Annotated in this window: 137 protein-coding genes, 2 tRNA genes, 2 pseudogenes and 1 riboswitch (1 of these 142 only partly in view); of the genes and pseudogenes, 30 read left to right on the top strand and 111 right to left on the bottom strand. The window is 41.9% G+C overall.

What is annotated here, in order from left to right; translation table 11 throughout:
- The 7 genes from WKT08_RS06315 to WKT08_RS06350 form a co-directional block, all read right to left on the bottom strand.
- Window positions 1–216: the 5' portion of an antirestriction protein ArdA gene (locus WKT08_RS06315; RefSeq protein ID WP_000342539.1), read on the bottom strand. The gene continues 282 nt to the left of window position 1, outside the view; 216 of the gene's 498 nt are visible here — the first part of the coding sequence; the start codon lies at window positions 214–216; its stop codon lies beyond the left edge, outside the window.
- A gap of 116 nt (window positions 217–332) precedes the next feature.
- Window positions 333–554 (bottom strand): hypothetical protein, encoded by a 222-nt coding sequence (locus WKT08_RS06320; RefSeq protein ID WP_001009056.1) that lies wholly within the window; start codon window positions 552–554, stop codon window positions 333–335.
- A gap of 42 nt (window positions 555–596) precedes the next feature.
- Window positions 597–1,802, bottom strand: coding sequence for a MobT family relaxase (mobT, locus tag WKT08_RS06325; protein ID WP_000398284.1), 1,206 nt, complete (start codon window positions 1,800–1,802; stop codon window positions 597–599).
- A gap of 177 nt (window positions 1,803–1,979) precedes the next feature.
- On the bottom strand, window positions 1,980–3,365 hold the full coding sequence (locus WKT08_RS06335; protein WP_000813488.1) for an FtsK/SpoIIIE domain-containing protein: 1,386 nt from the start codon (window positions 3,363–3,365) through the stop codon (window positions 1,980–1,982).
- A gap of 28 nt (window positions 3,366–3,393) precedes the next feature.
- Window positions 3,394–3,780: a YdcP family protein gene (locus tag WKT08_RS06340; protein ID WP_000985015.1), complete on the bottom strand. Its 387-nt coding sequence runs from the start codon at window positions 3,778–3,780 to the stop codon at window positions 3,394–3,396.
- Between the two features lie 15 nt (window positions 3,781–3,795).
- A complete protein-coding gene (locus tag WKT08_RS06345; RefSeq protein WP_000420682.1) occupies window positions 3,796–4,110 on the bottom strand; it encodes a YdcP family protein in 315 nt (104 codons plus the stop codon).
- A 583-nt stretch (window positions 4,111–4,693) separates the two neighbouring features.
- The gene (locus WKT08_RS06350; RefSeq protein ID WP_003004944.1) at window positions 4,694–5,542 is read right to left on the bottom strand and encodes a mechanosensitive ion channel family protein; all 849 of its coding nucleotides are present in this window, start codon (window positions 5,540–5,542) and stop codon (window positions 4,694–4,696) included.
- Window positions 5,543–5,679: 137 nt separating this feature from the next.
- Between WKT08_RS06350 and sstT the strand changes: the two genes are divergently transcribed.
- Window positions 5,680–6,897 carry a serine/threonine transporter SstT gene (gene sstT, locus WKT08_RS06355; protein WP_340280885.1) on the top strand — a complete coding sequence of 406 codons (1,218 nt, stop codon included), beginning with the start codon at window positions 5,680–5,682 and terminating at the stop codon, window positions 6,895–6,897.
- 53 nt (window positions 6,898–6,950) lie between these two features.
- Here sstT and WKT08_RS06360 read toward each other — a convergent pair whose 3' ends face one another.
- The 5 genes from WKT08_RS06360 to WKT08_RS06380 all read right to left on the bottom strand — a co-directional run bounded on the left by WKT08_RS06360 (window position 6,951) and on the right by WKT08_RS06380 (window position 13,892).
- Window positions 6,951–8,282, bottom strand: coding sequence for an alanine/glycine:cation symporter family protein (locus WKT08_RS06360; protein WP_340280887.1), 1,332 nt, complete (start codon window positions 8,280–8,282; stop codon window positions 6,951–6,953).
- A gap of 101 nt (window positions 8,283–8,383) precedes the next feature.
- Window positions 8,384–8,478: riboswitch (glycine riboswitch) on the bottom strand.
- Window positions 8,479–8,607: 129 nt separating this feature from the next.
- The gene (locus tag WKT08_RS06365) at window positions 8,608–10,026 is read right to left on the bottom strand and encodes a C69 family dipeptidase (RefSeq protein WP_340280889.1); all 1,419 of its coding nucleotides are present in this window, start codon (window positions 10,024–10,026) and stop codon (window positions 8,608–8,610) included.
- A gap of 597 nt (window positions 10,027–10,623) precedes the next feature.
- Window positions 10,624–12,963 (bottom strand): endonuclease MutS2, encoded by a 2,340-nt coding sequence (locus WKT08_RS06370; RefSeq protein WP_340280891.1) that lies wholly within the window; start codon window positions 12,961–12,963, stop codon window positions 10,624–10,626.
- A 73-nt stretch (window positions 12,964–13,036) separates the two neighbouring features.
- Entirely contained in the window at window positions 13,037–13,591 is a 555-nt protein-coding gene (locus tag WKT08_RS06375) for a CvpA family protein (RefSeq protein WP_021153876.1), read from the bottom strand.
- A gap of 10 nt (window positions 13,592–13,601) precedes the next feature.
- A complete protein-coding gene (locus WKT08_RS06380; protein WP_003005477.1) occupies window positions 13,602–13,892 on the bottom strand; it encodes a hypothetical protein in 291 nt (96 codons plus the stop codon).
- A 136-nt stretch (window positions 13,893–14,028) separates the two neighbouring features.
- Here WKT08_RS06380 and rnhC point away from each other — a divergent pair, with 136 nt between their 5' ends.
- From rnhC to recD2, 3 genes are all read left to right on the top strand, one after another.
- Window positions 14,029–14,928 carry a ribonuclease HIII gene (gene rnhC / locus WKT08_RS06385; protein ID WP_155167295.1) on the top strand — a complete coding sequence of 300 codons (900 nt, stop codon included), beginning with the start codon at window positions 14,029–14,031 and terminating at the stop codon, window positions 14,926–14,928.
- Window positions 14,929–14,931: 3 nt separating this feature from the next.
- Window positions 14,932–15,582: a signal peptidase I gene (lepB, locus tag WKT08_RS06390; protein WP_070590042.1), complete on the top strand. Its 651-nt coding sequence runs from the start codon at window positions 14,932–14,934 to the stop codon at window positions 15,580–15,582.
- 67 nt (window positions 15,583–15,649) lie between these two features.
- Window positions 15,650–18,082, top strand: a complete 2,433-nt coding sequence (gene recD2 / locus WKT08_RS06395; protein ID WP_340281040.1) for an SF1B family DNA helicase RecD2 — start codon at window positions 15,650–15,652, stop codon at window positions 18,080–18,082.
- A gap of 8 nt (window positions 18,083–18,090) precedes the next feature.
- Here the strand turns inward: recD2 and dinB are convergent, their stop codons facing one another.
- Entirely contained in the window at window positions 18,091–19,197 is a 1,107-nt protein-coding gene (gene dinB, locus WKT08_RS06400; RefSeq protein ID WP_340280896.1) for a DNA polymerase IV, read from the bottom strand.
- A 261-nt stretch (window positions 19,198–19,458) separates the two neighbouring features.
- Between dinB and pflB the strand changes: the two genes are divergently transcribed.
- The 6 genes from pflB (at window position 19,459) to WKT08_RS06430 (ending at window position 26,661) form a co-directional block, all read left to right on the top strand.
- Window positions 19,459–21,774: a formate C-acetyltransferase gene (pflB, locus tag WKT08_RS06405; RefSeq protein ID WP_003005386.1), complete on the top strand. Its 2,316-nt coding sequence runs from the start codon at window positions 19,459–19,461 to the stop codon at window positions 21,772–21,774.
- Between the two features lie 418 nt (window positions 21,775–22,192).
- On the top strand, window positions 22,193–22,951 hold the full coding sequence (locus WKT08_RS06410) for a threonine/serine exporter family protein (RefSeq protein ID WP_340280898.1): 759 nt from the start codon (window positions 22,193–22,195) through the stop codon (window positions 22,949–22,951).
- A 4-nt stretch (window positions 22,952–22,955) separates the two neighbouring features.
- The gene (locus WKT08_RS06415; RefSeq protein WP_003008808.1) at window positions 22,956–23,423 is read left to right on the top strand and encodes a threonine/serine exporter family protein; all 468 of its coding nucleotides are present in this window, start codon (window positions 22,956–22,958) and stop codon (window positions 23,421–23,423) included.
- Window positions 23,424–23,809: 386 nt separating this feature from the next.
- Window positions 23,810–24,040, top strand: a complete 231-nt coding sequence (locus WKT08_RS06420) for a hypothetical protein (RefSeq protein WP_118227821.1) — start codon at window positions 23,810–23,812, stop codon at window positions 24,038–24,040.
- A gap of 186 nt (window positions 24,041–24,226) precedes the next feature.
- Window positions 24,227–25,399, top strand: a complete 1,173-nt coding sequence (locus WKT08_RS06425) for a hydroxymethylglutaryl-CoA synthase (RefSeq protein ID WP_340280901.1) — start codon at window positions 24,227–24,229, stop codon at window positions 25,397–25,399.
- Entirely contained in the window at window positions 25,399–26,661 is a 1,263-nt protein-coding gene (locus WKT08_RS06430) for a hydroxymethylglutaryl-CoA reductase, degradative (RefSeq protein WP_340280903.1), read from the top strand. The genes WKT08_RS06425 and WKT08_RS06430 overlap by 1 nt, the downstream gene beginning before the upstream one ends.
- Before the next feature lie 308 nt (window positions 26,662–26,969).
- Here WKT08_RS06430 and WKT08_RS06435 read toward each other — a convergent pair whose 3' ends face one another.
- The 9 genes from WKT08_RS06435 to WKT08_RS06475 all read right to left on the bottom strand — a co-directional run bounded on the left by WKT08_RS06435 (window position 26,970) and on the right by WKT08_RS06475 (window position 36,824).
- Window positions 26,970–27,797 (bottom strand): PrsW family glutamic-type intramembrane protease, encoded by an 828-nt coding sequence (locus WKT08_RS06435; protein ID WP_023919160.1) that lies wholly within the window; start codon window positions 27,795–27,797, stop codon window positions 26,970–26,972.
- Window positions 27,790–29,451: a C69 family dipeptidase gene (locus tag WKT08_RS06440; protein WP_340280906.1), complete on the bottom strand. Its 1,662-nt coding sequence runs from the start codon at window positions 29,449–29,451 to the stop codon at window positions 27,790–27,792. Before WKT08_RS06440 ends, WKT08_RS06435 begins: the two co-directional genes overlap by 8 nt.
- 312 nt (window positions 29,452–29,763) lie before the next feature.
- Entirely contained in the window at window positions 29,764–30,768 is a 1,005-nt protein-coding gene (gene fni, locus WKT08_RS06445; RefSeq protein WP_340280908.1) for a type 2 isopentenyl-diphosphate Delta-isomerase, read from the bottom strand.
- Entirely contained in the window at window positions 30,765–31,772 is a 1,008-nt protein-coding gene (locus WKT08_RS06450) for a phosphomevalonate kinase (RefSeq protein WP_340280910.1), read from the bottom strand. Before WKT08_RS06450 ends, fni begins: the two co-directional genes overlap by 4 nt.
- Entirely contained in the window at window positions 31,762–32,712 is a 951-nt protein-coding gene (mvaD, locus tag WKT08_RS06455; RefSeq protein ID WP_023919167.1) for a diphosphomevalonate decarboxylase, read from the bottom strand. The genes WKT08_RS06450 and mvaD overlap by 11 nt, the downstream gene beginning before the upstream one ends.
- On the bottom strand, window positions 32,694–33,572 hold the full coding sequence (gene mvk, locus WKT08_RS06460; protein ID WP_340280916.1) for a mevalonate kinase: 879 nt from the start codon (window positions 33,570–33,572) through the stop codon (window positions 32,694–32,696). The genes mvaD and mvk overlap by 19 nt, the downstream gene beginning before the upstream one ends.
- Before the next feature lie 148 nt (window positions 33,573–33,720).
- Window positions 33,721–34,662, bottom strand: a complete 942-nt coding sequence (locus tag WKT08_RS06465) for a serine hydrolase domain-containing protein (RefSeq protein WP_340280918.1) — start codon at window positions 34,660–34,662, stop codon at window positions 33,721–33,723.
- 10 nt (window positions 34,663–34,672) lie between these two features.
- A complete protein-coding gene (locus tag WKT08_RS06470; RefSeq protein ID WP_340280920.1) occupies window positions 34,673–35,440 on the bottom strand; it encodes a CppA N-terminal domain-containing protein in 768 nt (255 codons plus the stop codon).
- A gap of 106 nt (window positions 35,441–35,546) precedes the next feature.
- Entirely contained in the window at window positions 35,547–36,824 is a 1,278-nt protein-coding gene (locus WKT08_RS06475) for an HdeD family acid-resistance protein (RefSeq protein ID WP_023919173.1), read from the bottom strand.
- A 101-nt stretch (window positions 36,825–36,925) separates the two neighbouring features.
- On the opposite strand from WKT08_RS06475, the gene WKT08_RS06480 reads away from it, so the two are divergent.
- From WKT08_RS06480 to WKT08_RS06490, 3 genes are all read left to right on the top strand, one after another.
- The gene (locus WKT08_RS06480) at window positions 36,926–39,214 is read left to right on the top strand and encodes a Xaa-Pro dipeptidyl-peptidase (protein WP_320909715.1); all 2,289 of its coding nucleotides are present in this window, start codon (window positions 36,926–36,928) and stop codon (window positions 39,212–39,214) included.
- Between the two features lie 104 nt (window positions 39,215–39,318).
- Window positions 39,319–39,813 carry a DUF536 domain-containing protein gene (locus WKT08_RS06485; RefSeq protein ID WP_445330263.1) on the top strand — a complete coding sequence of 165 codons (495 nt, stop codon included), beginning with the start codon at window positions 39,319–39,321 and terminating at the stop codon, window positions 39,811–39,813.
- Between the two features lie 53 nt (window positions 39,814–39,866).
- Window positions 39,867–40,460 carry a 3'-5' exonuclease gene (locus WKT08_RS06490; RefSeq protein WP_023919176.1) on the top strand — a complete coding sequence of 198 codons (594 nt, stop codon included), beginning with the start codon at window positions 39,867–39,869 and terminating at the stop codon, window positions 40,458–40,460.
- A gap of 207 nt (window positions 40,461–40,667) precedes the next feature.
- Here WKT08_RS06490 and WKT08_RS06495 read toward each other — a convergent pair whose 3' ends face one another.
- The 17 genes from WKT08_RS06495 to WKT08_RS06575 all read right to left on the bottom strand — a co-directional run bounded on the left by WKT08_RS06495 (window position 40,668) and on the right by WKT08_RS06575 (window position 54,826).
- A complete protein-coding gene (locus WKT08_RS06495; RefSeq protein WP_021153902.1) occupies window positions 40,668–40,967 on the bottom strand; it encodes a YbaB/EbfC family nucleoid-associated protein in 300 nt (99 codons plus the stop codon).
- A gap of 78 nt (window positions 40,968–41,045) precedes the next feature.
- Complete coding sequence (locus WKT08_RS06500; protein ID WP_155200336.1) at window positions 41,046–42,197, bottom strand: site-specific integrase; 1,152 nt, start codon at window positions 42,195–42,197, stop codon at window positions 41,046–41,048.
- 1 nt (window position 42,198) lies between these two features.
- Window positions 42,199–42,447: a DUF3173 family protein gene (locus tag WKT08_RS06505; protein WP_003005186.1), complete on the bottom strand. Its 249-nt coding sequence runs from the start codon at window positions 42,445–42,447 to the stop codon at window positions 42,199–42,201.
- 12 nt (window positions 42,448–42,459) lie between these two features.
- Window positions 42,460–43,572: a CHAP domain-containing protein gene (locus WKT08_RS06510; RefSeq protein WP_324738276.1), complete on the bottom strand. Its 1,113-nt coding sequence runs from the start codon at window positions 43,570–43,572 to the stop codon at window positions 42,460–42,462.
- A 16-nt stretch (window positions 43,573–43,588) separates the two neighbouring features.
- Window positions 43,589–43,813 carry a hypothetical protein gene (locus tag WKT08_RS06515; protein WP_021153907.1) on the bottom strand — a complete coding sequence of 75 codons (225 nt, stop codon included), beginning with the start codon at window positions 43,811–43,813 and terminating at the stop codon, window positions 43,589–43,591.
- Between the two features lies 1 nt (window position 43,814).
- Window positions 43,815–45,698, bottom strand: coding sequence for a conjugal transfer protein (locus WKT08_RS06520; protein WP_324738275.1), 1,884 nt, complete (start codon window positions 45,696–45,698; stop codon window positions 43,815–43,817).
- Window positions 45,699–45,709: 11 nt separating this feature from the next.
- Window positions 45,710–48,214 carry an ATP-binding protein gene (locus WKT08_RS06525; RefSeq protein WP_340280933.1) on the bottom strand — a complete coding sequence of 835 codons (2,505 nt, stop codon included), beginning with the start codon at window positions 48,212–48,214 and terminating at the stop codon, window positions 45,710–45,712.
- A gap of 13 nt (window positions 48,215–48,227) precedes the next feature.
- Window positions 48,228–48,638, bottom strand: a complete 411-nt coding sequence (locus WKT08_RS06530; RefSeq protein WP_195327462.1) for a conjugal transfer protein — start codon at window positions 48,636–48,638, stop codon at window positions 48,228–48,230.
- Window positions 48,639–48,640: 2 nt separating this feature from the next.
- Complete coding sequence (locus tag WKT08_RS06535; RefSeq protein WP_003005585.1) at window positions 48,641–48,865, bottom strand: TcpD family membrane protein; 225 nt, start codon at window positions 48,863–48,865, stop codon at window positions 48,641–48,643.
- Window positions 48,866–48,874: 9 nt separating this feature from the next.
- Complete coding sequence (locus WKT08_RS06540) at window positions 48,875–49,870, bottom strand: conjugal transfer protein (protein ID WP_340280938.1); 996 nt, start codon at window positions 49,868–49,870, stop codon at window positions 48,875–48,877.
- 10 nt (window positions 49,871–49,880) lie between these two features.
- Window positions 49,881–50,438, bottom strand: coding sequence for a conjugal transfer protein (locus WKT08_RS06545; protein WP_340280940.1), 558 nt, complete (start codon window positions 50,436–50,438; stop codon window positions 49,881–49,883).
- Window position 50,439: 1 nt separating this feature from the next.
- Window positions 50,440–50,673, bottom strand: coding sequence for a hypothetical protein (locus tag WKT08_RS06550; protein WP_045759896.1), 234 nt, complete (start codon window positions 50,671–50,673; stop codon window positions 50,440–50,442).
- Window positions 50,674–50,687: 14 nt separating this feature from the next.
- Window positions 50,688–51,920, bottom strand: a complete 1,233-nt coding sequence (locus WKT08_RS06555) for a replication initiation factor domain-containing protein (protein ID WP_195327458.1) — start codon at window positions 51,918–51,920, stop codon at window positions 50,688–50,690.
- Window positions 51,921–52,127: 207 nt separating this feature from the next.
- A complete protein-coding gene (locus tag WKT08_RS06560; RefSeq protein WP_340280942.1) occupies window positions 52,128–53,816 on the bottom strand; it encodes an FtsK/SpoIIIE domain-containing protein in 1,689 nt (562 codons plus the stop codon).
- Between the two features lie 13 nt (window positions 53,817–53,829).
- A complete protein-coding gene (locus WKT08_RS06565; protein ID WP_045759899.1) occupies window positions 53,830–54,291 on the bottom strand; it encodes a hypothetical protein in 462 nt (153 codons plus the stop codon).
- Between the two features lie 21 nt (window positions 54,292–54,312).
- Window positions 54,313–54,609, bottom strand: coding sequence for a cytoplasmic protein (locus WKT08_RS06570; protein ID WP_195327452.1), 297 nt, complete (start codon window positions 54,607–54,609; stop codon window positions 54,313–54,315).
- 34 nt (window positions 54,610–54,643) lie between these two features.
- Entirely contained in the window at window positions 54,644–54,826 is a 183-nt protein-coding gene (locus tag WKT08_RS06575) for a hypothetical protein (protein WP_247913749.1), read from the bottom strand.
- Window positions 54,827–55,483: 657 nt separating this feature from the next.
- Between WKT08_RS06575 and WKT08_RS06580 the strand changes: the two genes are divergently transcribed.
- From WKT08_RS06580 to WKT08_RS06595, 4 genes are all read left to right on the top strand, one after another.
- On the top strand, window positions 55,484–55,822 hold the full coding sequence (locus tag WKT08_RS06580) for a helix-turn-helix domain-containing protein (protein ID WP_195326985.1): 339 nt from the start codon (window positions 55,484–55,486) through the stop codon (window positions 55,820–55,822).
- Between the two features lie 5 nt (window positions 55,823–55,827).
- Window positions 55,828–57,198 (top strand): MBL fold metallo-hydrolase, encoded by a 1,371-nt coding sequence (locus tag WKT08_RS06585; protein ID WP_195326986.1) that lies wholly within the window; start codon window positions 55,828–55,830, stop codon window positions 57,196–57,198.
- 99 nt (window positions 57,199–57,297) lie between these two features.
- Complete coding sequence (locus WKT08_RS06590) at window positions 57,298–58,158, top strand: ImmA/IrrE family metallo-endopeptidase (RefSeq protein WP_195326987.1); 861 nt, start codon at window positions 57,298–57,300, stop codon at window positions 58,156–58,158.
- 8 nt (window positions 58,159–58,166) lie between these two features.
- The gene (locus WKT08_RS06595; RefSeq protein WP_195326988.1) at window positions 58,167–58,847 is read left to right on the top strand and encodes an XRE family transcriptional regulator; all 681 of its coding nucleotides are present in this window, start codon (window positions 58,167–58,169) and stop codon (window positions 58,845–58,847) included.
- 60 nt (window positions 58,848–58,907) lie between these two features.
- On the opposite strand, the gene WKT08_RS06600 is transcribed toward WKT08_RS06595, so the two are convergent.
- Window positions 58,908–62,381 carry an Eco57I restriction-modification methylase domain-containing protein gene (locus WKT08_RS06600; protein ID WP_195326989.1) on the bottom strand — a complete coding sequence of 1,158 codons (3,474 nt, stop codon included), beginning with the start codon at window positions 62,379–62,381 and terminating at the stop codon, window positions 58,908–58,910.
- Complete coding sequence (locus WKT08_RS06605) at window positions 62,368–66,081, bottom strand: SNF2-related protein (RefSeq protein WP_195326990.1); 3,714 nt, start codon at window positions 66,079–66,081, stop codon at window positions 62,368–62,370. The genes WKT08_RS06600 and WKT08_RS06605 overlap by 14 nt, the downstream gene beginning before the upstream one ends.
- 736 nt (window positions 66,082–66,817) lie before the next feature.
- Between WKT08_RS06605 and WKT08_RS06610 the strand changes: the two genes are divergently transcribed.
- Together WKT08_RS06610 and WKT08_RS06615 are read left to right on the top strand one after the other, a co-directional pair.
- Window positions 66,818–67,246: a hypothetical protein gene (locus WKT08_RS06610; protein WP_195326991.1), complete on the top strand. Its 429-nt coding sequence runs from the start codon at window positions 66,818–66,820 to the stop codon at window positions 67,244–67,246.
- A 72-nt stretch (window positions 67,247–67,318) separates the two neighbouring features.
- The gene (locus WKT08_RS06615; protein WP_195326992.1) at window positions 67,319–67,618 is read left to right on the top strand and encodes a hypothetical protein; all 300 of its coding nucleotides are present in this window, start codon (window positions 67,319–67,321) and stop codon (window positions 67,616–67,618) included.
- Window positions 67,619–68,076: 458 nt separating this feature from the next.
- On the opposite strand, the gene WKT08_RS06620 is transcribed toward WKT08_RS06615, so the two are convergent.
- The 6 genes from WKT08_RS06620 to WKT08_RS06645 all read right to left on the bottom strand — a co-directional run bounded on the left by WKT08_RS06620 (window position 68,077) and on the right by WKT08_RS06645 (window position 73,651).
- Window positions 68,077–68,439, bottom strand: coding sequence for a hypothetical protein (locus tag WKT08_RS06620; protein ID WP_195326993.1), 363 nt, complete (start codon window positions 68,437–68,439; stop codon window positions 68,077–68,079).
- A gap of 398 nt (window positions 68,440–68,837) precedes the next feature.
- The gene (locus WKT08_RS06625; RefSeq protein WP_195326994.1) at window positions 68,838–69,791 is read right to left on the bottom strand and encodes an N-acetylmuramoyl-L-alanine amidase family protein; all 954 of its coding nucleotides are present in this window, start codon (window positions 69,789–69,791) and stop codon (window positions 68,838–68,840) included.
- 391 nt (window positions 69,792–70,182) lie between these two features.
- A complete protein-coding gene (locus WKT08_RS06630) occupies window positions 70,183–71,121 on the bottom strand; it encodes a cell wall-binding protein (protein WP_195326995.1) in 939 nt (312 codons plus the stop codon).
- 486 nt (window positions 71,122–71,607) lie between these two features.
- Window positions 71,608–72,132, bottom strand: coding sequence for a DUF924 family protein (locus WKT08_RS06635; RefSeq protein WP_049471959.1), 525 nt, complete (start codon window positions 72,130–72,132; stop codon window positions 71,608–71,610).
- A 3-nt stretch (window positions 72,133–72,135) separates the two neighbouring features.
- On the bottom strand, window positions 72,136–72,984 hold the full coding sequence (larE, locus tag WKT08_RS06640) for an ATP-dependent sacrificial sulfur transferase LarE (protein ID WP_070665645.1): 849 nt from the start codon (window positions 72,982–72,984) through the stop codon (window positions 72,136–72,138).
- 1 nt (window position 72,985) lies between these two features.
- Window positions 72,986–73,651 (bottom strand): Crp/Fnr family transcriptional regulator, encoded by a 666-nt coding sequence (locus WKT08_RS06645; RefSeq protein WP_070594487.1) that lies wholly within the window; start codon window positions 73,649–73,651, stop codon window positions 72,986–72,988.
- A 161-nt stretch (window positions 73,652–73,812) separates the two neighbouring features.
- Between WKT08_RS06645 and larA the strand changes: the two genes are divergently transcribed.
- The 5 genes from larA to WKT08_RS06670 all read left to right on the top strand — a co-directional run bounded on the left by larA (window position 73,813) and on the right by WKT08_RS06670 (window position 79,197).
- Entirely contained in the window at window positions 73,813–75,087 is a 1,275-nt protein-coding gene (gene larA, locus WKT08_RS06650) for a nickel-dependent lactate racemase (protein WP_049489292.1), read from the top strand.
- Window positions 75,088–75,095: 8 nt separating this feature from the next.
- Window positions 75,096–75,863: a nickel pincer cofactor biosynthesis protein LarB gene (larB, locus tag WKT08_RS06655; RefSeq protein ID WP_023919185.1), complete on the top strand. Its 768-nt coding sequence runs from the start codon at window positions 75,096–75,098 to the stop codon at window positions 75,861–75,863.
- The gene (gene larC, locus WKT08_RS06660) at window positions 75,863–77,152 is read left to right on the top strand and encodes a nickel pincer cofactor biosynthesis protein LarC (protein WP_340280952.1); all 1,290 of its coding nucleotides are present in this window, start codon (window positions 75,863–75,865) and stop codon (window positions 77,150–77,152) included. The genes larB and larC overlap by 1 nt, the downstream gene beginning before the upstream one ends.
- A gap of 20 nt (window positions 77,153–77,172) precedes the next feature.
- Window positions 77,173–77,886, top strand: a complete 714-nt coding sequence (gene larD / locus WKT08_RS06665) for a D/L-lactic acid transporter LarD (RefSeq protein ID WP_049489294.1) — start codon at window positions 77,173–77,175, stop codon at window positions 77,884–77,886.
- 138 nt (window positions 77,887–78,024) lie between these two features.
- Window positions 78,025–79,197 (top strand): BaiN/RdsA family NAD(P)/FAD-dependent oxidoreductase, encoded by a 1,173-nt coding sequence (locus WKT08_RS06670; RefSeq protein WP_340280956.1) that lies wholly within the window; start codon window positions 78,025–78,027, stop codon window positions 79,195–79,197.
- A 36-nt stretch (window positions 79,198–79,233) separates the two neighbouring features.
- Here WKT08_RS06670 and WKT08_RS06675 read toward each other — a convergent pair whose 3' ends face one another.
- From WKT08_RS06675 to tsaB, 11 genes are all read right to left on the bottom strand, one after another.
- Window positions 79,234–79,896, bottom strand: a complete 663-nt coding sequence (locus WKT08_RS06675; RefSeq protein WP_070665650.1) for a hypothetical protein — start codon at window positions 79,894–79,896, stop codon at window positions 79,234–79,236.
- Between the two features lie 101 nt (window positions 79,897–79,997).
- The gene (locus tag WKT08_RS06680; protein WP_023919193.1) at window positions 79,998–80,324 is read right to left on the bottom strand and encodes an AzlD domain-containing protein; all 327 of its coding nucleotides are present in this window, start codon (window positions 80,322–80,324) and stop codon (window positions 79,998–80,000) included.
- Window positions 80,311–81,006 (bottom strand): AzlC family ABC transporter permease, encoded by a 696-nt coding sequence (locus tag WKT08_RS06685; RefSeq protein ID WP_023919195.1) that lies wholly within the window; start codon window positions 81,004–81,006, stop codon window positions 80,311–80,313. Before WKT08_RS06685 ends, WKT08_RS06680 begins: the two co-directional genes overlap by 14 nt.
- Window positions 81,007–81,115: 109 nt before the next feature.
- Entirely contained in the window at window positions 81,116–81,703 is a 588-nt protein-coding gene (locus WKT08_RS06690) for a hypothetical protein (protein WP_340280960.1), read from the bottom strand.
- Window position 81,704: 1 nt separating this feature from the next.
- Window positions 81,705–82,373, bottom strand: coding sequence for a DUF443 domain-containing protein (locus WKT08_RS06695; protein ID WP_023919199.1), 669 nt, complete (start codon window positions 82,371–82,373; stop codon window positions 81,705–81,707).
- Window positions 82,374–82,467: 94 nt separating this feature from the next.
- Window positions 82,468–83,385: a hypothetical protein gene (locus tag WKT08_RS06700; RefSeq protein WP_225305912.1), complete on the bottom strand. Its 918-nt coding sequence runs from the start codon at window positions 83,383–83,385 to the stop codon at window positions 82,468–82,470.
- 37 nt (window positions 83,386–83,422) lie between these two features.
- Window positions 83,423–83,968: a hypothetical protein gene (locus tag WKT08_RS06705; RefSeq protein ID WP_023919203.1), complete on the bottom strand. Its 546-nt coding sequence runs from the start codon at window positions 83,966–83,968 to the stop codon at window positions 83,423–83,425.
- A 51-nt stretch (window positions 83,969–84,019) separates the two neighbouring features.
- Complete coding sequence (locus WKT08_RS06710) at window positions 84,020–85,108, bottom strand: hypothetical protein (protein ID WP_225305913.1); 1,089 nt, start codon at window positions 85,106–85,108, stop codon at window positions 84,020–84,022.
- A gap of 20 nt (window positions 85,109–85,128) precedes the next feature.
- The gene (tsaD, locus tag WKT08_RS06715) at window positions 85,129–86,139 is read right to left on the bottom strand and encodes a tRNA (adenosine(37)-N6)-threonylcarbamoyltransferase complex transferase subunit TsaD (RefSeq protein WP_023919206.1); all 1,011 of its coding nucleotides are present in this window, start codon (window positions 86,137–86,139) and stop codon (window positions 85,129–85,131) included.
- The gene (rimI, locus tag WKT08_RS06720) at window positions 86,129–86,566 is read right to left on the bottom strand and encodes a ribosomal protein S18-alanine N-acetyltransferase (protein ID WP_003008861.1); all 438 of its coding nucleotides are present in this window, start codon (window positions 86,564–86,566) and stop codon (window positions 86,129–86,131) included. The genes tsaD and rimI overlap by 11 nt, the downstream gene beginning before the upstream one ends.
- Window positions 86,563–87,246, bottom strand: coding sequence for a tRNA (adenosine(37)-N6)-threonylcarbamoyltransferase complex dimerization subunit type 1 TsaB (gene tsaB / locus WKT08_RS06725; protein ID WP_257738765.1), 684 nt, complete (start codon window positions 87,244–87,246; stop codon window positions 86,563–86,565). Before tsaB ends, rimI begins: the two co-directional genes overlap by 4 nt.
- Window positions 87,247–87,538: 292 nt before the next feature.
- On the opposite strand from tsaB, the gene WKT08_RS06730 reads away from it, so the two are divergent.
- Complete coding sequence (locus tag WKT08_RS06730; protein WP_021153967.1) at window positions 87,539–87,769, top strand: DNA-directed RNA polymerase subunit epsilon; 231 nt, start codon at window positions 87,539–87,541, stop codon at window positions 87,767–87,769.
- A 3-nt stretch (window positions 87,770–87,772) separates the two neighbouring features.
- A complete protein-coding gene (rnjA, locus tag WKT08_RS06735) occupies window positions 87,773–89,455 on the top strand; it encodes a ribonuclease J1 (RefSeq protein ID WP_003008868.1) in 1,683 nt (560 codons plus the stop codon).
- A gap of 252 nt (window positions 89,456–89,707) precedes the next feature.
- Here rnjA and glnA read toward each other — a convergent pair whose 3' ends face one another.
- The 16 genes from glnA to rsgA all read right to left on the bottom strand — a co-directional run bounded on the left by glnA (window position 89,708) and on the right by rsgA (window position 109,421).
- Window positions 89,708–91,054 carry a type I glutamate--ammonia ligase gene (gene glnA, locus WKT08_RS06740; protein ID WP_023919214.1) on the bottom strand — a complete coding sequence of 449 codons (1,347 nt, stop codon included), beginning with the start codon at window positions 91,052–91,054 and terminating at the stop codon, window positions 89,708–89,710.
- A gap of 39 nt (window positions 91,055–91,093) precedes the next feature.
- Complete coding sequence (locus WKT08_RS06745) at window positions 91,094–91,453, bottom strand: MerR family transcriptional regulator (protein ID WP_003008872.1); 360 nt, start codon at window positions 91,451–91,453, stop codon at window positions 91,094–91,096.
- 67 nt (window positions 91,454–91,520) lie between these two features.
- Window positions 91,521–92,054 (bottom strand): FUSC family protein, encoded by a 534-nt coding sequence (locus tag WKT08_RS06750; protein WP_003008874.1) that lies wholly within the window; start codon window positions 92,052–92,054, stop codon window positions 91,521–91,523.
- A 268-nt stretch (window positions 92,055–92,322) separates the two neighbouring features.
- On the bottom strand, window positions 92,323–93,522 hold the full coding sequence (locus WKT08_RS06755; protein WP_003008876.1) for a phosphoglycerate kinase: 1,200 nt from the start codon (window positions 93,520–93,522) through the stop codon (window positions 92,323–92,325).
- Window positions 93,523–93,724: 202 nt separating this feature from the next.
- Window positions 93,725–98,515 carry an endo-beta-N-acetylglucosaminidase gene (locus tag WKT08_RS06760; RefSeq protein WP_340280978.1) on the bottom strand — a complete coding sequence of 1,597 codons (4,791 nt, stop codon included), beginning with the start codon at window positions 98,513–98,515 and terminating at the stop codon, window positions 93,725–93,727.
- Between the two features lie 234 nt (window positions 98,516–98,749).
- A complete protein-coding gene (gap, locus tag WKT08_RS06765) occupies window positions 98,750–99,760 on the bottom strand; it encodes a type I glyceraldehyde-3-phosphate dehydrogenase (RefSeq protein ID WP_023919220.1) in 1,011 nt (336 codons plus the stop codon).
- Between the two features lie 279 nt (window positions 99,761–100,039).
- Window positions 100,040–102,121 carry an elongation factor G gene (gene fusA, locus WKT08_RS06770; RefSeq protein ID WP_003003071.1) on the bottom strand — a complete coding sequence of 694 codons (2,082 nt, stop codon included), beginning with the start codon at window positions 102,119–102,121 and terminating at the stop codon, window positions 100,040–100,042.
- A 319-nt stretch (window positions 102,122–102,440) separates the two neighbouring features.
- The gene (gene rpsG / locus WKT08_RS06775; protein ID WP_003003105.1) at window positions 102,441–102,911 is read right to left on the bottom strand and encodes a 30S ribosomal protein S7; all 471 of its coding nucleotides are present in this window, start codon (window positions 102,909–102,911) and stop codon (window positions 102,441–102,443) included.
- Window positions 102,912–102,930: 19 nt separating this feature from the next.
- Window positions 102,931–103,344, bottom strand: coding sequence for a 30S ribosomal protein S12 (rpsL, locus tag WKT08_RS06780; protein ID WP_003003125.1), 414 nt, complete (start codon window positions 103,342–103,344; stop codon window positions 102,931–102,933).
- Between the two features lie 205 nt (window positions 103,345–103,549).
- Complete coding sequence (locus tag WKT08_RS06785; protein WP_070665654.1) at window positions 103,550–104,086, bottom strand: hypothetical protein; 537 nt, start codon at window positions 104,084–104,086, stop codon at window positions 103,550–103,552.
- A 23-nt stretch (window positions 104,087–104,109) separates the two neighbouring features.
- The gene (gene purR / locus WKT08_RS06790) at window positions 104,110–104,925 is read right to left on the bottom strand and encodes a pur operon repressor (RefSeq protein ID WP_037599408.1); all 816 of its coding nucleotides are present in this window, start codon (window positions 104,923–104,925) and stop codon (window positions 104,110–104,112) included.
- Between the two features lie 135 nt (window positions 104,926–105,060).
- Window positions 105,061–106,005 (bottom strand): 3'-5' exoribonuclease YhaM family protein, encoded by a 945-nt coding sequence (locus tag WKT08_RS06795; RefSeq protein WP_049514801.1) that lies wholly within the window; start codon window positions 106,003–106,005, stop codon window positions 105,061–105,063.
- Window positions 105,992–107,242 carry a DNA recombination protein RmuC gene (locus tag WKT08_RS06800; protein ID WP_340280984.1) on the bottom strand — a complete coding sequence of 417 codons (1,251 nt, stop codon included), beginning with the start codon at window positions 107,240–107,242 and terminating at the stop codon, window positions 105,992–105,994. Before WKT08_RS06800 ends, WKT08_RS06795 begins: the two co-directional genes overlap by 14 nt.
- Before the next feature lies 1 nt (window position 107,243).
- Window positions 107,244–107,876, bottom strand: coding sequence for a thiamine diphosphokinase (locus tag WKT08_RS06805; RefSeq protein ID WP_340280986.1), 633 nt, complete (start codon window positions 107,874–107,876; stop codon window positions 107,244–107,246).
- Window positions 107,869–108,528, bottom strand: a complete 660-nt coding sequence (gene rpe, locus WKT08_RS06810; RefSeq protein ID WP_155170280.1) for a ribulose-phosphate 3-epimerase — start codon at window positions 108,526–108,528, stop codon at window positions 107,869–107,871. The genes WKT08_RS06805 and rpe overlap by 8 nt, the downstream gene beginning before the upstream one ends.
- Before the next feature lie 14 nt (window positions 108,529–108,542).
- Window positions 108,543–109,421: a ribosome small subunit-dependent GTPase A gene (gene rsgA, locus WKT08_RS06815; RefSeq protein ID WP_257738770.1), complete on the bottom strand. Its 879-nt coding sequence runs from the start codon at window positions 109,419–109,421 to the stop codon at window positions 108,543–108,545.
- 311 nt (window positions 109,422–109,732) lie between these two features.
- Between rsgA and WKT08_RS06820 the strand changes: the two genes are divergently transcribed.
- The 3 genes from WKT08_RS06820 to WKT08_RS06830 all read left to right on the top strand — a co-directional run bounded on the left by WKT08_RS06820 (window position 109,733) and on the right by WKT08_RS06830 (window position 110,917).
- Complete coding sequence (locus WKT08_RS06820; protein WP_257738771.1) at window positions 109,733–110,650, top strand: CPBP family intramembrane glutamic endopeptidase; 918 nt, start codon at window positions 109,733–109,735, stop codon at window positions 110,648–110,650.
- A gap of 91 nt (window positions 110,651–110,741) precedes the next feature.
- Window positions 110,742–110,824: transfer RNA gene (locus tag WKT08_RS06825), tRNA-Leu, on the top strand.
- A gap of 4 nt (window positions 110,825–110,828) precedes the next feature.
- A tRNA-Ser gene (locus tag WKT08_RS06830) sits at window positions 110,829–110,917 on the top strand.
- 43 nt (window positions 110,918–110,960) lie between these two features.
- On the opposite strand, the gene rsmA is transcribed toward WKT08_RS06830, so the two are convergent.
- The 37 genes and pseudogenes from rsmA to WKT08_RS07015 form a co-directional block, all read right to left on the bottom strand.
- A complete protein-coding gene (gene rsmA, locus WKT08_RS06835; RefSeq protein WP_340280990.1) occupies window positions 110,961–111,836 on the bottom strand; it encodes a 16S rRNA (adenine(1518)-N(6)/adenine(1519)-N(6))-dimethyltransferase RsmA in 876 nt (291 codons plus the stop codon).
- A gap of 52 nt (window positions 111,837–111,888) precedes the next feature.
- Window positions 111,889–112,473, bottom strand: coding sequence for a ribonuclease M5 (rnmV, locus tag WKT08_RS06840; protein WP_003008897.1), 585 nt, complete (start codon window positions 112,471–112,473; stop codon window positions 111,889–111,891).
- Window positions 112,445–113,215 carry a TatD family hydrolase gene (locus WKT08_RS06845; RefSeq protein ID WP_049506561.1) on the bottom strand — a complete coding sequence of 257 codons (771 nt, stop codon included), beginning with the start codon at window positions 113,213–113,215 and terminating at the stop codon, window positions 112,445–112,447. The genes rnmV and WKT08_RS06845 overlap by 29 nt, the downstream gene beginning before the upstream one ends.
- Before the next feature lie 125 nt (window positions 113,216–113,340).
- Complete coding sequence (gene rpmH / locus WKT08_RS06850; RefSeq protein ID WP_003003086.1) at window positions 113,341–113,475, bottom strand: 50S ribosomal protein L34; 135 nt, start codon at window positions 113,473–113,475, stop codon at window positions 113,341–113,343.
- 147 nt (window positions 113,476–113,622) lie between these two features.
- On the bottom strand, window positions 113,623–114,252 hold the full coding sequence (locus WKT08_RS06855) for an HI_0552 family protein (RefSeq protein ID WP_340280993.1): 630 nt from the start codon (window positions 114,250–114,252) through the stop codon (window positions 113,623–113,625).
- A gap of 75 nt (window positions 114,253–114,327) precedes the next feature.
- A complete protein-coding gene (gene jag / locus WKT08_RS06860; RefSeq protein ID WP_195189325.1) occupies window positions 114,328–115,275 on the bottom strand; it encodes an RNA-binding cell elongation regulator Jag/EloR in 948 nt (315 codons plus the stop codon).
- A gap of 15 nt (window positions 115,276–115,290) precedes the next feature.
- Window positions 115,291–116,106: a YidC/Oxa1 family membrane protein insertase gene (locus tag WKT08_RS06865; RefSeq protein WP_003015944.1), complete on the bottom strand. Its 816-nt coding sequence runs from the start codon at window positions 116,104–116,106 to the stop codon at window positions 115,291–115,293.
- 1 nt (window position 116,107) lies between these two features.
- The gene (gene rnpA, locus WKT08_RS06870) at window positions 116,108–116,449 is read right to left on the bottom strand and encodes a ribonuclease P protein component (RefSeq protein ID WP_003002960.1); all 342 of its coding nucleotides are present in this window, start codon (window positions 116,447–116,449) and stop codon (window positions 116,108–116,110) included.
- Window positions 116,450–116,527: 78 nt separating this feature from the next.
- Window positions 116,528–117,205 (bottom strand): CPBP family intramembrane glutamic endopeptidase, encoded by a 678-nt coding sequence (locus WKT08_RS06875; RefSeq protein ID WP_340281000.1) that lies wholly within the window; start codon window positions 117,203–117,205, stop codon window positions 116,528–116,530.
- 85 nt (window positions 117,206–117,290) lie between these two features.
- Window positions 117,291–118,184 carry a TDT family transporter gene (locus tag WKT08_RS06880; RefSeq protein ID WP_340281002.1) on the bottom strand — a complete coding sequence of 298 codons (894 nt, stop codon included), beginning with the start codon at window positions 118,182–118,184 and terminating at the stop codon, window positions 117,291–117,293.
- A gap of 325 nt (window positions 118,185–118,509) precedes the next feature.
- Window positions 118,510–118,734 carry an accessory Sec system protein Asp5 gene (asp5, locus tag WKT08_RS06885; RefSeq protein WP_201037229.1) on the bottom strand — a complete coding sequence of 75 codons (225 nt, stop codon included), beginning with the start codon at window positions 118,732–118,734 and terminating at the stop codon, window positions 118,510–118,512.
- 1 nt (window position 118,735) lies between these two features.
- The gene (gene asp4, locus WKT08_RS06890; RefSeq protein WP_080978547.1) at window positions 118,736–118,927 is read right to left on the bottom strand and encodes an accessory Sec system protein Asp4; all 192 of its coding nucleotides are present in this window, start codon (window positions 118,925–118,927) and stop codon (window positions 118,736–118,738) included.
- Window positions 118,920–120,275 (bottom strand): accessory Sec system glycosylation chaperone GtfB, encoded by a 1,356-nt coding sequence (gene gtfB / locus WKT08_RS06895; RefSeq protein ID WP_201037230.1) that lies wholly within the window; start codon window positions 120,273–120,275, stop codon window positions 118,920–118,922. The genes asp4 and gtfB overlap by 8 nt, the downstream gene beginning before the upstream one ends.
- On the bottom strand, window positions 120,259–121,773 hold the full coding sequence (gene gtfA, locus WKT08_RS06900; protein ID WP_340281006.1) for an accessory Sec system glycosyltransferase GtfA: 1,515 nt from the start codon (window positions 121,771–121,773) through the stop codon (window positions 120,259–120,261). Before gtfA ends, gtfB begins: the two co-directional genes overlap by 17 nt.
- Window positions 121,774–121,784: 11 nt before the next feature.
- Window positions 121,785–124,169, bottom strand: a complete 2,385-nt coding sequence (secA2, locus tag WKT08_RS06905) for an accessory Sec system translocase SecA2 (RefSeq protein WP_080934963.1) — start codon at window positions 124,167–124,169, stop codon at window positions 121,785–121,787.
- A gap of 25 nt (window positions 124,170–124,194) precedes the next feature.
- A complete protein-coding gene (gene asp3, locus WKT08_RS06910; RefSeq protein WP_045759953.1) occupies window positions 124,195–124,665 on the bottom strand; it encodes an accessory Sec system protein Asp3 in 471 nt (156 codons plus the stop codon).
- A complete protein-coding gene (gene asp2, locus WKT08_RS06915; RefSeq protein ID WP_045759954.1) occupies window positions 124,662–126,206 on the bottom strand; it encodes an accessory Sec system protein Asp2 in 1,545 nt (514 codons plus the stop codon). The genes asp3 and asp2 overlap by 4 nt, the downstream gene beginning before the upstream one ends.
- A complete protein-coding gene (gene asp1, locus WKT08_RS06920) occupies window positions 126,199–127,788 on the bottom strand; it encodes an accessory Sec system protein Asp1 (protein ID WP_045759955.1) in 1,590 nt (529 codons plus the stop codon). The genes asp2 and asp1 overlap by 8 nt, the downstream gene beginning before the upstream one ends.
- Before the next feature lie 8 nt (window positions 127,789–127,796).
- Window positions 127,797–129,014 (bottom strand): accessory Sec system protein translocase subunit SecY2, encoded by a 1,218-nt coding sequence (gene secY2, locus WKT08_RS06925; protein ID WP_045759956.1) that lies wholly within the window; start codon window positions 129,012–129,014, stop codon window positions 127,797–127,799.
- Window positions 129,015–129,238: 224 nt separating this feature from the next.
- Window positions 129,239–130,243, bottom strand: a complete 1,005-nt coding sequence (locus WKT08_RS06930) for a sugar transferase (RefSeq protein ID WP_070466673.1) — start codon at window positions 130,241–130,243, stop codon at window positions 129,239–129,241.
- 187 nt (window positions 130,244–130,430) lie between these two features.
- Window positions 130,431–135,299: an accessory Sec-dependent serine-rich glycoprotein adhesin gene (locus WKT08_RS06935; RefSeq protein WP_340281012.1), complete on the bottom strand. Its 4,869-nt coding sequence runs from the start codon at window positions 135,297–135,299 to the stop codon at window positions 130,431–130,433.
- A 197-nt stretch (window positions 135,300–135,496) separates the two neighbouring features.
- Window positions 135,497–141,724: an accessory Sec-dependent serine-rich glycoprotein adhesin gene (locus tag WKT08_RS06940; protein ID WP_340281014.1), complete on the bottom strand. Its 6,228-nt coding sequence runs from the start codon at window positions 141,722–141,724 to the stop codon at window positions 135,497–135,499.
- A gap of 181 nt (window positions 141,725–141,905) precedes the next feature.
- On the bottom strand, window positions 141,906–148,568 hold the full coding sequence (locus tag WKT08_RS06945; RefSeq protein WP_340281016.1) for an accessory Sec-dependent serine-rich glycoprotein adhesin: 6,663 nt from the start codon (window positions 148,566–148,568) through the stop codon (window positions 141,906–141,908).
- Window positions 148,569–148,803: 235 nt separating this feature from the next.
- Window positions 148,804–150,261, bottom strand: coding sequence for a glutamate--tRNA ligase (gltX, locus tag WKT08_RS06950; RefSeq protein ID WP_340281018.1), 1,458 nt, complete (start codon window positions 150,259–150,261; stop codon window positions 148,804–148,806).
- Window positions 150,262–150,587: 326 nt separating this feature from the next.
- Window positions 150,588–151,370, bottom strand: a complete 783-nt coding sequence (locus tag WKT08_RS06955; RefSeq protein WP_340281020.1) for an alpha/beta hydrolase — start codon at window positions 151,368–151,370, stop codon at window positions 150,588–150,590.
- A 70-nt stretch (window positions 151,371–151,440) separates the two neighbouring features.
- Entirely contained in the window at window positions 151,441–153,102 is a 1,662-nt protein-coding gene (locus tag WKT08_RS06960; RefSeq protein ID WP_003008950.1) for a ribonuclease J, read from the bottom strand.
- Between the two features lie 203 nt (window positions 153,103–153,305).
- The gene (locus tag WKT08_RS06965) at window positions 153,306–153,848 is read right to left on the bottom strand and encodes a hypothetical protein (RefSeq protein WP_129824652.1); all 543 of its coding nucleotides are present in this window, start codon (window positions 153,846–153,848) and stop codon (window positions 153,306–153,308) included.
- A 750-nt stretch (window positions 153,849–154,598) separates the two neighbouring features.
- Window positions 154,599–155,363, bottom strand: coding sequence for an ABC transporter ATP-binding protein (locus WKT08_RS06970; RefSeq protein ID WP_070586758.1), 765 nt, complete (start codon window positions 155,361–155,363; stop codon window positions 154,599–154,601).
- Complete coding sequence (locus tag WKT08_RS06975; protein ID WP_031575696.1) at window positions 155,360–156,226, bottom strand: ABC transporter permease; 867 nt, start codon at window positions 156,224–156,226, stop codon at window positions 155,360–155,362. Before WKT08_RS06975 ends, WKT08_RS06970 begins: the two co-directional genes overlap by 4 nt.
- Before the next feature lie 544 nt (window positions 156,227–156,770).
- Window positions 156,771–169,295 carry an SspB-related isopeptide-forming adhesin gene (locus tag WKT08_RS06980; RefSeq protein ID WP_340281026.1) on the bottom strand — a complete coding sequence of 4,175 codons (12,525 nt, stop codon included), beginning with the start codon at window positions 169,293–169,295 and terminating at the stop codon, window positions 156,771–156,773.
- A 250-nt stretch (window positions 169,296–169,545) separates the two neighbouring features.
- Window positions 169,546–170,040 (bottom strand): beta-class carbonic anhydrase, encoded by a 495-nt coding sequence (locus WKT08_RS06985; RefSeq protein ID WP_031575690.1) that lies wholly within the window; start codon window positions 170,038–170,040, stop codon window positions 169,546–169,548.
- Between the two features lie 289 nt (window positions 170,041–170,329).
- Window positions 170,330–171,691 (bottom strand): DNA repair protein RadA, encoded by a 1,362-nt coding sequence (gene radA / locus WKT08_RS06990; RefSeq protein ID WP_195423586.1) that lies wholly within the window; start codon window positions 171,689–171,691, stop codon window positions 170,330–170,332.
- A gap of 10 nt (window positions 171,692–171,701) precedes the next feature.
- A complete protein-coding gene (locus tag WKT08_RS06995; RefSeq protein ID WP_340281029.1) occupies window positions 171,702–172,217 on the bottom strand; it encodes a histidine phosphatase family protein in 516 nt (171 codons plus the stop codon).
- A gap of 24 nt (window positions 172,218–172,241) precedes the next feature.
- A pseudogene (locus WKT08_RS07000) lies at window positions 172,242–172,442 on the bottom strand (isochorismatase family protein); the annotation flags it as partial.
- A pseudogene (locus tag WKT08_RS07005) lies at window positions 172,420–172,571 on the bottom strand (hypothetical protein); the annotation flags it as partial. The pseudogenes WKT08_RS07000 and WKT08_RS07005, both read right to left, overlap by 23 nt.
- A 37-nt stretch (window positions 172,572–172,608) precedes the next feature.
- Window positions 172,609–173,148 carry a histidine phosphatase family protein gene (locus WKT08_RS07010; protein ID WP_223325842.1) on the bottom strand — a complete coding sequence of 180 codons (540 nt, stop codon included), beginning with the start codon at window positions 173,146–173,148 and terminating at the stop codon, window positions 172,609–172,611.
- Between the two features lies 1 nt (window position 173,149).
- Complete coding sequence (locus WKT08_RS07015; RefSeq protein WP_223325841.1) at window positions 173,150–173,596, bottom strand: dUTP diphosphatase; 447 nt, start codon at window positions 173,594–173,596, stop codon at window positions 173,150–173,152.
- A gap of 447 nt (window positions 173,597–174,043) precedes the next feature.
- Between WKT08_RS07015 and WKT08_RS07020 the strand changes: the two genes are divergently transcribed.
- Window positions 174,044–175,699, top strand: a 1,656-nt coding sequence (locus WKT08_RS07020; protein ID WP_340281031.1) for an Ig-like domain-containing protein, incomplete at its 3' end; no start/stop codon positions are given.

Below are 175,699 nucleotides of genomic sequence, written 5' to 3' on the forward strand. Positions count from 1 at the left end.
CATTTCCCATAGTCGATTGAGTTCGCCAATGGAAGTGTATTCGTCAACCGTAAAGGGTAACTCGTAGTCATGAATGGCGTATTCCTCATATTCATCATTCAAGCCGATTTTCTCTTTGACTTCCTCAAAGTCAATGGGAAAGGTAAACCACGCACCGACCAATTCGCCCTCATTGTATTTGCCTAAATTCGCAATATAGACTTGCATATCGTCCATATATTCACGTCCTTTCTTTGTAGAGATTCAAAAATCCCTACCGCACTTCGTTTGGTGTACCATTCCTTTGCGGAACATAAGAAAACCACTTATATTCCACAAAAGAACGGTTTTATTTAAGCACCAATAATGCGATTGAATAGCTCTAGTAAAATGTCTTTTACTCCAGCAGCGTTGAAGACTAAGCCAACCGCAATAATCGCAATAATTAAAAAGCCAATCAGTTTGCTAAACTCACGCTTGAAGCCAAGATACAAGCCAATCACAACGATTGCTAAAAGCACCAGTGATTGAGCGTTTGATAGAAACCAGTTATAAAGGTTTTGTCCAAAATTCATAAAAATGTTCTCCTCTCTATATTCAATGAATTTGTATTTGAGTTATTTTTTTGTTGTTATCACGTCCTGTTCTTTTACTGACTGTTGCTTCAAAATCTGCTTGTGTCGGTCTGTCAGTTTCGCATGGTCGAGAATGTCTTTTACAACCTGCGTCTGGTTGATTTCATCAAGTTTAATCGCAACCTTTAAGGTCGGGGCAACTTGATGAGATAGCCAGTTCAGCGTCCTTTGGAAGGAGTAAGGCTCTGGTTTTGTGGTTAGTTTTAATCGTTCACGATTGTTCCCAATAAACCAAGCCCATTCTTCATTCAGTTTCCAATCAGAACGAGGTTTGGAATCGTCTTTATCTACAAAACGGATATACCGATTGATAATTTTAAAGGCGGTATGCTCTGGATTGTCATAGACGAGTAAATCACGGACTGCATAATAGGCACGCTCATTTTTCAATCGAATCTCAAAACGGTTTTTTACTTCTGCGTCTTCAATGGGAATATCATTTTTCTTGTACTGCTCGTAGTCCTTTTCATAGATACAGAAATAAACTTCACTTTGTAATGAACCGATATAGAGGGTGTTTCCCATACATTCCTTTTCCTCTTTGCGTACCAGTTCGCCACTGCGATAGCTTTTAAAACTGCGGAAGACGGAGATACATTCTTCCTGTTGGCACTTTTCAGTGAGTACAGGGATATTCAAAATCCCTGTCTTATCGTTAATGGCAAGGTCAAGGCGTTTCATCACACCGCCAGCCACCAAAACGTCCATAAAGAACTCATACCAGCTTCTTTGTTGTGCCAGAAGATAGCTTTCAAATTGTCTGCACCCACGACCTTTCAATTCCACCAGAACTCCTTTGTCCAGTTCATGGGAGCAAAGGACGAATATGTCGCCTAAAGCATAATGCTCTGAATAAGAATAGAAACCATAGTCCTCATGAAGAAAATAGGACAGTTTCAGTTGTAAGATGTTTTCGACCACCTGCTGTACGTCTGTTGTCGGAAAGCGAATCCTTACATAATCAAACAGCATTTCAAGGGGAGCGTCGGGATTGAAGCGTTCCAGAGCTTCCCAAAGGGACTGCTGTAAATCCTCTGATGGCTTGACTTTTCCTGTTTCAATATCGCTTAGATACTGCCTTGTAATACCAGTCGCAACAGCTAAACGGTTTTGAGATAGTCCATAAGCCAAGCGTTTTTCTTTTAAATGCTGTAACCAAGTTTGTTCATTCAGTAAAAATCCCTCCAATCAAAAAGGCGTATGTCAACTTTTAAAGCCCATTTGACATACGCTGAAATTTTGTAAATCCCTTGTAACCAAAGGATTTTCTAATGTTTTTTTGACTGTTTCCTGTCGATTTGTACCCCCCTGTTAGATACGGGGGGTTAAGTGCTGGCGTGGCTATTGCCACACCAGCCAGCAAGATCAGTCCACACCTGCGACTTCCGCTTCGCACGTCGCCTGCGTGGACTGTCTGCTGTTGGATAACTTTTTAATTTCCTCCAAGAAATCATATCCTTTTGGTACAAGGGGAGTATAAAACTCTGATATGACACTTGTTCCTACATCAACATAGCCACGACCTTTGATTCGCTTTAAGAAGAAATCCTTTTGTACGTCACTGCCAAACATCATGCCATAGCCCATTTCAGACATACGACCTAAAGCCACTCTGAAATTAAACTGATCACGGATTCCGTCGCCTAAATATTTTGCGTCTGGACGTTGACAAGCCAGTATTAGAAAGAAGCCAGCTTGACGACCTAACATGACAATCTGTTTCAGCTTATTCATAACTGCGGTGTTTTCTTTTGTTCCCAGCATTTCCATGAAAGCGACGTATTCATCAAAGATTAAGAAGTGTGCCGGGAGACCTAAGTAAGCATAATTTTTGCCAGTCTTATAGTTCTTCATCTGCTTCATTTCCTCACTACGTTTCATCATTTCTTCATAGAATGTTTCAATGCAAGAAAGCAAGTCTTCTTTTCTATAGTAGACATTTGCCATCACAGAACCTAAGTCCGCAAGGTCAGCATTTTTCGGGTCAAGAATATACAGTTTTGAATCTGTATGAAGCAAGGCTTCAATCAGTGTCAGTATAAAGTAAGTTTTACCGCCACCTGTACCACCAGCAATCAACATATGAGGGAGCTTATCATATTCCCACCATACGTTTTTCATTAAGCGAAGTTTACCATCTTTAGCTTCTACTTCATCAATAGAAATACGACTGGCTATGGTGTCATAGAGCAAAGTATATTCCACATAGGAATCCTTTAACTCTTTATCCGTCAGCTCACAGTACAAGCCACTCTCTAATTTCTTTTCCAAGTGTAAGAGTTGGTCTTGATATTTTCCCAGCGTGATTTCCACCCGTATCTGTATCAAGCCATTTTTAAGTCGATAATACATTTTAGGGAAGTAGGTTATCTTTTCCTTTGTACGACCAGCACTATCTTTAAAGAAACCCTCTGTTTTGACCTGTTCAGATTCATACCACTTGTTTTCAAGTATCATCTTTGCCAGTTTTTGACGGTGGTAAAGTTGTTTAACCGTATCATAGCGAACCCGTTTGAATACAAACGCTACCAGCAAGCAGATAAGAATTGCGACACTGAAACTGATAATTAAATAGGGAATGTCAATCTTATCTGCTTGTGATAGGTTAAAATCCTGCCAGTTGATCTGCTGGATTGTCTTCACATGAAACAGTCCGACAACCAGCAGGAAAACAGGCAGGAGTGACGCTATCGTAAAATGAAAGACTAAATCTTTACCAGATGGGCGAATCCTTTTACCACGCTGTTTCATGCGAAAAAGTCTCCTTTCTACCTAGCGACTATTTGTCTTGTGTCGGTTCTTTCTTTGCTTGTGGTTGAGCTTTGAATGAACTAGAATCCTTTGTCAGCACAATATCGTCTGCCTTGATATACCAGTCAACATCTGCTCCTTGATAGGTGGCAGTAGCAACGGTGTCCGCAATGGGATTGATAAGTTCCACCCGTGCGTTATAATCAAACTCTTTCAAAGGCACGCTGGCAGGAATACTTACTTGAATCATGCGTCCTTGTCCTTTGGATTTTAAGTCATAGGTACGTTCCTTGATTTCATCTGAAACCGACCCGTCTTCATTTTGGATTCTCACTTCACGACGTAGAGCAGAGAATTTCAATTCTCCAAAAGTCGTGTCTTTATCTAATACAATGCCATTTGCTAATCTCATCATTTTTCCTCTCTTTCTTTATTCTTTTATCATGTCGTCAGCATGTAAAAGGTAATTTGTAAAACCACGAGTGCCGATTTTGTAGCCCTCTGCGGTAATACGTGGATTGACTAACTTCACACGTTCCTCAAAGCCGAAATGTTTTTCGCCAGCTTCAGCAGGAAGCACCACCACAATATCATCTGCTCTTTGAACATCAGAATAGAGATTATAGCTTCTTGATAAGACAGTTAGCCGTCCGTTGATTCTTCGCTGAACGACTTTATCCTCGCCAGCAAATTCTAAATTGCCGAATGTTTTTTCCATGTTGGGAATCACAAATTTAAGTTCCATATTTTTACCTATCCTTTCTTTTTTATTGGCTGAATGAATGTTTGATGGTCTTAAAGAGTGGGGAACGACCTTTTGATTCTTGATTTTTTGTTTTCATAAGTTCACTTCCTTTCAAAATCGGGTAAAAAAATAGACACCTCATTTTTTGAAGTGTCTACCTATTAAATATTCAAATTTTATTGGAAGTATCTTTATATCTTCACTTTTCAAGGATAAATCGTCGTATCAAAGCTCATTCATAAGTAGTAAATTAGTAGTAAATTGAGTGGTTTTGACCTTGATAAAGTGTGATAAGTCCAGTTTTTATGCGGATAACTAGATTTTTATGCTATTTTTGTGTTAAAAAATATAAAAAATTGGTTCATAAATTAATTTATTCGATAGAATGATTCAATCGTCTACTTAAACTTTCCGCTGTGAGAAAAGTGCCTGAAACAATAACGTTTCAGGTACTCGGGAGTTTTGAGACCTTAGGCTCAAAACTAAGTCATGGAACTTCTTCGAAGTTCGCTGATGTCCGTTCTCACCTAAGGAAAGTTTCTAAGAGGATCTTATCTACATTCTAATTTCTGAGCTTTTCTTATTACATGATCCCGTTCTTTCCTGTCGGTAGGTTAATCCCTGCTTCCATCAAGGCATCATGGTAGAGTTTATAGTAGGTATGATAGACAGTCGTCTGGGTTCCATTTTGCGCAGTCATCGCGATGCGGAAGGAATAACGACCATTTTTTTCGATCTGTGGGCCTAAAATCGTAGGACCTGTCAACACTTCTGGGTGTTTGTCTTGTTCAGACTGATTGACCTGAGCAATCACCTGATAGATCTTGTCGAGATCGGTATTTGCATCTAGCGGAATATCGATTAGCACGCGCATATCGCCACGTGAGAGATTGCTGACGACGGTGATGTTGCGATTCGGAACAAAGTGGAGAGTACCATCAAAGTCTCGCACCTGGGTCGTCCGAATCCCGACACTGCTGACGATGCCGGCAATATTAATAGACCCATTCGTGAGACGAACATTGTCTCCCACATCCAGCTGGCGTTCTAAAAGGATAAAGAAACCATTGACCAAATCGGAAAGAAAGCCCTGGGCTCCCATCCCAATAGCCACCCCAGCAATCCCAGCACCAGCCAAGAGACTAGAGACTGGAAGGCCCAGAATCGACAAAATCCAGTAGATCAAGATGAAATACAAACAATAGTTTAAGAGACTCTCAACCAAACGGAGAATCGTATTTTTACGGGCTTCATCCTGCACCGTATACTTAAAGGATGGTGTTAATATCCGCTTAACCAGGCTATGGATGACCTTTTTCGCGATAAAAAATAAAAGAAAGACAAAAATCAGAGAGATACATTTTGATATCAGATCATCAAAAATCTTCGTCCAGTCTATTTTACTGAAATAACGTTGGAAAGCTTGACTCATTTATTCGGGCCTTTCTATCAAAGAATAGTATGATTATATCAAATATTCGGAAATAAGGCTATTTTTTGAAAATTTCATTGCTTTCCCCCCCTAACTATCGTATAATATTCCTTAATTATTTTTTAAGGAGGTCTTACATGATTCATCGATTGATTACCACTTGGAATAAAACCAACCTTATGAAAAGGATCGCAATCGGGATTGTACTTGGTGTCATCCTAGCCCTTCTCTTCCCGAAAGCAACTGGCATTGGACTCTTAGGAGAGTTCTTTGTTGGGGGGCTCCGTGCGATCGCACCTCTTTTGGTCTTTGCACTCGTCGCAAACGCCCTCTCCCAACACCAAAAAGGGACAGAGACTAATATGAAAAAAGTCATCGTCCTCTATCTCCTAGGAACCTTTGCTGCTGCCTTCGTTGCTGTTTTGGTCAATTACATCTTCCCGATCACCATTACCCTGACTGGAAAGGCCGCTGAAGGATCCTCTCCAAACGGGATTGGCGAAGTGATTAGTAACCTCTTGCTCAAGATCGTCGACAACCCGGTCAACGCCTTGCAGCAAGCCAACTACATTGGAATCCTTTCTTGGGCAACCGTCTTTGGGATTGCCATGAGAGAGGCGAGTGAACATAGTAAAGACCTCCTCCAAACTCTAGCAGACATCACTTCAAAAATTGTTGAGTGGATTATCAACCTAGCTCCATTTGGAATCTTAGGCTTGGTCTTCACGACCATCGCTGGCCAAGGACTCAGTGCCCTTAGTAACTACGGGATTCTCTTACTTGTTTTGGTTGGTACCATGGCATTTGTAGCCCTGGTCATCAATCCATTGATCGTCTTTTTCATGATCCGCAAGAATCCCTATCCCCTTGTTTTTAAATGCCTCCGTGTCAGTGGGGTAACAGCCTTCTTCACCAGAAGTTCTGCAGCCAACATCCCTGTCAACATGCGTCTCTGTGAAGAATTGGGGCTGAATCCAGATACCTATTCTGTTTCCATTCCGCTTGGTTCAACCATTAACATGGCAGGCGCAGCCGTGACGATCAATATTTTGACGCTAGCTGCTGCCAATACCTTACACATTCAGGTTGACTTTGGAACAGCGCTCATTCTGAGTGTCGTAGCGGCTATATCTGCTTGTGGAGCATCTGGAGTTGCGGGAGGATCTCTCCTTCTCATCCCTGTTGCTTGTAGCCTCTTTGGCATCACCAATGATTTGGCCATGCAAGTCGTCAGTGTCGGCTTTATCATCGGGGTCATTCAAGACTCTTGCGAAACAGCCCTCAACTCTTCGACAGATGTACTCTTCACAGCAGTTGCTGAAATGAGTAGCTGGCCAAAGGAAAAACGCTATTAAAGAATCCTATCTCAAATAGACAAGAAAACCCAGACCTTGCGATCTGGGTTTTCTTATTTCTTAAAGTAGCGTTTACTTTCTTTGATAATGACTGGGGAGAGGGCCAAGAGCGCAATCAGGTTGGGTAGAGCCATGAGTCCATTAACAATATCCGCAATCACCCAGACCAGATCCAGCTTAAGGAAGCCTCCCAGTCCAACCATAAAGACAAAGAAGGTCCGGTAGAGGTTGATATATTTGACGCCAAATAGGAATTCGAAACACCGTTCTCCATAATAAGACCATCCAAGAATGGTCGTTGTCGCAAACAGCACCAAGCACAGCGTTAAGATAATGCCTCCAACTGGGCCAAAGACACCTGTAAACGTATCCTGGGTCAAGGTACTCGTGCTGCCCTTGGCCATCCACTCCCCTGACACCAGAAGAGACAGCCCTGTCAAACTACAGATGATAATGGTATCAATAAAGGTTCCTGTCATCGAGATCAAGCCCTGCTCGACAGGCTCATTGGTCTTCGCCGCCGCTGCTGCAATGGGGGCCGATCCAAGGCCCGATTCATTGGAGAAAACCCCACGCGCCACCCCTTTTTGGATGGCCATTTTGACTGTTGCTCCTGCGAAACCTCCCATGGCTGCAGTCCCTGTGAAGGCACCTGAAAAGACCGATTTTAAGGCTGGAAGCAATTGGTCCAGATGCAAGGCAATGATCGTGACAGTCGCAACGATATAGGCAGCAGCCATAAAAGGAACCACTTTTTCAGAGACTTTCGAAATCCAGTGAATCCCACCAAAGATGATGGTCGAAACCACCAGAGCAATCACTACACTGGCTACTTCTGGAGCTGTTCCAAAACTCGCTTGGAGGGATCCCGTAATGGAATTGACCTGGGTCATGGTTCCGATCCCAAAGAGGGCCACCAGAACACCTGCAACTGCAAAGAAAATAGCTAGTGGTCGCCACTTCTCCCCCATCCCGTGAAGAATGTAGTACATCGGACCACCCGAGATATGACCATTGTCATCCTTGGTCCGATAACGAATAGCTAAGAGCCCTTCTGCATACTTGGTCGCCATTCCAAAGAAGGCCGCCATCCACATCCAAAAGAGGGCCCCTGGGCCACCTGTCTGAATCGCTGTCGCTACCCCTACGATATTGCCTGTTCCCACTGTGGCAGCTAGGGCCGTCGCAAGGGCTCCAAAGCTCGAGATATCCCCATGCCCCTCATCTTCTGTAAAGATCAAGCGAAAGGCTTTTGGAAGATAGCGTATCTGAAGCAAACCCAAGCGAAGGGTCAGGTAAATCCCTGTCCCTACCAAGAGCACCAAAAGTGGGGCGCCCCACACTAGATTATCGAGTTGCTGAAAAAATTGCAATACATGATCCATTCTTTGTCTCCTTTTTATCGACCGCTCGACAGAAAAGAGAAAAAGAAAGAGTACATGACAAACATGTACTCTGGTCCTGCTTAAAATAGGGGACTTTCCCTATTTTTCGCTCTGTCCTTTTACCTGAGAGTTTGAGTAGATGCATCCTCTACCTTGCCCCTTCGGTGCCATTTCTGGTCTCTCCAGAGTTCCGTCCATTCACAGTCACTCACGCTCCTGCAAACTTCATTCGGTCGTATGTAATTTTCTCTATTTTAATCAATTTTCAAAAGTTTGTCAATCGTTTCTGAAAATATCTTGCAAGATTTCTGCAAATGAGCGGTTTTTAATCACTTAAGGAGAAGTGATTGGTCATGAGGTTGCTAGCATCGAGCAAAATCTTGTCCAAGAGTTGATCCGTCGCTTCTTGAATCTGATCACTCATGGCTTGGTTTTCCGCCTCAAAATCGACGGTTTCACCTGCTGCAAGTGCACGATCGACTTTATTGATGCGTGCATGTCCCCAGGCCATTGTCGATTCTTGGTAATCATCTAGATCGCCAACATGGTGGGCATAGTGAGGATCTGCTAGTCCTGCAATAATCCGGTTAGCCCAGTAGAAGGAATCCGTTGTCACCTTAGCCGTCGTATTGGCAAAGTAGTCTGGCGTTGTATCCACTTGGGTAAAGAAAGGAACGGCTGTATTGTAAGGCATTGAGCCGTAAGAAATCCATTGGATGCCTGTCGTTTCTTGTGGTTTATTGGGACGCAATTGCAGAATCGCTGTCTGACTGGTCCGGTTGATCCCGATCGTACGGAAAGTTCGCTGACTCACCTGATCTCCTTCCGGTCCATAAGGATCGTAGATGGTATCTTGGTAGTGGTTGCTCAAGACATATTTCACATCCTCAATCGTCACCTTGCGATAGGGTTTTTGACACCAAGGAATCTCAAAGCTCCGTGGATCCTGCTCAATTTCAGGATTAAGGAAATGCTGGATGGCCCAGGCCCGCGGTGTATTGTAGTGACGGTCCTTGTCCTTTTGACTACCAAAGGCATAACGTGGATTAAAACCTTTACCTTCTTGATCCAGAATCAAATGGTGCTCTGTGACAAAATTTTCAAGATCTGGGTCACAAAGAAACTCGTCTAGATTTCCAAATTCAAAATAATCACTTCCCAGTTGGTTCGGGTTAGTCACATAGGCATCATCTGGTACACGGCGCGCCATCCAGTGGTGACCTCCGATGGTTTCTAACCACCAGATTTCATTCACATCTGAAATCGCAATCCCGTTAGATTCATAGGTTCCGTACTCTTCTAAAATCTTTCCGAGACGCAAAACCCCTTCGCGGGCAGTCTTGACATAAGGCAAGACCAAGGTCAGCATGTCTTCCTCACCGATGCCACTCTCTACAAGAGGATCGGCCCCTAGCACACGGCTATTAGTCGTAATGGTCTCTGTCTCACTCATGGCTACATTGTAGATATTGATCCCAGCTTCTCCCCAGATCCCGTCTTTCGGAATGGCATCTGGTACCGCCGTATAGCGAACTGGATTATCTGGTAAGTCGATTTCAAAAGATGATAAAATAGACTTGTAATGACGCGGTTGATCTTCTGGTTTGACCACGATCAATTTCTTAGGCGTAAAAACGCCATTTTGAGAATCCTCTGTTCGTGCTACAATGGTCGAACCATCATAGCTAGCATTTTTTCCGACTAGAATCGTTGTACACGAATCTGCACTTTCACGTTTACGCATTCGTATCCTCCCAAATCATTCATTGCCTCTATTATAGCACTTTTAAAAGAGAGAACCTACTGAAAATCCGATTTGAAAACGGATCGTTTTCGATATTTTTCAATCATTTTCATTTTATAAAGTTTTAAAAACCCTAGCTGTTTATCAGCTAGATTCAGATTGAAGAAAAAGTTATCTTAGAAACTTTCCTTAGGTGAGTACGGACGTCAGCGAACTTCGAAGAAGTTCCATGACTAATTATTGAGCCTAAGGTCTCAATAATTCCGAGTGAGACTGGGACAAAAGTCCTAGCCTCTTAATTGTTTTTGGATTGTCAAGCAAGACGCAGTGGTTGAGTGGGCTCTACTACGCTGATTTCATCAGCTTTTACAGCCCTACTCAACTTTGCGGAGGTGGGACGACGAAATCGAATTTTAACGAATTACCGATTTCTGTCCCACTCTCACTTTTCTCACGGCGGAAAGTTTCGGTATTTTCTTTATTCATTTTAAAAATGGGACAGATTTATATTTTATTGCAGAATTTCTTAACTTATTTTTCTTTTTAAAAATTTAGTCTACGTTCTAAACCCTAGCTAATGAAAAGCTAGGGCTTACCTTATCCTTTAAACGTGACAATGGTTGCGCCGCTTCCACCTGCATTTTGTGGGGCATATTCAAAACTCTTGACATGCTTGTTGCGGCGGAGGTATTTTGTCACCCCTTCACGGATGACCCCTGTCCCGATCCCGTGGATAATATCGACTTGGGCCATGTTGTTGAGCAGAGCCTGATCGATAAAGCCATCTAGCTCTTGCATGGCCTCTTCATAGCGTTTTCCACGGAGGTCCAGACGCACTCTTGGCCCACTCGTGTTCGAACGTTTGACGACATTCACCTGGCGTTTCTTAGGTTGAGCCGCTTCTTTTTCAGCCTTGATGAGGTTGAATCCTTTTTCTTCCAAGGTCATCTTGATCAAGCCGACTTGCGCCTCCCAGCGGCCATCTTTGAGTTGCTTGACCAGGGTTCCGCGTTGGCCATAGCTGATAACCAAGATTTCATCACCTACCTTAGGAGCACGCGCCTTTTTGGCTTTTTTCAAGACCTTGTTTTTAGAAAGGTCGACGGTCTCAGGAGCTAGTTTTTTCAACTGAGCCTTGGCTTCAATGATCTCATGTGGTTTCAACTGGGATTTGGCGTGAAGGCCTTGAAGGATACGGTCACTCTCTGAGAGGGCCATGTCCACAATTTCCTTGGCTTCTTCTCTCGCCTTATTGAGCTCTGTTTCTCTCTCTCTAGTCAGTTCGTTATAGAGTTTTCGAAGAGCGCGATTGAATTTGAGATTTTCTTGCTCGACCTCTTGAATGGTATCTAAGCGCTTGCGACTTTCTAAGGTCTGCGCCTCCAATTTTTCAATGATTTGATTGACATCATTATCCGTATTGGTCATCTTCATGGCATCCTGGATAATGGTCTCAGACAAGCCCAAACGGCGGGCGATTTCAAAGGCATTGGAGCGGCCAGGAACTCCTTGCATGAAGCGATAGGTCGGACGCAGACTCGCTGTATCAAATTCCATGCTGGCATTTTGCACTCCTGCAGTCTCAATCCCGTAGGCCTTGAGCTCTGGATAGTGGGTTGTCGCCATGGTCTTAATCCCGCGTAAGCGCAGGTCTTCTAGAATGGCAATAGCAAGGCCAGCTCCCTCTTGAGGATCGGTTCCAGCCCCCAACTCATCCAGAAGGATCAAGGAGGCGGTATCCACTTGATTCAAGATAGATACGATATTGGTCATATGACTGGAGAAGGTCGACAAGCTCTGCTCGATCGATTGTTCATCTCCAATATCTGCAAAGACCTGTGAGAAGATGCCCACACGACTACCTGGATCCGCTAGGATGGGAAGACCAGACTGGGCCATAATTTGCGCTAGTCCCAGCGTTTTTAGCATGATGGTTTTACCACCTGTATTGGGACCGGTAATCACGATTTCTGTCAAGTCCTCAGTAAAATGCAGGTCATTCGCGACGGCATTTTCAATCAAGGGATGACGTAGTTGCAAGAGCTGAATAGAGCGATTGCTGCTAACCTCTGGTACCACTGCCTTATAATCGCGCATAAACCGATACTTGGCCTTGATCAAGTCCAAGTGACCGATAATCCAAGCGTTATTTGCAATCTCTGCTGCATGAGGGCGCAGGGTGTCAGACAATTCCTCCAGAATCTGAATGATTTCATACCGTTCATCGGCTCGATGGTTGGCAATTTCTTCATTAAGATTGACGACTGCTCGAGGCTCGATATAAACGGTATTCCCGCTAGCTGAGATATCGTGGACCACCCCTGCAATCCGGTTGCGATAGGTATTTTTTACGGGTAGAACATTGCGGCCATTCCGACTAGCAATCACAGCATCCGCCAACATATCGGCCTTGCTTTTCAGCAGGTCTTGTAGAATCTCTCTGACCTGATGTTCATTTTCCTGGATTCGGCGGCGGATTTTGGCCAATTTTTCGCTAGCAAAAGACTCGACAAAGCCTCCTTCGTTGATAGCTTGAAGCCCACCTTGTAGGCGAGGAAGATCCACCAAGTTGTCAAAGAGGCGATTGAGCCTTTCCAGACGGACATTTTCCAAGTTGTCGTAGAAATCCTTGAGCTCATGTGTCACCCGAAGGACAGCTTTTAGCGCTAGTAATTCATCGATATTGAGGGATGCCTCCATCTCCAAACGCTTGGCCACTGGACGGACATCTTGAATGGTCGATACGGCAAAGCGAGGCTCTTCCAAGAGGATCTGCTCCATATCTTCTAGCTCCATAAAGGCCGTTTCGATGCTTTCTTTTTTATCAGTTGGAGTAAGGGCTGCTAGCTCCATCTCCCCTTGTTCTGTCTGTAGATAGGGTTCAAAGAGTTGCTTGACCTTGTCAAACTCCAGAATATCTAAGATTTTTTTATTCATATTTCTCCTACAAAAAAAGTGAGCGTCCTTCCTTGAATCGGACTTGTCTCACTCCTTTCTTCATTTTTGCTCCTTAAGCTCCGATAATCGCAGTCACCCACAAGTTGTGGAACAGACTGGAACTGATCGGGGTATGAAGGATGATAAAGCGGATCAATCCACTTGCATTGAGTCTATTTTGGATGGAAGCCATGGGAACCGTTGAGAGGACAGTCAAGCCCATCTGGATGACCAAGAGAGTTATCACGACGGCGATCACGCCCGCTCCAATTTGATACTTGCGATCCTCCAGTTTTTCTGGCTGAGGTACCAAGTGCATAAAGATCCCAATCACACGACCAATCAGATAGATCATCGCAAAAATCAATACATATGCTAAACCTGCATAAAAGATGTCATCTAATTGAAATAGGTAGCGGTTGGCATAAAAATAATTCACCGATTGCTGGGTGGGACTCGAAAAAGGAACCCATAGAGACAACACCTTGGCCAGTCCCTTATAGCTACCACCTGCAATCAAGAGGGCCACTAAGGTCACTAGAAAGTAATAAGACTGGAGGATAATCCCTCTTGCATAGCCAATATAAAAGCTCCATGCCAAAATCAATAAGATTAAGAAAGTTAACATGTATCTCCTCTTATTTGGATGATTTATCCTTTAAGTCGTCTAAAGCCTTGCGACGAAAATCATCTAATTCTTTTTCTTTGTCATCAAACTCAATCTCGCGATTCAGCTGCATGGACAAACTGTTTACTGCCAATAAGATCGCGATGGTTTCATCATCTGCCTCTGGCATTTGTTCCTTAATTGCTTGGTATTTTTCTTTCGCAACACGTTCGACTTCTTCCATAAACAAATTATCATGGTTGGTTGTTAAAGTGAGCGCTTTGTTTCCAAATGTAAATTTATATCTATTTAAGCTCGCCATAAAAATCACCTCACGGTATTATACCAAAAAAGGCTAGCTTTGTCAGTAGCAAAGCCCCTCTTCACAGGGATTTTCCAGTGGATTCTTTCTTTCTTTTTGCTCCCTCTCTCCCTGAATTTGTGGTACAATAGTGGTTATGGAAAGTATGACACTCACTCCAACACAGGAGCAAATCCTTGATTTTGTCCATACCTATCGCAACTCTCTCTCTCAAAGCAAGAACCCTCATATGGATTATTTCTTTCGACTAAAGGGAGCGACCGTTTCGATCTACAAGTCTGGAAAAGTCTTGCTTCAGGGCAATGACCTTACTCCTTACCTGGCCTTTTTCGGGCAAGATGCTGGGAACCCTAAAGGTTCTACCACTTCATCTGCAGGACAAGATCTAGCCATGATCGGAACCGACGAGGTCGGAAACGGCTCTTATTTTGGTGGACTCACCGTCGTTGCATCCTTTGTCACACCTGATCAGCACGACTGGCTCAAAAAGCTCGGTGTTGGGGATTCAAAAACCTTGGATGATCGAAAAATTCAGCAATTGGCTCCTCTCCTTGAGGAAAACATCCAGCACCAAGCACTCTTATTGTCTCCAAAGAAGTACAATGAAGTCATTGCTTCTGGCTACAATGCTGTTTCGGTCAAAGTGGCCCTGCACAATCAGGCCATCTATCTTCTATTAAATAAAGGAGTCCAAGCAGAGCGAATTGTGATCGATGCCTTTACGACGGCTAAAAACTACCAAAAATACGTGAAAGCTGAAAAAAATCAGGTCACCCAAGCCATTGATTTGGAAGAAAAAGCAGAAGGTAAGTATTTAGCTGTTGCGGTTAGTTCCATCATTGCCCGCAATCTCTTCCTTCAAAATCTGGAAGATCTGGGCAAGGAACTGGGCTTTAATCTCCCTAGTGGAGCAGGGGCGAAGTCAGACCAAGTCGCTGCTAAATTGCTTCAGACCTACGGGATGAAAGCTCTGGATTATTGTGCCAAACTCCATTTTAAAAACACAGAAAAAGCAAAGAAATTACTAGAAAGATAAGTTATGTCAAAAAGAAGTTCAAAACAGTCATCTAGCTCACCAGTGGTGAGATTCCTTAAAGAATGGGGCCTCTTCAGCATCATTGTTGGTCTCATCATCGCCTCTCGCATTTATCTCTGGGCTCCGGTCAAGGTGGATGGCCATTCGATGGATCCAACCCTAGCAGATAGCGAGTACCTCCTTGTGGTCAACCACCTTTCGATTGATCGTTTCGACATTGTCGTTGCCAGTGAAAAAGACGACGACGGCAAAACCAAGGACATCGTCAAGCGGGTCATCGGTCTTCCTGGAGATACCATCCAGTACGACAACGATACCCTCTACATCAATGGGAAAAAGACCAATGAGCCTTATTTGAAGGACTACATCGCTCGTTTCAAAAAAGATAAATTGCAATCGACCTACACTGGAAAAGGGTTCGAAGAAAACGGAGAACTCTTCCGCCAATTGGCCAATACAGCCCAAGCTTTTACAGTAGACAAGGATGGCAATCCTAAATTTACCTTGAAGTTGCTCGACGATGAATACCTCCTACTTGGAGATGACCGGATCGTTTCAAAAGATAGCCGTCAGGTCGGAGCTTTCAAGAAAGAACAAATCAAAGGGCAAGCCGTCTTTAGACTATGGCCGATCTACCCTTTCAAAACTTATTAGTATAGATCAACAGACTGAGGCTGAGACAAGTATGTCCCAGCCTTGCTTTATAAAAAGGAAAGAAATGATGGAATATTATTTTTCTGGTACTATTGAGCGTATTATTTTTGAAAATCCTAGCAGTTTTTTCCGAATCCTCTTGCTTGACATTAGCGATACCGATGCCGAAGACTTTGATGATTTTGAGATTATTGTGACGGGCACTATGGCAGATATCATGGAAGGCGAAGACTACACCTTCTGGGGGGAGCTGGTCCATCATCCTAAATACGGAGAGCAGCTCAAAATCAGTCGCTATGAACGTGCCAAACCTTCTAGCAAGGGCTTGGTGAAATATTTTTCTAGTGATCACTTTAAAGGAATTGGTCTCAAAACAGCCCAAAAAATCGTGGACCTCTATGGGGACGATACCATTGACAAAATTCTGGAGGCCCCTGAAAAATTAGAAGAAATCACAGGTCTCTCCAAGAAAAACCGCCTGGCTTTTGTAGAAAAACTCCGTCAGAATTACGGAACGGAGCGCATTCTCGCCCAACTAGCCAACTATGGCATTCCCAATAAATTGGCCTTTCAGATCCAAGATTTTTATAAAGAAGAAACCCTCCAGATCGTGGAGCAACAGCCCTACCGATTGGTGGAAGATATCCAAGGTATGGGCTTTAAAATCGCGGACCAACTAGCCGAAGAATTAGGCATTGCAAGTGACGCCCCTGAACGTTTCCGCGCGGGTCTGATCCACAGCCTTTTTAGCTACTCTATCGAGACTGGAAATACCTACATCGAAGCCAAGGACCTCCTGCGCTATACCATTGACCTCCTAGAATCCGCTCGTCCAGTAGAATTGGATCCTTCCACTGTCGCCCAGGAATTAGGACGCCTCATCGAGGAAGATAAGGTCCAAAACGTGGACACCAAGATCTTTGACAACAGCCTCTTCTTTGCGGAGGAAGGGATTCGTAGTCATATCGGTCGATTGTTGGAAAAAGGAAAGTCGACTTCATTTGACCCTGAGAAAATCAACCAGGCGATTGAGGAGGTTGAAAAAGATTTGGGGATTCGCTACGATGCGATTCAAAAAGAGGCGATTCACCAAGCTATCCAAAATAAGGTCTTTATCCTCACCGGGGGACCGGGGACAGGAAAGACTACCGTTATCAATGGGATGATCAGTGTCTATGCCCAACTCCACCAGCTGGATCTTCGCAAGAAACAAGACCTGCCGATCCTCTTGGCTGCCCCAACGGGACGGGCAGCTAGACGCATGAATGAGCTGACAGGACTTCCGAGCGCCACCATTCACCGCCATTTAGGGATGACAGGAGATGATGACACCAGCCACTTAGAGGACTATCTGGACGCAGACTTTATCATTGTGGACGAATTTTCCATGGTCGACACCTGGCTGGCCAATCAATTGCTCAGCAATATCGCAATGGATACCAAACTCTTGATTGTGGGGGATGCCGACCAATTACCTTCCGTCAGTCCTGGTCAGGTCTTGGCTGATCTCTTGCAGATCCCAAGCATCCCTCAGACCAAACTGGAACATATTTTCCGTCAGAGTGAGGACTCGACCATTGTCTCACTAGCAGGAGACATTCGCCAGGGCAAGCTTCCTCAAGATTTTACAGAACGAAAAGCTGACCGCTCTTATTTCGAAGCCGGAAGCGAACACATCCCTAAGATGATTGAACAAATCACTTCTGCTGCCCTTCGCAGTCAAATCCCTGCTCGAGATATCCAAGTCTTGGCCCCCATGTATAAGGGCCAGGCCGGCATTGACAATATCAATACGCTCATGCAAGACCTTCTCAATCCAGCTGTCAAAGATCAGGTCGTCTTTGACACGCCAGACTGCCAATACCGTGATGGGGATAAGGTCATCCATCTGGTCAATGATGCAGAAAGCAATGTCTTTAATGGAGATATTGGCTACATCACCGACCTTCTATCAGGAAAATATACGGAATCCAAGCAAGATGAAATGACCATCCAATTTGATGGCAATGAAATCGTCTACCCGCGCAATGAATGGTACAAGATTCGCTTAGCCTATGCGATGAGTATTCACAAATCACAAGGAAGCGAATTCCCGGTGGTAATTTTACCCATTACCAATCAAAGCCATCGGATGCTGCAGCGTAATTTGATCTATACTGCCATCACGCGCTCTAAGAGCAAACTGATCCTCTTAGGGGAATACAGCGCCTTTGATTACGCCACTAAAAATACCGGTACTGCGCGCAAGACCTACTTGGTGGAACGCTTCAAGGACCTGGACGGAGGCGAGGCAACCAAAGACTCTTCTTCATCCGTTGCCACCTCTTCTGATACAGTCGAATCTGCGCGAAGCAAGGAAGAAACTGTTGAAAGGAAGACTGAGCCTGATGAACCGACTGTCTATCGACTGACAGAAGACAATCTCCACACCATCTCTCCTATGATCGGACTGACTGAAGAAGAAATTGCAGCCTTTTTTGACATCAAAAAATACGACTAGTGTACAAACTAGTCGTTTTCTTTTTCTTCCACCAAAGGCAACTCGGTATGATCGACGAAATTGGTCATGGTGACACCCAAGAGGCGGATTCCAGTATTTGTCGATTCAATTTCTTGGAAAATGTGGCGAGCGGAACGATTGATCCGCTCAGCCTCTCGTGTTGGCTCCGTCAATGTCATTCGCTTGGTCAGGGTGGTGAAGTCTCCATAGCGCACCTTTAAGACCAAGGTCTTTCCTTGCTTGCCATGTTTTTCCAGCGATTGGGCTACCTTACTGGACAGATTGGCAATTTCTTCTAAAATATCATCTTCAGCATAGAGGAGCTTGCGGTAGGTCCGCTCTTTTCCGATCGACTTGCGGATACGATGGCTCTTGACAGGGCTATTGTGAATCCCTCGCGCCTTACGAAAGAGATCATAGCCAAAGCGCCCAAATCGATCAATCAAGGTCATCTCCGGGATAGCTAAAAGATCCGCGCCAGTATAGACACCCATCTCATGCAGGCGCTCCACTGTCTTCTTTCCTACCCCGTGAAATTTGGCAATGTCCATCTGGCTCAGGAAATCCTCGGCATCCTCCGGCAAGACCACCGTTAGGCCACGGGGTTTTTGGTAGTCACTTGCCATCTTTGCCAAAAACTTATTATAAGAGACACCTGCTGAAGCTGTGAGATGCAGCTCTTCCCAGATCGCATGCTGAATCAAGCGAGCAATCTTGACAGCTGATTTGCTCTTGATTTTATTTTCCGTCACATCTAGATAGGCTTCATCAATACTCATAGGCTCGATCAGATCTGTATAGCGCTTAAAAATCTCACGAACCTGCTCACCCACTTCTCGGTATTTTTCATAATTTCCAGAGATAAAGATCGCGTGGGGACAAAGGTCCAACGCTTCTTTAGAACTCATAGCCGAATGAATCCCATATTTCCTTGCTTCATAGTTACAGGTCGAGACCACACCTCTCCCTCCTGATTGACGAGGGTCCTGGCCAATTACGACAGGCTTCCCCTTTAAACTAGGGTTATCTCTTTCTTCGACCGCAGCAAAAAATGCATCCATATCAATATGAATAATCTTGCGACTCGTATCATTCACCAATGGAAATATCAGCATTTTTCACCCTCCTTTTTTCTATTATAAGAAGAAAATTTTAGAATTGCAAAAATCGGCCCCTCCTAAAAACATGAAAATTGATGGAAATTCGTGTTCATTTTTCAAAAATGTAGTACAGTATCGCAGAAGAGTTGAAACTGTATTATAAAAGAATCTGCTATTTTTCGCAATTTGTCTTTGTGTAACCGGTTTCTGTATGGTATACTACTATTGTAAGTGCAACAGATATAGTTGCTAGAAAGACAATAGAGGAAAATAAAAATGGTTGTTAAAACAGTCGTTGAAGCACAAGATATTTTTGACAAAGCCTGGGAAGGCTTCAAAGGTGAAGATTGGAAAGAAAAAGCAAGCGTTTCTCGCTTCGTTCAAGCTAACTACACACCTTATGATGGAGATGAAAGCTTCCTAGCTGGTCCAACTGAACGTTCTCTTCACATCAAGAAGATTGTTGAAGAAACAAAAGCTCATTACGAAGAAACTCGTTTCCCATACGATAACCGTCCAACATCTATCGCTGATATCGCAGCTGGATATATCGACAAAGAAAACGAAGTCATCTTCGGTATCCAAAATGATGAATTGTTCAAATTGAACTTCATGCCTCGTGGTGGTATCCGTATGGCGGAAACTACTTTGAAAGAAAATGGATACGAACCAGATCCTGCAGTTCATGAAATCTTCACAAAATACGTTACAACTGTAAACGACGGTATCTTCCGCGCTTACACTTCTAACATCCGTCGTGCTCGTCACGCTCACACTGTAACTGGTCTTCCAGACGCTTACTCTCGTGGACGTATCATCGGGGTTTATGCTCGTTTGGCTCTTTACGGTGCTGACTACTTGATGGCTGAAAAAGCAAACGACTGGAACTCTATTACTGAAATCGATGAAGAATCAATCCGTCTTCGTGAAGAAGTAAACCTTCAATACCAAGCACTTCAAGAAGTTGTTAAATTGGGTGACCTTTATGGTGTAGACGTACGTCGTCCTGCCTTCGATACAAAAGAAGCGATCCAATGGACAAACATCGCCTTCATGGCTGTCTGCCGTGTGATCAACGGTGCTGCTACTTCTCTTGGACGTGTGCCAATCGTTTTGGATATCTACGCTGAACGTGACTTGGCTCGTGGTACTTACACTGAATCAGAAATCCAAGAATTTGTTGATGATTTCGTTATGAAATTGCGTACTGTTAAATTTGCTCGTACAAAAGCTTACGACGAATTGTACTCAGGTGACCCAACCTTCATCACAACATCAATGGCTGGTATGGGTAACGACGGTCGTCACCGTGTTACTAAGATGGACTACCGTTTCTTGAACACTTTGGACAACATCGGTAACTCTCCAGAACCAAACTTGACAGTTCTTTGGACTGACAAATTGCCATACAACTTCCGTCGCTACTGTATGCACATGAGCCATAAACACTCTTCTATCCAATACGAAGGTGTAACAACAATGGCGAAAGACGGATACGGTGAAATGAGCTGTATCTCATGTTGTGTATCTCCACTTGACCCAGAAAACGAAGAACAACGCCACAACATCCAATACTTCGGTGCTCGTGTTAACGTTCTTAAAGCTCTTCTTACTGGTTTGAACGGTGGTTACGACGATGTTCATAAAGACTATAAAGTATTTGACATCGATCCAATCCGTGACGAAGTTCTTGAATTCGAATCTGTTAAAGCAAACTTCGAAAAATCTCTTGACTGGTTGACAGACACTTACGTAGATGCTTTGAACATCATCCACTACATGACTGATAAGTACAACTACGAAGCTGTTCAAATGGCCTTCTTGCCAACTCACCAACGCGCTAACATGGGATTCGGTATCTGTGGATTCGCTAACACTGTTGATACTTTGTCAGCAATCAAATACGCTACTGTTAAACCAATCCGTGACGAAGATGGCTACATCTACGATTACGAAACAATCGGTGAATACCCACGTTGGGGTGAAGATGACCCACGTTCTAACGAATTGGCAGAATGGTTGATCGAAGCTTACACTACTCGTCTTCGCAGCCACAAACTTTACAAGAACGCTGAAGCAACTGTTTCACTTCTTACCATCACTTCTAACGTTGCTTACTCTAAACAAACTGGTAACTCACCAGTCCATAAAGGGGTATACCTCAACGAAGATGGTTCTGTGAACTTGTCTAAATTGGAATTCTTCTCACCAGGTGCTAACCCATCTAACAAAGCTAAAGGTGGATGGTTGCAAAACTTGAACTCACTTGCTAGCCTTGACTTTGGTTACGCAGCTGATGGTATCTCACTCACTACTCAAGTATCACCACGTGCTCTTGGTAAAACTCGTGACGAACAAGTTGATAACTTGGTAACCATCCTTGATGGATACTTCGAAAACGGTGGACAACACTGTAACTTGAACGTTATGGACTTGAACGATGTTTACGAAAAGATCATGTCAGGTGAAGACGTTATCGTTCGTATCTCTGGATACTGTGTAAACACTAAATACCTCACTCCAGAACAAAAAACTGAATTGACACAACGTGTCTTCCACGAAGTTCTTTCAATGGATGATGCCTTGAACTAAGATTCAAATAGGTCTTAAAAACCAGTCGGAAACGGCTGGTTTTTTCATCCCCATCGAAAGAGTATTCTGAATTTTGAAAGAGTTTAAGAGCCTACTATATAGAGTTTGACAGCGCTTTCTCCAAGTGTTATAGTAGAGCTGTAAATAATATAGAAGGGGTGATCCTATGTTTTTAACATTTATTTTCGCTATTATTTGGCTCTTTATCCTGATTGCACTGATCTTTTTAGCAACCCTTCTCGTCCAGGACAGCACCGTGCAGCACCACCACCCGAGTTAGCGAATGATAAGCCTAAACAATAGCTATTCTAAACGAATTCAGAAAGGATAAGAAACAAACTAGAATTGTCAGATTTTAGTTCTGTCTCTCGTCCTTTTTTGCTATAATAGAAACAGATTATTTAGTAAGAAGGAAATTATGGAAGAGTCAAAACAGATCAACCAAGTGATCGACGTCCTGATGTTAGCTGGAACCCTCCTGATCGAGAGCGGTTCTGAGATTCACCGGGTCGAAGATACCATGATCCGGATCGCCCATTCACAGGGAATCGTCGATTGCAATGTTTTAGCGATGCCAGTCGCTATTTTCTTTTCAATTGAGAATGCTAATGTCACGCGCATGAAACGGATCTTGCGGACTAATTACAATATTGAAAAGGTCTGTGATGTCAATCAGATCTCTCGTCAACTTGTCTCTGGAGAGATCGATCTCGAGCAAGCCTACCAGTCCCTGAGCGAGTTAAAAAGAAAGCGTGTTCCTTATACCAATCTCCAGTTAACCATTGCAGCAACCCTTAGTGCGCCTTTCTTCTCCATCATGTTTGGTGGAAATTTCTATGATGCGATTGGAGCGGGCATTGCAACTGTCTTTGCCTTTGCTTTTTCACTTGTCGTAGAGAAATATGTTCGCATTCCTTTTGCCACTGCTTTTGCGGCAGCCTTTGTCTTTGGCTTTTTAGCCCATATTTGGACGCGCTATAGTGGTTTTCCTTCCAATACCGATCTCATTATCGCAGGCTGTGTCATGCCCTTCGTTCCTGGGATCGCTATGACCAATGCCGTCCGAGATCTGATGAATTACCACCTCAACTCTGGGATGAGCAAACTCTTTGAGACTCTCCTCATTACTCTTGCACTTGGTGCCGGTACAACCGTTGCCCTTGTCCTTATGAAATAAAATCATGAACCTAACTGAATTTTTAATCCAAGCGGTGGCCAGTTTGATTGCCATCATCACCTTTTTAATCGTCCTAAATGTGCAGCGCTCCATGCTGATTCCTGGAGGAATCTTAGGGATGGGCATTTGGCTACTTTACTACATTCTGAAAGGGCCTACCAATGTCATCGTTGCAACCTTTATCGCCGCCATTGTCGGCTCCTGTATCAGTCAGATTTTAAGTATCATTCTCAAGACGCCTGTCGTGGTCTTTATGTTGTCCATTCTCGCACCCTTGGTTCCTGGATATATTTCCTATCGGACCACTTCCTTCTTTGTCAGTGGGCAATATCGCCAAGCAGTAACCAGCGTGACCCTGGTGGTTATTCTGGCCTTGGTGATCTCCATCGGGATGGCTAGTGGCTCTGTCGTCTTGAAACTCTACCATTCCTACCAACGCCATCAAAAAAGAAAAACGACCAATGCCAACTAGCATTGGTTAAAATTTAGACAAACTATTTTTTATATCAAACAACCTAATTGATGCAAAATACTGAAAATGATATTTTTTTCAAGATTCATTCAAAGATACACTGAAACTTTTCGCCGTGAGAAATGTGCCTGAAATACAATTATTTCAGGCACTCGGGAGTTTTGAGACCTTAGGCTCAAAACTAAGTCATGGAACTTCTTCGAAGTTCGCTGACGTCCGTACTCACCTAAGAAAAGTTTCTAAGATGACTTTGCCTTCAATCTGACCAATGCCAACTAGCATTGGTTTTTTCATAACTTAGAGGTATAATCGCTTGCATTTTCCCTTAAAAGGAATACAATGATAGTGAAAAAACAAATCCTTTAAAGGATGCGAGGTGATGTATGATGCTAAACAAGTATATCAAGTATCTTCCTTGGATGATCCTAGGAGCCCTCCCCTCCTATCAATCAGCAACTATCTATGCCCGTAATTCATTTGACTTGTTCTATCTGACCTTGAACTTTCTGATTGTGTACATCGCTTTAATCGTCTTCTACGAAAATGTTCTAAGAGACAAATGCAAAGAACTCTTCATACGAATCATGAGCAATCCTAAAAAAGATAAGCAAGGATAAGAGTTGAAAAGCCATCTGAGGATGGCTTTTTCTTATAGATTCTCTATTTTTCTTTGAAACATTGCAAAATCGGTCCCGAGAATGATTTCCTTGCTGATCTAGCTTTTTCAAGGGAGTTTTACCCTTAAATATGGTAAAATAGTAACGAAATATACTAGTAGATATCAGATAAAAAAGAGGTTAAGAATGACAATTGGGATTGATAAGATTGGTTTTGCGACGAGCCCTTATGTCTTGCGTTTAGAAGATTTGGCTGCTGCTCGTAATACTGATCCCGAAAAACTGAGCAAGGGTCTTCTCTTAAAAGAACAAAGTGTTGCACCGATCACAGAAGACATCGTCACATTGGCTGCTACTGCAGCAGATGATATTTTAACAGACGAAGATAAAGAAGCAATCGACATGGTGATTCTTACGACAGAATCTGGAATTGACCAGAGTAAGGCTGCTGCTGTGTTTGTCCATGGCTTACTAGACATCCAACCTTTCGCTCGTTCTTTTGAGATGAAAGAAGCCTGCTATGCTGCAACTGCTGCCTTGGATTATGCTAAACTCCATGTTGAAAAATTCCCACAGAGTAAGGTTTTGGTCATTGCCAGTGACATTGCTAAATACGGAATTGGAACTCCTGGAGAACCAACACAGGGGGCCGGAGCGGTTGCCATGCTAATCAGCCAAAATCCTCGTATTCTATCTTTTAACGATGATAATGTTGCCCAAACACGCGATGTCATGGATTTTTGGCGTCCAAATTACGCGACAACTCCCTTCGTGAATGGAATTTATTCAACACAACAATATCTAGATTCTCTGAAAACAACCTGGGCGGAATACCAGAAACGGACTGGCCTTACCTTGACAGACTTTGCGGCCGTCTGCTTCCATTTACCTTATCCAAAATTAGCTCTCAAGGGCTTGAAAAAAATCTTGGATAAGTCAGTACCAGAAGAGAAAAAAGATCAATTACAATACAACTTTGATCAATCGATTCTATACAGCCAACGCGTGGGAAATATCTACACTGGATCTCTTTTCCTAGGCTTGCTATCACTACTGGAAAATCGTCCCCAACTCAAAGCCGGGGACCGAATCGCCCTCTTTAGCTATGGAAGTGGAGCAGTTTCTGAGATCTTTAGTGCCAATCTCGTTCCTGGTTTTGAGCAACTCCTAGATCACAAACGTATGGACAAACTAGATCAACGGACGGTTCTTAGTGTTGCTGACTACGAACGACTCTTTTATGAGGAAGTAGATCTAGACTCTAGTGGCAATCAAGTGTTTGAACCTGCTACGCTTCAAACTTATGCTTTGACAGAGATCAAGGAACACCAACGCACTTACCAGAAAGTAGAAAAATAATGGCACGATTACCAGGTTTTGCAAAACTTTCTCCCACAGAACGCATAGAGGCCTTACTGAAGGAAGGCCTCTTAACTTGGGATGAAGCACAGATCTTAAAAGAACAAAAGGGACTTCCCTTTTCTATTGCAGATCAATTGACGGAAAATGTCTTGTCGACTTTTGACTTGCCTTTTAGTCTCGCTCCTTATTTTCTGATCAATGGTCGTGACTATGTCCTTCCTATGGTCACAGAAGAGCCTTCCGTGGTTGCAGCTGCCAGCTTTGCGGCCAAGCTCATTCAACATTCAGGCGGTTTCACCACCCAGGTGTACCAACGCCAAATGATCGGTGAGATTGCTCTGACGGATGTTGAAGACATGGAAGTTGCTAGCAAGCGTATCCTAGAAGACAAGAAAACCCTTCTTCAGCTCGCTAATGAAGCCTATCCTTCTATCGTTAAGCGTGGAGGTGGAGCGAGAGATCTTTGGGTCGAAAACAAGGGGGATTTTCTTATTGTCTACTTGGCCGTCGATCCCAAAGAAGCCATGGGAGCCAATATGCTCAACACCATGCTGGAAGCTCTGACCGATCGCATCCAGGAACTCTCTGGTGGTCAGGCCTTGATGGCAATTTTATCCAACTTGGCTACTCGCTCTTTAGTGAGTGCACGGTGTGCCATCGATTTTAAAGCACTGAGTCGAAATCCTGATGAAGCCATTGAGATTGCCCACCGGATGGAGCTAGCTAGCCAACTGGCTCAAGTGGATCCTTACCGTGCGGCTACTCATAACAAGGGAATTTTTAACGGGATTGATGCCCTAGTCCTTGCGACAGGCAATGACTGGCGGGCCATCGAAGCAGGAGCCCATGCCTATGCTGCACAAAGTGGTTCTTACAAGGGTTTGAGTCACTGGACAAGTCAGCCGGAAGAGAAAAAACTCTATGGAGAGATCACCCTACCAATGCCGGTTGCGACAAAAGGAGGCTCGATTGGCCTCAACCCAACGGTTCAAGTCAGCAACCGTTTGCTAGGAGAGCCTTCTGCTATTGAATTAGCAGGTATCATTGCGTCGCTCGGTTTGGCGCAGAATTTCGCGGCCCTCAAAGCCCTAGTCACCACAGGAATTCAAGCAGGACATATGAAACTCCAAGCACGCTCCCTAGCCCTTCTAGCAGGAGCAAAGGAAGAGGAAGTTCCCCGATTGGTCAGCCAACTCCTTGAAAACAAACCCTTTAACTTAGAGAAGGCACAAACACTCTTACAAGAATTGAGAAAATAAAAGAACTAAGACAAACTAATTCTTTAGTAAATTAGGTCAAGTGATTCTGCAAAGAAATAAAAATGAGTTCTAATTTTTTAAATGAATCGAGAATATAATGAAACTTTCCGCCGTGAAAAAAGTGCTAGAAACACTTTTGTTTCTAGCACTCGGAATTATTGAGACCTTAGGCTCAATAATTAGTCATGGAACTTCTTCGAAGTTCGCTGACGTCCGTCTTCACCTAAGGAAAGTTTCTAAGATGATTTTATCTTCACTTTGAGAACTAAGACCCACGTCTTAGTTCTTTTGTGTTTGAAAAAATTTTCTTATTGTTTTAAAAATGGCAGATCGGGCTTTTTCTTGGTATAGAGCACCACTTCGATAAAGGTCCCTACTTGGACGGCAAAGAGCAGTCCGACGAGAAGATTAATCCGATGGTCTGTTTCATAAAACGGAGAGTTCCATAAGAAGTGATTGGCTACTGTCGAGAGAACACACCAGAGCCCAAAGAGTTTTTCCTTTTGCTGGGTCACTTGAGACAACAAGAGGAAGACACCAACTGATACAACAGCTGTATAGAGGGCATGTGAAGCTAATCCACCAGATATCCGGTTAATGGCCTCAGTAACCGCGGCTAATTGGCTGGTTTTGGTTTGGCGGGCAACGTACCCTAAATCCTCAATGATTTGAAAACCAAAGCCAGAGCCCAAGCCTGCAATTAGAATCGTTTTTAGATCTTTCTTGCCAACCATCAAGACAACCCAAAAGGCAACTAGAGCTTTAAAGAATTCCTCTGAAAATGGGGCCGTCAAGGCATCAGTCCACTTGTTAAAGACAGTGGCATCCTTGATCACATGGCTATTCATAATATCAATCAAGCTATTGCCTGAAAAGCTCAACCAGCCTGCTACGAAGGCACCTCCAAACATGGCAATCCATAAGACATAAGTTGGGACAGATAACTGCTTGGCCAATCGTTTTGAAAAGAGATAGAGCGGGATAATAATTGCAGCTAAGACAGACAAGTTTAAGACCAAATCTCTGCCGGCAGACTGACTAAATTCTTGTTGAGAAAGATGACCGAGTTCAAACTCCAAGCCAATTCCTGCAAACAGTAGAAAAAGATAGATAGAGGCTCTTTGAATTTTAGTCATCTTGTTTTCCTCCCTTTTGTTTCTTTGAGCGAATCAGATAGATCACAATCGCTAGAAGGGTTGCCCCGAACAAGCCTGCTGCTAGAATGTAATCATAGTCAAAATCAACGAGATCAATCTTCTCTTCATAAGCAGCATCTTCTTCGTCATCTAGATCCTGCAGGGCACTTTTCCCGTGTTCATCTGCCACCTTTTGTTCTGCTTCTTTTCTGATTTCTTGCAAGCGTTCGAAGGTCTTCTCAGCTCTTGCTAAGCTTTCCTCTGTTGCCTTCTTACTAGCTTCTTCAGGCTGAGAAGCAAGGGCAATTTGTTCCTGATCACTCAGATCTTGTTCGACCATCCACTGAGACTCCAACCGTTCCATTTCAGTACGAATCGCCCCATCTTCGAATAAATCTGGATACTTGGCCACAAGGTCATTGATTCTTGAAATGGTCCAATACCAAGAGCGATCATTGTAATGATCCCCTAATTCTTGGTAGGCTTGATAGGTGTTAAGGATATTGCCATAGTAGGGTAGGTATGGAGCATTTCGTGGACTACCCATTGACAGCCACATGGTGCCTCCACCTGCACTCGCTGGGACCTCATCTTTCAGTTGGAAAATATGGGCCTCCATGACATTTGGATTGGAAATAGGGTATTTATAAACCGCATCAAACTCCCCTTTTTTCGGAATGCCTTTTCCATCCAGCTCCATTTGATCCTGTGGTTTATATTTGGTTCCTTCCAAACGATTGCGTTGGAGATTCATAGCATCGCGGAGGGTTAATTTTCGATCGGTTGTATGAAGAAGGTCAAAGGACGCATCGTCATATTTAACAGGAGAGCTTGGGTCTAGCGATTTGATTCCCGACCAAACCCGAGAGCGATCTGCTTCTTGCAAAGGCGGATTATAGGATTGAGAAACGTGGAATTTTCCGTCCACTTCCTTATAGCTATTGGCTTCTTTGGCGACTTTTTCAAGATCTTTTGAAGCGATCGTGCGTTCGGTATCCGATTGATCGACATGCCCTAAGAAGAAGGTATTTGGAAAGACCGCAAATCGATCCTCTGGGAAGAGAATCGCTGCATATTGATGGCCAGATAGGATTTCCATATACCAGACGCCTTCTTTATCGGCAATGGTCACAATATTTCCTTCTGCAGCGCCTTTTTCTTCGACGATTTTAGCAATGAGTTCGACCCCTTCTCTTGCGGTTTTCACACTTGGGAGAACAATACTGGTCAAGCCCGATTCTGCGAGGCCATCCTTGACATAGGGATCCACTTTTTGGATCTTGTCATTTGCTGAAGCAGATACAGTGGCAGAAATGGAAACCCCATATTCGTTGAATCCTGCTTCGTCAAAAATCCCTTGTTCAGGGGTGACATCCGGGACCGCTGTATACTTATAGCTAATCTCTGGCAAAGGGTATTGAAAACCGTTGGCAGCATCTTCAAAGATGGCTCCTTTTTTATTGTAGACACGCTCTCTGACCACAAAATTTTTATTATGGTTGGGTTCTAAATCTTCGGTACGCCCTACCAAGGTCGAACCGTCGGCAGTCAGTTTCTTCCCGATGATGAACCCTGTACAAGCCTCAACAGGTTGAGCAATCAACAAAAGCGGAAGCAAGGCTGCTACAGCTGATCGAAAATAGTGCTTTTTCATCCTAAACTCCTTTTTAAAAATTTTTTCCTTATTTAGTATACTCTTTTACAAGCATATTTTGCAAGCGATTCCAGCAACCGTAAACGATTCGTAAACTATCAGAATTTTTGAGGGAAACACTTTTTCAAAAAAGAAGAGGCTGGGACAAAAGTCCTAGCCTCTCAATTATTTTTGGATTGTCGAGCAAGACGCAGTGGTTGAGTGGGCTCTACTACGCTGATTTCATCAGCTTTTACAGCCCTACTCAACTGTGCGGAGGTGGGACGACGAAATCGAATTTTAACGAATTACCGATTTCTGTCCCACTCTCTTTCATTTTCTCTGTTGATTTGCTTGCCACAATTTTCCATAGAGGAGATAGTCGACTTCACGGAGCTCTTTCAGGTTCTGACAACCGAGCGCACAAAGGAGCAATCTGAGGTCTTCTTTCCAGCCTTGGACAAGGGCGATTACTTCTTCAATACTCTTAGTCTCTACCATCTCAAGAAAAACGCGGGATAGTCCTACGCCACGCGCTCCAAGGACCAAGGCCTTAACCATATCAAGAGGATGACGGATGCCACCACTAGCAAGGACCTCAACCTGATCCATCTGATCCTGTAACTGTAAGAGACACTGCGCAGTTGACTGTCCCCAATCATCCAGATATGCGCGATTGCCACCACGACGATTCTCAATATAGGCAAAGCTAGTGCCACCACGGCCAGAAATGTCAACGGTTTTAATTCCAGCATCTAGCGCTGCCTGAACTGTTTTGGGATCCATACCAAAGCCGACTTCTTTCAGGACTACAGGTACAGGAAAGCCCTGCCCATAGCTCTTGAGATGGTCTTTCCAAGTGTGGAAAATCCGCTCCCCTTCAGGCATGAGCAACTCTTGCATCAGATTCACATGGACTTGAAGAAAGAGAGGTTGTAGCTCTTCCACTGTTCGCAAGCCCAGATCTGGCTCTTTATCGATTCCAATGTTGGTTGCTAAAAGAAGATGAGGATGGTCTTTTTGGACCGCATACGATTGATCGTTCGGATCCTTCAGCCCTGCGCTGTAAGAGCCAGTCACAAAGAGAATCCCACAGGCTTCGGCTACTGCTGCCAACTTTTGATTGATCTCTTTGGCCCGTTTACTCCCGCCTGTCATGGCATTGATATAAAAAGGGACCTCCCAATCACGCCCTGCGAAATGGGTTGTTAGATCAATCTCCGCTAGATCCACAAGAGGGAGGGATCGGTGAATCAGCTCGATCTCATCAAAGCTATTATAAGAGAAGCTTTGCTCCAAGGCATAGCGAATATGCTGGTCTTTTCGATTTTCGCTCACGAATCTCCCATCCTTTCTTGGTAAATGACTTCAATATTCTTTTCCTTCCAGCGGTCTATCAAGGTCTGAGTCTCAACTGGGTCAAAACTAAGGGCGATTCCACAGTCGCCTCCTCCGGCACCACTAGATTTGGCACAGGCAGAAAGTCCCTCTGTCGCTTCTTGCAGAACTTTTAGAGCTGGGGTATAGATCAAAGGGTTCAAAGACTTTAGATTCTTATCCGCACGTTTGATACTGGTCTCGATTTCCTTTTGGTTCCCTTCACGGAGGCCTTTTTCAAGATTCTTCACTGCAGTCTGACTCTCCTTGAGAAAGCCTTCATTGATCGCCCCCTTGACCTGGCGGATCAAATCACTTGAAATCGCTGGTTCCTTAGTCCAACCAACCAGAAAATCATAAGAGACGGCTGGCTGGATCACTCGGATCTGATAGTTCCAATCCAGGTCTAAAACTTGTGAGAGGGGCTGGGAAGTCAAGACTTCATGCAACCAAGCCCGATCAAAGGATTGGTAATAAATCAAGTCCTCGTAGGCAATACAAGCCAAATCACCCATGGAACCATTGTCCCCTCTTTGCACCAAGACCACTGCTGCTAGTCGAAAGAGCAGGTCCGGATGTAGGTCTAGTTCATACAGAGCGGCCACGGCCTTGATCACGAGCAAGACCACACTTCCGCTGGAACCAATCCCATACTTTTTCCTCTCTTCGCCCAACGTCCCTCTTAGGTGAAGATCAAACGGTTTAGGGGCTATCCCCTGATCTTTCAGCCACTTTTCCATGAGCTGAATGGTCTCTTGAATCAAGGCGTAGTCCTTATTTGGGGTCAAATCCACCTGGTAACCAAAGAGATCTGAGACTAGCTGATAGCTTCTAGATTCTTGGATAGTAGCTGACAGATAAATGGGAATAAACTGAATCACGGCTCCATAGCCAGGCGTTAGCACTGCGTATTCTCCAGCTAGATAGAGCTTGCCTCCAGTCTGTACCTGATACTTAGTCTTCATCTTGAGGGTCCTTTGTCTTAGATACGATGGTCCGATAGCGGGCATCAAATAAAGGTACCAGCTGATCCAAGTCTTCTTCTAAACAGAGAACCTTAACATTCGGCCCTGCATCCATAGTAAAGTAACAAGCATGGCCTGCAGCGCGAAGCTCACGGACAAAGTCCATAGCTTTATGGCTTTCTTCTGTCAAGTAGCTAAAAGCTGGAGTGGCTGTTCTAGTCGTCGCATGCATAGCAAGGGCATTGCGCTCTGTCAGATGACCGACCCGTTCAAAATCATTGGCAACTAGATAGCCCAGCATGTCCTTATAATCTTGTCGAGACTCTTCGATCCATTCTTTGAAATTAGTCGAAGTCTCCATGCAGCGTTTCATCCCTTCGCGGCTGGAAACAGGCTTTTGCTTGTCATTGAGGACCAGCATGATCATCGCGAGTTTTAGGTCTGTTTGGACCTTATAAATTTCTCCACTTTCTTTGTCCCAGGCTGCTAAAGGGCCAAAGAAAGACCGCGAAGAAGAGCCCGAAGCAAACTTGGCTTTTTGAGCTAATTCCTCCTGGGTCAAGCCCAAATCATAGTACCGATTACAAGCCTTGACGAGAGCAGAGAGCCCGCTCGAGCTAGAGGACAAGCCTGCGGCGGTTGGCATGTTGTTGCTGGTATCCACCCGAACAAATCCTGCTTCATCTGCTGGCTTCAAGCCATCAATCACAGCTCCAATTTTGGCTTGCTCAGCTGGATTTTGGAATTCCCCATCGATGTAAAATTCATGCGCAGTCGCATCTGCTGGCAAGGGAGAGAGACTGGTCTCTGTATACATATTCTCTAAGGTCAACGAAATCGAACTGGTCGAAGGGACCATCTGTTTGGCATCTTCTTTTCCCCAGTATTTGATAATCGCGATATTGGCATAGGACTTAGCCTTTACAGGTTTTCGATCCATGTATGGTGCGCTCCTTCTTTTTCTAATGCATGGGCAATGGTTTCTGCTTCACGAGAATCCTTGACGAGGGCAATCACACAGCCTCCAAGACCGCCCCCACTCATTTTAGCCCCTAAGGCCCCATTTTCAAGGGCAACGGCGACCAGGTGATCTGCTTCTTTACAGCTGACACCAACGGCTCTCAAGTGGTCATGACAAGCTGTAAGAGCCTGCCCAAGGCCAATGAGATCTTTTTCTTTCAGAGCCGCTTCTACCTGCTGGGTCAACTGACCAATCTCATGGAAATGGGACAAAACTTCCTGCCCTTTAGCTTCAACCTTTTGAATCGCCTCACGGGTATTGCCGTGAATCCCCGTATCCGCAATCACCAAACTCGCTTTTATACCCAGCTCCAGCGGGTAAAAGCCGACATTCCGGATGAATTTAATGGCTTGATCGCTCAGACAAGTCTTGGCATCCAGACCGCTTGGATTCATATGGGCAATGGTTTCTGCTCGATTGACCAGGATTTCTAAGGTCTCATCGTCCAGCTCCTCTTGATAATAGTCAAAAACTGCACGAATAGCTGCGATACTGACCGCCGCAGAGGACCCCATCCCCCGTTTTTCCGGTACCATAGACTGAATCCGACAGCGAATCCGGGCCTCACGAATCCCGAGGTGCTCAAGAGACGCAAAAACCGCCATGGACAATGTGTCATCTTCAAACAAAATCCATGGACTGTCTGCCGGGATGATCTGGCAGATCACTTCGATATGATGGAGTGGCAAAGCAATAGCCGGATAACCATAGACCACCGCATGCTCTCCAATTAAGATAATTTTACTATGCGCCCTTCCGACGCCTATCTCTTTGTTCATATTCATCTCGCTCTATTAAGGTCATTACTATTTTAATATAAATCAGCCAAAAAAGCGATGCTTTTGAAGGAAATCCAACCTAAGACGGAGTTGAGTTCTATCTGACAGATAGTAAAAGGCTAGGATCCATCATCCTAGCCTTCCATTTCTATTTTTCAAATTCTTGTTTGATCAAGTCCATTAAGGAGTTGCGGTCCAGGATCCATTGGGCCCGTTCGTCCTTCTCATAGGTCCGGTTGGACAAAAAGATCACAGCTTCCTGCCTCTTTCGATTGTACATGATGAAGGTTCCAGTATAGCCCGTATGATCCAACCAGTCACCCTCTAGATTCCATCCGAGAGCGCGGGTCTTGCCCTCTTCACGCGCAAAATTCTGAGACAAGTCACGCGCAAAATCATCCTTCAGATAATGCTCTAAGAAGCGCTCTAGATCAGCAACAGTTGAAAAAAGTCCTGCACTTCCCGCATGAGGGCCCAGAACTCTCGCTTTGGGATCATGAACACTTCCAGAAGCAAGGCCACGGACCGTTGGCACCGCCTTTTCGACCGGTCCAAACCGTGTCTCTGTCATCTTCCAAGGTGTAAAAATCAGCTCTTCAAATAAACGATCCAAGGACTGGTGAAACCTGTCTTCTAACCAAAAGCCCAGCAAAAGAAAATTGACGTCGGTGTAATGAAAACTCTTGTCTTCTTTTATCTGCAAATTTTCAAGGGCTGTTTTCAACTGTCTCGCATCCAATTGATCCCGGTTGGGGATAAAAGGATCGAGCCCAGAAGTATGGGTCAAGAGTTCCCGGATGGTCGTCTTCTCATGAGCAAAACGCGGGTAAAGCTCTTTAAAGGGGCGATCGAGTGGAAGCTCCCCTTTCGCATACAAAAAGGCACAGATGGTAGCGACTCCGACGACCTTACTGACACTGGCCAAATCATAGACCAGATCAGCCTCTACTGGCTCTCCTTTTTCAGGGTCCGCAAGTCCTAGATAGTGCTCACTCCACTGACCATTGCGGTAAAGCCCAAGAGAGGCACCTGGATAGATGCCTTCTTGGATTTGTTCGGTAATTTTTTCGATGATTGCGTTCACGCTCATCACTCCATTCTTATTCTTCATAAGAAATATGGACCTGATCTTGATTGGCTTCAAACCAGAGTTCGATCTGGCTTGGATCCTTGGCAATCAAGAAAGTTCCCTTACGGTGCACAAAATCGACAGCTTCTCCCAAGCGTTCTTTCAAGTCTTCCACATCAAAAGATGCCAATTCGACCTTGATCATGCTCAAATCCCAAGTCACCTTGTTCTCCACTTGGAGATCTTCTCCTTGGGCTTCCTGCAAATGGATAAAGCGGGCAAGATCTGGCAAGCGTCTGTAAAGCTCCTGAGATTGGGCAAGATCAGCCACGTTGACCTCAAGAAAGTCCACATCAAAGTTCGTCAAACCTTTGAAATCTTCGGGAGCTTCTACAAGAGGCGCTTTCTCCAAAGGTTCTAGGCTTTCAAGATTTTCTTCCGCATGCACGAAAATGGTATCTCCTTGAGGAGACACAACTTCAAAGGCGCGACCATTAGCTCCTTGGTAAAGGGCGCTTGTCTCTGGCTGGCGGGCCAACAAATAATCAATTTCTTGAGCTTGTGCCACTTTCACCACGATGCGACCCAATTTCTTTGGACCTTCGACCTTACGCGAACGCATACTCGGTGACTCTTCTAAGACGATTTTTTCTACTTTTGAGGCATCTCCTAAAGACAGGAGAGCTCCTTCTTCCACTAATACTTTCATTCCCAATGTCTCTTCATAAAAGCGTTGATTGACATTTCGGTTATTCACTTTCAAGACTGGGATCACTCTTACGATCTGATTTGCTGTCATACTTTCCTCCAAGCACTTTTTATTGTAAAAGATTTTCTGGCTTTTTACAAGAAATCTTGTGCAAAAAAGACAGATTTTTCAAAAATAAAAATCTGTCTTTCTTTTTTTAGTATACTGTTCGTGTATGGACCCGCCCGTTTGGAGCTTCAAATTCGTATTCTAAGTAATCCTGATAGGTCCCTGGTGCAATCACTCCACGCACATCTAATACAGCCGTTCCTGCCTGTCCCACAATGGAATCTGCTAACAGGCAGCAATTAGTAGACAGAACAAAGTAAGATTTAAAACGCGAAGAAGTAAATTTATATAGCTCAGCCCCTAAATCATATTTCAATTTGTAAGCGTAGGTCGGCTGACCGTCTTCCAGTAACCTCCTAGGTGGATCCCAAGGTTCTAACAACTGATCAATTTCAGCTAGACGCTTCTCTACTGCCTGATTCTCTTCTTCGGTAAGGGATAGGCTGTAGCCAAACAGCGTCTTTTGACTCTCTTTTTTACATAGTTCGATGTATGGTTCCTTATCCACTTTAAACAGTACGCCATCCCCAATCGTCCCAAATAGACGCTCTGAAAAGGGATCGTAACTTCCGTAAGAAATGACCTTCCCCTGATAACAAATATCTACATGCCCAATCGCTCCAAATAAGTTGCTGTCAGAAGTATGAACCAAAATTTCTAATTCCCTTGCCTCTTCTTCTTTTTTCACCAATCGATAAGGGCCTGTGTGTCCCGCCGAGCTCCCTTTTTGAAGAAACTGGTTAAACCGTTTTAACTCCTTAGCAGGGATAAAGGCTGCAAAGATAACCGGTAGGCTAATACGAAAGCGACGTTTTAACTCTTGGCCTTGTTGGTCTTTGTCAAATAAAATACCATCTCGAATATTAGAAATCCCCAACAAGACCAGATAAGCCCCCAAGAGGATAAATTGGAAGTGCCCATCTGAACCAGGTTCCAAGACAGTTGCTAGACCAAGCCCACCGTTTAAAAGCGCATCCCATAAATAGAGCCAGCCTCCTTTTACCCGATTGGCCTTATAAAGCCAAAATGTGATCCCATAGACAATGGCACTCCCCAACTGATATGCCCCTAAACAAATCACAACTAAGTTTACGGGCAGACTACTCAGTCGATTCAACCAGATCAACGCAAGTGAAAGAAAAATAAACCAAATAGAGTGGCTATAGGAAATAGACTTGCTACGTAACAAAAAGCGAAGAAGAAAGCTTCCTAGTCCATCAACTAAAAAGTAAATGGCTAATAGATCCAAGGAAAATTTGGTGAAACCAACGCCGTTTCGAAAAATGAGAATCCCAAAAATGACGGCAAGAACCCCAAACAATAAGGTCCGTCTTCTTGCAACTTGTTCAAAAGATATTTTTTTCAATATTCCTTCTCCTTATAGACGAAAGGTCTTTAGACAAATACTATTTTATCAAGTATAATATAAGAAGTAAAGAAAAAAGAAACTGATAAAAGGAGCAGTCTATGAAATACAATCAATATAGCTATCTATCTGTTGACCAAAAAGACATTCTTAAGGAACTAAAAGAAATTGGGTTTGACCTTCCCACCCACCTCCCAGAAAAAGAACTGTTTGAATGGTTTGTCCGCAAGGTTTACTTCACCTATAAAGATACAGATTATCCCCTCTCTAACCTAGTGGTGGATTCTAAAACAGACTTTTTAACGTATATCCAATCTGACTGCGAATGGTCTCCGAACATTTTTTACACAGTAGCCCTCCAATTACTCGGTTTCCGCTATTTTATTGATTTTGAAGATACGGATAGCTTCTTGAAAGAAGTCCAATTTCCGATTGAGTATGGAAACTTGGTAGAAAACCTCTATCACCTTCTCAATACTCGAACAGTAAAAGGAAATTTACTCATCGATCAGTTGGTCAGCGATGGCTTGATTCCTGAAGATAACCAGTATCACTATTTTAACGGCAAGAGCCTCGCAACCTTTACGAGCCATGATGCCATCCGCGAGGTCGTCTATGTGGAAAGTCGGGTCGATACCGACAAAGATGGTCTGCCAGACTTGGTCAAGGTCAGCATTATCCGTCCTCGCTATGAAGGCAAGATTCCAGCTGTTATGACCGCAAGTCCTTATCACCAAGGGACCAACGATAAGGCCAGCGACAAGGCCCTCTACAATATGAATGTCGACCTCGAGGTCAAAGAACCTCATACCATTCAAGTAGAAGTACCTCAATTAGAATTGGTGGATCCTGTCGGTTCAGCTGAGCTAGTCGATGAAGCTGAAGAAACTCTCACCCATATCAATTCCAGCTATACCCTCAACGACTACCTCCTTCCACGCGGCTACGCTAATCTCTACGTATCTGGAGTGGGGACAAAAGATTCGCAAGGCTTGATGACCAATGGAAATTACCAACAAATCGAAGCCTACAAGAACGTTATCGACTGGCTCAATGGCCGTTGCCGGGCCTTTACAGATCACACACGCAAACGCCAAGTCAAAGCTGATTGGTCTAATGGAAAGGTCGCAACCACCGGGATCTCTTACCTTGGAACCATGTCTAACGGCCTTGCGACCACAGGTGTGGACGGTCTTGAAGTCATCATTGCAGAGGCTGGGATCTCTTCTTGGTACAACTACTACCGCGAAAACGGCCTCGTGACAAGTCCTGGTGGCTATCCAGGTGAAGATTTCGATTCCCTTGCCGAATTGACCTACTCGCGCAACCTTCTAGGTGGAGACTATTTGCACCATAATGCAGCCCACCAAGCCGATCTAGACATCGTGAAAAAAGAGCTGGACCGCGCTTCTGGAGACTACAATCAATTCTGGCACGACCGCAATTATCTCTTACATGCTGATCAGGTGAAGGCTGAGGTGGTCTTCACTCATGGTTCGCAAGACTGGAACGTGAAACCTCTTCACGTCTTTAATATGTTCCAGGCTCTTCCAACAAGCATCAAGAAACACCTCTTCTATCACAATGGTGCCCATGTCTATCTCAACAACTGGCAATCCATTGACTTCCGCGAAAGCATGAACGCCCTCCTCTCTAAAAAATTGCTGGGCTACGATTCAAGCTATGAATTGCCTACTGTCATCTGGCAGGACAATACAGGAGAACAAAGTTGGACTTCCTTGGATGATTTTGGCAACCAAACAAATCAGCGGACCTTCTCCCTGGGAGACGACGAAAAAGTCATCCAAAACCGCTACGAGACAAAAGATTACGAGCGCTATGGCAAGGCTTATCCGACCTTCTTAAGCGATCTTTACCAAGACAAGGCCCAACAGGTGACAATTGATCTTCCAATCGAAGAAGACCTGCACCTCAACGGGAAAGCTCGCCTTCACCTGCGACTTCACTCCAGCACCAATAAAGGTCTTCTCTCAGCCCAACTCTTAGAGCTTGGAAGCAAGAAATACCTCCAACCCTATCCTGCAGTCTTATCGGTCCGTACGCTGGATAACGGTCGCTACCATATGCTAGACAACTTGACCGAGTTGCCATTCAAGGAAGCCGGCCAGCGAGTGATTTCGAAAGGTTATCTCAACCTCCAAAACCGGCATGACCTCTTAGAGGTTGAGGCCGTAACACCAGGCGAGTGGATGGAATTTGACTTTGATCTCCAACCAACCATCTACAAGCTCGAAAAAGGTGCAACTCTTCGCTTGGTCCTTTACACGACGGACTTTGAAATCACTGTGCGTGATCAAACCGATTACCAACTCACCATTGACTTAGCACAATCAAGCCTCCATCTTCCTGAAATGACAGAGGCCCACTAATCGTGGTATCAAGGCTTAGCCTTTCTTTGCTTCATTTGACAGCTTAGCCTACTTATGTTACTATCTAATAGAGTATTTCATAGAAAAAGATATTAGAGGAAGTTATGGCGATTGAAAAAACTGTCAGCGAAATTGCTGAAATTTTAGGAGTCAGCCGCCAGGCGGTCAATAACCGTGTCAAGGCGCTGGCTCAAGAAGATACCCAAAAAAACGAAAAAGGGGTTACCGTTGTAACCCGTAGTGGCTTGATCAAGCTCGAAGAAATCTACAAAAAAACTATTTTTGAAGATGAGCCAGTCAGCGATGATGTAAAGCAACGCGAATTGATGGAAATTTTGGTAGATGAAAAAAATGCTGAAATCGTCCGTCTCTACGAGCAACTCAAAGCCAAAGACGAGCAACTCGCTAAGAAAGATGAACAGTTGCGCGTGAAAGACGTTCAAATTGCTGAAAAAGACAAGCAATTGGACCAACAACAACAATTGACTTTACAAGCAATGAACGATCGCGATACCTTGAAACTTGAACTCGAACAAGCCAACGAAAAAGTTCAAGAGCAAGAAAGCAAAGGTTTCTGGGCACGCGTTTTCCGTCGATAATCCGGGGCTGGATCCTACCAGTCCCTTTTCTTTTCTACCACAGGAGATTTCCCATGAAAGCATTAGAAGATTATATCGCCTTCGATCTCGAATTTAACCAATACGAAGGGGCCTATCAGATTATCCAGGTGTCTGCCGTGCGTTTTACGGACGGTAAAGAAGTCGATCACTACGACTCCTACGTCTACACCGATAAGCCCCTAAAAAGCTTTATTAACGGCCTGACTGGCATTACCCAGGACAAGATCCAAAATGCCCCACAACTCGAACAGGTCCTCAGCGAATTCAAGGCCTTCGTTGGAGATCGACCCTTGATCGGATACAATGCCCTGAAGAGCGACCTTCCCATCCTGCTTGAAAATGGCTTAGATTTAGAAGACCAGTACGCCGTTGATGTCTTTGACCAAGCTTTCGAGCGTCGTCCATCTGACCTCCACGGCATTAAAAATCTCCAACTCCACACCGTTGCAGAATTTTTGGGAGTCGCAGGAAAATCACACGATAGCTTAGAGGACGCCCGCATGACAGCTCTTGTCTACGAACAATTCCTCGAATTTGATCAAGGCCGCACCCTCCTTGACGAGCAAGAGAACTTCTCCACCAACCCCTTCGGAGGCTTGGACTTATCCGGATTTTTTGATGAATAAAAAGAGAGAGTGGGACAGAAATCGGTAATTCGTTAGAATTCGATTTCGTCGTCCCACCTCCGCACAGTTGAGTAGGGCTGTAAAAGCTGAAGAAATCAGCGTAGTAGAGCCCACTCAACCACTGCGTCTTGCTCAACAATCCAAAAACAATTAAGAGGCTAGGACTTTTGTCCCAGCCTCTTTTGAGTTAATGAAAACTTCCTTTGCTTAAAATGGTAATTTCCCTGCGAAAGCACCGAGTTTTTTCTTGGTTGCAGCATCAATTTCTTCAATGGCAGCATTGATGGCTTGAACCGTCATATCAGAAAGAGTTTCTGTATCTTCAGGATCGACCACTGCAACATTGAAATCAATGGAGACGACCTTCTTATCACCTGTAAGAGTCGCGACAACCAAATCTTGAGCAGATTTTCCGACAAATTGAGTTGCAGCTAGCTCCGCTTGGCTTTGCTCCATTTGCTTTTGCAATTTTTGAGCTTGCTTCATCATATTTTGCATATTCATCATAATATTTTCTAGATTCCTTTCGTATCAAGGGTTTAGACCCTTTTTCTTAATTTTTACTGCCCACTTCTGCCCATTTTTCTAAAAATCGTCGAATGCGTTAGCGACTTCTTTTTGTTGTGATGGGAACAAATGTGAGTAGATATTTATTGTAGTATTGATAGAACTATGTCCTAGTCGTTTCATTAGAGTGAAAAAGATATAATCCTTTCCTTCTCCTCTCCTCAGTCCCTGATTTATTAAAAAGGCTACATGTGAATGCCTAAAATCATGGTTTCGAATCAATTTGAAATCTTTTGGCAATCGTTTCTTGAATGATGCTCTAAAGTTAGAGACATTCGGAGCAGTCATAGGCTCTCCTGAAAATTGGAAAATCTGCAAATCATCTGTTGAATCAGTTAGCTTAGACAGCTTCTGACTTTGAACTGATTTCCAAGTTCTCAACTCATCCACAAAAGCTTTATGGATGTAGATTTCTCTATTTGATTGAGTTGTCTTTACAGATCCAATATGTGTTTTCCCATTGCGATAATATGCTGACTTACGGATCTTAATATATCCCTCGTCAAGAAAAACATCTCTCCAAGTTAAGGCAAGTGCCTCTCCCATACGAATTCCTGTAAACATGAGTACACGATATAGAAGTTTAAAAGGATATTCACTTTCTTCGAAATAGGACTCAAACTCCTTGAATTGTTCAGGAGTATAATAAGACATTTCTTTATGCTTTTCTGGAAGTTTCCGAATAGCATTACATGGATTGTCCTGTCTAAAACCTTTTGAAATAGCGATATCAAACAATTTATGAACAAAAATCATTTGTTGGTTAATATGCGTTGCTGTAAGTGTGCCGCCTTTTACACTAGGCTGTTCGATTAACCAATCTCGATATTTTTTTACATCTTGAATGGTAACTGAAGACATATCAGCATTTTCAAAGAATCGCGATACATATTGGGTATAGTATGAGTCCTGGGTATCTACTGTACTTCTTTTATTTCCACGAAGCTCATCTTCTCCTTTTAACATTACATAAAGAGTGGAAATGGTGAGTTTTTTTGTATTCTGTATCTGATTTAACTTATGGATACGGTAATAAGCCTCATATTCCTCTGCTTCTTTTTTCGTTAAAAAATTAGATTTGCGGTGTCGTATACGTTTGCCAGTTAAGGAACTTTTACCATCACTAATATCAACTAGCCACAGTCCATCGTCCTGTTTAATTACCGCCATGCTATTTTTCTCCTTCAGTCATGACAGCGCTTTGAAGGTTCCCCTCAATTATATCATTTTTTAATTGTATTTGAAAACCAAGAATGGATTCAACTGTAATAATTGGTACTCGTCCAATACGTTTATTCTTATACCATTCAAATCCTTCTTGTACAAGCTGGCTCTTAGCCTTTCGTATTAATTTACTAGCTTGAGTTTCAGAATATCCAATCAATTCCATTAAATCATTTTTATCTACAACTTGAATCATATATATTCCTTTCTAATGTCCTATGACATAGGTAAATTGTCTTGCAGTTTCCGCATCAAATGTGCGGTAACTAATGATTCCTAATCCTTTAACATTACATTCTGAGACGAGAATTGAGCCGTCTGATTTAACTTGTTCCACAAATGAAATATGCCCGTATATCGGATCAGCACCAGCTTGTCCAGGGCTAAATGATAGTGCAGAGTGCTCAGTTGGTGTATGGGTTGTTGTGAATCCTGGCTTATTCATCCATTGACCACCATTTCCCATAAATGGATCAAAGTTGACTCCAACTTGTTTTCCACGGTTGAAGACATACCAGGTACATTGTCCCCAAGGATAGGTACTAGTGATATATCCTGTGGTATCAATAGCTGTTGTTAAACTATAGCCTACAGGTATATCATTTGAAGTGATGCCACCACCATCTCTAGTTTTTCCTGTAGTTTGTTCAGGAGCTTTTGGTGTTCCTCCATGTTCATCAATGAAGGCATCCAGTTTTTGCATGGTTTCTGCACGTCTTTTTCCTGATCCAGTGGTATCTGTGAAATAGACCCCACCATCAGTTGCTGGATTGAGTGTTCCATTCGCAAACTTTTTAGCTTTATCATCTTGTATTTTAAAGGTTTGGTTTTTATTCCCAATGATGGTTTGCTGGGTTAGGCCGACAACAGCAATCTCATCATTAAAGTTATTGGCATATTCTGGGTTGGAGTCATAGGCTCCAAAACCAAACATATTAGCTCCAGGATTGGTGGCTACTCCAGCAGTTCCAAGAGAGCTTTCATTTAGTGCGATCGCAACGATTCCACGGACATCAAGATTAGACTTAGCTTCCCATTCGAGGAGTTTCTTTCCATTAATTCGATTCTTATCATAGGAGATTCCTAACGTATCTAAAAAGCCGTCTAATTGCTCTGCTGTGATACCGAAGCGATGAACAAGTAAATTGTGAGTATAGGGATCTCCATCTGACCAGTGATCCGCATAAGTCACTCCATTTTGGGATTGTGGTGAGCCATTTGTTCCGCCACCTCCGACAGCTCCCATAAGGATAATGATAATGAGGACCGGTAGAAAGAGAGGAATGAGACCAGCTAATAGAAACCATTTTAGTTTTTTCATCGAATCTCCTTTCTAGTTAATGTCTTATATAAGCAGTGAACAAAACAGTCCCAAAACGCCATTTTGCATCTAAGACGACCGAATAGGACTTAGTTTGTAGGATGATTTGGTCTCTTTCTTGTTCTGAGACTGGAAACAAAAGAAGGAAATCGACTGAGCGTTTTCCTTCTTGGTAGGCCTGATAAAGAGTTTCTTCAAGAACTCTTGAAAAAGAAGTTCTTGAGCGTATTTTGGTATTCATATCATTCTCCTCTGAGTTGTTTTAAGCGTTCTGTTAATCGGTCTCTTCGTTCAATATTGGCTCTTAATTTATCATCTCGTGTCATAGTCTTTCTATAAGCACGAGTGAAAGCATTCGATCCTTGAGCTTTGTACATGGCTTGAGGATCTTTATATTCCTCTAATTTGCGTTCAATACTATTAATGCGGAGTTGTTTAAATGGAGAAATCCATTCTTCTTTAAGGGTTTGGAATTCCTCGCTTGAACTTGGTGTTGGCTCCACTGTGATTGGAGATTCTATTGAAGGAGTTGGTGTTTTTTCTTCAACTGGTTTAACCTTCTCAGAAATTGCCTTGGTTTTCGGAATGTTTGGTTCAGGAGTATCTAGACTTGTTGGCGTCTCAAGTGTTTCCGTTGGGAGCACTTCATCAGGTTGGTGCTCTGATTCCTTATTAGTAAAGAAAGAACCAACATTTTGGAAGTGACTCTTAGCATTCATCACCATTCCAGCTCCGAAACCAGCACCTGCTAAGGCAAAGTTCCCAAGGTGTTGAGCAGATGAAAGACTTCTCGATGGTACTTGCGAAGCCACCTCTCTGGTCTTTGTGACCCCTTTTTCAACTTTATTTCCAATGTCATTCGCAACCATTCGTGCTTTAGAGCCAAGAATGAATTGGATCAGTTCAGCTTTGTATTTCCATAGAAGGAAATATACGAGTCCTTTTGAGACAACTGAAATGAGTAGTTTAAAGACAAGGCCAAAGATAATCAAAGATGGAAGTGTTTTAAGGATGCCATCAAAACCTGTAATGACAATGTTTTCGATCATTTTTTCAATATAGAAGACTAAAAGCGTTAATAGACTTGTGATAGCTGGAAAAAGCAGTCCTCCAAACATGACTTTCAGAACTCCAAAAATCAAATCTTGCATTCTTGGTACGAAGGACATCAATAGCACAATTGGAAAGAGCAGGATCATCATCAGGACGAGTGTCTGAGCAATGACGTTTAACATCTGAATCAAGATAACGGGTATAGCTAATACAAAAGCTTCACAGATTTTGAAGATGACATAAAACATACGAGTGAAAATGAAATCAGGCATAGCTGAAACCCATCGGTTCTTTTCACCATCATCATTGGCTCCATTTCCTAGTTCATCTAGATATTTATTACGATCTTTCGATTTAACCGCTTTAAAGTTTCCATTCTTATCGCCTGTTCCTAATACCTTACTATCGTCAAAAGTTTCTTGTTTCCCATCTTGGCTATTCTTATATTTCCCGTTTTCTTGTCCTGTATTGACAAATACATAGGCTTTATAAGAGGTTTCTGCAATATAGCTATCTGCCATGGAATCGCCAATTTTAATGGATTTATTATTGCCATACTCTACCTTGATATTCGTGATATTTTTAGTGACATCTTGAGAGACATGGTTGATAGTATCAAGTAGATATAGACCACCTGATGTTCCAGCGATTGTTCCAAAGTAACCAAAGCCAAGGATGATAACTAGAAAGACGTGAAGGAGAGTTCTTGAAAAAGCTCCCTTAGAAAAGAAAAACTGAAAAAAGAGATAGAACGCTAGAATCAGAAGCAACATTGAAACGAGTGATTGTTTTGCGACTCCGCCAGAACTTGAACCAATAAATCCTTTCCAGATATTCATCGCTCCATTAAACACATAGTTCTTGTAGTTGGAGTAGAGATCAATCTTTTCAAGAATTCGAATCAGTAAAGAAAAGAAGCCCACCACTGCGTTTAGAATGAAAAAGAAGAAGTTGACGAAAAGCTCATTAATCAGAACCCAAGCCCCATTAAAGGAAGCAAACCCAGTAGGCTCCATGTAGGACTTAAGAGAAAATATATCGACTCCCCTTAGTTTGTCAAAAGCTTCTTGCATGGATTCACCTCCTAACTAGCGTATTTATTTTCAAGGCTTGATGACACTGTAGCTTTCATTGGTTTTAGAAGCATATCAATATCTTCAAAGATGTTGTGTACGGAAATCATATTGAGATTGCCATACACGTCATAGTACAGGCATTGACCAGAAATCATATTATCAATCCATTCGAGATTGCTTTCAGTGACTTCTAGATTGACATGTTTTAGGATATCTTCTCGTTCAGACTTTTCATAAAAAGCAAAGATGGTTCCGAACCCAGTTGTATCATCGTCATTTTCTGCATCATGTACAGATTGAGTAATCAGTGCCAAGGTATTATTTTTGGAGCGTCCAATCCGACGCATATTTTTGATAACGGCTTTTCCTTCTGCGGACTTCATAAGAATCCATGCTTCATCAAAGAACTCAATGGTATCTTCATTTTCATTTCGTTCTCCAAAGTGGGTACAGAAGGCACAAAGCGCAAACATGAGGGCAATAGAGTTGCGTTCATGATCTGAAATTTTTGTGGAATCGTCCTTGGGTAGTTTGAGGTTATTGACCTCTAGGATAGTTACTCGTGATTCATAGTTAAGGCCTTGAGTGGTCCCATCTGAAAAGGCTAGTTCCAAGATAGAGTTCGTCACAATTGATGTCAAATAACGACCAACTGAAGCAATTTCAGAGGAAGAAGAGTCTCTCAGCACTTTTAAGACGTGTTTAAAGCCGACTTTCTCACCAGCGACTCGTTTTTCTACAATCGCATTAATAGCTTCTGTGATAGCTGTTTTCTGATCCATTGTGACATCATCTACGGCTTGTAGCAGAAACTCAAGCATGTTTTTTGCGACCTCTACAGCTTGTTCTTTATCTAGAACGACAATAGGATCTAAGACTCCGTGGTTTGATGGTAGTGAGCTATCCAGTGTTACAAAGTTAAAGTTCTCAATCTGTTTCTTGCGTTCAGGATAGAGACGTGCAAATTCAGGTGAGTTGATCACTTCTTGGTAGTGATTTCTAAGTTCACGTTTGGGGTCAATGTAGAGGGTCTTAACATTCTGTAAAGCCACACTTAAAAAGATGATCTGAGCAAGAAAGGATTTTCCTTGACCTGTTGCCCCTGTAATAATGATGTGTGGGTTCTTAGTGATCTTCCCAGCTATATCTTCTTTATTTCCGACTGTCGCATTGTAGAGGACAATGTTCTTTGAGGAATCAATGGCTTTTGCAATATTATCCCAACGTCCTGTCCAGTTATCTACTCGGCCGATATACCAACCGATACGGTTTCCAGAAGAGGTATTGGTGAAGGGCATAAGTTCTGAAAAACCACGAGCTGTGACCATATGTGTCCAGGTGCGAGTTTTCTTTTGAAGATTTTCTCCATAGAGTAGAGCTTGAAAGAGATAAGGTCCGTCTTGAGAGGCTTCACTAATTTCAACCCCCATATCATCAAAGTAATTCAAAACTACTTGCCGTCTTTGTCGTAGTTGGTTCACACTAGAAGCAGAGACGATAAGATAGGCCCCATATTCGATGATATCTTCCTTGTTTCCGACTTTCTTCATTAAGTCCTTTAAGGAGATGGACCCCATGATGATCTCGTCTTGTTGGACAGTATCGGTATTTTCTGCCTCTTCCATGATGTTTCTATAACGTGTATTTGATCGTCCCATTCTCCCCTTGATTTTACCAGTATCAATGAATTCTGCTTTGATTCGTAGTTCAACAGGAAAGTTCAAACGTTGGATAAATTCGCCCAGATGAAAACCGTTGAATTGAACAGGAAATTTACCTACCGGAAGAATCGTCACAAAAGAAGATCCATAAGGGCTTTCTAGCTTGAGGAAACCACCTTTTAAGACTTTAATCAAGGTATCAGTGATATTGAATTGAGCACGATTGGCCAGTACCTCCTTCTTGTAGTGAGGGATATAGCGTAGGTATTGCATTCGCTGGTAATAAAAGAGTTCTTCATTGGATAAACGTTTTGCCCGAAGGACAGAGAAGGCTTGGAAAATGGTGAATTCATCACTTTTATAGTCTTCATACCAGGTGGGACTTAATTCATATTCATAGCCAAGGCCTTTTGCGATTTTTTCAGTGAACTCATTAAAGCTCTCATAGGCCAAGTCTTTGACGGTAGCTCCATGATTTTGTTTGCGTAAGGTCACGCCCACGACCCAGTCAAACTGATAAGGGATTTCCATTTCATCTGTTAGACGATCCACCGTGTAAAGAAGAAGTTCTTCTCCTAGCTCACGACTGTCATCTGCTAGAGCATCTGAGAAGTCTCGCATTTTCTCTTCTAAGAGATAATCTTTAGGGATCAGAGATATTTCAAAGAACTTGTTTTTCTGGAGCTTCTTCATCATTTGAGCAACAGTGATTTTATGTTTGCCCTTTTTTTCATCATCTGTAATGGTGATAGGAGTGTTTGGAATACGATAATAAGCAACGACTGTTTGATCTTTTTTGAGAGCTAGATTTTCATGTGTTTCCCTTATAGGATAGGTTAAAGTAATACTCATAGGTCCTCCTTTTCTATAGATTTGTTTTTTCAAAGACAATTTCTTCTACAGGCTCTATTCGATCTTCATGGTAGATAGCTTTTTTGTTTAGCTTAAAATCCCAGAAGTAAATCAGGTAATCTACAATAAAGACATGCATCTTTTTACCGTGAGGTTCGTATTCAGTATAGAACTTAGCTAATTTGTAAGGGAGATACCAATAGAGCAGCAATGAAATTGAGTGAGTGATTTTTGCGAGTGGCACAAAGATAAACCCTCCAAAGAGTAACATGGCCACAAAGACGATGATAAAGACAATGAAAAAGGACAACTGCATCGGTGTCGCAAAGTACCATAGTCGAGTGCCCTTTTTTGTCTTGATTTCTTGGATCCAATAAGGAGCATTTAAACCCTTACTGTAGTCATAAAGTCTTTCTTCATTCATACTTAAAGTCCTGATTCAATACCGAAGAGTCGCAGGAACCAGCCGACTGCTTTTAGGATATCTTGTCCTTTGGCAATTGAAACAATAACGGCATAGAAACCAACGACAGAGAAGAGTTGAAGCCAAGAACTGTTTCGCCATGCCTTGATCGCTAAGAGCACGGCAATGGCTGTCAGGATCCAAATTCCATCGCCCTGGAGGAAGGTTCGTAGATTGTCTGTATTCATAGAGTTCTCCTATTCTTTATCATTTGCATAGTTCAGTGGAATGGTGTGTTCTAGTTTTGTGACATAGTAGGTCTTTTCTTTTTCTGAGAGGGTAAAGGTGAAGTTTTCCGAGTGAGTGGTTCCTCCGACCTCAAAGGTTGCTTGGACATATGCGATGATGTTTTTTCCATCTTTTTTAAGATAGGTATAATCAATTGTTTTGAAGGTGGTATTGGCTATAATATCCACATCCTTAGCAATCAGATTGAGGTTGTCTTGGTTAGTAGTATAGTTGGTAAAGAAGACCTTGAGGAACTTTTCAACTTTCTTACGCTGACCATCTGAAAAGTGATCATTCGCGGTTAGTTGGAGCTGATCGTCTTCGCTAAAGTGTCCAGCTTGTGAGGATTCAATAGCAGAGAACCAAGGAAGACCAGAGATATAGTATTTTCCATCTTTTTCATCAAATGGAATATTGAAACCTGTCACAATTTCTTTTTCTTCCGTGTTATTATCTCGGCGGATCGTTTCCTTGTATTTGATCTTATAGGTCGCAACTTTTCCTTCTACAGTGACTAACTGAGAATAGAGAAGTTCACTAGGATTTCGAACTTGACCTTGAGCTTTCACATCAGGAATGAAGTTGTAAAAGCTATTTAGGTAATCTACTTGAGCTTGTTGTTTGTCTCCTTCTTGTGGAAGGGTGAAATAAGCGTAGACATAGTCGTTCAAGTAGTACTGGAGTTTGTAGTCGTATTTTCTACTCGACTCCATTGGTTGTGCCTTTTGTTTTTTAGTAGCCTCAACTTGAGCTTGTAGTGTACCTACCTTATTTGAGAGTGTGATAGCACGAATAGATCCCAAGAAACCAACAAAAAGGAGGAAAGAAATTCCTCCTATGACGGCGATATTCACGGTCTTTTTATTGGTGACTTTTAGCTTTGGTGGGCCTCCTTTTTTCTCTACCTTTTTGAAGTGTGAGAGATATTCTTTTGCTTGAAGCAAGTAGCGTTTAGCTTTATCCATAGATCCTCCTTTAGAGACCAGCAAGCTCAATGAGCTTTGAACCTTTTGCATAGAGGCGCTTATTGGCTTTTTCGATCTCACCATTAATGTAGTAGTAACCTCGCAACTCAGTTTGGAGTTGTTCGATCAAGTCAGGTTTTAGATCCTTGGCTTCTTCTTTTTTAAGGAGACTATTTAATTCACCAGCCTTGGTCCAAGCCTCTCTATGATCTTTCTTTTTCAGTAATTCTCCCAGTTCATTTGTGACTTGAGAGACTTTCTTTTCAAAAATAGTTTTAGTAGCCATTTCAATTTCCTTCCTAAATTTTTCTTGATTGTTTTTAATGGTCTTTTGAATATAAGTAATGAGTGAGGAGCGCATTTTTTTATTTACGCTCAACACTTGACCATCTAGCGTGAAACAGGCATGTTCATAGTCATAGAAACCTTTCGCATCTGGTGGTTTTTCGGTAGATCTTCCAGCGCATTCATAGTAGAAGTCCTTTCCTTTTCGTAAGAGAACGTACATATGCCAGAATTCTTGTTCTGGAAGAAGCAGAAAATCTGCTTGATAAATCTTCTTCAGCATCTCAAGAAGCCTCAAGCAGATCATCGTAGCCTAAAGCTTGGTAGATAAAATCTGAATCAAACCAGAGCCAGTCATTGATTTGTCCTTCTGTTGGTGTATCACCAGAGAAGATATCTTCACAAATGACGGTTAGAGTATCTACTCCACCACGTTCACGGACAGTGTTCAAGGTGGTTAGTCCCCCAGACCAGGCTTTAAAGTTGTCTAGTGAATTGATTTGAACTTTGTATTCCATATAGTTTTTCCTTTCTAGTGTTCATAGTGTTTATTGGCTTTGAGAAGTCGTAACATGGCTTTTCCTCGATCTGTGATCTCTCCGCTGTTTTGAATCATTTTCATGTATTCTGTTTGCAGGATTTTATCTGCTTCAGTGACTAGTGCAAGGGAGTTAGCAACTTGGTAGGTCAGCCAGCGAATCGTTCTCTCAATACTGTAAGGTTGAGGGTTGGTTGAGAGTTTTAAGGGTTCGACTCCTCCAAAGAGCTGTTGCCATTTCTCATCGGGTTTATAGGCTCCAAAGCGAGTGAGACCATCATAGACTTGGATTTCTTTGTTTATGATGCCTCGTGCAATTTCTCCGAGGTCTACACCGTTGATATATTCCTCCACAATACCTTGAGCCTTCTGATCTGAAAAACGCAATTCATAGCGATTCCAGATACCAAAAATCTCCAAGGATTCGTCCAAGGAGATGTTTTCCATTCGAGCTATTTCATAGCGCTTTTCATAAAAGTTGAAGTAGAGTTGACTTTGACGGCTCCCAAAATAAATGGACAAGCCGTGATTAGCTTCCATATCTTCATTATCAGTGAAAGATCCACCACCTGTGATATTCCATTTCTTGATCGTATCTAGAACAATCTCTTTGGAATAGAGTTTATCAATCAATTTAGGAATTTGAATTTGTTCGTCCTCGTGACCATAGCCTTTATAGAGTTCATCTAGAGCAATATCGAGACGCTTCACCCGAACATCTTCATAGGAATAAAGAATGTTTTGAAGAAAGATCTGCCAAGTGATTCCCTTGTCTTCTAGAAGCAATTCCAGCTCACGGCATCCTTGACCAGATAGCTGAAGACAAGTTTGGTAGTCGTTGGTCACAGACTTATCAAAGAAATCAAAAATCCAGATGTTTCCTCGTTGCCATAAGTGGGTATAATTCATGAGACGAGTTTCTTGGTCTGTAAATTCGCTTAGATGACAGTGAAGGAAGTTTTCACAGAAAGCGTCTAAATCCTTTAATCTAGGAAAGGTCAATCGTAGATAGTCGATCTGAGCTCGAAGACTGTTTTTATCGCAATCTTGATAGTAACCAAGTTTTTCTTTAAGTTCTCTAAACTTATCAATCGTCAGTCCTCTTTCGCCTGTTTCATAGGAGCGATAGGTTCTTGTAGGTAGATCAACAGCTTGTGCAAATGCTTTTTGACTAAGTCCTGTTTGTTTTCTGAAATTCTTAATATGAAAAGGACTAATTTTGTCCATTCATCGCAACACCTCTTTCTAGCAAAGTGACACACTTTTTTGACGAAAGTGACACACTTCATAAAAATTGAAAACCCAACTCCCATAAGGAATGAGGAGGGGTGGACTTGGCGTTTTTGCCAAATGTAACCCCCCTATTAGAAAACGGGGGTTGAAGTTTCATCATGGCCTAGAAACTTCGGGCTACGGTCTGCGCCTGACCTGCGGTCAGGCTTGCCCTTGCCCTTGTCCTAGCCCATGATGAACAATCGTCGCTTCAACTGCTTTTGGATAAGACCTGCGTCCTCCCTCTTCAAATTGAGCGAGGATTTCAAGAAGAAGTTTTTCTTGAAAAGGATCCACTAGAATAGCGGATACAGTCCGTTCAAAGATGATCCCTTGTTCTGTTAAGAGATAGATAATCTTGCGCAAGGTTGGCATTTTAAGATTTTGTTCGTCCGCAAATTCCTTGAGTGGTCGTTTGCTTGGTTCGTTTTCTATAGTCTTCTCTTCCTCTATAGGATCAATTGTTTCAAGCAGTGGTTTATATTCTTCAAATACTGAGAACTCTTCTCCTTCAAATTCCATAATAGGAATTTTAGAGTAGGCATCGTAGAAGGAAAATCCTTGATCAAGCGGTACATAAGGAGAGAAAAACTCACCAGCCAACTCACCGTTGTTTGCGATATAGCCCCGTCCTTTGACCTTGACTCCATTAATTTCATCCAGCTTTTTAAATTCTTTGGTCTTATTAGCATCTCCAAACATCATGTCATATCCTGTTGATTCTAAATGACCGACGGAGAGACGCTTCATAAAGTTATCCCGAAGAGCCGTTTTGATGAATTCCCCATCGGGCCGTTGCATAGCAAAGATGATAAAAACCCCAGCTTGTCGACCTTCTAAAACTAATTGGGAGAGGTATTCCATGAGTTCTGACTGTTGGCTATAGTCTCGGTCAATCTTTGCCATAAGAGCTGCCCACTCGTCTACAAGAATGAATTTTGGTTTCATGTCATAATGAGTAAAGTTCTTTCCAGCTTGGAATTTTGGCGAAGTAGACATCCGTTCATAGCGTGTTTCCATGAACTCTACATTCTCTTTAAAACAGTTAATGATATCTTCCTTACTAGTATAAACACGGCCATGAAAGACTGGAATTTTCTTTAATCCAGCAAGGTCCGAATTCTTTGGATCACAGATATCAACAAAGCCGATTTTAGATAGGGCGTAAATTATGGTCATGAGAACAACTGTTTTTCCTCCACCTGTTCCACCGCCAATTAGAAGATGAGGTTCTTCAATATAATCCCAAGATACATCTTTCATGAGCTGGAGTTTAGATCCCTTGACTTTTACTTCATCGATGGTGATTCTGCTATCAATCCGGTTAATAGCAATTTCATATTTGATAAAGCGATTATCAAAGGTTTTATTTCGAAAGTCCCCGTTAAACATGACTTCAAGCGTAGCTCCTAGATTTAAAAAGCGATCTTGAAATTTATTGCCTTCTAGAATGAAACTCACTTCAATCTTGTAGCGAGACTGTTTGACATACACTTGAGGCAAAGTGATTTTTTCAACGATCTTGTTTTCACGTTTAACCTTTTTTACGAGATAAAGGTTGTTCTCTAGTAAAAAGCGTGAAAGGATTCGAAGGCTATTGAGCTTTTGAAAGAAGAGCATCTTCCTGTAGCAAACACGGTTAATAAACCAAGCCAGGAGTAAAGAAAAGAGAAGCCCAGCTCCTAGAAAATATCCTTTAGGTAAGGGATGAACTTTTAATTCTTCTAGATGTAAGTAGCTGTAATAACTAATAGCCAACAAAAAAGGAAACCACCAGATAAACCATGTGATTCCCTTTAGTTTACGATGAAAAGCGTGAACTCTTTTCCCTCGATAGGTAAAGAGTTTCATGGTGCATCACCTCCTAGTTTTCTTTCTTATTTTCTACTGGTTTGTTTTCTTTAGTTGGTGTACCTCCAGCTTTTTTCTTGATTTTAGAAGCAAAAAGCTTATAGATGTCATTACGATTGACGTGGGTATGTGTGATAACAATATCTTCTAGTTCAACTTCTTCTCGGTATTTAATGCCCAAGTCTTCAATTTCAGACTCTGACATATCTGCGATAGTAAAAAAGAGGGTTTCGTGCTGGACAGAAGAATGAATACCTACAACAATACCACGGATCTCGCCTGTATTGACTTGAACAAATGATCCATCAGGATTACGTTGCGAGCGATCCACTTCAAAGATGATATCAGGACCTTCAATGCCTCGGAAAGTCAGTTTTCCAAGGACAGCTGGGACATCTAGTCCATCTGTAATGACACGATAAGTCTTGTCAGCAATTTGTAGTTTTTCTCCGTAGTTTAATCCAATTTTAGCCATGTGATTTTCTCCTTCTATTTCTTATTTTTTAAGTACCAATTTTTCCGCAAAGACATTGAGATAAGGTGCAACAGTATTGCCGTTTAAAGCAGTATCTGGGAAAAAGATTGGGTTAACTGTTTCTACTAGAGCATCTTCTGGGAAGACCGTTGTAGAGGCTGGTGTAATAACATGAAAGGCACCGTGCTCCGCGCTATTTAGAATGTGACGTTGGTATTTGCCTTCTTTTCCAAAAATAAATTTAGGAGCATTTCCCAAACGTTCGTAGTAAGCAGGGCCAATAAATTCTGGTTTCATTTTAAGTGTTTCTGAGATCATAAGATTTTCCTTTCTGAGTGTAAAATAAAAAGAGTTAAGCTAGTTGCTTCACTCTTGAGTAATAGTGGGTAAATAATTTGCGTTTAAACATGCGACTATAGAATTGAATATCTCCATGGGCATAGCCATTTCTACGAGCATCTTGAGCCAGATGGTCTAGATCTACTTGAGCTTGAGCATAAAGTTTAGCCTGTAGTTTATCAGATTCACTAAACATACCATAGGTAAATTCATAGTTATCATAGAGTCGTTTACATTGTAGTGCGAAAAAAGTTTGTCATATCATTCTCCTTTATTGTAATAAGTAAAAAAGCTACTAAGTGAAAAAAGGAAAGAACTTAGTAGCTTGAGAGTAGGTCTATCTAATTAGATAGACAGCAGTAAAGAAAAGTTATTTGGTTGGAAAGATCCCTCTTTCCACGGTGGCAACGTTTAGCAAGGTGCTTTGCGTGAATTACCATCGCTTTCCCAGCCAATCTCATTGGGGAGTCATTATCATACCCTTAAGATTCTCTTACGCCCTTTGGCGAAGCCAGTTCACTTTACTATTCGGAAAAGTGCGAAAGTCCGAAATGCGTGGAAGCCCACAAATACTTGTTTTATATCTTCACTTCAACCATAAAACGGACTTGACTTTTAGTATCAAAACATTTACAATAAAGGTACGAAGTTTATGTGTAGTTCTGATGATCAGTCCTCTGGTTGTCAGACGCACTTTTTATTTAATTGTCAATGATCGTGATTTAGCCTTGAAGATAAGGTTATTATTTTCAATCGCTATACAACTATCAGTTGTTGGTTATATTATACAACTGCTAGTTGTAAATGTCAACGGTTTTCTGCAAAATTTTAAAATAATTTTTTGAGGTCACATATGGAATTCGCAGAACGCTTGAAAACACTAAGGAAACAAGTAAAACTAACACAAGCTCAAATAGCTGAAAAACTAAATATCTCCCAACAGGCATATGCTTCATGGGAGCGTGGCGCCAAAAAACCAACACAAGAAAATCTCGTTAAAATTGCACAAATTCTTGATGTATCAATTGATTATCTAGTTGGAAACTCAGAAGAAAAATCAGATGAACTAGATAATATTGAATTGCTTTTCCGTATGAATTCAAAAGGTTTGACTGATGAAGAGAAAGAAGTATTTAAAAAAGAGCTTATAGCTTTTATGGAAGAACGGAAATTAAAATTTAAGAAAGGTTGAGAAGGATGACTAAAGAAATGACCACAATAATGAAGACGATGCCACTTCCAGTGGTAAAAGGACTAATGGTTGCAGAAATAAATTCATCTGATCATCCGGAATTACGTTTTAATCACAAAGAAATGACCACAATAATGAAGACGATGCCATTTCCAGTGCTAAAAGCACTATTGGTTGCAAAAATACATTCATCTGATCATCCGGAATTATGTTTTAATCACTATGAATATCTTTTTTCAAAATTCAAACTATGGCCAGTGGGACAAGGTCTATTTTATTCTGGAAATATTAAGCTAGAATGTGAATTTAACTTTGTTTATGACTGTGGGGGGAACAGCATTAATATTAATTCTGTTGTTGATGATTACATAAATCAACAGCACACTAAAGATATAATACTCGATATGTTAGTTATTTCTCATTTTGATGATGATCATGTTAATGGTATACCTAAATTATTGAAAGAAGTAAGTAAAGTCAGAAAAGTTTTTTTACCTTACAACGATGACAATAAAAATTATTTACTCTTCTTAGCTCTGGTATATGGCAATGGGATAGATATGGAGAAAAAAGTTGATGAAATTATACTTGTTAATACTAAACATATGGATAATGATGAAGAACAAACTTATGAATTTAATAATATTAAAACCTCAGAATTAGAAGATGAAGAGTTATATCTGCCTAATACAAAAACAGGTATATTAAATGGTTCAACTATCTTTGTTGAAAAAAAATGGAAGTTTAAGTTTTATAATACTTATTTGAAACAAACGGAGTCTTCAGCAAATATAAAGAAAGAAATTAATAATCTTATACATAAAGTAGGTGGAAAAAATTTAGGCGATTTGTTGTTAAAACTAGATGGGACTCTACAGTTTGAAAGTATAAAAGAATCGTTAAAAAAAATATACAATAAATATTGCTCAAGTAGTTATGGGAACTCTAAACAAAATCAATCTAGTTTGTGCCTATTTCATTCACCTGTAGAAAAATATAATGATATTTATATTATTGAGAGTAAAGATAACCCGAAAATTTTTTTTAAGCAACATTTCTCTTTCGAAAGAATAACTGGAACTTTATTGACAGGTGATATTTCTCTTAAACAACCTAAAAGATATAATGATTTTAAAAGATACTATAAAGATGAATGTGAAGATGTGCTATGTTTTTTAATTCCACACCACGGGGCCAAAAATAATTGGAATAAAAATGTATTAATAGATTTTCCATTTGCAAATATTTTTCTCAATTCATCTGGATCTTCAAATCCATATAAACACCCATCTGATAAAGTAATTACGGATTTAAATAAAATTGGTAATTCTTTGCTTCGTTGTAATGAAGGGAATTCGATAACATACTATATATAGTTTTATACGAACAGTGGACATTTGTCCACCTTTTTCACACAACAAACTCAACCAATTAGGTTTAGCTTTGTAATTTACACTTAATGGAGGTAGCATTCTTTGGATGAATTGTATACAAGAATAAGTAAGTCTACAAAACATGTGTTATATCAGTATATGAAGGATCATGACATTTCATTACTAAATTATAATTTCAATTACTTTTTTCAATATTGTATTCAAAAATATCAAATTCAAGTAATTAGTCACCACTTCTCAAATCACAAGATTGAAGGATTAACTGTTATTGATGAATTAGGTATTAGTTTTTCTTATGAAAAGGATAATCCCATTGTGAAGCAAAATTTTACTCTGTGTCATGAGCTAGGACATTTTATTCTTAAACATGAAGGCACTTATTTTGCAGAATCTATTGATAATCAGGGAAGCCTACAAGAGAAAGAAGCAAATATTTTCTCTGCTATAGTATTAATGCCTGACATTGTTTTGTTGTCAAAGATTTATTATAGTTGCGACACCTTTCAACACATTCAAAATAGCCTCGATGTCTCAAAACAGGCATTGTTCTTTCGCCTTTTAGATCTTCTTAGAGAATATTATCCTGAAAAAGAAAATACCATTAGGCAGGCTATCGATGCTTATATTGATGGACAAAATGCCACACTACTCCTTTTGTTTCACAGCATCAAAGAACATATTATAAAGGAGTTTAACAACTACCAGACTTCTCTCATCAATAAAATAGAGCTATCTGTGAGCAAAAGAGGTTTTGTAACTAGTCAAGAGTATCCAGAACTTCTAGATCAAGAGAATTGGAAAACAATAAAGACTTGCCGAAAGAATTTAAAAGTATGGCTCATTTATGATAGAGGAAAATCTATAGCTTATGTTTGGGATAAAAATAAGCTAACGGACAAAGAGGCAAAACAAAAAGCTGAATTGAAACTACTATTAATGTGAGGAAAACGATGTACCAACCAGAAAAACTAAAGGCTCGTAGAAAAGAGCTAAAAATGACTCAAAAGGATATTGCAGATCAATTAGGTATTACTTACCAAGCCTATTCTGCATGGGAGCGTGGAGTAAAACAACCATCTAGAGAAAAAGTAAAGCTTTTGGAGCAGATTCTAAAAGTACCAAAAGGTTATTTTACAGAGCTTGAAATCGTCCGAATATATAATACTTTATCAGATGAAAAGAAAAATCAAGCACTTAGCTATGTTAGAAGCTTAGCTCAAAAAGAAAAATGTAAAAATGTTGTTTCGATATCAGAAAAACTATACGAATACCATGTTTACGAAAAAATATCTGCTGGTATCGGTTCATCGATTTATAACGATCAGAATTATGATACTGTTTATTTTGATGAAGAACTAGCCCATGACTTTGCTTCATGGATATCTGGAGATTCAATGGAACCTAATTATCAAAATGGTTCTGTTGCTCTCATTCGTGAGACAGGATTTGATTACGATGGTGCAGTTTATGCTGTTGTCTGCAATAGCCAGACTTATATTAAACGAGTTTATCGTGGAGATGAGGGGTTACGCTTGGTTTCTATTAATCCAAAGTATAAGGATATTTTTATTTCTTATGATGAAAACCCTCGCATAATTGGTAAAATTGTAGGTTCTTTTACCCCATTATAAATATGGGCTAAATTATAAAAAAGAGAATGACAAAAATTATTGTCATTCTCTTTTTTCTTCCTACGTCACTCGATATATTTTACGAATAATATCTTCGATCTTATTTTCGATCAATTCTAATGCCCTAGCGTTGTCTCCTTTGGAAGTCGTTCCAGATTTTTTTATTTTAACTGCTTCTTGGAAGAGAGGAAATAATTCTTGGAGTTTTTCTGGAGAAGGTACTACTATCGGAAGTTGACGAGCATCATTTATTTGGAAAGTTTGAGTATTATTTACAAAATCATCAACGTATTGGCTCATGAATTTAGTATTAATAATACTAATAATATAATATTCTGGCACCTTTGGAGATAATCCGAATAAACTCATACTTTTTACATCATAAACGCTTTTTTGTTTCGCTCGGCATTTTAAATAAGTAGTGTTAATATCGGACCAACAAAAACCTTCTTTAAAATAGAACTGAGGATTTCTAACAACTGGCATACCCGTTCCGCTTTTTCCAGAATTTTTCCTTAAAAATTCAACATTTTCTTTTGACCAATCAATAGCAAATGGAGTCTCCAAATACCATCTGTTTCCATCCTTATCCCCTTTATCATATGGAACGTAGTGATTTTTTTCAGTGGAAATTCCATTTGTTTTCTCATCATCGGTTAACGAATCAACATCAACAAGATCTTCATCATTAATAATTCGGTAAAGGTAACCTTGGCCGAAAATGTCTCTACCATACTTTTCTTTTAATAAATCAAAGAGCTCGGCGATTTGATATTCATCCAATTCATTCAATAATTGATCTGGATTCGAAAAACCATTTAAGTCGGTAGTTGGGATATTATATTTGTTTACTGCCTCTTTTAATTTTTTAGGGCGTGTCTTCAAAATATTTTCAGCCCATTTCGTTGATTTTCTAACAGCGATATATTTACCATTATTAGCAGTGGCAAGACCTTGACCACCTTCTGTCAAACATCCTAACAATGTTATGTCTCCTGGTTTAAGATTATTCCGATACTCTTCAAGAGATGTTTTATTCTGTTCAATTTTTTTACTTGTTGAAATTTTATCCCACCACTCATTGTGAAGTTGTTGAACTATCTTAGCGTATAAGTTATGAATTTTTAGGTTCAGCTCAGTTGGTTTGAAAATAACTGTATTTTGAGTATTTATATAGCTGGATTGTTCTACTTCGAAATATTTTGGCTCCAATAGATTTGTACTACCATCTATAAATTTGATAATATTATGAGGTTCAACTTTCGTTTTTCTAATAGATGTAATTGCAGTATCAACCATTGCGGACTCAAATGGATTAGCAGTATCAAAAATGTAATTTATTGTTTGAGAAAGTAATAACTCTCTTAAGTTTTTCTTTGATTGAATTGTCCAAAAAGTTTTGGATGTAATATATGCTAGACTACCTCCTTCTTTTAGCAAATTAATTCCTTTAAAGAAGAAATGGTTATAAAGATCATCTGCGAAACCAAATTCTTCTTCGAGTGATTTTTTATCTGCAGCACTCCTTTTTTTTGTTCCAACATATGGAGGATTTCCTATGACCGCATCAAATTTATGTACCCCAAACATAAAGAAACTATCAAAAAAACTTGCTGGTTTCTTTACAATAAATGGATCAAAAGACTTCAATTGCTCAGAACGGACGGATTCCCAAAGTTCTATTTTTCCTGTTGTTAACTCGTAATATTTTCTTTGCCAATTGTCTTTAGAACTTTTTACACGTGCTTTAAAATATTTTTGACGAATATCAGAAAGTTTTACATCTAAATCTTGATCGTCAAAAAGAGTTTCATCATCTTTCGATAAAGAAATTAAACTATTTGCACAAACAAACTTAAAATCCAGGTTAGGTAAAGGCTTGATATTACTTTTATCGGGTTCGTCAATAATTACTGAAAGCCAAGCTCTTAGGCGAGAAATTTCAATTGCCATCGGTTCGATATCTACTCCAAAGATGTTGTTTTCAATAATTGAAAGTTTAAGTTCGTATGCATCATAGGATTTTAGCAATCTTTCGTATGTTCTAACAAGGAGTTGAATCATTCCCATTGGGAAAGCACCAGAACCACAAGCGGGATCTAAAACCTTATAGTTATCTAATGCCTCAAGGATAGTTTTTGTTATATTTTTACTATTAACTCCCCATAAATCAGCACCAGAAGTACTTTTTCTAGCTAAAAATTCAGCATCTGAATAGTCAATTAGTAAGTCTATTCCTTGATGGAAGGACTTGTTGCCCACCTTGTTATACAAATATTCTCTTAAAGATTCTTTACAAATAAATGCTACAATATCTCTCGGTGTGTAGAAAGCTCCACTTGATTTCCTTGCACTCTGTCCAGTATCTTCATTTTGAGTAGCCAATAGATTTTCAAATACTTGTCCTAACATTTCAGGATCGACTGCAATCACTTCAAAGTCAGCACTAGATTCATCAGTAGTAAAATTGAACTCATTAAATCTATCAAAAAGATTTTTAAAATAATCTTGAGGGAAATTGATAGTTTCGTGAATAAAATCATTTTCCTTAGGTTCGAACAGACCACCATTTAAATAAGGTGTGAGGTAATCTGAATGTATTCTATCCGAAACATCAGTATTCAAAGTATTAAAAAATAGAAGCTTTATTTTCTTATCATAGTACTCAGTAGCGGATAAACCGTCAAGATCAAAGTATCCGAATTCTTCGTGAATGATATTCATTTTTCGTAAGAACCAAATGAAAAGCATTCTCCCTAAGAGTCTAGAAGAAAATTGTTTTGCGTCTTCTGAGTTCTTTCCTTGATTTTCTATTGTTTTAACAAGGTCATCAAAGAATTTTGCAATGATTGAATAGAATTGTTTATTAACCTCTTTTAATTGCAACGCATCCCATAGTTTTTTATGAATAGTCTGTTGAGGTTCGAGACTTTGACCATCCTTAATTTCTGAATCATCATAATCTACTGCGTTAAATAGATTGTGTTCAAAAATTTGTTTTTGAGTATTACTCAAATGATCATGTAACTCCATAACACGAAGTTTTTTTCTATTTGAAAGCACAATTAGGAGAGAATTAGCATCAGATGTCAGGAAAAAGTCGATTCCAATCTTGTTGCTTGGAGTTCTTGTTAAATCAGAGTCTTCCCAGTTAGATGTGAATTCTGTTGAAGCTGAAATCTTTTGTTTAGTTGCACTTTCACTAAACCAGAATAACTTACTTTCAACTACACAGTCATCCTGTTTGAAGTGTTGAAAGGCTGAACGTGCAGAATTAGATTCTGGGTGTTCACGGAACCATGTTCTTTGTTTTTGATTATGGAAAATATCCATTGGAAGAGGAGAGGGGAGATTTCCAGTATTTTGACTATTGTGTTTCAACATACTAGTCCATCTATCTTGATTTGGAAGGATCCATCTCATGATTTCATCAGCTAAATCAATTGCTATAGCAAGGGATATCCACTCGTCCTTTTCATTCGATAATTGTTTGACTAATTTGTCTATTGTATGAATGCCATTATGATTTTGCATAGAATAATACACCTTCGACTTTCTCTAATCTTTTTTCGTCCGATTCAGCTTGTAAAAGCTTAGTTAGCAAATTCTCAAAATTCTTGATTACTCGTGGTGTTAATTTACCATTTTCTTTGTTTTGTTTATTTACTTCTCGAACAATTTGTTCAAAAGTTCGTTTATCATTTGAATAACGTATTCCTTTTTCAATAATTCCGACAAGATTGTAACTTGAATCAAAATAAGTTTTTAAAATTTCAAGAGCTTGCATCCCTTGTTGCTTTATACTATAAACTGGATTAGCTGATTCAAATTGCACACTAATTTCTGTACTGCCTTTTTTGATATATTCTGATCTATCTACTGGTATTTTATCTATCATACGTTTATTATCTTGGGGAGTCGTTTGAATTTGTTTCAAAGCATCCTTTTCTTGAATGTATTTTGCTTGAAGCGAGCTGAATGGCCCTCTTTTTTCTGAGCTTTTTTCGATGCTTACGAAACCAACATCTTTTATCATTGCCCCTGTAGCAGATGTTTTCCCCTTTGCTCTATATAATCCGATGACATTATCCGGATTGTCACCATTTTCACTTGTTTTCGGAAGGTAATTCCATTTTCCATCAGGTATACTTTGAATTCTCTTAATTTCTCCATCTTCTTTGTGAGCATCAATAAATTTCCGTAATTCAGTGGAATAATTATCAACCCAATCCAATATATCTTCAGTATTTTCAAATTGTTCCATTGCTTTTGAAGCTTTGTCGATATCATCATCAAAAATATTATCAGATTCCAATATTTCATGAAATTCTATTGGATTTTCACTTTCACCTAATATACTTTGATCGTTACCAACGGTGAAGTTGATTGTTGCAATTTTGTGTTCTAGACGTCTAATTAACTTAAGATAGAATTCTAAATCCTCATGAGGCTTCATATTTGCAATTAGTATTTTTTCATAAGTTGAACCTAAACGATTAATTCGACCATTTCTTTGAATCATTCTTACAGGATTCCAATGTAAGTCATAATTTACTAAGAAACCAGCATCTTGTAGGTTTTGACCTTCTGAAAGTACATCAGTAGCAAATAGAAAATCGAGTTCATTCTGTTTCCTAATTTTTGCTTTTTTACTAATTGGAGAAAAGCGTTTAGTAATTTCTTCAACAGAGCCACTATTACCTGAAATAAACTCTGCACGTTTCGAGAAGTTAGGAATCCTGTTTTCCAGTATTTGTGGAAGGCGTTCTTTCAGATAATCAATTGTATCAGAAAAGAAACTAAAAACTAATAGTTTTTTCCCATATTTATTTTCTTCCAATCGTTCCACTATTTTATCTGCAAATGCATTTAGTTTTCTATCATGATCTTTTTTACTTAATCTTGTTAATACAGTAGTTAAGAATTTACATATTTCTTTATCTCGTTGGAGATCTTGTTTTAATTGTGGAATATTAAATAGTTTCTCATCAGCTTCTTTTCTTTCGACACCACGTTTTTTAATATCTTGTTCGTCACCTTGAGACATAGCCTCATCTAAGTCTGACAAGTATTTATCATAATCTTCGAAAGCCTTATCAATATCTTCGCCATATTCACTATCAAGAGTTGCGGCATCAGTTAGACTAACAATATATCCCCTATCCAACCATTTTTCAAACAAAGCAATTCTATCTTGATAATTCAGCACAGATCTTAGTAGGGTGGCTGTAGATGATTCCAAACGTTTTAGCCAAGTGACATGAAGCATATTGTGAACAGCAAGTTGAGTTCTTAATTGATTAGCCTTGTTTCCTTTTAGATCCAATGCACGGATTTCATTAATTGTTTTATTGTAAATATTATGAGAATAGACATCGGGTTTGTAAGGTACAAATCCCAGGAAGTTTATCACTTTAAATAAAGTTGGGATAATATTTGAAACTTCATCTTTATTAGAAAATATAGCTTCACTATTCGAGTTCACTGATAGGTCATACTTTTCAGAAATATTAATTCCTGATTGTTGTTCTTTATGAATTCCCTTATATAAATCAAGTGGGTGAGAAGTACGTTGTGTTAATTCTCCAATTAAATTTAGATTTAGAGATACAGGAGAAAGAGTTTCGAAAGTAGTATCTTGCACTTCGTCTAAGACTTGTTGGATAAATTCGTTATCCTCATTGAGAAAAGTATAGGGGAACTGTTCAATTGTTGACGTCGGAAAAGGATTACTTCGGCCATTTGTAGAATTCATTTGTTGATTTTTGACAACACCTTGTCTTGTTGATCTAACAAGATAATGCCTTATTCCGGCGATGATAGTATTTTTATGGAAATCCCAATCAAATTCTTCTCCACGCTTTTCTGCACGAGTTGCTTCTGATTGAATTCGCTTTAATGCTTCAAAAAAGTCAATATATTCAAGAGTTTTACCTTTATTACTTTTATACGGGACATTTATAGAAACTAGATCACCTTTTGCCCCTAGTTGTATTTGATTTGCAAAATCAATCAAAGAGTTATTAATAGGTGTAGCAGTAAGTAAAAGAACTCTTGATTGAGGATTTTCTTGAAATAGTTGTAAAATCTTTTGATAGCGAGTGCTTCCTTGATTTCTCAAATTGTGAGCCTCATCAACTACGAATAAGTCAATAGTATTTCGAGAGTTTTTATGATGTTTAAAGTAATCAATTTGTTCTTGTATTTTTCCAGAATCTTGTTGAGAGATCAATCTGAAATCTTTTCCCTCACGAAGATTCCATCTTTCTCCTTCTAACTCATCAATCCATTGTTGTTTAAGTGATGCTGGAGGTATTATACAAATATTGTCGTTTCCATCCTCAATATATTGTTTAATGATAGCCGCAGCTGTTATGGTCTTTCCTAGACCTACAGAGTCTGAAAGCATTGCAACACCATAACGTGACAGTTTCCGTCTTAAATCAAGTGCATTTTGATTTTGGAATGGATGAAGAATATCCTCAATATCTTTATCAAAAGGATCCACAGGCTGTAGTTCTTCTGGGAAGACCTCCATAAGAGTTTTTATATAAACATCATAAGCACCATAGGTTTTATCTCCAACCGGACTATCCACAATGATGTTACTGAACTCCCCTGTCCAATCTTCAGCATCTTTCCATAGTTCATCAAACCATACGATATGGCCATTTTGTTGTTTCTCACTGGTCGGTTTAAATTCAACAATTTGATAGTTTTCTGTAAGAAAGTTCAGCTCTGCATTTGAAGTTAACCCTGCCTTCGTGAAATTTGAAGAGCCAATAATTCCAACAGAATCAGCGTCTCCTAGTTCTCCAAATATGTAAGCTTTTGCGTGAAGCCTAGGCTCTCGATATATTTTTACCTCAAGAGTTTTGTTATCAATCAGATTTACTAGTTTCCTTGCCGTATTCCGAAGTACTTCAATTGTTTCCTGATCATCATTTTGTTTCCCATATTCTTGTAAGTCATGTCTAATATCCGCATCTGGGAAAAGGTTTTCAGGAGAATTCATATCAATATTATACTGAGTTTGAAGCCTATGAGCGATAGGCTCTTTACCAATTAATAACTTGATTTTGGAATATTGTTCAAGATCATCAATCAATTCAATAGTACCAGCTAAATCCCAATAACCTGTTGCAATTCTAAGTATTTTATAGTTAGGTGCAATTTCATTTAGTACATCAGAAAGTCTTTTTCTTGAATTATCAATAAATTGGGGATATGCCATATCAATCTTCCTATTTCGTATTTGTTCAATAAAATTTTTTATTACCCTTATTTTAACATTTTAGATGGCGTTGTACCAAGTTTATAATAATATAAAATTTCGAAGACTAAATTATCACTGGTTGGCAAATTTTTATTTTTTCTATTAAAGGATTTAACTTTCCCGATAATAGCCTCTGTTCAAAGATTATTGACAGTATCTCTTAGATTATAAACAATATTACACCTACTGCTATTATTAAGCAATACATTGAGAACTGGACATCAAAATTTGTATAGTTCCACTACATCCATTGACCATGAAATAACTCATTTGTTGCTAATGGAACTTAGAATAAGATAGAAAATAATTCTAATCTATTAATATTTTCTTGATAGAAATATATTGCAATATGTAGTAAAAAATGATATTCTAGTAAAGGTATCAGAAGATACCTCCTATGATTTTAATTTAGAGATACTCTAAGCTTTTATAATATCTTAGTAGTTTCGAATTTGTAGTGTACCATTGGTACCTTAAGAGAGCCGTTAAGGTTCTCTTTTTTGTAACTTTAATTTTCAATTCTGCTAAAAAGTCTGAAAGGTATTAATTAGTAATTTTTTATAAAAAACTCTGAAAAAGCCTTTACTACTGCTTAATCTATGATATAATGAATCGATTATGAAAAGTTCATTTTGTAGGGAAGGCCTCTAAAATGAATACTCTAAGAAGAGTTTTGAAAGGGAGCAAACATAGTATGTATGATTTTAATAGAAAATTACTTACAGGTTGGGCTATATCTATTTTTGTAGTTGTTATAATGGTTTTCGCTATATTCGACACTGGTAGCAAGTTGACGGATAATTTAGATCGTGAGAGACAACTGGAGAAAAAACAAAATAATCCATTTGGTTATCAGGATAATGAGGTTATAGAGAAAATCATTGTCGATAAAGGGACCAACGTATATAACATCGACCAAATTTTAGAAGATAAAGATGAGATGAAAAGCTATTATATTGTTGTATGGAGAGACAATAGTGGGTTGAAAATGTATCAAAAAGTTAGCAGTACTTACTTTGAAAAAGTAAATCCAGGAGATACTTGGGATGGTAAAACAACAACATCAGAAGAGGAAAATGAAGGTGACTACAGTTCAACCCATTATGGTTATGACGAATGGTAGAATTGAGATCAAACCTTCCTAAATGATGATGTTTCTTAAGTCGATTATGAAAAAGGAGCTAGAAATTTGAATATGAGTAAAGAGAATAAATTTATTCTAATCGGACTGATCTCTACAATTTTATTAGGTATTATTCTTGTGTTTCCCTTGATAAATACGTTGAAAAAAAACGCAGCTGTCAAAGAACGGATTGAATACCTAGAAAAGAGACAAACAAAGCCTAGTTATAAGGATGGAGAAGTCATTGAAATTGCGGATTTAAATTTAGATGGTGACTATAAAGTAGTTTACTGGGATGAATTTGAAGATGCTAAAGTTTATGAATCTATATTTCAACACATGTGGCCAAAGGTTGGGGAGATTTATAAATGATCATAAACTTTAGCAACAATATTTATTTTTTGTGATTAAAATATTTTAAAATAGAAATTTTTTTTGAAAATAAATTCCTATTATTGACCAAAATTAATAAATGTTTTTAAAATACATCCTCCCTATCCAAATATAGATAGGGTTTTTTATTGTTCATCACACGTTCTAAACATTCTATGCTAGATTGAAGATGAAATGCACAATATTGTCTATCTTCGTCATTTTTAGAATTCAATAATTCGTCGAGATGTCTTTTAATATGCCAAATGGCTCTTTTAATATTTTCTTCTTTTATATTATTCATGAATCAATTATATTATAAAGTACTGTATAATTTTTTGATTTAACTATTTGGTAAGAAATATAAACTATTTGGTACAAGTTGATAAGTCCAAAATAGAGAAATCATCTATAATGCACTAAAATACACCTATTCAGTAAAATAGGTGTATACGATGTTATTTGTAACCAAATTCTTTGAGAGCTTTCTCATAGGCACTGCTCCCCTTTAAGTAGTAGTCGTGTTTCATTCCACTAATATCAACAGAAAATACCCCATCTTTAAACGAATATTCTTCTGTCCTTTTTGCAATATCTTGTCCAGTTAACTCAATGGTTTTCTTTTGTTTATCAATCTTAAAGTTATTGGCCTCTCCATGTTCAATGGAACCTTTATCACCTTTTATAGTGAATGCTAGCTCGTTTCTTTCACTTGATACCCAATAATATTCTCCATCCAAGGACTGTTGATTGCTATTAGAACATGCAATTAACATCACTGCCATTATTGAAAGTAGCAAAACACTTATAAATTTTTTCATTTCCTCCACCTCCTTTTGTAATATTATTTTACCAAAATAATATTACAAAATTATGTCATGTCTGTTATAATAGAAATTTCAAAAAATGTCTATTATAATGGCAAATATGCATTATTTGGTGATGTTAGCTTGTATATTATATAAGGTACAAGAACTCTTGCATTAAATACCCACTAAAAACTTACTAGTATTTACCAGAATAAAGAAGAAATTGAAATCCTATATTTCTTGATATAAAGCGACTCTAAAAGATTTAGTTTCACCTTAATTTGTCAGTGACCTTTAAAAGTTTTTTAATCTATATACTTACTTCCTAAAATCATAGATTATAACATTACTTTATAGTTAAAAACACCTTGAAAGTTAGAAAAAAATCTAACTTTCAAGGTGCTGATCAATTAAGGTATATTGTTAATAAGAGAACCTCCAGAATCAAATGTGTATGAAATACCGTCTATTATTAAAGTTTTATTTGATGCAAATGCACCACCATCATTTGGATCTGCATAAGATCTTAATCCGTTTAAATCAAGCCAGCCTGTTTTCAATTCGCAAGTAACTGGATCAAAATTATAAAGTTTCCCATCTATAGTATAAGTATAACCACAATATGCCCCTTCTGATGTAAGGTAATACTTCTTCCCATCTATGTCTTGCCAACCTAACAGTCGTTCTCCACTTTCTGGGTCATAATAATACCATTTTTTAACATCAGATTGTCGGGATATCCAACCTGTTTTCATATCGGCATTAACTGGATCGAAATAATATTCTTTTCCACCTATATTATTGAATCCTTTTAATGCATGATTATGAACAGAATAGTCTGCAAAGTAATACCATTTACCATCTATCTGTTGCCACCCCTTTAATGCGGCTCCACTTACTGGATCGTAATAAGACCAATCTGTACCATTAAGACCTGGTGTAGATATCCAACCTGTTTTCATATCACCATTAACAGGATCAAAATAATATTTTTTTTCATCAATAATCTGCTTACCTCTAGCTATCCAATATGAATACAAGTAATACCATTTACCATCTATCTGTTGCCACCCCTTTAATCGGGCTCCACTCACTGGATCAAAATAAGACCAGTCTTTGAATAGTCTACCATTAGGCTCCCTATACTCCTCTAAATACCAGCCGGTTATCATATAACCTCTTTCATCAAATCTATAAACATTTTTGTCAATATAAGCTAATGTATCTTTATAATAAGATCCATTATTTGTTGAATACCACCAGCCAATATTATCTTGATGCCAATCAGCCTTAACTTGAGATGATAGAGCTAAAAGCAATATTACTAATACACCACCTAACAAAAGCTTAGTTATTTTTTTCATTTTTTTCCTCCTTATATCACCAGATGTATACGCTTTCATTGTAGCATCTTTATTACTTTAAATCAAATAATGTGTGGATAGAGTGAGGTCGTAATCACCAAATAAAATATAAAGTCTGTCACTGTACGTTTTTAAATAAAATAAGAGAAAATGTCATCTGGAAGAGAACTCAAAAGCTAGTTTTAAAAATAACGTTCCCTACGTACTTAGAAATTATCAAAAGTTTAGCAACTAGTTTTATCAAAGACTAGCTATAAGTAAGGATCTAAATGAAGCTTCTTAACTACCAAATAACTCACTCTGATTGTATAATGTAATTCTTTTTCATAGTTAAAAACACCTCAAAAGTTAGAAAAAATTGACTTTTGAGGTGTTGACCAGTTAAGGCGCATTATTTGATAAGAATGCTATTGTAATCGAATGTGTATGAAATACCATCTATAACTAAAGTTTTATTTGTTGCAAGTGCCCCACCATCGTTAGGATCTGCATAATATTTGTTTCCCAACGCCTCAATCCAGCCTATCTTCAATTCATAAGTATCTGGATCAAAATAATACATTTTTCCATCTATTTTTTTATGCCGTTTCAATGCCCCATTCCAACCAAAGTAATACCTTTTCCCATCTATTTCTTGCCAACCTTCTACTTTGGCTCCACTTACAGGGTCGAAATACAACTTTTCTGTCCCATAATTGTATTGTTTAGATACCCATCCTGTTTGCATATCACAATTAATCGGGTCGAAATAATAATCTTTTCCATCTATACTCCAGAAACCAGTTACTGCATGATAATATTTAGGAAAGTAATACCATTTACCATCTATGTTTTGCCAACCTTCTACTTTGGCTCCACTTTCAGGGTCGAAATAATTCCAAATTGTATTTGAATTTTGTTGTTCGGATAGCCAACCCGTTTTCATATCACCATTAACAGGATCAAAATAATAATATTTCCCATCTATGTCTTGATTACCCATAAGTGCCCCGTCTTTAGTAAGGTAATACCACTTTCCATCTATATTTTGCCAGCCCAGTTTTTTATCACCATTTACTGGATCAAAATAAGACCAGTTTTTGATAATCCCATAATTACTATCATTACGCTCCCATATTAGCTGCCAGCCGGTCATCATATAACCTCTGTCATCAAATTTATACCACTTCTCGTTAATCTTAGCTTCCGTGTTTTTATAATAAGAACCATCATTTAGTGAATACCACCAACCAACATTATCTTGATGCCAATCAGCCTTAACTTGAGATACTGGAGTTAAAAACAATATTACTAATGCACCACCTAGCAAAAACTTAGTTGTTTTTTTCATTTTCATTTCCTCCTTACGTTTTGTATACGCTTTCATTGTAGCATGTTTATTACTCTAAATCAAATGATGTGTGAATATAAGGAGGCCTTTATCAATGTATTCAAGGGGAAACAAAAAAATTTGCACAATTTGCTTATAATAAAAGAGACGCTTAGGCCTCTACTTATTTTCTTCAAAAACACTGTCAATGTCCATTTACTGTCCAATATAGTGTAATACATCTAAAAATTGTTAATTATGTCGAAGACTAAATCCTTTAAAATCAATATTTCTATGTATAACAAGACTTAAAGAATCTTAAATTAAGTCTTGCATATTCATCATAGCAATAACATTCCTTCCAAATTGTGAAATTTACAGTTCATTATACCATTTTTTAGACGCTTGGAAAAGCCTAGGTGAGGGAACTCTGACATCATGCCTGCTGTTTCAGGCAATTTCATGAAGAGAGAAAAGAGTTTTGAAATCTGTGGGCCTCATCTTCCCTTAAAAGCCAGAATGTTCTTTCAAATACTCCTCTTCTTCCTTGGTCGAAGGCCGTCCTAAGATGGCATTCCGATGTGGATAACGCCCAAATTGTTGAAGAATGTCCATGTGCATCTTCTCATACTTCAAACGCTTTTCTAAGCCCGGTTGATCAAATAGGCGCAGAGCTTCTTCATGAATGGTTAAAGATTCCGAATGCATAAAGGGCATGTAGAAAAAGCCTCTTTGTACAACTGGTAATTCTTGAGCTTGTGTTAGGCCTTCTTGGGCCAAGACCAAGGCCAGGGAATCTGTCGCAAAAGCTTGGGCAGTCCCTCGAAAAATATTGCGAGGAATTTGGTCCAAGAGCAAAATCTCTGCTAAACGCCCTTCTGCCGTAGCCCGCCAGTGAAACAATTCCCCACGACTGGCCTTCCAATAAAGTTCCTCAAAGCGCTCCCGCATTTCTTGATCCAGTGCTTCTGATTTTTTGAACCAATCCTCTGGCTTCAACTCTTCGAACCAGAACCTTATCACTTCCTTCATTGCTTAACCTGCCATAATTTTTTCTTTTGTTTTTTCATCCAATGCATCATTCATCCGGCCGTACTTATATCCAGCCAAATCCAAGGCTACATAGGTAAATCCGATTTTTTTCATGTAGTCATTGATCTTGTCATGCAGTTGGATGGCTTTAAGCAGATGGTCTTCTTCCACTTCGATGCGCGCCAAGTCTCCATGCACACGCACACGGACTTGCTCAAAGCCAAGTCCTACAAGGAACTCTTCCCCTTCAAAAACCCGTTGTACATTTTCTGAAGTGATTTTCACTCCGTATGGGAAGCGTGAGGCAACGCTACAAGATGGCACCTTATTCCAATTGGAGACCCCTCTTTCCTTGGCCAATTGACGAATTTCTGTCTTATAGAGGCCGGCTTCTTGCAAGACACTGCGGACACCCGCTTCGTCCCGAGCCTTGATACCAGGGCGAAAATCGTCGATATCATCCATAATATTGCCGTCTACCAATTGCTTAAAGCCCAGTTCTGTAACTGAATCCTTAATAGTTTGGTACATCAATTGTTTGGTGTAATACCAAATATTGGGCGTATTGGCAGCAATCCGTGGATCACTCAATTCTCTCATTTCCAGTCCAAGCACAGGTGCTCCTAGCTGATCGGCCAAGTCGAGCGCTAGATCGAATTCTTCATTTGAAAACATCTCAGAGTTCACGACGGCCGCAATAACATTGTCAGGTCCCAAGGTATCCAAGGCCACCTTCAAGAGATAAGAGCTGTCAATCCCACCTGAATAGGTAACGGCTACTTTTCCGATTTCCCGCAAAATATCTTGTAATTTTTCTTCTTTTTCTTTTCTGATTTGTGCTTCTGTTGCCATGTTAGAATGTTTCCCTTCCAATAAATTCTTCAATTCGTTCGATGTCCAAAATAACGATCTTTTGCTGTCGAATGTCTAAAACTCCCTCCCGCTTTAATTCGTTCAGTATGCGGTTGACACTGTTTCGGGTTGAGATCCCACAAAAACCAGCAATATCTTCATTGGTAATATTAAAATCAATCAAGATACCATCGTCCTGCTCTACCCCAAACAAACTGCACAGCTTTTGTAGGTGAAAACAAACTGCGCCTTTTTTCCCATTCATCATCATGTACTGCTGGGATTCCATACTCTCAGACAGTTTATTGCGATAATAATCCCGTACGTAATCTTGCAGTTCCTTTTTCTCTTTGACAAAGGTCCAGAACTTGACCCGAGGAATCCGGTAAAAACTAGCCTCAGCTGTCTCGACGCGCACGTTAAAAGGCGAGTCCGTATAATTGGATACCTCATCCCGTAACAAGGATACAATATCGGTCGCTTTTAAATAGGAAAAGTTAAATTCTCGACCATCACGCATGATGACACTGGTCTTGACAACCCCTTCTTTTAAAATATAGATATAGTCCTCTTTAATCCCGCGATAAGAGAGGTAGCTGTGGTATTTTTTCTTGATAATGGGCGTTCGCCTCTCTTCCAAGAATTTCACTAAAAATGCTGAATCCACGCGCGTTTTTCCTCCTGTTTTGGCTCTTCATAGAAGTCACACTAATGATACACCTGTTCAAAACGAACGACGTTAACATTTGTTGACATCAATTGGTGCACACCTCTTTTTAAAAAGAATTATACTATAAGTATCAGTATTAATAAAGGAGATCGCAAATAATGGTAGAAATTAAATTACCGTACGACAAAAAATCGATTGTTGCAAAGATTCCAGATGAAAACTTTGCAGGATTGTTAGAGTCTAAGGCGGAAAACTTCCATAACCCACTGTCTGAAGAAGAAACTGTTGAACGTTCAATGGACAACCCTATCGGCAGCCCTACTTTGGAAGAACTTGCTAAAGGCAAAAAAGACATCGTGTTGATCAGTTCTGACCACACTCGTCCCGTTCCTTCTCACATCATCACTCCAATCATTTTGCGTCGTATTCGCTCAGTTAACCCTGATGCACGCGTGCGTATCTTGGTTGCTACTGGTTTCCACCGTCCTTCAACTCGTGAAGAATTGATCAATAAATACGGCCAAGAAATCGTTGACAATGAAGAAATCGTTATGCACATTTCAACAAACGACGATGACATGGTGAAAATCGGTCAACTTCCTTCAGGTGGTGATTGTATCATCAATAAGATCGCTGCTGAAGCTGACTTGTTGATAGCAGAAGGATTCATCGAATCTCACTTCTTTGCTGGTTTCTCAGGTGGACGTAAATCAGTCCTTCCAGGTATCGCATCATACAAAACTATCATGGCGAACCACTCAGGTGACTTCATCAATTCTGATAAGGCACGTACTGGTAACCTTGACCACAACCCAATCCACGAAGATATGCTTTACGCTGCTCGCACTGCAAACTTGGCCTTCATCGTCAACGTTGTATTGGACGGCGAAAAACACATCATCGGATCTTTCGCTGGGGACATGGTTGAAGCCCACAAAGTTGGTTGTGACTTCGTTGCAGACTTGGCACGTGTGTCTAAGATCGAAAGCGACATCACAATTTCAACAAACGGTGGTTTCCCACTTGACCAAAACATCTACCAAGCTGTTAAAGGGATGACTGCAGCCGAAGCTTCTAACAAAGAAGGCGGAACAATCATCATGGTAGCTGGATGTGCAGACGGTCACGGTGGAGAAGGTTTCTATCGCAACCTTGCTGACGTAGAAGATCCAAAAGAATTCTTGGAACAAGCCATCAATACACCTCGTTTAGAGACTGTCCCAGACCAATGGACTTCTCAAATCTTGGCACGTATTTTGGTACACCACCATGTTATCTTTGTATCTGACCTTGTAGATCCTGAATTGATCAAAGGTATGCATATGGAACTTGCAACTTCATTTGACGAAGCGCTTGAAAAAGCCTTTGCTCGTGAAGGAAAAGATGCTAAAGTAACTGTTATCCGCGACGGACTTTCTGTCGTTGTTGAATAGAATCAAACATGGATTTTCAACCCAATCTAGAACAAACACTCCGTTCTTTGCAAGCGGGCCATCTCTCCGTTGAGGATGCGCTGGAGCAAATCAACGGGGTTAAAGAGCTAGGGTATGCAGCAATTGATACTGACCGGCAACGTCGCAACGGCTTCCCTGAAGTCGTATACGGCGAAGGAAAGACAGTTGAGCAAATTGAAGGAATCCTGCAATTTCTTTCACAGAAAGAATTGCCGATCCTCACAACAAGAGTCTCTCTCCAAAAGGGAGAGGCTCTTTCTCAGCGCTTTCCGACTGGCCACTATTATCCGGAAGCCCGCTGCTTCGTTCTCAACTCTAAAAAGGAAGAAGCCGATCCTGAACACTACATTGCGGTCGTCACAGCAGGGACAAGTGATGTTCCTGTTGCAGAAGAAGCTGCAGTCACTGCAGAAACCTTTGGCCATTCGGTTCGCCGAATCTATGATGTGGGAGTCGCCGGCATCCATCGCCTCTTCAATCGCTTAGAAGAGATCCAAAAAGCCAGTGTGATCATCGTGATTGCCGGTATGGAAGGAGCTCTTGTTAGTGTTGTAGGAGGTCTTGTGGATGTTCCCGTTATTGCCGTTCCGACCAGCATTGGATACGGAAGCAACCTTCAAGGGCTAACAACCTTGATGAGTATGTTGACCTCTTGCGCTTCTGGCGTAACGGTCGTCAACATTGATAACGGATTTGGTGCAGCTTATTCAGCATGTATGATCAATCGACTCAACCACAATCGAAAGGAAAACTGATGACCAGTCTATTTTTAGAACCTTTTTCTGGAATAAGTGGCGATATGCTCAATGGTCTTCTTGTGGACCTTGGGGCAGATGTCGAGCTTCTTCACACAGAACTCGAGAAACTGGGAGTGGATGGTTTCCACCTCCACGTTCATCGCGTCGCAAAGAGCGCAATTTGGGGAACTGATTTTGATGTTCACCTTCACCACGGGGAGAAAGATACGGGGATTGAAGGTGATTTTGATCACGATCATGAACATCATCACGATCATGAACACCATCACGATCACGAACATCATCATCACCATTCCCACGCGGATGCTCGCAGTTATGCGGATATCCACGATCTGATTGCCGCTTCACAGTTGAGTCCTTTTGTGAAAGAAAAGAGTCTTGAAGTCTTTCTTGATATCGCAAAGGCCGAAGCAGCTGTGCATAACATGCCTGTCGAACAGATTCATTTCCATGAAATTGGTGCAATTGACTCCATCGTCGATATCGTTAGCTTTTTCATCCTAGTGGAATCGCTCGGTATCGATACAGTTTACTCTACTCCTCTCACTGAGGGAAGTGGGACTATTTCAGTTGCCCATGGAGAAATGCCTGTTCCGGTTCCCGCTGTGATGCAGTTGAGAAAAGGAACGACTATTCCGATTACTCAAGACTTCACAGTTAAAACGGAGTTGATTACTCCGACAGGGTTAGCCCTCCTTAAAGCATTGTCACCAATCTTTGAACCAATCCCCTCTCACCTTTCCATCGAAAGTGTGGGCTATGGATTTGGTAAAAGAGAGACTGGAAAATTCAATGCTTTACGCGGTTCGCTATTGAAAGAAGACACCTCTCACAGCACCACTGTTGTTCATCGCACGGAAGATCAAATTATTGAGATCACCACTACGATCGATGATCAAACACCAGAGCAACTCGGTTATATTATCCACCGTTTCCTGGACGCTGGAGCTTTAGATGTCTACTATCGTAGCGTCGTTATGAAAAAGAATCGCCCTGGCTTTGAATTGATTCTCTTGATTCAAGGAAGTCAGTTGGAAGATTTTTCAGCCCTCTTGTTCAAAGAAACCAGTACCATTGGTTTTCGATACCAACAAGTCGACCGAAAGGTCATGCAACGTCGATTTGAACAAATCGATACGGAATTTGGACCCGTTACGGTAAAAATTAACCAGTACGGATCTACCACTAAAAAAACACTTGAATACGAAGACTGTCAGCGTATTGCTACGGAGATGCAGTTGCCGATTCAAGAAGTTTATCACCAATTACAAAAATACATTTATTAATTTAGGAGACATTAATTAACATGACACATCAATTACTTGCAGAAGTTATGAGTACAGCTTTGATGATTATCTTCGGGGTTGGCGTACACTGTGACGACGTTTTGAAGAAAACAAAATATGCTGGAACTGGACACTTATTCGCGATCACTACATGGGCATTCGGTATCACTGTCTGCTTGTTCGTCTTTGGTGGCGTTTCAATGAACCCTGCTATGGCTTTGCTGAAAGTCCTTCTTGGTAAATTGACAATCGCTCAATTCTTCCCAATTGCAATCGCTGAAATGATCGGTGCCTTCCTTGGTGCAGTCATTGCTTACTTTATGTACGCAGACCACTTCAAGATTTCTGAAGGTCAAATTGATGGTGTTGCTATCCGTAACATCTTCTCAACTAACCCTAACTGCCGTAACCTTCCACGTAACTACTTCGTCGAAGCGTTCGCAACATTTATCTTCTTGACATCTATCATGGCTGCTGAACACGCCAACGAAGCAATGCTTCCATTCACTGTTGGTTTGATCGTTTGGGCTATCGGTATGGGTCTTGGTGGTACTACAGGTTTCGCGATGAACCAAGCGCGTGACCTTGGACCTCGTTTCGCTTACCAAATCTTGCCAATCAAAGATAAAGTAAACAACGACTGGCAATATGGTCTTCTTGTACCAGGTACTGCTCCATTTGTTGGTGCTGTCCTTGCCTTCTTCTTCATCCGTTACTTCCTTGGAATCATGTAATAAGTTGATCGAAGAATCATTCAAAAGCAAGCATCGAAGGGTGCTTGTTTTTTTGATTCCTTCATTTTCCGAAGCCGTCCATAAAATGATATAATGGACAAAGCAAATCATGAAAGAAACAAAAGAAGGAAGAACGACATGACTCATTTTCACACCATTGTCATCGGTGGTGGCCCAGCAGGTATGATGGCGACCATTGCCAGCGCCTCTTATGGCCAACCTACGCTACTGATCGAAAAAAATAAAAAGCTGGGTAAGAAACTTGCTGGTACCGGAGGAGGCCGCTGTAATGTCACGAACAACGGGACCTTAGACGATTTGATGGCCGGTATCCCTGGAAATGGCCGTTTCCTTTACAGTGTGTTTTCCCAATTTGATAATCATGATATCATCCAATTTTTCACCGATAATGGGGTAAAGCTAAAAGTCGAAGACCATGGTCGGGTCTTTCCTGTTAGTGATCAATCTCGCACCATTATTCAAGCTTTAGAAAATAAGATCCTTGAGCTAGGTGCTAGTATTGCCACCAACTGTGAAGTGGTCTCTGTCACCAAGCCAGAAGACGTCTTCATCATCAAATCAGCTGAAAACACTTGGACAGCCGATAAGCTGATCGTTACGACTGGAGGCAAATCCTACCCTTCTACCGGCTCTACTGGTTACGGACACGAAATCGCCCGCCACTTCAAACATAGCATTACGGATCTAGAAGCGGCAGAAAGTCCTCTTTTGACAGATTTTCCACACAAGGCCCTCCAAGGGATCTCTCTGACAGATGTGACCCTCAGCTACGGCAAACACATCATCACACACGACCTTCTCTTTACCCATTTTGGACTCTCTGGTCCTGCAGCCCTTCGGATGTCTAGCTTTGTTAAAGGTGGGGAAATCTTATCTCTGGACCTCCTTCCGACTACCTCTTCTCAAGAGTTAAAAGACTTTCTAGAAGAGCATCGAGAAAAGGCCATTAAAAATAGCCTCAAAGCCCTGCTTCCTGAACGCCTAGCTGATTTCTTGGCGCAAGGATTCCCTGAAAAAGCCAAGCAACTCACTCCTCCTCAGACAGAAGAGCTCATTCAAAAGATCAAAGAGCTGCCCATCCCCGTCACTGGGAAGATGTCACTAGCCAAGTCCTTTGTGACCAAGGGTGGTGTCAGCCTCAAAGAAATCAATCCTAAAACCCTAGAAAGCAAGCTCGTTCCTGGACTCCACTTTGCAGGAGAAGTCCTCGATATCAATGCCCATACAGGCGGTTTTAATATTACAGCCGCCCTCTGTACCGGTTGGGTAGCAGGGAGCCTTCATTATTAAAAAAAACGAACTCGATTTTCCATCGAGTTCGTCTTTTTATTGTTCTTTGGTTAATGAAAAACGGAAATCATTGTATTTGGTGTAGTCAAATTCTGTATTGACAGGCGCTGTGAAAACAATCGGGGTATAGTGTCCTTCTTCTAAGACAAAACCTGGCTCCAGTCGGAAGTTGGCTACACCTAGCCCTGTGATCCCAGGAAGCAAGGCATCAGCTCCATCCAATCCTTCTGACTCCCAATAGTAGATATTGCCTGTTGCTTTTACTGCTCTTGCTGTATAGGTAGCTGTCCGAGTTGGTTCGCTATCATTTTTGAAGCTAACCACTGTTGTCACATCTCCATTGGCATCCACTGTCATTTTAATCGCATCCGCTTGTGGGCTAGATCCTACCCAAGTTCCCACCAGTTCTGCAGGGACAGTAGCTTGCGTCGTAGTAGACGCATTGTCAGTCTTACTAGAGTCTTTTGCAGCTGTCGCGCTACTGGCTTGAGTCGAAGAGCTAGCTGTATCGTTTGCCTGAGAGGAAGATGCCGCACTCTTTTTGCTATTACTTTTGGCTTTTTTCTCTACCTTGCTGGTAGATGCTTTTTCGGATGAGGAAGCTGTTTTTTTATCCTTAGCACCACAACCACCGAGAGCTAGACCAAGTGAAGCAGCCACCAGAACAGCGGCACTCCAACGGAAGATTGATTTTTTCATACGATCACCTCTTTATCTTTCTGACTTCCATTATACTCCAATTGTTACAAAAATCAAGTTTTTTGTAACAATTGTAATTTTTTTGTAACATATTTTTCCATTTAAAACACCAATCGCAATAGGGCGATCAAGACAATTCCAAACAAAACGGTTCCCATAAGGTTTTTGTAACGAAAGGCGACAAAGAGACTGGGAATGGTCACTACTAGGTCCAACCAGTGAAACTGCGGGAGGCTTCCAATTTTTCCATCTACTAAGCTTGATAAAACCAAGGCAAAGATAATGGAAATGGGCAGGTATTTGAGAAAGCGGGTCACAGGAGCCGGCAGTCCCTTGTATTTGACTAAGAGGAAGGGCAAGATCCGAGGAATCCAGGTAACGAGGGCTGAGGCCAGAATGGCCATGAAGATATAACTATTCACGCGCATCACAGACCACCCCCACAAAACAGCCGATCAAGGTCGCAGCTAACACTGCTAGAGGTTGCGAAACAAAAAAGAGTAAGAGAAAGAAACTCACTGCTACTGCTAACAGCACCATGAGCATGGTCTTGGTCTTTTCTGTTAGTTGCATTCCTTGAAACTGGGCTGCAAAAATCCCAATAAACATAGCCACTAAGGCAAAATCAAGCCCAAAAGCCTTTGGATCAGGTAGGAGAGATCCCAGAGCTGTTCCGATAACCGTCGCACTGATCCAAGCCACATAGCCTACTAGATTGTTCCCATGCATCCAAGGAACTGTAATGGTATCCGTCTTTAACTTCTCACTCAAGTAGACCCCATAACTCTCATCGGTCAGGAGACTTCCAATCCCAATGGTATGAGCAAGGCTCGCATCCTTAAAATCCGTGGACGTATGCAGACTCATCAACATATTCCGGAGATTGATCAAACACACCGTCAAGGCCATATTCAGAATCGAAGAGTGGGCCGCAATCAGAGAGAGCATCGCAAACTGAGCTGCCCCAGCATAGACCAAGACACTCATCAAGGCCATCTCCAAAGGAGAAAGATAGGGAGACGCCACCACACCGCAAGCTAGGCCAATACTGATATAGCCCAAAGCAGTCGGTAGCGCGTCCCTCACCCCCTGCCAAAAATCTTTTTCCACTCTCTCACTCCTTTCTGAATCATTGACCTCTATTATAACACAAGAAAAAAAGTTGAAAAGGGACCAATGAGAGAGAATGGATAAGCCTCGATATATTTCTATCTCTCCCCTAATGATTCACTTTTAAATCCGACATCTCTAATGACATCTTTTCTTCTTGTGTCATGCTCTCGACAATTTGTTTTTGCTCGCTGGATATTGGCAAGATCAAAATCGTAGCAGATTGATCCGGCAATGCTCCACTGTCACTAATTTTATAGCCAATCCGTTGATGTTGATAAATGAATTGCCCATCATATTTCCAATTTAATGAAAAGTCAAAATCCTTATCAATTTGAAATCCAGCTTTGTTAATCAATAGAAAAACGGCATATTCTTGTTGATTAGATGAGAAAGTTGCTCCAGTATAGTTGATCGATAGGCTTCCTTTATTTCCAAGTTCTGGATGTTCCTTGGTTAATTTCTTCCCTAATTCAATTACATTTGATTCTTTTCCTTCATACTGTGGTCCCACCACAAACTGCAAGCCTTTTTCATTTTTAATAGTTGAAGACTCTTTTGAAATCTGCTCCGTTTTGCTCTGCGAAGAATCTTTTGATTCCTGTCGAGACTGGACGCATGCTGTTAATGATAGAAGCGCTACTAACAAAACGATCGTTTTTTCATCATTTCTACTCCTTTTTCTTGTCCATTTCATTCTAGTTACTTTTTTCGATGACTATCTCTTCTACACTATCAAACTGTAAATTCCCTGTTTTAGCTCCTAAAAGAACTGGAACTTTACCAAATTCAAAGGTCAATAGAAAAGCCGTAAGAATACCGCCTATCACCAAAAAGATCCCCTCTTGTCCATTATTGTTGAATAAATACATGGCTAAACAGGCCAGTAAGACAACATTTAATAGATGGGCATCAAAAATTTGCTTTCTTTCTGGTATCGGCTTGAAAGTCACCCTGTATCTCTTCCTCGCTGTAGGAAATAGATTCTTAACTTTTTTACGAGCCTTTGCTATAGAAAATCGAAAGAACGCAAAAGATATAAGCATGGCAACCATGAATAAGACCATCTTTAGAAAAATTTGCTGACTAATATCATACTCACTGAATAGATTTTGTAAGAGTCTATAAACCACTCCAACAAATGGCTGGACTATAATGGCTGCTGTCCCTCCTTTTATTTTATTGATGGGTGTGCCTGGAATTTCAACTTTTTTATTTACTTCCATCATCTCAACAGTGATAGCTTCCGTTGGCATCCCCCAATAATAGAGCTTAGGCTTCATGGTACTAGCATCTAACAGAAATTTTTTGCCATTGTACTCTACCAGTTGGTGACAGAAAATACTTGTTTCTTTATATTCTAACATCCTATTTACTTCCTACATGCTTTCAACATAGCGTCCTAGACGGTACTAACCTGATCAAATCCAGCTTTCTTCTCCCAACCTTCCAGATGAGGCTTTACTCAGCCAATTCACCACCTTTTCCATTGTAGTATTGTTTAAACTCATCATAAGAACGAATTTCATGTTCTTGACCATCTATTGAGTACCGAGCTTCAATTTTTACACCAGGTAAGGTGTCCTGTCCTTTAGGTGCAAACCAGTGAAGAAGAGTATCAAACCATTCCTTACTACTTAACAACTGTAATCTAGGTTCAATCCAGTACTCACCACTCAACATTTTCTCTTTGAATTCCGGATAAATTACAAATAAATTGATATCTGTATTTACATTCTTAGCCTGTTTCTGAAATTTAAATCCTGCTTGAAGGTCAAAACCGGTATTCTTATCGATTAATTCCATTAAATTTGTATAGTCTATTATTTTTTCCTTAACTGCACTGCCCTCTGGGATGGCATATTTGCTATAGTATTTCTGTTCATCCAACTTGTAATAAATATTTTTCCCATTTCCAATACTACGTTCCATTGCGCTACGAGAATCAAAATAGATTAGATCTACAACACTTACTCCACTATTAACATTTATTTGATAATCATAAATAAAGGCTTTTGGTGCTGTCTTACGAATCTCATCTAAAGCATTTACGGTTGTTTCTTTAAAATGATTGTCAATCTCGTAATATCGGAATCCGACATACTCCCATTTTATTCTGTCATCGGTTTTTACATAGTCAAAACCAACCAGATACTTCCCATCAACCAAGGTCAGATCCTTACTCAAAACAAATTGATTTTTCTCACCAAATAGCTGAACATCCTTGAGATTCCCTTCATGAATGATTTTTGTTGAGCTAGGTCTCTTTTCGATAGGTTTTTTCTTAGTCTCTGAAGGTTTAAAATAAAACACCAAACCAACTATAACACCCAATATGAAAACCAGTTTCAAACTTAAAATTTTTTTCAATACATCCACCTACTTTTCAAAATCCTCTTGACCATCAGAGATTTTCTTACTTACCATTTTCCACTTCTTGAGATATGATCTCTATCATATAAGGCCATTTGGATAATTGGTAATCAAATTTAAACATAAATATCACTAAAAAACTAATGAGCAAAAAGAGGACTGCAATGGTTTCATTGCCAATCACAAACAAAAGAATCGCGGCTACAGTTAGGAGTCTAAAAAGATTAAGGATACAGGTGAAGTACACCCTTCGTCTCTTCAAGGACCTGATCAATTTTTTTCCTTGATCCTCCTCTAACTTGGATGGCTGTAATTTCAGACTCGCATGGTAATATCGAATGATCCACGCCGCAAGAAAGTAGGAGAAGACACCTAAAATTGGAATCGTTCCAAGTCGTACCAACTGATTGTCAAATATTCCAGCCTCCGCTAATCCATCCGAAATTTTGTTGATAATAAATAATGTAATAGGGAGCAGTACATAAGACCAGTAGTTAGGAGAAGATGTCTCTTCTAGTATGACTTTTTCCTCCCAATCAAAATGGAAATTCTTGTTCTCCCATATTCCTAAATTAATCATTGTTTGCATAACAACCTCTTTTTCACTCTCCTTGTATGTTTTCTAAAAATTCTCTCAGTATCAATATGAAAAAGATTTACCGTTATAATACTTTTGAATCTCGTCGAACTGAGAGATTTTCGTATCCTTATTTTCTATACTCAGTTCTTTAGGTAGGTAAGCATGATCGTACACAGAAGAACCTAATTTAAGAAATTCTGATTCAAGATCTATCAATTCTTTTCCATTCGTAATGGCACCATTCTCAGAATTGATCACTTTATACGCAAAACCTTCTGGTTTTGAAAAGAGTTTAAATGCTGTCGGATAAGATGCTCTTAAATTGATATCCCCTTTGAAAGATTTTTCCTTCCAAAAATAATTATCAAACGGAAGAACTCCAGCAGTGTAGCCTTTACGGGTAGAAATGGAGAGATACACTCTATTTTTCTCATTAACTTCTTCTTCCGTTATTTCTTTATCGATTTTAAGGGTTTTAAGATTAAGCAAGAAATAACGTGACTGAGTTTGCTTCATAATTTTAATGATAGCGTAGTCATTCCCATTCATTTTTCGAAGAGTAGGGAAAGGACTATAGAGCTCAAAATCATCGTTTTTTACATACTCCACCATCATCTTCCAAAGATCGACTTCCTTTCGTTTCGCCTTACTCCCTGTCAAATCATAAATCTCTAAATGGGCAAATTCATCTGATTTCATTTTTTTCGATGGAATAATACCTCTTACTCTGTTCCTTTGTCTAACCAAATAATTAGAGTTCACCTCAACCCAATCTGATGAATCAGGAGACTTCAAAGATTTCTTCCGTTCTTTTTCATCAAACTTCCATTCGACCACAAGCCCATTTTTTGCATGGATAAATTGAAAGTCTTTAATATCAGATTTCGCATTATAGACCGAGAATTCGTAAGACTCTTTATCTTTGTCACTTTTTTCAATTTTCTTTTTTGATTCACATCCTGCAACCAGTAGCAAACAGACAGCAAAGACAAGAATCGTACCAATTCTATATTTATAGCTCTTCTCTTTCTTCATATCTATTCTCTTCCACCTCAGTTTCATTCCTTCTATCATACCGAATTTTCTTTCACCTCGCAAATCCGCTACTAGTTGGTGAGATTCCAGCAAAAAAGCCATTGGACCTTGCACATCCAATTGGCTCCTTTTTCTTATTCAATTCCTTCAAAGGCCAAGCTTGGTTTGGCATTGAGGTCCCAGCCTGCGAAGTTTTCTTTGTTCCATTCACTAACGCTAGCATAGGCAATCATCCCTGCATTGTCCCCGCAGAGACGCAGAGGCGGAATGATGACCTTAACATCCGTGATGTCAGAAGCCAAGCGTTCACGGAGACCTTGGTTGGCTGCGACCCCACCCGCAACGACTAGAGTCTTGACTGGATATTTCTCCAAAGCCTTCTTGGTCTTGGCCATGAGAATGTCTAAGACGGCTGCTTGGAAACTCGCTGACAGGTCCGCATTAGAGAGACTTTCCCCTTTTTGCTGGGCATTGTGGTGCAGATTGATAAAGGCCGATTTGAGCCCTGAAAAAGAAAATTCCAGATTGTCTTCTTTGATCATGGCCCGTGGAAAATCATAAATATCAGCCCCTTGGTGGGCTAGCTGATCAATCTCACGTCCTGCTGGATAGGTCAAGCCCATCACGCGCCCGACCTTGTCATAAGCCTCTCCTACAGCGTCATCACGGGTCTCTCCGACGATCTTATAATCCCCCGCTTCACTGACATAGACCAACTCGGTATGTCCTCCACTCACCAGCAAGGCTAAGAGCGGAAATTCTAAGGGCTCGACGCTTTGAGCGGCCATCAAGTGCCCCGCCATATGATTGACAGGAATCAAAGGAAGGCCGTGCACCCAGGCAAAGGCCTTAGCTGCAGCCAAGCCGACTAAAAGAGCCCCAACCAGGCCTGGGCCGTAAGTAACGGCTACAGCAGTGACCTCGTCTTCTGTGATGCCGGCTTCTTCTAGGGCTTCTTCAATACATGCCGTGATGACTTCCACATGGTGACGAGAGGCTACCTCAGGCACTACTCCACCAAAACGCTTGTGACTTTCGATTTGACTGGCAATGACATTGGATAAGAGTTGGTCGTCATTTTTCAAGACAGCCACGCTGGTCTCATCACACGATGTCTCAAAAGCCAAAATATATCTATCTTTCATTTGGGTTCCTCTTCATGATCACGGCATCCTCTATCGGATCGTGATAGTAGTTTTTCCTCCGTGCAATTTCTTCAAAATGCATTTTTTTGTATAGGCCTTGGGCCGGTTGATTGGACACACGCACTTCTAAGAAAAGCTCTTTTTGGTCCGGCAACTGCGCGAGTAACTGCTGAGCTAGGCCTTGGCCTTGAAAGGCGCGCTTGACCGCAATCTGTAAGACCTCTGCTTCATAGAGAGTCTCTTGAATGGCGACAAATCCAAGGACTTGTCCTTCATCCACAGCTAGGAAATAGAAGATCGATTCCTGCTCTAAATCAGCTTCAATCTGCTCCAACTTCCAGGGACTAGCTTCATAGACATCTTCCATCACAGCGAGAATGGCAGCTGCATCCTGGACGCTCCCTTTCCTGATTGTTCCTTTCATCATAGGCGCTTGATGTAAGAGGTCGTTGTTTCCGTGTGGTCTTTGAGCCAATTTTCCTCTGCTTCGACCCGTTTGAGATAATGAGGGACGAAATCATGGAGGCTAACAGGCGCTTGTTTGAGACCGAGACGTCCGATTTTCACTGCATCTGGCAAGGTTTCATAGTAAGTAGCCCTTGGCAGGCTAGAGGCAATCTGCTCCTTAAAGGCCGTGACTTCTCCGACAAAGGTGACCTGCTCACTTGTCGCTGCACGCTCTAGGACTTCCTCAAATGGAAAATGCCCTTCTGGTGTGACCAGCTGATCATTTTGGTAAAAACCTGCATAAACGTTGTTCCGACGGGCATCCATGACAGGAACTACCAAACCTTCTAGATCTTCCGGCACTAGGGCTAAGAGGCTCGAAACCCCGATCAATTCAATCCCTAAAGTATGAGCCAAGGTCTTTGCGGTTGCGACCGCAATGCGCAGCCCAGTGTAACTCCCAGGACCTTCTGCCACCACGATGCGGTCCAAGTCCTTGGGTGTCAAGTCGATCTGTTGCATCAAAAAATCGATGACCGGCATCAAGGTGATACTATGATTTTTTTTAATAGTTAATGTTGTTTCTGCAAGTAGAGCCTCATCTTCTAAAATCGCTACAGAAAGAGCCTTACTCGAGGTATCAAATGCTAATAATTTCATTTCCTACTCCTCTTGAACTGGATTATATTATACTACAAATTCCCTTCAAATCCCAGCGAAACTCTCCTCTAGAACGCAGGATTTTCCTATCCAAAACTGCTCAAAAGCTTCTCTATTATAGGTCTTTGCCTCTCTGACTTTTCCAGTCTATCTTTTACTTACAGGCGAATTTATGATATAATGATAATTAATTGTATCGAATCAGGTCCACTGGTTGCGAGTAGGAAACTCTAGTGATTGCACTCCTCCGTAGCTAACAAATAGACCGAAATAATGAAAGGAAAATTACTTCATGATTTACAAAGTTTTTTATCAGGAAACAAAAGAACGGAACCCTCGTCGTGAAACGACGCATGCACTTTATCTCGATATTGATGCACCGAATGAACGCGAAGGACGCATCCAAGCACGTCAATTGGTTGAAGCAAACACAGATTTCAACATTGAATTTATCACACCACTTTCTGAGCAACATCTTGCTTACGAGAAAGAGTCAGGTGCTTTTGAACTAACGGAGTACTAATCCATGGCTTATACCTTAAAACCTGAAGAAGTTGGTGTATTTGCCATTGGTGGACTTGGAGAGATCGGAAAAAATACCTACGGGATCGAATACCAAGATGAAATCATCATTGTCGATGCCGGGATCAAATTTCCAGAAGATGACCTCCTTGGGATCGACTATGTAATCCCAGATTACTCTTATATCGTTGACAATATCGATCGCGTCAAAGCGGTCCTCATTACCCACGGGCACGAAGACCACATCGGTGGGATTCCTTTCCTTTTGAAGCAAGCCAATGTCCCTATCTATGCTGGGCCTTTGGCGCTTGCCTTAATCCGTGGAAAATTAGAAGAGCATGGTCTTCTTCGTGATGCTAAACTCTACGAAATCAATCAAAACACTGAGCTTCAATTTAAAAATCTTAAAGCAACCTTCTTCCGTACGACTCACTCGATTCCAGAACCTTTAGGGATTGTGATTCACACCCCTCAAGGAAAGATTGTTTGTACCGGAGACTTCAAATTCGACTTCACACCTGTTGGTGAACCAGCTGACCTCCATCGCATGGCAGCCCTTGGAGAAGAAGGCGTTCTCTGCCTACTCTCAGACTCAACCAACGCAGAAGTCCCAACCTTTACCAACTCTGAAAAAGTGGTTGGCCAATCCATCATGAAGATCATCGAAGGCATCCACGGGCGCATCATCTTTGCTTCCTTTGCTTCGAATATCTTCCGTCTCCAACAAGCTGCCGAGGCAGCTGTCAAGACAGGTCGTAAGATCGTTGTCTTTGGACGCTCGATGGAAAAAGCCATCGTCAATGGAATCGAGCTTGGCTACATCAAGGTCCCTGCTGGAACCATTATCGAGCCAAATGAGATCAAAGACTATGCGGCCAATGAAATCCTGATCATGTGTACAGGAAGCCAAGGAGAGCCAATGGCAGCCCTCTCTCGGATTGCCAACGGAACGCACCGCCAAGTGCAACTCCAACCAGGAGATACCGTGATCTTCTCTTCTAGTCCGATTCCTGGAAATACAACCAGTGTGAATAAATTGATCAATACGATTTCTGAAGCGGGTGTCGATGTCATTCACGGGAAGATCAACAACATCCATACTTCTGGACACGGGGGGCAACAAGAACAAAAACTCATGCTCCGCTTGATCAAACCAAAATACTTCATGCCTGTCCATGGTGAATACCGGATGCAGAAGATCCACGCAGGACTTGCGCGTGATTGTGGAGTAGAAAAAGACAATATCTTCATCATGAGTAATGGTGATGTCCTCGCTCTTACAGCTAACTCTGCTCGGATCGCAGGAAGCTTCAATGCTCAAGATATCTATGTCGATGGAAACCGCATCGGGGAAATCGGGGCTGCTGTTCTTCGTGACCGGAGAGACCTTTCCGAAGACGGTGTTGTGCTTGCTGTTGCGACTGTTGACTTCAAATCGAAGATGATCCTGGCTGGACCAGACATCTTGAGCCGTGGTTTCATCTACATGCGTGAATCAGGAGATCTGATTCGTGAAAGCCAACGCATTCTCTTCAATGCTATTCGTATCGCCTTGAAGAACAAAGATGCCAATATCCAAACTGTCAATGGTGCGATTGTTAATGCCCTTCGTCCATTCTTATACGAGAGCACGGAACGTGAACCTATCATTATCCCAATGATTCTCACACCAGATGACGAAAATTAAAAAAACAACCAGTTGAGACCACTGTTTCAACTGGTTTTATGATGACTTTTTGAGGATCAAAAAGAGGCTGGGACAAAAGTCCTAGCCTCTCAATTGTTTTTGGATTGTCGAGCAAGACACAGTGGTTGAGTGGGCTCTACTACGCTGATTTCATCAGCTTTTACAGCCCTACTCAACTGTGCGGAGGTGGGACGACGAAATCGAATTCTAACGAATTACCGATTTCTGTCCCACTCTCTTTACTCTTGTTTCTTAATAAAGATCTAAATAGTTGTCTACTTCCCATTGAGATACGAAAGTCGCATAGCTTGCCCATTCGATTCGTTTGGCTTCAAGGAAGCTGGTGTAGATGTGCTCACCCAAGGCAGCTTTTACCACTTCGTCTTCTGTCAAGGCTTTCAAGGCATTGTGAAGGGTAGAAGGGAGATCTGTGATTCCAGCTGCTCTACGTTCTTCTGGTGTCATCACATAGATATTTTCTTCGATCGGAGCAGGTGCTTCGATTTTATTTTCAATACCGTGAAGGCCGACTTCAAGCAAGACTGCCAAGGCTACATAAGGATTGGCCATTGGGTCTACGGAGCGTAATTCCAAACGAGTTCCCATACCACGTGATGCTGGCACACGTACCAATGGGGAACGGTTGCGACCTGCCCAAGCGATATAAACAGGTGCTTCATATCCAGGAACCAAACGTTTATAAGAGTTGACGGTTGGGTTGGTCACCGCTGTAAAGTTATATGCATGCTTGATCAAGCCACCCAAGAAGTGATAAGCTGTTTCTGACAATTGCATGCCACGTGGATCTTCTGGATCAAAGAAAGCATTGTTGCCATCTTGGTCAAAGAGAGACATATTACAGTGCATACCTGATCCGGCAATTCCAAATTTTGGTTTGGCCATAAAGGTTGCATACAAGCCGTGTTTACGGGCGATGGTCTTCACAACGAGTTTAAAGATTTGGATCTTGTCACAAGCGCGGAGAACTTCGTCATACTTAAAGTCGATTTCATGCTGACCAACGGCTACTTCGTGGTGACTGGCTTCTACTTCAAAGCCCATCTTGGTCAAGACATTCACGATTTCACGACGAGTGTTATCCGCAAGATCTGTTGGAGCCAAGTCAAAATAGCCACCTTTGTCGTTTACTTCAAGAGTTGGATCTCCATTTTCGTCCAACTTAAAGAGGAAGAATTCTGGTTCTGGTCCAAGGTTAAAGGATTTGAAGCCAAGTTTTTCCATATGACGAAGGGCACGTTTCAAGTTGCCACGTGGGTCTCCTGCAAATGGTTCCCCTTCTGTCGTATAGACATCACAGATCAAGCCAGCTACGCTACCATTTTCATCTCCCCAAGGGAAAACTGTCCATGTATCTAAATCTGGGTAAAGATACATGTCTGACTCGTTGATACGGACAAATCCTTCGATAGAAGAACCATCAAACATGGCTTTGTTTGAAAGAACCTTGTCCAGTTGCTCATCGGTAGCTGGAATTTCGACGTTCTTCATGGTTCCCAAAATATCAGAGAACATCAAGCGAATAAAAGTAACATTTTTTTCTTTTACTTCACGGCGAATATCTGCAGCAGTAATTGACATTTTTGTCTCCTTAAAATAGATTACAAGCTTATGAAATGATCAACGAAATTGACCATATGGCGATGGGGAAGATGTGAAGCGACTTTGCTGAAGAATGTCACGATGAAGAGCCTTACGGATCTCTTCTTGACTGACAACCTTGGTTTGCTCTTGCTCTTTTTCCGCATATTTCTTCTTAATATCCGCAATATTGAAGCCATCTGAGATATAATCTTTGATCTCAAGCAGGCGGTCCATATCGTCCAACGAATACATGCGGCGATTGCCTTCTGTCCGATCAGGAGAAATCAATCCCTGATCTTCATAATAACGAATCTGGCGAGCTGTCAAGTCGGTCAGCTTCATAACACTTCCAATTGGAAAAACTGCCAGCGAGCGTCGTAATTCCTTTTCCTTCATACCATTCCTCTTTCTATTCTATTATATCGAAAAAAAAATCTATGTCAAGATTAAATGTTATATAATCTTACATAGGTTTTTTGTGTTTCTTGAGAAAATCGCGAATGCGATCCACATCCGAATTGACCAAAATCGCAACGAAAACGCCAATAAAGGTCTCAAATATTCGGGCAAAAACATACAAGAAGGTTTCTCCGTTAGGAATCGAGAGGGTAATGATCAGCATTGCCGAAACTCCTCCAATAATTCCTGCTTTGTTATTCATAGCGACATTTGTCATAATGGTTAACATGGTCGCAATGGGTACAAAAATAAGAGTCACCCAATACGCCCCATGAAAGAGCGTTTTTAAAAGGAAGAACAATACAGCATAAAAACCTCCGATACTGTTGCCCATGACACGCGAAGCCCCAAAGTGGACACTCTTATCAAAGTCTTCCCTCAAACTAAAAACAGCTGTCAACGTCCCGATCTGAAGGCCTCGCCAGCCAAATATTCCAAAAATAAGTAGTACAATAAAAACGGCAATCCCTGTTTTAAAGGTTCTCATCCCCAAACGGAATTTGGACCAATCAAATTTGTGTCGTTTAAAGTAATCCATGGTCACCTATCTTTCTATTTCTATTATTCTACCATATTTTCAGAAAGGAGAGAACAGATATAAATAGAAAGAAAAAAGAGAGCGGGACAGAAATCGGTAATTCGTTAGAATTCGATTTCGTCGTCCCACCTCCGTACAGTTGAGTAGGGCTATAAAAGCTGATGAAATCAGCCTAGTAGAGCCCACTCAACCACTGCGTCTTGCTCGACAATCCAAAAATAATTGAGAGGCTAGGACTTTTGTCCCAGCCTCTTTCATTCTATTTAGATTATTTGTCTGTAAGAGCAGCCAATCCTGGAAGTTCTTTACCTTCAAGGAGTTCCATAGAAGCACCACCACCAGTAGAGATCCATGAGAACTTGTCTGCACGGCCAAGGTTGATCGCAGCAGCAGCTGAGTCACCACCACCGATGATTGATTTAACGCCTGGTTGTTTCACGATAGCGTCCATCACACCGATTGTACCAGCTTGGAAGTCAGGGTTTTCAAATACACCCATAGGTCCGTTCCATACAACTGTTTTCGCACCAGTCAATTCTTGGTCGAATTTAGCGATTGATTTAGGACCGATATCAAGACCAAGGAATCCTGGATCTACTGCTTCACCTTCAGTGTCTTTCACTTCAGTGTAGTCAGCAAATGCGTTCGCTTCTTTTGAGTCAACTGGCAAGATCAATTTGCCGTTTGATTTTTCAAGAAGAGCTTTCGCCACATCCAATTTGTCTTCTTCTACAAGTGAGTTACCGATTTCGATACCTTGTGCTTTGTAGAATGTGTAAGTCATCCCACCACCGATAAGGACTTTATCAGCTTTTTCAAGCAAGTTTTCGATAACACCGATCTTGTCAGATACTTTAGATCCACCAAGGATAGCTACGAATGGACGTTCTGGAGCTTCAACTGCTTCTTTGATGTAAGCAATTTCGTTTTCAAGAAGGAATCCAGCAACAGCTTTATCAACGTTTGCAGAGATACCAACGTTAGATGCGTGTGCACGGTGAGCAGTACCGAAGGCATCGTTTACGAAAATACCATCTCCAAGTGATGCCCAGTATTTACCAAGTTCAGGATCGTTTTTAGATTCTTTCTTGCCATCAACATCTTCGAAACGAGTGTTTTCAACCAAGAGAACTTGTCCATCTTCAAGAGCGTTAACAGCTGCTTCCAATTCAGCACCACGTGTAACACCTGGGATAAATTTAACTTCTTGACCCAATTTAGCAGCCAAGTCAGCAGCTACAGGAGCAAGTGATTTACCTTCTTTATCTGCTTCTTCTTTTACACGTCCAAGGTGAGAGAAGAGGATTGCACGTCCACCTTGTTCAAGGATGTACTTGATAGTTGGAAGAGCTGCAGTGATACGGTTATCGTTAGTGATCACGCCATCTTTTACAGGAACGTTGAAGTCAACACGAACGAGAACTTTTTTCCCTTTCAAGTCAACGTCTTTAACAGTCAATTTTGCCATTAGATATGACTCCTTCTTTTTTTAATACATGATAATTATATCACAAAAGCTGTAAAAGAGGTAGAAAAATCCAATGCTTTTCCCCTCTAATTCACAGGATCCGAACGACACTTCTAAATACAAGATCAAACCTCTCTGGTTTTCACCAGAGAGGTTTTTTGAGAGTGACTTTTTAAGTGAACGAAAGAATCCTGTAAAAGACTTACTCTTCTTTCTTCTTACCAGCCAAGAGGAAGCTGCCTAAGGCTGCTAGGAGAACAGCTTCAGCTGCATAGGAAGCTTCTAGGCTTGCCGTATTTGGCAAGTGTTCCGATTGACTTTCTTTGCTGGCATCTTTTGTTCCTTGCTGAACTGTTGGCTGTGAGTTCGCTCCTTGGTGGGCACTTAACAACTGATGGATCTCTTGATCGACCATATCCTTGTGTTCTTCCTCCTGATGACCCGCTTGAGTAGAAGTCGTTGGGGCCAACTGATCCACTTGAGAAGACTCTGTAGGCTTCAATGGATTAGCTGGATCCGGAGTTACTGGGGCAGCTGGTTGGACTGGTTGATTTGGTTGAGCTGGTTGAACAGGCTGATCAGGTTTAGCCGGTTCCTCTGGTTGGATCGGTTGATCTGGTCCTTCCGTTTGTGCTGGTTTATAGACAATCGCATAGTGAGTAAAGTGAGGAGCTGTAAAGATGACTACATCTCCAACTCTCTCAAAGGCCAAGGATTGAGGAGCTTGACCTTCTGGGAAGAAGAGAACTTGCTCCACTTCTTTATCCTTATCCACAGGGATTTTCACAAGGGATGGATGGTGGGTATCAATATCTTGACCGCTGGCATCCACGCCTTCAATATCAAAGACGATTCCTTCTCGACCCTTCAGCTCTTCTTTTTCTGCCTGATTGGCTTCAACTTTTGCGACTTTCAGTCCTTTGACAACGGTTGGCTCTAAGTTGGAGAATTGAACTTCGACTCCAGTCGCAGGGTCTATAAAGACCGCTGGCTTATCTTCTTTCAGGAGCGCAATCAAGGTCTCTAGACCTGTCTTAGCTGTTCCAAGCGCTTCAGGAGTGAGCTCTGAAGAAGCTAGGAGTTCTTTATTTTTCTCCAGGAGTGCCTGCAAAGCGTCACCAGAAGGGTGATTTGGCTTGCTTGCTAATAGAGCGGTCGCTTCAGTTGTTAGGGCAGAAAGAGCTTCTTTTTCTTTTGTTAGATTGGCTTGACCATCCAAGGCTTTCAAGAGAGCGGTCAATTGGTTCAACTGCTCATTGACTTGATCTTGTGTGCTGGTATCATGCTCTTTCAAGACTTTTTCAGAAGCAACCATTCCAGCTAGCAAAGCTTCTTTGACTTCAGGAGTCGCAAAAGTAAAGTCTACTTTGGCTTTTGCAGCTTCAGCTTCAGCCAATTTTTGCTTAAGGTATTCATCGTTGAGAGCTGGTTTTGGATTCACGAGGACATCAAAGCTTGTGCTAGCTCCTTTGTAATGGACCGTGATGGTTTGACGACCTTCCTTAGTCGTATCAAAGCCAGTTACTTCCACACCTTCATCTGTCAAGGCATGCGTTTCGGTCGTTTCATCTTCAAAGACGACTGTAAAGCGTCCGCCTTCTTTCTCCAATGCCTCTCCGACAATATATTCCACTTTTGGTTTGTCGGTCAATTCTAGACCAGCAACTGCTTTTTCACCTGCTTCTTCTGCACTGACCACAAAAACAGTGAGGGTCTTATCCAATTTCTGACCAAGGTAAGAGACTTCTAGGTGTTGTTCTCCCAGCTTGCTACTATCAAATCCATGAATCTCTACACCTGAGTTGGTGAGGTTGACCAGCTGATCTGCTTGGCCATCTTTATAATGAACGCGGAGAGTTGCCCCTTTCAAGGAAAGGGCATCGCCTTCCCGGTAGACCTTCTTGGTCAATCCATCTTCAAATTGAAGTCCCGCAATTTCTTTATCATTCTTTGGAACTTCGATCGCCAAAACATTACTGATATCTTTACCAGGAACTTGCGCGCGATAGTAAAGAAGAGACGGGGTTGATTCAAAAGCCAATGGTTTAAAGATGAGATTTCCAGCTTGATCGGCTGTCATAGTCGCAATTGGACTAGTGGCTTCTTTATCGGCATAAAGAGTCAGAGTAGTATTAGCTGGAACATCTTTGAAACCGACTTGGACAAAATGATTACCTAAGTTTTGCGCTGCAGCATGTTTCATCGAGATGTTGACCGTTTCAGTATCCAGACTTTCATACATCTTCCAGTTGTAAATCCGGATGGCTTGCCATGGGGTGCCGTTATCTGCTGTAATGACATGGAGACGCCAGTCTTGAGCCTTGATCGGATGATCCAGTGTAATGTCAGATACATGGGCTTTATTGCCACGAACTTCCTTGGCCAATTTCCACTCACCGGCTTCGTCCTTGTAGTAAAGGTCGAAGTCACGGGTATTCATCTTGCCATCATCGACAGATTCTCCACCAGCACCAGCATGGTCCATCACCCAACGAACAATGGTTCGAGGTTGTGTCAAGCGGATATCGACGGTTCCACTCAATTGAGCAGAAGACCATTTATCTGAAAGACTGGTAATGGTCCCATTTAACATGCCTTCAATGCCTTCACTACCATCCGCATCTGGGAAGCTCGAACCGATCACTTTGGCTCCAATGACTACGTTTGGCGCTAAAGCTTTTGGTAGACTGGTATCTGACACGGTCATGCCCCAACCAAAAGCTACAGTTCCCGCATCTGAACGTTGACCATTCTTTCCAACTGCCACAACCTTGAGTTCCTGAGTGGTTCCTTCAGCACTTGCTGAACGGCTAACTTTTGGAAGATAGACGGTTGTCGCAGAAGACCCTGTTAAAAGACGCCAGTTGTCGCCATCTTTTTCATAGACTTCATAATAATCCGCATCTGCTACCCCTTTAAAATTGAGGACTGCTTCTGCTTCTTGCGCATTTTGTAGACGTTTTGCCCGAACGGATACTTCTGCTGGAGTAGCTGGTTTCTCTTGGTTGGACGTAATCGACAATTGGCCGAGATTAAATTTGTAGTCTTTAACATCCGTATTATGGTCAAAGAACATCTTCACAGCATAAATGGTCTTGCCAGCCAAACTTCCCAAATCAAAGGTTTGAGTAGACCAATCCGCACTCGGTGTCAATTCTTTCCATTCGTATTCAGAGTAGTCTTCTTTGGTGGCAACAGCTACCCAGGCAGTAGCTCCGATCCCACCTTTATGACTGACGCTCAATTTTGTCGTTTCTGTCACAGGAATCTTGGTCGAATAGAGCATGACATTTTGACTGCTATTGGCTTTTAAATCTCCTTCGAAGGCTAGAGAATTTCCTCCATTGTAGGCTTGATCAAAATCATAGTGGCCTTTCAATGGCGTACTATCTTCACTATGCTCTACCCACCAACGCCAGGTCGGAAGGTAGCCAGAAACAGAACGGTAGTTCCATTCCCCTTCTTTAGAAATCTTGCCATCGACAAACCAGTGTTTTCCGTGACCAGTATTGAAGGAAGTATTGAAATCTTCACTTGTAATAGGAGTTTTGTCCACTACTAGATTGGACATACCGTACCAAGATTGGTCTGCTGGTTTTCCTTTAGTCGGATCTCCTTGGAAACCTGTCCAGAATAGATCTTCATGGGTATGGTATCCTTCTCCAGTCTTTCCTAGACCTGTAATGGTATCTGGCGCATAAAGACCAAGAGATAGACGCAACTTGCCATGTTCATCTAAAATGGCATTCCAGTCTACATTAGTCTTATAAGAGCCTCCTTTTTGGAGCTCAAGTCCAGCTAGAACATCATAAGGATTCCGATGAATCCATTTGGCTGTACTGATGGAATAATCCACTTCTGATTTGCCCCAGTTAAAGTTAGCAAAGAAGGTATCAACTGGATTTTCCCCATTTTCTGGCTGCATGAAATTGTAGTTGTATTCTCCCAGCGCATTCTCATGGTAACGGCCATATTCATAGGTCATAGCATCATACCAGGAATACTTAATCGGATAGTTCAGACTCTTCGCATATTCCTTGGTATAAAGAAGAAAATCTCTCAATTTTGGCCCCAATGGTTCTACAAGATTTCCGGTTGTTTCTTGGTTGATAAAGTAACCATCAAAGCCATAGTACTTAGCAAGTTCAACTAATTTACGGGCGATCGGGAAAGTTTTAGAGCCTTCACTATCTTCTTTCAAGGTTTCTGCAAAATGTTCTTGATCCTTGATGCTGCTAGACCAGTTATAAAAGATTGTTCCATAAATAGGAACCCCATTTCGGTGTGCAGCATCGATCACATCTGCTGATGGAACCAGCCCTTCCCAAAAGACCATGGAATCCAAATATTGCCAGTAATCAAAAGCGTAGGCCTTAAATTCTTCCCCGCCGACAGACGCATGATCCTTGGCTTTGGAGTTCATGTTTGACAGTGCTTGGATCTTCGCTTCAGGGTTGGCTTGTTCGTTAATTTGCTTCCCTTGAAAACGACTCGCAAGTGGGACGCTTGCTCTGTTCATATCGTCATCCACTCGTTTTCCTGGTTCCCACTTCAAGAGATCGTCCCAGGTATCGAACTTAACTTCTTTGGGTCTTAATTGTTTTTCTTCATTGGTTGGTAAATCAGCCACTTTTTCTGCAGCAGCTTTCGGTTTTTCAGTCTCTGAAACTGCTGGATGATCTGTAGTTGTCGAGCTAGCTTCTGTACTTGTAGGACTAGCCTCCGGAGTGACCGCTTCTGCGGCTGGTTTTTCCGTTTCTGCAGAAGGTAAGGCCGCATCTGCAGTATAGACGCCAGCTTCTCTCACTAGATGATTGACGTCTTCGGTCGTTGCTGAAGAGCTTTCCAAGGGTTGTTCACTAGTAGAAACCGCCTCATCTGCAGAGACAGCGCCTGTTCCTAAAAATGCTAACCCAATCAATGCGGAGCAAACTCCCACACTGAATTTTCGTATACTAAATCGTTCTTTCTTTTCAAATCGATGACCTTTCATCTTGACCTCCTTGTATGGTTTTTTTCTTTTTCTTGAGCGATTTCCATTGGCTCCTTTCTCCACGACCTGTAATCGCTTTCATTTTCTTGTATTAGAAATCTCCAATCAAGAATAGGATACCCTAATCTATTTAGCACTGTCAATCTATTTTATCAATTCCTATAATATGATGAGAAAGCCCTAAAAAAAGTACAAAAAAAGAGGAGGTTTCCCTCCTCTCATCATACGCATGAATTATTTAGCAATTTTTGCGAAGTATTCAAGAGTACGAACAAGTTGTGCAGTGTAAGACATTTCGTTGTCATACCATGAAACAACTTTAACCAATTGTTTACCGTCAACGTCAATAACTTTAGTTTGAGTTGCGTCAAACAATGATCCGTAAGACATACCTACAACGTCTGAAGAAACGATTGGATCTTCAGTGTAACCGTATGATTCGTTTGAAGCTGCTTTCATAGCTGCGTTCACTTCATCAACAGTAACGTTCTTGTCAAGAACAACTACCAATTCAGTAACTGATCCAGTTGGAACAGGAACACGTTGTGCAGCTCCGTCCAATTTACCGTTCAATTCAGGGATAACCAAACCGATTGCTTTAGCAGCACCAGTTGAGTTAGGAACGATGTTAGCAGCACCAGCACGTGCACGACGAAGGTCACCTTTACGGTGTGGACCGTCAAGGATCATTTGGTCACCAGTGTAAGCGTGGATAGTAGTCATCAATCCTTCAACAACACCGAAGTTATCTTGAAGAGCTTTAGCCATTGGAGCCAAGCAGTTTGTAGTACATGAAGCACCTGAGATAACTGTTTCAGTACCATCAAGAATATCGTGGTTAGTGTTAAATACGACTGTTTTAACATCTGATCCACCAGGAGCAGTGATAACAACTTTCTTAGCACCACCAGCATGCAAGTGTTTTTCAGCAGCTGCTTTAGTAGCAAAGAAACCAGTTGCTTCAAGAACGATTTCTACACCGTCGTTAGCCCAGTCGATTTGTTCTGGATCACGTTCAGCGGAAACTTTAATGAATTTACCGTTAACTTCGAATCCACCTTCTTTAACTTCCACAGTACCGTCGAAACGACCTTGAGTTGTATCGTATTTCAACAAGTGTGCAAGCATAACTGGATCTGTAAGGTCGTTGATGCGTGTAACTTCAACACCTTCTACGTTTTGGATACGACGGAAAGCAAGACGTCCGATACGACCGAAACCGTTAATACCAACTTTAACTACCATTCGTGATTTCCTCCTTATGAAAATCAAAAAAATTTTTTGTGAAAAGAGTAACTTGACACAGCGCCAAACATCTTTTAACAGTCTCTATTATATACTTTATTGCATTAAAAAGCAACTATTTCCCCACGAAAAGCAAGATTTATCATAGATCACTGCCTCTTTTATTAAAGTTTTTCACAAAGTCTTGATCGCTAGGAAAAGCGCTTTTTTACTTGTACTCACTTTTGGAACAAAGAAAAACTCTTCCCAAAGTGGGAAGAGTTTTTTAGCTTTGGTAAATTAAGCTTCACCTTTAGCTTTTTTAATGATTTCTTCTTGTACTGATTTTGGTACATCTTCGTAGTGGTCAAATACCATCATGAAGGTACCACGTCCTTGAGTTGCAGAACGAAGGACAGTAGCGTAACCGAACATTTCAGCAAGTGGCACATAAGCACGAACGATTTGGCTTGCACCGTGTGCTTCCATACCATCTACACGTCCACGACGAGCAGTTACGTGACCCATAACATCCCCAAGGTTTTCTTCAGGAACTGTGATGGTTACAAGCATCATTGGTTCAAGGATAGCTGGTTGTGCAGTCTTAGCAGCTTCTTTAAGTGCAAGAGATGCAGCGATCTTGAAGGCAGTTTCAGATGAGTCGACATCGTGGTATGAACCATCGTAAAGCTTAGCTTTCACGTCAACCATTGGGTAACCAGCAAGAACACCGTTCGCCATAGATTCTTGAAGTCCTTTTTCTACTGCAGGGATGAATTCACGTGGAACCACACCACCGACGATCGCATTTTCGAACTCGAATCCTTTACCTTCTTCGTTTGGAGTAAATTCGATCCAAACATCACCAAACTGACCTTTACCACCAGATTGACGTTTGAAGAATCCACGTGCTTGTGTAGAAGCGCGGAATGTTTCACGGTAAGATACTTGAGGAGCACCAACGTTAGCTTCAACCTTGAATTCACGTTTCATACGGTCAACAAGGACATCCAAGTGCAACTCACCCATACCAGAGATAACTGTTTCACCAGTTTCAGGGTTTGTTTCAACGCGGAATGTTGGATCTTCTTCAGCCAATTTTTGAAGGGCGATACCCATCTTGTCTTGGTCAGCTTTAGATTTAGGCTCAACCATCAATTGGATAACTGGTTCTGGAACTTCGATTGATTCAAGGATGATTTTTGCTTTTTCATCTGTCAATGAGTCACCAGTTGTAGTATCTTTCAAACCAACGGCAGCAGCGATATCTCCAGAGTAAACTGTTTCGATTTCTTTACGAGTGTTGGCGTGCATTTGAAGGATACGTCCGATACGTTCACGTTTACCTTTAGAAGTGTTCAATACGTATGAACCTGAATTCAAGACACCTGAGTAAACACGGAAGAATGTCAAACGACCTACGAATGGGTCAGTCATGATCTTGAAAGCAAGAGCTGCAAATGGCTCTTCATCAGATGCTGGACGTTCTTCTTCTTCGTCTGTATCTGGGTTTACACCCTTGATTGCAGGGATATCAAGTGGGCTTGGAAGGTAGTCAAGGACTGCATCCAACATCAATTGAACCCCTTTGTTCTTGAAGGCAGAACCACAAAGTACTGGGTAGAATTCAACGTTGATTGTAGCTTTACGGATACCAGCTTTCAATTCTTCGTTAGTGATTTCTTCCCCTTCAAGGTATTTCATCATCAAGTCTTCATCAGTTTCAGCAACTGCTTCAACCAATTTTTCACGGTATTCTTGAGCTTGTTCAAGGTATTCAGCTGGAATATCTTCTTCAAGGATATCTGTACCAAGGTCGTTCGTATAGATTTCAGCTTTCATCTTGATCAAGTCAATGATTCCGCGGAAGTCATCTTCAGCACCGATTGGCAATTGAATTGGGTGAGCGTTTGCTTGAAGACGGTCATGAAGTGTGCTTACTGAGTAAAGGAAGTCAGCACCGATTTTATCCATCTTGTTAGCGAATACGATACGTGGAACTCCGTATTCAGTTGCTTGACGCCAAACTGTTTCAGTTTGAGGCTCAACACCTGATTGTGAGTCAAGAACGGTTACAGCACCGTCCAAAACGCGGAGTGAACGTTGAACTTCGATAGTGAAGTCCACGTGTCCTGGTGTGTCGATGATGTTTACACGAGTGTCTTTCCATTGAGCTGTTGTAGCGGCAGATGTGATGGTGATACCACGTTCTTGCTCTTGCTCCATCCAGTCCATTTGTGACGCACCTTCGTGAGTTTCACCGATTTTGTGAATCTTACCAGTGTAGTAAAGGATACGCTCAGTTGTAGTTGTTTTACCAGCATCGACGTGAGCCATGATACCGATATTACGAGTTTTTTCAAGTGAAAATTCGCGTGCCATGAGGTTTGTTTCTCCTATATTTTTTATTTCTATATTCTATTATAACATGATTTAATAAAAACGGATAGGCAGGACCTACCCGTTCTCATTGTTTTCATGCTAAGTTTTGGTTCCAACTTGTAAGAAGAGTTGAATTGAACCCGGGCTAAAGTTAGTTAGCCGATCTGAGCTCAATTGAACCTGGGCTAAAAGCTCAAGTTAACTGATTTGAACCCGAGCGAGGCCCGGTGCAAAAAAGATAAACTGCTTTGTGTTCATCGAACACTGCATCAGTTTCCTATTTTTGCCTTGGGCCTTTGCCGCTCTTAGTATCATTTTCTTACCAGCGGAAGTGTGCGAATGCACGGTTAGCTTCAGCCATACGGTGAGTATCTTCACGTTTCTTAACAGCTGCACCAGTGTTGTTCGCTGCATCCAAGATTTCTTTTGCAAGACGATCAACCATTGTGTGTTCACCACGTTGACGAGCGATGGTTACCAACCAACGAAGTCCAAGTGTTGTACGACGTTCTGGACGAACTTCAACTGGGACTTGGTAGTTAGAACCACCGACACGGCGAGCACGTACTTCAAGTACAGGCATGATGTTTTCCATAGCTGTTTCGAATACTTCAAGAGCATCGTTTCCAGTAGCTTCTTTAATTTGTTCGAAAGCTCCGTAAACGATTGAAGCAGCTGTACCACGTTTACCATCAAGCATAACGCGGTTGATAAGACGAGTAACTAATTGTGAATTGTAAAGCGGATCTGGCAATACATCGCGTTTAGGCGCACGGTTTTTACGACTCATTTTTCTTTATCCCCTTTCCTTATGCTTTTGGTTTTTTAGTACCGTATTTAGAACGGCCTTGTTTACGATCGTTTACACCTGCAGTATCAAGTGCTCCACGGACGATATGGTAACGTACCCCTGGAAGGTCTTTTACACGTCCACCACGAAGAAGAACCACGCTGTGTTCTTGCAAGTTGTGTCCGATACCTGGGATATAAGCAGTTACTTCGATCAAGTTGCTCAAACGTACACGGGCAAATTTACGAAGGGCAGAGTTAGGTTTTTTAGGTGTCATTGTTCCAACACGAGTTGCAACACCACGTTTTTGTGGTGAAGAAACGTTTGTTTGAACTTTTTTATGACTGTTGTAACCAACGTTCAAAGCTGGTGATTTAGATTTTTCTACTTTTGATTTACGCGGTTTGCGAACCAATTGGTTAATTGTAGGCATCTACATTCTCCTGTGAAATTTTTTATTTTTGGTGATGGTACACTTGGTGACAGCTACCATCTGTGTGTACTTTTGCAACATTTGTCAGCACGTCCCTGTACACTCTTGAGAGACCAAAAGTAAAAAGTACCGTCTATTATTATAACATGACGGCACTTTGATTGCAAGATGTTTTTTTATTTTTTAAAGAAGTCGAAAAAGTTCATTATTGACCAGCTTCAGCAGGTACTTCTGCCCCTGCATCTGCAGCCGGAGCATACTGTTGTTGCTGTTGTGGTTGAACTGTCGCATTGGCTCCAGCTACTCCAGCGTTGGCATTAGCGTCTGTTTGAGTCTGCTGCGTTGCCGCTGTGTCACTCTCATAGGTCAGTCCATAATAGTTAGCGATGTATTGGATACGGGCATCAAGCGATTGCTTTTGAGTCGCATCTTTGACTTTCTTCACAGCAGCTTGGGCAGCGTTCACAGAATCTTGACTTGGGGTTGTTTCCATTTGAACGACTGCTTTTTCAGCAGCTTCTGTATTTTTCTTTTCTTCCTTCTTTTCTTTTTCTTCCTTTGTTTCCTTTTTCACTGGAAGGGAACCTGTTTTTTTAGCAGGTTGAATTTCTGTCGTTACCTGGGCAGCCGTATTCTTTTTAACGGTATACAAACCAGCTACCAATATAAAGGATAGAGACAGAACTGTCACCAAGCGAATCCACAAAGGGCTATTATCAAATCGATCTAAAATTCTTTTCACTTTTTGATCCTCCTTTGCTGCTCTTAATCAAAGATATTCCCAACTTCGACACTCAATTTATTTTCTTTTACATCGATGTTGGTAACGCGCAATAAGGATTTGTGTTCAAAGAATTCACGGTCGGTTGCAGCATTATCCGCAAAGACAGCTACCCCTGCTAATTCAGAATCAAATTCAGACAAGAGGCTGACCATCCCGTTAATCGTTCCGCCACCTTTAAGGAAGTCATCGACAATCAAGACCCGGCTTCCTGCTTTTAGGCTCCGTTTTGAAAGGAACATTTTCTCAATGCGATCCCCACTTGAGCCTGAAACATAGTTGACACTAACGGTTGACCCTTCTGTGATTTTCAAATCACGACGGACAATAACAAAAGGAACATTCAAGACATTGGCTACTGCATTGGCTAGAGGAACTCCCTTGGTCGCTACGGTCATGACAGCATCAATCTTCTTATCCCGGAAAGCTTTGGCAATGATGCGGCCGATGCGATTCAAAATCTTTGGATTGCTCAACAGATCAGACAGGTAAATGTAGCCACCAGGAAGGATACGATCACTTTCAGATAGCTGCTTGCAAAGATCCTCGACGATTTCTTTGGATTCTTGATCTGAGATAGACGGTGTAAAGATAACACCTCCACCAGCTCCTGTAATGGTCTCAATATTTCCGATTTCCATCTCTTCAAACGCACGCTTAATGATCACGATATCTTCTGAGATGGAAGACTTGGCAGACTCATACTTTTCCGCAAACGTATTGAGGCTCGTCAATTCATAGGGATGGTTGATCAAGTAATTAGAAATCACGACCATCCGTTCACTTCTTCTTAATTTCATTTTCTCACCATGTAGTTTTTTCTATCATTATACCATAAGAAGCGAAAAAAACGAACATTCTGATTTACAGAAGGCCGTTTTTTCCTGATTATTTTATTTTTGGCAGAATCATTCCCGTATTTATCTCTGTTTTTACTAGTCGAGATTCGGTTTATAGAAGGAACGATTTTCCATAGCAAAGATTTTATTGGTCATTTCGCCAGGACCAATTAAGCCAAGTGCCGTTGTCATCATCATCATTTCTGCATCCAAATTATCGATCATATGAATAATCTCTGCTTCCATGATCTTTGGACGAACAGGACTACCGTATTCGAGCAAGCCATGGTGACTCAAGATCACATGGCGAAGAACGATGACATCTTCTTTTTGGTCATCAATCTTCAAGTCTTGCAAGACCTTGGTGATTTCTTCATCGATGAGTGCAATGTGGCCGATGAGGTTGCCTCGAACAGTGTATTCTGTATTTTCAGGCCCCGTCAACTCGATCACTTTGGCCAAATCGTGTAACATAATCCCTGCAAAGAGCAAGCTCTTATTCAACTGAGGATAGATATCACCGATACTATCTGCCAAGCGGACCATGGTCGCCGTATGATAAGCGAGACCTGCTTCAAAGGCATGGTGGTTGGTCTTAGCAGCTGGATAGCTATAAAACTCTTTCTCATATTTCCCATAGAGGGCCCGGACAATCCGTTGCCAGACTGGATTTTCAATTTTGAAAATCATGTTTGACAAGTATTCATGCAATTCTTTAGGATCTACTGGTGGTTTTTCCTTGAAGTCTGCTGGATTGTTGGGCTCTCCCGCTTGTGGCAAGCGCATGTTTAATTGGTTGACTTGAGGAGTATTATTGTAAACTTCTCGACGTCCAGACATATGGACCACGCGCCCAGCCATAAAACTCTCTACATTGTGAGGTTGGGCATCCCATAGTTTACCTTCGATTGTACCGGTCTCATCTTGAAAGACAAAGGCGAGGTAGTTTTTCCCGGCCCGCGTTTGACGCACTTCTGCTGACTTGATCAAATAGAATCCTTCGAACAATTCATCTTTTTTCATTTGGTTAATTTTGACCATCATCTTCTCCATCTTCTATATATACATCTAGTCCCAGCAGGTCCTCATCGCTTTCGATTTGGCGAAGCGTCCGCTCGATGGCACTGGTCCGTCTGGTTAGCAAATCATCAATATTATTGGAAGCATTCTTTAAATGGCGCTGAGTCTTGGCCAGAATCCCTCCAAACTTATGGAATTCTGATTTGACCGATCCCAACACCTTGCTAATGTCATCTGCACTCTTTTGGATGTTGAGCGTTTTAAAGCCAACAGACAAGGAGTTCAAGAGGGCTGATAAGGTACTTGGCCCAGCCACTAAAATTTGTTCGTCTCGACGCAAGCGATCGAAGAATTCTGGATTGCGAACCACTTCGGAATAGAGGCCTTCGGTTGGCAAAAAGAGAATTCCGAAATTCGTTGTCGCTGGTGGAAAGAGGTATTTTTGTTGGATATCCTTAGCAAAACGCTTGATACTAGCAAGAAGGGCCTTGCGGTAACGCTCGATCTCCTCTTTCTCTCCTAATTCATAAGCTTCTTCCAGACGATAGTAATCTTCCAGTGGGAATTTAGAGTCAATCGGCAGATAGACTGGTTCTTCTCCTTGTCCTGGAAGCTTAATGGCATACTCCACGCGCTCACTGGATTGAGGAACGGTGACAAACTCCCGCTCATACTGGGCTGGGGTCAAGATATCTTCAATGATTTGACCTAGCTGCAATTCGCCCATAATCCCACGTGTCTTGGTATTGGAGAGAACTTTATTAAGAGTTCCGACATCCCGCGCCACCGTCTGCATTTCTCCCAGCCCTTTGTTGACCGACTCCAATTGTTTTGAAACCGTCTCAAAGGAGGTCTGTAAGCGGTGCTGCAAGGTTTTCTCCAATTTTTCTTCTACCGTTTGGCGCATCTGTTCTAGCCGCACTTCATTGGACTCTTGGATCTGGCGCATGCGCTCATCTGTTTTGTCCCGATTTTTAGTAAAGTGCTCATTCATCTCAGCGCGCAGAGCCGTCGTCTGCTGGTGGATCTCCACTCGCATCTCGGTCAAGCGATCTGTCAGGGCAATCTCTAACTGCTGATTGGCAATCTGGCTTGCTTGTCTTTCTTTTTCAAAACGATAGTCCAACTGGTCTGTCAAATGATCCTCGTGGTCTTCCAGCATCTCTCGTAAAGCCGGTCTGGTGTCATCTGACCGTTGCAAGAGATAGATGAGGAGGCCCAGATTGAGCAGGCCAATCAGAAGCAGAATGATATTCATATTAACCTCTGTCTTTACTATAAACAATGACAAGATAGCCACGGTCGAGACTCACTTGAATCGGTTGATCTAAAAATTCATTGGAGCCATACATGGCCTTCAAAAAATAATTCTCCGGATGGAGCGGATACTTGGCCCCTGTGATCTCTACGCGACCTTGTCCGACAGGCATAAAACCAACATAGGGCTTAGTAGGATCTGGCTGAATCTCATGGCAGCCAACTGGTCTGTAAATCAGACGATTTTGACCATCGACTAATTGGATCTGCTCCATATAGGGAGCCAGGTCTGGATCGGTCGGCAAAAAGATATTAGACAAGAAGTGATCCAAGCGACCACCAAAGGCACCATAAACTGTGACTGCAGCATCTGGATAGTCTTTAAAGACTGCTTTCAAGGCCAATTCCAAATCCGTATCGTTCTTTTCAGGGACGGACTGAACCACTTGCTTGGCTTGGGTGCGGATCTTGCTCAAATCAGTTTCAGAAATGGAATCAAAATCCCCCACAGCCATATCTAAAGGCAGACCTTTTTCCAGCAACTTCAAACAGCCTCCGTCGACACCTACGTAAAGCTCTTGATCTTTTGGTAGTAGTGAAGAATCTCCACCTGCCAATACTCCTATATTAACCATTGATGGCATCTCGGAGCGTTTGCACACGCTCATTGACATCGCCATTAAAGACATAAGAGCCCGCTACAAAGACATTAGCCCCGGCTTCTTTTGCTTGGGAAATACTTTGGCCATCAATTCCGCCATCGACTTCGATATCAAAGTCTAAGCCTTTCTCTTCACGAAGAGCCGCTAATTCGCGCACCTTGTCCATTGTTTCTGGAAGAAAGGCTTGGCCACCGAATCCTGGATTAACGGTCATGACCAAGACTTGATCCACCAAGTTCAAGACGTGTTTGATACTGTCTACAGGAGTTCCTGGATTAATCACAACACTAGCTTTCACACCGGCTTGACGAATTTTTTGAAGAGCTCCGTGGATATGAGGAGTCGCTTCCACATGAATGCTGATGATATCCGCACCTGCACGGGCAAATTCTTCAATGTGGTGTTCGGGATTGGTCACCATCAAGTGGCAATCAAAGACCAACTTGCTATGCGGACGCATACTCTCTACGACACCAGCCCCAAAGCTGATATTTGGCACAAAATGACCATCCATGACATCGATATGAGCATAGTCAGCTCCAGCTGCTTCTAAGCGTTTCAACTCACTTTCAAAATTGGCATAATCTGCACTCAAAATTGAGGGTGCTATTTTCATTGTTTTCATTCTTCTATTGTCTCCTATTTCGGCATTTTTTTCGAAACTTTTTTATAGGTTTCGCGACGGTTTTCAATCTCACTTAGAAATTGCAAGTAATCCTCATATCGGAAAGTCGCAATTTCCTCTGTTTCAACGGCTGGTTTTACCGCACAAGCAGGCTCATGCGTGTGGGTACAGGTACGAAATTTACAAGAGTGGCTCACGTCTGCGATTTCTGGAAAGGCTTGATTTAAATCTTCACTGGTCGTCACTTCATAATCAAGGGATGAAAAACCTGGTGTATCCGCAATCTTTCCTCCATTTAAATGATAAAAGCTGACAGCTCGGGTCGTGTGTCGACCACGCCCCAGACTATCTGAAATCTCACCCGTTTCAAGCTCCAGGTCCGGAGCGATTTTATTGAGCAAGGTCGATTTTCCCACACCGGTCTGTCCCATAAAGACTGTAGTTTTATGGGTTAAAAGGGGCAAAAGTTCCTCAATCGACAAGACAAAATCATAGCCAATGGCCTGATAGATTCCTTGGTAGTAATGGATAAACTCCAGATCTTCTAGCAAGTCCAATTTGGAAATATACACAATAGGATGAATCCCCTTGTGTTCTAGAAGGACCAGAAAACGATCCAAGAGATTGGCATTAAAATCCGGCTCCTTAGCCGACATGATGACTACTGCCTGATCAATATTGACAATCGGAGGGCGCACGAGGCTATTTTTTCGAGGGGCAATACTCAAAATGTAGCCTTCCGAATTCTCTTCAGCAGAGAACTCTACCTGATCCCCCACATAAGGAGTCTGTCCTTTTTTTCTAAAATTTCCACGAGCCCGTGTCTGGTAAATATGGCCGTCTGACTCCACATAGTAGAAGCCAGCCAAGGCCTTGACGATGGTTCCTTGCAAATCGCACTCCTTTGAGATTAATACTATCTATTATACCAAAAAAAGAGAAATAAGGCTGGATTGCTTGATAAGAAAAATCTGGAACTAGTTTCAGTAAAATTTTTAGGGATAATAAAGATAGGGGTATTGTAACCGCTTTCTAATTTGGGTATAATAAATGTGAAAACATACATAAATAAGTTGTGTGTGGGGGAAGACAGAGACACGGACGCAGAAAGGAAGTGACGACAAGAAGCGCCTTGTTTCAACGACTATTTGGCTGAACAAAGAAACGTTTTTCTTGGTTCTACGTTTTTAGATGGAGGTTCTTTATGAGTCTTTCTTTTCTTTCTAAAGCGAATCCCTTGATTGCTAATATCAAAAAGGGAAAATTTCTGACACCTTGGTTTTTGGCTCCGTTTATCTTGTATTACATCACAGAGTACATGTCACCTGTTAGCACGGCATCGACCAGTTTCTTTCTCAATAAGCAACACTGGATCCCAGACTGGTGGAACATCCTTGATCTTTGGTCCTTCCTCTATACCATCATTGCCTTCTTCCTTTGGGTTCGCTTGATTGAAAAACGGCCCATTCGAACCATGGGATTTTCTAAAGGAAATGGTCTTTCTGAATTCGCCAAAGGTTGCCTTGTGGGAGGCATCATGATCACCACAGTCTTGATCGTCTTTTTAATCACAGGAGATGCCACATTCCATCGCATTCAATTTAGTATTCCATTTCTTGTCTCCTGGATTCTGGTCTTGATCGGCTATATTTTCCAAACTGCGGCAGAAGAAATTTATATCCGTGGCTGGTTGATTCCAACTATCTCCTACCATACCAATGCCCTTCTAGCTATCCTGATCTCAGCTACTATGTTCTCCTACTTCCATATGAATAATAACGGTGCTTCTTGGTTCTCTACTGTTCATCTCTTCTTCTTTGGAATCTTTACAGCAGTCTATGCCCTGAAACGCGGGAATATTTGGGGACCTTGTGGTTTCCACTTTGCCTGGAATTTCCTGATGGGAAATGTCTATGGTTTTCACGTCAGTGGCTTTGACAGCGAATCATCCTTGATGTACTTCACAACTTCAAATCACACTTTGATCACTGGTGGTGAATTTGGTCCTGAAGGGGGCATCCCGGGATTAGTGGTCTGCATCTTAGCTCTTTTATGGGCCATCTTTATCCTCAAAGATACCTCCAAGGAGCAAGAGAGCCTATATCCTGCAGCATTGAAATGATCTATGGATAAAAGGAACAGAAGCCATCAGTAGGCTCCCCTGTTCCTTTTTTTCCTTGGCATTTTTCCTAAAAAGTGTATAATAGAACTATGCGGAGGTGGTGGAACGGCAGACACGCATGCTTCAGGCGCATGTGCCCCTTCGGGCGTGAGGGTTCAAATCCCTTTCTCCGCATCTTGGAAAGGTGGCCCAGCTCGGTACGGCACCGGACTCGAAATCCGGCAAGTGGATTTTATTCACGCGCGGGTTCAAATCCCGTCCTTTCCTTACGATACAAATAAGCCATAGGTTATAACCTATGGCTTTTCTGTTATTTTATTCCTGCTTCTAGAAGGCCATCTGCTAGGCGAGCGAAGTCTTCTAAGCTAAGAGCTTCTCCTCGTACAGAAGGTTGCAGGCCTGCAGCTTGGATTCCTGCTTCCAGCTTGGTTTTGATTTCTTCGGTCTTGCCAAAGCGACTGGTCAAGTTGTTCCAAAGTGTTTTGCGGCGGTGGACAAAGCTAGCCTTGCTGACAGAGAAGAAGAAATCTTCATCCTTGACGGCTACTGCTGGTTCTTCGCGACGGACCATCTTCAAAATGGCAGAGTCGACGTTTGGTGCTGGCACAAAGACGGTGCGAGGTACAATAAAGGCTACCTTAGCAGTCATATAGTATTGGACAGCAATGGATAACGAACCATAAGCTTTGGTGTTGGGCTCAGCTGAGATGCGGTCTGCCACCTCTTTTTGCATCATGACCACAAATTCTTGGAAAGGAATCTTGGATTCGATCAAGTGCATGAGGATGGGAGTCGTAATGTAGTAAGGAAGGTTAGCCACCACCTTGATCGGAAGGTCTGGATTTTTAAACTCTGCGATGTACTGGTTGAGATCTACCTTGAGGATGTCTTGGTTAACAACCGTGACATTGTCAAACTCCCGCAAGGTATCCGCTAAGATGGGAACCAAACGGTCGTCAATTTCAAAGGCCATCACTTCTGCGGCATTTTCTGCCAAAAACTCAGTCAGAGCCCCAATTCCAGGACCGATTTCGATGACATTGACTTGCCTATCAATCTCAGCCGTATCCACAATTTTTTGAAGGATGTTGGTATCGGTCAAGAAGTTTTGACCGAAGGATTTTTTAAAGGTAAATCCGTGACGCTCCAGCACTGCCTTGGTCACGCTATAATCTGCAATTCTCATTTTTTCTCTTTTCTAATCAGTTTAGGGGTAAAGGATCCCCTCTACTTCCGTCTTAATAACTGGCCATCGCCTCTTCGACTTGGGCCAAACAAATTCCAAACAACTCCAAGCGTTTGATCAATTGCTTGCCATTGCAGTAGCCGATGCGCAAGGCTTCTCCTAAGTATTCTCGTCGTTTGCGACTATCGCTTCCCATCAAAAGACCGAGACGCATCAAGTCGGTCTTTGTGATATCAAAGAAATTTTCATCTTCGTAAGACCCGACCAGTCCAGCTAGGGCTTTTTCTAAGTCTTCAAAACTGGCATGCTCCACTCCCAAGGAACGCCCCTTAGTCTTGGATTTGGGGACTGCTTCGCCACGATTTAAAAAGGCATGCTTGGCCTGGGGCACCTCTTGCATAATGATCTTGCGAATTCGCTCGCCATTGTAGTCTGGATCCGTAAAGACAATGACCCCACGCAACTCTTGCAAGGTAGCAATTCGTTCCAAGTCATCTTGATCGATCGCAGAACCTCGCGTTTCATAGGTATCCACCTCATAAAAACGGCGGAGATTGGCTGTGTCGTCCTTGCCCTCCACGACAATCACTTCTGGTATTTTTCTTTTCTCAGTCAAGGCCAAATACCTTTCTTGCATTGTCATAGGTTGCCTGAGCCACTTCTTCTGTTGTTAAGCCACGTAGTTCTGCAATAAAATCTACCACATAACGAGTGTAGGCTGTTTTATTTTCCCGACCACGTTTGGGAACTGGTGCCAGGTAAGGAGCGTCTGTTTCAACCAAGATCTTGTCTAACGGAAGGCCAGCTGCCGCTTCTTGGACATCTGTGGCTTTCTTAAAGGTCACCACTCCGGAAAAAGAAATCATCATCCCCAGATCCATGAAGCGTTTAGCTTCTTCTAAACTTCCTGAGAAAGAATGCATGATCCCACCGCGAGGACCGACTCCTTCACTCTTGATGATGGCATAAGTATCTTCTAAAGCATCGCGTGTGTGCACCACAAAGGGGAGGTCCAAGTCTTTAGACAATTGAATCTGACGACGAAAAACCTTTTCTTGAATATCTTTTGGTGCCGTCATCCAGTGGTAATCGAGACCGATTTCTCCGAGTGCGACGACTTTGGGATGTTTTAGCTGTTCAAGTAAATAGGCCTCCACTTCAGGACTATAATCACCTGCCTCAGTGGGGTGCCAACCAAGCGTGAGATAGAGTTCTGGGTGCTGGTCTGCCAAGGCTATTCCTCGCTCAATCGTCGGTTTGTCAAAACCAACGATATTGTGGGCTACAACACCCATTTCCTTGGCCAAGTCGAGCTCTTCTTGTTCTTTTCCTGCGAATTCTTCCACATTGAGATGGGTGTGGGTATCAAAAATCTGCATGATCTTCCTTTTCTTCCGAGTTTTTCTTCTTTCTATTATAGCAGAAAGCGCCTCTAAATTCACTTTCGGACAAAACAAAAACCAGTAGTCTCGAGTTTCTACTGGTTTTTAGGTTTTTATCTGAATTAGGCAGCCAAAACTTTGCGTCCTTTACGACGACGAGCTGCCAATACGCGACGACCATTTTTAGTTGCCATACGGTGACGGAAACCATGTTTGCGCGCACGACGAAGTTTACTTGGTTGATAAGTACGTTTCACGATGAATACCTCCTCATAGATTTTGTATTCGTTTAGCCGGCTAGTTGTGATCAGTTACTAAACATACTTTACTATTCTATCTGATTCACGCCTGTTTGTCAATAGCTATGGCAAAATTGTTGCAAATACAGGTCGGAGAACACCTTTCTACACCTGACGGGTTGCCAAGTAATAGGGTTCCAGAGCCAGCAGCGCCTCTTGCAACTGATCCAAGATATTCTCTAGGGAACTCTCCTCAACTAGAGAAACATCGTATTTGACAAGGACCTTACGAACCGCCCCTTCTGCTACTGCTTGCAACAGATCATGGCGATTCTTTTCTGTTCCTTCTACCCTTTGACTCTCTCCATTTTTCTGGGCGAAATAATAAACTGGCTGAGTGATGGGAAGGGTGAGAACCATTTGTTGTTTTTGAAGGCTCTGCTCGTCTTTTTTTCGCTCGATAAAACTCACCTCTAAGGAAACTCCAAAATCAACTGCATCTCCATATAGCCTCAAGGCAAACATAGGCTCTGCCATCGTCCCTTCTCCTTTTAGATAGGCCCAAAAATGAGGCCGCAAGATCTGAGCCTGATTCATCCACTGGCTAGTCCGATCCTGCTCCAAGTAAGGGTGACGCTGCTGAAAGGCCGAGACTAAATCGGTGAATTCCTTACGAGCCGCTTGAGCTAGGGCACGATACTGCTCCATCTCTGAGGCTAGCACTCCAGCCTTTGCTGGGGCCTGGTAGTGGATTCCTTGAAGCTTTAAAAACTCTCGAATCGCTACAAATGCCATTTGCTTCCTTTCTAAACCTAAAAAAGGAGAGATCGGCTCAATCCTGTCTCTCCCTTATGGGAAATAATAGCTAGATTATCCTTCGATGTCGACAACTACATAACGGTTTGGTTCTTCCCCTTCAGAGTAGCTAGTGACTCCTTCCATCTTAGAGACGATCCGGTGAATGATTTTGCGTTCACTGTTTGACATCGGATCTGTCTGTTGGGCTTGCCCATCTTCGAGGGCACGTGTTGCCAACTTCTGAGCATAGCTTTGAAGAACTTCTGCCCGGTGTTCTACATAGTCATTAACATTAATGGTAATGTAAAAATTCTTTGAGTAGCGGTTATAGAGGTAATTTTGCGCCAAAAGTTGAAGAGCCTTCAAGACTTTTCCGTGGTAACCAATGACACGTCCTGGCTCATTGGTATCAATTTGCATATTGACCGTACGGCGGTTGTGACTGCTTGAGATGGCCGCATCCACATCCATTTCATCGACCACGGTTTGAACATAGGCTGTCACATCATCTACGACTTCTTCGATGTTGTAGTTTTCCTCTACCTCGATACCAAGGTTTGAGAAATCAGATTCGCTTGATTCTTTTGTCGCTGGTTCTTTAACTTTTTCAAGGATATGTTCATGTCCTTTTTCTTCAAGAACGGTATCTGCTTCTTTGTCATGTTTCAGGATTTCGGTCTTGATTTCTTCAGAGACAACTTCTCCTTCTTCTTCGACCTTTTTGATCGCTGCAACGACACGTCCGAGATCGACCGTTGCTTCGCTCACCGTCTTAACCGGTTCATTTTGCGCATTGATCTCATCTGGGACACCTTTGACAGCTTTTTGATTGGCTTTTACAACAGTTGTTTCTGCAATGGGCTCAATCTCTACTTGGGCTGGTTTTTTCCCAAACAAGCCAAGAAAACCTTTCTTTTCACGCGCTACAACTGTAATATGTGCCTTCATACGAGGAATATCTAAATCGTTCAGACCTTTTTGAATCGCTTCTTCAACAGTTGCTCCAGTATATAGGACCATATGTCCACCTCTTTCTTATTTTTTCTTTTTCTGTGCTTTGTTTAGGGCACGGCGTTTTTGTTTTTCCATGTCGCGCGAAGCTTGCTCTTTTGCTTCACGCTCTGCGATAATCTTGAAGGGGTTGTTCAAGAGATAGGTTTGCCCGACTTGGTAAGCATTGGAAGTCACCCAGTATAGTGCGACCCCGCTGGCTGAGAACAAGGCAAAGAAGAAGATCATCACAGGCATCACATACATCATGGTTGTCGCACTACCATTGCGCTCTGGCATGGCTTTATTGGTCAACCAACTGCTGAAAAATGTGAAGAGTGCTGCAAGAACCGGCAAGATATAAGTCGGGTCGATCGCACCAAGGTCCAACCAGAGGAAGTGACCGACTTTAAGGAATTCGACACGGCTCAGCGCTTGGAACAAGGCCATCAAGACCGGCATCTGGATCAAGAGAGGAAGGAAGGCTGAAGATGTTTTGACGCCTTTTTCCTTGTAAAGGGCCCGCATCTCTTCAGAAAGCTTGGTCCGACTATCTAGATCCTTTCCAGGATACTTGGCTTGCAATTCCTTGAGTAGGGGTTGAATTTCCTGCATCTTGCGGGTTGAATTCATTTGATATTGGAAAAGCGGCAAGAGGACCGTCCGGATCACAATGGTAAAGACGATAATCCCCACACCGATACTTCCGCCAAATGACAAGAAGCGAATGGCTTCGGCAAAGAAGTAGACGAAGCGTTCCCAACCACCTGTCGACTGAGCTGTCACTTGAGAGGTTCCACAAGCTGTCAAGACCAATAAGGCCGCTCCTAATAATCCAGTTAACTTCAGTTTCTTTTTCACATTATTCCCTTTCTTGGTAGACATGCGCTAATTTTAAGACATGTACAAGATTTTTCTCTACTTGATGAAAGTCGAGCTCCTCCACTCCTTTACGAGCAATGACAACAAAATCATCGGTCGTAAGGAAGGCTTGGTGTTTGATCAAAACATGGCGAATCAAACGTTTGATGCGATTTCTGGTCACAGCATTTCCCAGCTTCTTACTAACAGACAGGCCGACTCGAAAATGTGGTTGGTCTTTGCGCAAGCGGTAAACAACGAATTTCCGATTGGCAACATTTTGACCACTTTTAAAAATAGCATTAAAATCTTTGTCACGTTTGACGCGGTAGCTTTTTTTCAAACCTCCACTCCCTCTATTAAATTTATTCTATTATACCATATTTTCAAAAAAAACCAATCTCCCTCAGGAAATCGGTTGCTACTTGAATACAGATAAAAGCAAAGGCAAGGTGTAGTATAGATTGAGCAAGATATGGCCTAAAATCGGAGAAAGGAGCGTCTTGCTCCGATAATACAGGGTCCCAAAAATCACACTCGGTAGGAGATAGATGATACAAGCCCCTAACGAAAAGGGAGTATGGAGAAAATGCAGGCCACTGTAGATGAGGGCTGGAAGCCAAATCTCAGCATAGAGTTTCCAGCCTTTGAAGTAGGCATTCACCAAGGCTCCACGAAAGATCAGCTCTTCTGTCACTGGCCGGATGACGACCATTGCGATCACCAGTATAAGCACTCCTGTGGGGCTAATTTTCCGTGGAAAGAGACTCAAAACGGCTGCTCGTCCTTGGACAAAACCACTGATGAAGTAGTCCAACCAGTAAACCAAACAGGCTGCAAAAATGGCTTCCATCAGAGATTGAAGAGGGTTTTTCCCCAGCTTAAACTGCGCTTTTTTAGAAAAACGATAGACCAAAAATCCTGCAAAGGTTGCATAGAGCCCTTCTAGGCCAAATAAGGTCCAATAATAGCTATTTGCGCTTGCTAGACTAGTAGAGACATACTGGGCCAAGGGGCGAAACTGAGGCCGGATATAAAAATAAAACAAGAGCAGAAAGAGGGGATAAAGCAGTGAGAGCTTTCCTTTGATGAATTTCATAGAGACCTTTCTTATAGAGTATGACAAATCGTATAGTGCATCTTACCATAATCGTGACAAGGTTTCAATGAAAAAGGATGCCTTTCTACTCTTTAAGATAAGCTACATAACCTCCTAAGACAGCGACTAGAATCAAGAGACAAAGAAGAGTTTCCATCCATACAAGAACTGTCAAGAAGGGCAGTTGCAACAAGCCTTGGGCCATTTTTAAAGAGGTCGCTGTGATGACCGTTGGAAAGGTAAGAGCTGAAAAAGCGGGTTGAAAACCTTCTTTGATCATTTTTGGCAGGCGCGTCAAAACAAAGAAATAAAACCCTTGCGAGGCCATCACCATGATCAGTAAGAACCAGGTAGGAAGGCTTGCTCCACCCACACGAACCAGGGCTGCTAAAAGAAGGGAAAATGGAGCACAATAGATGCCTTCTTGCCCTAGCAGATGATTGGGTAAGGGCTGCTTTTTCCCATCAAAATAAATGACTGGGTAGAGAAGAAAGGTCAAACCAAAACCAATCACTAAAGCGAGATAAGCAATCTCTCTGATTCCTACAACAGGGTAGGTCAAGGCTGCTACTGCAATGCCCACATAGAGAACGGTCCAACTCGGAGTGGCATTGGCTCTTGGACGCACCATGACATGGGTCTTGGTAAAATAAAGAATCAAGCAAAGATCCAAGAGAAAGGCTGACCACCAAACCAACTGAGATAGACCTCCAAAGGCGGGAAAGAGGCGAAAAAGATAGGTGGATAGAATCATCCCTGCCATGGGAAAGGTCGCCATCCCAGATAACAGAGCTGGCTGTTGGAGTTCTATCTTGGTTTCTTGCCAGCGAATCGCATGATAGACTAAAAAGAAAAACCAGAAGAACAAACCTGTCAAACTAAAGGCGTGAGCAAGGAAGGGTAGCGAGTCCGCAAGAAGGTTTCCAGCGCCAACCAGTCCTAACAGACAGCCTGAAAATACTAAGGGGATCTTTTTCATCGGGAGCTCCAATCATGTTGTCGCTTTCAGTATACCATAAAAGAGAAGGAAGCAGGATAAAAAAGAGTGTGGGACAGAAATCGGTAATTCGTTAGAATTCGATTTCGTCGTCCCACCTCCGCACAGTTGAGTAGGGCTGTAAAAGCTGATGAAATCAGCGTAGTAGAGCCCACTCAACCACTGCGTCTTACTCGACAATCCAAAAATAATTGAGAGGCTAGGACTTTTGTCCCAGCCTCTTCAAATTGTAGATATCTCTTTAATTTTTTAAGTATCATTTAGGTTGCATTATGTAATAAACAGGTGGATTACATTCTATTAGACACTAGGCCTGTACGACCATCATATAAAGAAACAAGGATAAGAGAAAGACGATACTAACGGCAAGGGTTGCTAGCTTGAGCCCGCGGTGGGAGCGCCAATAACTTGGCTTCCCTAAGTTACTGGTTGCATCTGTTGAGAGCGATTGTTGTTGGCGAGGTTGCAGGGTAATGAGAACCACCAGAGCTAGAGATAAAATCGAGATGAGGATTGCAAATACCATTTCCATCTTAGGATCCTCCTAACACTCTCAAGAGGGTAAAAATAACTCCCAGCAGAATCACCAAACCAATGATCACATTAAAGGTAACATTGATCTTTTCGGAACGCGTCGTCTTTTCTTTTTCGGAAGGACGGCGTTTGAGAGACTCCATCCGTCCTTCTACTTCTTTGTAAAATAAATCTTTCTTACGATCACTCACCTTGTCCACCGATCCCTTCTTGTAAGCGAGCTGTGAAAACAGCTGGCTCGACACTACTTGATTGGGCAATTTGTTGCGCGACTGCTTCTCTGTAGCTATCTACAGATTGGTAGATTTCCTGGATACGGGCCACCATATCCGCTTCTTTTCCTTGGTCAAAGATATTGGCTTGTGCGAGGAAGTGGCGGTCATGCAGGGTATGGCTAAAGGCAAGGATGACTTGCTGGTGTTCAAAGGCCTTGCGGACAATGCCTTGCACCTCTGCATAGTGGTTGATATCCAGATAAATACTAGAGACCTTAAGCAACTCTTTGATCCGCTCTTGGCTGATATTTTGGTACAAGACCACATTTGGGTAGCGGACCATAGACAAGAGGCTCGCAGACATCTCCGTCAAAGCTGCTACACGGAAGGTCACATTTGGCAAGTTCTCTACTAGATAGGTCAAGGCTTCGATCTGATCCGAATTGGTCAAGACAAAGGCGTCTTTACGGATATCGTCTTTCACCTTGAAATCATACAGGTAGCCAAGGGGACCAAAATAGCTATGCTGGTCTTGCGAGGTCAACTGCAAAGCACGATGATAAGTCTCGTTTTGAGGAATCAAGATCTTCTTAGTCCGGATTCCTGGGCTCTTTAGAATCAACTGCATGTTGCCCGGAAGGCTGTCGTGAAGAGGCTCTTGCCACACCAAGACGTCGTGCCCTTTGATGCCTTTATTGCCCAGTTGGAGACTAATGCTAAAGGAGGTAGCCAGCGTATTGTAGACCAAACCATCTAGATCAAAACCACGATACTCTAGATAAAAGACAAAGTAATCTAAGCGATTCTTGAAAATCCGCATAGGTTGATGGTCCAAGGTCAAGATCAAATCCCCTGTTTGGTGATTCTCTGTCAAGCGCTCGATATCCCCTTCAAAATAAGTGGTCACCAAATGCTGACCTTGATCACCACAAGTCGTTACAGCTATCTTACGACCGTATTGGTCATAGTGCTCAATCATGACTACTTGCCCCTTATCATCCAGCCACTCTATGCGCTCGACGATGCGTTTATAAGAAGCAGCATGGTACACAATTCGAGCTTTTTCCTGACCATAGTAGGTCACTTTCCCCGAACTGTTATCCCCAGAAACTTCCCAGAAATCAGGCACTGGAACTTCATTAAAGTAGCGTCCCCGCTTCTCCCCTTTTGCTTGTCCTAAGAAATAGATAAAGGGAGACTCGACACCGTCTGGTAAGAAACCATTTGGCTCCAAAACAACGGTCGGGTGGTCAAAGCCAGACTCTTTCATGGAGTGGAGCAGGTCTTGGCTTTCACGAGAATAACTATCAAATACGTTCAGCATGTGTCACCTCTTCTATCAATTGTGCCCAAGCTTCTTCTACTCGGCTGGTCAAAAAGTCTTCTGCACGCGCATAAGATGCTTGACGCATGCTGGCTAGATCATCTTTTTTGTATAGCTGGATCATTTTTTCCGCAAAGGCAGCAGCGATCTGGTCAACCACTTGGTCTGCTGAAGGCGGAATGAGATAGCCATTTTTGCCTTCTGTGACAAAGGTCTGGTTGCCATAAGGAACATCAAAACCGATAATCGGAAGTCCAGAACCAATCGCCTCCATCAAGGTCAACCCAAAACCTTCACTGGTCGATGCTGACAGGTAAACCTCATAGTTCTTATAAATCTCCTCTAGATTGGCATGCCCTTTGAGGTGGATATAGTCTGCTGCTCCCAATTCATCAATCAGAGAACGCAACTTGCCTTCTTCTCCACCTTTTCCATAGATGTCAAAAGACAATTCTGGCAATTCTTTTTTGGCACGAACCACTGCTCGCACCAACCAGTCAATATGTTTTTCTGTCGCTAAACGAGAGGCGGTAATCATAGAAAATGGGGTGCGATTTTCATTTTGTGGCAAGTTTGCAAGACTCCCAACTGGAATGGTATAGATGGCTGGCTGATGGTTGGTGTATTTGGCAAACTGCTCGGCTAAGATTTCTTTTTGACGGTCGGTCGCAACAATAAAGAAGTCCACCTTGTCAGCATTGGTAAATTGGTACTCGTAGTAGTTGTTCCACAGGATATACTGATCGTCAACATTATTGGCACTGAAGTGCTCTGCATGGACGACCACACCCAGGCGGGCTTTTTGCGCTTCTTCAAAGATAGGCTGACCGATATTGGTTTCCCGATCCAAAATCACCAGATCTTGTTTGGTCAATTGAAGGGTTTGCATGAAGTAGCGGATCAATTCTTGGCGACCAACTAGATAGCGATCTGGGAAACGATAGATTTCGCGGCCATCCGCCATCTGCATGCTGTAGGCAACCGTCCCGTCTTCATTGTAAAAACGGCGCTCAATCAAGTTGGCTTGGTTGTTCTTAGGAATGAAGTACTCGGTACAATAGCGGGTATAGGAGAAATAATCCTTCCTCACCAAAATCCCTCTAGACACGTACTCACAGCGTTCGACATAGGGACTGTTTTCTGCGCGCAGGTAGCAGGTCAAAAAGTTGTCCTGGTCCTCATAAAAGAAGCGCTTGATCTTACCATCGACTTCTTCACGAGTCGGTTTTCCGGCAAAACCTGCTAAGACCTGATCAATGGTATAGGTCGTTGGCGCAATTTTTATATCTGTAAAATGGCTATAGAGCCAGATGATTTCATCATTTTTAAAACCGATATTTTCTGTTAAATGCTGGATATTATCGGCTAAGATCATATCCATAAAAACAAACTTGGCTGGTTGATGGATATTGCGTAACAACTGGGCACGGTAGGCCTGGGCATACTCAACACCACTGCTGGCCCAACCGATTCCAAGGTTGATATTGTATACTGTCATAATGTCCTCTTTTATGGGAAATGCAAGACAATTTCCCCTTTTTTATTGATTTCTACTCGACTTAGTAAGAGATTGCGGACCATTTGTTCTTTGGCCGCCTCTTTCATTCGTTCAAAGGATTGGTAGGCTTCTTGGAAAAATTCTACCAAAGGGTTTTTCTGACTGGTGTACTGACCAGAGAGCGCCATGCGCAATTGTTGCAGATAGTCTACCTGCTCGACCCAGTTTTCATCGATAGCTTTTAGGATGGCCATGCGCTGGAATTGGGCGATCACCTCATCGGTGCCTAAGATCTCATACTTAGCTTCCAACTCGCTTTTAGCAATCTCCCATAAGAAATTCTCTTTGGTTTTCTTGCTACGGAAGGTTTGGTGGGCCTTTTCCGGATCTACTTGGTAGCTCACATTGTCTAACATATAGCGATAAAAAGCTACCGGTTCCTTGTATTCTTTTTTATGGGCTACGCTTGAAAAGACGGAACGAAGAACTTTTTCAACGATGTCGTCCAAGCGACCTTCTTGTTTGATCAAGCGGTCGCGCTCTTCGTAGACGATGGCACGCTGAATGTTCATGCTTTCCGCAAATTCTAGCGTCATCCGACGACTGGCCTGACCAGAACTTTCACTAGCATTTTGGGCCCGTTCCACCAAGTTTCTATACTTGCGCTTGGTCAGAGCTTTGGCTGAACCAATCCGCTCATCCACATCATAGTCTTGATAGGTATCCTGGATCCAGTCTGGTCCCCAGTTTTTCATCAAATCGTCTTCTAAAGAGACAAAGAACTTGGTCAAACCGGGATCTCCTTGACGACCTGAACGTCCACGAATTTGAAGGTCAATCCGCTGGTTCATCATCCGCTCAGTCCCAACAACCACCAAGCCACCTAACTCAGCGACTCCTGGTCCCAACTTGATATCGGTTCCCCGACCGGCCATTGAGGTCGCAACCGTCACGGCTCCTTTTCGACCTGATTCCTTAATGATCTGGGCCTCTCGAGGAGCATTGTTGGCATTAAGAAGATTGTGAGGAATCCCTTCGCGCAAAAGAAGATTCGAGTAAAGAATCGACATCTCAACGGATCCGGCAAAGACCAGAATCGGATTACCCTTTTCATGGACCTTCTTCACATAATCCAGAGAAGCCACGATTTTCTCTGGCAAGGTCTGATAGATTTCATCTGGCAAATCCTTGCGGATCTTCTTGCGATTGGTTGGGATCTTGATCACTGACATGGCATAGGTATCAAGAAACTCTGCCTCAGCGACCTTCCCAGTCCCAGTCATGCCACCCAACTTCCGAAACATCTTAAAGAGGTTTTGGTAAGTAATAGAAGCCATGGCCCGTGTTTCTTGGGTGAGCTTGAGACCCTCTTTGGCTTCAATCGCCTGGTGGAGTCCTCCTTGCAAACGGGTCATTTCCATCAAGCGCCCCGTCGCCTGGTCTAGTAAGACAATCTCCGGTTGCCCTTCGACATTGGGATGGATGACATAATCCTTATCCTTAATAAAGTTTTTATTGGCCTGCAGGGCTAAGCTGATATGGCGGACCAAGTCACGGTATTGGGGATCATAGAGGTTGGGAATGGCTAGAAAGGCTTCTGCTGCATGAGCTCCTTTTCGAGTCAACCAAACCCGTTTCTTTTCTTCATCAAACTTGAAGTCTTCCCCCTCTTTGAAGGTTTGGATCAGGGTATCAATAATCCCATATAGGTTGGATTGGACCCGAGGAGAACCAGAAATAATCAAGGGAGTCTGAGCACTATCTAGAAGCACCGAATCAATCTCATCGACAATGGCGTAATTGAAGTCTGCCAAAAACTGGCCATCTGCCGAAGCCGTCAAGTTCTCTGTGAGATAGTCAAAGCCTAGACTGGTATTGGTCGTATAAATGACATCTGACCGGTAAATCTCCCGTTTGACTTCTGGATCTAATTCTTCGTCTTCTGATTGTTTCAAGGGAACTCCAACAGTCAAGCCCAAAAAGCGGTAGACCTGTCCCATCTCTTCTGCATCCCGAGTTGCCAGATAGGTATTGGTCGTAATAACCATGACCCCTTTGCCCTCTAAGGCATTGAGATAAACCGGCATAGTTGCCGTCAAGGTCTTCCCTTCACCAGTATTCATTTCAGCGACATTGCCTTGGTGGAGGACAATACCTCCCATGACTTGCACGTCATAAGGAAACATGCCCAAGACCCGTTTATCAGCTTCACGCGCAACCGCAAATGCTTCCGGCAAGAGATCATCCAAGGTCTCACCCTTAGCTAGACGTTCCCGAAATTCCACAGTTTTCTCCTGTAGTTGTCGATCCGTCAAGCGGGCCATGTCATCCTTCCAGCTATTGACTTCTTTTAAGATTTTTTTGATGTTTCTTAATTTAACGTAATCCAATGTAATCCTCTTTTTTTGCAGTGATGTTCGTCTATTCGAGAACTTCTGCTCCCTCAGACGATATTGGTTGAATCGTGAAATAGTGGAAGGTAAACTCTTGCAAACCTGCACTGAGCAAGCGTACTTCATAGGCGTAAGCTTGATCTGGATAGGTAAACAGCAAGCGACCTTCTGCGGTTACTCGACGGGCAACGACCTCTCCAAAGCGATCTTTGAAGACGATTTCTACCATAACGGTATGAGCCGGAGTCGCTTCCATCGTGATAACCAATTCATAATCTTGCTCTCTTTTGAGCAGGGGCAGACTAGGAATTTGACGAGTTGCGCCAAAATTTGTCTGCGAATGCCAAGTTTTCAGTACTTGACCAGATGGCATGAGGGGGTTCTGAAACTGAACGCTTCCTTGGTCAGTCGCTTGAATGGTCGACCCCCAAAGATAATCTGCCAGAACGGTATCGCCCCAGTAGATTCGTCTGCTTTCATTTTCTTTTATTTTTATCATTGGTTTCTTCCAAAGTCTCTTTCCATGATTTCTTTGTACTGGGTCACAAACCACTCAATGATCGGACCACTCGCATCATTGTGTCGACCGGCGCGGCTAGTACTGATAATACGAACCGGCAATTCATACAAGGCCTCTAAAATATCTGGATAAGCCTGCTGGTCATAGTCATCATCCCTCATATAGGCAAGGGCTAAAATCGTATCCTTGAAATCTGCCTGGTCAAACCGGTCCCAGAAGCGTTGATTGAGCTGACCGATCCCTTCTTGCGACACTTGACCAATGATCAACTGCATCATGTCTAGGGATGTTCCAAACTCATCTGGACGTTTAAATTTCAGGTTGGCAGCGACATCCCCCAGGTTGACAATGGGTTTTCCGACCAAGATCGCATGAGGAGAATAAAGAGCACCATAGTAAAGGGCACCAAAGGTCCCCATGGACAAGCCTGAGAAATTCATATCTTTTGGCTCAAAGCCGAGCAAGTCCAAGTGCTGATCAATAAAGGCAGTGATTTGACTTTCCAATTCTTCTGAGCCCATATAGAAGGATCCACCTTCCAGTCTTGGGTCAGAAAAGAGAATAAAGGGACTCCCCATCGCACGCATCATCCCAAACCCTTCAAATCCTTCGGCCGGACGATACCCAGAAAAGTAAATGTTTAAAGGTGGCTTCAGATCGCCAGGATGGAAATAAGCAAAAATTTCTTGGCGTTTGTGGTCCCGTAGCGTCTTAGCTCCTACTGTCATCTCTCCTAAAGGACCATGTGACAAGCGCTTATGTAGGGCTCCGATCGTAAGCGTCCCTTCTCCTTTTGCTTCCAGCGAAAAGGCTAGGTAATAAGGTTCTGCTCCATCCAATTCTAGTGGTTGCTCCATCTCTTCTTCTGAAAAGACTGCATCTTTGACCCACTCTCCCAGAGCACCAAAGCGGTAAAATTGGATCCGCAATTGCAGCTGACAGCTTGGATCTTTTTCATATTCCAACCAAAAATTGATAGGACGGCTAGCATCATACACGTAGTTGTAGACCCACTGAGCAATCGGTGTAAACTCTTCACCGTATGATCCATCTAGCTGAAGAAAATGTTGCCCCAGCACCGTTTGCCGGCCAGCAAAATCCGGTCTCACCCGCAGGTCACGAACCGTAAAGGCATCTCCATATTGATTGTCGTATAAAAAGCGCTCTAAGACATAGAGAAATTGATGCTTGTTTGAGAAATCCCAGGGTCTTGCTTGCTTGAGTCTTAAGAGGTGGGCCAATTCGTCAGAAGGCGCCTCTAGTTCATGGCTTTGATCATAAAAAACAGTATACGGCTGGAAATAAGCCAGGTCTTCTCCTAAAGCTAATAAATCTTCTGGCTTTTCCAGAATCAAGGCTTTGAATTTGGAGATTTCCTCTTCTTCCATATACTCTTTGAGCGATGGAAGAGTGGTAGCTTGAAAAAAGTGCCAGCCTAGTCCAGCAGGAAGCTCCACTTGATCCTGCCAACTGCTTGAGCCGATTTGGAGAATATGGGGTATTTGTAATTTTTTATCCATGACGTTCTTTCATCCATCCTTCCCATTTCTCGATCAAGCGTTGACCGGTGTATTCTTGAATTTTTTCGATCGAGTAGACCAAGGCTTCGTTCCAAGGCTTCAATTCCAATAAAAAGTGAGTAATCGCCTTCTCTAATTCCTTGTCTCCCTTTGATAAGACATAGCCGTTTTTCAAATGATCGACATATTCTGTCTGGACGCGGTTGACCTGAGGAATCCCAGCAGAGATCCCTGCAATCTGCGTGTAGAGGTTGGGTTCCTCGCTTAAATCTACGATCAAGCGTGTTTTCTCCAACTCTTGAATAATGTCATTTTCATTTGAAAAATTCTTTACTACAAAGCGGTAGTCCGGTGCGTCTTGTACAGACTCTTCATCAATAATCTGGTTTTCCCCAAGCCCTTCCATTTGGGCTGGTGATTGAACCAGATGCAAGTCCTGCTCGCTAGCGATCAATTCCTCGAGTTGCCCTTCTAATTCCTTAACACGCTCCGGTGATCCATTGTAAAATGCAAAAACAACCTCAAATAAAGGATGTTGCGCCAAGACCTCCAGAACCTTTTTGAGCTGGCTCTTACTTGGAAGCTCAGCTTCATTGACATAAAAGTAAATCTTTGATTCCTTGCGTTCCTGACTAGATCCCAAACGAAGGCGGGAGTCAAAAGAGGTAATCCGGTGTGTCTTCTGAGCCAAGCTAGGAGAAAAGACCCCAATCGCTTCTTTGGTTTTTTCACTATCTGTAATCAAGAGTTGGGCATCAATCATATCAAAATAGAGGGCAAAGTTTTCGGCAGACAAGGGCTGGCGATCCCCGTAGAAAGACAAGACTTTCTTGACACTACTTGCTGTATCTTGTAAAAAAGCCAAATTTGCTGGATGAGCTGCCAAAACCAACTGATCTCGTCCTGGAACCAAGGTTGCTAGCTGCTCCTTCATTTTTTCAGCGACAACGTCTCCCATATTGGCATAGCTTTCTTTTTTGAAGGCAGGAAAGAAAGCTTCATTAACCATGACGGAGTGGTTCTCTTCGATCAACATCTCTCTCAAAACCCATTGCCCATCAAAACTCAGATACTCTTGGAAATAAGGTTTCCCCTCATTGTAGTAGATTCTACTAGAAATAAAGCCACGATCATCTAAGTACTCGATGTAGCTGATCTCGTCATTCTTATAACGGGTCAAAGAGAGAAGGTTTCCATCCACTCCCATATCAATTTTCGCTAGGTGGTGGCCCTTTCGAAATGCCATCACCAAAAAGGGAGTATAGGAAAAAGTGGTCTCACTCGGCCATTCGATGTCCTGAAGTTGAACTGGGCGCATAGCCAAATCAGACGGAACCTGTTGGATCTTATCAAAAATCGAAAGGACATCTGTCTCTAACAAATCTTGGCGGTGTAAAAAATAGCGCAGTTGTGGACTATATTGAGGCAACAATAAGATCCGATCCATTTCTGCTTCTTGAAAAATACGAACTTGATTAATGGTATCGTCAAATTCAATGGACTCTCGCATCCAGTACCAAGGGGTAGCTGTTTGCTGCCAGATGCGGTCCGTTCCATACCAGGCTGGTACAAAATAATACATGGTTACTCCTAGAATATTCTTGTATAACGTTGATTCACACGAAGGGCACGAATTTCTTCTCGGATATTGTAAATCATCCCGACAAACATGAGGAAGGTTCCTGGAATCATGGTCAAGCGCAAGAGATCTTTATCCCATAACAAGAGAGAAAAAGGAAGCGCCGTGAAGAGGATCAGATACAAGGTCCCAAAAACCGTCAAGCGTAGAACAATTTTATTGATATAGCGACGTGTATCTGCTCCAGGATAGACATGATCGATATACTCGGAAGCCTTCATCATCTTATCTGCAATTTCTTCTCCGTTCACATTGACAAAGGCGAAAGCAAAAGAGAGAAGGGCGATCATCAGAATGTAAAGAAGGATCCAAATCGGATCTCCCATCACCAAGTGTTTAGCTAAACGAGCAGCCCACTTGGCATTGGAATCCATTGACAAGATCAAGAGCATAGCATACTGAGGAATGGACACCAAGGTCATGGCGTACATGAAGGGCATCCCTCCTGCTGGGTTGAGCTTGATATCCAAAAAAGTATAACTTTTCAAGTTGTTGTGGATCCCTAATTTATTGACAGGAATCTGGTACTTGGAATATTCCACCAAGACTGCCACATAGACAAAAATCAAGATAAAAATCACGCCCAGAACATAAGCGATTTCTGGGATATTATTGACATTTGAAAGGGTCTGCATCACGTCTTCGGGCAGGTACATAACCATCCCAGCCATCATGATCACAACAGAACTTCCAAGGCCCAGAGCGGCATTTAGATCGGAGAGCCAAACTAAAAAGAAGGCTCCGGCTACCATAATCATGGTATTGACCGCAATGACAAGCCCGGGGTTCAATCCCGTCTTCAAGGGGAGATACATGGCCACTGCCAAAGACTGGACGATGGCGAGCGCCAAGGTCACGTACATCTTTCGTCGCTCCACTATCTCCGTGCTAGTTTTTTCGAGGTTAAAGCGTTTTGAAACGGTAAACATCCGCCACAAAATCATGGAAGACATCCATGGGGATAGACCGATCGAAAAGATCGACATCCCGCGGAGGTTCCCCCCCATCACAGCGCTTGAGAGCTGCAAGCCCGTTGTTGTTCCCTCATTGAGTCTCAAGGCCTTTGATAAGTCAACAAAAGGCAGGGAAATTTTACTTCCCAAAACATAAATAAAGACGAAAAATATCGTCCAACAAAATCTCTTTCCTACTTCAGATCGTTTTAACATTTCTTTTAAACTTTCTCTTACTCATTTTGACTCTTCCACCTGGGAAACAGCCTTAAAATATGTGCCTTTAGAGCATTTTATCTCAACTTATTTTACCATAATTTGCGACTTTTCCAAACTCATTTGTCACTAATATTTGATAATATTTCAATTTCCCCATTTGGTACCGTATTCAACAAAAAATCCTTCAGATGTTTATCTGAAGAATCTTGTTTACTTGGATATTATTCTCCTAAAGCCATGATGGTATCGACAAATAATTTCTTTGTAAAATAGCCATTGCGGATCAAATAAGAAGTATATTGAGCCTTTCGGACCATTTGAGCATACTCTTCTTCTGTACAGTCTTGGACCAAACGATTGGCTTCTTCAAGACTGGAGGCTACAAAGCCGAGCCCTTTGTCTCGAATATAGTCTGCATTTGACAAATAGTCTGGCACTACTACTGGAAGACCAGCAGATAGATAAGTCGATAGTTTGTAGGAAATATTTTCTTTGTAGTAATCCCGCTCATCCTCAGGATTCTCAGAATTTCCCCAGACAAGCCCAAAACCACCCTTGGAAAGCTCGAGAAGCAATTCTTGCTTAGTCCGCCAGCCTTCCATATGGATCTTAGAATAATCGACTCCTTCAACCGGTTCGGTATAGACATGAAGGGGTGTCTCATATTTCCAATCGATGATATGTGGGAAACGTGAAGGATTTCCTGAGAAGATCAGTTTTTTCTCAAATTGCGGAGTATAGAGGTCCAAACTATGGGTCAAATCCCACAACTTTTGGACCACATATTTTTTCACTGTGAGTCCTTCTGATACTAGACGATGGTACATTTGCTCTGACGGAACAACGACCAGATCACTCTGATTGTACATGTCGATATAGTTAGGCATTAGATAATAATTGCTCTCAAACATGAGTGGTGGGACATCATGGATAAACATGACCAGCTTGGTTTGAAGGAGTTTTAACTTATCAACCAAACGGCGGTCCCACTCAATTCCATTCCAAGAAGGAGATTGAACGAAGACAATATCCCCAAAAGCAACGCCTGCTAAAATCCCATCCATTCGCGAGTTCAATTCGCTAGCTGGTTCATTGCTATGATCATAAAAGTAGATCCCTAATTCATTAACCCCAAGTTCACGAACGACATTCATAATATCGTTTTGTGCCATCAGGGCAACACTTTTCGAAGATTGCCCAAATAGATTTGTAAAATGGATTTTCATCTCTTTCCTCTGACTCTTCTTTTTTAATCCCATATTTTCTGAAGATATGAAGGCAAACAGAGCTTTTCACAAAGTAACCTTTTTCATATCCCTCAACGAAAACTTCCTCATTCATTATAACATATTTCCCAACTTCTTAGACATTCTAGATCAATAAAAGACCGGTTCATTCCGGTCTTTTAAGGTTTTATTTGCCATCTTTTTTCCGAATTCCTAAAAGGGCTAATCCAGACAGAAGAATGGAAGCTCCTGTAGCAAGAATATTAGATGAAGGATGGGCACCTGTCTCTGGAAGAGCAGGTCCGGAAGAATGCGTTGCAGTTAGCGAGCTTGTGTCTGATGGAGATTCTGAGTAAGAGGTGCCAAACGAAGACACGACAGACTCCGAAGAACTTGTCACAGCAGAGAAACTTGACGCATAAGACACACTAATCCATTCAGAAATTTCCTGCGATAAGGATTGACTCTCTGTCGATGATGCGCTTCTAGAATCTGAAACACTCGTCAAAGGAAATTCAGATACTGGCATGGACGTTGAAGCCGATTCGCTTGAAGAAAGGAGTGAAGCTGATTGGCTATAGGAGTCAGACTTCGATAGCGAGGCTGACGCTAGAGATTCTGAATGGGAGGTCCATTGTGAAGCAGATAGACTCTCAGAAACGGATCGAGAGAACGATTCAGACTCTGAAACCTGCGATGCAGCTACGACATGAGAAGTTGAGGCAGATTGGCTTGTGGAGACAGAGGCTTGAACTAATGAATCTGATTGACTGGCCGAGATAGATTCTTGAGCCAATGAATTTGATTCACTTGCCGAAACGGATGCTTGTACCAAGGAATCTGATTGACTTGAAGAAACTGATTCTTGTACCAGTGAATCGGATTGACTCGCTGAAACGGATTCCTGAACCAAGGATTCTGATTGGCTTGCCGATACCGATGCTTGAGCCAACGAGTCTGATTGGCTGGCAGATACAGACTCCTGAACCAATGATTCCGATTCACTCGCAGAAACTGACTCTCGCACCAACGATTCTGATTGACTCAATGATGTTGATTGCAAATCAGTCGATACTTGCGATTCCGACTGACTCATTGAATCAGAACGAGAAAAGGACATAGATTCTGTAATTTGAGACTTAGATCCGACATCAGAAGTAGATTGTGATTGACTGGCAGATACAGATTCCTGAACCAAGGACTCGGATTGGCTAGCCGATACTAAGGCTTGAACCAACGACTCTGACTGGCTGGCAGATACAGATGCTTGAACCAGCGAATCGGATTGGCTGGCTGAAATCGACTCTTGTACCAGCGAATCGGATTGGCTTGAAGAAACTGATTCTTGAACCAAGGATTCCGATTCACTCGCAGAAACTGACTCTCGCACCAACGATTCTGATTGACTCAATGATGTTGATTGCAAATCAGTCGATACTTGCGATTCCGACTGACTCATTGAATCAGAACGAGAAAAGGACATAGATTCTGTAATTTGAGACTTAGATTCGATATCAGAAGTAGATTGCGATTGACTTTCGGAAACTGATGCTTGAATCAAGGACTCAGATTGACTGGCGGAAACTGATGCTTGAATCAGCGAGTCTGACTGACTGACAGATACTGATTCCTGAAGCAAGGAATCGGACTGGCTAGACGATACAGATGCCTGAACCAGCGAGTCTGATTGACTAGCAGAAACGGATTCTTGTACTAACGAGTCTGATTGGCTAGCCGATACGGATTCCTGAAGCAACGACTCTGACTGACTCAACGAAACGGATTCTGACAGCTTTTTGCTCATCGAAATAGATTGTGACAAGGAAATCAGTTGAGAAACCACTTCCTCCGATCCAACCGCCGATGTTGACTGCGATTGAGACACAGAAATTGATCTAGATGCTAAATTAGATAAGGATACCGACTGACTCAACGAAACAGATTTCGAGGCTTTTTCAGACTCACTCTTAGATGCTGATGCTGCTTTTGATTGTGAGTCGGATTGACTAGCTGATACAGATTCTTTAATCAATGACTCTGATTGACTCGCTGAAATCGACTCTTGAACAAGCGACTCAGATTGGCTTGAAGAAACTGATTCTTGAACCAAGGAATCAGACTGGCTGGCCGATACGGATTCCTGAAGCAACGACTCTGACTGACTTGCAGAAACCGACTCTTGGACCAGCGATTCCGATTGGCTGGCTGAAACGGACGCTTGTACCAAGGATTCTGATTGGCTAGACGATACAGATGCCTGAACCAGCGAGTCTGATTGACTGGCTGAAACGGACGCTTGTACCAAGGATTCTGACTGGCTGGCAGATACGGAGGCTTGTACCAGTGACTCTGACTGACTAGCAGATACAGATTCCTTAATCAATGACTCTGACTGGCTGGCTGAAACGGAGGCTTGTACCAATGAATCTGACTGACTTGCTGATACGGATTCCTGAACCAAGGATTCTGATTGACTTGCCGATACAGATTCCTGAACCAACGAGTCTGATTGGCTGGCTGAAACGGACTCTTGAATCAACGACTCCGACTGACTTGCGGAGATCGATTCCTGGATCAACGAGTTGGATTCGCTTGTCGATACAGATTGTGACAAGGAAATCGAGGTTGAAACCTGTGAATCTGATTGACTGGCGGAGCTAGATGCTTGTGACAAGGAAACGGACTCACTGACCGAAACAGATTGAGAAGATGAAATGGATTCTGAAACTAGTGACTCTGAAGTTGAAATCGAGAAGTTTTGAGATTGTGAAGCAGATTCTGACGGTGTCATCTTCCGATAGTAATAATTCACACTCGTTAAGGGGTATGAATCTACTATTTTTTTGATCGTTTGTTTGAAGTTGGAAAAACCATCTGCTCCTTGAGGTGTTGCATCTTCTCCAACGACCATGGTCGTATTTTTATCGAGGTAGGCCGATTTTGGAAGTTCCGTGAATGGTTTTGGAACAGTATATTCTATTCCTGTTTTCTCATCAGTGTATGTAACTGTCTCCTTACTAGAGAACCAACCTGTAATATCCAACTCAAAATGTTGGTAATCTATTCGTTTTGGTGTAACATTCAGGAAATAATCCTTGTTTTTACTTTCAACTTTACGAGTTCCACCTAAATCTGAAAGGTTATCCGTACTATCTTGTTTAAATTCTTTTTCATAAACAAGTGTATATACATCGGTTACCTTAGCATTTCCTACATCACCACTACTAACATCATGGATTTTAGAAGGATCTAAAACATAGTAGCGAAGAGAATAATCACCATTTTGATTAAGGGTGACAACTTCACTTTTAATGAAATGCTCACGCGCATCCCCTAATAGTTCAATTCTTGATTTCCCATTCTTACTATTATCGAACACCCCACTTTTACGATTCGGGAACACGGTGTGCGCTGGGACCTGTACATAACCAGGAAATTCGCGTGGATTGGAAGCTGTATAATGCTGGCCTTCCAATCCGTAGATTCTATACTCTAGTAAGGATCTTTCTTTCCCCGTTGGTTCATATTGCCCATTAAACCATCTACCATTCGGGTCCACTTCTCTATAGAAGGTCGATTGTTGTCCCATCATAGATGGAATTTTGATACTAGGATACGTCCTAATCAATTGCCCTTGATTCTCAGGCGTCATGACATCATAAATACTCCGGAATAAGAAAGCCTGTTCCGGAATAAAATTCGTCAGCATTCCAAAGGTCCCATTACCTGTAGAAGGTTCCGAATTAAAAACCTTGTTCCCAAGGGGAGCCTGACCAATTAGTACTTCTTTTGGTAATTGAATATCTTGGCCATATCCTTCTGGAGATACAGTTTGTGAAAAAATTTCAGCCCCATCTGATTTTCGGACAATGCGGAAATAAACATCCATTGCCTTATGCTTTTCCGGATCTATCTCACTGATATCAATCGACATAGTCGCATAGTAACCAAGTGACTCTCCTTGTTTATTCACAAAGTCCCAAATACCAAATGTATAACGATTGGTGTAGGGTTCACCTAAAAAATTTTTCAACTCTTCAGGCGAAAATCTTAAGAGATCTTTATCTAGATGAGGATCCTTAGCATATCCTGGTGTGTCAAGTGTAGGATCTTCTACACTCGCACCATTGGGATCTTCTGGGTTCGGGGTCATATCCAATACATCATCAGCCAAGTATGTTTCCTCAGCTAGAGGAGCCAACTGAGCAGAGATCGCAGGTTTCCCATCTACATTTGTATTTCCCACAAAACCTGCAGCTGTCAAGGTCGTCATCATCTCATCGACAGCTTTCTCCAAGCGATCGCGCTGGTCAGCATAAGCTTGCGCACTGGCATTGGTGTGGATCAAGTTATTGCTTGCAGTCACTTCAGCCTGCACTTTGTTAATGACCGCTTCGACCACTGCTCGGCGATCGGTGTCCGTCATTTTAGATGCGTAATTCCCTGCAATTTCTTGAAGCAATTCAGCTTCAGAGGTATTTTGTTCTAAAACAGTAGCTTCTTCTAAACTAGTCGGCTCTTCAATACCTGCTTCTGACTCTAAAGCTTGAGCAGACTCGCTAAGTGCCGTTGATAATGCAGTTGATCCAACTTCGCTCAAGGATAAAGAGGTGGATTCACTGATCGAAGCAGACGCACTCTCAGATGTAGAAAAACTAGTTGATTCTGAAACAGAGATGGATTCTGAAGGCTGGCTTGAGGTTTTCGCTAAGACCACACTATCCACTTCTGCCAAGGTTTCCTCTTTTGTCTCGGAAACCGTTGGTGCAAGTGATGTTGCATCCTCCGCCTTAGCAGTCGTAGCAAGCACAGCACCACCAAATACAGTCCCTACCGTAATCAAACCTTTTAAGAAGGCTTGGTTATGCTTTTGACTTTCTATTTGATCTTGCTGTACGTTGGCAATGATGGTCTCCTCCACTTGCCCACGCACCACGCGAAAGAGGCCTAGAGCAGCTGTTGATGCTCGAAGCCAATTTTTTCCTGATTTAATTAATTTGAAGCGTACGACACGATCTGTTTCACGAAAGTTTCCTTTTGAACGCTTAAATTGCATGATATTCCCCTTACATTGTAGTCATTATTCATTATACAGCAATACTACGTAGATTCAAGTAATTTGCTACAAAAAACTTATATATTATCGTTTAATTTTCAAATTTTTTTGTAACACATTAAAAATACTTCATTCTACTAGTAAAAAAGTGAATCTCCTATGAGATTCACTCGAAAAAAATGATATTTCCTACTAGATCAGTTCCCCTTCTTTTTACGTCGGGTAAGTCCAGCAATTCCAGCTAACCCTGTAACTACTCCGAGAAGAGCCGATGTTACAGATCCTGTTTCGCCAGTATTTGGAAGGGCCACAGATTGGCTGTGTTTTTGTGATCCACTTGCTGATTCTGATGCAGACAATGACTCTGAATGAGAAATTGATTGGCTCATTGAGTTAGAGTATGAACCGCTACCAGATGTTGATCCTGATTGTGATTGACTCACTGAAACTGAAGTACTTACTGATGTTGAAGTTGATTCAGGTGCATAGGTACTCAATGATGCTGACTCAAATGCAGATACTGATGTCGAAACTGAAAGCGAAGTAGAGACTGACTGGCTTTCTGATACTGAACTGCTCAACGATGTTGACAATGATTCGGAGGTCGAGATTGATTCAGATGTTGAGACTGACTCGGATGTCGAAACTGATTCTGAGGTAGACGCTGACACAGACGTTGAGACAGATTCCGACGCTGATACTGATTCTGAGGTTGAAACTGACTCAGATGTAGATGCCGACTCAGACGTCGAGACTGACTCAGATGTAGACACTGATTCTGATGTTGATACAGATTCAGAAGTAGACACTGATTCTGATGTTGATACAGATTCAGAAGTAGACACTGATTCAGAAGTTGAGACTGATTCAGAAGTTGACGCTGACTCAGACGTCGACGCTGATTCGGACGTTGAAACCGACTCTGATGTCGATGCCGATTCTGATGTCGATGCCGATTCAGAGGTTGAGACTGATTCAGACGTTGACGCTGACTCAGATGTAGACACTGATTCGGACGTTGACACTGATTCTGATGTTGATACAGATTCAGAAGTAGACACTGATTCAGAGGTTGAGACTGATTCTGAAGTCGATACTGACTCAGATACAGAAACTGATTCGGACGTTGAAACTGATTCTGAAGCAGAGGCTGATTCGGACGTTGAGACTGACTCGGATGTCGACACCGATTCAGACGTAGACACTGATTCAGAAGTTGACACTGATTCAGAAGTTGACGCTGACTCGGACGCAGAGGCTGATTCAGATGTTGATGCTGACTCAGAGGTTGAGACCGACTCAGATGTTGATGCTGACAATGATTCAGAGGTCGAGATTGATTCAGACGTAGATACTGACTCAGAGGTAGAAATTGATTCAGACGCTGATACTGACTCAGACGTTGATACTGATTCAGATACAGAAACTGACTCGGATGTCGAGACTGATTCGGACACTGAGGCTGATTCAGAAGCAGAGGCTGATTCGGACGTTGTTACCGACTCAGATTCTGAAACTGACTCTGACGTTGAGACTGATTCTGATGTTGACGCCGACTCAGACGTTGTTACAGACTCAGATGTTGATACTGATTCTGACGCTGAGACTGACTCCGAGGTTGATGCCGATTCTGATGTCGATGCCGATTCAGAGGTTGAGACTGATTCTGATGTTGAAACTGACTCAGACGCCGATACTGATTCAGATGTTGAAACTGACTCTGAGGCTGACAATGATTCAGATGTTGAAACTGACTCTGAGGCTGACAATGATTCGGATGTTGATTCAGACTCGGATGTCGAAACTGATTCTGAAGTTGAAACCGACTCAGACGTCGATGCCGACTCGGATGCCGAGAATGATTCAGACGCTGACGCTGATTCAGACGCTGAGACTGACTCCGATGTTGATGCCGATTCTGATGTCGATGCCGATTCTGATGTCGATGCCGATTCAGAGGTTGAGACTGATTCAGACGTTGACGCTGACTCAGATGTAGACACTGATTCGGACGTTGACACTGATTCAGAAGTAGACACTGATTCAGAGGTTGAGACTGATTCAGAAGTTGACGCTGACTCAGACGTCGACGCTGATTCGGACGTTGAAACCGACTCTGATGCCGAGAATGATTCAGAGGTTGAAACTGACTCAGACGCAGATACTGATTCAGAAGTAGACACTGATTCAGATACAGAAACCGATTCGGATGTTGACAATGATTCGGAAGTCGAAACTGATTCGGAGGTTGACACCGATTCAGACGTTGATACTGATTCTGAGGCTGACGCTGATTCAGAGGCTGATACAGATTCAGACGCTGATACTGACTCAGACATTGAGACAGACTCGGACGTTGAAATCGACTCAGACGTTGAAATCGACTCAGACGTTGAAACTGACTCTGATGCCGAGAATGATTCAGAGGTTGAAACTGACTCAGACGCAGATACTGATTCAGAAGTAGACACTGATTCAGATACAGAAACCGATTCGGATGTTGACAATGATTCGGAAGTCGAAACTGATTCGGAGGTTGACACCGATTCAGACGTTGAAACTGATTCTGAGGCTGACGCTGATTCAGAGGCTGATACAGATTCAGACGCTGATACTGACTCAGACATTGAGACAGACTCGGACGTTGAAATCGACTCAGACGTTGAAACTGACTCTGATGCCGAGAATGATTCAGAGGTTGAAACTGACTCAGACGCTGATACTGATTCAGAAGTAGACACTGATTCAGATACAGAAACCGATTCGGATGTTGACACTGATTCTGATGCAGATGCAGATGCCGATTCGGATGTTGACACTGATTCTGATGCAGATGCAGATGCAGATTCTGAGGTTGAAACCGATTCGGATGCTGATACTGATTCTGACGCAGATGCTGACTCAGATGTTGAGACTGACTCGGATGTTGATACTGATTCGGACACTGAGGCTGATTCAGAAGCAGATGCTGAGACTGACTCGGATGTTGATGCCGATTCAGAGGTTGAGACTGATTCTGATATAGATGCCGACTCAGACGTTGAAACTGATTCAGAAGTTGACGCTGACTCAGACGTCGATGCCGACTCAGACGTTGATACTGACTCGGACGTAGACACTGATTCAGACGCTGATGCCGATTCTGAGGCTGAGACTGACTCAGATGCAGACACTGATTCGGACGTTGACACTGATTCAGAAGCCGAAACTGACTCGGATGTTGATACTGATTCAGACGCTGAAACTGATTCTGAGGTTGAAACTGACTCTGACGTTGAAACCGACTCTGAGGTTGAGATTGATTCTGATGTAGAAACCGATTCTGACGCTGACTCGAACACTGACACAGATTCAGACGATGAGACTGATTCTGAGGTTGAAACTGACTCAGACGTTGACACTGATTCAGACGTTGACACTGATTCAGACGTTGAAACCGACACCGAAGTAGAGGTTGATTGACTCTCTAATACGGAAGTGCTCAACGATGCTGATTTCCTAGCGGACTCACTCAAAGATACTGATGCAGACTCAGATTGCGATTGGCTTACGGATTTTGAAGCCGACTCGCGAGTCGATTGACTTAGTGACTCTGATACCGACTGTGAAAGCGATGCTGATGCTGACTGACTCACTGAAACAGAGGCGCTCGTTGAAGCGGATGTCGAACTTGAGACAGACTGGCTAACCACTTTGGATACACTTGCTGATACCGAAGCAGACTGCAAGTCACTGACACTTGCGGATGCTGATTCCGAAACTTTCACAGATTCAGATTTTCTTGTCGATACAGATTGACTCGTTGAAGCGGATTGAGATTGAGAAACCTCCTTGCTCAACGATTGACTGCGAGATAAACTAGCTTGAGCTGAGACACTTGCAGAAGTTGATTGGCTTAGTGAAGCTGACAAACTTTGTGAGCGAACCGGGCTCAGTGACTGGCTCAATGAAACGCTCTGCTGAGCCGATACGCTCTGAGATTGCTTCGCACTTAAAGACTGACTGATCGATTGCGAAGTCTTCGTAGATGCACTCTGACTGCTTGATACAGACTGACTGTGATCGCTATCTGACAGTTTCACCGCTACGACATTGGTCGTACTATCTTTATAAGTAATGGTGACTGTACCATCACTATTAACCGTATAGGACTTAATCCGGTTGGCCACCTCTGGATTAACAGCCGATACAGCAGCAATCACCTTGCTCTTATCTGCATCTGTCAATGCAGTTAGACTCGTCACCTGAATAGTGCTTGTCGGCGCCACACCTGGTGTACGATCAGCGAGACGCCCCTGAGTAATCCGAATCTCACCCAAACCATTTGGACGGTTCATATTGGAGGCATTGTCAATAGCCGCTACGTTGCGTTGCCATGTATTTCGGTAGGTATGGTAAAGATCATCCTTCAAATGAATGGTCGTTGTGATGGTTGCAGGGTTCGCACTGGTAGCCGTAATATCACCCGTGATAGGAGCAATATCACCTGTCCCATACTGGCTACTACCAAAGAAATTGCCGTTCAAGGCATTGTCATTCAGATCCGCTCGTGCAACGACTTTCATTTCTTTAAGCTTGCCACTGTCATCCGTTGCCGTGAAAGTCACAACCGCATCATCACCAGCGTAAATAGTATAATTCTTCCCACCACCTTCAAGAGGGGTTGATTTCGGTTCCACACCATTGACGGTCAACTTAGCCGTCACTTCAGGACGCGTTCCGTCAGTTACAGCCACGGAATTACTGGCATCTGAATACACCGCATAATCACCATACATGATGCGAGCTTTGGCTGTTACACCACCCGTTTGTAACTTAACAGTCGGCGTCACAATCGCTTGACCCGAAGCATCTGCCACAGCTGTTCCCACTTCGTCGTCATTATTGTATAGAACGACTGTAGAACCTGGCTCAGCTCCCGTCACCGTTACAGGCGTCTGTGTGTAAGCCTTATCCAATAATCTCGTTTCAACAGTTGGTGCTGCAAGTCGCTTCACTGGAGCCGTCACATCATTTGTAGTGTTATCTTTATAGGTAATGGTCACCACACCAGATGATGAAACGGAATAAGATTTAAAGTCCTTTGAAGTGGCAATATTGGGGTTAGCAGTCTTAAACGCTTCCCAAATCTTCTCTTTTTCAGCCTGGGCCAAGTTAGTAGTATCATTGACAAAAGTCGCTGTCGTCACAGCCGTAATCGGATTACGAATGCCATCATTTTGCGGCAAAACCTGAATGCGTAGCGTTCGTGTCACTGACTGCCTAGCCGTATTGGTCACTACAAAAGAAACATTATAAATTTTCCCAGGCGTTACGACCTCTGTCTGCCCAACAGTTCCCATGATATTAAAGGCCACTGCACTATTTTTCAAGGCCGACGTCTGAGGAACATTAATGCCATTCACACGATCACTACCAGAAGCGTAGCCAATGCTTTTAATACTATTTCGTGTAGGAATGGTTTCCACAACATTATAAGCATAATTGAGGTAATCTGAATTATAAACAGAAATCAAGGCATTATTGGCTGGACCTAAATTATATTGGGGCGCACGAAGGCTGGTATCCGTATCAATACGATTCCCATTTCGCGGATCCCGTTGACCAGATGTCGCACGAAGCACCGCATTAACCAAGCGATTGCGAGCACTCTTAGCCTGGCTTTCCACGGCATCCATTTGGATTGCCGGATTGGATAAGCCTGTACGAATAGCTTCTAAAGCCAGATCTCCACTTTCAATAGCAGATTCTGTCCCAGGGATTTCCAAAGCCTGCGCACGATAGGTGTATAAATCCAAAGCCAAAACTTGCAGACGCTTCACCTGGTCTTCCGAGCGATTGTTTTGAGCCTCTGCTACTTTCTCACTCGTTTCAGAAGTAGCTGCATGAATAGTATCATTCTCTGAGAGATTGCTACTAGCAATTTCTGAAGTGGACGGACTCGCTGAAGCACTGACACCATGAGATTCACTCAAAGATACCGATTGAGACAGAGAAAGGCTGTCACTAGCTGACTCTGAAAATGAGATAGATTCACTTATAGATTGACTGGCTGACACAGAATCTGAGTTTGACGTCGTCCCCAATACAAGACTATCCGAACCCGCTACACCGGTCGACGGACTGATTTCAGATCCAACAGTCGCATTCATCTCATTTTCCTCGGCAAATACTGGATTAGCAACCGTTGTCGCCCCAGCCAGAGCCCCTAGCACAACCATCCCTTTGACCAGATCCGTAGGCATAGAGTGTGATGATGCTTCATATTGAACCACGATGTTTTCATCTACACCACCTCGCATGACACGAAATAGGCCTAACCGCGAGACAGATGCCCGTACCCAATTCTTTCCTGATTTGATTAATCTATAACGTGTGATTCGCTCCGTTTCGCGAAAATCACCCTTCGAACGTTTAAAAAACATGTCCGCTCCTTAAAAATAAGATATCGAGTTATTATACACTAATTTTCCCCAAAAGTAACTAATTAAGACTAGTTTTTAACATAAAAAACAGCACACAAAAAGAGAACCCGGAGGTTCTCTTTTTGGATCCTTTTTCATTTCCCACATACCTGAAATGACCGAATCAAATTAGGGTAGAAGATTATTTTTCATCTTCTTTTTTGCGGCTTCCAAGTGCTGCAACCCCTGCAACCCCTGCAACTGCTCCAAGAAGAGCTGAAGCTACAGATCCTGTTTCACCAGTATTTGGAAGTTGTTCAAGAGCTGGAGCTGGTTTAGCTGGTTGCTCAGGAACTGGGTTCACTGGTGTATTAGGTGTTGGATCTACCGGTGTGTTTGGTGTTGGATCCATTGGTTTATTAGGTGTTGGATCTACCGGAGTATTTGGTGTTGGAGTTGGTGGCACTGGAGTGTTTGGTGTTGGAACGTTTGGAGTCTTCACAAGTTTGTAAACATAAGTAACGTTCTTATCACCTTCGATAACTTTACCAGTTGTTGGATCAGTTGTTGTCAAGTGACCTTCACCATCAACCTTACCTACTGGGTAGTTACCTTGTGGTACCAATTCATAGACTTTACCATCTGCAGTTGTGATTGTCTTAGGACGGTTATCCACAACTGTATCGTAGTCTTTACCTACTGGTTGGTCTTTTTCATCCACTACTGAAGTCTTGATCGTGTTACCATTTTCATCTACATAGTGAACGTATACATTACCCTTAGGTTGTACAGGTTCTTCGACAAGTTTGTAGATGTAAGTAACGTCTTTACGTCCTTCGACCACTTTACCAGTTGTTGGGTCTGTTGATTCAAGGTGACCTTGAGTATCTACTTTACCAACTGTGTAGTTTCCGACTGGTACGATTTCGTAAGTTTTACCTTCGAATCTAATGTATTGTGGACGGTTGTCTTCAACAGTGTTGTAGTCTTTACCTACTGGTTGGTCTAACTCATCTGTTACTGATTCTTTAATGGTGTTACCTTCAGTATCTTTGTAGTGTACGTATACGCTACCCTTAGGTTGAGTTGGTTCTTCCTTCACTTCTTTGTAAACGTAAGTGATGATTGAACGTGGTTTATCAACTTTACCTTTAATTGGATCAGATGATTCTAAGTGTCCATCGCCATCAACTTTACCTACTGGGTAGTCACCTTTCGGTACGATCTTGTATGTCTTACCGTCTGGAGTCTTGATAGTGTTAGGTTTTTCACCTTCCTCAGTTGTGTTATATGGTGTGTCATATGGTGAGTTTGGTGTGTCTTGACGAGGTTTTTGAATTTCTTTACCTTTTTCGTCTACGTAAGTGATGATGACGTCACCTTCTTTAGGTTTCGTTGGATCTTCTTTCAATTTGTAGACGTAAGTGACATTCTTATCACCTTCAACAACTTTACCAGTTGTAGCATCATCACCTGTCCAGTGACCTTGTTCGTCGACTTGACCTACTGGGTAGTTACCAGCTGGTACTAATTCGTATGTCTTACCTTGGAATTCAATTTCTTTTGGACGGTTGTCTACTACTGTATCGTAGTCTTTATCAACTGGTTGATCTTTTTCGTCAGTGACATCGTCTTTAATCTTGTTACCATTAACGTCAACATAGTGTACGTAGACATTACCCTTAGGTTGTGCTGGTTGTTCTTTGAGTTTGTAGATGTAAGTGACGTCTTTACGTCCTTCGATAACCTTACCTGTTGTAGCGTCTGATGACTCAAGGTGACCTTGTTCGTCAACTTTACCTACATTGTAGTTACCGGCTGGTACCAATTCATATGTCTTACCATTGTATTGGATTTCTTTTGGACGGTTGTCAATTACTGTATCGTAATCTTTATCAACTGGTTGATCTTTTTCATCGGTGACATCATCTTTAATTGTGTTACCGTCAGTGTCTTTATAGTGAACGTAAACGTCACCCTTCACTTCTTTATAAACGTAAGTAATTGTTGATTTAGGTTTATCCACTTTACCTTTAATTGGATCAGATGATTCCAAGTGTCCATCGCCATCAACTTTACCTACTGGGTAGTCACCTTTCGGTACGATCTTGTAAGTCTTACCGTCTGGAGTCTTGATAGTGTTAGGTTTTTCACCTTCCTCAGTTGTGTTATATGGTGTGTCATATGGTGAGTTTGGTGTGTCTTGACGAGGATCTTTAATCACTTTACCTTTTGTATCTACATAAGTGATGATTACTTCACCTTGTTTAGGTGTTTCACTTTCAGAATTTGATGAAGAGTTAGATGCTGATTGTGATACAGATGTAGAAAGTGATGTTGAAGCTGATGTGCTCAATGACGCTGATTGACTAGCTGATACAGAAGCTGACTCAGATGCTGATGTGCTCAATGACGCTGATTGGCTCGCAGATACGCTTGCTGACTCAGATGCTGATGTGCTCAATGACGCTGATTGGCTTGCAGATACGCTTGCTGATTCAGACGCTGATGTGCTCAATGACGCTGATTGGCTTGCAGATACGCTTGCTGACTCAGACGCTGATGTGCTCAATGACGCTGATTGGCTCGCAGATACTGATGCTGATTCAGACGCTGATGTGCTCAATGACGCTGATTGGCTTGCTGAAGTAGATGCTGATGCTGAAGCCGATGCGCTCAATGATGCTGAAGCTGATTCAGATGCTGAAACAGATTCAGACGTTGATGTTGAAGCTGATACTGATGCTGACTCAGACGCTGATGTTGATACAGAAACTGATTGGCTTGTTGAAGCTGATTGTGATTCTGAAATAGATTGCGAAGCTGATTCAGATGCAGAAGCTGATGTGCTCAATGATGCTGATTGGCTCGCAGATACACTTGCTGACTCAGATGCTGATGTGCTCAATGATGCTGATTGGCTCGCAGATACACTTGCTGACTCAGATGCCGATGTGCTCAATGATGCTGATTGGCTTGCTGAAGTAGATGCTGATGCTGAAGCCGATGCGCTCAATGATGCTGATTGGCTTGCTGATACTGATGCTGACTCAGATGCTGATGTGCTCAATGATGCTGATTGGCTTGCTGAAGTAGATGCTGATGCTGAAGCCGATGTGCTCAATGATGCTGATTGGCTTGCTGATACAGAAGCTGACTCTTGCGCTGATGTGCTCAACGATGCTGATTGGCTTGCTGATACAGAAGCTGACTCTTGCGCTGATGTGCTCAACGATGCTGACTCAGATGCTGAAACTGATGCTGATTCCTGTGCCGATTCAGACAATGATGTAGAAGCTTGTTCTGATACAGACTGTGAGTTAGATACAACTTCTGATAATGATTGTGAAGCTGATTCTGATGCTGATTCTGAATTTGAACCTGAATCTGATTGAGATTCGTCTTTCAACTTATAGATATAAGTAACATTCTTCTCACCTGAAGCCACTTTACCAGTCGTATCATCATCACCTGTCCAGTGACCTTGGCTGTCAACTTGACCTACTGGGTAATTACCAGCTTCTACAAGTTCGTAAGTTTTACCTTCAAATTTAATTTCTTTAGGACGATTATCTACTACAGTATCATAATCCTTCTCAAGTGGTTGATCTTGCTCATCAATAACAGATCCCATGATCGTATTTCCGTTAATATCTTTATAATGAACAAAGACACTTCCAACTTCTTCATAAACGTAAGTAATGGTTGATTTTGGTTTGTCAACTTTACCAGTAATAGGGTCTGAAGACTTCAAATGACCGTTTTCATCAACATCTCCTACTGGGTAATCACCTTTAGGAACAATTTTATATGTCTTACCATCAGTTGTCTTGATGATATTTGGTTTTTCACCTTTTTCAGTTGTATCATATGGTGTGTCATATGGTGATTTAGGTGTATCTTGACGAGATTTTTGGATTTCGTTACCTTTCGTATCTACATAAGTGATAACAACTTCACCTTCTTTTGGTGTTTCTTTCACTTTATATACGTAGGTGACATTCTTATCGCCTTCGATAACCTTACCTGTGGTAGGGTCTGTAGACTTAAGGTGACCTTGATCATCTACTTCACCTACTGTGTAGTTACCTGCTGGAACTAATTCATAGGTCTTGCCTTCGAATTCGATTTCTTGTGGGCGGTTGTCTACCACTGTGTCGTAGTCTTTGTCCACTGGTTGAGCTTTTTCATCCGTCACATCTGATTTGATGGTCTTGCCTTCTGTATCTACATAGTGAACATAGACGTTACCCTTAGGCTCTTCTTTGAGTTTGTAGATGTAGGTGACATTCTTATCTTCTTTAGCAACTTCTCCAGTTGTAGGATCTGAAGACTTAAGGTGACCTTGGTCATCTACTTCACCTACTGTGTAGTTACCAGCCGGGGCCAACTCGTAAGTCTTACCTTCGAATTGAATCTCATTCGGACGATTATCTACAACTGTATCGTAGGCCTTATTAATTGGTTGATCTTTTTCATCAGTTACATCTGGCTTAATAGTCTTGCCTTCTGTATCTTGATAATGCACGTAAACATTACCTTTAACATCAGACTTAACAAAGTAATAGTTCACATCAGTCGATGGTTTAACTGCAGATGGAACTGAGTAGTTATTTGAGAATGAAGTGAAACCTTTCAATTGTGTGTAAGAAACTTTACCAGTGGAATCTGTTACTTTGTCTTTCGCAACAATATCAGCATTACGTCCAGCAATCAAGTTCCATTTATTATTTCCTTGACCAGCTGGTGTTAATGATACATCTGGTGCACCTGTAAATGGTTTTGCGTATCCTTCAGTCACTTTGGTTTCATCGTGCGTAAGGTAAACTTTTTCTGTAGTAGACTGCCAACCAGTAATTACTAGGGAGTTGCTACCTGCAGTTTCGGTAACATCAATATAATAGTCACCATTTTTGCTGTTTACACGAGTAGTTTTTGATCCCGTTGAGTTCCAAGTATCACCAGCTTTATTTACAGATGATGTGTAGACAAGTGTATATTTAGATACATCTTCTGTACCAACATCACTTGCACTGAAGTTGCTTACTTGTGATGGATCAAGAGCATATAATTTCGTTACTGTTGAACCGTTGGTATCTACAACTTCTGAAATACGTTTCATGTAGTAGTGGTTGGCTCCACCTTGAAGTTCGACCAATTTTTGACCAACAACACCTTTACCAAGGACACCCGATGTTTTTTGAGTTGTGTCTGTTGTTGCTGGAACTTGTTCATACCCCTCAATATTACGGTTTCCTGAAGCTGTGAATTGTTGACCTGCAAGACCTGTTTGCGTATAGCTTGCAAGGACTGTTTCATTTCCAGTTGGTGTATAAGTTTGTCCTTTTGTGTACTTGCTGCTATCAACAACTTTATAGTAAGTAGTTTGATCAGCTTTCGCATAAGGAACAGAAGTTTGAACGTTTGGTTTATCTTCATTTTCGTTACCTGGGTAGTTGGTATCACGAATTTGAAGTGTTTCATACTCAAGGTTATCGTTTACCAATGAGAAGGTTACGTTACCTGGATCAGTTCCGTTAGCACCTGTATAAGTCAAAGTATTTGTTACATCAGAGTTATTGTTTGTGATGTAGTTTGGAAGAGAGATATTGCTTTCACCAGCATGAATAGTACGTGTGTAAGCTTCTGAACCATCCGATTTCTTCACAATACGTAAGTAAACATCTGGGTTAGCGGAAAGGCTACCAGTGATGGCAGAACGGTCTACTGAAAGAGTAGCATAGTAATCAAAGTTGGTTTTAGCACCAGTAGTATGGTTTGTTTTAAGGAATTGCCATACACCAAAAGTGAAGCGATCAGCGTTTGGATCCAAAGCATAACCAGATTTATTGAAGGCTGCATCTTCAATCGTTGCACCATTTGCATTTGAGATAACCGGTTTAGTAGCTACACTACCAGTAGTGCTTGTTGAGATTGGTGCCAACTGAGCTGAAATTGCTGGAGCACCGTTTACTGTTGTGTTTCCAGTAAATCCTGCCGCAGTCAAGGTTGCCATCATGTCATCTACTGACTTGCTCAAACGTTCGCGTTGGTCTGCGTATGATTGAGCAGATGCATTAGCATTGATCAAGCTGTTGCTTGCTGTCAATTCTGTTTGAACTTTAGCGATGGCAGCATCAAGAGCTGCTTTCTTTTCCGGAGCTGAAACAGTTGCTGAGTAGTCTCCTGCGATCTTGTTCAACAATGCTGCTTCTGAAGTGTTTTGTTCCAAAACAACTTTATCTTCAGCTTTCGCAACAGTTGTAGTGCTTTCTACACTTGCTTCAGAGCCAGCGGCTACAGTTGATTCGCTTGAAGCTGCTGAAAGTTCTGCTGAACCTTGTTCGCTCAATGAAGCTGAGTGAGATACAGATACGCTTGTAGAGGTTGAAGCACTTACAGAGGCAGAAGCGCTAGCTGATTCTGTTGTTGATTGAGATTGAGATTCAGTAGTTGACTCAGTTGTTGATGCTGTTGTTGATTCAGACTGAGATTCTGTTGTTGAAGTTGTACCAAGTACTGTACTTCCTTGCTCTACAAGAGCTTCACTTGAAAGCTCAGATGCAGTCGCAACGTCTGATCCTGTCTCATCTGCTTTTGCAGTGTTCGCTACTGTAGCTGCACCGAGAACAGCCCCTGCTGCTACGATCCCTTTGAGCAAGCCACGGCTTGTCATTTCTTTCACTGATACTGCGTCTTCACGCACTTCAGCTACAACAGTCTCTTCGACTTGACCACGAATGACCTTCAAAAGACCAAAGTTAGAAGTCGCAGCACGCAACCAGTTTTTACCTGATTTGATCAATTTGAAACGAGTCACACGATCCGTTTCACGGAATTCACCGTTCGAACGTTTAAAAAACATTTCTGTCTCCTTATTACATTTTTTATTTCCCTTACATTATAGACTAATGTGTCGATTTTTGGAAGCAATTATCCTTAATTATTGCTATTTTTTTATAATTTTTGTTTTAGATAGTAATAAAATCGTTTTCAGTAGGATCAATTTGTCAAACCGGGGCAATTTTTTGAAAATCCTATAATACTTTGACTTTAGAAATAAAACAAAAAACCCCATTTTATAGGGGCTTTTCTGATAATTATCTGATTTTTTCCAACATGCTTTCAATATGTTGGATGGATTTTTCGCGTCCAAGTAAGTAGATGGTATCTGGCAATTCAGGACCATGCATTTCACCTGAAACGGCGATACGGATTGGCATAAAGAGATTCTTCCCTTTGATCCCAGTTTCTTTTTGAACCGCTTTGATTTGTGGGAAGATATTTTCTGCCACAAACTCATCGTCTGACATGGCTTCGAGTTTCGCTTTAAAGGCTTCAAGTACAGTTGGCACGGTTTCACCAGCCATGACTTCTTTCTCTGCTTCTGTCAATTCTGGGAAGTCTGAGAAGAAGAGGTCTGTCAATGGAACGATTTCGTCCACTGACTTCATTTGTGGTTTGTAGAGTTCCACCAATTTCTCAGCCTTGTCTGTCAAACGTCCTGCTTCTTCGAGGAATGGCTTGGCCATTTCAAAGATAGTCGCAAGATCCGCATTCTTGATATACTCATTGCTCATCCAGTCCATTTTCTTTTGGTCGAAGGCCGCTGGGGACTTGCTGAGACGATGTTCATCAAAGAGCTGGATAAGTTCGTCGCGAGAGAAGATTTCGTCTTCCCCACCAGGGTTCCAACCAAGAAGAGCGATAAAGTTAAAGACTGCTTCTGGAAGGTAGCCCTTCTTACGGTAATCTTCGATAAATTGAAGGGTGTTAGTGTCCCGTTTAGACAACTTCTTACCAGTTTCAGAATTGATGATCAAAGTCATGTGACCGAACTCTGGTGCTTCCCATCCAAGCGCTTCATAAACCATGAGCTGTTTTGGTGTGTTGGCAATGTGGTCATCTCCACGGATAACGTGAGAGATTTGCATATCGTGGTCATCAATGACAACGGCAAAGTTGTAAGTTGGGTAGCCATCTTTCTTCTGGATGACCCAATCCCCACCGATATTGCCACCTTCAAACTCGATATCGCCTTTGACCATATCATGCCACTTGTAGATACCAGACTCATTCACTGCCAAACGAACCGTTGGAATGATGCCCGCTGCTTCACGTTCTGCGATATAAGCAGCTTTTTCTTCTTCGCTCATGCCGAGATATTCGTTGATATAGCGAGGTGTTTCACCCGCAGCTTCTTGGCGTTCACGTTCAGCCGCTAACTCTTCTTCAGTGACGTAAGATTTGTAAGCTTTTCCTTCCGCCAAGAGTTGGTCGATGTATTTTTGATAAAGTGGTAGCCGTTCTGATTGGCGGTAGTTCTCGTGCGTCTCAGGGCTTTCATCCCAGTCCATGCCCAACCAACGAAGGTTTTCAAGCTGTGAACGTTCTCCGTCTTCGACATGACGTTTGCGGTCCGTATCTTCGATACGGATGATAAAGGTTCCACCATGGTGGCGCGCATACAAGTAGTTAAACAATGCTGTACGAGCATTTCCGATGTGTAGTAGCCCTGTTGGACTTGGTGCATAACGCACACGAATATCTTTTGCCATATTTCTCTCCTCTTATCTTGTTCGCTATTTCTAGCTCATTTTTCAATCGTTCCTATTATACCACAAAGAAAGCAGGACTGAAATGAATAAGTGGCCTTTCTAGCTTTTCTTCCTATGTATAGGAAAAAAGAGGCTGGGACAAAAGTCCTAGCCTCTCAATTATTTTTGGATTGTCGAGCAAGACGCAGTGGTTGAGTGGGCTCTACTACGCTGATTTCATCAGCTTTTACAGCCCTACTCAACTGTGCGGAGGTGGGACGACGAAATCGAATTCTAACGAATCACCGATTTCTGTCCCACTCTCTTATATCCAATCTATTTGTATCTTATTTTAGTCTTTCTTCTAATTCAAAGTCGATTGGTAGGGTTTGTAAAAAGTGCTCCAACTCACGTTCCCAGTAGAACCATTCGTGCTTGCCTGGGCTGTGGGTATAGGTGACATCCAAGCCTAACTTTTCTAGTTCCTTGACTTCAAAATTATTGGCTTCATAAAGGAAATCCTGCTCCCCACACCAGATCCAGAGTTTGGTCTTCTTATCTGAAAATCTCTTGGCAGCAGTCTCTAGCGAATAGGGACTGGTCGTCCAATCCTCAATCTCTCCAAAGATCCCCTTCCAAAAAGCTGGTTGTTCCAAGTCATTGTTTTCAAAGTCCCGATCGTGGAAACTTAGAGCACCGGAAAAACTAGCCGCATGGGAGAAACGATTTGTCTTGAGAGCCAAGAGCATCGATCCATAGCCGCCCATGGATAGGCCAGCAATAAAGGTCTTCTCCCGTTTCTTGGTCATATTAGGGAAGAAGCGAGAAAGAGTCTCTGGCAATTCCTCTGCAATGGCCGTGTAGTAGTTGTAGCCATACTGGGTATCTGTGTAAAAGCCATTATTGGTATTGGGGAGGACCACGATTAGATTGGTATTGCGCAAAATGCGTTCCACATTAGTCCGCTTCAACCAGGAATGGTGGTTGCCATTCATCCCGTGTAAGAGATAAAGGACTGGGATATCCGTATCCGCTGGATCTTCCACGCGCGATGCATCAGGATAAAGGACGGACACGCCCCACTCCATCTTCAAGGCTTCTGAATAATACTCAATCTGCATAACTGCCATTTGATTTCCTCTTTCTACTGTTAAAAACACTCGGCAAGCCTCTGGCTGCCAAGCGTTTCCATTTCTTCTATTATTTCACTTCCATCACGACTGGTAGGATGGCTGGACGGCGTTTGGTTTGTTCAAATAAGAACTTAGACAAGTTGTCACGCACCAAACCTTTCAATTCCCCCCAGTCAAAGCTGTCTTGTGCCAAATAGTCTTCAACACTTTGGTTGACCAATTCGCAACTTTCACGAAGAATATCCCGACTCTTCTTGACATAGACAAAACCACGGGTGTGCACGCGCGCTTTGGAAATAATCTTCTTCTCTTTGCGATTCACGGTGAGCGCCACGATAAAGATCCCGTCTTCTGACAAGACCTTGCGGTCACGAAGGACGATATTGCCCACATCACCAATGGCATTCCCATCGATCATGACATCTCCAGCTGAGACGCTACCGGCAGGGACGAAGTCCCCCTTTTCGTACTCCATCACAGTGCCGCGTTTTGGAATAAAGATATTTTCAGGCAAGATACCGACTTCCATCGCTACTCGTGCATGGGCATCCAATTCGCGGTATTCCCCTTGGATCGGGAAGAGGTATTTAGGACGAAGAAGGTTGATCATCAACTGCAAGTCCCGTGCGTTTCCGTGACCAGACACGCGCAAGCTTGACGTGATCAATTTGACAATGCCACCTGCTTGGTAGATCATGTTTTCCACACGAGCCACCACAGCTTCTTTAGCAATCGATGGCGTTGTGACGACGTAGACCAAGTCCCCATCTTTGATTTCCACATAACGGTGACGGCCAATAGACATCTTGCGCAAACCATTGATCGGCTCACCCATCCGGCCTGTTTCCAAAATGATCAATTCATGATCCTCAAAACGGCTCATTTCTTTTGGCTTGATCAAGAGTTTTTCGTTGGCAAGAGACAATTTGTTCAAGCGAATAGCTGTGCGGACGATGTTTTCCACATCAAACCCTGTCAAGACCACTCGACGGCCAGTCTCAGCCGCAGCATCAAAGACCTGCTGGATCCGAGAAAGGTTGCTGGCTACCGCCGCTACGATGACACGACCATCCCAGTCTGCAATCGTATCTAAGATGGCATCGCCTACTTCTTGCTCACTGGCAACTTGAATATTACTATCCGCATTGGCTGAATCACTCAAGAGGGCAAGCACACCTTCGCGTCCAATCTCAGCTAGGCGAGCAAAGTCTGTCGCATACGACTCGCTGGCAGTTTGGTCAAATTTAAAGTCTCCTGTGTAGACGATATTGCCCTCAGGAGTGCCAATCACAATCCCGATACTTTCAGGGATGGAGTGGGTTGTTTGAAAGAAAGACACGACGGCATCACCAAAATCAATCTCAGAATTCTGATCGATGACATGGAAGTCGTTGAATTTCTTCACACTGTCATTGCTTTTGACAAAGAGTTTAGCCAACTCAATGGTCAACTCTGTCCCGAATACAGGGACTTTCGCTTCCGCCAAAAGATAAGGCAAGGCCCCAATGGCATCCGCATGACCGTGGGTCAAGAAAACACCCGCAATGCGGTCCTTGTTTTCAAATAGATAATCCATGTTGGGGATAACGACATCCACCCCAAGTTGCTCATTTTCTGGATACTTCAAACCTGCATCCAAGACAAAAATCGAATCGTTCACTTCGGCAACGTAGAGATTTTTCCCATTTTCTCGAACACCGCCAAGAGTGACTAATTTAATACTACTCACTGTTGTCTCCTTTAGTGTGATTATTTTAATACTTACGGTCCTTGGTTGCCCAAGTCGAATTACAGCTTTGCAAATACTTGCATATCCACTCTATTATACAATTTTTTTCTCTTTTTTTCAAAAAGCTTTCCACAGCAAAAAAGTCCTCTCATCTATTTCAGATGAGAGGGCTTCTAGGCGCCTATTTTTAGGGGGAAAAGACCCTAAAGATGGTAATCTCCCCGTTTATTTTCAATGATCCGCATGGCTGCCTTGATCACATGAAACTTGCCTAACAACTCCTCTAGGCGCTTACTATTTCGCTCGCTCAATTGGCCGTTCTTGACCGCTTGGGACAGGCGATAAAAATCATCCAAGTCCTCCCCAATGTTTTCAAACAGCTCTTTGGCTTCCTTGAGTCGGTAGCGATTGACTAGGTAGGTCACATCTTTTTTGAAGGAAGCGACATTGTTTTCGTGAATGTCCGTATAAGCTTCCTCTTCTTCCTTAGATTCTTGGTAATTAACCGCCTTAAAGCAAGTGATGAACTCCCGACTTTTGATATTGCAGACAAAGATGACCCCATCACTGGCTACATAGGCTTCTGTGTTGGCGGGTTGAACCACATTACTATCATAAGGAGAGAGGGAGGAGAGGTGTTGGTTGATCCACTTATTCAAGTGCTGATCATCTACGCCAAAGCGCTCAAAAGCTCTTTGCCGGAAATGGTCACGACAACTATATTCTTGCGCATACGACAATCCCATACTCTCACCTCCTCCTGGGTATTTTATAAAAAATGGCCTCCAGTCTTACGGGACTAGAGGCCTGGTCTGCTTCACTGACTTGGTGCAATTAACCTTTTGGCTAACAAAACAATGCTTATGATGTTGATTTCATTTAATAGTATTTGTGTAAAATACCAGAGGTTTTCTTTGCTATCCCAAATCTAAATTTATGAGCTTTCGACTGGACGCATTGAAGTTTGAAAACCTTTATAAAAAGCTTCTACCTACTATTTCCACGTTTTCTTATGTCTCCGGACAAACTAAGCAGGCTTGCCCGACCGTCCAACCGATCCGACACACACGACATAACTGCTCTTTTACGATAAGAGCATGAACAGCTATCAGCAAAACAGGCCTAAAACGAAGTAACCTAAATTTCAACTCGATAAGGCATTGGTATCAATCCCTTCTTCATCTTTCTAACTATATTATACTCACCTACCTGAGTAATTGCAAGCGATTTCAGCTGAAACTAGTTCCAATTTTTATGCGGTTTTATTGATGATTTAAGAAAAAGAAAAGAGGATGGGACAAAAGTCCTAGCCTCTCAATTATTTTTGGATTGTCGAGCAAGACGCAGTGGTTGAGTGGGCTCTACTACGCTGATTTCATCAGCTTTTACAGCCCTACTCAACTGTGCGGAGGTGGGACGACGAAATCGAATTCTAACGAATTACCGATTTCTGTCCCACTCTCTATTTTCACTTTGCATTTTACGGGCTTTGTATCTTATTCTTTCTCAAATAATTGATAATAATCTGCGATGGTCATTTGGGCTTTTTCTTCTTGATTGAGATCTTGGACGATGTGTCCGTCTTTCATCACAATCAAGCGATTTCCATATTTCAAAGCATCTTCCATATGGTGGGTGATCATAAGAGCTGTGAGGGCATCTTGTTTCACAAACTGATCCGTCAAGGTCATGAGGGCCTGACTGGTTTTTGGATCCAAGGCAGCAGTGTGTTCATCTAAAAGCAAGAGTTCTGGGCGTTTCAGTGTCGCCATCAACAGACTCAAGGCTTGTCGTTGCCCACCCGATAGAAACTCAACGGCTGTGTCGATATGATTTTCCAAGCCATTGCCAATCTTAGCAAGGACTGTTTGAAACTCTTCTTTATAGCTGGCCAAGTGACGCGGAATCAAGCCACGTTTTTCTCCGCGAAACTTCGCTACCAAGAGGTTTTCCGCAACCGTCATGCGAGGCGCTGTCCCCATTTTAGGATCTTGAAAGACCCGCGATAGGTACTTGGCTCTCTTTTCAGGAGAATAGTTTGTTACATCTTCCCCCAAAATATAAATCTTCCCACTGCTCACCGGAAGCGTCCCTGCAATGGTATTAAAGAGGGTTGATTTTCCAGCTCCATTGCCCCCCAAAATCGTGATAAAATCATGCTCTCGAATTTCCAAGGAAACATCATCCAGAATGACTTTTTCTTCGTTCATCCCATTGCTCACGGCTTTGGTTACATTTTTTAATTCTACAATTGCTGTCATTTACTGAGTTTCGCTCCTTTCATGATTTTTCCCTTAAAGGTTGGAATCATCAGGCAGATAGCCAAGATCAAGGCACTGAAGATTCGAATATAGCTGGTATTGATGCCAAGCGCAATCACGGCCCAAATCAAAAATTGGTAGGCGATCGATCCGATCGCAATACTGAGCAAGCGCTCTGTCAAAGTGACATTTGAAAAGAGCACCTCTCCAATAATGAGGCTGGCAAGCCCAATAACAATGACACCAATCCCACGTGAAGCATCCGCATAGCCTTCTTGCTGGGCCATCAGTGCACCAGAAAGAGCAATAATCCCATTTGAAATGACCAAGCCCATCAATTCCATCCGGTCGGTATTGATCCCAAAGCTCTTGGCCATATCTGGATTGTCCCCTGTCGCAATATAGGCTTGACCCAAGCGTGTATCCAAGAAGAAGATCAAACCAAGGATCACAAGCGTTACGAAAATCAAGCCAATCAGAATCTCATTGAACCCACTGGCAAAAGGAAGAAAATCCTGTATTTTTTTATAGCCCAAAAGTCCCAAATTAGCCCGCTGCATGACAAAGAGAATAACCGAGTTACAAGACGTCATTACAAGGATCCCTGACAAGAGTGTCGGGATTCTCCCTTTTGTGTAGAGAAGGCCCGTCGCAAGTCCCGCCAAGCACCCTGCTCCAATAGCAGCCAGCGTCGCAAGGAGTGGATTGACCCCTTTGGTAATCAAGGTTACCGCCACCGCTCCTCCAAGCGGGAAGGAGCCTTCTGTTGTCATATCTGGAAAATCTAGAATTCGGAACGTCATAAAGATTCCTAACCCTAAAATGGCCCAAATCAAACCTTGTGAAACAATTGAATTAATCATAGTTTCTCCCTTCGATAATAGTAGTTTAATTGTAACATAAATATGGAAGAGAACCTATAGGAAATTCACAATATTTCTTGGATCACCAGCTTTTTAAAAATAAAACGGAACCCTCCTGATTATATGGAGCAGGAGGGTTCTATAAGCTTTTATAATTATGCAAAAAAGAAACCTGTGTTTGTTTCACAAGTCTGGTCTTACTAGGGTAACTGACGACAATAAGGGTGTGAAGTACTACCACTCCAAACCCTACTGTATCCCAATTCAAAGTGGATTCATTCCCCTTGTTGCCGGCAGTTTGAAAGATCAAATTGCTTTACTAGTATACTGTTTTCTCTACTTCAAGTCAATGGAATTTTACTGAAACTAGTAACCGAATGAAATGAATATATAGAATTTTACTGAAACTTTTTCATCACATTTATGCATGTTTTTCTAAGTTTCCAATACCAAACAAAGAGGCCTTGCTCTTTCGAGCAAAGCCTCTTCCTGTTGGATCTAAAATTGTCACCTCATCAACAAGTTTGTCGATGTCACCTCAATTTTAGTCTTCGCGTTTTTTGCGTTTTGCAAGTCCCGCAAGGCCAACCATACCAAGTGCAGCACCTAACAATGCAGCAGATGCTGATTGTTCTTCACCAGTTTCAGGAAGTGCTGGAGCTGGAGGAGTTGTAGGTGTTGGTGGCGTTGGTGGTGTTGGCGGTGTTGTTGGTGGTGTTGGTGGCGTATTCGGTGGTGTTGTCGGCGGTGTATTCGGTGGTGTTGTTGGTGGTGTATTTGGCGGTGTTGTTGGTGGTGTATTTGGCGGTGTTGTTGGCGGAATAACAGTGTTGTTAAACTCTGTATCTTCTGGCAACTGAGTAATAGCCGTCAATACTTTACCGTCTTTGTTAATCATAATACCCACAGTGGCAACCATCTTATCGTATTCAACGCTAGAATCTGTGCCACGGATTTCTTCTACATGGTAGAGATGAGTTCCTTCTTCACCACGTTTGAATTCAAGATTTGAGAAGGTGATCTTACCAGCCGCATCATTGGTTACGGTTTCGATCACATTTCCTTTTTCGTCCTTAAGAACGAAGCTGAATTCACCAGCCTTCAATGCACGACCTTCCAATTTTTTAGTGAATTGGAATTGAACTTTAACTGGAATGTTGACTACACGTTTTTCAGTTGGTTTTTCTGGTTTTTCTACAGTCTTCTTAGTTGGATCGTATTGGTGTACGATTTGTGAAGCCGTATTTTCAATGTCCACACCATCTTGAGCAGATTGTTTAATTTCTGCAGGAATTTCAAACTTGTAGTAACGTCCAAAGGCCAACTTAGTTGTGTCGATAACTTGTGTATTTTCTGCGTCTCCAAGTGACTTAGTCAAGTCTGCTTTAGAAGTTGCAGAGATCACACCGTTTTCAACCTTGATATCAAATTTAGCAGTCACATCTTCGCCTGTTACAGAGTCGTAAGCTTTGATGTTTGCAACATTGATGTCAAGCTTGTCTTCTTCGTAGTCATCAGTAACACCAACAGATTGGATGTTGTGCGCTTCAGTGAACTTAGTTGTATCCAACCATACTTGGTAAACAACCTTATCGCCACGTTTCACAGTCTTAGTATTGATGTTTGCTGCTTCATTATTGTCAGCCTTATCAGCGTAAGGATTTGCGTTTGTTTCCGCAACCTTGTCTGCCAATTCTTTATCATCATCAAGAAGTGATTTACCAGTAAGGTCGAATTTCTCAGCGTTCAAGATGTATTTCTCTGGGTTGAACTCTGGAGTTTCTGGAGGAGTCACCTTGTTGTTAAATTCTTTGTCCGCAATGTCGCCAACTTTCGCGATCAGAACTTTAGCTTTTCCGTCGTGTGAAACTGTGACTGTTACATTCGCTTTCATAGTGTCGTATGTAACGGTTGCGTCAGATCCTTTAACTTCTTCTACTGTGTAGTTGTGTACGCCTTCTTGACCTTTCTTGAACTCAAGTTTAGAGAACTTAACGTTACCATCTTTATCGTTCTTCACAGTTTCAACTTCTTTACCAGTTGAATCTTTAAGAACGAAGCTGAATTCATTGGCTTTAAGCTCACGGCCTTCCATACGTTTAGTAAAGTTGAATTCTACTTCAACTGGCACGCTGTTGACACGTTTTTCAGTTGGTTTTTCAGGTTTTTCAACTTTCTTAGTAGTTGGGTTGTAGTAGTTGACTACTTGAGCCGCAGTGTTTTCGATGTCAACTCCACCTGCAACGTCGGCTTTCACTGTAGCTGGGATATCAAACTTGTAGTAACGTCCGAATTCGAATTTAGTTGTGTCGATCACTTGTGTGTTTTCTGCATCGCCAAGTGACTTCGTGAAGCCATCTTTAAGGGTTGCAGTAATCACACCGTTGTTCACAGTGATATCGAATTTAGCTGTTACATCCGCACCAGTCTTACCATCATAAGCTTTGATTGCTGAACCATCAACATCAACTTTAGCCTCATCGTAGTCATCTGAGATTCCTACTGATTGGATATGGTCTTTGTTGTTTGCGTCAAATTTAGTTGTATCCAACCATACTTGGTAAACAAGTTTTTGACCTGGTTTAACTGATTTAGTATTGATATTCGCTTTTTCGTTATTAGATGCATCGTCCGCATATGGGTTCGCATTGGTATCTGCGTACTTGTCTGCCAACTCTTTATCATCATCTAATAATGAAGTTCCAGTCAAATCAAATTCTTTTTCGTTTAGAACATATTTTTCTGGATTGAATTCTGGAGTTTCTGGAGGAGTGACACGGTTGTTAAATTCTTTATCCGCAATGTCGCCTACAGTTGCTACGAGAATCTTAGCTGTTCCGTCGTGTTTCACTGTAACTGTTACATTCGCTTTCATGGTGTCGTATGTAACGGTTGCGTCAGATCCTTTAACTTCTTCTACTGTGTAGTTGTGTACGCCTTCTTGGCCTTTCTTGAATTCAAGAGCTTTGAACTTAACGTTACCAGCCGCATCATTGCTTACAGTTTCAAGAGTATTACCTTCTGAATCTTTAAGCACGAAGCTGAATTCGTTAGCTTTCAGTTCACGGCCTTCCAAACGTTTCGTGAAGTTGAATTCTACTTCAACTGGAACGTTGTTGACACGTTTTTCAGTTGGTTTGCTTGGTTTTTCAACTTTCTTAGTAGTTGGGTTATAGTAGTTGACCACTTGAGCCGCAGTATTTTCGATGTCTACACCACCAGGTACATCAGCTTTCACTGTTGTTGGGATGTCGAACTTGTAGTAACGTCCGAATTCGAATTTAGTTGTGTCGATGACTTGTGTGTTTTCCGCATCGCCAAGTGACTTCGTGAAGCCATCTTTAAGGGTTGCAGTGATCACACCGTTGTTCACAGTGATATCGAATTTATCTGTTACTTCTGCGCCTGTTACTGAGTCGTAAGCTTTGATCTTAGTAGAATCAAGTTCCAATTTAGCTTCATCGTAGTCATCTGAGATTCCTACTGATTGGATGTTGTCCTTGTTGTTTGCGTCAAATTTAGTTGTATCAAGCCATACTTGGTAAACCAACTTGTCGCCACGGTTCACAGTCTTCGTATTCAAGTTTTGAGCTTCGTTGTTAGATGCATCGTCCGCATATGGGTTCGCATTGGTATCTGCGTACTTGTCTGCCAACTCTTTGTCATCATCAACGAGCTTGTCACCAGTGATATCGAATTTCTCTTCTGAAACAACATATTTTTCTGGTTGGAACTTAGGTTCTTCCGGAGGAGTCACACGGTTGTTAAATTCTTTATCCGCAATGTCGCCTACAGTCGCGATAAGAACTTTAGCTGTTCCATCGTGTTTCACTGTGACTGTTACATTCGCTTTCATGGTGTCGTATGTAACGGTTGCGTCAGATCCTTTAACTTCTTCTACTGTGTAGTTGTGTACGCCTTCTTGACCCTTCTTGAATTCAAGAGCTTTGAACTTAACGTTACCAGCCGCATCATTGCTTACAGTTTCAAGAGTCTTACCTTCTGAATCTTTAAGAACGAAGCTGAATTCGTTAGCTTTAAGCTCACGGCCTTCCAAGCGTTTAGTGAAGTTGAATTCCACTTCAACTGGAACGTTGTTAACACGTTTTTCAGTTGGTTTTTCAGGTTTTTCAACTTTCTTAGTCGTTGGGTTGTAGTAGTTAACTACTTGAGTCGCAGTATTTTCAATATCCGCACCGCCAGGAACGTCTGCGTTCACAGTTGCTGGAATATCAAATTTATAGTAGCGTCCAAACTCGAACTTAGTAGTGTCAATGATTTGAGTGTTTTCAGCGTCGCCAAGTGACTTAGTGAAGCCATCTTTGAGGTTAGCTGTGATTACACCGTTAGCGATTGAGATGTCAAACTTAGATGTAACATCCGCACCTGATACTGAATCGTATGCCTTGATGTCTGAAGCATTCACAGTCAACTTAGTTTCATCGAAGTCATCTGTGATACCAACTGTTTGGATGTTATCCTTGTTAGCTGCGTCGAATTTAGTTGTATCCAACCATACTTGGTAATAAAGTTTTTGGCCACGTTTAACAGTCTTAGTATTGATGTTTTCTGCTTCGTTGTTGTTTGTTTTATCAACATATGGATCAGTATTTGTTTCACCATATTTATCAGTCAACTCGGCATCATCGTCAAGAAGCTTGTTATCAGTGATAGAGAATTTCGCTGTATTCAATACATATTTCTCTGGTTGGAACTTAGGTTCTTCTGGAGGTGTGACACGGTTGTTAAATTCTTTATCCGCAATGTCGCCTACAGTCGCGATAAGAACTTTAGCTGTTCCATCGTGTTTAACTGTAACTGTTACATTCGCTTTCATTGTGTCGTATGTAACGGTTGCGTCAGATCCTTTAACTTCTTCTACTGTGTAGTTGTGAACACCTTCGTCACCCTTCTTGAATGACATAGCTGAGAACTTAACGTTACCAGATGCATCGTTCTTCACAGTTTCAAGAGTCTTACCTTCTGAATCTTTAAGAACGAAGCTGAATTCGTTGGCTTTCAGTTCACGGCCTTCCAAGCGTTTAGTGAAGTTGAATTCCACTTCAACTGGAACGTTGTTTACACGTTTTTCAGTTGGTTTGCTTGGTTTTTCAACTTTCTTAGTTGTTGGGTTGTAGTAGTTAACTACTTGAGCCGCAGTATTTTCAATATCTACACCACCAGGTACATCAGCTTTCACTTTTGTTGGGATGTCGAACTTGTAGTAACGGCCGAATTCGAATTTAGTTGTGTCGATCACTTGTGTGTTTTCTGCGTCGCCAAGTGACTTAGTGAAGCCATCTTTAAGGGTTGCAGTAATCACACCGTTGTTCACAGCGATATCGAATTTATCTGTTACTTCTGCGCCTGTTACTGAATCGTAAGCTTTGATCTTAGTAGAATCAAGTTCCAACTTCGCTTCATCGTAGTCATCTGAGATTCCTACTGATTGGATGTTGTCCTTGTTAGATGCGTCGAATTTAGTTGTATCCAACCATACTTGGTAAACCAACTTGTCGCCACGTTTAACAGTCTTCGTATTCAAGTTTTGTTTTTCGTTGTTTGATGCATCGTCCGCATATGGGTTCGCATTGGTATCTGCGTACTTGTCTGCCAATTCTTTGTCATCATCAACGAGCTTGTCGCCTGTGATATCGAATTTTTCTTCAGAAACAACGTATTTCTCTGGTTGGAACTTAGGTTCTTCTGGAGGACGAACAGTATTGTTGAACTCTTTATCAGCAGGATCTGTCACGTTTGTGATCAAGGCTTTCGCTGTACCATCATGACGAACTTCAACTGTAACGACAGCTTTCATTGTATCGTATGTAACGGTTGCGTCTGTTCCTTTAACCTCTTCTACTGTGTACTTGTAAGTACCTTCTTGACCCTTCTTGTATTTAAGGGCAGTAACAGTTTCACCAGCTTTATTAGTGTAATCTACTGGGGCAAACTTGATCTTACCAGCTGCATCGTTGGTTGCAGTTGCAATCACAACATTGTCGCTGTCTTTCAACTCGAATGTGAATTCGCCAGCTTTCAGATCACGGCCTTCCAATTTCTTAGTGAAGTTGAATTCTACTGAGATTGGAACACTGTTGACACGTTTTTCAGTTGGTTTGTTTGGTTTTTCAACAGTCTTGCTTACTGGGTTGTAGTAGTTAACAACTTGTGCTGCCTTGTTTTCGATATCTGCACCAGCTACGACATCGTCTTTCACTGTTGCTGGGATATCAAATTTATAGTAGCGTCCAAATTCAAACTTAGTAGTGTCAATGATTTGAGTGTTTTCAGCGTCGCCAAGTGACTTAGTGAAGCCATCCTTAAGGTTAGCTGTCAGAACACCATTGTTATCAGAGATATCGAATTTAGTCGTAACATCTGCACCAGTAACTGAATCGTAAACCTTGATATCTGAAGCATTAACAGTCAATTTATCCTTGTCGTAGTTATCTGTGATTCCTACTGTTTGGATGTTGTCTTTGTTGTTTGCGTCAAACTTAGTTGTATCCAACCATACTTGGTAGTAAAGTTTTTGACCACGTTCAACAGTCTTGGTATTCAAGTTTTCATCTTCGTTGTTGGCAGTTGTATCGACATATGGGTTTGTATTTGTTTCACCATATTTATCTGTCAATTCAGAATCGTCATCAACGAGCTTCGTACCTGTGATATCGAATTTCGCTTTAGAAACAACGTATTTCTCTGGTTGGAACTTAGGTTCTGTTGGTGGAGTGACACGGTTGTTGAACTCTTTATCGGCAGGATCTGTCACGTTTGTGATCAAGGCTTTCGCAGTACCATCATGACTTACTTTAACAGTTACCACTGCAGCCATTTCATCATAAGTGACAGTTGAATCTGTACCTTTCACCTCTGTTACAGTGTAAGTGTACGTACCTTCTTGACCCTTCTGGTATTTAAGGGCAGTGACAGTTTTACCAGCTTTGTTTGTGTAGTCAACTGGAGTGAACTTGAAGTTACCGTCTGCGTCGTTGGTTGCCGTTGCGATCACAACATTGTCGCTATCTTTCAACTCGAATGTGAATTCGCCAGCTTTAAGGTCGCGACCTTCCAATTTCTTAGTGAAGTTAAATTCTACTGAGATTGGAACATTGTTGACACGTTTTTCAGTTGGTTTTTCAGGTTTTTCAACTTTCTTAGTCGTTGGGTTGTAGTAGTTTACAACTTGAGCCGCAGTATTTTCGATATCTGCACCAGCTACAACATCGTCTTTCACTGTTGTTGGGATATCAAATTTATAGTAACGTCCGAATTCGAATTTAGTTGTGTCGATGACTTGTGTGTTTTCTGCATCGCCAAGTGACTTCGTGAAGCCAGCTTTCAAGTTAGCAGTGATCACGCCGTTGTTGACAGCGATATCGAATTTATCAGTTACTTCTGCACCTGTTACAGAGTCGTAAGCTTTGATGTCAGCTGCATTAAGATTTAATTTCGCTTCATCATAGTTATCTGAGATACCAACTGTTTGGATGTTGTCCTTGTTAGCTGCGTCAAATTTAGTTGTATCCAACCATACTTGGTAAACCAATTTAGAACCACGTTCAACAGTCTTGGTATTCAAGTTTTCTGCTTCGTTGTTTGATGCATCGTCTGCATATGGGTTCGCATTCGTATCTGCGTACTTGTCTGCCAACTCTCTATCATCGTCAACAAGCTTGTCACCAGTGATATCGTATTTCTCTTTAGAAACAACGTATTTCTCTGGTTGGAACTTAGGTTCTGTTGGAGGAGTTACACGGTTGTTAAATTCTTTATCAGCTGCATCTGTTACGTTGGCAACAATTGCTTTTGCTGTACCATCGTGTGAAACAACTACTTTAACAGTAGCAACCATTGTGTCGTATTTGACAGTTGCATCTGTACCAGGAGTTTCTTCTACTGTGTAGTTGTATGTCTTACCAAGATCATCGCGACCGAACTCAAGAGTCTTGAAGACAATCTTACCAGCAGCGTCATTCTTCACGCGTTCAACTTCAACGCCGTCTTTCTTCAATACGAATTCGAATTCCTTGGCTTGAAGTTCACGACCTTCCAAACGTTTAGTGAAGTTCATTTCCACTGGAACTGGAACGCTGTTGACACGTTTTTGTGTTGGTTTTTCAGGTTTTTCAACTGTTTTGCTTACTGGGTTGTAAACGTGAACTGTTTGGTTGGCTGTATTTTCAATATCAGCACCAGCTTTAACAGATTCTTTAACAGTTGCTGGGATATCAAATTTATAGTAACGTCCAAACTCGAACTTAGTTGTGTCGATAACAGGAGCGTTTACTTTATCTTTGATAAATTCATCTTTAGAAGTTGCAGTGATCGTACCATTTTCAACTTTGATGTCGAATTTATTGGTTACTTCTGCACCAGTTACTGAATCATATGCTTTGATATCCGCTGCATTGACGTCCAATTTATCAGCGTCGTATGTATCAGATACACCAACGTATTGGATGTTGTTTGCTTCTGTGAATTTCGTAGTATCAAGCCATACTTGGTAAACCAATTTAGAACCACGTTTAACTGTCTTGGTATTCAAGTTTTCTGGTTCGTTGTTAGTTGTCTTGTCTACATATGGATCCGCATTTGTTTCAGTGTATTCATTTGTCAACTCATCGTCGTCATCCATCAACTTGTTACCAGTGATGTCATATTTCTCTTTAGAAACGACAAATTTTTCTGGTTGGAATTCTGGAGTTTCTGGAGGAGTAACTTTGTTGTTGAATTCTTTATCTGCAGTACCATCAGTAGCCTTACCATTGGCATCTTTACCACCAGTTGAAGTCACGTTTGTAACAGTTGTCAATGAGTGACCGTTCTTGGCAACTTCAACTGTAACAGTTGCTTTCATTTGGTCGTAAGTCATTCCGAATTCTTTGTTTGCAGGAATCACTTCTTCTACTGTATAGGTATGAGTACCAACTTTTGTATTGTCGAATGACAATTCTGAGAAGGTTACCGTACCATCAGCTTTATTGGTTACTGTTTCAACTTCTCGTCCGTTAGCATCTTTAAGGATGAATTTGAATTCTCCATCTTTAAGCTCACGGCCAGCCAACTTCTTAGTGAAGTCAAATTTCGTTACAACTGGAGAAACCACATAGTTGTTGAACTCTGTGTCTTCAGGCATTGTAACAGCAGTGCTCAAGAGACCTGTAGCAGCATCTTTAGTAACTTTAACTTTCACTTCTGCGTTCATTGTATCGTAATCGATATTTGTATCGTTACCAGCTTTTTCACGCACAGTGTAAGTGTGTTCACCTTCAGCGCTGTATTCAATAGCATCAAATGTGATTGAACCATCTGCTGCATTTTTCTTAGTTTGAATAACGTTGTTGTTTTCAAGCAATTCAAACTCGAAGGCACCTGCTTCAAGTGCTTTACCTTCAAGACGTTTAGTGAACTTGAATTGAGCTTGTGTAGCAGCAGGTGTGAAGGTATTGTTGAACTCTGTATCTGTTGGAAGAGTTGCAACAGCAGTAAGCGCATGACCAGACTTCGTAACCGTTACTGTTACGTTTGCTTTCATTGGGTCATAAGTCATACCTGCTTCAGAACCTTGAACTTCTTCTACAGTGTACTTGTGGTCACCCACTTGAGCATTTGTGAATGTCAATGCGTCAAATTTAACTTTACCGTTGACATCATTTTGTTTTGTTTGAATGACTTTACCATCTTTGTCTTTCAATACAAAGCTAAATTCACCAGCTTTCAAGTCACGACCTGCAAGAGCTTTGCTGAAGTCGAATTGAGCAGTCACAGGAGCCACAACGTGGTTGTTGAATATCTTGTCATCCTTACCAGTTGCTTCACCACCTGTTGAAGTCATTTCAGTCTTGGCACTCAAAAGACCTGTTGCAGCATCTTTTGTAACAGTTACTTTCACGCCGATTGTCATTTCATCGTAGTCTACATCGGCATTGTTGCCTTTCACTTCTTTAACAGTGTAGTTGTAGACACCTTCTTTATCAAATGACAATTCGCTAAAGTTAATCTTACCGTTAGCTTTGTTGGTTACAGTTTCATTAACATTGTTATCACCAGTCAAGGTAAAGCTGAAATCACCAGCATTCAAAGTACCGTTTGAAAGTGATTTATCAAAGTCAAGGTTAACTTTCACCGCACCTGGAGTGAAGGTATTGTTGAACTCTGTGTCCTCTGGAAGCATATTAAACGCTTTAAGTACATGACCTTCCTTCGTAACAGTGATCGTCACTTCAGCCTTCATTGTATCGTAAGTCATACCAGCTTCTTTATCTGCTGGAATAACTTCTTCAACTGTGTAATTGTGAGTACCAACTTGAGCTTTTGTAAATGTCAAGTCGTCAAAAGCGATCACACCATTTGCTTTGTTCTTTTTCGTTTGAATAACATTTCCAGATTCATCTTTAAGAACGAAAGTAAACTCATCATCTTGTAACTTACGACCTGCAAGAGCCTTACTAAAATCAAACTTGGTCTTAACTGGGGCTACTACGAAGTTGTTGAATTCAGTGTCATCATTGGCTGGAAGTGATGGATTTTTTGCAACGCCATTACTGTCTTGACCACCAGTTGAAGAGTATGCAACACTATATCCATACTCACCTAATTTTTTACCGGTGGCATCTTTCTTTTCTTTAACTGTAACGGTTGCAGTAACACTCATACCATCATAGTCGACGTCTGAGTCTGTACCAGCTTTTTCAGTAATGATGTACTTGTAGACACCTTCTTTGTCCAAAGTGATCAACGGTACTGTCTTTTTATTGCCATCTGCTTGAGTCAATTCTTTAGATTTAAAGATTACAGATCCATCTGCTTTATTCTTCACATCCTCATCAATAGCTGGTGTATTTTCATCAGCATTCTTGATGTTGAAAGTAAAGTCCCCGTCGCGTAAGATACGTTTATTTGTCGTATTTAAGTCGGTTAAAGTTTTTGTAACCTTCAATTCCACATCAATTGGGGCAATCTTTTCATAGTAATAAACTGGTTGTTTGTATGGTGTCAAAGAGTTGAGCAAGTCAACGTTTGTACCAATACCATTTACCCCACGAATCAATTGTTCGTTTGGAGAAAGGTGTCCAATATTATCTCCCAAGAATGGAACAAAGACAGTCTTATACGGTGTGTATCCAGCAGCTTTTTGGAAGTCAAATGGAACTTCTTTACCATTTGCATAGGTTACACCTTTACTATCTGTGAAAGGAATTGTGTGAAGTGGTGATTTCTTAACAGCTAATTCTTGTTTGTTATAATCACCAGGTTTAATCGGCTTCGTTTCTGCTAGCAACATGTAGCCATCAGTGCTCAAGCTACCGTCAGAACGTTTGCTTTGTTGTTTTGGATCTAGAAGGTAAACACGAACGACTACAGTTCCATCTTCACCTACGATTTCTTTAATCCGTTTAATTCCTGCACGCTCAGCGTCCATGAATTTAGTTCCAACTTTGTAAGGACGACTTACATAACCTGATTGATCATTTGCATCAGCTGCTTGATACAATTTATAGCCATCAAATTGACGCTCTCCAGATGCTGTGAAGTTTTGCCCTTCCATAGCTTTAAGGGTGTATGAAGCCAAGTTTACTTCATTGCCATTTTCTTTATAATCTTGAACATTTACATCTGTTTTATTCGCATTAAATGTTGGATTATTTTTATCAACTACTTTATAGTAAGTTGTTTTATTAACTGCTGCTGGAATCTTAGCATTGGTATCCGTAATCGTACGACCGTTATAAGCTGGTTCTACAACGTTGATAATATCTGTTGATGTACGAGCAGCATAAACAGCATCGTATAATTTTTGTTCGTCACGTGTTAGTTGGTGTCCTGGAGCTACTAAAGCTTGAATACTTGCCCCGACTTCATAACCATATTGAATAAATGGTTGGTCCGTTTTACCAGGTCCAGCTCCTGTACCTGGATCGTAATCAACTTGCCAAGTTAATTCTCCTCTAGATGCAGTAGCAGTAGTAGTGAATTTTTGAATACCACTAGATGCAGTAATTTTTCTAGTTTCTACTACATTACCTGTATTTTTATCAATTAATTCTACAGTAGTATCAGTAGAATCATTAAATCCCTTGTAAGCACGTGTGTAGTAGTTTGTATTGTAACGTTCATTAAAGCGAGTGAGGTCTACGATGCTATAAGTATAGACATCGCCTTCTTTAGCAGCGTAACCAGCTGGCACCGTTTGAGATGAAACAGTTGCACCGTTTGGATTTTCCATATCAGGTGTAGCAACTTCACCGTCTTTTAGGAAAGTTGCTACAGCAACCGGCTCGTTATTGTGGTCTGTAGCAGCACGACGTCCACGACGGCTACGACTTGTTGCCAAAGCACCAGCATTCGTCAAATCAGTTGCTGCACGATCGAGTGATGCGCCACGATCTGTTGCTGCTGGATCTGCTTGCGCAGCTGGTTTGGTATCAGTGATTGGAGCTGCTGAACTTACAGTAGCTGAAAAAGTAGTCGTTCCTGCTGGTGTAGCTGCTTCTTCTCTTGCAGCTGCTCTTTCTGAGCTTTCACCTGCTGCAGCAGGAGTTGCAGTAGGTTGAGCTGTGGTAGCCGCTGTTGTAGAAGCTGGTTTAGAGCTTGACTCTTTTTTCTTCTCTACAGGTTTGCTGGTTTCTGATGACGCTGTCGTTTTTGGAGCTTCTTCAGATTTTTTAGTTTCAGCTTTAGCTGGTTTTGCAGCTTCTTCAGCTTTAGCTTCCTTGTTTTCTGTAGCAGCTGGTGTTTCAACTACTTCAGCTTTTTCAGTTGCTGGAGCTGGTGTTTCTGAAGTTGCAGCAGCAGTCCCAGAAAGGTCAATTTTTGGAACTGATGCTCCTTCCCCGTATGCCTTAGAAGCAGCTGGTGCTTCTGATTGACTTGACTCTGTTGTAGCAGGTTGTACTGCTTCTGAAGTTGCTGTTCCTGCAGATTCAGAAGGTGCTGTTGCTTCATCCGCTGACGCAGATTGAGCTCCTGCAGCAAAGAGTGCCGTTCCTAAAAGAACTGAACAAACCCCAACGCTATATTTTCGCAATGAAAAGCGCTGACGCTTATTAAATACATCCTTCATTTATAGGATCTCCTTTTTCATATTTCATGATTCCATGATACAAATAAAATTGTAACATCCTTGACATCGAGAGTCAATCTGTTGAAATTAATTTGTAATATTCTTGTTAAAATGTCATATTATACCACATATTTTTTAACAATTTGTGCTAAATTGTCACATTTTTTCCTATCCGGTTCACTTTTTTTACACCAAAAAAAGAATACAGGAAAACAAAGATCGTTCTGTCTTCCTATACTCTTCTATCTGCTTATTTCACTTCTGAGATCAATCCGGTGTCCACATCATACACAGCTCCTGAAATCACCACATCCTCTGGAATCAAAGGGGAAGCTTTTAAAAGCTCCATATCTTCACGGACACTCTCTTCAATGTCTTGAAAGGGAAGGAAGTCACGATCTCCCACATCCACTCCCAGTTCTTTCTTGAGATGCTGACGGAAACCCTCGTTTTCAAAGGTCTGTGCGCCACAGTCTGTATGGTGCAAGACCACAATTTCACGGGTTCCCATTTGCTGCTGGGAAATGACCAAGGAGCGGATCATGTCCTCTGTCACGCGCCCTCCAGCATTCCGCAAAATATGGGCATCTCCAAGAGCCAGACCTAGTGCCGGCGCCACGTGAAGACGGGAATCCATACAGGTCACAATGGCTACTTGTGTTTTGGGCTTAATCGGAAGACGGAGGTCTCCATGTAGCGCCACATAAGCTTGGTTAGCTGTTAAAAAATTATCAAAATAAGACATGGTCTCTCCTTCATTCCTTTGAAATTCAAATTATCTATTATTTTACCATATCCGATCCTTTCTGTCAGGGGATACCTCCTGTCATCTGTCACATCTGAAAAAAGAAAGTGGGACAGAAATCGGTAATTCGTTAGAATTCGATTTCGTCGTCTAACCTCCGCACAGTTGAGTAGGGCTGTAAAAGCTGATGAAATCAGCGTAGTAGAGCCCACTCAACCACTGCGTTTTGCTCGACAATCCAAAAACAATTAAGAGGCTAGGACTTTTGTCCCAGCCTCCTTTTCTACTATTAAAATACTTTCTTCAAGACTTCAGACAGTGTACTCACACCGACAACTTCGATCCCTGATGGTGTCGAAATCCCCGTCAGAGAATTTTTCGGAACATAAATCTTGGTAAAACCAAGTTTGGCAGCTTCATTGATCCGTTGTTCGATCCGATTGACTCGGCGAACTTCTCCTGTCAAGCCCAGCTCTCCAACGAAACACTCTTGGGGGTTAGTTGGTTTGTCCTTGTAGCTGGAAGCAATGGCTACGGCTACGGCTAGGTCGATAGCTGGTTCATCCAACTTGACACCACCTGCAGACTTGAGGTAGGCATCCTGATTTTGAAGGAGCAAACCCGCTCGTTTTTCTAGCACTGCCATGATGAGACTGGCCCGATTGAAATCAAGCCCTGTCGTCGTCCGCTTGGCATTTCCAAACATGGTTGGCGTCACCAAGGCCTGCACCTCCGCCAAAATCGGACGCGTCCCTTCCATTGTCACAACGATGGACGAGCCAGTCGCCCCATCCAAGCGTTCTTCCAGAAAGACCTGACTCGGATTGAGGACCTCAACCAGTCCACCTGATTGCATCTCGAAAATCCCGATTTCATTAGTGGAACCAAAACGATTTTTGACTGCTCTCAAGATACGGAAGGTATGGTGGCGTTCGCCCTCAAAGTAGAGTACCGTATCCACCATATGTTCCAGCATCCGAGGACCTGCCAAGGTTCCTTCCTTTGTTACGTGCCCAACGATAAAGATGGCAATATTATTGGTCTTAGCCAGCTGCATGAGTTCAGCCGTTACTTCCCGCACCTGAGAAACCGATCCTTGTACCCCTGAAATCTCAGGAGACATAATGGTCTGGATCGAGTCGATGATAAGAAAGTCAGGTTGGATGCGTTCCACTTCCGCACGCACGCTTTGCATATTGGTCTCAGCGTAGAGGTAAAACTCGCTATCGATATCTCCCAAGCGCTCTGCTCGTAACTTAATCTGCTGAGCCGACTCCTCACCACTGACATAGAGAACGGTCCCTACTTGAGACAACTGGGTTGAGACTTGTAAGAGGAGGGTCGATTTCCCAATCCCTGGATCGCCACCAATTAGGACGAGACTTCCTGGGACGACACCGCCTCCAAGGACGCGGTTGAATTCCTCCATCTCCGTCTTGGTCCGATGGACATTGATGGAGGTCACCTCCGCCAGTTTCATGGGTTTGGTCTTTTCACCCGTCAAGGACACTCGTGCATTCTTGACCTCTGCGACCTCGACCTCCTCGACAAAGGAAGACCAAGAACCACAGTTGGGACAGCGCCCTAGATATTTGGGTGAATTGTAGGCACAATTTTGACAAATAAATGTCGTTTTTTTCTTAGCGATGATAAACCTCTTTCTAAATCTCTATCTCACACTCAATCACTTGGCAAAAATCAATGGTTTCATTCGGTACAAATTGACGCATGAGCATGCGATGGGCTACAACTACCACAGTTTGATGTTCCCGATACTTAGCCATGCATTCTAGAAAACGAGACTTCATCTCTACAGCTGTCTCATATTGAACAGGAGAATTCGGGAGCAACTCCCCCTTGTTTTCTAAAAACAGACATCTAGCTGTCTCAAAGTTCTCTATACCTGTTTCATAAACCTGCCATTCATGCAATAATGGCTCTACCCTCAAAGGAAGTCCCGTAGCACAGGATACATAAAAAGCCGTTTCTAAAGCTCGCGTCACTGCTGAAGCTACTAGCAGATCAGCTGATTGGAACAAGGGGTTTTGGCAAAGGTCCTGAGCCTGTTTCCTCCCCTTCTCAGATAAGGGAGCCAAATCTATCCCGAATCCAGTATAGGAACGTTCCTCTAACTCACGGTAATCTGGCTCTCCATGACGGATAAAAATAATTTTCATATTAAGCTCCCCATAAAACTATTAATTCTCCTTGGTAGCTGACAAAACGGAAGCCTTAACACAGCCTTTGCCATCTACCCCTATAAACTCTATGCTTTTAGCACCGTTTTCCTCTAAAAAATCTTTTAAATCTGGATTAGTAAAGCAAGAAGCCCGACGCTTCTCAAAGATACGAGAAGATACAAGCAGCAAGCCGGTCGCAAATTTCTTCTTTCTGTCTTTTCTCCCCCGTCAAGGACACACGCGCATTCTTGACCTCTGCAACCTCAACCTCCTCAACAAAAGAAGACCAAGACCCACAGTTTGGACAGCGCCCTATATACTTGGGGAATTATATTCACAATTTTGACACACAAATGTCGCCTTTTTCTTTGCGATAATAAAGCTCTTTCTACATCTCTATCTCACATTCAATCACTTGGCAAAAATCAATCTTCTCGTCTGGTACAAATTGGCGCATGAGCATTCCGTGAGTTACAATGATAATAGTTTTATAATCTTTATATTTTTCCAAAGCTCTTAAAAAACGATGACGCATCTCTAGATCAGTTTCATAGCGATAAGGAGAATCTTCAGATAAAACTCCTTGATGTTTTAGATAATATTCATGAGCTACCAATACACTAGTTAAATCAGAGTTAGTACCATCTATGTCTGGACGCCACTCATGAAAAAACGGCTCCACAAATAAGTCCAATCCTGTTTCAACTGCTATATAATGTGCTGTTTCTAAAGCCCTCGTCACAGACGATGAAATAATAATCTCTGCCTTTCCAAAACATGCAGTTTTAGCAACTTCTTTTGCCAGACTACGACCTTTTTCTGTCAATGGTGCTAAATCACGACCAAAACCACTATAGAGTCGCGGATTTTCAAGTTTATCAAGCATACTATAATCTGGCTCCCCATGACGGACAAAGATAATCTTCATCTTAGTGCCCTGTTGACCCAAATCCACCGGTCCGTACTCCATCCGCCTCATCTCCATCTGCAATTAAGAAAGGAGCAAAGACAGCCTGAACCACACGTTCCCCAACTTCAAGAACAACTTCCTGATCGGTAATATTTTTCATCTGAGCAAAGATATGGCCTTCATTTCCTGGATTGCCATAGTAGTCTCCATCAATAACCCCCACAGAGTTGATCAAGACCAGACCTTTTTTACGAGGATTAGAGGAACGGTCATAGAGATAGAGCACCTCACCCGCTTGCATATAAGCCTTGACCCCAGTTGGGACTAGGACGATTTCTCCTGGTGCAATCACTGTGCGCTCGGCTACCTTCAAATCATAGCCAGCCGCATGGGTCGTCTCCCGTTTTGGCAACAAGTCCTGATTGGTATAGCTTGATACAAGTTCAAATCCACGAATTTTTGTCATCATCATTCCTCTTTCATTCTAAAATGTTTCTATCTCTTCTATTATACCATCACTTTGGTCTAGCGTCTCCCCTATACTACTATTCGTATTTTTTTAATAATGTCATTCATTTTTCTGCTCATTTTACGCACCTTTGGATATTTTATGACAGTTTCATGCATGTATTCTGAAAATTTTAGAAAGTAAATGAAAAAGCATTTTAATAGATAATTTGTGCAAAAATTCACTCTTTTTAGCTTGAAGCAACTCATTATTTTTGCTATAATTCCCTTTGTAGGGAATAATTTTAAAAGTAAAATATTTTCCTTGCTAAAACAAATATATTTAGGTCTTTCTCAAGATTCAATTTGGGGAGTGGGAGATCTTACGGAGCCTATACAGATCTCAACCAGTTTTACCATATTGTTTCGTGGGAATAGGATTTTTATGGAAAAAGGGGAAGATAAAATGGATAATAGAAAAAATATCAAAATTTTCACATTTATCCTTGCTTTATTAACGGTTCTCTTCACTCTCGGCCTGACCAAAACGTCAGCCGAGACACCTGGAGTAACCGTTAGCGGTAAATTCGTGGATACGATTAAGAATATTCAAGTATCCAGTAATGAAGGCGGAAATCTGAATTGGGAATTAGGACAATGGGCAACGTTCCGTATTAATGCTAATTTCGACTTAACTGGTAAGGATGTTAAAGCAGGAGATACCACAGACATCACTGTACCAGATGCCTTAATTATTACTTCAAATAGTTTTGATATCAAAGTTGACGGTACCAAGGAAGTGATTGCTCATGCAAAGGTTGACAAGGATAATAAAAAAATCTCCTTAACTTACACCGATTATGCAGAAAATCACTCAGATACTAAGGGATCGTTTTTCTTCTATGCCCGTATCGACTTCAAGAAGCACCCTCAACAAGGAGAAATTCCGGTTGAAGTGACGGTTAACAACAAAACAACTATTGCAGGTAAAGTTACCTTTAAAGGTGTTGGGGATGGTAATCCAAACCTTTTAAAGAAAACAAGTTGGGTTCACTCAGATGACCCTAGGACTATTTCCTATACCATTTCTGTGAACCAGCTAAAGGAAAATATGAAAGAGGTAACAGTAGAAGACAATTTGCAATTTACCAATGCTTCTTACGTTAAAGATAGTTTTCGTGTGACAAAAGGTGAGATGTCTTATGTCGATGGTGAATGGCAATTTAATAATACTAAGGATGTAACCAATGAACATCCTGTTACTGTTGGTGAAAATGGTCAATCATTTGTTGTGAATCTTGGAGATATCAGTGAGACGGATCAATACCGTATTACGTATGATGTCCATTTAAATTACTCACCAGTCGATGGGGAAGTCTTAAATAACCAGGCTACTTTAAAAGGTAAGAACATTAAGACTAAAGAAGTAGTAAATCCAGCCACCGTTCAAATTGCTGGTGGTTCTGGTATTGGTTATGTCTTTACCATTAACATCCATAAAGTGGGCGACGCGAATCAACCACTTGCTGGAGCTAAATTCAAAGTGGTTCGTCAAGCCAACAACCAAGTAATCGGTGAATATGTGACCGATAAAGATGGGAATATCACAGTCAATGGTCTTTTAAAAGATAAATACATCTTAACTGAGTTACAAGCACCTGAAGGTTATACCATTACTACTGCTGATACCCCAGTTAATGCTGAAGATTTTAGCGAAACGGATCATGCGGTAACGAAGACAATCGTCAATCCAAAAGCAAAACCTAAAGCAACTCAAGCTACCATCGAACTAGATAAAACTCTTACAGGACGTGATCTAACAGATGGCGAATTCAGCTTTGAATTGTACGAGGGTGCTAACAAGCTTCAAACTGTTACAAACAAAAACGGAAAAGTAACATTTGCACCAATTGAGTACACCGAAGAAGGTGAACACACTTACACTGTTAAGGAAGTAGCTGGAAATACACCAGGTATTACCTATGACAAGACTGATAAACAAGTAACTGTTAAGGTGAAAAAAGATGGCGACAACCTGAAAGCAGATGTGGCTTATCCAGATAATAAAACCTTCTCAAATACTTATACGGCTCCTCAACCAGCAAAAGCTAAAATTTCAGCT

Source organism: Streptococcus sp. HCA-5024 (genome assembly GCF_037890265.1).
GTDB lineage: Bacteria > Bacillota > Bacilli > Lactobacillales > Streptococcaceae > Streptococcus > Streptococcus lingualis.

Coding starts and splice junctions, on each gene's coding strand:
- WKT08_RS06320 (WP_001009056.1), bottom strand. CDS start 554: ATGAATTTTGGACAAAACCTTTATAACTGGTTTCTATCAAACGCTCAA.
- WKT08_RS06335 (WP_000813488.1), bottom strand. CDS start 3,365: ATGAAACAGCGTGGTAAAAGGATTCGCCCATCTGGTAAAGATTTAGTC.
- WKT08_RS06340 (WP_000985015.1), bottom strand. CDS start 3,780: ATGATGAGATTAGCAAATGGCATTGTATTAGATAAAGACACGACTTTT.
- WKT08_RS06345 (WP_000420682.1), bottom strand. CDS start 4,110: ATGGAACTTAAATTTGTGATTCCCAACATGGAAAAAACATTCGGCAAT.
- WKT08_RS06350 (WP_003004944.1), bottom strand. CDS start 5,542: ATGAGTCAAGCTTTCCAACGTTATTTCAGTAAAATAGACTGGACGAAG.
- sstT (WP_340280885.1), top strand. CDS start 5,680: ATGATTCATCGATTGATTACCACTTGGAATAAAACCAACCTTATGAAA.
- WKT08_RS06360 (WP_340280887.1), bottom strand. CDS start 8,282: ATGGATCATGTATTGCAATTTTTTCAGCAACTCGATAATCTAGTGTGG.
- WKT08_RS06365 (WP_340280889.1), bottom strand. CDS start 10,026: ATGCGTAAACGTGAAAGTGCAGATTCGTGTACAACGATTCTAGTCGGA.
- WKT08_RS06370 (WP_340280891.1), bottom strand. CDS start 12,963: ATGAATAAAAAAATCTTAGATATTCTGGAGTTTGACAAGGTCAAGCAA.
- WKT08_RS06375 (WP_021153876.1), bottom strand. CDS start 13,591: ATGTTAACTTTCTTAATCTTATTGATTTTGGCATGGAGCTTTTATATT.
- WKT08_RS06380 (WP_003005477.1), bottom strand. CDS start 13,892: ATGGCGAGCTTAAATAGATATAAATTTACATTTGGAAACAAAGCGCTC.
- rnhC (WP_155167295.1), top strand. CDS start 14,029: ATGGAAAGTATGACACTCACTCCAACACAGGAGCAAATCCTTGATTTT.
- lepB (WP_070590042.1), top strand. CDS start 14,932: ATGTCAAAAAGAAGTTCAAAACAGTCATCTAGCTCACCAGTGGTGAGA.
- recD2 (WP_340281040.1), top strand. CDS start 15,650: ATGGAATATTATTTTTCTGGTACTATTGAGCGTATTATTTTTGAAAAT.
- dinB (WP_340280896.1), bottom strand. CDS start 19,197: ATGCTGATATTTCCATTGGTGAATGATACGAGTCGCAAGATTATTCAT.
- pflB (WP_003005386.1), top strand. CDS start 19,459: ATGGTTGTTAAAACAGTCGTTGAAGCACAAGATATTTTTGACAAAGCC.
- WKT08_RS06410 (WP_340280898.1), top strand. CDS start 22,193: ATGGAAGAGTCAAAACAGATCAACCAAGTGATCGACGTCCTGATGTTA.
- WKT08_RS06415 (WP_003008808.1), top strand. CDS start 22,956: ATGAACCTAACTGAATTTTTAATCCAAGCGGTGGCCAGTTTGATTGCC.
- WKT08_RS06420 (WP_118227821.1), top strand. CDS start 23,810: ATGCTAAACAAGTATATCAAGTATCTTCCTTGGATGATCCTAGGAGCC.
- WKT08_RS06425 (WP_340280901.1), top strand. CDS start 24,227: ATGACAATTGGGATTGATAAGATTGGTTTTGCGACGAGCCCTTATGTC.
- WKT08_RS06430 (WP_340280903.1), top strand. CDS start 25,399: ATGGCACGATTACCAGGTTTTGCAAAACTTTCTCCCACAGAACGCATA.
- WKT08_RS06435 (WP_023919160.1), bottom strand. CDS start 27,797: ATGACTAAAATTCAAAGAGCCTCTATCTATCTTTTTCTACTGTTTGCA.
- WKT08_RS06440 (WP_340280906.1), bottom strand. CDS start 29,451: ATGAAAAAGCACTATTTTCGATCAGCTGTAGCAGCCTTGCTTCCGCTT.
- WKT08_RS06450 (WP_340280910.1), bottom strand. CDS start 31,772: ATGAAGACTAAGTATCAGGTACAGACTGGAGGCAAGCTCTATCTAGCT.
- mvaD (WP_023919167.1), bottom strand. CDS start 32,712: ATGGATCGAAAACCTGTAAAGGCTAAGTCCTATGCCAATATCGCGATT.
- mvk (WP_340280916.1), bottom strand. CDS start 33,572: ATGAACAAAGAGATAGGCGTCGGAAGGGCGCATAGTAAAATTATCTTA.
- WKT08_RS06465 (WP_340280918.1), bottom strand. CDS start 34,662: ATGAGCGTGAACGCAATCATCGAAAAAATTACCGAACAAATCCAAGAA.
- WKT08_RS06470 (WP_340280920.1), bottom strand. CDS start 35,440: ATGACAGCAAATCAGATCGTAAGAGTGATCCCAGTCTTGAAAGTGAAT.
- WKT08_RS06480 (WP_320909715.1), top strand. CDS start 36,926: ATGAAATACAATCAATATAGCTATCTATCTGTTGACCAAAAAGACATT.
- WKT08_RS06485 (WP_445330263.1), top strand. CDS start 39,319: ATGGCGATTGAAAAAACTGTCAGCGAAATTGCTGAAATTTTAGGAGTC.
- WKT08_RS06490 (WP_023919176.1), top strand. CDS start 39,867: ATGAAAGCATTAGAAGATTATATCGCCTTCGATCTCGAATTTAACCAA.
- WKT08_RS06495 (WP_021153902.1), bottom strand. CDS start 40,967: ATGATGAATATGCAAAATATGATGAAGCAAGCTCAAAAATTGCAAAAG.
- WKT08_RS06500 (WP_155200336.1), bottom strand. CDS start 42,197: ATGGCGGTAATTAAACAGGACGATGGACTGTGGCTAGTTGATATTAGT.
- WKT08_RS06505 (WP_003005186.1), bottom strand. CDS start 42,447: ATGATTCAAGTTGTAGATAAAAATGATTTAATGGAATTGATTGGATAT.
- WKT08_RS06510 (WP_324738276.1), bottom strand. CDS start 43,572: ATGAAAAAACTAAAATGGTTTCTATTAGCTGGTCTCATTCCTCTCTTT.
- WKT08_RS06515 (WP_021153907.1), bottom strand. CDS start 43,813: ATGAATACCAAAATACGCTCAAGAACTTCTTTTTCAAGAGTTCTTGAA.
- WKT08_RS06520 (WP_324738275.1), bottom strand. CDS start 45,698: ATGCAAGAAGCTTTTGACAAACTAAGGGGAGTCGATATATTTTCTCTT.
- WKT08_RS06525 (WP_340280933.1), bottom strand. CDS start 48,214: ATGAGTATTACTTTAACCTATCCTATAAGGGAAACACATGAAAATCTA.
- WKT08_RS06530 (WP_195327462.1), bottom strand. CDS start 48,638: ATGAATGAAGAAAGACTTTATGACTACAGTAAGGGTTTAAATGCTCCT.
- WKT08_RS06535 (WP_003005585.1), bottom strand. CDS start 48,865: ATGAATACAGACAATCTACGAACCTTCCTCCAGGGCGATGGAATTTGG.
- WKT08_RS06540 (WP_340280938.1), bottom strand. CDS start 49,870: ATGGATAAAGCTAAACGCTACTTGCTTCAAGCAAAAGAATATCTCTCA.
- WKT08_RS06545 (WP_340280940.1), bottom strand. CDS start 50,438: ATGCTGAAGAAGATTTATCAAGCAGATTTTCTGCTTCTTCCAGAACAA.
- WKT08_RS06550 (WP_045759896.1), bottom strand. CDS start 50,673: ATGGAATACAAAGTTCAAATCAATTCACTAGACAACTTTAAAGCCTGG.
- WKT08_RS06555 (WP_195327458.1), bottom strand. CDS start 51,920: ATGGACAAAATTAGTCCTTTTCATATTAAGAATTTCAGAAAACAAACA.
- WKT08_RS06560 (WP_340280942.1), bottom strand. CDS start 53,816: ATGAAACTCTTTACCTATCGAGGGAAAAGAGTTCACGCTTTTCATCGT.
- WKT08_RS06565 (WP_045759899.1), bottom strand. CDS start 54,291: ATGGCTAAAATTGGATTAAACTACGGAGAAAAACTACAAATTGCTGAC.
- WKT08_RS06570 (WP_195327452.1), bottom strand. CDS start 54,609: ATGATCTCAGAAACACTTAAAATGAAACCAGAATTTATTGGCCCTGCT.
- WKT08_RS06575 (WP_247913749.1), bottom strand. CDS start 54,826: ATGTTTAGTGAATCTGATAAACTACAGGCTAAACTTTATGCTCAAGCT.
- WKT08_RS06580 (WP_195326985.1), top strand. CDS start 55,484: ATGGAATTCGCAGAACGCTTGAAAACACTAAGGAAACAAGTAAAACTA.
- WKT08_RS06585 (WP_195326986.1), top strand. CDS start 55,828: ATGACTAAAGAAATGACCACAATAATGAAGACGATGCCACTTCCAGTG.
- WKT08_RS06595 (WP_195326988.1), top strand. CDS start 58,167: ATGTACCAACCAGAAAAACTAAAGGCTCGTAGAAAAGAGCTAAAAATG.
- WKT08_RS06600 (WP_195326989.1), bottom strand. CDS start 62,381: ATGCAAAATCATAATGGCATTCATACAATAGACAAATTAGTCAAACAA.
- WKT08_RS06605 (WP_195326990.1), bottom strand. CDS start 66,081: ATGGCATATCCCCAATTTATTGATAATTCAAGAAAAAGACTTTCTGAT.
- WKT08_RS06610 (WP_195326991.1), top strand. CDS start 66,818: ATGTATGATTTTAATAGAAAATTACTTACAGGTTGGGCTATATCTATT.
- WKT08_RS06615 (WP_195326992.1), top strand. CDS start 67,319: ATGAGTAAAGAGAATAAATTTATTCTAATCGGACTGATCTCTACAATT.
- WKT08_RS06620 (WP_195326993.1), bottom strand. CDS start 68,439: ATGAAAAAATTTATAAGTGTTTTGCTACTTTCAATAATGGCAGTGATG.
- WKT08_RS06625 (WP_195326994.1), bottom strand. CDS start 69,791: ATGAAAAAAATAACTAAGCTTTTGTTAGGTGGTGTATTAGTAATATTG.
- WKT08_RS06630 (WP_195326995.1), bottom strand. CDS start 71,121: ATGAAAAAAACAACTAAGTTTTTGCTAGGTGGTGCATTAGTAATATTG.
- WKT08_RS06635 (WP_049471959.1), bottom strand. CDS start 72,132: ATGAAGGAAGTGATAAGGTTCTGGTTCGAAGAGTTGAAGCCAGAGGAT.
- larE (WP_070665645.1), bottom strand. CDS start 72,984: ATGGCAACAGAAGCACAAATCAGAAAAGAAAAAGAAGAAAAATTACAA.
- larA (WP_049489292.1), top strand. CDS start 73,813: ATGGTAGAAATTAAATTACCGTACGACAAAAAATCGATTGTTGCAAAG.
- larB (WP_023919185.1), top strand. CDS start 75,096: ATGGATTTTCAACCCAATCTAGAACAAACACTCCGTTCTTTGCAAGCG.
- larC (WP_340280952.1), top strand. CDS start 75,863: ATGACCAGTCTATTTTTAGAACCTTTTTCTGGAATAAGTGGCGATATG.
- larD (WP_049489294.1), top strand. CDS start 77,173: ATGACACATCAATTACTTGCAGAAGTTATGAGTACAGCTTTGATGATT.
- WKT08_RS06670 (WP_340280956.1), top strand. CDS start 78,025: ATGACTCATTTTCACACCATTGTCATCGGTGGTGGCCCAGCAGGTATG.
- WKT08_RS06675 (WP_070665650.1), bottom strand. CDS start 79,896: ATGAAAAAATCAATCTTCCGTTGGAGTGCCGCTGTTCTGGTGGCTGCT.
- WKT08_RS06680 (WP_023919193.1), bottom strand. CDS start 80,324: ATGCGCGTGAATAGTTATATCTTCATGGCCATTCTGGCCTCAGCCCTC.
- WKT08_RS06690 (WP_340280960.1), bottom strand. CDS start 81,703: ATGAAATGGACAAGAAAAAGGAGTAGAAATGATGAAAAAACGATCGTT.
- WKT08_RS06695 (WP_023919199.1), bottom strand. CDS start 82,373: ATGTTAGAATATAAAGAAACAAGTATTTTCTGTCACCAACTGGTAGAG.
- WKT08_RS06705 (WP_023919203.1), bottom strand. CDS start 83,968: ATGCAAACAATGATTAATTTAGGAATATGGGAGAACAAGAATTTCCAT.
- tsaD (WP_023919206.1), bottom strand. CDS start 86,139: ATGAAAGATAGATATATTTTGGCTTTTGAGACATCGTGTGATGAGACC.
- rimI (WP_003008861.1), bottom strand. CDS start 86,566: ATGATGAAAGGAACAATCAGGAAAGGGAGCGTCCAGGATGCAGCTGCC.
- tsaB (WP_257738765.1), bottom strand. CDS start 87,246: ATGAAATTATTAGCATTTGATACCTCGAGTAAGGCTCTTTCTGTAGCG.
- WKT08_RS06730 (WP_021153967.1), top strand. CDS start 87,539: ATGATTTACAAAGTTTTTTATCAGGAAACAAAAGAACGGAACCCTCGT.
- rnjA (WP_003008868.1), top strand. CDS start 87,773: ATGGCTTATACCTTAAAACCTGAAGAAGTTGGTGTATTTGCCATTGGT.
- glnA (WP_023919214.1), bottom strand. CDS start 91,054: ATGTCAATTACTGCTGCAGATATTCGCCGTGAAGTAAAAGAAAAAAAT.
- WKT08_RS06745 (WP_003008872.1), bottom strand. CDS start 91,453: ATGAAGGAAAAGGAATTACGACGCTCGCTGGCAGTTTTTCCAATTGGA.
- WKT08_RS06750 (WP_003008874.1), bottom strand. CDS start 92,054: ATGGATTACTTTAAACGACACAAATTTGATTGGTCCAAATTCCGTTTG.
- WKT08_RS06755 (WP_003008876.1), bottom strand. CDS start 93,522: ATGGCAAAATTGACTGTTAAAGACGTTGACTTGAAAGGGAAAAAAGTT.
- WKT08_RS06760 (WP_340280978.1), bottom strand. CDS start 98,515: ATGAAAGGTCATCGATTTGAAAAGAAAGAACGATTTAGTATACGAAAA.
- gap (WP_023919220.1), bottom strand. CDS start 99,760: ATGGTAGTTAAAGTTGGTATTAACGGTTTCGGTCGTATCGGACGTCTT.
- fusA (WP_003003071.1), bottom strand. CDS start 102,121: ATGGCACGCGAATTTTCACTTGAAAAAACTCGTAATATCGGTATCATG.
- rpsG (WP_003003105.1), bottom strand. CDS start 102,911: ATGAGTCGTAAAAACCGTGCGCCTAAACGCGATGTATTGCCAGATCCG.
- rpsL (WP_003003125.1), bottom strand. CDS start 103,344: ATGCCTACAATTAACCAATTGGTTCGCAAACCGCGTAAATCAAAAGTA.
- purR (WP_037599408.1), bottom strand. CDS start 104,925: ATGAAATTAAGAAGAAGTGAACGGATGGTCGTGATTTCTAATTACTTG.
- WKT08_RS06795 (WP_049514801.1), bottom strand. CDS start 106,005: ATGGTCAAAATTAACCAAATGAAAAAAGATGAATTGTTCGAAGGATTC.
- WKT08_RS06800 (WP_340280984.1), bottom strand. CDS start 107,242: ATGAATATCATTCTGCTTCTGATTGGCCTGCTCAATCTGGGCCTCCTC.
- WKT08_RS06805 (WP_340280986.1), bottom strand. CDS start 107,876: ATGGTTAATATAGGAGTATTGGCAGGTGGAGATTCTTCACTACTACCA.
- rpe (WP_155170280.1), bottom strand. CDS start 108,528: ATGAAAACAATGAAAATAGCACCCTCAATTTTGAGTGCAGATTATGCC.
- WKT08_RS06820 (WP_257738771.1), top strand. CDS start 109,733: ATGAGTCTTTCTTTTCTTTCTAAAGCGAATCCCTTGATTGCTAATATC.
- rsmA (WP_340280990.1), bottom strand. CDS start 111,836: ATGAGAATTGCAGATTATAGCGTGACCAAGGCAGTGCTGGAGCGTCAC.
- rnmV (WP_003008897.1), bottom strand. CDS start 112,473: ATGCAAGAAAGGTATTTGGCCTTGACTGAGAAAAGAAAAATACCAGAA.
- WKT08_RS06845 (WP_049506561.1), bottom strand. CDS start 113,215: ATGCAGATTTTTGATACCCACACCCATCTCAATGTGGAAGAATTCGCA.
- WKT08_RS06855 (WP_340280993.1), bottom strand. CDS start 114,252: ATGGCATTTGTAGCGATTCGAGAGTTTTTAAAGCTTCAAGGAATCCAC.
- jag (WP_195189325.1), bottom strand. CDS start 115,275: ATGGTCCTATATACTGGAGCAACTGTTGAAGAAGCGATTCAAAAAGGT.
- WKT08_RS06875 (WP_340281000.1), bottom strand. CDS start 117,205: ATGAAATTCATCAAAGGAAAGCTCTCACTGCTTTATCCCCTCTTTCTG.
- WKT08_RS06880 (WP_340281002.1), bottom strand. CDS start 118,184: ATGAAAAAGATCCCCTTAGTATTTTCAGGCTGTCTGTTAGGACTGGTT.
- asp5 (WP_201037229.1), bottom strand. CDS start 118,734: ATGGAAATGGTATTTGCAATCCTCATCTCGATTTTATCTCTAGCTCTG.
- gtfB (WP_201037230.1), bottom strand. CDS start 120,275: ATGCTGAACGTATTTGATAGTTATTCTCGTGAAAGCCAAGACCTGCTC.
- gtfA (WP_340281006.1), bottom strand. CDS start 121,773: ATGACAGTATACAATATCAACCTTGGAATCGGTTGGGCCAGCAGTGGT.
- asp3 (WP_045759953.1), bottom strand. CDS start 124,665: ATGATAAAAATAAAAGAAAATGAAAGCAGACGAATCTACTGGGGCGAT.
- asp2 (WP_045759954.1), bottom strand. CDS start 126,206: ATGGATAAAAAATTACAAATACCCCATATTCTCCAAATCGGCTCAAGC.
- asp1 (WP_045759955.1), bottom strand. CDS start 127,788: ATGTATTATTTTGTACCAGCCTGGTATGGAACGGACCGCATCTGGCAG.
- secY2 (WP_045759956.1), bottom strand. CDS start 129,014: ATGTTAAAACGATCTGAAGTAGGAAAGAGATTTTGTTGGACGATATTT.
- WKT08_RS06930 (WP_070466673.1), bottom strand. CDS start 130,243: ATGAAAATCCATTTTACAAATCTATTTGGGCAATCTTCGAAAAGTGTT.
- WKT08_RS06935 (WP_340281012.1), bottom strand. CDS start 135,299: ATGCAATTTAAGCGTTCAAAAGGAAACTTTCGTGAAACAGATCGTGTC.
- WKT08_RS06940 (WP_340281014.1), bottom strand. CDS start 141,724: ATGTTTTTTAAACGTTCGAAGGGTGATTTTCGCGAAACGGAGCGAATC.
- WKT08_RS06945 (WP_340281016.1), bottom strand. CDS start 148,568: ATGTTTTTTAAACGTTCGAACGGTGAATTCCGTGAAACGGATCGTGTG.
- gltX (WP_340281018.1), bottom strand. CDS start 150,261: ATGGCAAAAGATATTCGTGTGCGTTATGCACCAAGTCCAACAGGGCTA.
- WKT08_RS06955 (WP_340281020.1), bottom strand. CDS start 151,370: ATGGCAGTTATGCAGATTGAGTATTATTCAGAAGCCTTGAAGATGGAG.
- WKT08_RS06965 (WP_129824652.1), bottom strand. CDS start 153,848: ATGGGATTGTCGTATGCGCAAGAATATAGTTGTCGTGACCATTTCCGG.
- WKT08_RS06970 (WP_070586758.1), bottom strand. CDS start 155,363: ATGACAGCAATTGTAGAATTAAAAAATGTAACCAAAGCCGTGAGCAAT.
- WKT08_RS06975 (WP_031575696.1), bottom strand. CDS start 156,226: ATGATTAATTCAATTGTTTCACAAGGTTTGATTTGGGCCATTTTAGGG.
- WKT08_RS06980 (WP_340281026.1), bottom strand. CDS start 169,295: ATGAAGGATGTATTTAATAAGCGTCAGCGCTTTTCATTGCGAAAATAT.
- WKT08_RS06985 (WP_031575690.1), bottom strand. CDS start 170,040: ATGTCTTATTTTGATAATTTTTTAACAGCTAACCAAGCTTATGTGGCG.
- WKT08_RS06995 (WP_340281029.1), bottom strand. CDS start 172,217: ATGAAAATTATTTTTATCCGTCATGGAGAGCCAGATTACCGTGAGTTA.
- WKT08_RS07010 (WP_223325842.1), bottom strand. CDS start 173,148: ATGAAGATTATCTTTGTCCGTCATGGGGAGCCAGATTATAGTATGCTT.
- WKT08_RS07015 (WP_223325841.1), bottom strand. CDS start 173,596: ATGACAAAAATTCGTGGATTTGAACTTGTATCAAGCTATACCAATCAG.